Origin of the sequence: Paenibacillus sp. SAF-068 (assembly GCF_051967555.1) — a bacterium.
Taxonomy (GTDB): domain Bacteria; phylum Bacillota; class Bacilli; order Paenibacillales; family Paenibacillaceae; genus Paenibacillus.
Map to the genome: position 1 here is coordinate 777890 of NZ_JBQCJX010000001.1, position 230686 is coordinate 1008575.

Annotated in this window: 210 protein-coding genes, 1 tRNA gene, 1 pseudogene and 1 riboswitch (2 of these 213 cut by a window edge); of the genes and pseudogenes, 174 read left to right on the forward strand and 38 right to left on the reverse strand. The window is 46.1% G+C overall.

The genetic code is table 11. The annotated features are described in order from the left end of the window. From ACTHPG_RS03450 to ACTHPG_RS03485, 8 genes are all read left to right on the forward strand, one after another. Window positions 1-447 carry the 3' end of a GNAT family N-acetyltransferase gene (locus tag ACTHPG_RS03450; protein ID WP_440387735.1) on the forward strand. Its footprint begins 816 nt before the window's first position, so 447 of the gene's 1263 nt are visible here — the last part of the coding sequence; its start codon lies off the left edge, out of view; its stop codon occupies window positions 445-447. Window positions 448-589: 142 nt separating this feature from the next. Beyond that, window positions 590-1087 (forward strand): PH domain-containing protein, encoded by a 498-nt coding sequence (locus tag ACTHPG_RS03455; RefSeq protein WP_440387736.1) that lies wholly within the window; start codon window positions 590-592, stop codon window positions 1085-1087. After that, complete coding sequence (locus ACTHPG_RS03460; protein ID WP_440387737.1) at window positions 1084-2646, forward strand: PH domain-containing protein; 1563 nt, start codon at window positions 1084-1086, stop codon at window positions 2644-2646. Before ACTHPG_RS03455 ends, ACTHPG_RS03460 begins: the two co-directional genes overlap by 4 nt. Window positions 2647-2720: 74 nt before the next feature. Beyond that, complete coding sequence (locus ACTHPG_RS03465) at window positions 2721-3083, forward strand: DUF3139 domain-containing protein (RefSeq protein WP_440387739.1); 363 nt, start codon at window positions 2721-2723, stop codon at window positions 3081-3083. Between the two features lie 235 nt (window positions 3084-3318). Next, on the forward strand, window positions 3319-3981 hold the full coding sequence (locus ACTHPG_RS03470) for an HAD family hydrolase (protein WP_440387741.1): 663 nt from the start codon (window positions 3319-3321) through the stop codon (window positions 3979-3981). Between the two features lie 16 nt (window positions 3982-3997). Then, the gene (locus ACTHPG_RS03475; protein ID WP_440387742.1) at window positions 3998-4597 is read left to right on the forward strand and encodes an NUDIX domain-containing protein; all 600 of its coding nucleotides are present in this window, start codon (window positions 3998-4000) and stop codon (window positions 4595-4597) included. A gap of 52 nt (window positions 4598-4649) precedes the next feature. Continuing rightward, the gene (locus ACTHPG_RS03480; RefSeq protein ID WP_440387744.1) at window positions 4650-5228 is read left to right on the forward strand and encodes a hypothetical protein; all 579 of its coding nucleotides are present in this window, start codon (window positions 4650-4652) and stop codon (window positions 5226-5228) included. A 169-nt stretch (window positions 5229-5397) separates the two neighbouring features. Then, a complete protein-coding gene (locus tag ACTHPG_RS03485; protein ID WP_440387746.1) occupies window positions 5398-7185 on the forward strand; it encodes a cellulase family glycosylhydrolase in 1788 nt (595 codons plus the stop codon). A 136-nt stretch (window positions 7186-7321) separates the two neighbouring features. Here the strand turns inward: ACTHPG_RS03485 and ACTHPG_RS03490 are convergent, their stop codons facing one another. Beyond that, window positions 7322-8479 (reverse strand): glycosyltransferase family 4 protein, encoded by a 1158-nt coding sequence (locus ACTHPG_RS03490; protein ID WP_440387748.1) that lies wholly within the window; start codon window positions 8477-8479, stop codon window positions 7322-7324. Between the two features lie 431 nt (window positions 8480-8910). On the opposite strand from ACTHPG_RS03490, the gene ACTHPG_RS03495 reads away from it, so the two are divergent. Continuing rightward, a complete protein-coding gene (locus ACTHPG_RS03495; RefSeq protein ID WP_440387750.1) occupies window positions 8911-9480 on the forward strand; it encodes a DMP19 family protein in 570 nt (189 codons plus the stop codon). A 27-nt stretch (window positions 9481-9507) separates the two neighbouring features. Continuing rightward, window positions 9508-9792: a hypothetical protein gene (locus tag ACTHPG_RS03500; protein WP_440387751.1), complete on the forward strand. Its 285-nt coding sequence runs from the start codon at window positions 9508-9510 to the stop codon at window positions 9790-9792. A gap of 152 nt (window positions 9793-9944) precedes the next feature. On the opposite strand, the gene ACTHPG_RS03505 is transcribed toward ACTHPG_RS03500, so the two are convergent. Then, a complete protein-coding gene (locus tag ACTHPG_RS03505) occupies window positions 9945-10718 on the reverse strand; it encodes a sporulation protein (RefSeq protein WP_440387752.1) in 774 nt (257 codons plus the stop codon). Between the two features lie 225 nt (window positions 10719-10943). Between ACTHPG_RS03505 and ACTHPG_RS03510 the strand changes: the two genes are divergently transcribed. From ACTHPG_RS03510 to ACTHPG_RS03585, 16 genes are all read left to right on the forward strand, one after another. Then, the gene (locus ACTHPG_RS03510; RefSeq protein WP_440387754.1) at window positions 10944-11384 is read left to right on the forward strand and encodes a cupin domain-containing protein; all 441 of its coding nucleotides are present in this window, start codon (window positions 10944-10946) and stop codon (window positions 11382-11384) included. Window positions 11385-11400: 16 nt separating this feature from the next. Then, window positions 11401-11943, forward strand: a complete 543-nt coding sequence (locus ACTHPG_RS03515; RefSeq protein ID WP_440387755.1) for a hypothetical protein — start codon at window positions 11401-11403, stop codon at window positions 11941-11943. Next, window positions 11943-12482 (forward strand): GNAT family N-acetyltransferase, encoded by a 540-nt coding sequence (locus tag ACTHPG_RS03520; protein ID WP_440390115.1) that lies wholly within the window; start codon window positions 11943-11945, stop codon window positions 12480-12482. Before ACTHPG_RS03515 ends, ACTHPG_RS03520 begins: the two co-directional genes overlap by 1 nt. Before the next feature lie 47 nt (window positions 12483-12529). Then, window positions 12530-13054 (forward strand): YfiT family bacillithiol transferase, encoded by a 525-nt coding sequence (locus ACTHPG_RS03525; RefSeq protein ID WP_440387757.1) that lies wholly within the window; start codon window positions 12530-12532, stop codon window positions 13052-13054. 34 nt (window positions 13055-13088) lie between these two features. Then, window positions 13089-13604: a GNAT family N-acetyltransferase gene (locus ACTHPG_RS03530; RefSeq protein ID WP_440387758.1), complete on the forward strand. Its 516-nt coding sequence runs from the start codon at window positions 13089-13091 to the stop codon at window positions 13602-13604. A 124-nt stretch (window positions 13605-13728) separates the two neighbouring features. After that, window positions 13729-14112 (forward strand): VOC family protein, encoded by a 384-nt coding sequence (locus ACTHPG_RS03535; protein ID WP_440387759.1) that lies wholly within the window; start codon window positions 13729-13731, stop codon window positions 14110-14112. Window positions 14113-14333: 221 nt separating this feature from the next. Further along, window positions 14334-15053 carry a class I SAM-dependent methyltransferase gene (locus ACTHPG_RS03540; protein ID WP_440387761.1) on the forward strand — a complete coding sequence of 240 codons (720 nt, stop codon included), beginning with the start codon at window positions 14334-14336 and terminating at the stop codon, window positions 15051-15053. A 217-nt stretch (window positions 15054-15270) separates the two neighbouring features. Further along, the gene (locus tag ACTHPG_RS03545) at window positions 15271-15960 is read left to right on the forward strand and encodes a response regulator transcription factor (RefSeq protein ID WP_440387762.1); all 690 of its coding nucleotides are present in this window, start codon (window positions 15271-15273) and stop codon (window positions 15958-15960) included. Continuing rightward, window positions 15957-16961: a sensor histidine kinase gene (locus tag ACTHPG_RS03550; protein ID WP_440387764.1), complete on the forward strand. Its 1005-nt coding sequence runs from the start codon at window positions 15957-15959 to the stop codon at window positions 16959-16961. Before ACTHPG_RS03545 ends, ACTHPG_RS03550 begins: the two co-directional genes overlap by 4 nt. A 116-nt stretch (window positions 16962-17077) precedes the next feature. Continuing rightward, window positions 17078-17833: an ABC transporter ATP-binding protein gene (locus ACTHPG_RS03555; protein WP_440387765.1), complete on the forward strand. Its 756-nt coding sequence runs from the start codon at window positions 17078-17080 to the stop codon at window positions 17831-17833. Then, complete coding sequence (locus ACTHPG_RS03560; RefSeq protein WP_440387766.1) at window positions 17830-19755, forward strand: FtsX-like permease family protein; 1926 nt, start codon at window positions 17830-17832, stop codon at window positions 19753-19755. The genes ACTHPG_RS03555 and ACTHPG_RS03560 overlap by 4 nt, the downstream gene beginning before the upstream one ends. A gap of 214 nt (window positions 19756-19969) precedes the next feature. Then, window positions 19970-20500, forward strand: coding sequence for a CDP-diacylglycerol--glycerol-3-phosphate 3-phosphatidyltransferase (pgsA, locus tag ACTHPG_RS03565; protein ID WP_440387768.1), 531 nt, complete (start codon window positions 19970-19972; stop codon window positions 20498-20500). 16 nt (window positions 20501-20516) lie between these two features. Continuing rightward, entirely contained in the window at window positions 20517-20942 is a 426-nt protein-coding gene (locus ACTHPG_RS03570; protein WP_440387769.1) for a GNAT family N-acetyltransferase, read from the forward strand. 48 nt (window positions 20943-20990) lie between these two features. Continuing rightward, window positions 20991-21425 (forward strand): GNAT family N-acetyltransferase, encoded by a 435-nt coding sequence (locus ACTHPG_RS03575; RefSeq protein WP_440387770.1) that lies wholly within the window; start codon window positions 20991-20993, stop codon window positions 21423-21425. 58 nt (window positions 21426-21483) lie between these two features. Beyond that, the gene (locus tag ACTHPG_RS03580; RefSeq protein ID WP_440387771.1) at window positions 21484-22704 is read left to right on the forward strand and encodes an RtcB family protein; all 1221 of its coding nucleotides are present in this window, start codon (window positions 21484-21486) and stop codon (window positions 22702-22704) included. A gap of 21 nt (window positions 22705-22725) precedes the next feature. Continuing rightward, window positions 22726-23904 carry a DUF4272 domain-containing protein gene (locus ACTHPG_RS03585; protein ID WP_440387772.1) on the forward strand — a complete coding sequence of 393 codons (1179 nt, stop codon included), beginning with the start codon at window positions 22726-22728 and terminating at the stop codon, window positions 23902-23904. A 156-nt stretch (window positions 23905-24060) separates the two neighbouring features. Here ACTHPG_RS03585 and ACTHPG_RS03590 read toward each other — a convergent pair whose 3' ends face one another. Further along, window positions 24061-25098: a LacI family DNA-binding transcriptional regulator gene (locus tag ACTHPG_RS03590; protein WP_440390116.1), complete on the reverse strand. Its 1038-nt coding sequence runs from the start codon at window positions 25096-25098 to the stop codon at window positions 24061-24063. 528 nt (window positions 25099-25626) lie between these two features. On the opposite strand from ACTHPG_RS03590, the gene ACTHPG_RS03595 reads away from it, so the two are divergent. The 10 genes from ACTHPG_RS03595 to ACTHPG_RS03640 all read left to right on the forward strand — a co-directional run bounded on the left by ACTHPG_RS03595 (window position 25627) and on the right by ACTHPG_RS03640 (window position 39644). Beyond that, window positions 25627-27009: an ABC transporter substrate-binding protein gene (locus tag ACTHPG_RS03595; RefSeq protein WP_440387774.1), complete on the forward strand. Its 1383-nt coding sequence runs from the start codon at window positions 25627-25629 to the stop codon at window positions 27007-27009. A gap of 125 nt (window positions 27010-27134) precedes the next feature. Further along, window positions 27135-30062 (forward strand): extracellular solute-binding protein, encoded by a 2928-nt coding sequence (locus tag ACTHPG_RS03600; protein ID WP_440387775.1) that lies wholly within the window; start codon window positions 27135-27137, stop codon window positions 30060-30062. Between the two features lie 75 nt (window positions 30063-30137). Further along, window positions 30138-31049: a carbohydrate ABC transporter permease gene (locus ACTHPG_RS03605; protein ID WP_440390118.1), complete on the forward strand. Its 912-nt coding sequence runs from the start codon at window positions 30138-30140 to the stop codon at window positions 31047-31049. Between the two features lie 2 nt (window positions 31050-31051). Then, complete coding sequence (locus ACTHPG_RS03610) at window positions 31052-31915, forward strand: carbohydrate ABC transporter permease (protein WP_095288389.1); 864 nt, start codon at window positions 31052-31054, stop codon at window positions 31913-31915. An 11-nt stretch (window positions 31916-31926) separates the two neighbouring features. Further along, window positions 31927-33393, forward strand: a complete 1467-nt coding sequence (locus tag ACTHPG_RS03615) for a gluconolactonase (protein WP_440387776.1) — start codon at window positions 31927-31929, stop codon at window positions 33391-33393. Further along, complete coding sequence (locus ACTHPG_RS03620) at window positions 33374-33994, forward strand: YIP1 family protein (RefSeq protein WP_440387777.1); 621 nt, start codon at window positions 33374-33376, stop codon at window positions 33992-33994. The genes ACTHPG_RS03615 and ACTHPG_RS03620 overlap by 20 nt, the downstream gene beginning before the upstream one ends. Before the next feature lie 14 nt (window positions 33995-34008). Beyond that, window positions 34009-36594: a DUF5696 domain-containing protein gene (locus tag ACTHPG_RS03625; protein ID WP_440387779.1), complete on the forward strand. Its 2586-nt coding sequence runs from the start codon at window positions 34009-34011 to the stop codon at window positions 36592-36594. Continuing rightward, on the forward strand, window positions 36591-37490 hold the full coding sequence (locus ACTHPG_RS03630) for a carbohydrate ABC transporter permease (protein WP_440387780.1): 900 nt from the start codon (window positions 36591-36593) through the stop codon (window positions 37488-37490). Before ACTHPG_RS03625 ends, ACTHPG_RS03630 begins: the two co-directional genes overlap by 4 nt. Before the next feature lie 28 nt (window positions 37491-37518). Next, window positions 37519-38529 (forward strand): carbohydrate ABC transporter permease, encoded by a 1011-nt coding sequence (locus ACTHPG_RS03635; protein WP_440387781.1) that lies wholly within the window; start codon window positions 37519-37521, stop codon window positions 38527-38529. 152 nt (window positions 38530-38681) lie between these two features. After that, a complete protein-coding gene (locus ACTHPG_RS03640; RefSeq protein ID WP_440387782.1) occupies window positions 38682-39644 on the forward strand; it encodes a glycosyl hydrolase in 963 nt (320 codons plus the stop codon). Window positions 39645-39795: 151 nt separating this feature from the next. Here ACTHPG_RS03640 and ACTHPG_RS03645 read toward each other — a convergent pair whose 3' ends face one another. Further along, the gene (locus ACTHPG_RS03645) at window positions 39796-40062 is read right to left on the reverse strand and encodes a SunI/YnzG family protein (protein WP_440387783.1); all 267 of its coding nucleotides are present in this window, start codon (window positions 40060-40062) and stop codon (window positions 39796-39798) included. A gap of 230 nt (window positions 40063-40292) precedes the next feature. Between ACTHPG_RS03645 and ACTHPG_RS03650 the strand changes: the two genes are divergently transcribed. Both ACTHPG_RS03650 and ACTHPG_RS03655 read left to right on the forward strand, forming a co-directional pair. Next, window positions 40293-40862 carry a hypothetical protein gene (locus ACTHPG_RS03650; protein WP_440387784.1) on the forward strand — a complete coding sequence of 190 codons (570 nt, stop codon included), beginning with the start codon at window positions 40293-40295 and terminating at the stop codon, window positions 40860-40862. A gap of 89 nt (window positions 40863-40951) precedes the next feature. Next, window positions 40952-41560, forward strand: a complete 609-nt coding sequence (locus tag ACTHPG_RS03655; RefSeq protein WP_440387786.1) for a DUF1349 domain-containing protein — start codon at window positions 40952-40954, stop codon at window positions 41558-41560. Window positions 41561-41585: 25 nt separating this feature from the next. On the opposite strand, the gene ACTHPG_RS03660 is transcribed toward ACTHPG_RS03655, so the two are convergent. Both ACTHPG_RS03660 and ACTHPG_RS03665 read right to left on the reverse strand, forming a co-directional pair. Then, window positions 41586-42692 (reverse strand): MFS transporter, encoded by a 1107-nt coding sequence (locus tag ACTHPG_RS03660; protein WP_440387787.1) that lies wholly within the window; start codon window positions 42690-42692, stop codon window positions 41586-41588. A gap of 89 nt (window positions 42693-42781) precedes the next feature. Beyond that, a complete protein-coding gene (locus tag ACTHPG_RS03665) occupies window positions 42782-43312 on the reverse strand; it encodes a TetR/AcrR family transcriptional regulator (protein ID WP_440387788.1) in 531 nt (176 codons plus the stop codon). 201 nt (window positions 43313-43513) lie between these two features. Here ACTHPG_RS03665 and ACTHPG_RS03670 point away from each other — a divergent pair, with 201 nt between their 5' ends. The 3 genes from ACTHPG_RS03670 (at window position 43514) to ACTHPG_RS03680 (ending at window position 45915) form a co-directional block, all read left to right on the forward strand. After that, window positions 43514-44359 carry an AraC family transcriptional regulator gene (locus ACTHPG_RS03670; RefSeq protein WP_440387789.1) on the forward strand — a complete coding sequence of 282 codons (846 nt, stop codon included), beginning with the start codon at window positions 43514-43516 and terminating at the stop codon, window positions 44357-44359. Window positions 44360-44583: 224 nt separating this feature from the next. Next, entirely contained in the window at window positions 44584-45135 is a 552-nt protein-coding gene (locus tag ACTHPG_RS03675; protein WP_440387790.1) for a nucleotidyltransferase family protein, read from the forward strand. A gap of 45 nt (window positions 45136-45180) precedes the next feature. Then, the gene (locus tag ACTHPG_RS03680) at window positions 45181-45915 is read left to right on the forward strand and encodes a YdcF family protein (RefSeq protein ID WP_440387792.1); all 735 of its coding nucleotides are present in this window, start codon (window positions 45181-45183) and stop codon (window positions 45913-45915) included. Between the two features lie 77 nt (window positions 45916-45992). Here ACTHPG_RS03680 and ACTHPG_RS03685 read toward each other — a convergent pair whose 3' ends face one another. Both ACTHPG_RS03685 and ACTHPG_RS03690 read right to left on the reverse strand, forming a co-directional pair. Continuing rightward, a complete protein-coding gene (locus ACTHPG_RS03685; protein WP_440387793.1) occupies window positions 45993-47366 on the reverse strand; it encodes a M56 family metallopeptidase in 1374 nt (457 codons plus the stop codon). Between the two features lie 6 nt (window positions 47367-47372). Then, the gene (locus ACTHPG_RS03690; RefSeq protein ID WP_278296120.1) at window positions 47373-47747 is read right to left on the reverse strand and encodes a BlaI/MecI/CopY family transcriptional regulator; all 375 of its coding nucleotides are present in this window, start codon (window positions 47745-47747) and stop codon (window positions 47373-47375) included. Window positions 47748-47914: 167 nt separating this feature from the next. Between ACTHPG_RS03690 and ACTHPG_RS03695 the strand changes: the two genes are divergently transcribed. The 17 genes from ACTHPG_RS03695 to ACTHPG_RS03775 all read left to right on the forward strand — a co-directional run bounded on the left by ACTHPG_RS03695 (window position 47915) and on the right by ACTHPG_RS03775 (window position 62030). Next, complete coding sequence (locus ACTHPG_RS03695; protein ID WP_440387794.1) at window positions 47915-48436, forward strand: hypothetical protein; 522 nt, start codon at window positions 47915-47917, stop codon at window positions 48434-48436. 116 nt (window positions 48437-48552) lie between these two features. Next, window positions 48553-49443 carry a TIGR01777 family oxidoreductase gene (locus ACTHPG_RS03700; protein ID WP_440387795.1) on the forward strand — a complete coding sequence of 297 codons (891 nt, stop codon included), beginning with the start codon at window positions 48553-48555 and terminating at the stop codon, window positions 49441-49443. Between the two features lie 564 nt (window positions 49444-50007). Next, window positions 50008-51009 (forward strand): beta-ketoacyl-ACP synthase III, encoded by a 1002-nt coding sequence (locus ACTHPG_RS03705; protein WP_440387797.1) that lies wholly within the window; start codon window positions 50008-50010, stop codon window positions 51007-51009. Then, the gene (locus ACTHPG_RS03710) at window positions 50999-52291 is read left to right on the forward strand and encodes an ATP-grasp domain-containing protein (RefSeq protein WP_440387798.1); all 1293 of its coding nucleotides are present in this window, start codon (window positions 50999-51001) and stop codon (window positions 52289-52291) included. Before ACTHPG_RS03705 ends, ACTHPG_RS03710 begins: the two co-directional genes overlap by 11 nt. Then, the gene (locus ACTHPG_RS03715; protein WP_440387799.1) at window positions 52288-53283 is read left to right on the forward strand and encodes an NAD-dependent epimerase/dehydratase family protein; all 996 of its coding nucleotides are present in this window, start codon (window positions 52288-52290) and stop codon (window positions 53281-53283) included. The genes ACTHPG_RS03710 and ACTHPG_RS03715 overlap by 4 nt, the downstream gene beginning before the upstream one ends. After that, complete coding sequence (locus ACTHPG_RS03720) at window positions 53277-54137, forward strand: MBL fold metallo-hydrolase (RefSeq protein ID WP_440387801.1); 861 nt, start codon at window positions 53277-53279, stop codon at window positions 54135-54137. Before ACTHPG_RS03715 ends, ACTHPG_RS03720 begins: the two co-directional genes overlap by 7 nt. Next, entirely contained in the window at window positions 54134-55450 is a 1317-nt protein-coding gene (locus ACTHPG_RS03725; RefSeq protein WP_440387802.1) for a F390 synthetase-related protein, read from the forward strand. Before ACTHPG_RS03720 ends, ACTHPG_RS03725 begins: the two co-directional genes overlap by 4 nt. Before the next feature lie 79 nt (window positions 55451-55529). Further along, entirely contained in the window at window positions 55530-56426 is an 897-nt protein-coding gene (locus ACTHPG_RS03730) for an SDR family oxidoreductase (RefSeq protein ID WP_440390119.1), read from the forward strand. 60 nt (window positions 56427-56486) lie between these two features. Next, window positions 56487-56609, forward strand: a complete 123-nt coding sequence (locus ACTHPG_RS03735) for a hypothetical protein (protein WP_440387804.1) — start codon at window positions 56487-56489, stop codon at window positions 56607-56609. A 41-nt stretch (window positions 56610-56650) separates the two neighbouring features. Beyond that, window positions 56651-57235: a DJ-1/PfpI family protein gene (locus ACTHPG_RS03740; protein ID WP_440387806.1), complete on the forward strand. Its 585-nt coding sequence runs from the start codon at window positions 56651-56653 to the stop codon at window positions 57233-57235. Beyond that, window positions 57228-57776: an N-acetyltransferase family protein gene (locus ACTHPG_RS03745; protein WP_440387807.1), complete on the forward strand. Its 549-nt coding sequence runs from the start codon at window positions 57228-57230 to the stop codon at window positions 57774-57776. The genes ACTHPG_RS03740 and ACTHPG_RS03745 overlap by 8 nt, the downstream gene beginning before the upstream one ends. A gap of 24 nt (window positions 57777-57800) precedes the next feature. Continuing rightward, window positions 57801-58682 (forward strand): serine/threonine protein kinase, encoded by an 882-nt coding sequence (locus ACTHPG_RS03750; RefSeq protein WP_440387808.1) that lies wholly within the window; start codon window positions 57801-57803, stop codon window positions 58680-58682. Between the two features lie 96 nt (window positions 58683-58778). Next, window positions 58779-59147, forward strand: coding sequence for a hypothetical protein (locus tag ACTHPG_RS03755; RefSeq protein ID WP_440387809.1), 369 nt, complete (start codon window positions 58779-58781; stop codon window positions 59145-59147). Between the two features lie 68 nt (window positions 59148-59215). Continuing rightward, complete coding sequence (locus ACTHPG_RS03760) at window positions 59216-59866, forward strand: GNAT family N-acetyltransferase (protein ID WP_440387811.1); 651 nt, start codon at window positions 59216-59218, stop codon at window positions 59864-59866. Further along, window positions 59866-60336, forward strand: a complete 471-nt coding sequence (locus tag ACTHPG_RS03765) for a GNAT family N-acetyltransferase (RefSeq protein ID WP_440387812.1) — start codon at window positions 59866-59868, stop codon at window positions 60334-60336. The genes ACTHPG_RS03760 and ACTHPG_RS03765 overlap by 1 nt, the downstream gene beginning before the upstream one ends. Before the next feature lie 335 nt (window positions 60337-60671). Beyond that, a complete protein-coding gene (gene murI, locus ACTHPG_RS03770; protein ID WP_440387814.1) occupies window positions 60672-61454 on the forward strand; it encodes a glutamate racemase in 783 nt (260 codons plus the stop codon). A gap of 24 nt (window positions 61455-61478) precedes the next feature. After that, window positions 61479-62030 carry a histidine phosphatase family protein gene (locus ACTHPG_RS03775; RefSeq protein ID WP_440387815.1) on the forward strand — a complete coding sequence of 184 codons (552 nt, stop codon included), beginning with the start codon at window positions 61479-61481 and terminating at the stop codon, window positions 62028-62030. A gap of 66 nt (window positions 62031-62096) precedes the next feature. Here ACTHPG_RS03775 and ACTHPG_RS03780 read toward each other — a convergent pair whose 3' ends face one another. Both ACTHPG_RS03780 and coaA read right to left on the reverse strand, forming a co-directional pair. Further along, window positions 62097-62459 (reverse strand): DUF423 domain-containing protein, encoded by a 363-nt coding sequence (locus ACTHPG_RS03780; RefSeq protein WP_307538348.1) that lies wholly within the window; start codon window positions 62457-62459, stop codon window positions 62097-62099. Window positions 62460-62518: 59 nt separating this feature from the next. Then, window positions 62519-63448, reverse strand: a complete 930-nt coding sequence (gene coaA, locus ACTHPG_RS03785; protein ID WP_440387817.1) for a type I pantothenate kinase — start codon at window positions 63446-63448, stop codon at window positions 62519-62521. A gap of 195 nt (window positions 63449-63643) precedes the next feature. Here coaA and ACTHPG_RS03790 point away from each other — a divergent pair, with 195 nt between their 5' ends. The 6 genes from ACTHPG_RS03790 (at window position 63644) to odhB (ending at window position 71168) form a co-directional block, all read left to right on the forward strand. Then, complete coding sequence (locus ACTHPG_RS03790) at window positions 63644-64435, forward strand: DUF3891 family protein (protein WP_440387818.1); 792 nt, start codon at window positions 63644-63646, stop codon at window positions 64433-64435. Window positions 64436-64621: 186 nt separating this feature from the next. Continuing rightward, window positions 64622-65131 carry an 8-oxo-dGTP diphosphatase gene (locus tag ACTHPG_RS03795; RefSeq protein WP_440387819.1) on the forward strand — a complete coding sequence of 170 codons (510 nt, stop codon included), beginning with the start codon at window positions 64622-64624 and terminating at the stop codon, window positions 65129-65131. Window positions 65132-65438: 307 nt separating this feature from the next. After that, entirely contained in the window at window positions 65439-65936 is a 498-nt protein-coding gene (locus ACTHPG_RS03800) for a GNAT family N-acetyltransferase (RefSeq protein ID WP_440387821.1), read from the forward strand. Continuing rightward, window positions 65937-66380: an NUDIX domain-containing protein gene (locus ACTHPG_RS03805; RefSeq protein WP_440387822.1), complete on the forward strand. Its 444-nt coding sequence runs from the start codon at window positions 65937-65939 to the stop codon at window positions 66378-66380. A 637-nt stretch (window positions 66381-67017) separates the two neighbouring features. Next, window positions 67018-69891: a 2-oxoglutarate dehydrogenase E1 component gene (locus tag ACTHPG_RS03810; protein ID WP_440387823.1), complete on the forward strand. Its 2874-nt coding sequence runs from the start codon at window positions 67018-67020 to the stop codon at window positions 69889-69891. Between the two features lie 5 nt (window positions 69892-69896). Then, a complete protein-coding gene (gene odhB, locus ACTHPG_RS03815) occupies window positions 69897-71168 on the forward strand; it encodes a 2-oxoglutarate dehydrogenase complex dihydrolipoyllysine-residue succinyltransferase (protein WP_440387825.1) in 1272 nt (423 codons plus the stop codon). Window positions 71169-71295: 127 nt separating this feature from the next. Here odhB and ACTHPG_RS03820 read toward each other — a convergent pair whose 3' ends face one another. The 4 genes from ACTHPG_RS03820 to ACTHPG_RS03835 all read right to left on the reverse strand — a co-directional run bounded on the left by ACTHPG_RS03820 (window position 71296) and on the right by ACTHPG_RS03835 (window position 75024). Beyond that, on the reverse strand, window positions 71296-72276 hold the full coding sequence (locus ACTHPG_RS03820) for an alpha/beta fold hydrolase (RefSeq protein WP_440387826.1): 981 nt from the start codon (window positions 72274-72276) through the stop codon (window positions 71296-71298). Between the two features lie 42 nt (window positions 72277-72318). After that, the gene (locus ACTHPG_RS03825) at window positions 72319-73296 is read right to left on the reverse strand and encodes a type I phosphomannose isomerase catalytic subunit (protein ID WP_440387827.1); all 978 of its coding nucleotides are present in this window, start codon (window positions 73294-73296) and stop codon (window positions 72319-72321) included. 189 nt (window positions 73297-73485) lie between these two features. Then, window positions 73486-74070: a class I SAM-dependent methyltransferase gene (locus tag ACTHPG_RS03830; RefSeq protein WP_440387828.1), complete on the reverse strand. Its 585-nt coding sequence runs from the start codon at window positions 74068-74070 to the stop codon at window positions 73486-73488. Next, entirely contained in the window at window positions 74071-75024 is a 954-nt protein-coding gene (locus ACTHPG_RS03835; protein ID WP_440387830.1) for a TIGR01212 family radical SAM protein, read from the reverse strand. It abuts the gene before it with no gap. Between the two features lie 318 nt (window positions 75025-75342). Here ACTHPG_RS03835 and ACTHPG_RS03840 point away from each other — a divergent pair, with 318 nt between their 5' ends. Beyond that, window positions 75343-75543, forward strand: coding sequence for a hypothetical protein (locus ACTHPG_RS03840; protein WP_036610190.1), 201 nt, complete (start codon window positions 75343-75345; stop codon window positions 75541-75543). Between the two features lie 152 nt (window positions 75544-75695). Next, on the forward strand, window positions 75696-76451 hold the full coding sequence (trmB, locus tag ACTHPG_RS03845; protein WP_440387831.1) for a tRNA (guanosine(46)-N7)-methyltransferase TrmB: 756 nt from the start codon (window positions 75696-75698) through the stop codon (window positions 76449-76451). Between the two features lie 131 nt (window positions 76452-76582). On the opposite strand, the gene ACTHPG_RS03850 is transcribed toward trmB, so the two are convergent. Beyond that, window positions 76583-78835, reverse strand: a complete 2253-nt coding sequence (locus ACTHPG_RS03850) for an AraC family transcriptional regulator (protein ID WP_440387832.1) — start codon at window positions 78833-78835, stop codon at window positions 76583-76585. A gap of 408 nt (window positions 78836-79243) precedes the next feature. Here ACTHPG_RS03850 and ACTHPG_RS03855 point away from each other — a divergent pair, with 408 nt between their 5' ends. The 3 genes from ACTHPG_RS03855 to ACTHPG_RS03865 all read left to right on the forward strand — a co-directional run bounded on the left by ACTHPG_RS03855 (window position 79244) and on the right by ACTHPG_RS03865 (window position 82762). Then, a complete protein-coding gene (locus ACTHPG_RS03855) occupies window positions 79244-80149 on the forward strand; it encodes an ABC transporter permease (RefSeq protein ID WP_440387833.1) in 906 nt (301 codons plus the stop codon). 96 nt (window positions 80150-80245) lie between these two features. Further along, entirely contained in the window at window positions 80246-81109 is an 864-nt protein-coding gene (locus ACTHPG_RS03860; RefSeq protein ID WP_370511436.1) for a carbohydrate ABC transporter permease, read from the forward strand. 99 nt (window positions 81110-81208) lie between these two features. Continuing rightward, the gene (locus ACTHPG_RS03865) at window positions 81209-82762 is read left to right on the forward strand and encodes an ABC transporter substrate-binding protein (protein ID WP_440387834.1); all 1554 of its coding nucleotides are present in this window, start codon (window positions 81209-81211) and stop codon (window positions 82760-82762) included. A 139-nt stretch (window positions 82763-82901) separates the two neighbouring features. Here the strand turns inward: ACTHPG_RS03865 and ACTHPG_RS03870 are convergent, their stop codons facing one another. Continuing rightward, on the reverse strand, window positions 82902-84053 hold the full coding sequence (locus ACTHPG_RS03870) for an MGDG synthase family glycosyltransferase (RefSeq protein WP_440387836.1): 1152 nt from the start codon (window positions 84051-84053) through the stop codon (window positions 82902-82904). 50 nt (window positions 84054-84103) lie between these two features. Next, a complete protein-coding gene (locus ACTHPG_RS03875; RefSeq protein ID WP_440387838.1) occupies window positions 84104-84631 on the reverse strand; it encodes a phosphatase PAP2 family protein in 528 nt (175 codons plus the stop codon). A gap of 709 nt (window positions 84632-85340) precedes the next feature. Here ACTHPG_RS03875 and ACTHPG_RS03880 point away from each other — a divergent pair. The 9 genes and pseudogenes from ACTHPG_RS03880 (at window position 85341) to ACTHPG_RS03920 (ending at window position 94072) form a co-directional block, all read left to right on the forward strand. Further along, window positions 85341-86579, forward strand: a complete 1239-nt coding sequence (locus ACTHPG_RS03880; protein WP_440387839.1) for a glycosyltransferase family 2 protein — start codon at window positions 85341-85343, stop codon at window positions 86577-86579. A gap of 335 nt (window positions 86580-86914) precedes the next feature. Further along, window positions 86915-87409 carry a translation initiation factor IF-3 gene (gene infC, locus ACTHPG_RS03885; protein ID WP_062833422.1) on the forward strand — a complete coding sequence of 165 codons (495 nt, stop codon included), beginning with the start codon at window positions 86915-86917 and terminating at the stop codon, window positions 87407-87409. 24 nt (window positions 87410-87433) lie between these two features. Further along, window positions 87434-87637: a 50S ribosomal protein L35 gene (gene rpmI / locus ACTHPG_RS03890; protein ID WP_017689665.1), complete on the forward strand. Its 204-nt coding sequence runs from the start codon at window positions 87434-87436 to the stop codon at window positions 87635-87637. 88 nt (window positions 87638-87725) lie between these two features. Then, window positions 87726-88085 (forward strand): 50S ribosomal protein L20, encoded by a 360-nt coding sequence (rplT, locus tag ACTHPG_RS03895; RefSeq protein ID WP_017689664.1) that lies wholly within the window; start codon window positions 87726-87728, stop codon window positions 88083-88085. 579 nt (window positions 88086-88664) lie between these two features. Next, window positions 88665-89705, forward strand: a pseudogene (locus tag ACTHPG_RS03900) (BMP family lipoprotein). Between the two features lie 184 nt (window positions 89706-89889). After that, window positions 89890-91428, forward strand: a complete 1539-nt coding sequence (locus tag ACTHPG_RS03905) for an ABC transporter ATP-binding protein (RefSeq protein WP_440387841.1) — start codon at window positions 89890-89892, stop codon at window positions 91426-91428. After that, window positions 91421-92500 carry an ABC transporter permease gene (locus ACTHPG_RS03910; RefSeq protein WP_440387843.1) on the forward strand — a complete coding sequence of 360 codons (1080 nt, stop codon included), beginning with the start codon at window positions 91421-91423 and terminating at the stop codon, window positions 92498-92500. Before ACTHPG_RS03905 ends, ACTHPG_RS03910 begins: the two co-directional genes overlap by 8 nt. Beyond that, window positions 92501-93463: an ABC transporter permease gene (locus ACTHPG_RS03915; RefSeq protein ID WP_339240807.1), complete on the forward strand. Its 963-nt coding sequence runs from the start codon at window positions 92501-92503 to the stop codon at window positions 93461-93463. It abuts the gene before it with no gap. A 216-nt stretch (window positions 93464-93679) separates the two neighbouring features. Continuing rightward, window positions 93680-94072 carry a hypothetical protein gene (locus ACTHPG_RS03920; RefSeq protein WP_440387845.1) on the forward strand — a complete coding sequence of 131 codons (393 nt, stop codon included), beginning with the start codon at window positions 93680-93682 and terminating at the stop codon, window positions 94070-94072. Between the two features lie 6 nt (window positions 94073-94078). Here ACTHPG_RS03920 and ACTHPG_RS03925 read toward each other — a convergent pair whose 3' ends face one another. Further along, window positions 94079-94522 carry a GNAT family N-acetyltransferase gene (locus ACTHPG_RS03925; RefSeq protein ID WP_440390122.1) on the reverse strand — a complete coding sequence of 148 codons (444 nt, stop codon included), beginning with the start codon at window positions 94520-94522 and terminating at the stop codon, window positions 94079-94081. A 602-nt stretch (window positions 94523-95124) separates the two neighbouring features. On the opposite strand from ACTHPG_RS03925, the gene ilvB reads away from it, so the two are divergent. The 4 genes from ilvB to ACTHPG_RS03945 all read left to right on the forward strand — a co-directional run bounded on the left by ilvB (window position 95125) and on the right by ACTHPG_RS03945 (window position 100290). Next, complete coding sequence (gene ilvB, locus ACTHPG_RS03930; RefSeq protein WP_440387847.1) at window positions 95125-96876, forward strand: biosynthetic-type acetolactate synthase large subunit; 1752 nt, start codon at window positions 95125-95127, stop codon at window positions 96874-96876. Further along, window positions 96873-97355, forward strand: coding sequence for an acetolactate synthase small subunit (gene ilvN, locus ACTHPG_RS03935; RefSeq protein ID WP_024628317.1), 483 nt, complete (start codon window positions 96873-96875; stop codon window positions 97353-97355). The genes ilvB and ilvN overlap by 4 nt, the downstream gene beginning before the upstream one ends. 261 nt (window positions 97356-97616) lie before the next feature. Next, on the forward strand, window positions 97617-98609 hold the full coding sequence (gene ilvC, locus ACTHPG_RS03940; protein WP_192134654.1) for a ketol-acid reductoisomerase: 993 nt from the start codon (window positions 97617-97619) through the stop codon (window positions 98607-98609). 139 nt (window positions 98610-98748) lie between these two features. Beyond that, a complete protein-coding gene (locus tag ACTHPG_RS03945) occupies window positions 98749-100290 on the forward strand; it encodes a 2-isopropylmalate synthase (protein WP_440387850.1) in 1542 nt (513 codons plus the stop codon). Window positions 100291-100549: 259 nt separating this feature from the next. Here ACTHPG_RS03945 and ACTHPG_RS03950 read toward each other — a convergent pair whose 3' ends face one another. Beyond that, window positions 100550-101530, reverse strand: coding sequence for an aldo/keto reductase (locus ACTHPG_RS03950; RefSeq protein WP_440387852.1), 981 nt, complete (start codon window positions 101528-101530; stop codon window positions 100550-100552). A gap of 233 nt (window positions 101531-101763) precedes the next feature. On the opposite strand from ACTHPG_RS03950, the gene leuB reads away from it, so the two are divergent. The 14 genes from leuB (at window position 101764) to zapA (ending at window position 122579) form a co-directional block, all read left to right on the forward strand. After that, entirely contained in the window at window positions 101764-102849 is a 1086-nt protein-coding gene (leuB, locus tag ACTHPG_RS03955; protein ID WP_253432739.1) for a 3-isopropylmalate dehydrogenase, read from the forward strand. Window positions 102850-103127: 278 nt separating this feature from the next. Further along, window positions 103128-103667, forward strand: a complete 540-nt coding sequence (locus tag ACTHPG_RS03960) for a peroxiredoxin (RefSeq protein ID WP_036610146.1) — start codon at window positions 103128-103130, stop codon at window positions 103665-103667. Window positions 103668-104022: 355 nt separating this feature from the next. Beyond that, entirely contained in the window at window positions 104023-104439 is a 417-nt protein-coding gene (locus ACTHPG_RS03965) for a hypothetical protein (protein WP_017689649.1), read from the forward strand. 449 nt (window positions 104440-104888) lie between these two features. Then, window positions 104889-105995 (forward strand): ATP-binding protein, encoded by a 1107-nt coding sequence (locus ACTHPG_RS03970; RefSeq protein WP_440387853.1) that lies wholly within the window; start codon window positions 104889-104891, stop codon window positions 105993-105995. A gap of 121 nt (window positions 105996-106116) precedes the next feature. Next, window positions 106117-107082 carry an AAA family ATPase gene (locus ACTHPG_RS03975; protein WP_440387854.1) on the forward strand — a complete coding sequence of 322 codons (966 nt, stop codon included), beginning with the start codon at window positions 106117-106119 and terminating at the stop codon, window positions 107080-107082. Window positions 107083-107086: 4 nt separating this feature from the next. Then, complete coding sequence (locus ACTHPG_RS03980; protein WP_440387855.1) at window positions 107087-108202, forward strand: DUF58 domain-containing protein; 1116 nt, start codon at window positions 107087-107089, stop codon at window positions 108200-108202. Beyond that, the gene (locus ACTHPG_RS03985) at window positions 108199-109512 is read left to right on the forward strand and encodes a DUF4129 domain-containing protein (RefSeq protein ID WP_440387856.1); all 1314 of its coding nucleotides are present in this window, start codon (window positions 108199-108201) and stop codon (window positions 109510-109512) included. The genes ACTHPG_RS03980 and ACTHPG_RS03985 overlap by 4 nt, the downstream gene beginning before the upstream one ends. An 83-nt stretch (window positions 109513-109595) precedes the next feature. Next, complete coding sequence (locus ACTHPG_RS03990) at window positions 109596-110552, forward strand: aldolase catalytic domain-containing protein (RefSeq protein WP_440387857.1); 957 nt, start codon at window positions 109596-109598, stop codon at window positions 110550-110552. Between the two features lie 290 nt (window positions 110553-110842). After that, complete coding sequence (locus ACTHPG_RS03995; RefSeq protein ID WP_440387858.1) at window positions 110843-112969, forward strand: bifunctional diguanylate cyclase/phosphodiesterase; 2127 nt, start codon at window positions 110843-110845, stop codon at window positions 112967-112969. A gap of 148 nt (window positions 112970-113117) precedes the next feature. Then, window positions 113118-113188: transfer RNA gene (locus ACTHPG_RS04000), tRNA-Gly, on the forward strand. 514 nt (window positions 113189-113702) lie between these two features. Further along, a complete protein-coding gene (gene abc-f, locus ACTHPG_RS04005; protein ID WP_440387860.1) occupies window positions 113703-115595 on the forward strand; it encodes a ribosomal protection-like ABC-F family protein in 1893 nt (630 codons plus the stop codon). A gap of 596 nt (window positions 115596-116191) precedes the next feature. Beyond that, on the forward strand, window positions 116192-117226 hold the full coding sequence (gene pheS / locus ACTHPG_RS04010) for a phenylalanine--tRNA ligase subunit alpha (protein WP_047842255.1): 1035 nt from the start codon (window positions 116192-116194) through the stop codon (window positions 117224-117226). Window positions 117227-117311: 85 nt separating this feature from the next. Continuing rightward, a complete protein-coding gene (gene pheT, locus ACTHPG_RS04015; RefSeq protein WP_440387861.1) occupies window positions 117312-119765 on the forward strand; it encodes a phenylalanine--tRNA ligase subunit beta in 2454 nt (817 codons plus the stop codon). Window positions 119766-119903: 138 nt separating this feature from the next. Then, window positions 119904-122579 (forward strand): cell division protein ZapA, encoded by a 2676-nt coding sequence (gene zapA, locus ACTHPG_RS04020; RefSeq protein ID WP_440387863.1) that lies wholly within the window; start codon window positions 119904-119906, stop codon window positions 122577-122579. 104 nt (window positions 122580-122683) lie between these two features. On the opposite strand, the gene ACTHPG_RS04025 is transcribed toward zapA, so the two are convergent. Continuing rightward, complete coding sequence (locus ACTHPG_RS04025) at window positions 122684-123070, reverse strand: cytochrome C oxidase subunit II (protein ID WP_440387864.1); 387 nt, start codon at window positions 123068-123070, stop codon at window positions 122684-122686. A 219-nt stretch (window positions 123071-123289) separates the two neighbouring features. Further along, window positions 123290-123649 (reverse strand): phage holin family protein, encoded by a 360-nt coding sequence (locus ACTHPG_RS04030; protein WP_090922244.1) that lies wholly within the window; start codon window positions 123647-123649, stop codon window positions 123290-123292. A 184-nt stretch (window positions 123650-123833) separates the two neighbouring features. Here ACTHPG_RS04030 and ACTHPG_RS04035 point away from each other — a divergent pair, with 184 nt between their 5' ends. From ACTHPG_RS04035 to ACTHPG_RS04050, 4 genes are all read left to right on the forward strand, one after another. Next, a complete protein-coding gene (locus tag ACTHPG_RS04035) occupies window positions 123834-126200 on the forward strand; it encodes an endonuclease MutS2 (protein ID WP_440387865.1) in 2367 nt (788 codons plus the stop codon). A gap of 37 nt (window positions 126201-126237) precedes the next feature. After that, a complete protein-coding gene (locus ACTHPG_RS04040; protein WP_440387866.1) occupies window positions 126238-126690 on the forward strand; it encodes a DUF350 domain-containing protein in 453 nt (150 codons plus the stop codon). Between the two features lie 120 nt (window positions 126691-126810). Then, a complete protein-coding gene (locus tag ACTHPG_RS04045; protein ID WP_440387867.1) occupies window positions 126811-127377 on the forward strand; it encodes a hypothetical protein in 567 nt (188 codons plus the stop codon). A 132-nt stretch (window positions 127378-127509) separates the two neighbouring features. Then, the gene (locus tag ACTHPG_RS04050) at window positions 127510-128724 is read left to right on the forward strand and encodes an MFS transporter (RefSeq protein WP_440387868.1); all 1215 of its coding nucleotides are present in this window, start codon (window positions 127510-127512) and stop codon (window positions 128722-128724) included. Between the two features lie 95 nt (window positions 128725-128819). On the opposite strand, the gene ACTHPG_RS04055 is transcribed toward ACTHPG_RS04050, so the two are convergent. After that, window positions 128820-130040: an NAD(P)/FAD-dependent oxidoreductase gene (locus ACTHPG_RS04055; protein WP_440387869.1), complete on the reverse strand. Its 1221-nt coding sequence runs from the start codon at window positions 130038-130040 to the stop codon at window positions 128820-128822. Window positions 130041-130138: 98 nt separating this feature from the next. Here ACTHPG_RS04055 and ACTHPG_RS04060 point away from each other — a divergent pair, with 98 nt between their 5' ends. From ACTHPG_RS04060 to ACTHPG_RS04090, 7 genes are all read left to right on the forward strand, one after another. Next, window positions 130139-130372: a hypothetical protein gene (locus tag ACTHPG_RS04060; RefSeq protein ID WP_421897751.1), complete on the forward strand. Its 234-nt coding sequence runs from the start codon at window positions 130139-130141 to the stop codon at window positions 130370-130372. Between the two features lie 35 nt (window positions 130373-130407). Next, window positions 130408-130797 carry a spore coat protein gene (locus ACTHPG_RS04065; RefSeq protein WP_440387870.1) on the forward strand — a complete coding sequence of 130 codons (390 nt, stop codon included), beginning with the start codon at window positions 130408-130410 and terminating at the stop codon, window positions 130795-130797. Between the two features lie 160 nt (window positions 130798-130957). Further along, window positions 130958-131458 (forward strand): Lrp/AsnC family transcriptional regulator, encoded by a 501-nt coding sequence (locus ACTHPG_RS04070; protein ID WP_024628343.1) that lies wholly within the window; start codon window positions 130958-130960, stop codon window positions 131456-131458. A 13-nt stretch (window positions 131459-131471) separates the two neighbouring features. Continuing rightward, window positions 131472-132680, forward strand: a complete 1209-nt coding sequence (locus ACTHPG_RS04075) for an aminotransferase class I/II-fold pyridoxal phosphate-dependent enzyme (RefSeq protein ID WP_036610094.1) — start codon at window positions 131472-131474, stop codon at window positions 132678-132680. Between the two features lie 188 nt (window positions 132681-132868). Continuing rightward, window positions 132869-133090, forward strand: a complete 222-nt coding sequence (locus ACTHPG_RS04080; RefSeq protein WP_440390124.1) for an aspartyl-phosphate phosphatase Spo0E family protein — start codon at window positions 132869-132871, stop codon at window positions 133088-133090. Window positions 133091-133257: 167 nt separating this feature from the next. Then, complete coding sequence (locus tag ACTHPG_RS04085; protein ID WP_440387871.1) at window positions 133258-133809, forward strand: hypothetical protein; 552 nt, start codon at window positions 133258-133260, stop codon at window positions 133807-133809. A 37-nt stretch (window positions 133810-133846) separates the two neighbouring features. Then, window positions 133847-134389 carry a bifunctional adenosylcobinamide kinase/adenosylcobinamide-phosphate guanylyltransferase gene (locus tag ACTHPG_RS04090; RefSeq protein ID WP_440387872.1) on the forward strand — a complete coding sequence of 181 codons (543 nt, stop codon included), beginning with the start codon at window positions 133847-133849 and terminating at the stop codon, window positions 134387-134389. 85 nt (window positions 134390-134474) lie between these two features. Here ACTHPG_RS04090 and ACTHPG_RS04095 read toward each other — a convergent pair whose 3' ends face one another. After that, window positions 134475-135086, reverse strand: a complete 612-nt coding sequence (locus ACTHPG_RS04095) for a DedA family protein (protein ID WP_440387873.1) — start codon at window positions 135084-135086, stop codon at window positions 134475-134477. A 146-nt stretch (window positions 135087-135232) separates the two neighbouring features. Between ACTHPG_RS04095 and ACTHPG_RS04100 the strand changes: the two genes are divergently transcribed. The 8 genes from ACTHPG_RS04100 to ACTHPG_RS04135 all read left to right on the forward strand — a co-directional run bounded on the left by ACTHPG_RS04100 (window position 135233) and on the right by ACTHPG_RS04135 (window position 142606). Beyond that, entirely contained in the window at window positions 135233-135808 is a 576-nt protein-coding gene (locus tag ACTHPG_RS04100; RefSeq protein ID WP_440387874.1) for a cob(I)yrinic acid a,c-diamide adenosyltransferase, read from the forward strand. Next, window positions 135805-136788, forward strand: coding sequence for an RluA family pseudouridine synthase (locus ACTHPG_RS04105; protein ID WP_440387875.1), 984 nt, complete (start codon window positions 135805-135807; stop codon window positions 136786-136788). Before ACTHPG_RS04100 ends, ACTHPG_RS04105 begins: the two co-directional genes overlap by 4 nt. A 459-nt stretch (window positions 136789-137247) precedes the next feature. Then, the gene (locus ACTHPG_RS04110; RefSeq protein WP_440387876.1) at window positions 137248-137613 is read left to right on the forward strand and encodes an arsenate reductase family protein; all 366 of its coding nucleotides are present in this window, start codon (window positions 137248-137250) and stop codon (window positions 137611-137613) included. 139 nt (window positions 137614-137752) lie between these two features. Beyond that, a complete protein-coding gene (locus ACTHPG_RS04115; protein WP_017689620.1) occupies window positions 137753-138646 on the forward strand; it encodes a 5'-3' exonuclease in 894 nt (297 codons plus the stop codon). Further along, window positions 138643-139758, forward strand: coding sequence for a phosphodiester glycosidase family protein (locus tag ACTHPG_RS04120; RefSeq protein WP_440387877.1), 1116 nt, complete (start codon window positions 138643-138645; stop codon window positions 139756-139758). The genes ACTHPG_RS04115 and ACTHPG_RS04120 overlap by 4 nt, the downstream gene beginning before the upstream one ends. A 30-nt stretch (window positions 139759-139788) precedes the next feature. Then, window positions 139789-140475 (forward strand): MOSC domain-containing protein, encoded by a 687-nt coding sequence (locus ACTHPG_RS04125; RefSeq protein WP_440387878.1) that lies wholly within the window; start codon window positions 139789-139791, stop codon window positions 140473-140475. Window positions 140476-140549: 74 nt separating this feature from the next. Further along, window positions 140550-141428, forward strand: coding sequence for an ROK family protein (locus ACTHPG_RS04130; RefSeq protein ID WP_440387879.1), 879 nt, complete (start codon window positions 140550-140552; stop codon window positions 141426-141428). Window positions 141429-141604: 176 nt separating this feature from the next. Beyond that, a complete protein-coding gene (locus tag ACTHPG_RS04135) occupies window positions 141605-142606 on the forward strand; it encodes an HRDC domain-containing protein (RefSeq protein ID WP_440387880.1) in 1002 nt (333 codons plus the stop codon). Between the two features lie 70 nt (window positions 142607-142676). On the opposite strand, the gene corA is transcribed toward ACTHPG_RS04135, so the two are convergent. Then, window positions 142677-143612: a magnesium/cobalt transporter CorA gene (gene corA, locus ACTHPG_RS04140; RefSeq protein ID WP_062833460.1), complete on the reverse strand. Its 936-nt coding sequence runs from the start codon at window positions 143610-143612 to the stop codon at window positions 142677-142679. A 451-nt stretch (window positions 143613-144063) separates the two neighbouring features. Then, window positions 144064-144187: riboswitch (SAM riboswitch) on the forward strand. Between the two features lie 236 nt (window positions 144188-144423). Here corA and metA point away from each other — a divergent pair. From metA to ACTHPG_RS04170, 6 genes are all read left to right on the forward strand, one after another. Further along, window positions 144424-145341: a homoserine O-acetyltransferase MetA gene (metA, locus tag ACTHPG_RS04145; RefSeq protein ID WP_440387881.1), complete on the forward strand. Its 918-nt coding sequence runs from the start codon at window positions 144424-144426 to the stop codon at window positions 145339-145341. 24 nt (window positions 145342-145365) lie between these two features. Further along, window positions 145366-146553, forward strand: coding sequence for a PLP-dependent transferase (locus tag ACTHPG_RS04150; RefSeq protein ID WP_440387882.1), 1188 nt, complete (start codon window positions 145366-145368; stop codon window positions 146551-146553). Further along, on the forward strand, window positions 146550-147722 hold the full coding sequence (locus ACTHPG_RS04155) for a trans-sulfuration enzyme family protein (protein ID WP_440387883.1): 1173 nt from the start codon (window positions 146550-146552) through the stop codon (window positions 147720-147722). The genes ACTHPG_RS04150 and ACTHPG_RS04155 overlap by 4 nt, the downstream gene beginning before the upstream one ends. A 242-nt stretch (window positions 147723-147964) precedes the next feature. After that, a complete protein-coding gene (gene mqnC, locus ACTHPG_RS04160) occupies window positions 147965-149101 on the forward strand; it encodes a cyclic dehypoxanthinyl futalosine synthase (protein ID WP_278296051.1) in 1137 nt (378 codons plus the stop codon). A gap of 231 nt (window positions 149102-149332) precedes the next feature. Beyond that, the gene (locus ACTHPG_RS04165) at window positions 149333-150310 is read left to right on the forward strand and encodes an aldo/keto reductase (RefSeq protein WP_440387884.1); all 978 of its coding nucleotides are present in this window, start codon (window positions 149333-149335) and stop codon (window positions 150308-150310) included. Continuing rightward, window positions 150307-151320, forward strand: coding sequence for a zinc-binding alcohol dehydrogenase family protein (locus ACTHPG_RS04170; RefSeq protein ID WP_440387885.1), 1014 nt, complete (start codon window positions 150307-150309; stop codon window positions 151318-151320). Before ACTHPG_RS04165 ends, ACTHPG_RS04170 begins: the two co-directional genes overlap by 4 nt. Window positions 151321-151427: 107 nt before the next feature. On the opposite strand, the gene ACTHPG_RS04175 is transcribed toward ACTHPG_RS04170, so the two are convergent. From ACTHPG_RS04175 to ACTHPG_RS04190, 4 genes are all read right to left on the reverse strand, one after another. Next, entirely contained in the window at window positions 151428-152333 is a 906-nt protein-coding gene (locus ACTHPG_RS04175) for a YitT family protein (RefSeq protein WP_440387886.1), read from the reverse strand. Between the two features lie 111 nt (window positions 152334-152444). Then, window positions 152445-153683: a cation:proton antiporter gene (locus ACTHPG_RS04180; protein ID WP_440387887.1), complete on the reverse strand. Its 1239-nt coding sequence runs from the start codon at window positions 153681-153683 to the stop codon at window positions 152445-152447. A 4-nt stretch (window positions 153684-153687) separates the two neighbouring features. Beyond that, window positions 153688-154182 (reverse strand): cation:proton antiporter regulatory subunit, encoded by a 495-nt coding sequence (locus ACTHPG_RS04185; protein WP_062833468.1) that lies wholly within the window; start codon window positions 154180-154182, stop codon window positions 153688-153690. 294 nt (window positions 154183-154476) lie between these two features. Further along, the gene (locus ACTHPG_RS04190) at window positions 154477-154881 is read right to left on the reverse strand and encodes a hypothetical protein (RefSeq protein WP_440387888.1); all 405 of its coding nucleotides are present in this window, start codon (window positions 154879-154881) and stop codon (window positions 154477-154479) included. Window positions 154882-155052: 171 nt separating this feature from the next. Here ACTHPG_RS04190 and ACTHPG_RS04195 point away from each other — a divergent pair, with 171 nt between their 5' ends. The 16 genes from ACTHPG_RS04195 to ACTHPG_RS04270 all read left to right on the forward strand — a co-directional run bounded on the left by ACTHPG_RS04195 (window position 155053) and on the right by ACTHPG_RS04270 (window position 173307). Continuing rightward, the gene (locus ACTHPG_RS04195) at window positions 155053-156006 is read left to right on the forward strand and encodes a putative sporulation protein YtxC (protein WP_440387889.1); all 954 of its coding nucleotides are present in this window, start codon (window positions 155053-155055) and stop codon (window positions 156004-156006) included. A 413-nt stretch (window positions 156007-156419) separates the two neighbouring features. Further along, entirely contained in the window at window positions 156420-158357 is a 1938-nt protein-coding gene (gene thrS, locus ACTHPG_RS04200; RefSeq protein WP_440387890.1) for a threonine--tRNA ligase, read from the forward strand. A gap of 437 nt (window positions 158358-158794) precedes the next feature. Beyond that, complete coding sequence (locus ACTHPG_RS04205) at window positions 158795-159334, forward strand: 3D domain-containing protein (protein ID WP_440390126.1); 540 nt, start codon at window positions 158795-158797, stop codon at window positions 159332-159334. Window positions 159335-159445: 111 nt separating this feature from the next. Further along, window positions 159446-159661, forward strand: a complete 216-nt coding sequence (locus tag ACTHPG_RS04210) for a hypothetical protein (RefSeq protein WP_036610057.1) — start codon at window positions 159446-159448, stop codon at window positions 159659-159661. 195 nt (window positions 159662-159856) lie between these two features. Next, the gene (gene liaF, locus ACTHPG_RS04215; protein WP_440387891.1) at window positions 159857-160894 is read left to right on the forward strand and encodes a cell wall-active antibiotics response protein LiaF; all 1038 of its coding nucleotides are present in this window, start codon (window positions 159857-159859) and stop codon (window positions 160892-160894) included. Between the two features lie 3 nt (window positions 160895-160897). Continuing rightward, on the forward strand, window positions 160898-161923 hold the full coding sequence (locus ACTHPG_RS04220) for a HAMP domain-containing sensor histidine kinase (protein ID WP_440387892.1): 1026 nt from the start codon (window positions 160898-160900) through the stop codon (window positions 161921-161923). An 18-nt stretch (window positions 161924-161941) separates the two neighbouring features. Beyond that, entirely contained in the window at window positions 161942-162604 is a 663-nt protein-coding gene (locus ACTHPG_RS04225) for a response regulator (protein WP_440387893.1), read from the forward strand. 147 nt (window positions 162605-162751) lie between these two features. Further along, window positions 162752-164419: a S1C family serine protease gene (locus ACTHPG_RS04230; protein WP_440387894.1), complete on the forward strand. Its 1668-nt coding sequence runs from the start codon at window positions 162752-162754 to the stop codon at window positions 164417-164419. Between the two features lie 172 nt (window positions 164420-164591). Beyond that, on the forward strand, window positions 164592-165281 hold the full coding sequence (locus ACTHPG_RS04235; protein ID WP_036610048.1) for a response regulator transcription factor: 690 nt from the start codon (window positions 164592-164594) through the stop codon (window positions 165279-165281). Between the two features lies 1 nt (window position 165282). Beyond that, window positions 165283-166743: a sensor histidine kinase gene (locus tag ACTHPG_RS04240; RefSeq protein WP_440387895.1), complete on the forward strand. Its 1461-nt coding sequence runs from the start codon at window positions 165283-165285 to the stop codon at window positions 166741-166743. A 67-nt stretch (window positions 166744-166810) separates the two neighbouring features. Continuing rightward, a complete protein-coding gene (locus ACTHPG_RS04245) occupies window positions 166811-167764 on the forward strand; it encodes a 4-hydroxy-3-methylbut-2-enyl diphosphate reductase (RefSeq protein ID WP_036669829.1) in 954 nt (317 codons plus the stop codon). A gap of 285 nt (window positions 167765-168049) precedes the next feature. After that, a complete protein-coding gene (aroF, locus tag ACTHPG_RS04250; RefSeq protein ID WP_440387896.1) occupies window positions 168050-169114 on the forward strand; it encodes a 3-deoxy-7-phosphoheptulonate synthase in 1065 nt (354 codons plus the stop codon). 412 nt (window positions 169115-169526) lie between these two features. Beyond that, a complete protein-coding gene (gene glnA, locus ACTHPG_RS04255) occupies window positions 169527-170951 on the forward strand; it encodes a type I glutamate--ammonia ligase (protein WP_074094318.1) in 1425 nt (474 codons plus the stop codon). A gap of 238 nt (window positions 170952-171189) precedes the next feature. Beyond that, entirely contained in the window at window positions 171190-172278 is a 1089-nt protein-coding gene (gene serC, locus ACTHPG_RS04260) for a 3-phosphoserine/phosphohydroxythreonine transaminase (RefSeq protein ID WP_440387897.1), read from the forward strand. A gap of 139 nt (window positions 172279-172417) precedes the next feature. Further along, entirely contained in the window at window positions 172418-172885 is a 468-nt protein-coding gene (gene trmL / locus ACTHPG_RS04265; RefSeq protein WP_440387898.1) for a tRNA (uridine(34)/cytosine(34)/5-carboxymethylaminomethyluridine(34)-2'-O)-methyltransferase TrmL, read from the forward strand. Between the two features lie 167 nt (window positions 172886-173052). Further along, window positions 173053-173307, forward strand: a complete 255-nt coding sequence (locus ACTHPG_RS04270; protein ID WP_036610032.1) for an AbrB/MazE/SpoVT family DNA-binding domain-containing protein — start codon at window positions 173053-173055, stop codon at window positions 173305-173307. A gap of 103 nt (window positions 173308-173410) precedes the next feature. Here the strand turns inward: ACTHPG_RS04270 and ACTHPG_RS04275 are convergent, their stop codons facing one another. After that, a complete protein-coding gene (locus ACTHPG_RS04275) occupies window positions 173411-174322 on the reverse strand; it encodes a serine hydrolase domain-containing protein (RefSeq protein ID WP_440387899.1) in 912 nt (303 codons plus the stop codon). 471 nt (window positions 174323-174793) lie between these two features. Here ACTHPG_RS04275 and ACTHPG_RS04280 point away from each other — a divergent pair, with 471 nt between their 5' ends. The 6 genes from ACTHPG_RS04280 (at window position 174794) to ACTHPG_RS04305 (ending at window position 182456) form a co-directional block, all read left to right on the forward strand. Further along, a complete protein-coding gene (locus tag ACTHPG_RS04280) occupies window positions 174794-175558 on the forward strand; it encodes an alpha/beta hydrolase (protein ID WP_440387900.1) in 765 nt (254 codons plus the stop codon). 11 nt (window positions 175559-175569) lie between these two features. Then, window positions 175570-176529 (forward strand): ABC transporter permease, encoded by a 960-nt coding sequence (locus ACTHPG_RS04285; RefSeq protein WP_440387901.1) that lies wholly within the window; start codon window positions 175570-175572, stop codon window positions 176527-176529. An 18-nt stretch (window positions 176530-176547) separates the two neighbouring features. Beyond that, window positions 176548-177450 (forward strand): carbohydrate ABC transporter permease, encoded by a 903-nt coding sequence (locus ACTHPG_RS04290; RefSeq protein WP_440387902.1) that lies wholly within the window; start codon window positions 176548-176550, stop codon window positions 177448-177450. Window positions 177451-177504: 54 nt separating this feature from the next. Then, window positions 177505-179100, forward strand: coding sequence for an ABC transporter substrate-binding protein (locus ACTHPG_RS04295; protein ID WP_440387903.1), 1596 nt, complete (start codon window positions 177505-177507; stop codon window positions 179098-179100). A gap of 96 nt (window positions 179101-179196) precedes the next feature. Next, complete coding sequence (gene bglX / locus ACTHPG_RS04300) at window positions 179197-181362, forward strand: beta-glucosidase BglX (protein ID WP_440387904.1); 2166 nt, start codon at window positions 179197-179199, stop codon at window positions 181360-181362. Window positions 181363-181439: 77 nt separating this feature from the next. Then, entirely contained in the window at window positions 181440-182456 is a 1017-nt protein-coding gene (locus ACTHPG_RS04305) for a LacI family DNA-binding transcriptional regulator (RefSeq protein WP_440387905.1), read from the forward strand. A 337-nt stretch (window positions 182457-182793) separates the two neighbouring features. Here the strand turns inward: ACTHPG_RS04305 and ACTHPG_RS04310 are convergent, their stop codons facing one another. Together ACTHPG_RS04310 and ACTHPG_RS04315 are read right to left on the reverse strand one after the other, a co-directional pair. Continuing rightward, window positions 182794-183858 carry a phosphodiester glycosidase family protein gene (locus tag ACTHPG_RS04310; protein WP_440387906.1) on the reverse strand — a complete coding sequence of 355 codons (1065 nt, stop codon included), beginning with the start codon at window positions 183856-183858 and terminating at the stop codon, window positions 182794-182796. Then, entirely contained in the window at window positions 183855-184265 is a 411-nt protein-coding gene (locus tag ACTHPG_RS04315; protein ID WP_440387907.1) for a hypothetical protein, read from the reverse strand. The genes ACTHPG_RS04310 and ACTHPG_RS04315 overlap by 4 nt, the downstream gene beginning before the upstream one ends. 439 nt (window positions 184266-184704) lie before the next feature. Between ACTHPG_RS04315 and ACTHPG_RS04320 the strand changes: the two genes are divergently transcribed. From ACTHPG_RS04320 to ACTHPG_RS04330, 3 genes are all read left to right on the forward strand, one after another. Next, window positions 184705-185361 carry a response regulator gene (locus ACTHPG_RS04320; RefSeq protein ID WP_440387908.1) on the forward strand — a complete coding sequence of 219 codons (657 nt, stop codon included), beginning with the start codon at window positions 184705-184707 and terminating at the stop codon, window positions 185359-185361. 138 nt (window positions 185362-185499) lie between these two features. Further along, complete coding sequence (locus ACTHPG_RS04325; protein WP_440387909.1) at window positions 185500-186723, forward strand: PLP-dependent aminotransferase family protein; 1224 nt, start codon at window positions 185500-185502, stop codon at window positions 186721-186723. Window positions 186724-186914: 191 nt separating this feature from the next. Further along, window positions 186915-187541, forward strand: coding sequence for an FMN-dependent NADH-azoreductase (locus tag ACTHPG_RS04330; protein ID WP_440387910.1), 627 nt, complete (start codon window positions 186915-186917; stop codon window positions 187539-187541). Between the two features lie 114 nt (window positions 187542-187655). Here ACTHPG_RS04330 and ACTHPG_RS04335 read toward each other — a convergent pair whose 3' ends face one another. Beyond that, the gene (locus tag ACTHPG_RS04335; protein WP_440387911.1) at window positions 187656-188501 is read right to left on the reverse strand and encodes a DUF2161 domain-containing phosphodiesterase; all 846 of its coding nucleotides are present in this window, start codon (window positions 188499-188501) and stop codon (window positions 187656-187658) included. Between the two features lie 361 nt (window positions 188502-188862). On the opposite strand from ACTHPG_RS04335, the gene ACTHPG_RS04340 reads away from it, so the two are divergent. The 5 genes from ACTHPG_RS04340 (at window position 188863) to ACTHPG_RS04360 (ending at window position 198980) form a co-directional block, all read left to right on the forward strand. Further along, window positions 188863-190758: a PrkA family serine protein kinase gene (locus ACTHPG_RS04340; protein ID WP_440387912.1), complete on the forward strand. Its 1896-nt coding sequence runs from the start codon at window positions 188863-188865 to the stop codon at window positions 190756-190758. 241 nt (window positions 190759-190999) lie between these two features. Further along, window positions 191000-192007, forward strand: a complete 1008-nt coding sequence (locus ACTHPG_RS04345; RefSeq protein WP_440387913.1) for a protoglobin domain-containing protein — start codon at window positions 191000-191002, stop codon at window positions 192005-192007. 129 nt (window positions 192008-192136) lie between these two features. Continuing rightward, window positions 192137-193141 carry a LacI family DNA-binding transcriptional regulator gene (locus ACTHPG_RS04350; RefSeq protein ID WP_440387914.1) on the forward strand — a complete coding sequence of 335 codons (1005 nt, stop codon included), beginning with the start codon at window positions 192137-192139 and terminating at the stop codon, window positions 193139-193141. A 273-nt stretch (window positions 193142-193414) separates the two neighbouring features. Beyond that, window positions 193415-196240: an endo-1,4-beta-xylanase gene (locus ACTHPG_RS04355; RefSeq protein WP_440387916.1), complete on the forward strand. Its 2826-nt coding sequence runs from the start codon at window positions 193415-193417 to the stop codon at window positions 196238-196240. Window positions 196241-196505: 265 nt separating this feature from the next. Continuing rightward, window positions 196506-198980 (forward strand): EAL domain-containing protein, encoded by a 2475-nt coding sequence (locus ACTHPG_RS04360; protein ID WP_440387918.1) that lies wholly within the window; start codon window positions 196506-196508, stop codon window positions 198978-198980. A gap of 94 nt (window positions 198981-199074) precedes the next feature. On the opposite strand, the gene ACTHPG_RS04365 is transcribed toward ACTHPG_RS04360, so the two are convergent. Next, complete coding sequence (locus ACTHPG_RS04365; protein WP_440387919.1) at window positions 199075-200511, reverse strand: SpoVR family protein; 1437 nt, start codon at window positions 200509-200511, stop codon at window positions 199075-199077. After that, window positions 200508-201677 carry a sporulation protein YhbH gene (yhbH, locus tag ACTHPG_RS04370; protein ID WP_278296016.1) on the reverse strand — a complete coding sequence of 390 codons (1170 nt, stop codon included), beginning with the start codon at window positions 201675-201677 and terminating at the stop codon, window positions 200508-200510. Before yhbH ends, ACTHPG_RS04365 begins: the two co-directional genes overlap by 4 nt. Window positions 201678-201986: 309 nt before the next feature. On the opposite strand from yhbH, the gene ACTHPG_RS04375 reads away from it, so the two are divergent. From ACTHPG_RS04375 to ACTHPG_RS04415, 9 genes are all read left to right on the forward strand, one after another. Then, window positions 201987-203312 (forward strand): MFS transporter, encoded by a 1326-nt coding sequence (locus ACTHPG_RS04375; RefSeq protein ID WP_440387920.1) that lies wholly within the window; start codon window positions 201987-201989, stop codon window positions 203310-203312. A gap of 433 nt (window positions 203313-203745) precedes the next feature. Further along, window positions 203746-205014 (forward strand): sulfotransferase family protein, encoded by a 1269-nt coding sequence (locus ACTHPG_RS04380; protein WP_440387921.1) that lies wholly within the window; start codon window positions 203746-203748, stop codon window positions 205012-205014. Beyond that, window positions 205011-206942: an asparagine synthase-related protein gene (locus ACTHPG_RS04385; protein ID WP_440387922.1), complete on the forward strand. Its 1932-nt coding sequence runs from the start codon at window positions 205011-205013 to the stop codon at window positions 206940-206942. Before ACTHPG_RS04380 ends, ACTHPG_RS04385 begins: the two co-directional genes overlap by 4 nt. A gap of 29 nt (window positions 206943-206971) precedes the next feature. Next, the gene (locus ACTHPG_RS04390; RefSeq protein WP_278296013.1) at window positions 206972-207109 is read left to right on the forward strand and encodes a paeninodin family lasso peptide; all 138 of its coding nucleotides are present in this window, start codon (window positions 206972-206974) and stop codon (window positions 207107-207109) included. A gap of 136 nt (window positions 207110-207245) precedes the next feature. Then, the gene (locus ACTHPG_RS04395) at window positions 207246-208193 is read left to right on the forward strand and encodes an aldolase (RefSeq protein WP_440387923.1); all 948 of its coding nucleotides are present in this window, start codon (window positions 207246-207248) and stop codon (window positions 208191-208193) included. Further along, a complete protein-coding gene (locus ACTHPG_RS04400; RefSeq protein WP_440387925.1) occupies window positions 208190-208489 on the forward strand; it encodes a lasso peptide biosynthesis PqqD family chaperone in 300 nt (99 codons plus the stop codon). Before ACTHPG_RS04395 ends, ACTHPG_RS04400 begins: the two co-directional genes overlap by 4 nt. 3 nt (window positions 208490-208492) lie before the next feature. After that, window positions 208493-208975 (forward strand): lasso peptide biosynthesis B2 protein, encoded by a 483-nt coding sequence (locus tag ACTHPG_RS04405; protein ID WP_440387926.1) that lies wholly within the window; start codon window positions 208493-208495, stop codon window positions 208973-208975. A 52-nt stretch (window positions 208976-209027) separates the two neighbouring features. Next, the gene (locus ACTHPG_RS04410; RefSeq protein ID WP_440390128.1) at window positions 209028-210161 is read left to right on the forward strand and encodes a nucleotidyltransferase domain-containing protein; all 1134 of its coding nucleotides are present in this window, start codon (window positions 209028-209030) and stop codon (window positions 210159-210161) included. Beyond that, window positions 210161-211978 (forward strand): ABC transporter ATP-binding protein, encoded by a 1818-nt coding sequence (locus ACTHPG_RS04415; RefSeq protein ID WP_440390129.1) that lies wholly within the window; start codon window positions 210161-210163, stop codon window positions 211976-211978. Before ACTHPG_RS04410 ends, ACTHPG_RS04415 begins: the two co-directional genes overlap by 1 nt. A 201-nt stretch (window positions 211979-212179) precedes the next feature. On the opposite strand, the gene cysC is transcribed toward ACTHPG_RS04415, so the two are convergent. Then, the gene (gene cysC, locus ACTHPG_RS04420; RefSeq protein WP_440387927.1) at window positions 212180-212818 is read right to left on the reverse strand and encodes an adenylyl-sulfate kinase; all 639 of its coding nucleotides are present in this window, start codon (window positions 212816-212818) and stop codon (window positions 212180-212182) included. Between the two features lie 206 nt (window positions 212819-213024). On the opposite strand from cysC, the gene ACTHPG_RS04425 reads away from it, so the two are divergent. Together ACTHPG_RS04425 and pdaA are read left to right on the forward strand one after the other, a co-directional pair. Further along, on the forward strand, window positions 213025-213435 hold the full coding sequence (locus ACTHPG_RS04425) for a hypothetical protein (RefSeq protein WP_440387928.1): 411 nt from the start codon (window positions 213025-213027) through the stop codon (window positions 213433-213435). Between the two features lie 96 nt (window positions 213436-213531). Beyond that, window positions 213532-214311 carry a delta-lactam-biosynthetic de-N-acetylase gene (gene pdaA, locus ACTHPG_RS04430; protein ID WP_440387929.1) on the forward strand — a complete coding sequence of 260 codons (780 nt, stop codon included), beginning with the start codon at window positions 213532-213534 and terminating at the stop codon, window positions 214309-214311. A 201-nt stretch (window positions 214312-214512) separates the two neighbouring features. Here the strand turns inward: pdaA and ACTHPG_RS04435 are convergent, their stop codons facing one another. Next, complete coding sequence (locus ACTHPG_RS04435) at window positions 214513-215361, reverse strand: DegV family protein (protein ID WP_440387930.1); 849 nt, start codon at window positions 215359-215361, stop codon at window positions 214513-214515. Between the two features lie 107 nt (window positions 215362-215468). Then, complete coding sequence (locus ACTHPG_RS04440) at window positions 215469-215939, reverse strand: hypothetical protein (protein WP_440387931.1); 471 nt, start codon at window positions 215937-215939, stop codon at window positions 215469-215471. A gap of 288 nt (window positions 215940-216227) precedes the next feature. Here ACTHPG_RS04440 and ACTHPG_RS04445 point away from each other — a divergent pair, with 288 nt between their 5' ends. Further along, entirely contained in the window at window positions 216228-216614 is a 387-nt protein-coding gene (locus ACTHPG_RS04445) for a DUF423 domain-containing protein (RefSeq protein ID WP_440387932.1), read from the forward strand. Between the two features lie 134 nt (window positions 216615-216748). Here the strand turns inward: ACTHPG_RS04445 and ACTHPG_RS04450 are convergent, their stop codons facing one another. Further along, window positions 216749-217327, reverse strand: a complete 579-nt coding sequence (locus tag ACTHPG_RS04450; RefSeq protein WP_440387933.1) for a hypothetical protein — start codon at window positions 217325-217327, stop codon at window positions 216749-216751. A gap of 269 nt (window positions 217328-217596) precedes the next feature. On the opposite strand from ACTHPG_RS04450, the gene ACTHPG_RS04455 reads away from it, so the two are divergent. From ACTHPG_RS04455 to ACTHPG_RS04505, 11 genes are all read left to right on the forward strand, one after another. Next, window positions 217597-220332, forward strand: a complete 2736-nt coding sequence (locus ACTHPG_RS04455) for a hypothetical protein (protein ID WP_440387934.1) — start codon at window positions 217597-217599, stop codon at window positions 220330-220332. After that, a complete protein-coding gene (locus ACTHPG_RS04460) occupies window positions 220313-221071 on the forward strand; it encodes a hypothetical protein (RefSeq protein ID WP_440387935.1) in 759 nt (252 codons plus the stop codon). The genes ACTHPG_RS04455 and ACTHPG_RS04460 overlap by 20 nt, the downstream gene beginning before the upstream one ends. Window positions 221072-221217: 146 nt before the next feature. Then, complete coding sequence (locus ACTHPG_RS04465) at window positions 221218-221979, forward strand: hypothetical protein (RefSeq protein WP_440387936.1); 762 nt, start codon at window positions 221218-221220, stop codon at window positions 221977-221979. 21 nt (window positions 221980-222000) lie between these two features. Continuing rightward, on the forward strand, window positions 222001-222543 hold the full coding sequence (locus tag ACTHPG_RS04470; RefSeq protein WP_440387937.1) for a hypothetical protein: 543 nt from the start codon (window positions 222001-222003) through the stop codon (window positions 222541-222543). A 12-nt stretch (window positions 222544-222555) separates the two neighbouring features. Next, window positions 222556-223227: a hypothetical protein gene (locus ACTHPG_RS04475; protein WP_440387938.1), complete on the forward strand. Its 672-nt coding sequence runs from the start codon at window positions 222556-222558 to the stop codon at window positions 223225-223227. A gap of 29 nt (window positions 223228-223256) precedes the next feature. Beyond that, window positions 223257-223829, forward strand: coding sequence for a hypothetical protein (locus tag ACTHPG_RS04480; RefSeq protein WP_440387939.1), 573 nt, complete (start codon window positions 223257-223259; stop codon window positions 223827-223829). Between the two features lie 4 nt (window positions 223830-223833). After that, window positions 223834-224937 (forward strand): discoidin domain-containing protein, encoded by a 1104-nt coding sequence (locus ACTHPG_RS04485; RefSeq protein ID WP_440387940.1) that lies wholly within the window; start codon window positions 223834-223836, stop codon window positions 224935-224937. Window positions 224938-224940: 3 nt separating this feature from the next. Further along, window positions 224941-227142, forward strand: coding sequence for a hypothetical protein (locus ACTHPG_RS04490; RefSeq protein ID WP_440387941.1), 2202 nt, complete (start codon window positions 224941-224943; stop codon window positions 227140-227142). Between the two features lie 65 nt (window positions 227143-227207). After that, window positions 227208-228332 (forward strand): discoidin domain-containing protein, encoded by a 1125-nt coding sequence (locus ACTHPG_RS04495; protein ID WP_440387942.1) that lies wholly within the window; start codon window positions 227208-227210, stop codon window positions 228330-228332. Window positions 228333-228389: 57 nt separating this feature from the next. After that, complete coding sequence (locus ACTHPG_RS04500; RefSeq protein ID WP_440387943.1) at window positions 228390-229628, forward strand: SPRY domain-containing protein; 1239 nt, start codon at window positions 228390-228392, stop codon at window positions 229626-229628. Between the two features lie 483 nt (window positions 229629-230111). Then, window positions 230112-230686, forward strand: partial view of a hypothetical protein gene (locus ACTHPG_RS04505; RefSeq protein WP_440387944.1) — the beginning only. Its footprint extends 1021 nt past the window's final position; only the first 575 of its 1596 coding nucleotides appear in the window; it begins with the start codon at window positions 230112-230114; the stop codon falls past the right edge of the window.

Here is a 230686-nt window from a genome sequence, read left to right on the forward strand (position 1 = left end):
GAAATAGCACATAAAAAAGCGATGATTCACACGGCATTGCAAGCAAAGTATAACATGGAATCAAATGTATTTTTCCTCGTCGCCAAGAGGGGCGATGTTATTGTAGGCACAATTTCGTATGGACCTTGTGGTGAGGAGATTCGAGAATGTGCAGAGGGCCGACTGAACGATATCGGAGAACTGGGTAGCCTGTACGTGATGCCCGAGGTTCAAGGTCAGGGGATTGGTTCGGCGCTCATAGTCGCACTGGTCAACGAATTGCACCAGCAGGGAATACAGCAATTCTGCCTGGATAGCGGCTATCAAATTGCACAGAAGAAGTGGAAACGCAAATTCGGTGAACCTTATGTGGTAGCAAAGAACTACTGGGGCGAAGGTACAGATCATATGATATGGCTGTGTAAAGTACAGGATTTTATAGAGGTTGTTCAAAAAGCCCGCTTTTGATTACGAATAAAGAGATGACGACCTGTATTGAACAGGGGTCATCTCTTTTATTAAACGGAATCTTTCTGCATCGATCGTGAACGATTGTTCGTACAGTGTATCATGTGTGTTTTAAGTACCCGAGGGAAAAAGGAGTGAACATATGTCAATCCAGTGGAAGATACCCGAACAACGGCTGTCCCCTCATGCGGTGAACTTGTGGAGAATTAGCGCCATCCTATGGAATGTCATAGGCTTCCTGATCCTTGCCGTACTCCTGATACTCGACTCCATCTATGGATGGAAGACGTGGATTGGTTGGTTGTTGTGGGGCGTTACGGCCATATCGGTGCTCTATGCAGTGTGGGATATTTTCATCCAGCCTGCATGGTTATATAAGCATTGGTACTATGATGTGAACGAGGAGTTTCTGCAATTGAAGCGTGGGGCGCTAACCAAGGTACATCAGATTATCCCCATGGCGAAAGTACAATCGGTTACAACAAATCAGGGACCTCTGATGCGAAGATATGGACTTTATTCCGTATCGGTTGGCACGATGGGGTCCTCGCATGAAATCCCGGCATTGCCCGAGGAAGTCGCGCTTGCGCTCCGTCATCAGATTGCGTCCTATGCACGTATTAATGAGGTGGATGAATGATTGATATGAAGCGACATCATCCATTATCCATTCTGTGGAGTCTGTGGAAACTGGTGAAGAATTCGTTCGCCATCATCCTGTTTTTGTTTGTTTTCCGTCAGGGATCAGAGTCCCAATGGCTTTTCTATGGAAGGATCGCCTTTTATGCAGGTATCTCCATCGGCATCGTGTCAATCATCTGGAAGTGGTTTACTTCTCGTTATACAGCAGACGATAAGGCCTTTCACATCTTTAGTGGTGTGTTTAACCGTACCCGAAGAACGATACCTTATACGAAGGTCCAGAATGTAAACCGGCATACGACATTGTTTCATCGGTTGTTCCACGTGACGTCGATTCGATTCGAGACAGGGATTAAGGGAGAAGATGCTACCTTTCAGTTACAGGTTGTTTCCCTCTCGGAAGCGGAACAGTTGGAGAAGATTGTAGCGGGTTATATCGCAGAAGATGCAGATACAGTAGGTGTAACAGAGGAACATGATACGTTCGATCCCGTTAAAGGTATGGAAGAGGGAGAGGCGCAATCCCGCTCTGTTATGCCCGATCAAGCCATGTCTCTGCCTGCAAAAGAGAAACAGGAACGGGTTGTTCATTATCATTCGACCCGCAAGGACATACTCAAAGCGTCGTTTACCTCACTCAGCTTTCTTGTACTGATTCCAGTCCTGGGCACACTTTATTCCTGGGTGAAAGATTTCTTCCCCGATGAAGAAGTAACCGAAAGTTTGTTATTAACCTGGCTTGATTCCTGGTGGATTGCCGGTTTGATGATTTTGGTTTTATTGATCATATCTATTGCTTTGGGCATAGTCAGAACCTTTGTAAAGTATGGAAATTTTCAGATCACCTCGGATGCCAAGCGGATCTATATCACGAAGGGCATGATGGAGCAAACGTCATTTTCAATCCTGAAAGAACGAGTTCAGGCCGTAAAAATTACTCAGTCTCCGATGAAAAGGTTGCTTGGATTAGCGGAAGTGGAACTCACCACTGCGGGTAGTTTGGGGGAATCTGAGCAGGAAGTGAACTCGCTCTATCCTTTCTTGCCTGTTAAGCAAGCTTATACCCTGATTGAGGAGATCCTGCCATCCTATCGTGTTACGCAGGAGATGGAAAAACTCCCACGAATATCATTGTGGTTACGTTTGCTCAAACCAAGCTGGGGATGGATTGTGATCACAGGTTTATTGTGGTACTTCAAACCATTGGTGTTTGGGCAGAAGCATGCCTGGTGGATGATTTCTGCGATTCTGCTCGTGTGGATTGCAACATGCAGAGTGATGGATTTTTTCCATACCCGATACATCCTGAATCAGAATTTCATTCAACTTCGAACCGGTGCGCTCACTTCAACACTCTTCATCTCCAAACGTGAGAAAGTCATCGAAGTGCAGATCACCCGTAATGTGCTACAGCATTGGTTCGGTGTGGCTTCCATTCATACCGTAAACCGTGCCAAACCTGTTCTGCATCATCGGGCACATGATGTTCCCCTGGATACGGCAGAATCATTTCAATCCTGGTACATGGGACGTATTCAAGATGTCCAGACCCGTTAATTACAAGAGCAAGTGCAAGAAGACCGCATCAGGTTATTCTGTACTTGCTTTTTTTTACTAAGGAGGGGTTCAACGTGAGTAAAAGGAAAAAGGTCATATCTTTGACGATCTTGATCACTCTAGCGATCTTAGTTGCTACGCCCTTTGTCTATGTAAAAATGAATAAGGTGATCTACGCTCATCGAGTGACCGAATATTTAATTGAGCAGAAGAACTATTCTTCCGAGGAAATCGAATCCGTTGAAGGCGTATGGTCAATCAAGCTGCCGCCATTCCTTGCCATAGTCAAATTCAAGGATGAGCCTGATGTAGAATATATCTATTTTGCTCATAATGATGTCATCCAATTTAGTCACCGCATTTCGGAAGAAGCTCAGAAGAAAGGTAAGACGAAGTCTGATCTGAAACATTTCGTACCCATGAGCGATCAAGATTAGAGAAGGAATAATATTATGATTAAAGTATGATATGAGAAAGCATTCTTAAAATGGATGAAGGATATCCCAATTGTGGATTTTCATGTAGAATGATATAGCACGTAGTGCACGGGCTATCATTATCACACAAAAAAAATAACGGGTGTTTCTTTGATCAGTTTAGGGGCTAACATTGATGGGTTGGAAGGTTATTCTGTCATCGGAGTGCCAGTGCGATAAAACGGGGGGAAGAGCGATGGATCATATTAAAGCAGTTATTTTTGATTTGGACAATACAATCTTGAACAGAACGATGACCTTTGACGGTTTCACGCAGAGTTTGGTTAAGACCTATTTTGGTCACCTTGAGTCAACCGAAGATATAATCAAACGAATCATTGAACTCGACCAGGACGGTTATAAGGACAAGCCCCTCCTGTTCAACGAGCTGTTGCATGAATTACCTTGGGCAGAACATCCGCCACATGCAGAACTGATGGAGTTCTATGGCAGAGAATATGTGAGAAGTTCAGTTCTAATGGAAGAGGCGCGAGAAGTCGTCTATCATCTGCGGGGGAAATATCGAACTGGATTGATCACCAATGGGCAGACCGATATTCAGTATGGGAAAATCGATCAACTCGGTATCCGGGATGATTACGACCATATTATTGTTTCAGAAGAGGCAGGAGTCAAAAAGCCTGATCCACGCATCTTTCAGCTTGCACTCGATCATTTTGGTCTAACCCCGGAGCAATGCATCTACATTGGCGATCACCCGATGAACGATATTCAAGGAGCAGCAAGCGTAGGCATGAGCACCATCTGGATGAAGGTCAATCAGCCTTGGCAGGACAGCATCACGATTAGCCCTTTACATACGATTGAACATCTAAGGGAGCTAAAGGAGTTGTTGTAGAAGGCAGTAATATAAGTTGAATATAACAATTACACCAAGCGGAGAGTACTTCAATAATCATATTCTGGAAAGCGAGGAACATATGGAGATTAGACAGATGGCTACAGCGTTTTTAAGCAATGGCTCAGATATGCTGATGATGAAGAAGGCGGGCAGCAGATTATTTGATTTTGAATTTTGGGGTGGCATCGGCGGACATCTGGAACAAGGAGAACTGAACACACCCATGACCGCCAGTTATCGGGAGATTGAAGAAGAGACCGGGTTCAAGCAAGCGGATATTAAATATTTTCGGCTTCGATATATTCTATTAGAGGTTAGCGGTGGTGAGGTGTGGCAGCAGTTTGTATATTTCGGAGAGACGAAGCATCGACATTATGTGCCCTCCGATGAAGGAGAGTTATTCTGGATACCGCTGGATGAAGTGCTGGATTTGCATGCATCCATTCTCGTCAAAGCGACGCTTAGGCACTATTTACAACACCCGGGAGCAGAAGACATCTGGATTGGCAACGTTCAGAACGGTGCAGACCTAAAGGGTACTCCGCAGGTCATATGGAACAGAATGCAAGAAACGATGTCATTTGAGCCAAAGGGTGCCCCGCAGATTCTTTGAATTTAATCCGACAAACTAATAGTAAGCGTCTTCATGTGAGGAGGACTTTACGATGAATTCCCAACCTCGGCGACCGAAAAGTCCAATGTTCAGAGGAATAATACTGCTGATACCAACGATTCTGCTGTTATGTGTGCTGTTCCAACTGTTCCCATATACAGGAATCATGGTCATAGTTGTGTTTCCTATCATTGTACTGATGAATGCAGCCCTGATCTATACCATATTGAAAAAAGCGGATAACAATAACGCTCGTATAACCAAGCGGAGATATGTACTAACCCTATCGCTGACGATCTGTCTGGTAATCGCACTCTTTCCACAATCATCGGGCACACATATTGTTGTTCAGGCCACAGATGGCTTTAAGGCTATCCGGCATTTGGATGACATCACCGTAGATGATCTCAAGCTGAAGAAAGACAAGAGTGGCTACGTTATCGGAGATTCGAGTGAGAGATATGTTGCAGCCTTATATAAGTTTAGACACGAGATTCCTATGGATGGGTCATTTCACATCTATGAGATAGATGGGAATCCAAAGTTTGATCCAGTGATTACTGAAGTGGGACAGATTCGCGAGAAATTGTCAGGTTTCCATAAAGTCATGTGGTGGGTTATGGGACTATAAAATGTTTTAAAATAATCTAAAAACTTCCAGCGTTTTATGACATTTTATAGTATATTAAAAGGGTCTGGGAGGTGAGTGATGAGATAATCCATGTCGGTGATCTGTTTGGCTTCTATGTGTCTACATACTGTGTGAATAGCTTAACCCATCCCAAGAAGGAGGTTTTGTTATGAAGCGTATTGGAAACATGTTTCGCAAAGCAATGCTGTTCTCGCTGTCATTAATGCTGGTGTCTATCGCGTACTCCCCTCATCCAGCTTCTGCTGCAAGCGGGCCTGTCAAAGGATTTCATGTAAGCGGTACCAAATTACTGGATGCTACAGGTACACCTTTTGTCATGCGTGGGGTGAATCATGCCCATACCTGGTTCAAGAATGATCTGCAAGCGGCCATTCCGGCTATTGCTGCGACAGGTTCGAATACCGTACGCATTGTCTTGTCCAATGGTAGTCGATGGACAGCGGATTCACTGGCGGATGTCGAGCAGATTCTGGCGCTGTGCGACCAGTACCAATTAACCGTTATGCTGGAAGTACATGATGCCACGGGATCGGACAGTATTGCGGAATTGCGGAAAGCCTCGGATTATTTTATCAGCATCAAGGATGCCCTCATTGGCAAGGAAGATCGCGTGATCGTGAACATTGCGAATGAATGGTACGGTTCATGGGAGACCGCAGTATGGGCGGATGGATATCAACAAGTGATTCCTGAACTCCGTCAGGCGGGCATCAAGAATACACTTGTCGTGGATACTGCAGGTTGGGGGCAATATCCGACAGCAATTTTCAATCGGGGGCTGGATGTGTTTAACGCAGACCCACTGGCGAACACCATCTTCTCCATTCATATGTATGAATACGCAGGCGGCGATGCAGCAACAGTCAAAAGCAACATTGATCATGCGCTGGCCATCGGCGTACCTGTCATTGTAGGCGAATTCGGATTCAAACACACCAGTGGTGATGTGGATGAAGCGACAATCTTAAGCTATGCACAGCAAAAGGGAGTCGGCTGGTTAGCCTGGTCTTGGTACGGTAACGGTGGCGGTGTAGAATACCTTGATTTGAACAATGGTCCAGCAGGATCCCTGACTGATTGGGGGCAGACGGTAGTTAATGGACCGAACGGTACGCTGGCAACCTCTGCATTGAATACGATCTATATTACCCCTGGATATCAGCCGGTTCCAGATAACGGTAGCGGGGGAGTTGTCACGATCCCGGCTGCACCGACAGGTGTAACAGCTACCCCAGGAAATGGGCAAGTAGTGCTGAACTGGAGCGTATCACCCGGAGCAGCAAGTTATATTGTACAGCGTGCGACAACGAGCGGAGGAATATATACGGATGTAGCCACGAATGTGAGCGGCACAACCTACACCAATGCGTCTTTGACGAATGGAACCACGTACTATTACAAAATCAAAGCCGTGAACAGCGCGGGCATCAGCCCAAGCTCGGTACAGGTGAGTGCGACACCGCAGGCGGGTACAACGACGCCAACGTCGGATCTGGTTCTGCAATATCGTGCAGCAGATACCGATGCAACGAACAATCATATCAAACCTTATTTTAATATCAAAAACAATGGTACTTCCGCTGTTAACCTGAGTGCTCTCAAGATCCGTTATTACTTTACGAAAGATGGTTCCGAGGGACTGAATACGGTCATCGATTGGGCGCAGATCGGAGCAGCCAACATCACGACCAGCATCGGAAGTGTTACGGGCACGAGTGCAGATACCTATGTTGAGATTGGTTTCACTTCGGGTGCAGGGTCTCTGCAGGCGGGTGGTCAGACGGGAGACATCCAGTTGCGTATTCATAAGGATAATTGGGGCAATTTTAACGAAAATAACGACTATTCCTTCCGTCCAACGCAGACCTCCTATGATGTGTGGAACAAGGTAACTCTGCATCAGAATGGTACCTTGATCTCTGGTATAACACCTTAATGTTCAGCGTATCCGCTATTCAGACTGACCGTAGCAGCGTGTACATGCTGCGGCAGCCTGAATGGGCGAACCGGTTTAACTTTGCAGAGACAGAGCCGGTAGATATGGGTTGTTGGAAGAAACTGATTTCTTCAAACTAGGCTGTAATAATTCGATCTTTCGTAAGTCTGTTCCGATGTTCGATAGCCTCTTCATAATCCCCGATCAGTGTATCAAAAATATGTTCCCACGATCGCTGCTCAGCTAGCTTTCTGCCTTCCAGTCCCATCATCTGCAATTGGTTCTTATGATTCCCCCAGAGACATATCTCCCGAATCAGTGCCTCAGCCTGACCTGGCTCAAATAATACACCATTACGGTGATGGGCTACCAGATCCTTTACACCCCCGGCATTAGCAGCTACAACAGGGAGCCCTGAAGCCATCGCTTCCAGCACGACATTACCAAATGTTTCTGTAGCGGAAGGAAACACAAACAGATCTGCGGAAGCATACATAACAGCAAGGTCTTCCCCATGCATATACCCTGTAAAGGTGACATTTGGAGGGGATTGCAGACGCATTTTGGGGAGAGAGGGGCCGTCACCAACAATAATCCAGTGTACACGGGACTGCATTTCCTGGGGTAACTGTTGCATGGTAGTGGTGAGCGTGGCGATATCTTTTTCCGGGGCAATGCGTCCAACGTAGAGTAGAATCAGGGGAGCGGTGATGTGGTAGCGTTCACGGATATCCGAGCTGCGTTTATCAGGGGAGTACAGGTTGCAATCAATTCCGCGGGACCAGAGCTTCAGACGCTGAATGCCTTGGGTTTGCAATGTGTTTAACGTTTCCTGCGATGGCGTAAGTGTGGCATCACAGGCACGGTGGAACCATTGGATGTATTTCCAGTAGAACGGAATCATGCTTTTCAACCGGTAGTATTCGAGATAACGATCGAAGTGGGTGTGGTAGGAGATCACATGGGGAGTATGATGCTTGAGTGCATACCTCAGACCAAGCAGCCCCATATTAAAAGGCGTGGCGATATGCAGCAGATCTGGCTGAAAGGCTTGTAGCTGCTTGTGCGTGTCTGCTTTGTTGGGGAGTGCAATGCGGCATTCGGGGTACAGAAAAAAAGGAATGTTGGCAACCGATCTGACTTGAGTCTCATGACTTCCTTCAATAACGGAGTTCGGAGTAAACAGCAGATGTTCAATTCTTCTGCGGTTCAGATGGTTACTCAAGCGGTGGAGCGTGCCAGCAACACCATTGGTTTCCGGAAGATAGGTGTCTGTGAACAAGGCCAGGCGCATCAATACCCCTCCCAAGACTCGTGATGCCAAGATCATAACAGCGAAACATTTTCCACAGGTCAAGTGCACGTTAACTAGACGATATTCCCTGTAAATTTGATAACAGGTTGCACAAACCATTTTCTATACATTCAACTTGTATAGCGTATTCTGCTATGATGTAATAACGTGTCGGCGTAGTTAAGCTTGAAATTTACACGATAACGGAGAGGACAGAAAAAAACTGAAGAAGCGGAGCTAAAAGCTTTCTGCAAGAAAGCTGCTTCGGAAGCATACACTTCGCCTTTATCACCGGATTTTCCCCTTTAATAAAGGGAATGAAAAAATCTGGGGATAACAGCGATCGGAAGTTTATTCTGACCACGTAGTGGTCCAGTGTAAAAGAAGTCGTTTAAACTATATAGACAGAGAGATACAGGAGGCAGAGAGAGATGAACAAGTTGCAAGAAGAACTGCAGGAGTTGTTACCACTCGATCAACTTGAAGAGATGTCAGGTGAAGAGGTGGTAGGGGGTATTGCCATGGACCTTTATCGGGCTGAATTTGGGACGATTCGAGACAGTGGCCCCGAACTTCCGCAAGTGCTGCAAGATATCATTCTGATCATCGATCTGGATACCGAGCTGTCCATGAACGGCATGACCGGGTTCCTTGAGAATGCCAGCGGGCAGTATCTGGTTGAGACAATAGCAGCGATGGAGCGGATCGGCAATGAAGCAGATGCTGTGATCCTGAAGAAGATTGAGCAGATGTTGTCCGAAAGCGGCATAACGCACGGGCAATTACGAGATAATGTGAATGGCCTGTCCGAAGATGATATCACGACAAGTCTGCAAACACACGGGGAACAGATTCATGAGGTATTGCAGGAGATCGAATTGGAAGCCGCGAATCTAAGTATGCAATCGGATAACGAAGAAAGCTTCGACTTGCTGTATCAGTATGTGGATGCCAACAAAGATCTTCTGAAAAAGGAGATGCAGCACTTCTTGTCTAATTGAATGGGAAGAGGAGGCGTAATGACACACATGAACAAAAGATTAGCAATGGAATCCGCCCTGGTTACCTTGTTATTCATCATCGGTTTTGTAGCATGGAATGTCGTTCAAGGTATGATTATGACCAAGAATTATGTACCTGATCTAATGAACACTGCTTCATCCGGTACGCCATTGCAAACCCAGGTTGCTTTTGGAACTATTGTTCGATGGGATACAACAACCATGATCATGGCTTTTGCCGGGTTCATTTTGCTCGCCGCTGCTTATTACGGTCTTCGATCTGGAATGCAGCGCTGGACACAGCGTTCCTGAAGGCGTGTCCGCATAAACACCATGTCTGCCTCATGTCCTTACGCTGCCTTCGCAGCACCACAAAAAATGCCTGATTTCCTGGAAAATTCAAAACCGTCCTTCATCAGATTTGTCTGATAGAGGACGGTTTTATTTTTTATACAGAATACAGACTAAATATGTTTGGAAATGACTTCTTCAAGTCCTTGAGCGACAGAATGCGCACCGCGCGCCAGATGTCTCTCATACAGATGCAGGCGGACAAAACTTTCATCCGTACCCATGGCTTCGGAAAATATTCCACTGAGCCCACGAGCGCGGCGGTCGATCTGTAACAGCAGTTCGAGCGAATCGCCCATCGGATAAAACAGTACTTCCAACTCGTCCAGATGACCACGGAACTTGTTTGTTGGTACGAATTCAAATTCCTGTACAAATGGCAGATTTCCGCCCAGCTTCGGCGCATAGTCGTTGGTCACTTCACGCAGCTTGAAGCCAAGAATATCGATCGCATCGAGCACCGTCTTCATGTCTTTGCTAGGAACAACATGAAGTCGGTCCCGGTCTGAGGGGTCCACGGCGCTTGAGATATCCAGGCCCGTCTCTACCCAGACCTCTGCACGATGCAGTGTAATTGGCAGGTTTTCAGGCAGGTCAAATGAGAAGTCTTTCTCCAATTTGGCTCCAGGCTGTAATGTGAAACCATCGGTGAGCAAATATTTGGCTATAACGGCTGTTTCTTTTACTTTGCGATCATCGTGCTCCCGTATGTAATGGGTTTTGATTGAAAGATAGATTCGATCTACGTTCTGTTCCACATCTCCACCTTCAATGTACACGACCCCCGAGATGATCCCTCCAGGCGTGACCTCTGGTGTATGCAATTCCGTATTGACCTTGGCTGCTCCAACACCTACACTGGCTAACATTTTCTTGAAAAATGACATGCGCTCAACCTCCAGATCAGATGGTTTACTATGTGGGGATAAATACGACTTCGACCTTAATACGGAAACTGGAAGAGAAGCGTTTCAAATTTTAGTAAAAGATATATCGTGAATATAACAGGAGAATCGACTTGTCTATGTCGAATGTTTTGTGTGAAGGGATTTTTTGTCAGTGGAATCTCTAGACGCAAATACGCTTGGCAAGTCGTAAGGAGTTGAATCGAATTGGATACAGAATTTTCAGAACAGAACTATGGTGAGACGGGTGTCAAAACCAGCTTCGAGCAGATGGCGAACGGAGAACAGAAATATAAAATGTTAGCAGAGGATGGCAGTTATTATTGCAGAACAGTTGCTTCTTCCCGTGGAGCATGGCAGAACAGTCATTTTCATACGAATCTAACGGAGTTTTATGTAGTGCAATCCGGATGGATTGCTTATGCAAATTTTACGGATGAACGGAATCTAGAACTAAGAGTTATGGGTAAAGGGGATCACATGATTGTAGAACCGGGAGTACACCATAATATATACATGTCAGCCCATAGTGTCATCCATACGATCAAATACGGTTTGAACACACATGGCGATTGGTCTGCTTCTCCGGAATTGGACAGCCTTACACAGGCACTAATGGAGAGCGAATTGCTCCAGACTTACGGTTAATCTTGGGGGTAAATACATGCGTAGAAGTACGATATGTTGGCTAACAGGCATTGCGGTTGTTACTGTGGCGGTCTTCATTATATATAATAATCTGAATCCAAGCGTTACAGCGCAGGATGTTAGCTTAAAGGGCACGATTCGGCAGACAGCTGCGGAGGAGTACGAGGTGCAATTAACCATAATACGAAGAAAAGAAGATAAGGGACAGCATACGGTATATCCCGTTGTGCCTGGCTGGGGTTCAATAACTTTTAGTGATAAAGAGGACAGCCGATTTATTCAACCTGCTTCGGTTGGCAGCACGGGTGCAACGGAAGAGGTTCTTCGTCAAGCGTTAGAGAGGCAGTCATCCACGGCAATGACCGAATTTTCAGGATACTCCATACCTGATGCAGCGAGCACGTACAAGATGCGTTTTACCATTCATCCTTTGGGTGAGAAAGCAGAACCAATTAAGCAACCTATGATCTATTATGTTCATGAGGAAAGTGTGTTGGGCAAGGACCTGAGCTGGGTCTCGGGAAATCCTCTTGAAATCATTAAGGAGTATGCAGAGTGATGCCAATCTATGAATGGAATGAGATTACGGTACGTTTACTAGATGAAAAAGATGAACACCATCTGGTAAAGTGGCTGACTGACCCGGAGATTCTTCAATACTATGAAGGCCGTGATCGGCCGCATGATCTTTATCTGGTTAGAGAACATTTTTACAATCAGGATGATGATGCTACCCGTTGTATCGTAGAGTATGGAAGAAATCCGATTGGATACATTCAGTTCTATAAGCTTGAGGAAGAAGAACGAACGGAGTATGGTTATGGAGACACGGATGGGATCATCTATGGAACGGATCAGTTTATTGGTGAGGTAGGCTACTGGAATAAAGGCATCGGGACATTGCTGGTGCAATCCATGCTGGCTTATCTGATTAATGAACAACAAGCCTGTAAAGTGGTTATGGACCCTCAAGCCTGGAACTTGCGAGCGATATTCTGTTATGAGAAATGTGGTTTCCAAAGGATTAAGCTGTTGGAGAAACATGAGCAGCACGAAGGACAGATGAGAGACTGCTGGCTCATGGAATATGCTCCTTAGATAAGGTTAAACGTTATTTTGAATCAACATTCAAGGAGGAAGAATGAATGGATGTAAGATTTCCGATAGGACCATTTGTACACACGGGTGAAGTTACTTTGGCACAGCGGGAGAAGTGGATTCAGGACATTGCTGAGCTACCTGAACGCGCGCGAGAAGCGGTAAAGGGACTGAGTGAAGAGCAATTAAGTCTGCCGTATCGAGAAGGTGGATGGATGCTCAAACAGGTCATTCACCACATGGCAGACAGCCATATGAACAGTATGATTCGTTTCAAATTGGCACTGACAGAGGATACACCTACGATTCGACCGTATTATGAAGAGCGTTGGGCTGAACTGAGTGATTCAAGGGACCTGGATGTTGAGTTCTCGCTTCAGATTCTGGATGCACTTCATCGTCGTTGGGTGTTTCTGTTAAACGCATTAACAGATGCAGATTATGCCAAACAATTCTATCATCCCTCATCGCAAGAAACCACGAGACTGGATTATAATCTGGGCATGTATGCTTGGCATGGCAAACACCATGTTGCTCATATCACATCGCTTCGAGATCGATTGGGAATATAGTTAGGCAAAATATCTTATTAGGGAGAATTGATTAATGACTGTACATATCAGACTATTAAATGAAAGCGATCCTGTCATCATTTCCAAGGCGTTTCAGGAGCAGGGGTGGGGGAGATACGCTGAGCAGTATCTTCATTACTTGGCTGAACAACAGAATGGGGACCGTGTAACCTTGGTAGCCGAGTTGAACGGAGAATTTGCCGGATACGTGAATGTATTGTGGCATTCCAAATACCCGTCTTTCAGGGAACAAGGCATTCCCGAAATTAACGATTTCAATGTGCTGATCAAGTTCCAACGCCAAGGTATTGGTTCACGGTTGATGGACCGCGCAGAGGAAGTTATTTCGGAGCGAACGGATGTAGCAGGTATTGGTGTAGGCGTATTTTCAGATTATGGCAAAGCACAAGTTTTATATGCCCATCGCGGATACATACCGGACGGTCACGGTGTACACAAGCATGATCATTACATTCAGCCGGGTGAAGAAACGATTATAGACGACGATGTTGTGCTTTATCTGACGAAGGAGTTAAAAGCTGCACAATAAGTGTGATGTGTACTGTGAAATAAAGAGGACAATAAAATCCGTCATGCATGTTATACTCTATTGGAATTTGAGGAATGATAAGCAGGATGTTGAGAGATTAGATGATCAGAGGAGTGAATGATCCATGTTTAGCAAAGTTGGCCAGATTATGTTGTATGTCAATAATCAAGATGAATCCCTGGCTTTTTGGACCGGAGTCGCAGGTTTCCACATTGTGGATGAAGTAAACCTTGATGAGGGCATGAGATGGATTGAGATTGCGCCTACCCCAGATTCGCAGACGAGTATTATTCTCCATGACAAAGAGTTCGTCGAACGGATGTCGGCGGGTGTAAATCTCGGCACACCTTCGTTAATGTTCTTCACCGAAAATCTGGGTCAATTATATGCCGATTTGTCTGGCAAACATGTAACGGTTGGAGAGATTGTCGAGATGCCAACCGGGCGTGTTTTCAACTTTGCTGATAACGAAGGGAATTACTTCGCAGTCTTGGAACGGGCAAAATGAATAACAACTCAAAAGCGCTAAGCTTTTTAAGCGATCGACATCCATGTCGGTCGTTTTTTTGTTGGGAAAAAGCTTATGTTTTGGAGTAGAAAAACGCAAGAAAAATAGAGTATTAATGGGTATAAATGTTATAATAGAGTGTGGCGAATTTAATGAGAATTACGAGAAATGAACAGTCGGATATGAAGGTGAGGATGGAAAATTTAAGGAGGAATGTGGTTGTGGAAAAGACGATTAAAAGTGTACAGGATCTGTATGATATGCTCGATGCGGACTTCAGATCTGCCAAGCAATTCTGGGAGCCATTCTATGAGGATCGGAACAGACCCATTCCCTTTTTCCCAAACAAACCGGATGAGAATCTGGTAGCTCATGTGAATGCAGGTGTGCTGACAGGCGGTAAAGCACTGGAATTGGGTTGTGGTCCGGGCAGAAATTCGCTGTATTTAACGCGCGAAGGATATCAGGTGGATGCTTATGATCTTTCCGAGACAGCGATTGCCTGGGCTAAGGAGAGGGCAGCAGAAGAACAACTGGACGTGAACTTTGAGTGTGGCTCCGTGTTTGAACTGGCTCCAGAGCAAGAATATGACCTTGTCTACGACTCGGGTTGTCTGCACCATCTGTTACCTCATCAGCGCATTCCCTACATAGAAATGATCCACAATGCACTCCGGCCGGAAGGATATTTTGGAATGACCTGTTTCGCTCCTGGATTTGGCGATATTGGTGGGCCGGAGATTGTTATGAATGACTGGCAAGTGTATCAAGAGAAGTCGATGCGAGGTGGTCTAGCATTCACGGAGGAGAAACTTCGCTACATGCTGGAAGATGGTTTCGAGTGTGCCCAGTTCCGTGCGATGAAGGCGATGGAGCAGCATGAACCGTATTTTGGTGTACCTTTTCTGTGGGCCACGTTGTGGAGAAAGAAAAACTCGTAAGATTAGGGGGAAACTACTGAGAGCTAATATGCATAGTGTTTTGTCTCGTTTTTTACGAAGTATGGATACCTTTTGATATAAGCCCAACTTCCCTGTACACTGGAATCAGCGATCGGAAGAATGATTCGTAAGAGTGACGGTGACGTCTCGACAGTAACGGAGTCTAATTGCCCTTACCTTAGTGGACCGTAGAAGATCAGAAACGTGGTGAAGTCTATTGTTTAAAATTATGCTCATTGAAGACGATGAATCGTTATTCAGTGAAATTAAGCAACGCTTGTCCCAATGGTCGTATGACGTGTATGGTGTGCAGGACTTTGGCAGGGTATTGCAGGAGTACAGCTTAATTCAGCCGCAATTGGTCATTATTGATATTCAGTTACCCCAATATGACGGGTTTCATTGGTGCCGGATCATTCGTTCGCACTCCAATGTGCCGATTATCTTTTTGTCCTCACGGGATCATCCTGCGGATATGGTCATGTCCATGCACTTGGGTGCAGACGATTTTATCCAGAAGCCTTTTCACTTCGATGTGTTGATAGCTAAGATTCAGGCGACTCTGCGGAGGGTGTACAACTATAATACAGAGCATATTGAACTTCGGACTTGGCGCGGTGCGGCTATTGAATATGTGAAAAATACGTTGACCTGTGGGGATGAAACTGTCCTGTTAACCAAAAATGAGATGTTCATTCTTAAAGTGCTGATTGAGCACAAAAATCAGATTGTTACCCGTGAGGATCTCATTCGGAGCTTATGGGATCATGAGCATTTCGTGAGTGACAATACGCTGACGGTTAACGTTAATCGGTTACGAAAGAAGCTTGAACCCATGGGTTTGGAGCAGTACATTGAAACCAAAGTAGGTCAGGGGTACATGGCGACGGAAGAGGCGGAAGCATGATCGGAAAGTACATACGAGAAAGGGCTAGTTGGTTATGGTTACTGGTGAGCATACAGCTTATTATTTTATTGGTGGCTTACATGGACTCGTCCATTCCATTCCAATCTGTGGTGTATATCGTAGTCCTGAATGTGGTGGTCTGTCTTGTTTTTATCTGGGCGAGATACCTGAAAGAGACTCGTTTCTATGCAAAATTGAGTACCTGGGATCAAACTTATGATCTGGGAGAACTCGATATCGCCGATAGTCCGTATGAGCAGATCGTACACGAGGCCGTCAGTGCTCAGACACAGCGGTATCGTAAGGAGTCGTCACATCATTTTATCGCCCTGGAACAGGAGAAGGACGAGATGTTGTCCTGGATTCATGAAGTGAAGACTCCACTGACTGCGTTGCAACTGATGATTGAGCGTTTGCCAGATGACAAGTTACAGAGCCAAATGACATATGAATGGTTACGAATTCATCAGTTGCTGGATCAGCAGCTTCATCAGAAGCGTATTCCGTTCATGCATAATGATCTGTTCATCGAAAAGACGGAATTAGAACCGGTATTAAATAGCGAGATCCGAGCACTGAGATCATGGTGCATATCCAGGGGCATTGGCTTTGATGTGTCTTTAATGGTATCGAGCGTGCTCACAGACAGCAAATGGTTAGGTTTCATCCTCCGGCAGTTGTTGAGTAATGCGGTGAAATATAGCGATTCATCGGACATCCTCATTGAAAGTCGGGAACAGGATGGACACATCCTACTCCGGATTCAGGATCACGGGCGAGGGATTGAGGCTCAGGATCTGCCGCGTATATTTGATAAAGGGTTTACGTCTTCCCGGGGCAGAATGGATGGAGCGGCGACCGGGATGGGGCTGTATCTGGTCCGACAGGTGGTCCAAACCCTTCATATGAGCATTCATGTAGAGTCTTCTCCTGGGGAGGGCACAACGGTTACACTTACGTTTCCGCGAAAAAACGACATGGTGCATCTTGCAGGCGTGTGACAACAATGTCACATGCTTTTTGGTTTTGTTCGGTGAATCGCACGATAACACTGCACATCCCGCCTATGATATAAACATGAGCATTATGCAGAAGATCAAAGAGGAGTGAGTGGGATATGTGGATACTGGAAGCCAAAAAAATTCATAAAGTCTATGGTAACAAATTAAATAAACAGGAAGTGCTGAAAGGAATTGATCTCGGGGTAAGCAAGGGAGAGTTTGTCGGTATTATGGGGCCTTCGGGTTCAGGTAAAACGACGCTGCTTAATGTGCTTTCCTCCATCGATCGGGTGAGCCAGGGCACGATTGATATTGAAGGCAAGGAATTTACCGGAATGAAGGAAAAACAGTTGGCTGAATTTCGCAAGCATCATCTGGGCTTTATTTTTCAGGAATATAATCTGCTGGATACCCTTACGGTGAAGGAAAACGTATTATTGCCGCTCTCGATCACGGGCATACCAAAGCAGGAGGCACATCGGAAGTTTGAACAGATTGCCCGTGAACTGGGGATCTACGAATTAAAAGACAAGTATCCATCTGAGATCTCGGGGGGTCAGAAGCAACGGACTTCGGCAGCACGAGCCTTTGTCCACGAGCCGAGTATCATTTTTGCGGATGAACCGACAGGAGCGTTGGATTCCAAATCCGCTTCGGATCTGCTCGGCAAGTTAAGTGATATGAACAGCACACGAAAGGCGACCATTATTATGGTTACCCATGATCCGGTTGCTGCAAGCTATTGCAGCAGAGTGATCTTCATTCGAGACGGTCAGATCTACACCCAGCTGAATAAAGGAGACGAGTCCCGGCAATCATTCTTCAACGACATTATCAAAACTCAGGGCGTGCTGGGTGGTGTACAGCAATGAGCTTGAACTATATCATCCTCCGCAATCTTAGGAAAAATCTGAAGAATTATTATCTCTATGTATTTGCGCTTGTGTTCAGTGTAGCTTTGTATTTTTCCTTTGTGACGTTACAGTATGATCCTTCGATGGATGAGGTAGCTGCTTCAACGAAAGGTGCGGCGGCGATAGGCGCGTCTTCGGTATTGTTAATCGGTATTGTCGGTATTTTTCTGTTATATGCCAATACCATTTTTATCAAGCGGCGCAGCAAAGAAATTGGATTATTTCAATTGATCGGACTGACGAAGGGCAGAATTTTTGGCATTTTGAGCGCAGAGAACAGTATCCTTTATTTTGGCTCCATGGCCATTGGTGTGATGATCGGGTTTCTTGCATCCAAGCTGGTCTTAATGATATTGTTCAAAATTCTCGGTGTGGATGCGATAACCAAACTGTACTTCTCTCCGATGGCACTGCTGCAAACGGTGATTGTCTTTACGATCATGTATCTGCTCATCATGCTGATGAATTATATCTTTATCAAGCGCCAGAATATACTCTCGCTCTTTCGGGTATCGGCCACCTCGGAGCAGCAGGTGCAGAAGATGTCGTTTGGACAGATGATCGTTGGCGTCTTGGGCATTGCCCTGATCGTGTATGGATACTTCGTGTCTGCACGGTTGTTCAGTGGTGAGGCAATGGATATGCAGCAGTTGATGTATACGATGATCCTGATTCTGTTCTCGGTCATACTGGGGACATACCTGTTCTACAAGGGGTCAGTCAGTTTTATCTTTAATCTGGTTCGCAAAAGCAAAAACGGCTACCTATCCATTCATGAGGTGTTATCGTTATCTTCAATCATGTTCCGCATGAAGTCTAATGCATTGCTTCTCACGATTATTACAACCGTGTCTGCACTTGCGATTGGCATGCTGTCACTTAGTTACATTTCGTATTATTCGGCAGAGGCTCAGGCTAGGGAAAGCTTGCCAGAGGATTTCTCTTTTGCTCAAGCGAATGTGAAAAATCGTTTTGTAGCAGAGCTGGATAACAATCAAATTCCATATGAAGAGAAGCATAGAGAACCTATTTATATTGAAATTGATGCACATGAAGTAATGGATGACATGACGGTGGGGGAGCTGTTGTTCAGCAGTGTAGTGAGTGACAGGATGGTAGATAACATCGATCTGAAACCAGGAGAAGTCATTTTCATGGGATACGGCAATGTAGTTCAGCAATTCTTCTCCATTCGGGGTGAGGGTCCCATTGTGCTACATGGGTTGAAAAAAACGATTGACCAGCAATTGATTGGCACCACCAAACAGGGGGTTCTTCCCGTGTATTACACCAAAGGTACGCCTGTAGCAGTTGTGGATGAATCGGTTTACGCGGAGCTTGCCCAGGATCTGGATTCGAGCATTCAGGTGGGGGAAGCGACGGATTATTACGGTGTACAAATTACAGATCCCAGTCACGAAGAGAATGCGTATGCGATTTTTGCAGATCTGCAATTGAAGGCTCCCAGCTTCTCACAGATCGAATTCAGAAATAACCAACGGTCCAATATGGGTCTGATTATGTTCATTGTTGGTTTTCTTGGTTTGACGTTCTTAATTACATCAGGATGTATCCTGTACTTTAAACAAATGAATGAGAGTGAAGAGGAGAAGGGCAATTATACCATTCTGCGAAAGCTCGGATTTACGCAAGGCAATCTGTTGCGTGGCATTCAGATCAAGCAATTGTTCAACTTCGGTATTCCGCTTGTGGTGGGACTGAGTCATAGTTACTTTGCCGTAAAATCAGGTTGGTTTTTCTTTGGTACGGAACTGGCGACACCTACGGTTATTGTCATGATTGTGTATACCTTGTTATATTCGATCTTTGGTCTATTGTCTGTGTGGTACTATAAACGGGTGATTAAGGAAGCTTTGTAGAATGAGGTCAGGAGTAAGTGACATAGCAAAATAGGCTAATTAATGGGCAGCTGTATGAATACAGGCTGCCATTTTTCTTTTCTACGTGCAAGGATACATGGAAAAAAAGGATGATCATGGAACTGGGTCGAAATGTGTATAGAGACTGGACCCGAATAAGTAAATGGAAAAAAGATCAGTAAGCTACCATGGAAGTGAGGAGTGGAGAAATCTAATGAATTTGGCAAATCAAATCACGTTGGCTAGAATCTTGTTGATTCCATTGTTTATGATTTCTTTTCTGAATCAACAAAGTATGATAACTGCTCTATTTATATTTGCCATAGCGGCAGGCACGGATAAACTGGATGGATATGTGGCTAGAAAATATAATCAAATTACGAATCTGGGCAAGCTGCTTGATCCACTAGCGGACAAATTGTTGATTGCAGCGGCGCTGATCATGATGGTTCAGGAGGATATGATCAGTTCATGGATTGCTGTAATCATTATAGGCCGTGAAATTGTGATTACTGCTTTACGAATGGTAGCCACAGAGCAGGGCATCGCTCTTGCTGCCGATCAATATGGGAAAATCAAAATGGTATTGCAGGTGGCGGCCATCATCGCTGTCTTATTGAATCATGTCCCGTTCAGTTTGCTGTCGGATGTACGGGTTGATATGATTTTATTGTGGCTAGCGGCAGGAGTTACGCTGTTATCGGGATTAAACTACATTATTCTAAATTATAAACTGCTGAGATAAAAGGAGCTGATAGGAGATGTTGAAAGGAAATATTAACCCAAGCACTTCAGAGGATTCAGAGTATGTTCGCCAGCAACTTATTGCATTTAATGCTACGCATGTGAGCGGGGAATTAAGGCATCGTTACGAAGAATTGAATTTCAATATTAAAAATGAGAACGGTGAGATTGTTGCAGGTGTGCTTAGTACGCTTTGCTGGAACTGGCTGGAGGTTGACATTCTTTGGGTAGAATCTGAACAACGGCATCGGGGATATGGTTCACAGTTGTTGCTTGAAGTTGAGCGAATTGCCCGAGAGAAATCTTGTGATTTTGTCAAATTGAACACCTTCTCCTATCAAGCACCGGAATTTTACAAGAAGCATGGTTACCAATTGATCACAACGATCGAGAATGCACCAACAGGGCATCAACATTATTATTTCAAGAAAGACCTCGTTTAAAATAGAAGATAGAATACCAAATTAGAGAGAACGTCAGGGGGATGTTGTATGGTTACGATCAAAGCTATTGAACTACAGGATCTGTCGGCTTTAAGCAAACTGTATGATGAGTTGATGGGAGTGCCTACCCATGAGCAACAGATGAAAAAGATGTTCCAATACATACAGCAGAACGGTCATTATCATGTGCTTGGGGCATTTTACAATGGTAAACTGGTTGGTTCCGTTATGGGGATTGAGTGTATGGATCTGGTAGGTCCATGTAAACCGTTCATGGTTGTGGAGAATGTAATTGTATCGGACCAGGTACGCAGGCAGGGCATTGGGCAGAGATTAATGCTCCAGATTGAGCGGATCGCGAAAGATCTGGGTTGTGGTTACATGATTCTGGTGTCTGGCGATCAACGTAAGGAGGCGCATATATTTTATGAGAAACTGGGTTTCAGGGATGAGAAGGTGCAGGGTTACCGGAAGCATCTTTAAATGGCCACGTTGATCTCTGTTAAACTAATCAAATCATACATAGGAGGTTAACACAATCATGCGTATCGTAGATAACATTAAAGTCTGGGGGGAGCCGCTGGAGAACGCCGTAAGTCAGGCGGTGATTTGCTCGCAATATGGAGATGTATTGGGTGTGGCTCTGATGGCCGACCATCACAAAGGTTACTCGCAACCCATCGGTGGTGTGGTCGCTTATCGAAATATGATCAGTCCGTCAGGTGTCGGATATGACATTGCCTGTGGCAACAAGGCTGTGCGCACCAATCTGATGTGGGATGATATTCGGGATCAGATGGGTACGATCATGGATGACATCAATTCGACCATATCTTTCGGCGTGGGTCGTAACAATCCAACACCCGTGGATCATGAACTGTTCGACGACGCGAGCTGGAAGCTGTTTGATACCATTGAACCGGGATTACAACATAAGCTGAAGACACTCGCACGCAACCAACTCGGGACCGTAGGCAGTGGTAATCATTTCGTGGATATTTTTGTAGAAGAGGCAACGGGAAAGGTCTGGATCGCGAATCATTTTGGCAGCCGCGGGTTCGGTCACAAAGTGGCGAGTGGTTTCCTTAACCTGGCCGCAGGGCGTCAGTTCAGTGGCAAAGCGCCGGGCGAATCCATGGACCAACCGCCTACGTTGTTTGACTTGAACAGTGAAATGGGTGATATGTATTGGGATGGAATGACTTTGGCAGGCCGATACGCCTATGCAGGACGTGATTATGTCATTGAACAGGTGCTCGGAATTCTCGGCGCAAGCGCTGAATACGCGGTACATAACCATCACAATTTTGCCTGGAAGGAACAGCACATGGGTGAAGAGGTCGTCGTGGTTCGCAAAGGCGCAACGCCGCTCGCACCCGGTCAACTCGGTTTTGTGGGAGGCAGTATGGGGGATATCTCGGTAATTGTGGAGGGGATTCACAGCGAGGAGAATACCGAGTCATTCCGCAGTACCGTACATGGGGCAGGGCGCACGATGAGCCGAACCCAGGCGGCTGGCAAAATGAATTACAAGCTGCGCACACGCATGGGCGGTGAGATTAGCGAAGCACAGATGCATGAGGCGATTCGCGCTTACGGCGTTGAACTGCGGGGAGCGGGCACAGACGAAAGTCCATTTGTGTATAAGAAACTGCAAGACGTACTGAACGCACATGCGAATACGCTGAAAATCAACCATGTGCTGCGTCCCGTTGGTGTCGCCATGGCCGGAGGGAACGAATTCGATCCATACAAGGATTAGTCAGAAAAGAGGGTGGACTTCATGAGAAATTGTGCGATATACAGCTCTCAGTTTGACCTGGATCAGCTGTTTGAATTGATTCAATCCATTTATCCTGAGGGCAAGATTAACCGCCGGGAAGACAAGACCCATATTCAAGTGACTCAGAAGAAATGGCTCAGTAAAAAAATCAAAGGCTTCAATATCATGACCAGCCAGACACATCCTGAGGAATTTACGACAATGATTCAGGGAATGCTTGGATTTTTGAGTCAGATTGAAGGCCGCAATGCTTCGCTTCAGGAAAAGGTATTAATCAAATGTTCCACCCTCAATATGGTGGTTGGTATTGAGACGGAAGAGGATATTTCGGAGGAATTCTTCGGCGAGTTATTGCAACTGGCTGATGCTCTGGATGCTGTGATCTTCTGGGGAGGTGGATCTCTGCTGAATGCACAAGGCCAGTTATTGCTGGATGTGAATGGAGAGTCAGAGGTAGAGGACTACACGGTGACTGCGCACACCAATTTTCTTGACGGGAACAGACCCCAGTCGGAATCTGGCATTCAACGTAAAGTGCGTTCAGAGCAATTGTTGACGGAACAAGGCATTCCGTATAATGCGAACTTGCCTGCAAGGGCTGGAGAAGAGCACGCCACCATTCGGAGTAAAGAGGAAGTCGGGCGCCGTGCGGTTGCCTTGTGTCTTGCCGCGCTTAAAGGAGAGTGTCTGGGAGCAGGTGAAAGCGCGGATGATACCGCAGCTCTGGTTCAGGAAGTGATCGACAAGTATGAGGCGGAATCCTTTTTTTCACCCGTAGAGAAGAGGTTTATCGAACAAAACGGAGCAGAACAGCAGGAGATCATCGCCTTCTCTTGGGGATATGAAGCTTACCACGTGATGTTGTGGGCGCTGGGTTATGTCGAGGAATTGGGTGCACCAACGGAGTTGTGCAACGTAGGGAAGGATGTCGGTTATTTGCAACAGAAGGACAGCTTTGCCGACTTTCTCTCCGATGCATCTCTGCGTAACAAGAGCGAGATTGTGGATGAAGCAGATCTGATCTACCGGTATAACTGGGTGTGTGTGGATAGTCGTGTCAAAGAAAAAACACCTCCCGCTGGCTTGAATGGTGGAGTGGCTTATGAACGTCACCGTGCTTTGAACTGGCTGATCTGTTATCTGGATCAGGAGTGGGATGATGTGCGCACAGATACGTAGTACAATTACACAACATACAACAATGCAAATACCCCTATAGCCGGTCGAATACGGTTAAAGGGGTGTTTGGCGTGCTGTTCTGTGTGGACATAAGCTTTATCCCATGCATGCTTCAATATGTATATTCACACATATTCGTTACCATATATTCTGCTTTTATCCGCTATGCCTGCCGAACTGTTCACGGATAATGACGTCAGCAAGAATTAATTTTTTCTCGACGTTGCTTTCTGGATTTGCTATACGCCATAACATCTGATCCACTGCACGCGCACCGAGCAATTCCTTGTTCACATTGACTGTAGCCAGTAATGGGATATTGTCGTATAGATTATCAAATCCCGTGACAACGCACTGATCGGGTACACGAATCCCCATACTCTCAAGGGCTTCTATGGTATATAGCCCATAAAAGTCATTCGCGCATACAAACACCTCAGGCAGATTATCCTCATGGATTACCGAAGTGAACGTCTGGCGGAATTCATCCAACGCCTGATTACTCAGCTCGGGAATCTGACTTATTTCCATCCCATGGCCCATAAGTACGGAAGTGTATGCAATCCAGCGTTCATAGAAACTCTGAGCATCCCCGATATTTCCAACGAACTGGAAAGTCTTGAAGCCCTTACGGAGCAAATAGAGCATGATCTCTCGCATGGATGCAAAGTTATCGGTGAATATGCTATCACTGTGAAAAACAGGGTCCAGATGATCGACCATGACAACCGGAATACTGAGCCGCTTGATTTCAAGCAGAATCGGGGTCGAGATCGAGCCAACGGTAATGATTCCACGAATGGCATCCGGATTGAGCAGGGTAAACAGCTGGTCTGCAGATGGTTCCGTCAAGGTCAGAATATTAATCCCTTTTTGGTTCAGCTTGGAAGAAATTCCGTTAAAGACGGGTCCCCAGTATACGGAGTCTTGATTTTGGTACCGAACATTGGGAAACAAAATCAAGATGGTACCGCTTGAACGTGTGTTTTTCGATTCATGTGATTCACTGCTGTGAGACAGTTCACCAGACAAGAGGCTGTTATCTTTGAAATACCCAAGTTTGCCAGCGGCCTTGAGAATGACATCCCTCGTCTGATCGCTGACTCCCGATTTTCCAGACAAAGCTCGTGACACCGCGAATTTCGACAAACCTGTAAAATGTGCAATCTCCTGAATTGTTACCTTCGTTTTCATCATACCATCCTTACACTCGTAATTCTGCCGTATTCCTTGTTTGGAGCGTTATCCAACTGATTCTAGTATAGCATGATGTATTTCTCTTAATCTAATAACGGACAGAGAATTCAAATTGTTAGAGAAGCACAGCATTTTAGGACACACGTTCAACGTGACGGTAAGTACATTTTCAGATAGAATGACGAATTTTGTCTACAAAATTATTATTTTGTTATTATTTAAAAATAACAAAATAAATAAATTTGTAGTCATGATTTTAAGGAGGTGCACTTAGGAATGAGGGTGGTGAGTAAGCTTTAATACAGGAGATTAATAGTACTATCAGCATTTTATCAGAATAAATAGAAAATGTTAACAATAAAAATGTTGACGCTTACATTTTGCTGTGTTAAATTTTGTTTGTCAAAAACAAACGAGAAAATAACAAATGGTGGTGGTTGTTTATTTTCGATTGGTTACTGAGTGGGGTTAGCGATTTAGGGTGAACCATGATTGGTATACACATTCGGGGAGGTTGTTAAAAACATGATTAGAAGATGGAATGTTCTACCTCTGATGTTATTGGCCGTTTTGCTTTTTGTATCCGCTTGCAGTGGTGGGGGGACAACGCAGACGGGAAGCGAAACACAGGGAACAACGAACTCAGGTAACAGCACCGAAGTCGCTGAAACAGAGAAAGAGGACGTAGTGGAAGAAGCTGTGGCAAATGTACCTGATCTGGGTGGACGTGTCATCAAGGTTGCGGCCTGGTGGGATCTGAAACCGGCGGGAGAGACGGCCTCCGATAAGGCCAGACTCGATAAGATTGCAGAGGTCGAGAAGAAATACAACGTAAAACTGGAGTTCGTCAACGTACCTTTCGAAGAATACATGAACAAATTCACCACGTCTGCGCTGGCCGGCGAGCCATTTGCTGACATCGTTCAGATGGAATACAAATCCGCACTACCGGCTATCCTCAAAGGGCAATTGTTGCCCCTCTCCGAATTCACAACACCTGAGAACAACATCAATCAAGAGGCAAACCTGATTACTAAATTTCCTGCCATTGCAGGCAACGAATACGCCTTCGAATCGCCAACCAGCATTGGTCTGGGACTTCACTATAACCGTGACTTGTTCAAAAAATTATCCTTGCCTGATCCGCAAGAGCTGTATAACCAAGGCGAATGGGATTGGGACAAATTCATGGAACTCGCCAAACAGGCAACCAAAGATACCAATAATGACGGCAAACCAGATGTATACGGATTTTCTGGCTGGGCCCTTGATGTCGTTCGCCATTTTACCGCTGCCAATGGTGGAACCATCGTGGATGATGCAAATAGCAAGGAAGGATTATCCGATCCGAAAACGATTGAAGCAACCGAATTCGTTAAACGGCTGTATAACGTGGAGAATGTCGTGAAGGTCAAAACCGGCGACAAAACCAACTGGGAGGAGAGCAATACCTTTAAGGATGGAGACGTAGCCCTGTTCACTGCTGCTGAATGGCAGTTGGGCGATCTCACTTTTGCTGTCGGCGTTGTACCAATTCCCAATGGACCACAGGGCAGCAAAGAGGTAACGTATGCAAACAACGCAGCATCGGCGAAATTCATTCCAAAAGGTGTGGAGGATCCAAAGATCGTCTACCAAATCTATGAAGAGACCTTCGACATCCCGCAGATTGAAGAGTATCCAGGTCAGGATTATCTGGAGAGTCGTTATACCGACGAGAAAGATATCGCCATTATCCGAGAGCACATCGCTGGAACGGGCCGTATCTTGCTGGATGATGCCTACACAGGGTACCCTTTCGGGGATTATGTGAACGATATCATCAAAGACAATGCTTCCGTCACAGCAACGGCTGAGAAATATAAAGCACAGGCACAAGCTGCCATTGATAAACTCGGCAAACAATAATAACACTTATCACCAGCAAACGATTCAGGCAGGGGCTCGTGTCGGCAATGTTGCACGAAGCCCCTTTTTCCTGAACCACCAAATCGGCATTGCTGGCATCAGCCTTGATGAGGAGGACTCGCAGGATGGCTGGAATTCTACAACGTAAGACATGGATATGGTCCACAGTGATCATCGTGGCGGCAGCTTGCATCATTCTATATGTAACTTCAGGCGCTGATGGGAAGAGTGCGGACGTTCCACCTGGCAGTCTGCCTGCGATTGAAGTGGATGCGATCTTGCAGCAGACCCGGCAGAAGAAGGGATACGAACAGTATCGCTCTGGAACAATCCAGGTTCCACAACCGAGTGTGGACATCACCATTGAAGCGGGAAATTACATAAGAGCCGAAGGTGAAGACGTCCGCAAACTCACTAATTATGAGGGAATGGATGGTGTATCTCTCCATACCGGAGAGACCGGACAAGTCGATTGGATCATTGACGTACCACAGACGGGGCTGTATAACCTGTCTGCGCTCTATTATCCCGTTGAAGGCAAGAGCTCGGCTATTGAACGTGCATTGTACATTGACGGTGAACTTCCTTTTGCGGAAGCCGCCTATTTGCAGTTTGACCGGGTATGGACCAATGAGAAAGATGTCGTTGAGCAGGATAATCAAGGCAATGACCTTCGTCCGAGACAAGTGGAGCAACCACGCTGGATGGAAGAGACGTTTCAGGACTCCGACGGGTACGAACAGGCACCATTCAAGTTTTATTTGGAAAAAGGGGAACATACCCTGACGCTAAAATCATCGCGTGAACCCATGGTGATTCGGTCCATTCGCCTTTTCAATGAGGAGACAACCGTTCCTTACGCAGAGACTGTGGGGGCACAACAGTCTGATTCCTCCGGGCAGCCGAAGGATGTCCTTATTCGCATTGAAGGAGAAGCCGCTATTGCCAAATCTTCACCTACGTTATACCCGACGAGCGAAAGATCAAGTTCTGCAGTATCCCCTTACAGCGCTTCCCAGGTGCGCATTAATACGATTGGTGGCTTTAACTGGCGTCTGCCAGGACAATGGATTGAATGGGAAGTGGATGTACCGGAGAGCGGACTGTATCATATCGGTTTTACCGCACAGCAGAATTTCGTTAAAGGCATCTATTCCACACGCAAGCTCACCATTGATGGTGAAGTTCCGTTTGCAGAGATGGCCCAAGCACCTTTCCGTTATCAAAGTGATTATCGCATTGATGTCATGGGCGGCAAGGAAGCATACAGATTTCACTTGGAAAAAGGAAAACATGTGTTACGGCTGGAGAACAGCCTCGGTGACTTTGCACCACTTATCCGCAATGTGGAGGACAGTCTGTACAACTTGAACTCCATGTACCGACGCATTCTGATGATCACAGGTACCAAACCTGATGAATTCCGGGATTATCGGGTGGAGGAACAGATCCCGAACCTGCTGGAAGTGTTCAGCGGGGAGAGTAAACGACTCAAAGATGTGGCCGCACAGCTTCGTCTTCTATCAGGACAGTCCAGTGATCAGGAAGCACTGATCAAGACGATGGCGCAGCAACTGGACGAGATGATTGACAAGCCAAATACCATTCCAAGAAGGCTTGCAGCTTACAAAACCAACACAGGTGGTCTCGGCACATGGGTGCAGCAGGCACGAGAGCAGCCCCTTGAGATCGACGCATTGTATGTCACTTCCATTGACCGTGATATTCCCGGTTCAGGCATGGGGCCACTTGCCAAGCTCGGTCATGAAGCGAAGATATTCTATCATTCGTTCTTCATTGACTATAACCAGATCGGCAATGTAGCTACATCGGAAGATCAGCGGACCGTAACCGTCTGGATTGGCAGCGGGCGGGATCAGGCCAATACGATGAAGGCGATGATTGATAAGACCTTCACACCAGACAGTGGCATTAATGTGAACCTGAAGCTGGTCAATATGGGGACCTTGCTGCCAGCGACCTTGTCAGGTGAAGGACCTGATATTGCCATGCAGATCGGTAATGATCTGCCCGTGAATTTTGCCATGCGGAACTCGGCTGTAGATCTGACGCAATTCAGTGATTATCGCACCGTAGAACAGGAGTTCAGAGAAAGTGCAATCGTACCGTATGCCTATGATTCAGGCGTATATGCTCTGCCGGAGACGCAGACCTTTAACATGCTGTTTTACCGGAAGGATGTGCTCGAAGAACTGGGGCTTGAAGTGCCACAGAACTGGGAGGATGTCGAGGCTCTACTCGCGATTTTGAGCAAAAACCATATGGAATTTGGCATGCCGATTGTGACCCAGGCCAATATGCAGGGTGTCAATATTCCACCGAACTCGCAGTATGCCACGATGCTGCTTCAGAACGGTGGCGCCTTCTATCGGAATGATGACAAGGAGTCGGATCTGGATTCCCGGATCGGCATTGAAACGTTCAAGCGGTGGACAGAGTTCTATACCGATTACAAGCTGGAGCGGGAATATGATTTTGCCAACCGTTTCCGGACAGGACAGATGCCTATTGGACTAACGGATTACACCATGTACAACCAACTGTCGGTATTTGCACCGGAGATTCGGGGATTATGGGGATTCGTTCCTGTACCGGGAACCGTTCAGGCGGATGGAACCTTGAATCGGGACGTACCGGGTGGAGGCAGCGCGGTCATGATGCTGGAAGGTGCCAAGGATCAGGATGCAGCGTGGGAGTTCATGAAATGGTGGACCAGTACACCGATTCAGGCGGAATTCGGACGGGAGATGGAAGGACTGATGGGTGCGGCTGCGCGTTATCCAACGGCCAACATCAAGGCACTGGATGCCCTGCCGTGGCCTGCGGAGGATTACGCCAATCTGAAGGCACAATTTGAAACGGTGAAGGGTATTCCCGAAGTGCCTGGTGGTTATTTTACAGGCCGCCATCTGTTTAATGCATTTTACAAAACTGTTGTTGGCCAAGTGGAAGCCAGGGAATCCATCATGGATTATACCCAATATATTCAGGACGAGATTCGAGTCAAGCGTAATGAATTTGGTCTTCCGTAAGCAGAGGGAGGGTTAATCGTGCCACAAATATCACTCCGAGACGGACAAAACAGTCCTCCTGAGAAAGCGTCAAGGATGGGCATGAAATCGTGGTGGAGCTGGAAGCTCCAGGAAATGAAGGCCAGCAAACATTCCTATGTTCTGCTTGCACCTTATATGCTCCTGTTCATCCTGTTTACCGTGATCCCGGTTGTCATCTCGATCATACTCAGCTTCACCTACTTTAATATGCTGGAATTTCCGCGGTTTATTGGCTGGCATAACTACACCCGCTTGTTTCTGGAGGATGATGTATTCCTGATTGCGATCAAGAATACGTTGCTGTTCGCCATTATTACCGGACCGATCAGTTATATTGCCTGTTTCGTTTTCGCGTGGATCATTAATGAGTTAACACCGAAATGGAGAGCGTTCATGACGTTGATCTTCTACGCGCCCTCCATTTCGGGCAATGTGTATTTCATCTGGCTGATGATCTTCTCGGGAGATCGTTATGGCATCGCAAATGGGCTGTTGATCAAATGGGGTTTTCTGCTGGAGCCGATCCAGTGGTTGAAGACGGAAGCGTACATTATGCCAATTCTTATTCTCGTACAGCTGTGGCTGAGTCTGGGAACCGGATTTCTGGCATTTATCGCCGGTTTGCAGACGGTGGACCGGACGTTGTACGAAGCGGGAGCAGTGGATGGGATCAAGAATCGCTGGCAGGAGCTGTGGTACATTACCTTGCCTTCCATGCGTCCGCAGCTCATGTTTGGCGCAGTCATTCAGCTCACAACTTCATTTGCCGTGGCCGATGTGTCGATTGCACTGGCCGGGTTCCCAAGCGTGAACTATGCGGCAGAGACGGTGGTCACCCACTTGATCGACTTTGGTACAACACGGTTTGAGATGGGATATGCATCGGCGATTGCGACTGTGCTGTTCATGATTATGGTGGGCACCAACCTGCTGGTACAGAAACTGCTTCGAAGGGTGGGAGAATAGCTATGGCTGCAATTGCGACAGGCAAAAAGCGGGTGAATCGCTCGCTATCGGGAAGTCTCTCCCTGTTTGCCCTTCTGCTCGTATTTGGTGCCTTTATGGTGCTGCCGCTGATTTATGCCATCAACAATGCGTTCAAACCATTGGATGAGATTTTCACCTTTCCGCCAACGCTATTTGTCAAAAATCCCACGCTCAGCAACTTTACGGATCTGCTGAATCTGCTGAGTGACTCGTGGGTACCGTTCTCACGTTATATTTTCAACACAGTATTTATTACAGGCATCGGAATTGTAGGTCACGTGTTGCTTGCTTCCGCGGCGGCCTACCCGCTTGCCAAGCACAAGTTTCCAGGCAAAGTATTCATGTTCCAGGTGGTCGTACTATCACTGATGTTCACACCGGCAGTTACGGCAATTCCGAACTATATGATCATGTCATGGCTCGGATGGATTGATACGTACTGGGCTGTTATTATTCCGGCATTTGCCTATTCACTTGGGTTGTATCTGATGAAACAATTCATGGAGCAGATCCCGGATGCACTGCTGGAAGCAGCCAAGATTGACGGTGCGAGTGAATACCGGATCTTTTGGTCTATCGTTATGCCCAATGTGAAGCCAGCCTGGCTTACGTTGATCATCCTGTTGTTCCAGATGTTATGGGGCAGTGATGGCAATGGATACATTTATAGTGAGCAGCTCAAGACCTTGCATTATGCAGCGGGCCAGATTATTCAGGGTGGAATATCCCGGGCAGGAGCGGGAGCTGCGGTAGCGCTGATACTGATGAGTGTACCAATCACGCTATTTATTTTCTCGCAGAGCCGGATCATTGAGACGATGGCGAGCTCGGGCATGAAGGATTAAGGGGGAACGATATGGCACGCACAGTGAAAAGATGGCTTGTTCTCCTGGCGGCAGTATCTCTGCTGCTGGTGAATGCCGTGCCTGCGGCGGCCTCCCCGGCGCCGTATGAGAGTTATAACTACAACTATTGGAAAGAGGCTGTACCTTCACCCGATGCTTATCTGCCCGAGCGTACCATATCTGGTCGTGACCTCGGCATTAGTGCGTTTAAGGAGCCGGGTGATGTGAACGTTTCTCCGTCCGGGTTGATCTATATTTTGGATACCGGGAACAATCGAATTATCGTATTGGACAGTCGTTTTAAACTGCTGCGCGTCATTGATGGATTCATGATGGAGGGCAGCAAGGAAACCTTCAATCTTCCGGGCGGATTGTTTGTGAATGAAGAAGAACACATATACGTCGCTGATACGGGCAACAGTCGTGTCGTTGTCCTGGATGGAGAGGGGACGTGGATGCATACCATCACGAAGCCCGAGTCGGATATCCTATCGACCCAATTCCAGTTCCAGCCCTTGAAGCTGACGGTAGACCATGTGGGCCGAGTGTATGTTGTGGCACAGGGGGTCTATGAAGGGATTATGCAGTTTGACGAGAGTGGGAAATTTATCGGATATGTCGGTACCAACAAAGTGGAGCGGGACTACGGCGAATATATCTGGCGCATGTTATCCACCAAAGCCCAGCGCGCACAGATGGTCCTGTTTGTGCCAACGGAGTTCTCCAATGCAGATATTGACCCCAAAGGATTCGTGTATGCGACGAATATTGATCCCGGCTCGAATGAACCGATCAAGCGGCTGAATCCGTCTGGCGAAGATGTACTGAAACGGTTTGGTTATTACGACGTCAAAGGCGATATCCGGTTCCGCAACAATCCGGGTCCATCCAAACTGATTGATGTTAAAGTGCTGGGCAACGGCATGTACAGTGTACTCGATGCGACTCAGAACCGGGTGTTCACGTACGACGATGAAGGTCATCTGCTCTACATATACGGCGGCAAAGGAAATCAGGTGGGCACGCTCAAAACGCCAGTTGCGATTGAACAATCGGGTGAGCATCACCTGGTTCTGGATCGGGGCAAGAACAACCTTGTTGTCTATGAGCCAACCCGTTTTGGTGCCCGTGTCAATGAAGCGGTCGCGCTCCACTATCAGGGCGAGGACACGGAGGCTGTAAGTATATGGAAAGAAGTACTGAAGCTGAATGCCAACTATGACATCGCCTATATCGGTATAGGCAAGTCCTTATTAATGGAGAAGAAAAACGAGGAAGCGTTGGGTTACTTCGAACTTGGGATGGACCGTAAGAGTTATTCTGTCGCGTTCAAGAGGCATCGGCGCGAGATGATGAAGGAACACTTTGGTACATTCCTGACCGCTGTTATCACGCTGATCGTCATTCTGATTCTGACCCGGGTGGCAGCTAAATGGAGACGGAGGAGGCAGGCTGATCGTGAAGCAGGATTTTATTAAGTTTCCGCTGCATCTCATTTTTCACCCCATTGATGCATTTTGGGACCTCAAGTCCGATAACCGGGGACGGCTGTTTGTTGCTTTTGCAGCACTGGTGCTCACGATTGTGATGATGATTTTGCAAAAGCAGTACGCAGGATTTCTCGTCAATTACATCGATCCTCGCACGATTAACAGCATGATCGAGATCGCTACAGTTGCGGTCCCGTTCTTTCTATGGTGCACGGCCAACTGGGCAGTGACAACCTTGATGGAAGGAGAGGGCAAGTTCAGAGAAATCGTGCTGGCGACAGGTTACTCGCTCATTCCGGTTATTCTGATCTATGCCCCAATGATCGTGATCAGCCGGTTCATGGTACAGGAGGAGACTGCTTTTTATTATTTGTTCAACAGCATCGCGTTCTTCTGGTTTGTACTGCTTTTGTTCATTGGCATGATGACGGTACACCAGTACACGGTGATCAAAACGATCATTACAATGGTACTGACGCTGATTGTGATGGGTATTATCGTGTTCCTTGGGGCACTCGTCTTCAGCATGCTGCAACAGCTGTACGAATTCGGTTATAACATTTACCGCGAGTTGATTTTTCGGACCTAAAGGAGGCGGCATCCGTGAACAAAAGGCAACGACTATATACGGTGCTGGCTGGTGGTGCAGCTGTAATCATGATTGCAGCCGGGCTGCTGTATATAAACAACAGGGGGGTTCCTGCCGTAGAAGCTGCGGCTTATCTGGACACAACAACAAGAGCTATGCCCATCATGGAGGAACCGTTGAAGTTCCTTGGTGACTCTTCGCAGGGGGTGCCTGGTATGCAATTGGTCGCCGAAGATCAGGGGTTGGCCCTGTACTATAACGAGGAGACAACGGAAATTGCCGTACGTGACGGGAAAAGTGGAGAGATCTGGTACAGCAACCCGAAAGAACGGGCTGAGGACAGTCTCGCTTCCGCATACGAAAAAGAGGTCCTGTCCTCCCAGTTGAACGTGTCTTTCCGGGATTCGATGGGCACTTTGGAGAACTTTCCAAATTTCAGTTCGAGTATAAGCAACAAACAATTCACCGCGGGCCAGATCGATCAGGGGATACGGGTCAACTATACACTTGGTGATACATCACTTGGAATTGATGCATTGCCGAAACTGATTAGCAAGCAGCGACTCGAGGAGAAGGTTCTTTCCAAGCTGGATGCTACTGTCGCAAGATACACATCTGCTCGTTATTATCCAACCAAGAACAATCCGGATATTCTGGAACGGCTGGATGGACAGATTTCCAAACAGCTTGTATTGAACAAGATGTTGAGTGCCTTCGAGACGGCAGGTTACACAGCGGAAGATCTCGCTTATGACAATCAGGAGAACGGGGTCGAAGGCGGAGGCGTATCGGATAAGCCAAGCTTTGTGATTTCTGTAGAATACCGATTGGATCAAGGGGCGCTTGTTGTGACCGTGCCTCTGAGTCAGATTCAGGAAAGTGGGCAATACCGCATTCGGAATATTGATTTGCTCGCTTACTTTGGCGCTGCGGATACGAAAGGCGAGGGTTACATGCTCGTACCAGATGGTTCCGGCAGCTTAATCCACCTGAATAACGGGAAAACCCAAGAAGAACAGTATGTACAGCGCGTTTATGGCGCAGACCCAAATGATAATTCACTCAGTCGTCCTCAGGTTAGTGAATCTGCGCATATGCCTGTGTTTGGTCTGAAGAACGGGGAGAATGCGTGGTTTGCAGTCATTGAAAAAGGGGATGGTATAGCCAGTATCTCTGCGGATATTGGAGGCAGACAGAACAGCTACAACCATGTGAATGCGACCTTCTCCCTGCGGGGTGAAGATGAACTGGAGATGTACACCTCGCAGAAAATGCAGGAGATTCAGCTGCTTAGCGAAGCGCCTTATCGTGGAGATATTCAGGTACGCTATCATTTTCTTCATGGAGAAGATGCCAGCTACTCGGGTATGGCCCGCCTGTATCAACAGCAGTTGATAGAGCAGGATGTACTGAAGCCGCTCGCAGAACAGACGGAGTTGCCGTTCTATGTGGATGTGATTGGTGCAGTGGACAAAAAGGATTCGTTCCTGAGCGTGCCCTATCGCTCCACTTTAGCCATGACGACGTACGAGCAGGCCACTGAAATGGCTGCGAAGTTGCAGCAGGAGGGTGTAAACGGCGTGCAAATGCGATATCAGGGATGGTTCGGCGGTGGCATCAGCCATCATACGCCAACCCAGGTGAAATTGGACAGCGAAGTAGGCAGCCGTGCCGAGCTTCAGGCGTTGTCCGCTAAGCTGGAGCAGTCGGGTGGAGGCTTGTTCCCGGATGTGGCTTTCCAGCACATTTATCACGATGATCTGCGCTTTGCTCCTTCCTCGGATGCGGCACGGTTTGTCACAAAGGAGACAGCAGAATTGTATCCGTACAATCCAGCGCTTAATCGCATGGATCAGAGCAGGGATAGCTATTATCTGCTTTCAGCGGCCAAGCTTCCTTATGTGGTGAGTGAGTTTGCTGACAAATTCAATCAACTGGACCTTGGTGGATTATCCCTCCGTGACCTTGGGCAGGTTCTGACCTCGGATTATCGGGATAGTCGGGTGATTCATCGAGAGACGGCGAAGAACATTGTGAAGGAGCAGCTGGGCAAGTTGCAACAGTCCTATCCGAACCTGATGGTATCCGCAGCCAATAGTTACGCTTGGGGAAGTGCACAACATGTTGTCAATGTACCCGCAGGGTCGAGTCGGTTCAATATTACCGATGAAGAGGTTCCTTTTTATGCGATGGTCATTCATGGATACTTGAACTATGCGGCAGCACCGATGAACACGTCAGGGGATCAGGATCTCCGCAAACAGTTGCTCCGTAGTCTGGAGCTAGGGGCAGCTCCGTATTTTAAATGGACCTATGAACCATCATCCAGACTGAAGCTGACAAACTATGATTCTGCCTACGCAACGGACTATGCATATTGGGTGAATGATGCCATTGCCTTGTATAAGCAGGCCAATGAAGTACTGGGAGAACTGGGGAATGAGCAGATTCTTAAGCATGAACGCATCCAGAATGGTGTGGTCCGAACGACTTATACTGACGGTACATCCATCCTTGTGAATTACAATGCGGATGCAGTAAGCGTCGATGGAACAATGGTTGGCGGGATGGAATATGTGGTGGGAGGAGTGAACCGATGAGAACCATTCGATTATCGCTGAAGTCACGGAGAGCGCTGCTTGGACTTGCATTTATTTCTCCGTGGCTGCTCGGTTTCATCTTCCTCTTTGCCACGCCGCTCCTGCAATCCATTCGGTTCAGCCTGAGTAATCTGTCGGTTGCTCCTGGCGGATACGTTCTGGACTTCGTTGGATTCAAAAATTTCAAGGATGCGCTTCTGGTTGACGCAACGTTTAACCGGATTCTGGTCGATTCGGTAGGAGCGATGGTACTTAACGTGCCGATGATTCTGTTTTTCAGTCTGTTCACGGCGACACTGCTCAATCAGAAATTTAGAGGCAGAACGATGGCACGTGCGATCTTTTTCCTGCCGGTTATTCTGGCTTCCAGTGCAGTTGCAGCAGCTGAGTCTGCGGGATTAATCAATCTGATGGGGGATGCAAGTGCGGTGGAGGCTGCAGCCGATGGTGGTGCTTCGTTCAACGTGGTTTCCATTGTGCGGATGCTGGCGGATGTGGGATTGCCTATGGCCTATGTGGATTACATTGTAGAAGCCATCATGCGAATCTATGAGATTATTAGCAGCTCTGGCGTTCAGATTCTGATCTTTCTCGCAGCGCTGCAATCGGTCCCGGGATCGATGTACGAGGTTGCGAAGATCGAAGGGGCAACAGCCTATGAATCATTTTGGAAAATTACATTTCCAATGGTTAGTCCGTTAATTCTGACGAATGTGATCTATACCATTATTGATTCATTTGCCGGAAGTCCGGTCACACAGGCCATCTATCAGACTGCTTTCAAAACTCAGAACTTTGGCTTAAGCTCGGCGATGTCCTGGCTCTACACGCTGGTGATTGGCCTTGTACTGATCGTAGTGGGCTGGGTGTTGTCACGGCGCGTTCATTACAACTGACAGTTCACATTGAGGGAGGCTTCAGATTATGGCTGCATCAGGAACAGATCGCATGGTGGTAGTTCCCAAACAGAATTACCACATGCAGCGGGTGCGAAACAAGACATCGGACCTTCTCTATTCCATATTCAGATATGCACTGGTCATTGGTATTTCATTTATTATTCTATACCCGTTATTTCTCAAAGTGTCAGTTGCGTTCAAGGATAAGCAGGATATCTACAATCCAACGATCTATATGGTTCCTCAGCACTTTACGTTGGATAATATTCGGCTGGCGGCCCAAGTGATGGATTACCTGCCCTTGCTGGCGAACACGTTATTGTTCGTTACCATCACAACGCTTCTGACAGCCATATCCTGTGCACTTGCCGGATACGGGTTCGCCCGGTTTTCTTTTCCGGGTAGCAATGTACTCTTTGTGCTGGTAATTCTCACGATTCTGGTGCCAACAAGCACACTCATGGTGCCGATGTATCTGCATTTCCGCAGCTTTGACTTTATGGGCATCATCCAGTTGTTCACGGGAAAGAATGGCATCAATCTACTGAATACGTATTGGCCTTCCGTGATTACGGCGGCTACAGCGGGAGGGCTGAAGGCGGGGTTGTTCATCTACATCTTCCGGCAGTTCTTCAAGGGCATGCCGAAGGAAATCGAGGAGGCCGCACTAATTGACGGCGCTGGTGGATTCAAGACGTTTGCCCGTATCATGTTGCCCAATGCAATCTCACCGCTGATTACGGTCGTTCTGTTCTCGTTTGTGTGGCAGTACAACGATACGTTCTATTCGGCATTATTCATGAGTGAAAGTCCACTGATTTCGTTGAAAGTGGCTTCCTTGCCTGCACAGGCGAACCAGTTGATCCCGCAACTGATGGGCTTTGGCTCGAACTCGGGCATCAAGGCCGATCCGAACTATGTGGCCATGATCGTGGATACAGGCATTTTACTCGCGATTGCACCGCTGATTATTTTGTACTTGTTTGTACAGCGTTATTTTGTGGAGAGCATTGAGCGCTCGGGCGTTGTGGGTTAAGCAGGTCTTTTTCTTTTATAAGGGTTGCAGTACATTTGTGATTTGATGATGTGATCCTGTGTTGTTGTTGTTGTTGTTGTTGTTGTTGTTGTTGTTGTTGTTGTTGTTGTTTGAAGCGATAAACATGGTAAACCTAGTTGGAGGTGTTAGCGATGACGGTACGTATGATCAACAGTGCTCCGGTGAATGAAGCAGCGACATCCGAAGCGAGAGAACTAATGGCGTTCCTGGTCGAGCGTTATGGGAAAGGGATGTTGTCAGGTCAGCAGGACTACAGCAATCTAAACTGGATTAATGAAAATACAGGCCGAAAGCCAGCTGTGATTGGCTTTGATCTCATGGAATATTCGCCATCAAGAACAGAGCGCGGTGCGGTCTCCCAGGAGATTCGGGATGCGATAGACTGGCACAAACAAGGCGGGATCGTGACGCTATGCTGGCACTGGAACGCACCGACGGATCTGATCGATGAACCGGGTAAAGAGTGGTGGCGGGGGTTTTATACGGACGCAACAACCTATGATCTTGCCTCCGCGCTAGCTGATACTGAATCGGAAGCATATCAGTTATTGATTCGGGATATCGATGTTATTGCTACACATTTGCAAGAGTTGAAGGATGCTGGCGTACCTGTATTGTTCCGACCACTTCATGAAGCAGAGGGTGGATGGTTCTGGTGGGGAGCGAAAGGCCCCGAACCTGCGATACAGTTATATCGCTTATTGTATGATCGATTGGTACACGAACATCAGCTGCATCATCTCATCTGGGTATGGAACTCGGAAAAATCGGAATGGTATCCGGGTGATGATGTCGTGGATATTGTGAGTGTGGATGTGTACCCGGAAGCAGGGGACCACAGCCCGCTGGCTGCACGTTACGCCAACCTGCTTGAGCTTGTGAAGAACAACAAAATCATTGCACTGGCCGAGAACGGCTCCATCCCTGACCCCAAGCAAATGAAGGAACAGGATGTACACTGGAGTTGGTTCTGTACCTGGACAGGTGGATTCCTGAGAGACGGGACGCATAATGAACTAACGTTTTTGAAGGAATTGTACCATAACAACGAGGTCATTACGCTCGATCAGTTACCGAAGTGGAGTTGGTTATAAGAACCCCACTTCCAACTTGAATTGGAATCAATGAAGCGTTAGTTATTCGCTGTAAGAATTCAGGCGAATACTCACGCTTCTTTCTGGTGGCGTACATATGTAAATGGAGCTATTCCTTGGAGAAACATAAAAATCCGTTTCGAACCACAATCTAGTTTGCCGGTTGTAGCATATCTCGGATATTGGGATATAAATTCACACTGTTCGTGAATAAGATATATGATTGATTAACCGTACGGATCAGAATCCTCTCGCTTGTGCCATTAACCGGACCGATTCGAATGGCGGATGGTTCGCTGCCACCGTATGTATCATCCAGAGTGACCGATGTGATATGTACAATTGGAATTTCGATTTTGGAGAACTGCCAGCGGATGACCAGTTGATCTTCTATTTTTTTGACGTTAACACCAAACATAATAAGACCTCCCTTTAAGCCTGCTGAAGATAAATACTTTTTATTAGTCTACCACTTATTGGTTAATACTTCCTTGATAATAGTGAATTTCCTCCGTGGAATTGAAATGCCCAAGTGTAACTTTATCCACGGGTAATATTTTGCTACAGATATTTCCATAAATGTTGGCATGATGTACACTATGACTAACGAATATGGATACGGAGCGATTTGTTGGAGGTGAGATTCATATGACAGACTTGAACGCGTATCATTATTTTGAAAAAAGTCTTGGTCCTTTCCGAAATCTCTCCAGCCTGTCTAATGAAGAAGCCGAAATAGTTACCCGACAAATCCGGCATGAAGGCCGGAATTTTGCCAGTCAGCGATCAGCAGATTATATGACCATCCGCAGAGCACTTGAACATAAAGCGTACGAGCAGTTTAAGGCCAAGGGCGGAACCCCCACCAAGCCATATCCCCACTATCTGACCCTCGGTGAATGTGAATGGCTGTTATCCTGGTATACCGAACCGGATCAAGTGTTGATTCCGTGGGAAGATCTGTCTGCCGAAGTTGTGAGCTTCACGTATGGAGACCTCTTTCCAACCATGCGTTATACAGATGATAAACCTTACCGTAAGCAGATCTACACCAAGGATGAAATCCTGGAAGTTATTCAGGCCTATGGTTGGCCTCAAGAATGGAACCGTAAAGGCGATCAAGGTCCGGAACGATATATTGAAGTACAAGTATGGGACGAGCGTATCATCCAACAGTACAGATCGGTGTACGATATCGGGGATGGAATGTTTAAGTAAAACCTACAGGATTAACCACTACATATACCGAATACAAATAGAGCAATTGAGCAAGAAGAACTTATACTCCAACACAAAGGGTGTGCCACATGACGAATCTATTCGAACAATGTTCAGGTCAAACATTATCTGCCAACCTCGGGTGGCTGAACGAGCCAGCAGATTGGTCCATTGAAGACGGCAAAGTAACGATAACCGTTTCGCCGATCAGTGACTTTTTCATTGATCCGGGAGGTGAGCCGGTGAAAGCTTCAGCTCCATTTTTACATACAATAGTCAAGGGAGATTTCAGCATCGTCACTCAAGTACAGGTGGACATGAAAGAACAGTATGATTCGGGCTGCCTGATGGTGAGGGTGGACGATACGAATTGGGCTAAAGTCTGCTTTGAGTATTTTGAAGAACAGCCGTCTATTCTTAGTGTCGTTACTCGTGGTAACTCGGATGATTGTGTATCTGCACCTGTAGAGGTTAACAAGCCTTATTTACGTGTAGCCCGGGCAGGCAATAGTTTTGCATTCCATTATTCTCAGGATGGAGAGAAGTGGAAGCTGGTTCGATATTTCGGTCTCGACTGCCCGGAAGAGATTAAAGTTGGCATTGTGGCCCAATCCCCAATCGGACAAGGGACGACGGTTACTTTTACAGATGTGCAGCTGCAACATGGGGTAACCGGAAGTGTTCGCCGCGTAGAATAACACAACCAGAAAGTTGTTCTTGTATTTATTTCACCCGAATGAACAATCCGAACAGGCCCAGTACAGCAAAGGAGAGAAATGCCGTTGTATTGGAAAATACTTCAATCGTGTAACCTGCCATGGAGGAGCCGAGAAATTGCCCAACACCCAATGCGAGGAAGGCGAGGCTGATTCCAATGGATACATTCGGACTGAATAATCTCGTTGCCCAAACGATAAATACACTGGTCAGGAAAATGTAGGTGCTCCCAAACATGATGGCAGAAATTATGCTGGCAGTCATGGATGGCAGAAGGATAACCCCAAGCGAAATAGCCAATAACATTATGCCAATTCGGTAGGACCACCCAATCTGGATCCGTTCAATAATGCGGCCAGCGCATCCGCCGAGTATGCCCATAACCCCCATCACAATCCAGAACAACACGGCTTCCGAATCGGAGGCCCCTTTCTCGTCTGTAAGGAAATTTCGGGCAAAGGTCCAATAGATTGCAGAGCTAAAACCAGTCAACAGACATGCCATGAGCAGAGCAGACCCAGGTCTGGTTGGTTTCATACATGTCCAGAGAGATTTGGTACAAGGCAGGGTCTTGGTTGCTGGAATGACACGTCTGTTCCACAAAAGAACGACAATGCCGATTGCGGCAAACAGGATGTAGGTTAGACGCCAGTAATCCGTAAAGAGCAAGTAGAGTGGGCCAGATACAACAATCCCGAAGCTGGTCCCTGTATTAATCCAACTGTTGCCTCTTGCTTGCAGATTAGGAGCCAGTTCGGCATTCACTGCATTGCCAAGGGCCGGGGAAGCCCAGCCTGTGCTCAGACCAGCGAGAAATATGCTGAAAGTAAGCATCCATGCATTCTGAGATAGGGCGATGCCGGTTAAACCTAGCACGGCGCTGATTCCGGCCAGTTGGATGACATAATGATGTCCCTTGCGATTAATCAACAGGGGTGCAGTTAGAAGGGACAGACAGTAGGCAATATAAGTGCCTGAGTTAATCGCGCCTGAGGCTGTATCATTCAATTGTAAGGCTTCCGAAATTTCCGGCATAAACAACCCATAACTGAATCGCCCGAATGCATAACACACAGCGATTAGTGCAATGCCTGGAAAGATAATTTTTTTCATTTAATCCACCGCCTTTTTAGATAGAACGATCATTATATTTCTCATGAAATAAAAAAGTGAGTTGAACTACTAACTCACCCGGAATGGCATTACTTGAAACTGGTTAGCGTCATATGGATCAGTTCACGGCAGACGTCATTTACATTTTCTGTCTCAGCGAGTGCGGTGGAACCCTCCAGCAATATGGAGAATCTCAATAGATCGCGTTCACTCGCAGCAGGCGCCAATGTATGGATTAAAGTTCGCATATGTCTTTTGTGCGCATTGACAGTCTGGACGATGATATGATCCGCATGACCTCCAAATTCTTCCTTGGCGCGTAAAAATAAGCACCCTCTTGATTCGTGCTCTTTCAGCCATTTTGCATGTCCTTCAGCCAAATTGAGGAACATGGGTTGTGCTTTATTGTCAGCATATTGCCGAAGCTGTTCCAAATAACGCTGTTCACGTCGCAGGAGCACCTGGACAATAAGATCATCCTTGGACTCAAAGTGATTATATAACGTCATGATGGCGATCCCGGCATCCGAAATAATTCGTTTCAAGCCAATGGAATGGAAGCCGTGAAGATAGAACAGTTCTTCAGCCACGTTCAAAAGCATTTCTTTTTTGCTGCTCATAGTCAGGAATGTCCTCCCTTAAAATATGATAGAACGATCATTATACTCAAAGGCTATAGTAAATCGTTTACATTGTCAAATTCTGTGAGGTGGTGTTATATGAACTACATCGTTGTGCTTTCACCGGACAAATGAGAGCACAGGATGACAGGTTATTGGGGCGTTTATCCGTTATATTAGACATCAAGGAGTGATTATCACATGAACTGGATCAACGCATTACAGATCGCTATTCAATATATGGAAGACCACTTGCTCGAAAATATGACGATGGAGCGGATTGCAGCAGAGGCTCATATCTCTCCCTTTCATTTTCAGCGTACCTTTGCCCTGTTAACAGATGTTACTGTAGCTGAGTACATAAGACGCAGACGATTGACACTGGCGGCACATGAACTTATGCAAAGTGATCACAAAATTATTGATGTGGCGCTTAAATACGGCTATGACACACCGGAATCTTTCTCCAAAGCATTCCGGAGACAACATGGTATCGCACCAAGTGAGGCACGCAAAAAGAGTAGCTCTGTCCAATCGTATAATCGTCTGGTTATTCAAGTAAGTCTTAAAGGAGCAGAACCGATGAAATATAGAATTGTTGAACATCCCGAATTCACATTAGTGGGGGTGAAGCAGGCTTTCTCATATGTAGATGGAGAACATCTGCAAGGGATCGGGAAGATGTGGCAGGAAGCATGGAAGAGCGGTACAGAGGAGCGTTTATTTGAACTGAACAACGGGGATATTCCAGGGTTACTTGGTGTCGTTGTGGATCAGAGCGAAATCAAGGAAAAGCAGATGGAATACTGGATTGCTACGGCTTACAACGGTGAAGTGCCGGAAGGATTATCAAGTTTCACCATGCCTGCTTCCCAATGGAGTATATTCGAAGTAGAAGGCCCGATGCCGGAAAGTATGCAGCTTCTGTGGAAACGGATTATCTCGGAATGGTTTCCATCCAATCCTTATGAGCATGCGTATATGCCAGAGCTGGAAGTATACCCTGGGCCGAACCAGCCCCCACAAATCTGGATACCGATTAAATAAATTTTAACTGTTTCTAACTCCATCTCATTAATAATGTAGCCCGTAAACACTTGGACAACCCAAGCTGTTTACGGGCTATTTGTAGGTGACGGGTTTAGAATTTGAAGCAGTGAAGTGAATGTTCGAGCGTTGTTCATTTTATTGCAGATAAGTAACATGATATATTGAAACAAGGGTTTATCGCTAATACGGGAGAACTATAAGGTGAACCGCAGGAGGCAGACATGTTGCATGAGGAGAGATTCATTCAAGCAATTACGGTTCACGAACAATTAATGCAAGATCTACGGCTCGTTCAGAGTCTCCATCTGCCGCAATGTTACATAGGTGCAGGTTATATTCGTAATTATATCTGGGATGTTTTGCATGGATATGATCTTCGTGAACTTCATAGCGATATTGATGTTGTTTATTATGATGCGCGAGACTTGCGTGAGGAGCGAGACATACGGCTCGAACAACAGCTTCGTGAAGAGACTGGCAATGCCAAGTGGTCGGTCAAAAACCAGGCGAGAATGCATCTGCGCAATGGCACAGATCCTTATCAATCTACTGAGGATGCCCTTCGCTATTGGCCAGAAATCGTGACTGCCATAGGCGTACAGCTGGATGAAGAGGACCGGGTGCACATCTGTGCCCCGCATGGTTTGCATGATCTGTATCAACTCGTGGTTCGCAAAAGCCCCTTCTTCATGGATAATGACTATTACAATCAGCGTGTCCATAGGAAGTGTTGGCAGGAACAATGGCCCAAATTAAAGATAATAACAGCTTGAATCATAGAGATACGCGGAATTGGTACAAAAGGAGTGTTTACGGACTTGATAAAAAGGTTCTTACAAAAATATGGACTGATCATTGATCTTGTCCTGTTGGCATGTTTTGTGGCGTTTCTGATCTTCTGGGGCCAACGATTTCCAGTCATGTTTTTCGGAATGATCACGGTGGCTTTTATTGTACTAAGACGGATTGACTATCAGAAGCATGTTATTTTGAAACGGATTATCCTTACCGGATTTGGCGTGGCTGCCGTCTCTTTTGTCATTATTGAGGCACTTGTATTCACACAGCTGGGCGCGAATGATCCGGAAGAGGCGGACTACGTCATTATTCTAGGTTCAGGCATTCGGGGAACGGAATTATCATTGACTTTGAAGCAAAGGTTAGATGCCAGTCTGGACTACATTCGCAGTCACCCTCAGACACCGGTCATTGTATCGGGTGGACAGGGACCTGGGGAATCGATTCCCGAAGCGCTCGCTATGAAAAATTATCTGGTTGAACAGGGGATTAGCCCTGAGCAAGTCATTATGGAAGATCGCTCCACAAGTACACAGGAGAATTTGGCCTTTTCCAAAAAAATTATTCAGGAATCCGGGTTGGAGCACCCGGAGATCATGATTGTCACGAGTGACTATCACATGTTCCGCTCCAAATATATTGCAGCCAAGAACGGTTATGCGGCAGAATACGGCATATCTGCCCCATCACCAGGATATTTGAAGCCGGTCAACATGATCCGTGAATATTTTGCTACGATCAAAACGTTTATCTAATATACAAAAGGACGAAGCGTAAGACTTATGCTTCGTCCTTTTTGTTTATCTGGGTGTACTTGTTCCTTAACGTTGAGTTACTTCTTTGAAGGAACAAGTACAGCTTCCGAAACCTGATCCGCAGGGAGCGCTACCATTTCAGAAGGTGAGGCAGGAGAAGGAACGGTTGCAGCCTCGGAAGCCTTGTCCTCGGAAGGGAGGGCTACCATATCAGAAGGTGAGGCAGGAGAAGGAACTGTGGCTGATTCTGCAATGTCATCTTCAGAAGGTTCAACAGAAGAAGGAGCTGGTACATTATCTGCCACTTCATCCTTAGGTAGAGCCACGAGTTCAGGCTTTTCGGAAGCAGAGGGAACAGTTACAGCTTCGGAAAATCCGGCCGTATCGGGAGAAGCTACGATCTCGGGAGTTTCAGATACGGAAGGAACAGGCACGGCTTCAGTCACCTTGGCCTCTACTTTAACGGTATGGTTTGATGCCCATACTGCGGTGGATGTACTTACTCCTGTAATAAGCAATAGGGCCCCCATACTTAACATCCAGTGTTTCTTGTTCAGTTTCTTCACATTAAACATGTTCATCAATCTCCTTTTTAATTGTTTGCCTTCACCCGATAGGGACGAACAAAATTGAGCAGGCATTTTCTTCGTTCCCGCCATCACATTTAAAATCGTCTCACCGTACCGTCTTCGCTCTTCATGCGACATCTCTTTCACCACATCTTCATCACAGGCCAACTCGCTCCAGGCATGAATGTCCCGGCGAATCATATGAATCAGGGGATTGAACCAGTGCAGGGCACTAACCCCCAAGGTCAGAGCCTTGACCCACAGATCTTGATGTTTCAGATGTACCAACTCATGATGAATGACCATCTTGATGTCCATCTTGACCGTATTTTCGGGTGGAAGATATATCGTTGGTTTAAACAAGCCGACCAGTATGGGGCTCCTTACTGAAGTGCTGTGAGCAAGCGTGATATTCTCTTTGATACCCAATGCCTCTTTGAGTAATGGTAGCTGTATAGCTGCTTCACTATGAGAGAGGACGGGTGTAGTTGTGCGTGATAGTTCATTCAAAAATCTCCGATAACAATACACCTGCCATGCAGAAAAACCAATGACGCCAATGCTCCATACGCATAACAAGAACCAGGCTGTAGGTACAGATATGGTTTGTTCCGGGATGAATGGTCCTGCAAGTAAGCTCGAAGATGTTGCATACTCTGTACTTGGTACAGTTGATGCAGGAGGGAATGCAAAACCCAAAAGCCATGAAAGGCCAAGAGATATCGGGAACAGATAGAACAAGAGAGCCATTTTACCGAGTCTGTAGAGCCACTTGGTCGGAAAAAAAGATACGGGTAGGAGTCGCAGCGCCAAAATGCAAACGGCAACGATACTTCCAGCCACGGTCAGGCTACACAGAATTTCAAAAAAGATGTTCATCATCTGCACCTACTTTTCCGAAAGCCATTTTTTCAGTTCTGAAATGTCGTCGTCTGAAAGCTTGTCACCATCATACATAGCTGAAACCAAATTCTTGACTGAACCCTGATAGAGTCCATCAAGAACGTGCTGCGTTTCCTGTAGCTTGTAATCTTCGGGCTGCAGAAGAGGTTTATAATCATTGATTCGTCCACGTCTCGTAACCGTTAAGGCGCCTTTATCTACCAACCTTGATAGAAAGGTAGACATGGTCTGCGCTTTCCACGCTTTTCCTTTCTCAGCGAATATGTCTAATAGCTCTGTTGAGGTGACAGGTGGATCGCATGACCATATAACGACCATTAACTCCATTTCTGTTTCGGATAATTTCTGAATCGGGTTCACCGTGAACACTCCTTCACATCGTTATGCGTCCATAACGATCGTATTACTACACTACGTAGTACGTATAAACTACTACAAGTTGTAGTAGGTAGTCAAGTTATCCTGATAGATGATTGCCAAACCGTGCTATAATATAGGTCATTAATAGAAGAACGATGTAGGAGTGAATGATCATTACAGCATATCAATTACCTGCTCTCTATGAGCAGAAGCGAGTTTCAATACACGAGATGGAAGAGATTGTACGCCTATTGGCCCAAGCCCCGTTGCTATATGATGATGGACAGAGCATTCAGGTTCAGGATTATATGGGAGGATTGGAGGTCGAACTGGAGCATGAGGTACGTCGCGCAGTGACCCAGTTGTATGAACTGGCTGTTCAGGCTTGCCGGGTCTTCGTTGATCCTTTCGCGTACGAGCAGTTTCAGGATGTGCTTGGGTTACAGGCGGAGTTATGGCAGGAGGAAGTACTCACTCTTGCGAAGTGGATGGACTGGCTGAAGCAGATCAGTGAAGGAAAGAAAACACTGCCAGAGTACAACTTTACAGCCATGCTTGGCAATTTGCCAGACGGATTCATGATCCATGATTTTTATGATGAGCTCCGATATCAACTGGAACAAACCCCTGCAAACATATGGGCTCTCGAAGAGCGGGATCGCTTGTACGCATCCCTGGGTGTGAATTAAATCAAACCAACGGGTCACCAGCGGTGTTTAATCTAATATCTGTATTTTGCATGCATAGAAAATGTTGATCTATTTCTTGCGAAATCTTTACCCAGTATGGGAAATGAGGGGATACCGTGAAGAAGGTTGTATTGGCTGGTGGAACGGGATTTGTCGGACAGGATTTTGCCCAAAGGTTCAAGAAGCTGGGTTATGAGGTGCTGATCATCTCGCGTCAGCCCGGTCATATTGCCTGGGAGAATCGTGCAGGAATCATAGAGGCACTGGAAGAAGCAGAGATGCTGATTAACCTGGCAGGCAAATCGGTGAATTGCCGTTATACAGATGAGAATCGCAAAGCCATTCTGGAATCCAGAACGCGTACAACGCGTATTCTCGGGGAAGCCGTCCTGGCTTGTCATCATCCTCCGGAACTATGGATTAATTCGAGCACAGCAACCATATACAGACATGCTGAAGATCGTCCCATGACGGAAAAAGAAGGCGAGATTGGCTCTGGCTTCTCGGTCGACGTTGCCAAAGCTTGGGAACAGGCTTTCTTTGAATTCAGTCTCCCGTCTACACGTCAGATTGCACTGCGGATTGCGATTGTGCTGGGTGAGGGCGGCGTAATGGTGCCCATGACGAACCTGGTTCGTTTTGGCTTAGGGGGATCGCAAGGCGCAGGCACACAGCAGTTCAGCTGGATTCATATCGAGGATCTGTTCCGCATGGTGATCTATCTGCAAGAGCACCCACATCTGAATGGTGTATTCAATGCCTCTTCTCCGCATCCAGTGACGAATCGGGAGCTGATGACGCGTCTGAGAGAACAGATGGGTGTTCGAATTGGGCTTCCTTCTCCTCGCTGGATGCTTGAACTGGGCGCACGTTTCATTCAGACCGAGACGGAATTGGTTCTCAAAAGTCGTTGGGTCATTCCTGAGCGATTGGAGAGGGAAGGTTTCACATTCACATACGGAACGCTTGAAATCGCTCTTGCCGAGATTTTGAATAAGAAGAAATGACAACACAGTATAAATAATAAAACACAACAGCAAGGGCAGAGGCATCTGCCCTTTATTATATATTTTAAGGCTTCTATCAGATGGCGTTTCGCCATCTTAGGTTAAGGACTCATTTCATTTATATATGTTCAACTAAACATTTACACGATAACGGAGAGGACAGAAATAACTTGAAGAAGCGAAGCGTGTGCCTAAAAGCTTTCTGAAAGAAAGCTGCATCGGAAGCATAGGCTTATCCCCGGATTTTCCCTTTTTAAGAAGGGAATCAAAAAAATCTGGGGATAACAGCGATCGGAAAGTTGTTCTGTCATCGGAGTGTCTGTGTAAATACTAATTAGCCGAACTTATAGAGGTTTTTCAAAAAGCCCGCTTTTGATTACGAAGGATGCCCAGTGGCATCATCAGCATCGAATATGGAATTCAGCCGAAATGTCCGTTGCTCACGTAGTTTTCCTACGCTCCGCTACTCCATTTCTAGCTTCATCCCATCTTCTCGGTACTGAAAACCGGTCTTTTTGAATACGAACTTATTATCAGTCAGATGAACAGAAAGAGGTTGGGGAAATGCAACTTAGAAGAGTAAGGATCGCGGGAACAGGGAAGTACCTGCCTGTACAGGAAGTGACGGATGAGGAATTGGATCGTCGCTTGGGCGTGCCTGCGGGTTGGGTCAGCAAAGCAACTGGCGTAGGTGTGCGGCATTACGCATCGGGTGAAGAGACTTCCTCCTTCATGGGCGTGCGGGCTGCTGAAGCTGCACTGGCGGATGCAGGATTGCAATTCGCGGATATCGACTGTCTGGTGTGCACCAGTGGCACGAAGGAACAACCGTTGCCTAGTACGGCGGTATTTATCCAGCAGGCCATGGGGCAGCAAGATTCGGGCGTACCCGCCTTTGATATGGATGCAACCTGCCTGAGTTTCCTGAACGGACTGGATGTGATCTCCTATATGGTAGATGCCGGACGTTACCAACGAGTACTGATCGTTGCCACTGAGATTGCCTCGGCCGGATTGAATTGGTCGGATAAAGAAAGTGCGGCCCTGTTCGGAGATGGAGCGGCCGCCGTCATTATTGAACGCTCACCTGAAGGATCATCGTCACAGATCGTGCATGCTTCCCTTCGAACTTACAGCCGAGGAGCGCGCTACTCGGAGATTGCAGGGGGAGGCACGCGGCTGCACGCTTCGAATTACAGGGCAGATCAGCCTGAACCTTACCTATTTCATATGGATGGACAAGCAATCTTCCGGATGGCTTCCAGACTTCTGCCGGAATTCACCAGCAATATGTTAGGGGCAACCGGTAATCGGATGGAAGATTTCCAATTGGTTATTCCCCATCAGGGGAGTGCCATGGCGATGAGATTGATCCGCAAGAAGCTTGGCATTGCTGAAGATCGGTTTATGGATATTACACGGCACCACGGCAATACGATAGCGGCATCCATTCCGATGGGGGTGCATGAAGCGATTAGACAGCAGCGCATTCAGCGGGGAGATCGGGTGCTGATGATTGGCACAGCTGCCGGATTATCATTGGGAGGACTTATTTTTGACTACTAGATCTGGGGAAACTGGACAGCGTCCATCTGCTTCTCTCAACGTACTGCTTACAGGCGGAAGGGCTCCGGTAACACTCGATCTGGCACGTATGCTTCATCGGGCAGGCCATCGGGTCTATGTTGCGGAGAGTGCCGTACGGCATCTGACCAGATTTTCCAGTGCAGTAGAACAGTGCGCTGTGGTCCCACCGCCCCGTCAAGACACATCTGCGTATCTGGCGGAGCTGGAACGATTGGCACAGGATTGGCAAATCGACCTGCTGATCCCCATGTGTGAAGAAGTCTTCTATGTGGCTCAAGGGGCTGACAGACTGCGTGCATATTGCCGTGTTCTGGTTACGACTCTGGAGCAGCTGCATGAGCTGCACCATAAATATCATTTTATACAGCTCGCAAGCTCACTCGGCCTTTCGGTTCCGGATACACGTCTGATCAACAATCGGCAGGAATGGATGAAAGCTCAGTCTGTTCTGGAGACGATGGGGGATTGGGTATGGAAACCGGTGTATTCCCGCTTTGCCGCCAAGGTTCGCATGCCAGCACGCATGACCGATGACACTGGCACAGGAACCGATCAGGAAGGAAAAGCAAGTGAAAACAAACGTCGACATTTACGAAACGACCCTCCGGGACACGGGCAATTATCCTTTGCTTCGCCTTGGGTTGCACAGGCCTACATTCCTGGTCAGATGTTATGTACATACAGCATAGCCCACGAAGGGCAATTGGTTGCGCACGCCGCGTACGACAGCCGCTATCGCACAGGTAGCGTGGGAGCCAGTGTCTTTTTTGAACAGGTGGAACATGAGAGGGCTCTTGCGTGGGTGAAACAATTCGTTAAGGCAACGGGTTTTAGTGGACAGATTGGGTTTGATTTTATAGAAGGTCAGGATGGGCAACTGTACGCAATTGAGTGTAATCCGAGGGCAACGAGCGGGATTCATCTGTTTCACCCCGGAGATGACTTGGTACGTGCATTGACTGAACCGGAGACGTTGGTCAAAGAAAGAAAATGGATCACGCCCGCAGGGGGCAGCAAAGCCATGCTCATGCTTCCCATGCTGGGAAGCGGAGTGCAGCAGATCTTCGGCAAAGGAAAGTTCCGTAAATGGATAGCTGCGTGGCGTAGAGCCAGAGACGTAGTCTATGTAGGGCAGGATATCCAGCCTTTCTTTGAACAATTCGCGGTGGTGCTGGCCGCTTGGCGTATAGCAAGATCACAGAAGATCTCGCTGACTGAAGCTTTGACTCACGACATAGAATGGAACGGTGAACAACAATGAAGAGAGCATTGGTTACAGGAGCAACGGGATGTCTGGGCAGGCACCTTGCGATACGGCTTGCAGAAGATGGATGGGATGTCACGGGCATGGGCCGACAGTCCAAGGTTGGTAGAGAACTTGAGTCCGCAGGCGTCCAATTCCTGAATGGAGATATACGGGATGAGTCCGCAGTAAACGAAGCGTGTAAGGGGCAGGATGTGGTATTTCACTGTGCGGCTCTGTCGTCGCCATGGGGCCGATATCGTGACTTTTATAGCAGTAATGTAGAAGGGACACAGAATATCATAGATGGCTGCCTGCATAATGAGGTACAACGATTTATACATGTCTCGACTCCAAGTGTATATTTCAACTACATACCGCGATATGACGTACATGAGCATGATCCGTTGCCTGCCAAACCAGCCAATCATTACGCAGCTACGAAGCTTCTCGCTGAACAGGTTGTAATGGAAGGGCATGTGAGGGGACTTCCGTCGATTATGATTCGACCGCGAGCCATCTTTGGTCCATATGACCAGACGTTGTTTCCCAGAATTGTCGCAGCCAACGCGAAATCAGGCGTACCCATGATCGGTGGCGGACAGGCTTTAATTGATCTGACATGTGTGGATAATGTGGTGGATGCCCTGTTATTGTGCCGTGATGCCTCTGACGAAGTGCTCGGCAGAGCTTACAATATCTCCAATGGCGATCCGAGGGCGTTTAATGAGTTAGTGAGCAGCCTGTTTGGCATGCTGGATATGTCTTTGCGTCGCCTTAACATTCCTTATCGGATGGCATATGGCGTGGCAGCATTGCTGGAGCGTGTTCATGGCTTTATTCCTGCGCTCGGTGAACCTGCATTGACACGGTATACCGTTGGCTCCTTATCCATCCCACAGACATTGGATATTACGGATGCGAGAGAGCGATTGGGGTATGTCCCTCGGGTGTCCATTGAAGAGGGATTGCAACAATTTGCAGACTGGTGGAGGGCCGAATCATGCTGACAACAACTCCGGTAGAACTATATCTGGGTGCGGCAGGTTACTGCACACATCCAGAGTTTCTGACGCTGCGCGGTGGTCGGTTGAGACCGGTGCCTTTCCCGGCAGGATTCGCCTGCATCATTCACCCCGTACATGGACCGATCCTGTTGGATACGGGATATAGCTCCCGCTTTTTCAATGAAACGGCTCATCTGCCCAACGCACTGTATCGTCATATTACACCTGTGGTCTATCGTGAAGAGGATAGTGCCGTTCATTTTTTGGCTGGGCTTGGGCTGAAAGCTTCGGATATCCGGTATATCATCCTCTCCCATTTTCACGGCGATCACATCGCGGGTGTACGGGATTTCCCGGAGGCACAATTCATCTATCTGCCGAGAGCTTATGATGCTATGCGTTCACTCGGTCCGATTGCGGCTGTGAAGGCAGGTTATCTGTCTGGATTATTGCCTGAAGATTTTGTTGCCAGATCATTGCCTGTTACGTGTCAGCCGGAGCGATGGACGAGAGCAGGGGAATCGTTCCCTTATGATGAGGTCTACGATATCTTCGGCGATGGCAGTCTGCTGGGGGTGGATGTATCCGGTCATGCGGAAGGCATGATAGGACTCCTGCTTCGTACAGAAGAACATCACTATTTCCTGTGCGCGGACGCAGTGTGGTCGAGTCGGGCTTTTCGTGAACAGCGCAGACCGAACTTACTCGCGGCTATTATTATGTCTGATCGACAGGAGTACCACCGTAACTTTGACAAGCTTGTCCAGCTGCATCAGCAGTTTCCCCACATTCGAATTGTGCCAAGTCACTGCCGAGAGGTACTGGACGCTTGGGGTACAGGAGGGCGGAAACGATGAGCAATACCCTTCGTATTGTGGTACATTATGCGCTTGCACGTGGGCTGCGAACATGGAAAACGCGAGAACAACTGGAGCGCTGGCAAGAGCGCCGGATTATTCGTCATGTCCGTCAGATCCGTGCCCGCTCTCCGTTTTACCAGCAGTGGTGGGGTGGTGTGGACGCGTCTGACTGGAGAAGATTCCCGTTGATTGACAAATCAATCATGATGCAGCATTTCGATACACTCAACACGGTGGGCATTACCAAGGACGAAGCGCTGGCTCTTGCAGGGGAAAGTGAGGAAACGCGTGACTTCAAACCCTCCATTCAGGGAGTGACCGTTGGATTGTCCTCAGGTACGTCAGGGAACCGGGGGATATTTCTGGTGAGTGATCAGGAGCAAGATGCGTGGACGGGCACGGTGCTGGCCAAGTTGCTGCCTGGTGGGCTGTGGAAACCTGCGAAGATTGCATTTTTCCTGCGGGCCAACAGTAATCTGTATGAATCGGTGCAGCGTGGCAAGTTGCAGTTTCAGTACTTTGATCTGCTGGAGCGTGTGGAGAATTTGGTGAAGCGGCTAGAAACGTACCAACCTACGGTGTGGGTAGCTCCTCCATCCATGCTGCGTCTGATGGCAGATGCCTATGTGGCAGGTCAATTGACCGCTGTACCGGATAAAATCATCTCGGTTGCAGAGGTGCTGGACCCCCTGGATCGCAAGGTGTTGGAGCAGGTTTTCGGACAGACCATTCATCAAGTCTACCAGTGTACAGAAGGGTTCCTGGGTGCGACCTGTCGTTATGGCACACTGCATTTGAATGAGGATATAGTCCATATTGAAAAAGAGTACGTTGATCCTGCCACCCGGCGTTTCGTGCCCATTATTACGGACTTCTCCAGAACATCACAGCCGATCATCCGGTATCGGCTGAATGATATTCTGACCGAGGCGGCGATGCCATGTGCCTGCGGTTCTCTGTTTACAGCTATCGAGCAGATTGAAGGCCGCTGTGATGATACACTTTATTTTGAACAACTGCATACTGGGGAGCCAATACCTGTCTTTCCAGATTTCGTTACCCGCGCCGTCATTGCGGCTTCGCCGGATATTGAACATTATCGTGTGGTGCAACGTAAAGACAGGGCAATGGAGATATCGCTACGACTTGGAGGAAATGCAGCACTGGGGCAAGTCGAGGCTGATGTGTTGCAGGAATTGAACAAGTTGGCAGACAGGATGGATTGTACTTTGCCTGAGGTGGGATTCGTTCCTTATACGTTCAAACCAGGGGTCACCAAGCTACGCAGGGTGGAGAGACAGCTTGATTGAGCTGGTAGTGAATTATTGGGGAAGAGCAGGTGGCTGAATGACAGTGGTGACATACAAGATAGGAGATGGACAGCAACGGATGCAGACAGAGAATCATAGAAATGAAGAAACGAAGGAAAAAAGAATATCAACGTCCGGTGCATATGATCCCGTGGCTCTCATTACAGGCACATCCAGTGGCTTCGGTATGTTAACAGCCATTACTCTTGCCAAGCAGGGATACCTTGTTGTTGCCACCATGCGTGACCTGAATCGAAGAGAAGAGTTGGTCAGACTTGCTGGAGAGGCAGGCATAACAGAACGTTTGGTGTATGAGCAGTTGGACGTTACGGATTCTGAATCGGTGCAAGCAGCTATAACCAAAGTCGTTCTGGATTATGGGCGCATCGACATACTGGTGAACAATGCAGGATTTGCGGTTGGCGGGTTCATTGAGGAAGTATCGATGGAGGACTGGCGGCGCCAGATGGAGACGAATCTGTTTGGATTAATTGCGGTTACGCGTGCAGTCTTGCCAGTGATGCGTGAGCAGAAGCAAGGTCTGATCATTAACTTGTCCAGCGTCAGCGGGTTATCTGGTTTTCCAGGGTATGCTCCGTATGCTGCCTCCAAATTCGCTGTGGAAGGATTTTCGGAAAGTCTGAGGCATGAGATGTCTTCGTTCGGCGTTCGGGTGGTACTAATTGAACCAGGCGCTTATCGCACGCCGATCTGGAATAAGGGTCTGGGGGAAATTCACCGGAACGAGAAATCTCCGTATAAGCATAAGCTGGATGCGGTTCTTCGTTATTCCAAACATTCAAGCGAGACGGCACCTGACCCACAGGAGGTAGCAGATCTGATCGGACGAATTGCACGAATGCGTGCACCAAGACTCCGATATGCGCTGGGAAAAGGATCGCGTGTGTTGATCATAGGTAAAGCATTGCTACCGTGGAAGTGGCTGGAATGGATCATTGCTCGTGGATTAAAATAGAGACTACAATCTTCGGGAGTCGGTTACATTTGCCACTATTTCCTTGAGAGGGGTGGACCCGTGTTTGAAATCATTGTTGTTATTCTGCTTCTTGTGATTGTGGGCTTGCTCCTTCATATCAATAGCAAACTGCCCGCACGTGACCGGGTGAAGGAAGCGTTGGAACGGGATCGGAATCAATAAACATAACCAGGAAGCTTCAAATTAAAAAACGGAGGTTACCAATGAAAATTGCATTCGTTTTGTTTGATGGACTGACTTTCCTTGATTTTGCAGGGTTTTATGATGTAATAAATCGGTTGAATTTCTTTGAACCAACGAAAGGAACGACGTGGGAAACCTGTGCGATGACAGATCAGGTCACGGATGAGTCTGGCTTGACGTTGAAGGTGGATCGAGTGAAGCCGGACCTGGCAGAGTATGATCTCGTGTTTGTCCCCGGAGGCATGGGAACACGTAAGCTTCGGTATGACGAGGCGTTCGTAGGCTGGTTGAAACAAGCGGAGTCTGTTCCCTTGAAGGTATCCGTGTGCACAGGCTCTCTTCTGCTGGGTGCGGCTGGATTTTTGTCGGGTAAAAGAGCGACGACACATCCTTATACCTATGATCTGCTTCAGCCGTACGTTGCTGAAGTTATTCAGAGCCGGATCGTGCGAGATGGAAATGTAATTACTGCCGGTGGAGTAGCCACGTCCATTGATCTGGGGATCTATGTTGTGGGACTGCTGGCAGGACAGGAAGCGGCGGCTAATGTAAAACTTCAGATTGATTATCCGTATGAAATACAGGGAGCGATTGAGTATGAGTGAGGGATATACGCAGGATGGGTACGTTATTCGCAATATCCGCCGGGATGAAGCAGACATATACTGGCCTTTTCGACTGGAAGCACTCAAAATGCATCCTGAAGCCTTCGGAGCTTCCTTCGAATTATCCATTCAGATCCCCATGAATGAAGTGCAGGAACGCATACATAACGAGCCCGATGATTATATTCTGGGGGCGTACACAGCAGAAGGAACACTGGCGGGAATGATGGGCTTCAAGAGGGAGTATGGCCTGAAGCTCAGGCACAAAGGCATGATCTGGGGTGTCTATGTAGCTCCGCAATATCGGGGGAACGGTCTGGCAGCGCGATTGCTCCAGGAAGTCCTGGACAGAGGAAGACATCTGGAAGGCATCAAGCAGATTAATCTGAGCGTGGTAACTACGAATGAATCAGCCAGACGTTTATATGAGCGATATGGATTTCAAGTGTATGGCATGGAGCGCAACGCGCTGGAAGTGTACGGGCAGGGATATGACGAGGCACATATGAATTATTTCTATCCAGCAATCAACATCCATTAAAGATGGCTCGACAGGAGGAGTTCTATGACAGATCAAGTTGAACTTGAAGTCGACGGTGTTTCTTTTGTCTTGAAAGAGTATCATTCTTTTGATTGGTTGCGGCCCATGGGTACGGTCTTTCGCGTATTTGATCAGCAGGATTCAGGTAATCTCTCCTTCGGCATCGTGCAAAAGGATGGCAAGAGATTGTTCGTAAAGTATGCGGGGGCACGTACAATTCACGCGAATCATACAGGGAGTCCTCCGGAAGCCATTCGTAATCTGCAGTCCTCTGTCTCCGTTTACGAGGATTTGGTGCATGACACCCTGATTCGACTAACGGATCATTTTGCAACGGACCAGGGGTATGTCTGTGTATTCGATTGGGTGGAGGGGGAGAATCTTCATAATCACTGGAAATTTCCACCTCCAGCCAAATATGAAGATCCCCGCTCGCCCTACTATCAGTTCAGACAACTTCCGGTGAAGTCGAGGATTGGCGCGATGGAGCAGATTTTTGATTTTCATATCGAAGTGGAGCGGAGAGGTTATGTGGCTGTTGATCTGTATGACGGCAGTCTGATCTATGATTTTGACAATAGCTTCATGAGAATTTGCGATATCGATCTGTATCGAAAGGGCTCTTTCACCAATACCATGGGGCGTATGTGGGGATCTTCCCGCTTCATGTCACCGGAGGAATTTGAGTTAGGCGCATCCATAGATGCGGTTACCAATGTATTCAATATGGGAGCCATGGCGTTCGCGCTGCTGGGTGGGGAGAAAGACCGTTCATATGATAGATGGGATGCTGGAGAGGCTTTATATCAAGCTGTGATTCGTGCGGTGAATGCTGATCGGTCCCAGCGGTATGCAACGATTGCAGAACTCGGTGAGGCATGGAAAGAAGCTGCAATGCACAGGTAAGAACCGGCGTGTAAGAATTATTCGCAATGATGCAAAATCGATTCGTATGTACGAGTGAAATCCCGTATAATGGAAATTATTAAGGGGGTGCAGACGATGTGCAGATATGCCATGTCAGGACCATATAAAGACATCTATGCCTGCTTCAATTGTCGCAAATCATTTAAACAAGTTTCCAGATATGACCTGAGCCCTGAAGCGGTGGCACAACTTGAATATAAATGCCCGCAATGTGCTGCATCCATGGTTAGCATGGGACAGGATTTCCAGGCACCCAAGCAAAAGGATACCAAACAATGGACCAAAGTGATGGTTCTGTATCGTCATGGTTATACCTTTCATAATTGTGGGTGCGGGGCCGGATATCGCCCGTCTGCTTTACGTGAATTATCCAATTTTCTGGAGCTGCAGGAAGTCGGTAAAGGCAGTGAGGGCAAACGATTATTGCAAAGGTTAACTTCATAGTTATGGTTCCGACATCGAACCTGTCATCTATGGAAATGTTGAGAATACAGGCGAGCACATTATATACAATGAACGAGCAGCAGCGTCTATTAAGCATTAACGAGCCGGGGGGTGGACAGGCGCCAGCCATTTTTATCGGGTTGGCTTCTGCCGGTTCACTGATCTATTACCATGAGCAGTTACCGCCGGATCTAATGAATGAGTTGGGGAAGGATTTCGAGCTTCCATTGGATATTCCAAAACTGATACGCAAGGTAGGAACCTATGAGCCGGTTAACCGTGTGTGGATGGGGCCCGCGTATGCTTTTCCTGAAACCTCCGGCGAGTGGAGTCGGAACGTACAACGAATTGGTCAGGAGCAGCATGATTTGCTGGCAGAGCACTTCCCCGAATTAACAGATCACTTGCATGAAAAATGGCCTGTTTCCGCTTATGTGATTGGTGATTCCGCTGTGGCAGTATGCTGCTCCGCTAGGCTCTCCGATCATGGGGCGGAAGCGAGTCTATATACAGCACCCGGTTATAGGGGACGTGGGTATGCAGCGCAGGCGGTAAAGTGCTGGCAGCATTATGTCAAGGAGCGTGGACACCTGCCGATCTTCAGTACTTCGTGGGATAATCTCGCTTCACAGCAAGTTGCCCGTAAACTGGGACTAATTCAATTCGGTGTGGATTTCAGTATTACAACTGTGGGGTTGAGGAAAGGCGGTGAGGTTTGATGATCCGCACTTTTGTACAAAAGGATTTGCAATATGTCATTGAAGCGCATATCCGTATCTATCAAAACGAGTATAATTATGATCATAGCTTTGCTGAAATTATCACCCATGCGGTGAATTCGTTTGGATGCCCAGGCAATCACGCGAGGGAGATGTTATGGGTTGTTGAGTCAGATCAGACAGCTTCCGGTTCCATAGGACTTACTCAGGTGAATGAAAATACGGCTCAACTGCGCTGGTTTCTGATCGAACCGGAAGCGCGTGGTGCAGGGTGGGGCAGGAAACTGATCGAACAGGCAGTTCTTTTTGCAAAAGAACAGGGCTATACGTCTGTGATTTTGTGGACCAATGAGTCTTTGGATGGGGCACGTAGATTATATCAATCTGTCGGCTTTCAATTGAAGGAAATCCGTAAACAGATTCTGTCAGGTCAGGAACTTACCGAAGAAAAATGGGAACTTGCTCTGTAGTTGGTACTGAATTGCTTGGAGAGCACAACCCTGAAGAGGCGTGGCATAGTGGCAAGGACTGGCTCAGACAGTATAAAATGAACGTAGAATGATGGTTCATCATCATCCATAGTATCTGACTTAGTGGAAATAATGGAGGGGACAGAATCGATTCTGAAGAAGCGATAGCGTTCGCCTTTGTCTCCGAAGAATGATCCGTAACCTGAATGATTCCCGCAAGTCGTCAAGCACTGTAATGTGTGATGAACCGGAAGTACAAACCTCACCTCCAGTCAGCATGAGCAGCATCGAGAGGTTCTTGGAACCCGAAAGAATACATTATAGAGGTGAAATCCTTGAATAAGAAAATTGCTTTTTTTGATTCAGGCATCGGTGGTCTAACCGTATTGCATAAGGCATTACAACAGTTTCCAGAAGAACAATTTCTGTATTATGCGGATACATTGCATGTCCCGTATGGCACCAAGTCTCCAGATGAGGTTAGAGGGCATATTTTTGATTGTGTGGAAGCCATCGTTCAGGAGGGTGTTCAAGCCATTGTGATTGCTTGTAATACAGCAACAAGTCTCGCTGTGAAGGATCTGCGCGCCAAGTACGATATCCCCATCATTGGCATGGAGCCTGCGGTGAAACCAGCGGTGGAGATGAATAAGGATAGTGGGAAGAGAGTGCTTGTATTTGCCACGGCCCTCACCTTGAGCCAAACCAAGTATAACGAACTGGTATCGCGTGTTGATGATCACCACAGTGTGGATTCCATTGCGTTGCCGGAACTTGTGGAATGGTGTGAACAGCTGGATTTTGATCCGAGTAAAATCGCTGATTATTTCCGATTCAAGCTGGCAGATCTCGATCTTCATGGGTATGGCACAATAGTGCTTGGTTGCACGCATTATCCATTCTATACGTCCATTCTGCGCACGGTTCTGCCAGACCATATACAGATTATTGATGGCAGTACAGGTACGGTGAACCATCTGAAGCAGCGGCTTGGACTGGTGGCTCAGCATGGAGACAGGACAGGGGAACAGGTTACTTTCCTCAGTTCATCAGGCCAACCGGAAGAGCAGGAGAAGATGTACAGGGCACTTCAATATCTTGAGAAGAACTCCATGTAGGTTACACCATAGGAGGTGATAGCGATGCAGTCCATTTATCTTATCCGTCACGCCAAGGCCACAGGTCAGGAACCCCATGCAGAGCTTACCGATGAAGGGATCCGGCAGGCCGAAAAACTTGCTGATATGTTGGCTCATCATGCCATAACGTATATTGTCTCCAGTCCATGGAAAAGAGCCGTTCAGACAGCTATGCCACTGGGCATAGCAACGTTGCAACATATACATACGGATGAACGTCTTCAGGAGAGGGTGCTTAGCTCTCTCGATCTGCCTAACTGGATGGATGTACTGAAACGTACATTCGATGATGTGGATTGGGTGGAAGAAGGCGGGGAATCTTCGAGAAACGCAGCTGCAAGGGGGCTGGCGTTACTGGAAGAGTTGTGGAGCAGACCGGAACAGCACGGGGCCGTGGTTACACATGGGAACTTGTTGTCACTGCTTATTCGGGAGTATGAACCATCCTTTGGTTATGAGGAGTGGGCCAAACTCTCTAACCCGGACGTGTATGTGCTGGAGAGACAACGGCCAGATGCTGGATTGCCCACCATTCGAAGAATTTGGACAGATTGAACAACAAAGAGTGCTCCAGCGATAGGATATCAGCCAGAACATTCTTTTTGTTTATCCAAGCCATATTTACAATGCGGCAATCATGATCATAACCCATCCAGCCAGAAATGCGACTCCGCCAAGTGGGGTAATGGCTCCCAATTTGCGGACACCCGTTACACTTAAAGCGTACAGGCTGCCCGAGAACAGGATGATTCCAGCGAACATCAGCCATCCAGCAAGCATAACGAGTGAAGAGGATTCGAGACGGTCTGCCAGCAGGCCGATCAGGATGATCCCAAGTCCGTGGATGAGGTGATATTGAACACCGGTTTCATAGATTTTGATCATGTCAGCGGATAGTTTGCGCTTGAGCGCGTGTGCGCCAAAAGCACCCAAAGCAACAGCCAGAAACATCATAATACTGCCGAGTATAATCAGGGTTTGCAATGTGTTTTTCTCTCCTTTTAAGGGTAATTAGAGACAACAGCAAGGTGTACACATGTTGTCTAAAGTTTGCGTAATTGAATCTGCCCAATGGAATGATCGGCTTCCTTTTTCAGGATCAGTCTGGCACGCCCTTTGGTTGGCAAAATGTTTTCATGCAGGTTTTTGGCATTGATATCCTGCCAGATCTGGTTTGCGGTACGCACGGTTTCTTCTTCATCAATATTGGCGAATCGTTGATGGAAAAAGGAATCGGTGTTCTGGAACGCTGTATTGCGCAGCAGCTTGAAGCGCTCCACGTACCAATGTCTGATATGCTCTTCTTCCGCATCGATGTAGATGGAAAAATCGAAGAAATCACTGACCAGCAAAGGTGTTTCTTTTTTGATCTGAAGTACATTGATACCTTCAATAATGAGAATATCCGGTTGACAGATCTGCTTCTCTTCCCCTTGAATGACATCGTAGGCGAGATGAGAGTACACCGGTGCTTTCACTTCGGGCTTGCCTGATTTCACATCGCCCATGAACTGAATCAGGGATTTGATATCATAGCTTTCCGGGAATCCCTTGCGATTCATGATGCCCTTCTCTTGCAGGACAGCGTTGGGATATAAGAAACCGTCGGTGGTGACCAAGTCAACCTTGGGTTTATTCTTACCTCTGGCGAGCAGTGCCTGCAGCAAGCGGGCGGCTGTACTTTTGCCCACGGCAACACTTCCCCCGATTCCAATGATATAGGGGGTGGGGAGAGCTTCTTTTTTCATAAAGGAGGCCGTCAGTTGATTCAGCTCTCGTGAAACTCTTGCATATAGGTCAATAAAGTGGGTAAGAGGCAAATATATATCTTCGACTTCTTGAATCGATACCTCTTCATTCAATCCCTTTAACTGTTCTAATTCGGCTTCCGTCAGTGGAAGAGTGGTCTGATGTTCTTTAAGTTCAGCCCATTCCTTGCGGTTAAACTCGATGTAAGGAGAGTATAAATTCATGAGATCCCGCTTTCTGTATGTAATATAATCGTGGACACAACCTTTAGTGTACCAAATTTCAGGAAACTGACAACACCTTTACATTTGAACGTTCCACATTGCCTTTCGTCCAGGCGGTACGAAAATCAACTTATAGGAAAGTTTAACCCAATTTATGTTAAAGTCAACGTATACCATGCGGAAGGGTGATAGCAAATGATCGTATATGAGAGAGAGCATGATTTTGTTTTGACCGCACAGCATGAGCATGGATTAGTAGCCGGAGAGATGGCTTCCCACTGGAAAAATGAATTATTAGCCGATCCTGCGCACCGGGATGAATTGATTCTGGCGGCCAAAGAACATGACCGGGGCTGGATCGAACTGGATTCGTCTCCATTCTGGAATGATTACAGTCAATCGCCGTATTCGTTTCGGGACTTTCCACTCCGTCCGCGATTTGTATTCTACCAAAAAGGCATTGAAGAAGTTCGTCAGAACAATCCCTACGCCGGAATATTATGCAGCCTGATGTATACGGAACTGTTTCAGAAAAATCTGGGGGCTAATGCGCAGGATGATGAAGACATCCGGGAATACCTGGAAAAAGAACGTGAACATCAGTTGAGTTGGGAGAAACAACTTGTTGGTGATGCTGAAGCGCTGAAACAGAGGCTGCAAAGCGATGTGGAAATCATGTTATTTTGTGATCAGCTAAGTCTGTTTCTCTGTATGGAGGAACCCGGAACACCTGCTGAGCGTTATGATTTTTTTGCTGAAGGTCTCAGTTGTACATTTGATGCCTGTTCCAGACAACCGATTGAGGCAGAGTGGTTATCCAATGAAAAAGTAGGCCTGTCTTTTTTCCCGTTTGATGAGGACTTTACGGTTGTTTTGCCTTATAAATCGGTGCCAAAGGCGAGTATCCGCAAATTCGGTATGCAACAGGCATATCGCCGGGCTGAATGGAAGGAACGCCGCGTGTTAATTACGGAATTGAACGGATAATGGGAAACTCCAAATTTGAGAAATGAGCAACATAGAATATCACAAAACAGGCGGGCTTCTGATGTACAGGGCGTCCGCCTTTCGTATGCACATATCAGGGTGGGAATAAAGCAGGAAAACACAGGTTATTCCCAGAAATGTTAGTGTACAGCAGAGAAGCTCACATTAGCAGGAGGACGAACGAATATGAACACCAGAATAGAGATATTAACGATGTGTATGGTATGGGACAAAATGAATGATCAGGTGTTGCTGATGAATCGGCCGGATCGCAAAGGATTTCCGGGATACATCGCTCCTGGGGGGAAGGTAGACTTTCCGGAGAGCATCGTGGATGGTGCCGTGCGGGAGGTTCTGGAGGAGACGGGTTTAGCTGTTAATGAGATTACGTATAAAGGACTTGATGAGTTCTGTGATCCCGAACAAGGATTGAGGTACATGGTATTTAACTATCTGGCTACTTCATTCGAGGGGCAGTTACTGCAAAATCCGCCCGAAGGCGAACTGTTATGGGTGCCTATGAAGCGGGTTTTTGAGCTGCCGATGCAGGATTGGTTTGCTGAACGGCTCCCGCGTTTTTTTCAAAAAGGTACGTTTGAGCGGAGTGTGATCTGGGAGAAGTCATCCGGACGAACACTGCAAGAGACATTTATGATGTATAGCGATTCCGTTCTTGAACAGCGTGAGACACGATAAGTTAAAACGTCAGAAAGAGGAGAAGTCATGGGAAAATTAATCCATGAGCATTTAAGCTTGGGTTAGGATAATAATAATGCCTCATAATGTATCATCCATATCTGTATATTTATATCCAAATATTATGATATAATGAAGGTTGCTATTTTTATGGGAGTGAATAGTCTGTGAGTGTTCGCGTGTTTTATTAGATTGAAAAAACTAGTTTGTTGAAAATGAAGCATGATATATTTGTGGATTTGCCATACATAGGCTTCTGCAAACAGGACGTAAATGAATATTGTACGATGAAAAGGTGGAGATTGGCATGAAATTGTCGTTCCGGATTTTGGACTGGGAAGAAGAGAGACCATACGAACTTTTATTGATGGCTGATCCTTCAAAAGCAATTGTGGATGAGTACCTGAGCCGGGGTGTTTGTTTTATTGCCGAGTATGAAGGAGAGATGGTTGGGGAATTCGTATTGCTCAAGACTCGTCCGGAGACTGCGGAGATTGTTAATATTGCCGTACAGGAAGAACTGCAGGGACAAGGTGTAGGCAAACACATGATTAAGGAAGCGATGGAAGCTGCACGCAGATTGGGCTGCCGAATTCTCGAGATTGGGACAGGCAACACCAGCTTTCATCAATTGAAGTTATACCAGCGTTGCGGTTTTCGCATTATCGGGGTCGACCGTGATTTCTTTGTGAGGCACTATGAGGAAGAGATTATAGAGGATGGTATCCGCTGTGTGGATATGATCCGTATGGCCATAGATCTGGATGCTGTTACAGAAGATGAAGACGAAAGGAAGAGTTTTTAAGTGAATCGGCATACACATCTGGGAGTATATGGATTGGTCACTTGGCAGGACAGATTCCTGTTAATTCATAAGGCCCGCGGAGCATATCAGGGGCAATGGGATTTACCAGGCGGAAGGCTGGAATTTGGTGAGCAGCCAGAGACCGCTCTTCATCGTGAGCTGGAAGAAGAGACGGGACTGACCCATCTACAAGTGATGATTCGTTCTGCGGAGTCTACGGTAGTGAAATGGGTGTATCAAGGTGAGCCCGAAGAACTGCACCATATCGGGATGCTGTATGATGTTGTTTTGACCGAAGCCAGTCAGCCGGATCGTATCAAAAAAGAACCCGATGGTGAAGATTCGCTCGGCGCAGACTGGTTTACACTGGAGCAGGTTAGAGATCTTTCCCTAACGCCGTTTGCAGTGTATATGATTAGTCAAAGTACAGAACGTACAGCTTGATGCGCACCGTCATCTATATGGATAACTCAATTTTGCTGAATCCTTAAAGAAGCTGCTCGGATAATTCTATGTCTGGGCGAGCTTTTTTCAGTTGTTCTTTTGAAGAAACCCCCAATTTTTTGTTGAATGTGATGTCAATTGGTTAATGTTTAACTGGACGGTTTGTTTTTGAACATTATGGACCACAATTTAATTAAGGAGGTAAAATGGGAGATCGTATGCCTATTTTGTTGTAATTAAGCGTTCGTTGTTCTATCCAAATTGCTCGATTTATTCGATTCATCTAATTTATGCATCAATTGAGCTAAAAATAGGAAATGCTCCTGAGCGTAAAAGTTTATAGAATAGATATTAGAACACGGACTTCACTTGAAGAAGAGGAGAAAGTGTAACCTTCGAACGGATCAGGACAGTATTCGACATCTGTGCGACGGTATATATAATCATTGTTTTACTTTGATTTTGAAAACGCAGACAAACCTTGACGGGAGCGTCGGACTAACGTTACTACCACCAACAGCACGATTATTGGACTTCATGAAAAATTTCGCTTAAAATGTTGAACGAACGCAAATTACGGCTTAGTCAATGATTTCCGTCAAAAACTTATGACTAAATCAAGACGGAGGGAACGTCGATGACGATCGTGGAAGGCAACAAGAAGCCCTGGGAAAGTTACTATGGCCCCAATATGGGATACGTACAGGAACAATATGAATTATTTGCTCAAGACCCTGGTTCGGTTACACCGGCCTATCGTGAACTATTTGAACAATGGGGTGCACCGCCGATGTCAGGCACGGATGCACGTACAACCTCGAATTCCGGCAACGCCCAATCGGCTTCCGGGAACGTAGACATTCAATTATTACAGAAAGCGGTTACAGCGGGTAAGCTGGTATGGAACATCCGTACCTATGGTCATCTTGCTGCAGATATAGATCCGCTTGGAATCAGTGAAGATACAGATACGTCTTTGCTGGAGCCTCAGCATTTTGAATTAAACGAAGAAGATCTGAAAGCTTTACCTGCTTCCCTGATCTGGGAAGGTGCAGACGGGCAGACAGCAACCGGTTGGGATGCAATCCAACGCTTGCGTCAGATATACACTGGACCCATGGCCTATGAATTCAGTCATGTACACGAAGTTCAAGAACGTGAGTGGTTGAATCGCCGTGCGGAGTCTCGTACTTCACCAGCTCCACTTACGCCAAAAGAACGTAAGGTTTTGCTGGAACGTTTGGTAGAAGTTGAGCAATTTGAAGATTATCTTCACAAAACATTTGTTGGACAGAAACGTTTCTCCATTGAAGGTAACGATGTGCTTGTACCCATGCTGGATGAAGCTGTTCGCATCATGGCAGAAGCCGGATCAAGCCACATTCTGATGGGTATGGCTCACCGTGGACGGTTAAATGTACTGGCTCATGTATTGGGCAAACCGTATAGCAAGATTTTCTCTGAATTTCATCATGCTCCGAACAAAGACTTGGTTCCATCGGAAGGTTCGACGGGGATCAACTACGGTTGGACGGGGGATGTCAAATATCATATGGGTGCGAACCGTTTTGTAAAAGACGGGGAAACTGTACAGGCTCGCCTGACTCTGGCGAATAACCCGAGCCATCTGGAGTACGTCAATCCGGTTGTACAAGGGTTTGCACGCGCTGCTCAGGATGACCGTCGTGACCCTGGATATCCGAAGCAGGATGTAACGAAGGCGGCTACCATTCTGATGCACGGTGATGCAGCATTCCCTGGAGAAGGGATCGTTGCAGAGACGCTTAACTTCAAAGCTCTGCCAGGATATCAGAATGGCGGAACCATCCATATTATCGTCAACAATCGTCTGGGATTCACTACAGATAGCAGTGATTCCCGGTCAACGTACTACGCAAGTGACCTTGCTAAAGGGTACGAAATTCCGATTGTGCATGTGAATGCAGACAATCCGGAAGCTTGTATTGCAGCCATTCGCATGGCAGCAGAGTATCGCAATCGGTTCAAAAAGGATTTCCTGATCGACTTGATCGGTTACCGTCGTTATGGCCATAATGAGACCGATGATCCCGAAACGACTCAACCTATCGTCTATGACAAGGTGAAAAACCATCCAACGGTAAGCCACTTGTATCAGGATCAATTGAAGCAGGAGTCGGTTATCGATGATGCATCCATTACGAGCATTCGCGATGGAGTAACAAACAGATTAAAAGAAGCTTATGACCAGATGAAGAAAAATGAAGTACATGAATATTACCAACGGAAAATCAGTGAGCCGGAAGCTGTTACGATTGTGCCTACTGCCGTACCATTGGAGAATCTGCGCAGCATCAACGCAGACCTGCTGAAATGGCCTGAGAACTTCAATGTGTATCCGAAGTTACAGCGCATTTTGCAGCGCCGGAGCACTTCCCTGAACGAAGGGGAAAAAGTGGATTGGAGCCTTGCGGAGACGCTCGCATTTGCAACCATTCTGGCAGATGGCAAGCCAATTCGGATTAGTGGACAGGATGCCGAGCGCGCTACATTCGCTCATCGGAATCTGGTACTGCATGATTCGGAGAATGGAGCCAAATTCTGCCCATTGCATCACTTGCCACAGGCAAGAGCATCCTTTGCCATCTATAACAGTCCGTTGTCTGAAGAATCCGTTGTTGGATTCGAGTACGGATATAACGTATATTCACCAGACACACTGGTGATCTGGGAAGCTCAATTCGGGGATTTTGCCAACTGTGCACAGGTAATTTTTGACCAGTTTGTATCCGCGGGTCGTGCCAAGTGGTCTCAAAAATCCAGTCTCGTTATGTTGCTTCCACATGCGAATGAAGGTCAGGGACCTGAGCATACAAGTGCTCGTCTTGAACGTTTCCTGCAGCTTTGTGCAGAAGACAACATGACGGTTGCCAACTTGTCGAGTGCTTCCCAATACTTCCACTTGTTGCGTCGTCAAGCTTCGTTGACTGAAACAGAAGATGCTCGTCCACTTGTCATGATGTCACCGAAAAGTCTCATTCGGAATCCGCGTGTTGCATCACCGGCAGTGGAATTCAGTGAAGGCAAGTTTGAGCTTGTGCTTGAGCAAGCTGGACTGGGTACAAAACCGGATCGCGTAGAGCGCATTATTCTGTGCAGTGGCAAGATTGCCATTGACCTGGAAGATGCTATTGAAAAAGATAAAGGTGATTGGTCATGGCTCCACATCATTCGCGTGGAACAGTTATATCCATTCCCGGCAGAAGAGATCAAACGTATCCTCGCACGTTTCAGCAATGTTAAAGAGCTGGTATGGGTACAGGAAGAAAACAAAAACATGGGTGCCTGGACTTACATGGAGCCTCGTCTTCGTGAAGTTGCCCCGGAAGGCACAACCGTTAGATACGAAGGTCGCCCGGAACACGCAAGTCCTTCCAGCGGTTATCAGCTTGTGCATAGTATGGAACAGCAACAGATTATTACATCTGCGTTGAAACAAACGACGAAGAATAATATTCCACTGGGGAGGTAACAGCTGTGAGTGAAATTAAAGTACCTGCAATGGGTGAGTCAATAACTGAGGGAACTGTATCCAGATGGATGGTTAAAGAAGGGGAACCCGTTAATCAGGGTGATGTGCTTCTTGAACTGGAAACGGATAAAGTAAATATTGAGATCAGTGCAGAAGAAAGTGGCGTGCTGGAGAAGATCATTCGTCAGGAAGGAGAGACGGTAGAGATCGGTGAAACGATCGGTACACTCTCAGCTGGTTCTGGAGGAGGAAGCGGTGCACCCGCTTCCGAACCGGCAGCGGCAGAAGAGAAAAAGGCCGCTACTCCTGCACCTGAAGCACCAACACCAACAGCACCTGTTGCTGTGGCACCGGAATCATCCGATAGTGCCAAGACGGCTTCACCGTCCGCTCGCAAGCTTGCGCGTGAACGTGGTATCGAGTTGGATCAGGTTCAGAGCAAAGATCCGATTGGACGGGTATACCAGGACGATGTGAAGAGCCATAACAATCAGGCGCCTGCTCCTGCTGCTCCACCAGCAAATAAAGCCCCTGCGGCACCAAGTGCTCCGGCAGCTGGAAGTTCCACGTATACCAAACCAGTGGAGCGCCAACGCATGTCTCGTCGCCGTGCAACCATTGCCAAACGTCTGGTAGAGGCTCAGCAGACTGCAGCCATGTTGACTACGTTTAATGAAGTAGATATGACTGCCATCATGGATGTACGTAAACGCCGTAAGGACAAGTTCAAAGAGAAACATGAGATTAACCTGGGCTTCATGTCCTTCTTCACCAAAGCGGTTGTGGGGGCTCTGAAAAAATTCCCTACAATTAACGCTGAGATTGATGGCGAAGACGTTGTACTTAAAAAGTATTATGATATCGGCATTGCCGTATCTGCGAAGGAAGGACTGGTTGTACCGGTTGTACGTGATGCCGATCGTCTGGGATTTGCCGAGATCGAGAAGAGTATTGCGGACCTTGCATCCAAAGCTCGTTCCAACACACTGGCGTTATCTGATCTCCAAGGCGGAACCTTCACCATCACGAATGGTGGAACATTCGGTTCCTTGTTATCTACGCCAATTCTGAATACGCCTCAAGTGGGTATTCTGGGGATGCATAAGATCCAGCTTCGTCCAGTGGCGATTGATGCAGAGCGGATGGAGAACCGTCCGATGATGTACATTGCGTTGTCCTACGATCACCGGATTATCGACGGCAGTGAAGCTGTACGTTTCCTTGTGACCGTGAAAGAATTGCTGGAAGACCCGGAATCTCTGTTAATTGAAGGTTAATCCATAACGTTTGATCATGGCTATTATTCATATCGCTTAACAAGAAAACCCCTGAACTGGAGTGCAGCGTGAGCTGTACATCCGTTTCAGGGGTTTCTTTCTTTAGCTATATTGTTCTCTGAATCTATTATACAGAGTCAGCCGTCTCAGTAGGGCTCATATGACTATGGTCGGTATTCGAGTCAGGGGTATTGCGCTCTAGCCAGTCCACAACGTGCTGAGCCACTTCGGTTCGGTTGATCTCATGCAACATTTCGTGGCGCCCACCCGGATACAGGCGATACTCAATATTCTCCAGATGAAGCTTCTTATACTGGGATACCAGATTAAGAACGCCTTTGCCATGAAGTCCAACAGGGTCCTTCTCACCTGAGAACAGATATACGGGTTTGTGTTTGGGGATGCACTCCATATTGTGTGGCAGATGAACTTCGAGCAGTAATTTGAAGAAGTCGCGGAAAAAGCCTGCTGTACAGATTGCTCCGCACATGGGATCATCAATGAATCGCTGAACCTCTTGTGAGTCCCGGGACAACCAATCAAACGGTGTTGTCGCTGGGCGGAAAGAGCGGTTAAATCCACCAAAGACAATCGCGTTAAGCAGCATGCTGGGATGAGTAGCACCCTGAATGCCGCATTGCAAGAAGGCGAGCTTCTCTCCGAACCGGAGCAGCCCGCGTCTGCCGTTTGTCCCGGATAAAATAAAGGCATGGTACTGCTCGTGACCAGCGTACATAAGATGTTGTACCAAGAATGAACCCATGCTATGTCCCATTAGAAAAAGGGGCACCCCAGGGTTCTCCTTGGTGGCTACTTCGCCCAGATTAATCATATCACTTGCCATCCAGCGGAAGGCATCGATACCAGCATTGCCGAGTAACTTGGCATTCTCCACAGTTTTGCCATGACCCCGATGGTCATTGGCATAGACCGCATACCCATTTTGGGTAAGAAGGCCTGCAAATTCGGCGTATCGGGCTGCCGTCTCGCCCATCCCATGTGCAATTTGCACTACACCTTTAACGTTACATTCCGGATCGGGAAGCCAGCGGTACACATGAATACGGGTACCTTCACTAGCGATCAGGGCAAAGGTAGATTCCTGCATCTCGTGTAATTCCTCCTTCAACAGGTTACATATAAACTTGATTTATGGCAGATAAGAGCGAAGAACTGTGGTATTCCCGTTCAATGTATAAGTACCCAGATTGGCTGGCAAGAGATAACATTGGCCGGCTTTCAATTCAATGCGGTCTGATGCAGCATGTGCCCACTCCAAAGTTCCTTCTCCTTCACATACAACGAGAATCGTGAAGCTGTCAGGGTTTGTGGAGAGTTCCCAACGTTCAGTTACAATCCCTTTTTCCACCACAAAATAAGGGCATTCCGCAAGCTTGAGCCATTCACCGGGAGTAGTGTTATTGGTTTTCATCGTTGAGGCACCTGCACCCCCATAGGCAGTGACATTCAATGAGTCTTCCACATGCAACTCACGTGGTTTGCCATCCAGCCCTGGACGATTGTAATCGTATATCCGGTACGTTGTATCCGAGTTTTGCTGAATCTCGGCGACAACAACACCTGCACAGAGTGCATGTACCGTTCCGGCAGGGATAAAGAACGTATCACCAGCTTCCACAGGTACCTGACGAAGGGTATCCATCACCGTACCGTTCTCCAATGCTTCTTTCAAGGTTGCCCGATCAACGCCTTCATTCAAGCCGTAGATGATGTGTGCGCCCGGTTTTGCGTCGAGTACATACCACATTTCTGTTTTGCCAAGCTCGCCAGGAGGAAGTGCCTCATACTCGTCTGTCGGATGAACCTGAACGGACAGGTCATCGTTGCAGTCAAGCAGCTTGATCAGAAGGGGGAAACGGCCGCCTTTTTCGGAAACGCCTTTGGTTCCAAGCCATTCAGTGCCCAGTTGTTCACGAACTTCATCCAGACCCTTGCCAGCCAGTGCTCCATTTAATACCTTGGTTGTACCGTTTGGATGATCTGCAATCATCCAGCCTTCTCCGATATGTCCTTCAGGGGGCGTAAGGCCGAATTGCTCCAGCGCACGACCGCCCCACACACGTTCTTTGAATTCAGGTTGGAATTGTAATGGATATGGCGTAGACATCAGTAATCTCTCCTCTAGTATATGAAATGATGGATCGCTTTAATCAGTCATGGCATGTGGTCGCCATGAGCAAACAAGTGAATACGTTTGCATATGTATATTTAGAACACAGATCGCAGTAAGAAGGAGCCGTTAAATAGCTCGCCTTGCGATTGTGTCTAGTTTATTGTATTTGGTGAACAAAGGAAATTATTTTTTCTCGATGCCGATCAGAAAAGGAGAAGTTTCCCGCTGCAATTGGCGATACAGTACAACCTGTGCCTGTTCTACCGGCAGGGCAGAGGACCATACCAATACGGCTGACGCTTCCTGTGCGCCTCCGTCATGACCGGGGTAGAGTACAACCGTAATGATGCCGCGAGGACGTAATAAAGCGAGTGCTGCCTCGAGTGCAGCGATTGTGCTGTCAGTCTCGGTGATGATGGAGGAATCTGCATTTTCTGAAGGCAGGTACCCCAGATTAAACATGACTGCACCAACCGCACCATGCCATGACTCAGGCACCGCTTCTGCCATTCGATCATGGCTGAGTTGAAGCATGGAGATGGACCCAAGCTTGGCTTCGTCATCTTGTTTTCGAATGCGGGCCTGTGCCAGCGTGAGGGCTTCACTTTGAATATCGAATCCTATGACTTGACCACGCCTGCCTACTTGTTGTGCCAAAAACAGCGTGTCTGCTCCTGTACCAACCGTTGCATCTATGGCCAGATCACCAGGCTGCAGACGGGAAGCAATCCACTGATGAGCACAGCTGAGAACCGAAAGAAAGCCCATCTATGCTCGCCTCCAATACTTACCTTGCCAGGTATCCCGCTCTCGCAGCTCACGATCAATGGAGTTCAACACTTCCCATTTGTTCATGGACCACATCGGCCCGATCAGCAGATCACGCGGTGCGTCGCCTGTAAGACGATGTACAATCATTTCCGGTGGGAGCATCTCCAGTGTATCTACGATCAGCTTGATATACTCGTCCTGATCCAGAAAACGTAAAAGGCCGGCTTCGTATTGCTTCACCATTGGTGTTTTGCGCATCAGATGAAGCAGATGAATCTTGATGCCCTGTACATCCATATTGGCGACTGCCCGTCCAGTATCCAGCATCATCTCATGCGTCTCTTGAGGCAGACCATATATGATATGTGTGCAGACACGTATATTTCGTTGGCGCAGTTTCTCAACTGCCTCTTCGTAACACTTCGTGTCGTGCGCCCGATTAATCAATGTAGATGTGGAGTCATGGATTGTTTGAAGCCCCATCTCAACCCACAGATAAGTACGCTCATTCAGTTCAGCCAAGTAATCAACAACATCGTCTGGCAAACAATCCGGACGTGTAGCGATGGACAGGCCAACAACACCTGGCTGCTCTAGAATTTCTTCAAAATATTCGCGAAGTTCCTCAACGGGAGCGTACGTGTTCGTATAGGCTTGGAAATAGCCAATGTAATGGGCTTTAGGCCACTTGAGATGCTGTTTATCTCGGATCGTATTGAATTGGGTGACCAGATCTTCACGTCTGCTGCCGGCAAAATCGCCTGATCCACGCGCACTACAGAAGGTGCAACCACCTTTGGCAATGGAACCGTCCCGGTTGGGACAGGTGAATCCGGCATCCAGCATCACTTTGAAAACCTTGTTGTTAAATTGATCTCGCATCTCATAATTCCAGGTATGGAATCGTTTATCTCCCCACAATAGCGGGGGCTGTAAGGCAGGTGCATTCATTTTCAGGGTACTCCTTTGGCTGTCGAATTACAGTAATCATACGTGAACAAAAACAGAGGCGCTATGCGATTTCCGTCAATGCCGGTCGTTAGTGATTTTAGGTGTCTTCATGAACATTTATCATTGTATCAAAAAACTGAAAAAAAAGGGAAGCGAAACGCATAAATAGGCCGTAAAATCAACGTTTTCTGCTTGCTATAGTTTACACCTTGTGTTATATTTAAATCAACGTCAGACACCATCCAATGGGTATTATTCATCATAGCTTTTGCATCAACATTGACGTCATGGACCATACTATACCGTGAGGTGATATGAATGAATTCCCAAGTTAAAAACAATGAATTGAATCATGTGTCTGTTGAATTGACGGCAGAAGAAGCGCTGGCCTTAACAGGTGTTCGTTTTAATGGCAATCCGAAAGTGAAAGCGGCTGCAAGACAGAAAGTTCGCGATGCTTTCGAAAAGACATTTGATTTTTCACACCAAGATAAGGTAGACTATGAACTACTAAAGTAGTTGGACCCCAATTCCAAATAAATCGAAGAGGGAATCTTTGAGATTTGCCCAAAGTGGCAGATCCGAAGATTCCCTTTTCATTGCTCTTTACAATTTGCCAGTTCTTCGGCAAAATAAGTCTGAGACAAGTATGGGACAAACGGAGGAATAAAATGCGTTTACGTGGCAGAAAAGGGATAAGAGAAAATCTGGAGCAACAAGTTGATCTTGTTGTACTGGACCCCAAGCAGCATAAAGGAAAATGGTCTGAACTGTTTGGCAATGACCATCCGATTTTCGTGGAATTTGGTATGGGTAAAGGTCAATTTATCAGCCAAATGAGTTATAAATATCCGGAATTTAATTTCATCGGTATTGATATGTATGATGAACTGGTGCGTCGTGCCAGTGAGAAAGCTCGTAATGCGTGGAGTCAGGCTGATGTGGAGACACCTCCGAACCTGAAACTTGCGTTGGCTAATATTGAACAGATCGAGGACGTTTTTGAGCCGGAAGAACTGGAGCGCATTTATTTGAACTTCAGTGATCCTTGGCCAAAAGCAAAGCATGCCCGTCGCCGGTTGACGCACCCGCGCTTCCTGAAGAAATACACGGAATTGCTTAATCCCAAAGGACAGATTCATTTTAAAACCGATTCGGAGACATTGTTTGATTTCTCGCTCAACGCCATTGCCGATTTTGGCCTGCAAATGACCAATCTTTCATTGAACTTGCATCGTGATGGCTTGAATGAAGAACATGTGATGACCGAGTACGAGCAGAAATTCATGGGTAAAGGCATGAACATTCACCGGGTTGAAGTGATTGTTGGGGAAAAGGCCCTGCGTGAGTATCAGCAGACACGTCTGGACAAGTATAAAGTCCGCGAAGCAACAGATGAGTCTGGTGAAGATCAGGATCAGGACTAGAATTGAAATCTAATGTTTAACTCATTATAGAAGAGCGACACATGAGGGGGAAGGTTCATTCTCATAGGTCGCTCTTTTTTTGCATGAACAATCAATGTGCAATGCTCCATACATTCACGTCCGGGATGATTTCAGAAGTTCTCTGAATGAAACTCTTTGCGGCGATAATCATTTGGAGTAACACCGTTGAACTTTTTGAACATGCGATAGAAGTATGAACTGTTGGTGAATCCGGTTCTCTCGGCTATATCAGCAACAGAATTCTCTGTCTCTACCAGCAAATGCTGAGCTTTAGCTATACGGGTTTCGTTAATCACGTCCGTGAGCCCCTTCAGGGTGAGCTGTTTGTAGAGCCTGCTTACATAGATGGGCGACATGCTAAGCTCATCTGCAATAGAGGTTAGACATAGGTTGGGGTCCGCATAGTCGCGCTCAATAATGCCGTTGATTTTACGAATCAACTCTTCGTGCTTCAGTGTACGCTTCTCCTCGACTTTGGAACCAAGCTCATCAAACATACGATAGAAGTGTTCATGTACTTCACCGATGTCTTCGGCGTCTTTGACAGGTAGCATTAGACCATCCGAGACTGAATCGAGCGTGAGTTGATTATTCTTCTTGAGGGTATTTCGGACATGGTTCAATGTCATCGTCAGATGGGATAAGGCTAGCTGGAAGACAGTGAAGGGATATGCGGCTGTTTCGCCGACGATATCTGCATAGACTTGTTTTGCTTCTTGCGTCTTACCTGTCATTAGATGATCGACAAGCTGTCTTTCCTTACCTGCCGGGAATGCGTACTCCTTGGCGTGATAAGCCATGATGTCAGAGGTATAGATCAGACAGCCCGGTCCCATGAACAGACGATGCAGGGAAGCTTCTGCTGATCTGGTGTAGGATGCGATACTGTCTTCCAATGAATCTTCTTCCGTGCCAATTGTACAGGAGATGGAGCATTTCAGATGGGTCATTACAGCAGCCTGCATCATGCGCAGCAGCTCTTCAATCCGGTGATCAGCAGGTTGCTCAAGTTCCTGGTATTCCGCTTTTTCATTGAAAATGAGTGTGATCAGATCACCGCCCATATCCACAGCTTCCGCATTATAGTGGAGGTCGGCTGTCTCGGTGCAGATGTTCATCATGGCGTATTTTACAAGCTGGGTCTCATCACGATACGTTTCGCAGAATTCGGTAAAATGGTCAATACGCAATAATACGAGTCTGGATACACGCTGAACATCAATGGAGGAACCATAGAATTTCATCCGTTCTTCCAGCATCCCTCCAGTTACTGTTTCACGACCCTGCAAGGCCCCTCGCAGAAAATCCTGCCGTAACAGATGAAGACTGCCGCGTCGCTCTGCTTCCATCACACGTAAACGAACAAGCACCTTATCAATAGGGTGATATAGTTTTCGAGACACAAGGTAAGAGAGCAGTAAACCTGCGAAGAGAAGCCCAACACAGAACAGAACCGTATGTGTGCGCATACTCCGTATATCTGAGGTAATCAGATCATAAGGTGTTATTCTCACATAACGCCAACCCAGGTCATCGGGAGCCGTATAGGTGATGAGTGATTTCTCGCCATCGACCTTCTCGGTAAAATAAGTTGAATGCGCCGTATCCTGCATAATCGGTTTCATAAAAGCCTCACTGGAGAGATTTTTCATCAACGCACGGTCACCAAAGTCTGATAATAGATCCCCATCTTCATTCACGATAAAGGTCCTGCCGGGTTGATCCGCAGCGTTCATATTCGGACTGAGCCAATCATCCTTGATATTAACAATGACAGCATAGTTTAGTTTCGCATTGTCATTGATCGTGTCATAACAGAGATAGGTGTAGCTGTTCACCTCAGTTGCTTCAGTAGAACCGACCTGATATGTGCGCGGGATGGGGACAAAGGGTTTATAGTCATGAAAGCTCTGGAGGATGCTTGTAATTCCCTGATCGTCGATCTCCGAGATGGATTGCTGGCCGTTACGCTCGTTGGAACTGATGAAGAATTCATTGTTTTTAGAGTTATAGACATAGATGGATTCAATAAAGGGGAGGGACATGCGGTAGTTATCGAGCTGCTCCATCGCTGATGTAATCTCATAAATATTTGGTTTGGAATACAGCAGTAATGAAGAGATAGTGTAGTCCTGATAAATCTGATATGACAATGATTTTGCAGTCTCGGTCATTTTGGCCACTTCACGGCTGGTTTGTGTAAGACTGTTCATATCTGTACGATACACCTGGCGAAGAGCAATCCGATTATAGTTGACATACAAAATAGATGATGCCACAAGCAAGGTAGCGACAGTACTGATAATAATGCCGATCAGAATCCGTGTGAAGACCTTCTGACTGTCCTCCGAACGTTTACGCATTCTTCTTCCCCCTCGAACCTCCTGTTTTGGGTGAACAACTTAGAACTTCATATACATGCACTAGACTTCATATCTGGATAAGCAGAAGAACAAGAGTAACCTGAATTATATATTATGTATGCGTTTACATCAATGCTGGACAGGCCATTTTGCTTGTTTTATCTACATAAAGTTCAACTTTCGCTGGATTGTTCACTAGGTGCAGCCTATGCACGATATCAACATTTGTGAACGGATGGGTGTGGATGTCTGTTCATTTCATCGTTCGTTCGTTTTGTTCATAGTTCATTTCGCAGAATCGTTCATTTTCTGACGGGAAGCTTCAGTATCCGTGAGCGAGGAGTGCATCTACAATAAAAAGAGAGCTCCACCACGCAGCACCGCAAGAAATTCGGGAGGGATCGAGCCATGCTCAAAGAATTGAACAAAAACAAAATCATGTTTCTGATGCTGTTGCCCACGCTGATCTTTTTTCTGATTAACTCGTATTTTCCGATGGTCGGTATCTATTATGCGTTTACCCGGTATGACTTTGAAGGCGGATTATTTGGCAGTCCATTTGTCGGTATGGAGAACTTTAAGTTCCTATGGCAATCCGGAATGCTGCTGAAACTCACAACCAACACCGTGGGTTACAATCTCGCCTTCATTATATTAGGAAACGGACTGGCGATCTTCTGTGCGATCATGCTTAGCGAGATCCGGGGCAGGTTATTCAAAAAAATCACGCAATCCGTCATGTTCTTGCCGTATTTCATTTCCTTTGTACTGTTGAGTGTAATCGCTTACAACATGTTCAACTACGAATCGGGTTTTGTGAATACGGTGCTTAAACGTTTTGAAGCCGGCCCGGTCGACATTTATAACACACCCTGGATCTGGGTGTTTCTGATCATCATCTTTTATCTATGGAAAAATCTTGGATACAGCATGGTCATCTATCTGGCCGCCATAACGGGTATCAGTGACGAGTATTATGAAGCCGCCCGGATCGACGGAGCCAATATATTTCAGCGGATCTGGTACATTACGGTACCGATGCTGAAGCCAACTTTTGTCATCCTGCTGTTGTTCTCGCTCGGTAGCATTATGAAGGGGCAGTTTGACCTGTTCTATCAACTGATCGGCAACAACGGAGTACTGTACAACGCTACAGACATTATTGATACGTATGTGTACCGTTCACTGAAAGTAACGTTTGATATCGGAATGGCAACGGCTGCAGGTCTGTATCAATCCTTGTTTGGATTCATTTTGATCATGACTGTCAACTATATTATCCGCAAAGTAAATGAGGACTACGCCTTGTTCTAGAAGGCCCGCAGGGCAGGAGGGAGAACAATCATGAACACGCCAATGAATACTCACACACGTACGAATACGCATCTAAGAGATTCGGAATTTACTCTCATGTTTCAACTGATTTCCTACAGTTTCATCATCATTTTATCCATTATGTGCCTGTTGCCATTTCTGCTTATTCTATCCGGTTCATTCAGCAGCAACGAGTCCATTGTGAGGGATGGCTATCACCTCTTTCCAACGGACTTCTCTCTGGAAGGTTACAAAATGGTGTTCAAATTCCCGACCCAGGTACTCAAGGCTTATGGGGTAACGGTCTTTACAACGGTGGTGGGTACTACGCTAGGGCTGTTTCTCATCACAATGGCCGGATTTGTGCTCCAGCGTAAAGACTTTAAATATCGGAATACATTCTCATTTTTTATCTACTTCACAACGTTGTTTGGTGGGGGACTTGTCCCTTGGTACATTATGCTGGCAAACTACTTCAATCTCACGGATACGTACACCGTACTGATTTTCCCAGGATTAATGACGCCATTCCTCATTATCCTGATGAAAAACTTCATTCGTTCGGCTGTGCCGGATGAGTTGATCGAGTCTGCCAAGATTGACGGAGCCAATGATTTCCGCATCTATTTCAGCATTGTGTTGAAACTGGCGATGCCTGGGATCGCTACTGTAGGTCTTTTTCTGGCATTGGGTTACTGGAATGACTGGTTTACCTCATCCCTTTTCATTAACAATCCGGATATGTACCAACTTCAATTTTATCTCTATAACACGATGAACACGATTACCTTTATTGACCAGATGGCGATTGGCACAGGAATCACGTTAAGTCAGGATGTGCCTACTGAATCAACCAAAATGGCGATGGCGATCGTTGTGACGGGACCGATTTTGTTCCTGTATCCGTTTGTACAACGTTACTTTGTCAAAGGTCTTACGATTGGTGCAGTAAAAGGTTAGAACGTAAACGCGCTCTGGATTCAGGCTGTTGGCATTAACGCAGGTCTGAAACATGGCGAGTCTGCGCTAACATATAAAGGTTCACCACAAAAAGGGAGGATGCGTATGCGTAACAAAACAATTCGGCACCTGTCTCTGGTACTTGCCCTGATGTTATTCGCCGGGGTGCTTGCCGCATGTAACAACGGTTCGGGGGGATCGGCGCAAGGAAGTGAGCAGGGAGGAACATCCGATAACAAAGGCGAGAAAGTAACGCTGCAATTCTACATGCTCGGGGATGCTCCCAAAGATCTGCCTGTCATTGAATCTGAGATCAATAAGCTGGCAGAGGCTGATCTGAATGTCAATGTGAAGTTCAACTACACCTCCTGGACCGACTGGGATCAAAAATATAAACTACTGCTGTCTTCCGGACAGCCAATCGATCTGATCTTCACAGCGGATTGGACTTTCTACCAGTCCTATGCCAAGAAGGGCGCGTTCCTGGCACTGGATGAAATGTTGCCCAAAGCAGCACCAGCGCTGAAAGCACATGTCCCTGATGATATGTGGAATGCTGTCAAAATCAATGACAAAATCTATACGGTGCCATCCACTTGGATTGAGTATGTAACCGAGGGGATTGCGTACCGCGAGGACTTGCGTGAGAAGTACAATCTTCCCAAGCCAGAGTCGCTCGAGACGCTCGAAGCGTATCTGGAAGGCATTAAGGCCAACGAACCCAATATGATTCCGATTGCGGATAGCAATGCCAATCATACGCATGGTATCCGTCAATTGACATCCAAGCTGGTTAATACAGCGGGTCAACTTCCATATGGACTGGATATTATGTATGACACACCTTCGACCGTGACTTCCTACTGGGGTTCTGCGCAGCATCTGGAAGATCTGAAAACATATAAACGCTGGATGGACAAAGGATTTTTCCCGAAAAACGTACTGAATGTAAAAGATACTTCCAATTCATTGCTGCAAAATGGAAAAGCGGCGGTTGTTCTATCCGGGGAAAACCCGAACAAATTTAATGCAGACGTAATCAAGGTGCAGTCGACGCATCCAGATTGGAAACTGGCTTATTTCCCTTACCCGAATGCGAAAGGCTTTGCACAACCGGTTCACCCGATCCACAACGGTTTTGCGATTCCTCGTAGCAGTAAAAACCCGGAAAGAGCACTGGCATTTTATGAGAAGCTCGTGACAGACAAACGATATAACTGGTTAACTGAATACGGTGTTGAAGGAAAAAACTTCGAGGTAGATAATGGATACTACAAAATGGTCGGCGATGCTCAAACGAACGGCTTCCCGCGTGAGGGCATGAATGGCTGGGCATGGCGTAATCCGGAATTCATGCTCTACGACAAAACCTTTGATGATGTCCTGACCATGTTCGAAAATCTGGACAAAATCAAGAAGCCGGATATTTATACCGGATTTGCTGAAGACTGGACCCCGTATCAAGCCGAGAAGGCTGCATTGGAACAAGTGGAAAAACAATATTTGTACCCACTTAATGTAGGTTTGGTGGCAGACGTGGAAGCTGGATTGAACACATTTATGGAGAAGGCCAAACAAGCCGGATTGGAAAAAATTCAGGTCGAATACACCAAGCAGTGGCAGGAGTATTTGAAGTCAGCAGGCATTCAATAGTTTGTACTTTCCTTCATAAAGAAAAGGTGCCCTCATAACCGAAGGCACCTTTTCAATGTGTATGCAGGCTTGTTTGAAGCCGTTGATTAGAGGCATATTGGAGGAAGATTGCGAGAAGCAACAACCTGTTGGGATAATTTTATAAGCGGGCCTCTTCTGCGGATGAAGGACGAACGTCCTCCAGCAAATCGATAATGCTTTGAGCGCTCTCCATCGGATGAAGCTTGGCGATTTCCGCCAGATGGCGTTTGCGTTTACGTACGACATCCGGGTAGTGATGCAGCAGCTTGTTCATCCATTTAACCACGACATCGAGCGAAGTGATGGGTTCTCCCAAACCTCTTGCGGTAAAATAATGGACGTTTTCTTCTTCCTGACCAGGTATAGGGTTGTGAAACAACATTGGAATTCCTTTGGCCAAGCCTTCGCTGCATGTCATTCCCCCAGGTTTGGTGATCAGCAGGTCGGATACTTCCATTAATTTATCAACTTCGTTGGTGTACCCGATAATATGAATATTTTCTTTACGATACATGGGGTTTTGTTCCATGCTAATTCGTGCTTTGTCATTGCGACCCAGACAAAAAATGATCTGGATCTCTTCATGCCAGCGCGTCAGCAACGGATGAACCAGCTTATCGCTAAGCATTCCCCAACCACCGCCCATCACGAGTACAGTGGGCATGTTTTTGAGGTTGAATTTGCTTCGGACCTCGTCTCGTCCGGGATGTTCCCAGAAGTTCGGATGCACCGGAATACCCGTGACTCGAATTTTGTCTACAGGTACGCCACGCAGCAATAGTTTGGACTTAACCTCATCTGAAGAAACCAGATAAAGATCTACTTCACGGTTAATCCATGTCCCATGTGCATCATAGTCGGTAATGACTGTGCACAGAGGAATCTGGGCACCCAGCCGTTTCAGCCTGGATATGACAGCACTTGGAATTGGATGGGTACAGACGATTGCATCGGGACGTAACTGACGCACAACACTGCGTGTATGGGTATAGAACAGTTTATGCAGCGCGAGTGTTGTGAGCCGGTTCAATGATTTTTTATATTGGTGTCTGTATACGTACCCGACAAGTTTGGGTTGGTTGGTAACCGTTTTTTTGTATGCTGTTATAATAAGAGGTGCAACCTTGGGGTTTAAAAAACTTCCAAGTTCCAGCACTTTCGTCTGCACGTCTGGCGATAGCTTTCTCAAATTGCTGGACAATGCATAGGCGGCTTGAGTATGACCCGTACCGAAGCCTTCAGATAATAGTAATACTCTTTTTTTCTCCACGCTTACTTCACCTGTTCCTGCTAGGTTTTTCTGAGTCTAACATATCGGCTTTAAGACCAGAATGCAACTGTTGCAAGTGCGACTAAAGTACCTATTGTGGCACCTGCCAGAACATCGGAAGGATAGTGTAATCCCAGATAAATTCGAGAGAATCCGACAATAATGGCGACAGGCAACAATATTAGCAATAAGATCGGATCAGTGGTCATAAATGGAACTGTGACCGAAAAAATGGCAGTTGTGTGTCCTGAAGGAAACGAGTGGTCCGTCAGGGGATTACGGAATGTAATTGTATCCGGCAAGGCCAGATAAGGTCGAATGCGGGGATACAATTTTTTTGCGATGGCTACAGGGATGTGGCTGGCCGCAAGAGCAATACAAGCCTGAAGCCCTGTTGTGCTCCATGGAGCTGGAGCAAGCAGCCAGATTAACAAGGATACTGCAATAGAAGAAGTTGCTCCACCCAGATGGGTGAAATAATACAGCCAAAAATTCATAAAACGATTATGAAGTCGGCCGTTGATCCACATAAAAACATTTCGATCATACTCTTGAAACTTTAAGAAAAAACGGCTCATATTGGCCTCCTGCCAGTCAGGCCGCCTGTAATGGCGGCATTATTTCCGGTCATTTTCTGCATCCGGTTTCGTCCTGATTAGTATATAACCGTTTTTCATGAACTTGAGGTTATTTCAGGTATATGTTTATCATATTTTTAAATGTTGTCCTTTTCAAGGAGAACCCATGTAAAGAACGTAAAATTCATGTTAAAGAGTGGATATATACCCATCTTAACTTTTTGACTTGGGTCAGCCAAAAAAGATACAATGATTCAACATGGCTGAAATGAGGTAAAAAAATGTGAGTTGTGTTTCAAACTTTTTGAGGTCTGTTTGCGTTATTTGTTATAGAGCCTCTGACGAAGAATAACATGCTGATGAAAAAAGCAGGGACTTTAGAAATAAAAATCAAGTAAACGGCTGAAAATAAGATATAACAGGCATGAATGCGAGGTTGTGGTATCACGAAGTGTCTATTCAGCGTTTAAAGATCACATTTCTGCTTCAAAAAGTGAAATTGGGGTTTTGACAAATGACTGAAAAGAATACAGAATCGATAAAGCAGCCAACTGATAGCAACAAAGTTTTGAAACATTGCCTGATAAATTCACGTAGTACACAAAAGAACAGGGTCATATTCTGCAGATTACAAAAAAAATAAATGCAGAATCAGGAAGAGAAATGATTGAGTAAACTGGGTTTGAAAAAAAGGGGGTAACAGAGAACGATGTTGGACGCTATATTCGTCACGATGCAGGTCATTCTGGCACTGCTAGCCGTGTACCAATTCACGTTTTCGCTGTTCGGTCTGATTAAGAAAAAGAAAAAGAAACATTATCCGGCGACAAAATCATTCGCTGTACTCGTCGCAGCACACAATGAGGAGCAAGTCATTGGTGCCTTGATGGAGAACTTGAAGCAACTTGATTATCCAAAAGATCTGTACGATGTGTTTGTCATTTGTGATAACTGTACGGATGGAACGGCTCAGATTGTTAGAGAACATGGGTTGAATGCCTGTGTACGTACCAACGCTGATCTAAGAGGTAAAGGGTATGCCATCGAATGGATGCTTAAGTACCTGTGGAAATTGCCGCGTCAGTATGACGCAGTGGTTATGTTTGACGCGGATAACCTGGTTGACCGCAACTTCTTGCTTGAGATGAATGATGACTTGAACAATGGTTCACGTGTTATCCAAGGATACATTGATACGAAAAACCCGGAGGATTCCTGGATTACTGCAGCTTACGGTGTATCTTACTGGTACATTAACCGTCTGTGGCAGCTGTCTCGTCATAACTTGAATATGGCGAATTTCCTCGGAGGAACCGGAATGTGCTTTGAGACTAACCTGTTGAAGGAAATAGGTTGGGGAGCGACAAGTCTGGTTGAGGACTTGGAGTTTACGATGCGTAGTGTGCAACGTAATGTATATCCTGTTTTCAACTATGACGCCAAAGTATTTGATGAGAAGCCATTAACATTCAAAGCTTCAGCGAGACAACGCCTGCGCTGGATGCAAGGTCACTTTACAGTTGCACGTAGATACTTCTTCCCACTGCTCTGGCAGTCCATTAAGGAAAGAAGCCTGGTGAAATTCGACCTTGCTATCTATGGAGCTAATGTCTATGTTGTGTTGCTTACGTTCCTGATGACGGCTGTGATGTGGGTAGACATGGCCATATTCAATGGTCCGCACATCGCGAATATTTATGGATACTTCCCGTTATGGGTTGGTTTCGTGGCTATTGGTCTGAATATTCTGACGTTCTTGTTGTCCATGGCACTGGAGAAGGTTACCTTTGCCAAAGTTTATCTATATCTGATCTTGTTCCCGATTTACCTGTTGTCCTGGTACCCGATTACGTTCTACGCTTTCTTTACGCAGAACAACAAACAGTGGAGCCACACCCAGCATACACGTGTTGTACGTTTGGATGAGGTACAGAGTAAACAAGGGTAAGGAACATGCATGTGAGACTTTGTCGACAGCGGATATAACATATGTATAACTTTCTGTCTTAAAAGTTGTGAAGGTGTTGACAAGGTGTTTCGTGGATGTTATAGTATTCAAGTGCTTTAAAACGAATAGCAATGGAATCACAAGTAGAAGTCCGACTTCTCACCTGATCAACAACATGTTGGCTGGTCAACGATCCCAATAATTTATGAAGTGTATACTCATGAAGAATTGTGTTGATTACAGGGATGTCGGTAGCTTGACCGGCATCCCTTTTATTTTTGTGTAACAGGATATTCAAAATGACCTGGAGGTGGACGGTTATTAGTAAAGATCACATGATTAATGATGAGATTCGGGCGAAGGAAGTGCGCCTTGTCGGAGCTGAAGGAGAACAAATTGGGATTACGCCCATTCGCGAAGCACTGCAAATGGCGATTGACCTGAATTTGGATCTGGTCAATGTGGCACCACAGGCTAAACCGCCGGTGTGTCGTATTATGGACTATGGCAAATTCCGCTATGAGCAACAAAAGAAAGAAAAAGAAGCCCGTAAGAACCAGAAAATTGTTGACATTAAAGAAGTATGGTTCCGTTCCAATATTGAGGAGCACGATTATCAAACGAAGCTTCGTAATGTAGTTAAGTTTTTGAACGAAGGCGACAAAGTGAAATGTTCTGTTCGTTACCGCGGACGTGAAATTGCACATGCCGCGATTGGTCAACGGATTTTGGAGCGCGTTAAGGTGGAAGTTGCAGAACTTTGTACTATTGAACGTCAACCAAAATTGGAAGGCCGCAGTATGATCATGATCTTGGCTCCTAAAGCCTGATAACATTGGAGGAGGAAACACAAAATGCCTAAAATGAAAACACACAGCAGTTTGAAAGGACGCTTCAAAATTACCGGTTCCGGTAAAGTCCTTCGTTACAAAGCTCACAAAAACCACTTGCTTTCCCACAAATCCAAACGTGCTAAGCGCGTTCTGAACGGTAACCCAGTTATGGCTGCCGGGGATGTTAGACGTTTGAAACAAGGTTTGGCTAACTTGAAAGGCTAATTCTAATTAGTACATTCCGTATGGGGGATCGGCTACGGCCGTACACATACCACGGATACATTTATATTTATTTGGGAGGTTCTTTAATATGGCAAGAGTAAAAGGCGGTTTTGTAGTACGTCGTCGTCATAAAAAGGTTTTGAAACTGGCAAGAGGTTATTTCGGTTCCAAACACCGTATTTTTAAAACAGCTAACGAGCAAGTAATGAAATCCCTGGTATACGCATACCGTGACCGTCGCAACACGAAACGTAACTTCCGCAGACTGTGGATCGTTCGTATCAATGCTGCAGCACGTATGAATGGTTTGTCTTACAACAAACTGATCCATGGTTTGAAACTTGCTGGTGTAGACATGAACCGCAAAATGTTGGCCGATCTGGCCGTTAACGACATTAATGCGTTCAACTCTTTGGCTACTGTAGCTAAAGGCAAAATCAACGCTTAAATTGTATGATACAAGCCGCCGTACCTATATGGCGGCTTTTTTTACGGCTTGTAAGATATCCGAAGGTGAATCTCTGAATGAGTAGAGCGAATAGGCTGTAGTCTGGAAGGGAACAATGAAACCAGATAACTGGTGAATAACAGTCCATGGGAATACATAAAATACGAACGGTGAAATAATGCAAATAAAAACAGGTGAATCCTACACATCACTAAAGTTTGTGACAGGTTTTTGTTATATAACATCACATCGTTGTAACGTTAGTGTGTTAAAACGCTAAATTATTAAGCGTTTTCAATAAAAAAAGAACAAAAATATGTGATATTTGGTGATGAAACATCTGGATTTTAACACTGGTTGATTGTATAATCACCTCTAGTAGGCTAGTCCTAAATTTTTCTCTCCATGTCATAATGTTCGGTTTTTCGACAGATGATAGGATGCTTCAAGGGTGAGAATGCGCTTTTAATGTCGAAGAAACCATACATTCTGCATAAAAGTCATTTCTGCTATCTGTTAACCGTTCAATTGTAGGCTGGATTGGAATGAAGGATATATCATTAAGGGGGAAAAAGAGAAATGAAAAAGATGCTCAGCTTGTCTTTGGTAATGTTGCTGGCGGTATCGGTTATGCTCGCAGGTTGCGGTAGCAAACCGAAAGAAGAAACAAATGCCGGAGGAGATACAGGTGGCACATCCACTGAAGCGAAATCCGATCTCAAAATCGGTATGGTTACTGACGTAGGTGGAGTTAATGACAAATCCTTTAACCAATCCGCTTGGGAAGCTCTGCAAGCAACTGAAACAGAAACAGGTGTAGCTGTTAAATACCTGCAAAGTAAATCCGATGAAGAATACATTCCGAACTTGAACGAATTCGTCAAAGGCGGATATGATCTGACTTGGGGTATCGGTTTCCAATTGGCAGATGCAATCAAAACGGTTGCTGACCAAAACCCGGATGCCAAACTCGCGATCATTGACAGCGTAGTGGATTCTCCTAATGTTAAGTCCGTAACTTTTGCTGAAGAAGAAGGATCCTTCTTGGTTGGTGTTGTTGCCGGTTTGACAACAAAAACGAACAAAATTGGTTTTGTAGGCGGTATGGAAAGCCCACTGATCAAAAAGTTTGAAGTAGGATTCAGAGAAGGCGTTAAAGCAGTTAACCCTGATGCTAAATTCATTTCCAACTACACAGGTGCATTTGATAAACCTGACTTGGGTAAAGCAGCAGCAGCAACACTTTACAATGAAGGTGTAGACATTATCTTCCACGCTTCTGGCGCAACAGGTAACGGTGTGTTTAACGAAGCAAGTGCTCGTAAGAAACAAGGTCAAGATGTATGAGTTATCGGTGTTGACAAAGACCAATCTCTTGAGTTTGGTGATGAGATCACGTTGACTTCCATGATCAAAAAAGTTGACGAAGCGGTTAAACGCGTAAACCAAGAAGTTGTTGATGGTACATTTGCTGGTGGTTCTGAGAACCTGACACTGAAAGAAAACGGTGTAGGTGTTGCTGATACTTCTACTGCTAATGTATCTGCGGATGTCCTTGCTAAAGTGGATGAGTACAAAGAAAAAATCATCAGCGGCGAAATCAAAGTTCCTACAGAGTAATTTTGATCTTAGTCACAAATGAATAATCATCGAGGCCGGTCTAGACCGGCCTTATGATTGTAAGAACAGGAACATTTGATCAAGTCATTATAACAATTGTACAAGGTAACTGTGTATTAACGCTCCGGTAGGAGCTTTTCTTTCGTTTGCGGAACCACACTATATCAGTTATAAGGGTGATTACATGGGTGCAGCAACCCCCGTCGTTGAGTTAAAACAAATTACGAAGCGTTTCCCAGGCATTGTTGCCAACGACGCCATCAGCCTTCAGCTTCGTAAAGGCGAGATCCATGCGCTACTGGGCGAAAACGGCGCTGGTAAGTCAACGTTGATGAATATTGTATTTGGTCTCTATCAGCCAGATGAAGGTTCCATTGAAGTGAATGGCAAGCCTGTCATCATCGACAGTCCTAACCGAGCAATCGATCTTGGCATCGGAATGGTGCATCAGCACTTTAAGCTTGTACAGCCGTTCACGGTAACAGAGAACATTATTTTGGGATCTGAACCAACGAAGGGTCTCAATATTAACTATAAAAAAGCAGCCGCTGAAGTTCAGCGTCTTTCCGAACAGTATGGACTTAAGGTTAATCCTCATGCCAAAATTCATGATATCTCTGTCGGAATGCAGCAACGTGTGGAGATTGTTAAAACGTTATATCGCGGTGCAGACATTCTGATTTTTGACGAGCCTACAGCCGTATTGACTCCTCAAGAGATCAAAGAACTCATGACCATCATGAAGAAACTTGTAGCTGAAGGAAAGTCCATTATTTTGATCACGCACAAACTGAAAGAGATTATGGAAATCTCTGATACGGTAACGATTATTCGTCGCGGTAAAGTCATTGATTCGGTCAAAACTTCGGAAACCAACCCGAATGAATTGGCAGAGAAAATGGTTGGCCGCAACGTTACGTTTAAAGTGGACAAAAAACCAGCCACACCTGGTGCTAACGTACTTGAGGTTAGCAAGCTGACAGCCAAAAACAAAGAGGGTATCGCGGTTCTGAACGATTTGAACTTGAATGTACGTGCCGGAGAAATTGTGGGTATTGCAGGTGTTGATGGTAACGGACAGAGTGAATTGATCGAAGCCCTTACAGGTCTGCGCAAAGTGGATAGCGGATCGATCCGTTTGGAAGGAAAAGAGCTGTCCAATCATTCTCCGCGTCATATCTCGGAGTCGGGTGTAGCCCACATTCCGGAAGATCGGCACAAACACGGACTTGTCCTTGATTTTTCAGTGAGTGAAAATATCGTTCTTGAATCGTATTATAAAGCGCCTTACACCCGTAAAGGGTTCCTTAACTTCGATGCCATCAAACAGCAGGCGAAGCGACTTGTTGAGGCCTTTGACGTACGTACACCAAGCATCGAGACCAAAGCTCGGTCCTTGTCTGGAGGAAACCAGCAAAAGGCCATTATCGCCCGTGAGGTAGATAAAAACCCTGAACTGCTTATCGCTGCGCAACCAACGCGTGGTTTGGACGTGGGGGCTATTGAATTCGTGCAAAAGCAACTTATTGCACAGCGTGATCAAGGGAAGGCTGTTCTGCTGATTTCATTTGAGCTTGATGAGATTATCAACGTATCTGACCGAATTGCTGTCATCTATGAAGGCCAGATCGTTGGCGAGGTGCTGCCGGAAGAAACCAATGATAGGGAGCTCGGCTTGATGATGGCGGGCAGCACTCAAAAGAGAGGTACTGCGCATGAATAACGTATTGAAATGGTTTACGCGAGATTCATTTATTTTGCCTGTAGTAGCTATTGTTATGGGTCTTATTCTCGGTGGAGTGGTCATGCTGATTGGTGGCTACAATCCTATTGAAGCTTACGGCGCATTGTTCACCAAAGTATTTGGAGACATGTACAACTTTGGTGAAGCAGTACGGGAAATGACACCGCTAATTATGACCGGGCTTGCATTTGCATTTGCATCACGTGCAGGGTTGTTTAACATCGGGGGAGAAGGTCAATTTCTCGTCGGTATGACCGCTGCAACATTTGTTGGTGTTAAGTTTGCAGGTTTACCGATCTACCTCCATGTGCCATTGGCTTTGATTGCCGGTGCATTGTTTGGTGGTCTGTGGGCAGCTATTGCTGGTTATCTGAAAGCAGCACGTGGGGTCAATGAAGTTATCAGTAGTATCATGTTGAACTGGATTGGTCTGTATCTGGCGAACCTTATCGTACGCCAATTCTTGCTGTTGAAGGGCGAGAATCGTTCCGTGGATATCAGCGAATCCGCTTCGATTAGTCTCACATGGTTATCTGAACTGATGGGCAACTCCCGTGTACACATGGGGACGTTGATTGCCCTCGTGATGGCTGTACTCTTTTATATCTATATGTGGAAAACAAAACAAGGTTATGAAATTCGCGCGGTAGGTTACAACCCTAATGCGGCTGAATATGCAGGTATGCATGTTAACCGGAATATCGTAAAAGCAATGTTTATCAGTGGTATGCTTGCTGGTCTTGGTGGCGCATTCCAGGTTCTTGGTGTGTTCCATTACCAGACTGTAATGTCGGGTTCACCAGGTACGGGCTTTGACGGCATAGCAGTTGCTCTGATTGGTTTGAATCATCCGTTTGGGGTGTTGTTGGGTGCAGTGTTGTTTGGTACCCTCACGTACGGATCTGCAGGTATGAGTTTTGCTGCAGATGTTCCGCCTGAGATTATTCGGATTGTGATCGGTTCGATTATCTTCTTCATTGCGGCACAAGGCATCGTGCGCTGGATACTCAAACCGTTCTATTCGAAGCGTAAGAAAGAGAAGGTGTTGTAGATGGACTTGTTGACAATTGGGCAAATTATCAATACGACGCTTGTCTTTGCTACGGCATTGATTTTTGCATCACTCGGCGGAATTTTTTCGGAAAAATCAGGTGTAACGAACCTTGGACTTGAAGGCTTTATGGTCTTCGGTGCCTTTGCAGCTGGTATCGGGGCGCATTATGCTCAAGAAGCGGGTATGGGCGGAACAACATCGGCCTGGATGGGGGTTCTGCTCGCGATTGTATTGGGTGTACTGGTATCGTTGATTCATGCCGTTGCGTCTATCACATTTAAGGCAGACCAAATTATCAGTGGTATTGTCATTAACTTTTTGGCAGCAGGAAGTACGTTGTACTTGGTTAAACTGTTGTTTGAAGGTTCTGGTGATTCGCCGTTGGTTCAAGGCTTCAGCAAGTTTGATGTGCCGTTCTTGAAAGACATTCCTTTGCTTGGAGAAGCCTTCTTCAAGAACGTATATCCAACAACCTATCTGGCCATTCTGTTCGTATTCCTGACGTATTACATTATGTTTAAAACGCCATTTGGCCTGCGCCTTCGTTCTGTAGGTGAACATCCAAGTGCGGCTGATACCGTTGGTGTTAAAGTACGTCGTTATCGCTATGTTGGCGTTATGATCAGTGGTGCACTTGCAGCCATTGGTGGTGCTGCCATCACGTTGACGACTACGGGTACATTCTCACACAATACCGTTTCCGGCCAAGGTTATATTGCCATTGCAGCTATGATCTTTGGTAAGTGGAATCCGATTGGTGCGTTTGGTGCGGCTGTCTTCTTTGGATTCTCTCAAGCGATTCGAAACTATGTGCAGTTGTTTGAATGGTCGCAAAGTATTCCCCAGGAAATTATCTTTATGTTGCCTTACCTGCTTACCATCATCGTTCTCGTTGCAGCGGTTGGACGTTCTTCGGCTCCGTCTGCACTCGGTGAAGCGTATGACCCGGGTAAAAGGTAGCAACGTGCAACATATCAAATTATTATCCAAAAAGCTTGATAAAGGGTCCGCCTTGTGCGGGCCTTTTTTGTTTTCTTGCGTGCTGCCAAGCAGCTTTTTCGCGTTTACTTTGGTTCTCGTGCAGATACCCATATTTTCAGGTAGGGACAAAGAAACAGGCGAATTCGGTCATGGACGAATACACTGTTTTGAACGATCCGAGGAGGAGGGTAAAGTATGAAACAACAAGTTACGCGTGTTGAAGCGATGAAATTAATAGGCAAAAATATTGTTGCAATCAAAAAAGACGGCACTCGGGTTACGGGAAAGCTGTTAAAAGTATCAGGTAACAAACTGGTTCTGAAGCGTCTGAATGGCAAAAAAGTACGTACTAAAGCGATTCTGCCACTGGTATTGTTTGATCTGCTTGCTATTGCCACACTGCCTTATGCTTATGGCGCTGGTCCCGGCTTCGGTCCCGGTTATGGACCCGGACCAAAACCAGGCCCGGGTTATGGTCCAGGCTACGGACCAGGATATGGAGGACCTGGAGGACCTGGTGGCGGTTTTGGTCCGGGGCCTGGATTCGGTCCCTATGGTCCGGGTCCACGTCCACCAGGATTTTTCTAGGACATTCTATAATATTTTTTCCAACTCGTAGCAGCGGCTTATCATGATGTATCGAATCGCGCTATATCCATTTTTTTGATAAAACTGAAGTCCTTTGGTATTGCCTTCATCCACCATTACTTTAGATCTTCGACACCCCCGGGATGCCGCAAAGCTCTCTGCTTTGAGCAGCAACGTTTGCCCGTAACGTTTGCGTTGCTCTTTCGGACTAACGGCCATCATATCGACATAGAGCAGTTCCCCGTGCATGAGAAAATGGATGAATGCCACAGCGGATTTATCTGGCTCCGGCGAGACAACAAAGGTCATGCCCCTGTTCATTCGCAGGGGTATTTCTTTGCGGATTTTATTAATTTCCTTTTCGCTCATATGAGATAAAGGAACAAGCTGAGTGTCAATCAGCTTCATGATAGCGCCATCATCCAGCTTGGATGTGCGTTGCCGAATCACCATGTGGAGCCTCCTTTCAGGACCAGTTCTGCTGCTCGTATATCCTATGCCCGAGACAAGATAAAAGGTGACTGAATGAAGCGCTGGGACTAGGGCAACCTTAAAGGTTGAAGAGGGGAAAGGAAGGTTCTCTGAATTTTTATGCAAAACAGGTATTGACTTATCGGTTGGAGGAATCATATAATGTTCCTAACATTTAACGAGAATATTTCATCGGCTATGAAGAGGACGAAGTTTTAAGGGCTCTTTTGCTCAGAGAGTGGCTGGAATTGCTGAAACCACCACCATTATCCCTTATATACGAGCTCACCTCGGAGCTGTTTTCCTGAAAAGCACTGGATGTCACTCCTTTCGCGTATTAGGGAAAATCGTATGTCTGCGTTACAGACAACAGGTATGGAAAACGACTATGTTCGTTTGAGCTATCGTTTTTGTTATACCTGGTAAGGTCCGTTATTGCGAAATTTCGGGCAAAGTTGGGTGGTACCACGGAAGCGATAACCTTTCGTCCCTCGCAAGCATGAACTTGTTTGCAGGGATGGAAGGTTTTTTTTGTAACTTTAAATGTCAGAATGGTGTAAATTCCGAGAGGAGGATGACTGATGGGAGCTCAAATTCCAGAAGTGCGGTCAACAGATGAATTACGTGAAAAATGGATGAAGCCGGAGGTCATTAGCGGATCCGAAATTCTGCTGAGAAGCCTGTTACTTGAAGGTGTCGAGTGCGTATTTGGTTACCCGGGCGGCGCAGTCTTGTACATTTACGATGCGATGTATGGTTTTGAGGATTTCAAACACGTTCTCACTCGTCACGAACAAGGTGCAATACATGCAGCTGACGGATATGCACGTGCAAGTGGCAAAGTTGGTGTCTGCATCGCTACTTCCGGACCAGGAGCAACGAATCTGGTTACGGGTATTGCAACAGCATATATGGATTCAGTACCACTCGTAGTCATTACGGGGAACGTTATTTCGAGCCTGATCGGTTCAGATGCTTTCCAGGAAGCGGACATTACCGGGATTACAATGCCAATCACTAAACACAGTTACCTGGTGAAAGATGTAAAAGATCTCTCCAGTGTAATCCATGAGGCATTCCATATTGCCAATACCGGTCGTAAAGGTCCTGTACTGATCGACATTCCGAAAGATGTATCAGCGAACAAAACATTGTTTGAACCGACAACTGAACCTGTTATATTGAGAGGGTATAATCCACGGACAGTACCAAACAAACTACAGGTTGACCGTTTGGCTCAAGCCATTCAGGAAGCAGAGCGTCCAATGATTTTGGCTGGTGGCGGTGTGGTATATTCTGGAGGACATGAAGAACTGTTCGAATTTGTTGAGAAGACAGGTATTCCAATCACAACAACTCTCCTTGGTTTAGGCGCATTCCCAAGCGGCCATGAATTATGGACGGGTATGCCGGGTATGCACGGAACGTACACTTCCAATCAGGCTATCCAAAAAGCGGATCTGCTGATTAATATCGGCGCACGATTCGATGATCGGGTTACAGGCAAGCTGGATGGATTCGCTCCACATGCCAAGATCGTTCATATCGATATTGATCCGGCTGAGATTGGCAAAAACATTGCAACCGATATTCCAATCGTTGGTGATGTGAAGACCGTACTGGAAATAGCCAACAAAGAAGTTGGACGTGCCGAGCGTGCAGATGCATGGAGAGACCAGATCAAACAGTGGAAACAAGAGAAACCTTATACCTATACGGATTCAGACGAAGAGCTGAAACCCCAGTGGGTTGTTGAAATGCTGAATGATACAACCAAAGGTGAAGCGATTGTGACTACGGATGTGGGACAACATCAGATGTGGGCTGCACAATACTATAAGTTCAATCAACCGCGTTCATGGGTAACTTCGGGTGGTCTAGGTACGATGGGCTTTGGATTCCCTTCTGCCATAGGTGCTCAGATGGCCAATCCGGACAGACTCGTTATCTCCATTAACGGTGACGGCGGAATGCAGATGTGTTCCCAAGAACTCGCGATTTGTGCCATTAACAATATACCGGTTAAAATTGTGATCATTAACAATCAGGTACTCGGAATGGTTCGCCAATGGCAAGAAATCATATATGAGAATCGTTACAGCCATATTGATCTGGCAGGAAGTCCTGATTTTGTAAAATTGGCTGAAGCTTATGGCGTAAAAGGTTTGCGTGCAACCAACAAGGAAGAAGCCGAGCGTGCTTGGCAGGAAGCTTTGGATACACCGGGACCGGTCGTTGTTGAATTCGTAGTGCGCAAGGAAGAAAATGTATATCCAATGGTTCCGCAAGGAGCAACAATTGATCAAATGCTGATGGGGGATGCTGACGAATGATAAGACATACGATCTCGATACTGGTAAACGATCAGCCTGGCGTCCTTCAGCGGGTATCAGGGTTGTTCGGTCGACGCGGATTTAATATTGAGAGTATTACAGTAGGTCAATCGGAAGAACCTGGACTCTCCCGGATGGTTATTGTTACCATTGGTGACGATAAAACACTGGAGCAGATTGAGAAACAATTGTACAAAATCATCGATGTTATTAAAGTGGTTGACTTTAGCCTGAAACCGATGGTAGCCCGTGAACTCGCCCTGATCAAAGTGAAAGCAGAGCCTTCCGAGCGTCCTGAGATTCTGGGTGTGGTAGAAACATTCCGCGCATCCGTTGTGGATGTTGGTCCAGGCAGCCTGATTGTACAGGTGGTCGGAGATACGGACAAAATTGATGCCATGATTGAATTGCTCAAGCCGTATGGCATTCGCGAATTGTCCCGTACAGGCATAACTGCATTGGTACGCGGCAACGTATAAAGTTATAATGAATGAAGAGGGACGACGGTTAGCTAACGTATATATAGTTGATCTTAAGTGAATGTCAGTCCCTTAACAGTTGTAAGTTAACATTTTAGTGATGTAACGCTTGAAAATATAGCTACATTCCCGCATTAATGGGCGGGTGTCTGAACGGATCGATCAGACCAGCGACGCTTTGGACAATCCAAGCGAGTCGGTCCCTTGAGACACCCGCTCATTAATGAAGGGTTCTTTACAATAAAAGGAGGACTTATAAACATGCCAGTAACTACTTATTATGAACAGGATGCAGAGCTTAACGTATTGAAAGGAAAAACGATTGCGGTAATCGGTTATGGTAGCCAGGGCCACGCCCAAGCCCAAAACCTTCGTGATAGCGGATTGAACGTAGTCATCGGACTTCGTGAAGGTAAATCCTTCGACTCTGCAAAAAATGACGGATTTGAAGTTCTGTCCCCGGCTGAAGCAACAAGCCGCGCAGATGTAGTTCAAATCTTGCTGCCAGACGAAACTCAAGCTTCTGTATACAAAAACGAAATCGAACCAAACCTCAAAGAAGGCGCTGCATTGCTCTTCTCACACGGTTTCAACGTTCATTTCGGTCAAATCGTTGCTCCAAAAAACAGTGATGTATTGCTGGTAGCTCCTAAGTCCCCTGGTCACATGGTACGTCGTACTTATGTGGAAGGTTTTGGTGTACCAGGTCTGATTGCGATCGAGCAAGATGCAACAGGTAAAGCGAAAGAGATCGGTTTGGCTTATGCTAAAGGTATCGGTTGTACACGCGCAGGGGTTATCGAAACTTCCTTCCGTGAAGAAACAGAAACAGATCTGTTCGGTGAGCAAGCTGTTCTGTGTGGTGGCGTGAGTGCATTGGTGAAAGCTGGATTCGAAACATTGACAGAAGCGGGTTATGCTCCTGAAATGGCATACTTCGAATGTCTGCACGAACTGAAACTGATCGTTGACATGATGTATGAAGGCGGACTCGCAAGTATGCGTGATTCCATCAGTAACACAGCTGAGTACGGTGACTACGTAACTGGACCTCGCGTTGTAACTGAAGATACGAAGAAAGCAATGAAAGAAGTGCTGACGGATATCCAACAAGGTAAATTCGCACGCGACTTCATTCTGGAAAACCAATCCGGACGTGCATTCTTGACAGCAACTCGTCGTAACGAAGCTGAACACCCAATCGAAGTGGTTGGCGGACAATTGCGTGAGATGATGCACTGGATCAAGAAGTAAGCATTAACTTTCAGAACATGCACTTTAAGGTATTCAAGTAAACTTAGAGCTTTAACTGGGAATAGCGGCCGTGCTTATGCGTGAGCCGCTATTGCTGGTTCAGAGAAACATTATAATACAAGTACAGGAGGTGCGAAGCGTGCGTAAAATCTATGTATTTGACACAACGCTGCGTGATGGAGAGCAATCCCCGGGAGTCAATCTGAACACTCGTGAAAAGGTGGAAATTGCCCATCAGCTCGAGCGGCTTGGCATTGACCGGATGGAAGCTGGTTTCCCGGCGGCATCTCAAGGTGACCTGGCGGCAGTAAATGCAGTAGCGAAAGCGGTCAAAAATGTGACTGTAATTGGCTTGTCCCGTTCGAGAGAGCAAGATATTGACGCGGTTAAGGAAGCACTTAAAGGCGCACAGGACCCATGCATTCACGTTTTCCTGGCAACTTCGCCAATTCACCGTCAACATAAATTGCGCATGGATAAAGGGCAGGTCCTGGATACGGCTCGTTCCGCGATTCGTTATGCGAAGAAAACATTTTCGAAGATCGAATTCTCGCTTGAGGATGCAGGTCGTACCGAGTATGATTTCCTCGTGGAAATGGTGAACATGGCTGTTGAAGAGGGTGCATCCGTCGTGAATATTCCGGATACGGTTGGTTACCTGAGCCCATATGAATACGGAAACATTTTCAAACATCTCAAGGAGAATGTACACGGCATTGAAAAGGTACAGCTTAGTGCCCACTGTCACAATGACCTGGGTATGGCGACCGCCAATACACTTGCAGCCATTCTGAATGGTGCCGATCAGATCGAAGGTACGATCAATGGCATCGGTGAACGTGCAGGCAACACGGCGATCGAGGAGATCGCTATGGCGCTGGAGACACGCCAGGAGTTTTTCCAGGCAAAAACTTCACTGCAGCTGTCTGAGATTGCACGGACCAGTCGTCTGGTTAGCCGTTTGACAGGGATGGTTGTGCCAGGCAATAAAGCCATTGTTGGGGCAAACGCCTTCGCACATGAATCCGGAATTCATCAGGACGGCATGCTGAAGGAAAAAACCACTTACGAGATCATGACTCCAGAGTCCATCGGTTTGAAGGAAAGCAAGCTCGTACTGGGTAAACATTCCGGTCGTCATGCCTTCCGTGAGCGTTTGATTGATCTAGGATATGAGTTGGAAGAAGAAGCGTTGAATCGTGCTTTTGCCCAGTTCAAAGACTTGGCTGATAAGAAAAAAGAAGTGACTGACGAAGATCTGCTCGCCGTGATTGAAGAGAAATTGCAGGATGCGCCTGAGGTGTTCAAACTGGAATCGATCTTCGTTACATACGGGGATGAATCGGTACCTACGGCCAAAGTCCGTATTGCAACGCTTGACGGGGATACGGTTGAGAAGCAAGCAGAGGGCAATGGATCAGTAGATGCAATCTACAATGCAATTGACCAAGTAAGCGGAGAAGATGTAACGTTGTCTGACTATTCGATCAAGTCGGTAACACATGGCAAGGATGCATTGGGTGAAGTACATGTTGTGCTGACTCAAAACCAGGTTTCGGTACAAGGGCGTGGCGTGAGCACAGATATACTTGGTGCAAGTGCACGTGCTTATGTGGATGGCCTGAATCAATTGATTGAAAAACGCAAGACATATACGAATCGTGTAAACGTGAACCTGTAGGATTGCGGTGCAGCGAGCACGAATTCTTCAGTAAACTGAAATTCAAGCTGGAACGCATGTAAACTGTCAGGATGATCGATCTTAACTCCTTATGGGTAAGGGATCTTTCCGCCTGTTTTGCTCTGTTCAGTGAGAAACGTAAAGAGTCTGACCCTCTTGTCGAGGGTCAGACTCTTTTGTTTGTATTTATATGATTATAGCAATGAAACTCAGTACATTTCTAAGGGTACTTTTTGCATTAAATTACGCTATCGAGTTATTACCACGCGTATGCATTAGGAGCATGTCCACCTGGACCCGGGAAAATCTCATCCAGACGTTTGAGCACGGCTTCATCCAAAGTCACATCCAGACATTTGAGTGCGGTCTCAAACTGCTCCAGCGTACGCGGTCCAATAATCGGGGCGGTCACTGCCGAATTGGCTGCAACCCATGCCAAGGCTACTGTATCCTGCGGCTCGCCGAGATCACGACAGAGTGCAGCGAAGTCTTCGAGCTGGGTTTGCTGCTGTTCAATGCGTCCAGCGATGCCTCCGCTGCGCGTTCCTTCCAGCTTCTGCAGAGCGTTGCGTCCCAGTAATCCACCATCCAGTGGACTCCATGGAATGACGCCGAGACCCAGCTCTTTGGCGGCAGGCAGTACTTCCAACTCAGGCAGGCGACAGTTGAGGCTATATTTATGTTGTTCGGATACCAGGCCGAGGAAATGACGATTGTTGGCTTCGCTTTGAGCGATTGCAATCTGCCATGCAGCAAAGTTACTCGATCCTACATAGCCGATTTTACCCTGATGGACGGCATTCTCGAATGCGCCCCACAGTTCGTTCCACGATACGGCAGGGTCCACATGGTGCATCTGGTACAGCTCGATATGATCCGTCTGCAAGCGGCGGAGGGAACCTTCCAGATGACGTCTGATTTTGTAGGCAGAGAGGCCGGCTTCGTTGTTGGGGCCGTCGGTATCATCATGCATGGAGCCATAGACTTTGGTGGCCAGAACCACCTTTTCGCGTCTGCCCCCGCCCTGATTGAACCAGCGTCCGATAATTTCTTCGGTAAGACCGGAATTCTCGCCCCAACCATAGATGTTAGCGGTATCAAAAAAGTTTACGCCTGCGTCGAGTGCTGCATCCATAATGCGGAAAGCTTCTTTTTCATCTGTAGCAGGCCCGAAATTCATGGTACCGAGACAGATTCGGCTGACCTTGAGCCCTGATTTACCCAAATACGAATATTGCATGTTGCTTATCCCTCCTGCGTACCTGATTTGAGTTCAGCTATATTTTAACCCAGCCGGGAGGTCAGAACAACTTGGAAAGGCTAATCTCTATTGGCTTATAGGTAAAATCTATTAAAGTCATAGATTGTATATCTTGGTCAAATGACCTTCGAATATGATACAAAAGAGAGAGTTAATATGAGACGTTAGTTTATGGATAATTAATGAATGAAATATAAGGAGTGGACAACCCAATGGCAGACGTAAAAAAAATTGCAGTTATTGCAGGTGACGGTATCGGCCCTGAAGTCGTAGCTGAGGCTGAGAAAGTGCTTAAACGTACGGAGGAAGTATTCGGTTATCGTTTTGAGACAGAGCACGCACTATTTGGCGGAATTGCAATCGATGAGAAGGGTACACCTCTCCCTGAAGAAACATTGAGCGTATGTAAAAGTGCAGATGCCGTCCTGCTTGGAGCAGTTGGTGGTCCAAAATGGGATAACAACAGCAAGGAGCTTCGCCCTGAGACAGGCCTGCTGGGAATTCGCAAAGCACTCGGATTGTTCTCCAACTTGCGTCCAGCTGTCGTATTTGATTGCCTGAAGGATGCTTCAACTCTAAAGCCGGAAGTACTTGAGGGTACAGATCTGATGGTGGTACGTGAATTGACAGGCGGGATCTACTTCGGTGAGAAGTTCAGACGTGAAAGTGCACAGGGCGAAGAAGCTGTGGATACATGTGCATATAATGTAACGGAAGTAGAGCGAATCGTTCGTCAAGCATTCGAAATTGCGCAAGGGCGTCGCAAAAAGCTGGCTTCTGTTGACAAAGCCAACGTATTGGAAACTTCCCGTCTCTGGCGTGAAGTCGTAAACCGGGTAGCACCGGATTATCCGGATGTTGAACTGGAGCATGTACTTGTAGACAACTGCGCGATGCAATTGCTTCGTCGTCCAGCAAGCTTCGATGTTATTGTAACGGAAAACATGTTCGGAGATATCTTGAGTGATGAAGCAGCGATGTTGACGGGTTCCATCGGTATGCTCGCATCTGCATCATTGGGAGAAGGCAGCTTTGGACTCTATGAGCCAGTACACGGTTCTGCGCCTGATATCGCAGGTCAAGGCCTCGCTAACCCGATTGCAACCATTCTCTCTTTGGCATTGATGTTCCGTACGACCTTTGGTTATGCAGAGGGTGCAGATGCCATTGAAGCAGCTGTGTCGGATGTATTGAACGCAGGACACCGCACAAGTGATATTGCTGTAGACAAGAGCACAGCGATCAGCACGACCGAAATGGGCGATCTGATCGTAGCAGCTATTCAGAAACAGGCGTAATTATTTTACCACCCACATGACAGCCCTTTGTTTCCAGTTATGGAATGAACAGAGGGCTGTTCCTTTCTGATTTTTGCCACGGAAAATCCTTATTTATAATTATTATAAAAAAATAATGTTTATAATCTTGACTTTGGTATGTCCGAATGATAACATTTTACTTGTACTTGTTATCAAGTATCAAATCATTTTAATTACAGGAAAAGCGTTCGCGTTTTTCTTGATGATGAGCAATCCGCAAGGATGCTTACATAATCCCAAAGGAGGAATTTTTAGTTATGGCAGAACGTTTGGTTGGTAGACCAGCACCGGATTTCGCAATGGAAACAGTATCGGGAGACGGACAAGATTTCGGTTCCGTTAAACTGTCCGATTATCGTGGCAAATGGCTTGTATTCTTCTTTTATCCTTTGGACTTCACATTTGTGTGCCCAACTGAAATTACAGCTTTGAGCGTTGCTTCCGAGCAATTCAAAGCTTTGGATACTGAAATCCTTGGCGTGAGCGTAGACTCCGTACACAGCCACAAAGCATGGATCAATACACCTGTAGACAGCAATGGTCTGGGTCAATTGAATTTCCCACTGGCTTCCGACATCACGAAGCAAGTAGCTAAAGATTACGGTGTTCTGATCGAAGAAGAAGGCGTAGCATTGCGCGGCCTGTTCATCATCGATCCAGAAGGCGAATTGAAATATCAAGTGGTTAACCACAACGATGTAGGCCGTAGTGTTGAAGAAACACTTCGCGTACTGCAAGCACTGCAATCCGGCGGATTGTGTGCAATGAACTGGAAACCAGGCGACACGAACCTGTAAGCCAGGTTAACTTGAACGGTTTTTGTTCAAGCCCTCATCCCATCAGGGATTGAGGGCTTTTTGCACCCTTTTGCCGGAAGTTATCACGAAGTTAATCAAAAGTGTTTGAACAAGCAGCGAAGCGTGTTAATAATATATTAGAAGAAAGTCTTCTTTTTATCTGTTGAAAGAGGAATTGATGGCCTTTAAGGCGAATAGGGTATGGAAACCCGGTAAATATTCCGGTGCTCTGCATTTATAATCTGTACATGAATGTGATACACTGATGGAACTATTCCTTTTCGGAAGTGCTGGAAGTGTACGGGATTGCATTTTAACAAAAAGTCCCGGCACGTAATAAGGAGGGTGAACAAAGATGAGTTACTGTTGTGGGGCAAGTATGGTTGGAACGAAGGGCACGCTGAAGCATTACCGCACCCAGGTTCATAATGTTCCCCTGCTGTTTTGCCCGGTGTGTCATCGGGTTGAGGTGCATTATAAAGTAGAAAACGAATATGAAATTCTGGCTGAATATGCGCATGGTGACGGTGCATCCGAGATCGACTTTCAAGATTATGTTACAGAAGATGAGGATGCCATTTTCGAAAACTGTGTAAACCGTGAGAGTGAGGATGCCATGGTCATTGTACAGCGCCAGATTGATATGGCTCTGGATTTGCTAAGGCTGGCCAAAGAAACCAAAGATGAGAAGTGGGAAAGCGAACTTAAACGTCGATTAGCTGTGATGAGTCAGCGCAGACTGAAAATTCAGCATAATAAGACCGGACTATAGATGATCTAGAATATATTACCAATCAAAGATATTAAAAACGAAGCTGATTTGCCCAAGGGGTGAAACGGCTTCGTTTTTGTGCGTTTGTTCTGGGACTAATTCGAGGTTTTTTTTAAAATAATTTCCATTCGACACTTTCTCCGATTGACTCTCTTCTATAAACTTGTCTATGATAAAAACAGACTTGCAAAAGAGGCGGAGCAAAAAAATGTTCGTGTTTGGGAATAGGAGAAGGTCAGAATGGAACAAATGTATATGATTTTCCGGATCGACTGTTGGTTACCGGGAATAGACGAGCTTGAGTTCCGGACATGCCATCCATATTTTCGGCTCAGCCCCCCAACGAAAGGGCACCGGTAATGAAAAATAAAATCGGCCCTTCCTGTTTCTGTGATGATATGATGTCCGAATGGCAAGTTTATCATTTACGTGAAAAGGAGGAACCTGACATGATTAGTGAATTTCAGGATACAGTGCCTCAACCAACGGATGGATTTCCGCCTGTGCATCTGGATAACAACAAGTACGAGAATGTTCTGGAACATCTGGATAGCGGTATTATGTTGTTTGACAGTCACGGTGTATTGACGTTTATTAACGTTCAGATGGCAAAGTTGTTGGAGCTTCCAAGAAGTCTGTTGAGCGGCTGCACCCTGATGCAGATGCTGCATCATCCGCAGATGAGCCGATTCAAGAAAAAGAAAATTTTACGTATTTATCGGGAAACCATTTTTCACCGTAAGCGCTATCATGAGTTGATTGATGAGTACGGAAGGCACTGGCTGGTTACTGTGACGTACGGTGATCAGATGGATGGCGATTTTTTGTTCAGCGTCAAAGATGTATCTGATTATAAACAAATTGAACAGACCGCTTATCAAAATGACAAACTTGCGATGCTGGGGCGGATTTCAGCATCTATTGCTCATGAAATTCGTAATCCGTTGACTGCAATCCGTGGGTTCATCCAATTGCTCAGACCCCATTTGCTGCAGCTCGGCAAAGACGAGTACGCTCGCATCATATTGACGGAGATTGATCGGGCGAACGACATCATCTACGAATTTTTGAATTCTTCCAAACCGTCAGCTCCCCAGAAGACCGTGATGTCCGTCGACTCTTTGCTCAAAGAGGTGGTCTTGTTGACAGAAAGCGAAGGTTTAATGAAAGGGTGCGAGATCATACTGGATGAAGGGGATGCCCCGCTGAATGTGTCCATTGATGTCAAACAGATTAAGCAGGTTATTTTGAATATGGTAAAAAATGCAATGGATGCCATTGAGGAAGTCGGCGAAGAGCATACCGGTATAATTCGAATATCTACCGCTACGGAAAACAAGTTCGTGCAGATCTCCATCGAGGATAACGGTCATGGAATGGACCATAACACGCTTGTACGTCTGTTTGATCCATTCTTCACGACCAAGGAGAGCGGAACGGGACTTGGACTTTCGGTGAGTTACCGAATCATCAAGAATCATGGAGGTACGATCTCTGTGGATAGCAAAAAGGGCGAAGGTACGCGGTTTATGATTATGTTACCCTTGGTATATTGAGAAAAGCGGGGAGTAAAGGAGTCGGCCATTTGCCGACTCCTTTGTTTTATGTTGCCAATTAGGGTTATAGTTAGTAATGAATGCGAATACATAAGCTCCATAACGGAAGGATGAGATGCAGATGGAAATCCAAGACATGGAACGAATGAATCAACAATTGATGGATCACGTGGGAAAAGTAATAGTGGGAAAAGAGCATACCATAGAGCTGGTGATGACAGCGATCATAGCGTCAGGACATGTGCTGCTGGAGGATGTACCGGGTACCGGGAAAACGATGCTCGCCAAATCGGTAGCCTCTTCATTGGACTGCACATTCCAACGGATACAGTTTACTCCCGACTTGTTGCCCTCTGATCTGACAGGAATTCATTTCTTTAATCAAAAAGCAGGTGATTTTGAATTCAGACCTGGGCCCCTGTTCGCCAATCTTGTGCTAGCGGATGAGATTAACCGTGCTACACCGCGTACACAATCAAGCTTGCTGGAGTGTATGGAAGAGCGCCAGATCAGTATCGACGGCTCAACGAGACAGCTGGAACGGCCATTTATCGTTATCGCCACCCAGAACCCCGTAGATAACCAGGGAACTTTTCCGCTACCTGAGGCTCAGATGGATCGGTTTATGATGAAAATTCGCATGGGTTATCCAAGCAGTGAAGAGAGTATAGAAATTTTGAGACGTACGGTAGCCATTCGTTCTGTTGATGATCTCTCGTCAGTGATCAATCGTGAAGAACTTTTGAAGGCGCAGGATACGTATAAAAAAGTTCAAATCAACGAAGATTTGCTGCGATATATCATTCAGTTAACCGAAGCGACAAGGCAACATCCCGAACTCTCGCTTGGCGTAAGTCCACGCGGGGCTCAGGCATTACTCAAGGCAAGTCAGGCTTGGGCTGCATTGCATGGCAGAGACTTTGTTTTGCCGGATGATATTAAAGTATTGGCGGAACCCGTGCTCGCCCACCGGCTTGTATTTCGTAACCGGGTCAGACAACAAGAGGGCTTGGCGGAGCGTATGATCCAGGAACTTCTGAATCAGACAGAAGTGCCAACGGAGAATCTCGCTACAAGCGGACGTTAAGCTTATGGCATTATTATGGCTTGTCCTTGTTGGAGGTATTGTTGTAGTCATACACGGTGTGTGGTTCGGGCGACCTGCATTGCGAAACCTCAAGTACAGCAGACAATTTAGCAAGATGCGTTGTTATGCTGGAGATGAACTTGAGATGGTGGAGACGATATCGAATGAGAAACGGGTCTCCGTACCGTGGCTCAGACTTGAATCGATGATGCCTGTGTCGTTTGTATTTCGTTCCGGCTCAGGTATGGATATTAGCCAAGGTGAAATCTATCAGAACCATAAGAGTATTTTTACGTTAAAACCATATATTCGTATTACGCGCAAGCATCCTTTTACATGTACGCAGCGTGGAATTTATCCATTAAATACAGCAACGATGACAGGTGGGGATCTCTTTGGTGTGTGGCGTTCCACCAAACCGATTCCGTTGCAAATGTCTATGGTCGTGTATCCTTCATTAGTAAACGTAGAGGATCTTCCTGCAATTTATCAGGTATGGCAGGGGGAAGTGGAAGTATCGCGATGGATCGTTGAAGATCCTTTCTTGATTCTGGGTGTTCGTCCTTATGGTGCAGGCGATCCGATGAATCGTATTCACTGGAAAGCGAGTGCACGTACAGGTGAATTACAAGTCTACAAACAGGGATGGACAGCTGATCCGCAATCCTGGATTGTAGTCAACATCCAGGAATCTGCAGATATGTGGAGTGTTGTCACGCGACCGGAAAAGATTGAACGGGCACTTCGTTACGCTGCCACGGCTGCAGTGGATGCCATCGGTAGAGGATTGCCTGCAGGCTTCGCCCATAACGGTTATCATGTGGGTGGAGGCCGCGATACACTTCGGATTGAGCCGGATTATGGTACGCCCCATCTGGAGCGGTTGTTGGAAGCTATGGCTGAGACAGAGTTGAAATGCATGGTACCCATGGAGCAATTCCTGAATGATGAAGTACGTCTGAATGAAGAAGCGCAGCAAATCCGCAGCTATCTACTGATTACATCCTATGTATCTGCCGCTATGGAGCACGAGATTGCACGTCTGCACGAACAAGGACATCGTGTGACGATTCTTCCCGTAGAGGACGTTAAGGGGAATACGAAGGCGGTGAGTGCATGAGGAACAGACGGGTAGCGACGACCAAGGGGCTTATAGCGATGCTTGCCGCCTTGATGGCGGGTATATACCTATTTCCGATATTTACGCTCGCTTCATTCTATGCAAAGGAACATTTGCCGTATATATTATTCATTCTGGTTGTACTCGTGGGTGGACTGGGACAATTCATTCAGCATAAAATTCCGGGTTTTAGCGAGAAAAGTACATTCATACGTGGAGTAACGGCACTCGTCTTAGGGATTTTCTTCGCATTCGTTGTTGGGATGAGCCTTACTCTCCAGTTGCCGGATATCATCACATTGGTACTGTGTGGAGTCATATCGGCTTATGCAGGCCTGACCTTCCAGCCAGCCTTTCATTCCGTGTTGTTATGGCGCTTACAGATTATGGGTGTAGTCAGTGCAATCTTGCTTATGATTGCTTCGAACCCGCTGGAATTCATGCAGCCGATCCGAACCTACAGCATATGGATCTATATCGCGGGAGTGATCAGCTTTGCCTTTTGGCTGGTTGGACGATATATGCTGCAACTGGATCAGGCCATGCTCAATGACGGCAAGAGAAGATTGGTATTACGAGATTTTGCACGTGCGAATCATCAGCGGTTCATGTGGATGTTTATTGTCATCGTCGCGATCGGTGCTTTCCCAAGTCTGGCTGCCTGGCTGGGGCCGCTACGTGACCGCTTGCTTGCTTGGATCAGGGGATGGTTTGGCCCGATGTCCGACGAGGAGCCACGATTGCCAATGGATAACCCCAATCAGCCGCTGAATATACCGAAAGACTGGAGGGAGCCGCCATCCGAGCCCTCAGTCTTCTGGAACATCCTCGGATGGGTAGTGATGTGTGCTGTAGCAGGGGCAATCCTGTGGCTGCTTCTGAGGTTGGGGCAAAAAACGATAAACAGACTTATGGACCGATTCAAGGGAATGTTACAACCCGGTGAAAAAAAGGCAGAACCACGGACGGAATATATCGATGTGAGTGAGACGCTTGATGCACCAGCAAAAGTTCGAAAGAATTGGTTTCGAAAGAAAGAAGTGATACCTGCACAGGATGCTGAACGTGTTCGGTATTACTATCGGACTTGGGTAGACAGAGCCGCTCATCGAGGTGTGGAAATACAGGAAACGCAGACTCCGCTCGAGGCTGCACAGACCATTATTCGGAATGGTGTGAAGTTAGAAGAAGATGAACTGTCTGCGAGACTGCCAGATACGTATAACAGCGTACGGTATGGAGGGAAGGTTCCGGATCAAACAGATATGGTTGAGATTGATCGAATCTGGAAATCTTATCGAAGTAAATAAGTCCGGAATCCCTTTACTTTTCTTGTCACGTTCAAGTATCATGAGAGGAATACACAAGTTGGTCAGAAAAGGAGCAGACATTAATGAAGACAAATCATTGCAAAATTGTAGATTGTACGATCCGTGATGGCGGATTGGTAAATAATTGGGACTTTAGCGTGGACTTTGTTCAACAGTTGTATGCTGGGTTGAATGAAGCTGGCGTTGATTATATGGAAATTGGATACAAAAATTCTCCAAAGTTACTGAAAGGTGCCGAGGAAGCAGGACCATGGCGTTTCCTGAACGATGATTTCCTGCGTAAAGTTATACCTCAAAAAGGCAATACCAAACTGTCTGCACTGGTTGACGTTGGACGAGTGGACGAGAATGATATCTTGCCTCGCAGCGAGAGCATGCTGGATCTGATCCGTGTTGCCTGCTACAGCAAAGATGTAGATAAGGCACTGGCACTGGTTCAAACATTCCATGACCGTGGATATGAAACTACACTGAATATTATGGCACTTTCCAATGTTATGGAGAATGAGTTGCTGGAAGCATTTGAATTGATCAAGGAAAGTACTGTAGATGTTGTCTACATTGTCGATTCTTACGGCAGTCTGGATCATAATGATGTGAAATATCTGGTAGAGAAGTTCAAGACTCATTTGCCTAACAAGCGTCTTGGTGTTCATACGCATAATAATATGCAGCTTGCGTTTTCTAACACACTGGTTGCGGCGGAACTTGGCGTTGAGCTGCTCGATGCTTCTGTGTACGGTATGGGACGTGCGGCAGGAAACTGTCCAACCGAATTGCTCGTAGCTCATCTGAAAGGAACGAAATACAATCTGCGTCCAGTACTTGGTGTGTTGGAACAGTTGATGGTTCCTCTGAGAGAAAAAGAAGAATGGGGTTACATTCTGCCTTACATGATTACAGGTGCATTGGACGAGCATCCGCGTTCGGCAATGGCGCTTCGTTCATCGGAAGACAAAGACAATGTGGTTGATTTCTATGATAAATTGACAACACCTGAAGTGAATTTTGATAAGTAATATAGTCTGAAATACAGTTGCAAATTAGGAAAACATGGACTCTAACTGGAGATCCATGTTTTTTTAGTTCTTAATGCCTTGTTTATCTCTATATTTATGAATAAATATTCCTAGGAGTAACTATTTTTTAGTTCACGGATACAAAATTAAATGTTATTATGTACCAGATAGCATGTGTATGCATGTGAATTGAACGTTGGTTAATATGTTTTCTTGTCGAATCGTGTAGTAAGCTGTTAAGTTTGGTTAATGTAATTCAGGATAGGTGATCCCGGGAAGGAAAACACGGCATGAAGGTTAATCTGCAAGATCAGAGAAAAATAAGTTGGGTCGCTGTGTGCGGCTTGTTGTGTTTCCTCGCAAGTCAATGGTTTCGTTCTTCTTCAAGCTCTGATCTGATCATATCGGGTTACCCGGTTTTGACGCTCTTGGGTGGATTTGCTGCGGCAGCGGCTTGTATCGGTATCTATAATCAAAGCTGGTTGTTTCGGACACAGAAGCTAACTCTTCGGAGGACATTATTAACAACACTCTTTTTATTGATTGGTCTGTTTGAACTGGTTCATATTGTTTCATTTGCAGAAGAGATTCCGAATGGAGCCATGATGGAATCGGAGTTCTCCTTAATGATGTCAACCATGGGATCTTTGGTATGTGCAGTAGGTTTACTGCTTGTGTATACCTTAAATGAGAAAGAAATTGCATTACCGCGCAAATTTTTACTGTTCAGCGGGACATTGGGCACCTTTGTTATTTTGTACATACTGGCTATTCAGGAATGGAGCATGTTGCCAAATATGCTTGATGGGGATGTGCTTGGAGGGACCTTCACCCAAGTTCATGTTATGGTCGGATTGCTATATGGGGTTATTGCCGTTCTTCTGTTTGTACAATGGAAAAAAACCAGGAACGGTGACCTGCCAACCATTCTATGTGGCATTCTGTGTTTCTTCTTTGGGGAATGTTATTTTGTTTCGGCAACTGGAGTGAACGATTTCAATCTGCTGTTAGGGTTACTAAGTAATTGTATGGCATATTTTTTCATTCAAAAAGGGTTGTATACGTCCGTAGTGGACACGCCTTTCTTGCAACAACAGGTCGCGGAAGCCAAGATGAACTATATTGCTCATCATGATGATGTGACAGGTCTTCCGAACCGTCGACGCCTTTCGCAACGATTGAAAAAGATGATGGATGATGCCGTGGTGGAGGAACAGCTTGTCGGTGTACTCGTACTGAATATCAATCGGTTCAAAACCATCAATGATTCGCTCGGACAGCAAGCAGCTAACCGGGTTTTGCGTCAGGTAGGTCAACGACTGAAACATTCGTCCCTTCCTGGAGAAGAAGTCTTTGGATTGGGAAGAGATGAGTTTGCATTGACGATGACAGATTTCAGCTCAACCGATACAGCGTTGCGTCGGACCAGATCCATTCTGCAGCTTTTTGAGAAGCCGGTCTTGGTTGATGGTAATGAGTATCATCTTACACTTGGAATCGGGATGGCCATTTTCCCGCATGATGGTGAGTCGCCACAGGAGATTATTCAGAATGCAGATACGGCTCTGCACAGTGCTAAGGAACAGGGAATGGAACTCAATCGTTTTGCACATGCGATGCAGATGAAGGCACAGGAGCGTTTGCAGCTTGAGAATGATCTGCGCAAGGCGTTGGATCGGGGTCAGTTCTATCTGGTCTACCAGCCACAGGTTAATCTGCAAAGTGGGTTAATCGTCGGTATGGAAGCATTGGTACGTTGGCAGCATCCCCAGCGAGGCTCTGTATCTCCGGCTGAATTTATTCCTCTGGCAGAAGAGAGCGGGCTCATTGTACCGCTTGGTGAATGGGTGCTTCGTGAAGCATGTGCGCAGAACAAACTATGGCAGGAAGCCGGTTATCGTAAACTGTGTGTTTCAGTGAATCTGTCGATGAGACAATTCAGGCATTCCCATTTGTTGGACAATATCAATGGCATTCTCAAAGAGACAGGGCTAGAGCCTGTATGGCTTGAACTGGAGATTACAGAGAGCATGACATTTGACAAAGACCGATCATTCGAACAGTTGCGCAAAATCAAAGAAATTGGTGTGCATATCAGTATTGATGATTTTGGAACGGGATACAGCTCGTTGCACTACCTGAAGGATCTGCCGATTGATCGGCTCAAAATTGACCGTTCATTCGTTAACGAGGTCATGGAGGACAGCAATAACGCTGCGATCGTATCCACCATTACCTCAATGGCGCATCATTTACAACTAAAAGTGACAGCTGAGGGCGTGGAGAACGAAGATCAAATGGTCTTTCTTCGCAATCAACATTGTCACGAGGCACAGGGTTATTTCTTCAGTAAACCGATTAAAGCCGCTGATTTTGAGATGCAGTTTTTGAGAGATGTGGATAAGCCTACAGGATAGGGGACAGCGGGGGCGCGAGGGTGCTCCTGCTTTTTTTAGATGGATGCGTAATGAAAAAAATGGGAAATATGACTTGCATGCTATAGAGGATCATGGTATATTATTATTTGTAAAATCACTGTTAAATTCTTAAGGATTTAATCATCATGCGGGTGTAGTTCAATGGTAGAACTTTAGCCTTCCAAGCTAATAGCGTGGGTTCGATTCCCATCACCCGCTTAACGAAGTAGTACCGGAGTCCTTGCGATGCAAGGGCTTTTTTTGTTTTAGAAGAAACTATTAATCAAAAGAACCAGAAGGCTGCTATGTCATCGGAGTGGCGAGCAGTAAGTATTCTTTGGTTTAATATATATCACCTTTGCTTTTTTACAATGATCTGGTACAATAACGGAGAAATTGATACTACACATGAATGAGAGGTAACCATACGTCCCATGAAGTAAAACACATGAATTGAACCCCAGTTAACTGCAGACGGTTTTATAACGCAGTCAGCCAAAGCGGCTGAGCAATGAGGGGATTCGTGTGTCCAAATTCAGCTATGGGATCAGGTATGGAACAAGTAAGCCTTTGAGGTTTACGTGTACCCTGTGTTTGGGGTTTCTTTGTTCATGCCGTAGCTTACCTTAGATCTGTCTTTGAATGCTTGATCCAACCCTGAATTGCCAAACCGCCGGCTGATGCCAGCGGTTTTTTTTGTTCAGCAAAAAGGATGCAGGAAGGATGAGGCCTCATGATGACATTGGTACGCTTACATGAAGTATCAAAAGAGTGGAACGGCAATGAATTGTTTACAGGATTGAATTTGGAGATTAATGAGGGCGAGCGACTTGCCATTCTGGGTCGCAACGGATGCGGCAAGACGACGTTGTTACGAATCATTTTGGGAGAAGAGTATGGTGGTGGACGGATTGAGCGTCATGTTCCGCAGCAGGAATGGGGGTTCATGCGCCAGCGCTCAGAGATTGAGACGGGCATGAATGTACTGGAGGCGGTCCGGCGTGAGAGCGGACAGATCTATGAAGTGAAACGGAACTTGGAAGAACTGGAACAACGTTTGAGCACTAGCACTGAAGCGGATGATGAACTGCTTGCAGCCTATACGCAAGTCATGGAGCAATATGAACAGCTGAACGGTTACATGTGGGAGACCGAGGTAGAGAAGGTACTGACACGTCTTGGATTATCCGCAGAGCATTGGAACAGACCCTACCATTCCTTGAGTGGTGGACAAAAAACAAAGGCGCGCTTGGCAGGGCTGCTTGTCAGCAAGCCCAAATTCCTGATCCTGGATGAACCGACGAATCATCTGGATGAGGGAAGCATGCGCTGGCTTGAAGAGTGGTTATCCTCATACGAAGGTACGTTGTTATTTGTATCTCACGATCGTACCTTTATTGACCAGGTAGCATCAGGAGTGATTGAATTCAGTGCAGATGCCTTGACCAAATACAAAGGCGGATACTCCGAATACAAGCTCCACAAAGAGCGTGAATTACGGGAACAGGAAACGATCTACCGCAGGCAGGAGTTGGAGCGAAAGGCGTTGGAAGAAACAATTCGCAACTACCAGGAATGGTTCCATAAAGCGCATAATTCAGCGACCGATGTGGAGGTGAAGATCACCCAAAGCTTCTACAAGGCCAAAGCCAACAAAAATATTTCACGTTACCATGCGAAACAAAAACAACTTGAACGTTTGGAGCGGGAACGGGTGGATAAACCTCGTGAAGCTGCAAGGTTGAACATGGAATTGCAGATGAATCCACTGGCTGCACGCCAGCTTCTTGCACTGGAAGAGGTGAGTTTCTCTTATACGGGTAACGAGCCAGTGCTTCGCAACCTTCGGATCACTGTTGAACGCGGAGATCGGCTTGCTGTACGAGGTCCTAATGGAACGGGCAAGACGACACTGTTAAAGTTGATGATTGGTGAGCTGGAACCTTCGCAAGGCAAGGCCACACGGCATCCACAGCTGAAAATCGGTTACTTTTCACAGGAGCTGGAAGGGCTTCCCGAGAATCTGACACTACTGGACAGTTTGCTTACCCTTCCATCGATGACACAAAGTGCGGCACGTACCATTTTAGGATGTTTCCTTTTTTCCAGGGATGATGTGTTTAAGCGCATTGGGGATTTGAGCATGGGAGAGAAGTGCAGAGTTGCATTTCTGAGACTGTATTTTGGTGGAGCGAATCTGCTTGTGCTGGACGAACCGACGAACTATCTGGACATCGATACCCAGGAAGTGATGGAGAATGTATTAAAACAGGCTTCAGGTGCTTTGGTGCTTGTATCCCATGACCGGATGCTGACGAAGACACTCGCAAATCGATTGTGCGATCTGGAGGTTGGGGGCACAGCAACCCTGTTTGAAGGAGGTGTGTCGGATTGGGAGCAGTCCAGCAAACTTCGTGAGAAGGCTCTGGAGACTCGAGAATCCGATGACGAGCGGTTGCGTTTGGAGATGCGCCTGTCGGAGTTGCTCTCTCCTGTGAGCACTGCTGGCAAAGACAAACTGACACAGCCCGAGCATTCGATTGAGCGAGCAGTCGAGGCAGCTGAGATTCGCAATATTCAGCAGCGCCTGAAACAATTGAAAGATAAGGGTGCAAGCATAAATTAGAACATGGACGGCTTGCTATTTCGATCTATTTTGCATATAATTATGAACGATCATCGATAATTATATCGATATAGGGTATATGTTCAAAAAGAGCGGTTTTCAGTACCGAGAAGATGGGATGAAGATAGAAATGGAGTAGCGGAGCGTAGGAAAACTACGTGAGCAACGGACATTTCGGCTGAATGCCATATTCGATGCTGATGATGCCGCGAGGCATCATTCGTAATCAAAAGCGGACTTTTTGACAACCTTTAGAGGTTTAACTAATAATAAACGTGATGATGGAGACAAGTAAGCAGTACCTCTGGACAGGGAGGAAGCGCCGTAGATTGAGAGCGTTTCTGTAGAACAAGGCTGCCGAAATTCACTCCGAAGCGGTTCCCTGAACCTGTCTGTGTGCAGACACAGAGGCAACAGTAGGGGCAAACGGTTAACGGTCGTTATTCCGTACAAAGTGAGACAAAACCAGTTGCAGGCCAGAAGGTCCGTGCAGCAATGGTTGTCTAACAAGGGTGGTACCACGGTCTTTTCGTCCCTTTAGGGGAGAGAAGGCCTTTTTTTGTTGCAAAAACACCATAAAAAGGGGGCAATTACACATGAAAGAACGTTTAGAGGCATTGAAGATCGAAGCGCTGGAGCAGTTGTCTGGTGTGAATGATCCGCAGACGCTCAGTGATCTGCGTGTGAAATACTTAGGGAAAAAGGGTGCGTTGACTGAAATTTTGCGCGGTATGGGTGCGCTTAGTGCAGAGGAACGTCCGGTTATTGGTCAAGTAGCCAATGATGTGCGGGCTGCCATTGAGGAAGTCATCGACAGCAAGCAGGATCAGTTCCAGAAGGAAGAGACAGCGAAGCGTCTGCAATCCGAGAAAATTGATGTGACTCTGCCAGGACGTCGTGGACGTCAAGGCGGACTGCATCCACTGACCAAGGTGGTACAGGAAATCGAAGATATTTTTATCGGTATGGGATACCGCGTTGCGGAAGGTCCAGAAGTCGAAATGGACTATTACAACTTTGAAGCATTGAATCTGCCGAAGAATCACCCGGCGCGCGATATGCAGGATTCTTTCTATGTTACTGAAGACTTGTTGATGCGTACCCACACATCGCCGGTTCAAGTGCGCACCATGCAGAGCATGAAGGGCGAAGTGCCTGTCAAAGTCATCTGCCCAGGTAAAGTATACCGCCGTGATGACGACGATGCGACGCACTCTTTCCAATTCAACCAGGTTGAAGGATTGGTCATCAGCGAAAACATTCGTATGAGCGATCTGAAAGGAACCTTGCTGCAATTCGTACGCGAAATGTTCGGTTCTCACACGGAAATTCGTCTTCGTCCAAGCTTCTTCCCGTTCACGGAGCCAAGTGCGGAAGTGGATGTAACTTGTGTACAATGTGGTGGCAGCGGCTGTCGGGTATGTAAGCAAACAGGCTGGCTTGAAATTCTGGGCGGCGGTATGGTTCACCCGAAAGTACTGGAAATGGGCGGCTATGATCCGGAGAAATACAGTGGTTTCGCATTCGGAATGGGCGTAGAACGTATCGCCATGCTGAAGTATGGTGTCGATGACATCCGTCATTTCTACAATAGCGATCTGACTTTCCTGAAGCAATTCGGACGGCTGTAAACTTAACAATACAATGGAACAACATGCATAGAGCAAGCGTTATGAACCGGGAACACCAATTTATAGATGAAGGAAGTGAACGTCCATGAGAGTATCGACAGATTGGCTGTCTGATTATATTTCCCTTGAAGGTGTGACGCCACAGGAATTGGCGGAGAAAATCACCCGTGCGGGTGTTGAGATTGATGTAGTGGAGAACCGCAACAAGGGCGTGAATAAAGTTGTGGTGGGTTATGTGAAGAGCAAGGAGAAACACCCTGATGCAGACAAACTGAATGTATGTGTCATCGATGCGGGACAGGAAGAAGATCTGCAGATCGTGTGTGGTGCGAAAAATGTGGATGCAGGCCAAAAGGTAGTCGTAGCCTTGGTTGGAGCTAAGCTTCCGGGTGGATTGGATATCAAAAAAGCCAAATTGCGCGGTGTTGTATCCCTTGGCATGATCTGTTCCGCCAAAGAGCTGGGCATGAACGACAAATTGCTGCCCAAAGATCAGCAGGAAGGTATTCTCGTTCTGCCGGAACAAACAGAGGTGGGCACGCCGATCAGCCAGGTTCTTGGTCTCGACGACCATGTGCTTGAACTGGACCTGACACCAAACCGTTCCGACTGCCTCAGTATGCGTGGTGCGGCTTATGAAGTGGGTGCCATCCTGGGTCGTGAAGTGAAGCTGCCGAATCCCAAAGACCAACTGGTTGAAGTAAGTGATGCAGCTGCGAATCATATCTCTGTAGAGATTAAGGCACAGGAGCAATGCAGTCACTATGCAGCTCGTTACGTAACCGGCATTAAGCTGGGTGCTTCCCCGCTGTGGATGCAAAACCGTCTGATGGCTGCAGGTGTTCGTCCAATCAACAACATCGTTGACATCACGAACTATGTCATGCTGGAATACGGTCAACCGCTGCATGCATTCGATGCGGATAAACTGGAAAAAGGCCATATTGAAGTGCGCATGGCTAACGAAGGCGAAACGATCATTACGCTGGATGGCCAAGAACGCAAGCTGGAGCCGCACATGTTGCTCATCACGGATGGCGTAAAACCTGTAGCCATCGCTGGGGTTATGGGTGGCGAGAATTCCGAGGTATCGGATGGCACGGTGAATCTGCTCTTGGAGTCCGCCAAATTCGACGGCGGAACCGTTCGGAAAACGTCGCGCCAACTGGGGCTGCGTTCCGAAGCAAGCATGCGTTTTGAGAAGGAAGTAGACCCGGGTGCGGTGATTACGGCTTTGGATCGTGCAGCTGAACTGATTCAGCGCTATGCTGATGGTGAAGTGCATCAGGGAATCGTGGAAGCTGGAGCGGAAGCTGCGGAGAAACGTGTCATTCAATTGTCGCTGGACAGACTGAATCGTTATCTGGGAACAGATCTGTCTTTGCTTGAGGTGAAAACGATCTTCGCTCGCTTGCACTTTGCATGTGGTGATGCAGATCAAGGATTGCTGGATGTGGAAGTTCCAACACGCAGAGGGGATATTACGCTCGATGTAGACTTGTTTGAAGAGATTGCACGCTTGTACGGATACGACAACATTCCAACCACATGGATTGAAGGTCCGACAACTCCGGGGGCATATACACGCTCGCAAGCGATGCGTCGCACCATTCGTGGAGTGCTCTCAGGCAGTGGCTGGCAGGAAATGATCAGTTATTCCTTTGTGCACCCGGATAAAGCGGCATTATTCCCGGCGTTGACCCAAGGCAGTAAAGCCGTGAAACTCGCGATGCCGATGAGTGAGGACCGCAGTGTGCTTCGTACGAGTATTTTGCCGCAAATGCTGGATGCAGCGGTATATAACATGAACCGTAAACAGGATTCGCTGGCTGTATTTGAAGTGGGTAATGTATTTTTCACCGAAGAAGATCAGTTGACCAAGCAACCGCATGAGATCCCGGTACTGGGGCTGCTGCTCACTGGAAATCGTGCAAGCCAGCAATGGAATGTTGGAGCGGAGAAAGTAGACTTCTTCGATCTGAAAGGTGAGCTTGAGCATCTGTTCGCCTATGTGGGTCTGGAACAACGGATTCGCTTGGTAGCGAACAGTCCTGAAGGATTCCATCCGGGACGCTCTGCATCGGTTTATCTGGAAGGAAAAGATGGCGGAGAAGGCACATTGATCGGTACATTGGGTCAGTTGCATCCGGAACTGCAACAGCAGTATGATCTGAATGATGTGTACATCGCAGAAATTGCACTTGAATCGATCTACATTGAGGCAGACGCTGACATTCGTTATCGTGAACTTCCGCGTTTCCCAGCCATGGAACGTGATATCGCGGTTGTTGTAAATGAGGATGTTGAAGCGGGAGATATGCTGCGCGCCATTCGTGAATCGGCGGGTGAATTGTTACAAAACGTACAGGTATTCGATGTGTTCACTGGAAGTAAGCTGGGTGAAAACAAGAAGAGCGTGGCGATGGCACTGGTATACCGGAATCGTGAACGTACACTGACCGATGAGGAAGTTACTGAAGTTCATGCCCGTGTCGTGGCTCGTCTGGAAGAGCAATTCGGAGCGGAATTGCGTAAATAGGACAGAAGAACATTTTTTGAACAAAGATTAGCAGGAATTGTTTGAAGTCACATCGAATCCTTAGCATTAGAGGATCGATGTGACTTTTTTGTGATTACAGCTTAGAATCAACATACAGACTTGAAGGAGGGCACAACTGTGACTACACCTGATCGTACACGCGTCACCGTAGAGATCTACGGGACTTCCTATAAACTGGTTGGCAGCAGTGCCGACTATATGAAACAAGTAGCTAATCTGGTAGATGAGCGTATGAGCGCGATCTCCAAGCAAAATTCCCGTCTGGATACTCCGCGTATTGCGGTACTGGCGGCTGTACATATGGCTGAACAGTCTCTTCAGACTCAGGAAATCCGTAATGAACTGAAGATGCTCACTGGAGAACGTACAGAACTGAGAAACGAATTGAATCGGTTGAATGCCATACAAAATGAACATCAAAAAGAATTGGAACGTCGTGACCAGGCTTTTGCTGAACTGCAGAAGCTGAAGCTTGAAGCTGAGCAGGCGCTGCAAAAGGCTCAAACGGACAAGCAGGCAGAAATGGCCAAGTTAAATACATTGCTTGAACAAGAGCGTGCTCAGGCATCGGAGCGATTGCAGAAATTGCAGGCTCAAGCTACGGCACAACTCAAGGAAGCGGAAGCCAAGGGAACAAGACAGCTGAAGGAAATGGAAGAGAAAGCGGCAAATCAGCTTAAAACTGCACAGGCACAGGCTGCTTCTCAGCTAAAAGAAGCGCAGAACCGTTCTGCCGCCGAATTGCAGCAGGCGCAGGACAAGGTTGCCGCTCAATTAAAAGCAGCCGAAAGCCGTGCTGTTGCAGAACGTCAACAAATTGAAGCCAAGGCCGCACAGCAGGTTCAGACAGCCAAGGAAGAAGCCGAGTCCGCCATCCTGTTAGAGTTGGAGCAGGCAGAGAACAACCTGAAGAAAGCTCAGGAAGAGGCGGCACTGCAATATAACGAACTTCAGCAACAGATGGAACTTCAGCTCCAGCAGGCTGAAGAAAAAGCGCTGGAACAGACTCAGGCTCTGACGGAACAAGCAAATCAGGAGCGAGCTGCCTTGCAGGAACAAGCGGAGCAGAAGCGCCTGAATCAGATAAACCAATTAAATGCGGAGTTCAAAACATTATCCGAACAGTCAGAACTTGAGTGGATGGAGAAAGAAGCAGCGCTCGAGGAACAATTGCAACAAGCCAAGGAAGCGGCAGCATCTCAGGCAACTGAAGCAGCTGCGGCGGCAGAGTCCTTGTTGCAAGAAGAACGGAGCAAGCTCAAGCAGCAACTTGAGGAACAACGTATACAGGCGGAGACTCGACTGTTGGATGTCGAAGAGCAATTGGAAGAAGTGATGACCCAGCTCATCAGTGCACAGGACAGGGTTGCAGAGCAAGAACAGCAGCTTCAGCACGAGCGTGGTCAATTGGAAACGTTGCGTCATGAACAGGGTGTCCGTAAACAGGAGCAGGAAGTTCAGACTCGTCGAATTACGGAACTGGAGCAGCAACTCGAGCAGTTGAAAGAGGACCGCTCCCAGTTGCAGGAGCTTCTGCGTGAAACGGAGCAGGCTGCCCAGCAATCCCGTGATGCACAGGAACAATGGAAGCAGAAGTATAATGAAACTGTGGATAGAGAAACCTCTCTTACGGCCCAGCTGCGCAAACTTCAGGAGCAACATGCACAGCTTGAACAGGAAGCCCAAAGTCTTCGTGAGGCTGAAGCGAAGTCGGAAGCGGAACAGCGCAGACTGCATAAGGTGCTTGAACAGGCTCATGCCGCGGTGCGCACATTGCAGAATGAGATCGGCACGCTTACGGAACGCGAAAAGTCATGGAAAGACCTTGCTGAGCAGCGATTGGCTGAGATCGGGGACCTGGAGAATCAGATTCTCGAAGTTGCTGAACAAAATGAAACGTTGGAGTCTGGTGTTCAATCCCTTCATGATGAATTGTCCGTGGTGAAGGAAGAGTCTCGTTTCAATCATGAAGAGGCTGTGCAATACCAGAAGGATGCAGAGCTTTTGGAAGAGAAACGCAAAGAGCTTGAAGTTGAACTAGATGTGGTTCGGGAAGAGCTGAACCGACTTCAGGATAACTATAAACAAATCCGTAATGATTACAGTGATGCATTGCAACGGGAAGAGAATTACAGTTCCAAGATTGATGAATTGCGCAAGGAGAAGCAAGAAATGATTAGCGCGCTTGAAGAAGAAAAACATTCTACAGCTAAACTTTCTGAGCGTTACTCGGAACAAGAGAGCTTGCTGGCACAGACTGAGGAAGAAGCATTGGAGTGGCAGATCAAACACGAAGAACTGTCAGTCAAACAGGCTGAGTTGGCATCCCGTCTGGAGCAGTTGACGAGACGTGAAGAAGAACTGCGCTCAAGCGTTGAACAAGCAGAGCAGAACGACCAGGTGTGGCAACGCCGTGCAGATGAATGGGCGGCTCAGGAGCAATCCTGGCAGGAACGCTGGGCTGCACTTGAGAATGAACTGACGGTTTGGAAGAGGGAAAGTGCTGCAAGTAGTGAGTTGCTGGAGGGACTGGAGCAAGAACGACAGCAGCTGGACAAGTTACGTGCAGAAGCCACTCAAGAGAAAGAGATCATCGAAACTGAACTGCTTGAGATGGGAGAGCGTTACGAACTAGCGGCCAATCAATTACGCTTATTACAGGTTGAACGTGAAATGGAGCAGGAGAAGGCAGAGCAGCTGAACACGGAATATCGTCAGTTGCATGATGAATATACGAAATTGCAGACGGAATATAACGAATGGATTGAATTGATTGAACAGGACCAGACCTAGGGGAATGAATACAGCAGGACTGGATCGTGGGCAACGTACTCTGGTACAATTTGTTATACTAAAGAAGGAGCTCCCGTCGCTGCGGGGGCTCCTTGTCTTGAAAGCTATTCTTCAACGATAATTTTGGAAATCATGCTGCTGTGTCCTGAACCACAGAAGACAGAGCAGGACATTTCAAACTCACCAACTTTGTCCGGGGTTATGACTTTGGAGCTGTTTCTGGTATCCAGCTGAAGATTCAGCTCAGGCACAAGCATACCGTGATTTCCGTTTACATTTTCATAAACGATGTTAACCGGAACGCCTTTTTTAAGATGGTACTCAGGTTGATCGAATTCGTAGTTGCTTGCCTTGATGACCAGTTCTTCACTGGCTGTAACTTCAGCATCGGATCCGTTGCTGCCAGATTCTGCGGACTGATTTGCCGCTCCGCATGCGGTGAGGACCAAAATTAACATACAGGCAGCAAGCCATGTTATGCCTTTCTTCATCATGTGCCTCCTTAAGCTTGATATGGATAAAATTTGAATGATTGCTCAAGTCATCATACCGCATTATGTGGATGCCTGTACACGCTGCGTATGTCGTTTTTTTGAAAATTGTACATGTACGGCAGAGAGTGGTAATGCCCGAATGAAATAAACCTCTTCCGGCACAGGGCCTTCAGAGGTTCAGGAGAGTTCATGGGAACGATAAAGGTGAAACGGAGATTAACTTTTGGAGCTTCGTCCGGCATCAAAAGGGGTGGATACCGGGATGAAGAGATCGATAATCCCGATGACCAGCGCAGCGAGAATGGCACCAAGCAGGCTGACTTCAACATGATCTACAACATATTGACCAAGCCAAATCACCAGCGCGCTAACGATAAATCCGACAATACCGCGACCAAACGGGTTGACCCTTTTGCCAAAGATACCTTCAACAATCCAGCCGAGCAGGGCAATGACGAGAGCAAGCATCAGGGCGCTCCAGAAGCCACCAACGGCGAATCCGGGAACGATCCAGCTGACCACCATTAATACAATTGCGGCGATGATAAATCGCACGACATGTCCCAGGAAATTCATGGTGTTTACCTCCTTTTATTCGGATTGAACTGAGCAGGACAAATCCAAGGGGATGAGGCTGCACAGTCCTGACACCTGTAGTTTGTGGTGCTATGGTTTAAGTTATGTGTGGAAGGATTCGTTAAATAGCGTAAGAAAGTTTCTTTCGTTATAATACAGATATAGTTTGGAAGGAGTTGTACACTTGGACACGAAAATTTTACACACACTGGAATATCGCAAAATTTTAAATACATTGCTTAGCTTTGCCCAGACAACCATGGGAAAAAAGAAAGCGGAGCAACTTGAACCAAGCAGTGAACTTGAAGAAGTGAAGCGGTTGCTGCAGCAAACCGATGAAGCCTTCACATTTGACCGCCTGAAAGGCTCACCGTCGTTTGGGGGAATTGTAGATATTACGGCTTCCATCAAACGTGCTGAAATTGGCGGCACACTTAACCCTCACGAGCTTCTGGGAATATCCAATACGACCTTTGCGGCGCGGCGATTGAAACGTCAGATTGGTACTTTGCATGAAGATGAGCCCATCGAATCCTTGTTCTATATCAGTGATCAACTGTCAGAGCAAAAAACGCTTGAGGATGCCATTAAAATCTGTATAGACGATAATGCAGAGGTTGCCGACAGTGCTAGTGTAACGTTGGCGCAGATTCGTCGTGAGCTGCGAGGCGGAGAAGCGCGAATTCGCGAAAAACTGGATTCCATGATTCGATCGTCTACCGTATCCAAAATGCTGCAGGATCAGCTCATCACGATTAGAGGAGACCGTTTTGTTATCCCGGTAAAAGCTGAATACCGCTCGTACTTTGGCGGGATTGTGCACGATCAGTCCGGTTCGGGTGCAACATTGTTCATTGAGCCGGAATCAATTGTTGCAATGAACAACAAATTACGCGAAACCCGGATTCGGGAAGAACGTGAAATAGAAATTATTTTGCAGAAATTGACGGCACTTGTCAGTGAGCAGGGAGAATGGCTACTGTATGATGTCGACTTGCTTGGATCACTTGATTTTATCTTTGCCAAAGCACGTCTGGCTCGTGAACTGAAAGCAACCTTGCCTCGCATGAACGACCGCGGGTTCATCAAACTCAAAAAGGGTCGGCATCCGCTGATTGCGATCGAGAACGTGGTTCCAATCGATATCGAGCTGGGCAATGATTATACATCCATTATCGTGACAGGTCCGAATACGGGTGGTAAGACGGTAACACTCAAAACGATTGGATTGCTGAGCTTGATGGCTATGTCCGGTTTATTTGTTCCCGCTGAGGATGGCAGTCAGCTATGTGTATTTGATGCGATCTATGCAGATATTGGGGACGAGCAGAGTATCGAGCAGAATCTGAGTACGTTTTCCAGTCATATGACCAACATTATTCGCATTCTGAAAAACATGACGCCGAAAAGTCTGGTATTGCTCGATGAACTTGGCGCAGGGACAGATCCGGCTGAAGGTTCCGCACTGGCAATCTCCATGCTGGAGCATATGCACCGGACGGGATGTCGCATGGTTGCGACCACCCACTACAGTGAACTCAAAGCATACGCATATGAGCGTAAAGGTGTCATTAATGCCAGCATGGAATTTGACATCAACACACTGAGTCCAACGTATCGCCTTCTGGTCGGTGTACCTGGACGAAGCAATGCATTTGCCATCGCAGAGAGACTCGGACTGCCGGGTTACATTCTCGACTACGCCCGTGGCGAAGTGAAGGAAGAGGATCAACGAATTGAGCACATGATCGCTTCTCTTGAAGAGAACCGTCTTACGGCTGAACAAGAGCGTGAGAAGGCAGAGAGCTTGCGCCAGGATATGGAGAAATTACGCAGCCGTCATCAGACGGAACTTGAGAAATTGGAACAGCAGCGTGATCGCCGGATTGAAAAAGCAGAAGAAGATGCACGCAGCATTGTGGATAAAGCTCGTGCGGAAGCAGAGAAGATTATAGCTGATCTTCGCCTGTTGGCTATGGAAGAAGGGGCTTCCGTCAAGGAGCACAAACTCATTGCTGCCCGCAAACAGCTGGACGAGGCTGAGCCGGAGAAACGCAGGAAAACGGTCAAGAAGACGGCAACAGCGCCGAAGACTCGGGCAATCGGTCCTGGCGATGAAGTGCTTGTGTATAGTTTGAATCAAAAAGGCCATGTTGTAGAGATGTCGGGCAGTAAAGACGCTATGGTACAACTGGGGATTATGAAAATGAAAGTATCCCTGGATGACCTGGAACTACAGCAATCGGCTCCCGCTGCCAAACCGAAACAAAAACCCGTAACGGGTATGAAACGTACACGTGATGACAATGTGAAAAGTGAATTGGATCTGCGTGGCACCAACCTGGAAGAAGCTCTGATGGAAACTGACCGATTCATTGATGAAGCGTTCCTTGCCAATCTGGGCCAAGTTTATATTATTCACGGTAAAGGTACAGGGATTTTACGTTCCGGTATTCAGGATTACCTGCGTAAGCATAAACATATTAAAAGTTACCGGCTGGGTAATTACGGAGAAGGCGGAAACGGTGTGACCGTCGCAGAATTGGAATAGCCGGTCCATGAATCAATGATATTCTGGGGCCTTATACATGAAGGTCGCAGATGGGAGAGGGGAACGGTGCGTGAAAGAAAGCATTGACCAATTGCTGTCTCATCCTTTGGGGATGGTACTCGGCTTTTTCTCGGTAGCGATTATGGAGCTGCTTGTATTTCTGGCTTGCTTCGAACTGGTGACCAAGTATAAATGCTGGACTGAGATCAAGAAGGGCAATGTGGCCGTAGCGATGGCTACAGGAGGCAAGATCTTCGGGATTTGCAACGTACTGCGGTTCTGCATACAAGCCAAATCTTCGGTGTATGAAGCCATGACATGGTCTTTTGTAGGGTTTATCCTTCTGCTCATTGCCTATTTTTTGTTCGAATTCCTGACACCCGTGTTCTCCATTGATAAGGAGATTGAAGCGGATAACCGAGCTGTCGGATTGATATCCATGATTATTTCAGTCTCGCTGTCATATGTTATTGGCGCGAGCATTATCTAGGGGGACCGGTCATGAAGATATTGATACGGATTCTGTTTGCGGCATCGATCGTGTTTTTTGCCATCGGTGTAATCTACGTAATGAATACATGATGATATGAAAGAGAAAGGTTGATTTAATATGGAAACAACAATATGCCCTTGGTGTCACACGGAGATTGTATGGGATGAGGAAATCGGTCCTGAAGAAGAATGTCCATACTGCCACAATGAGTTGAAGGGATATCGAACGCTCAACATTAACATCGGTGATGAAGAGAACGATGAGGCTGAGGACGACATCTATGATGTGGATGATGTAAAGGATGAAGAACAGACTACGGATCTTACAGATCTGTGGGGGGATGAAGTTGAGCTCAAATTGCCGGAATTGCGAACGTTGACCAAATATGCGGATGAGGGTAATGATCTCATTCAATATGAACAAGGTGTGCAGAAGCAACTTGATCATCAGGAGGAAGTGCCGGAGTGCCCGAATTGCCGGGAATTCATGATTCTCGCAGGTACACAATCTGCAAGGCAGGATAACTTCATGGCAGTTGCTAACGCAGCTTCAGGCGAAGGGTCATTATTGTCACCACCGTTTAAGGTGCTGACCTATATATGCTCGGGATGTTTCCAAGTTCAATACAGTCTGTCTGAGGATGATCGTCTGCGCCTGATTCAGAACCTGAGTACCCAGGAATAAACATTTTGTAGATACGAACCACAATTTCAAAGCAATCCTGAAGATTCATCATGTTTTCCTCTTGCTTGGGGTACGTTAACCCTAAGACCTACCTGTACACATTTCACTTTCAGGTGGATGAAGGAGGAGCAGATGAAGATTACTTTAGGCCGACAATCCATTCTGCTTTTGGGCGTGAATGGATTGTTTGCGTTAGCCGGAGCATTGTCGGGAACCTTTTTGAATGTGTTTCTGTGGAAAAGCCGTCCGGATTACGCCATGTTGGGGTGGTTCACTCTCAGCCAGCAATTGGCCATTGGACTGACATTCTGGCTTGCTGGCAAATGGGTCAAGGAACACAATAAAATGAGTGCACTACGGCTTGGTACTGCGCTGTCCGGCATATTTTATATGATCGTCCTCTGGGCTGGTTCCAAAGCTGTAGACTGGATATGGCCTTTGGGTATACTGCTGGGTTGTTCCCTGGGGTTATTCTGGATCGCATTTAATGTGGTGTATTTTGAAATAACGGATCGGGAAAACAGAGATCTATTCAATGGTTGGGTTGGGTTACTTGGTTCAATGACAGGGATTATAGGTCCTTGGTTCTCCGGTCTGATTATTACTCGCATGACAGACAACACAGGATATCGGCTCATCTTCACGGTATCACTTGTCATTTATGTCATCGCGGTAGTCTTCAGTTTCTTTCTGAAAAAAAGAAAGGTGAGCGGTACATACCGCTGGTCTGAACCCTGGATACAGTTATCCAAGCCGGATAGTCCCTGGAGGGCTTTGGCCTTGGGTTTATTCGCTCAGGGGGCACGGGAAGGTGTCTTTGCCTTTCTGATTGCCCTGCTGGTATATTTGACCACCGCACAGGAGTACAAATTGGGGCAGTTCTCACTCATCACTTCAGCTGTGGCACTAGTAAGTTATTGGGCAGCCGGGAAATGGTTCAAACCACAGTACAGATCGAAAGGTATGTTTATTGGAGCGCTTATTCTGCTCGTTGTGCTCCTTCCTCTTCTCTGGAGAGTAACCTATGGTACACTGTTAATCATGGGGATTGGGAGTGCTGTTGCGATGCCGTTGTATGTATTGCCGATGATAGCAGCAGGATTCGACATGATGGGCACGAGTGGCGAAAATGTGGAGAAAAGGGTTGAACTTGTCGTATTGAGAGAATTATGCCTGATGCTTGGCAGACTAAGCGGATTGGTCATATTCATTGTGACGGTCATAAATGCTCCGTCTCTACGCATGTTAACCTGGCTTATTATTGTCCTCGGGGCTTCTCCGTTAATCGGATGGATTTTCATGCGCAAATTATTGAACCGAGCGCAAGGGCAAGAGCCCTCGGCTTAGCTGACTTTCAAATATATAAATAGGGTACAGCTTAAGGAAAAGAGAAATTTCCGTATGCTGTACCCTGTTTGTAGTTTTATTGGTTCAGTTGTTGGTTATACAGGAGATGGCTTACTTGTACGCGTGAGTGAGAACAGATCCATATCGGGGTTTGGTTTGCCAGTAATCGCATCGACAATTAAGGAAGCAGCAATCATGCTGTATACGGTCCCATTACCTCCATACCCTTCTACAAAATATGAATGCGGATAATCGGGATGTGTACCGATCAGTGGGAGGCCATCATTCGTATTACCAAACACGGCGCCCCAGGCATAATCGACTTCAAGTTCATCTAAAGGGAAATAGGAACGAACCTCTTCCAGGAGTGTATCTCCCCGGTGTCTTGCCCGTATTTCACGTTGATCCTCATAAGGTGTTTCTTCATCCAAACCCCCTGCGATGATTCGTCCGTCGGGTGTTGTACGCATATACAAGTATGGGCGTGCTGTCTCCCATATCATACTGTGTTCAAACCATTCACTAAGATCAGACAATGGTTTGGTTGCAATAGCATAGGTTGTTTTCAGATAAGCTCCACGATCTTTTTTGATGTCCTGTGTCTCGTAACCGGCAGCAAATATGACCTTTTTGGCTCGTATTTTACCGTTGGAAGTATGGCATACTACACCATCTTCATCGAATTCACAGTGTTTCATCTCTGTCTGACCATAGATTCGAGCGCCACGCTTAATTGCGGATTCAAACAAGGCATGAACAAAACGATAGGGGTTCACTTCCGCATCTCCCATGGTGTACAGTGCAGCGGGTTTGCTAAAGGGAAAATGTTTGCTTATTTTGTCCGCATCCCACAATTCAGCTTCAAAACCATAACGATTCAATGTCTGATATTCTTCCTCCAATAGGGTCACATGATCTTCACTACTTGCAAAACAAAGACTTGTTCGCGGGATAAACCAAGGGTCGGTATCCAGACTGTCCGCAATTTGAGCAAGCTGTTGCATGGCTTCACGACAAAGTTCATAAAAACGTACGCCTTTCGCTTCACCAAAAGTGTTGATACAAGAGGTTAGTGTCTTGTCATTGGTATATTGTAAAAGACCTGTATTGGCAGAGCTACTGCCGTGGGCAATGTCTCGCTTATCAATAACAACGGTGTTAACACCCTGCTCCGTGAGTAGTTTAGATGTCAGTGCGCCCCCCATACCCCCACCAATGATGAGGCAATCACAAGAGATGTCTTCTTGCAGCGCAGAATAATTAAAGGTTGAAGTGAAAGTGGAGGGCCAGAAAGGTGTACCATTTACCAGATCCATTTAGAAACATCTCCTTTATAATTAATATTTGTATACTTTGGTGTGACCGGGTTAACAATAATTGCGCATAAACTTTATGCCGAGGAGGCCATCGAAATATGCAGAATCATACGATGCAAGCGCTGAGTCCCAAGGAATTGAACTACATTGCGGACTCGATTACCAATGAAGAACTGCTGATTAAGCAATGTGCAGCAACAGCTTCCATCACACATAATCCACAAATTCAACAGGCACTGAATCACTATGTTCGGTCACATGAACAGCATCTGAACACGCTTGTCAATGCGCTGCAGCAACATCAGTCTCTTGCACCGACACAAGTTCAATAATTGAGGAAAATTATAACTGTTTAGGAGGAAAACGAATGTATTCTCAATCACCTAATAGTGCCTTTATGCAGGAGCAGGATCTGCTGAAGTCGATTCTTGCAGATTTGAGACGAACCTCGCGCGAATATACGACAGCGACAACAGAAGCTTCCTGCCCCATGACACGTCGAATGTTTACAGACCTGACGAACGATACCCTAAGACTGCAAGGTGAACTGTTCAACCTGATGCAACAAAACAACATGTATTCCGCTTCATCCAAGGCACTTCGTCAGGATGTGGACAAACAAATCCAGTCTGCACACCAGACCCAACAGAAGTGTCAGCAATTCATTCAGGAAAAGAACACGCAGAACAGTTCATATAGCCAAGCTCCTAATGTGCCTCAGCATCAACCGAATTACGGTAACCCTTATTACATGTAACCTTTGCAAAAGAGGTTTGAAGCACCTAACGATCCAAGACCATACCACCGCTTGCCTGAATTCAAGGCAGGCGGTCTTTTGTCTTTGCATCAACGTTAAATTCATGTAATATAAGTATTAATTCATTTTCAGGAACCTGGATGACGCTGGAGGGAAAACCATGAAAGATTTGAACGATCTGCAATTAAAAGTTCTGGATCTGTTGAAGGAAGACGCGAGAAGGACTCCCGCACTGCTGTCGACGCTGCTGGGGGAGTCGGAAGACAAGATCAAGAACGCCGTGGCACAGCTTGAACAAGACCACGTCATCGTAAAATACGCAACCGTCGTGAACTGGAGCAAAATAGATGATGAAAAAGTAACGGCCCTGATTGAGGTGCAGATCACGCCGGAGCGTGGTCGTGGCTTTGAAGGGATTGCTGAACGCATTTATCTCTATCCGCAAGTGAAGTCCGTATATCTCATGTCCGGTGCATACGATCTGCTCGTTGAAGTAGAAGGTGGCAACCTGCGTGAAGTCGCTAATTTTGTGTCGGAGAAACTGTCTCCGATAGACTCTGTACTTTCAACCAAAACGAATTTTATTCTTAAAAAATATAAGCAGGACGGGATTATCTTTGAAGACCATCAGGAAGACAACCGTCTCATGATCTCGCCGTAAAGGAAGATGTGTCATGATAGTGAATGAACAGACAACCGGGAACAACAAGAAAATGACATCGTATCTGGCACCCCTCGTGCAGCAGATACCTCCATCCGGAATTCGTAAATTTTTTGATCTGGTTGGAGACAACAAGGACATTATTACATTGGGTGTGGGTGAACCTGATTTTGTTACACCTTGGCATATGCGTGAAGCTTGTGTCTACTCGCTGGAAAGAGGCATGACCAGCTACACATCCAACGCAGGTATGCCGAAGTTGAGAGAAGCCATCAGTGAATATCTGGATACTCAGTTTGATACCAAATACGATCCCAAGGATGAGATTATTGTTACCGTGGGTGGCAGCGAAGCGATTGACCTGGCTTTACGCGCATTAATCGTGCCTGGCGACGAGATTCTCATACCAGAACCTTCTTACGTAGCTTATTCACCAATCGCTTCAATCGGTGGCGGTATACCGGTTGGTGTTGAAACTTACGCAAAAGATCAGTTCAAGTTAACGGCAGAAGCACTTGAAGCTGGCATCACACCAAAGTCGAAAGTGGTTATTCTGTGTTATCCGAGCAATCCCACTGGAGCCATCATGACGTATGAAGAGTGGCTGCCTATTGCTGAAGTGATTAAAAAACATGATCTGATTGTGATCGCTGATGAAATTTACGCTGAATTGACGTATACGCAAAAACATGTTAGCTTTGCAGCTATTCCTGACATGAAGGAGCGGACCATTCTCGTAAGTGGATTTTCGAAGGCTTTTGCAATGACAGGTTGGCGGATCGGTTATATGTGTGGTCATCCAGAGCTTATTGCAGCCATGCTCAAAATTCATCAGTATACAGTAATGTGTGCACCGGCCATGGGTCAGGTTGCTGCACTTGAGGCATTGACGAACGGTTTGGGCGAGAAAGATCGGATGGTTGAATCGTATAACCAACGTAGACGTTTGATCGTGCAGGGATTCAGGGATATTGGACTCGATTGTCATGAACCTCAGGGAGCATTCTATGCATTCCCAAGTATTCAAAAGACAGGTATGAGTTCCGACCTGTTTGCGGAGCGATTGTTAACGGAGAATAAAGTTGCTGCTGTTCCCGGCAATGTTTTTGGACCTCAGGGTGAAGGCTTCTTGCGTTGTTCTTATGCGACTTCTGTAACCCAATTGAATGAAGCTTTGGAACGAATCGGAAACTTTGTTTACAAATTGCAAAAAGAGGGTTAATACTAAAGTAGAACCTATTTACAAATGTGATGTTGTTATCATTGGAAAAAAATAACTTTCTTTTACAAAATAATGTGATATAATTTCAATTTGAAATAAGTTTTCATATATTTGGAAACCATTTTTCCAAGGAGGGGTTAGCTTTGTTTTGTGTTGAATATGATTTACCGACGAATCGTGGGCACGTTCTGGCAGAAGGCGATCATGGCGACCGATGGTCGGTGAAACCCGATAACGCATCTTTGCATGACATTTCCTTGGAAGATGAAATTCATATGCTTCGTCGCAAGATGGAACAGATCTTCCTCGAAGAGAAATCATTCACATCCGATATTGTAATTGAAATCAGCAGTTTGCTGGATCTAAAGATTAACGAATATATGAAGGCTAACCCGATTAAAGGAAGATAACGTTTTTGCTGGATTGAAACGTTTCATTAATCGAATTAGGAAGGGAGACCTGAGATGGTCTTCTTTTTTGTGTGTAGAGGCAAAGTAATTCCCCAATAAGCCAGCTTGTTTTTTTGCGTGGAACAATTGTGATATATTGGACATAGGAGACTAAAGGGGGAACTGGAATGAAGAGATTTTTGGGGCTTACTGCGATCATTTCTATCGTTTTTCTGCTTGCTGGATGTGGAGGTAAAGATGGTTTTTCCATTTTCATCATTGATAACCAAGGAAATCCATCTGTAATCTCAGAACAGTTGCAGATCAATCTGCAACAGAAACTGGGTGAGGAACCCAAGGTGGAAGTGATCACCAGTGCAATGTATGATGTCCAGAAAATCATGGTTGAGTACGCGGCTGGAGGACATGACATCTTCATTTTGCCTGAAAATGATATGAAACAATACGGTAGCAATGGCTCCAACATTCCGCTGGATGATACGTTTGATCCCAAGAAGTTTGAACGGGGTGTATTTGAGGGGGGTGTATTGGTCGAGAAAGGGGAAGGAGATGACGGTTCAGATCTCAAGCAAGAATCACATCTTTACGGCATACCACTCGAAGATATGAAAATGTTTAAAGATGTAGAATATGCCGCGAGCAATCTGTTCGCTACAATCCCGGTGTCCTCTTCCAATGTCGAAGAATCCAAGAAAGTGCTGAAGGCGCTGACAGAGTAAAGAAAATTCAGAATGGCTATGGAAGGAGGGAAGCGGATTGCTGATTACGGTCACAGGCGGCATAGGTAGTGGTAAAACGCGGTTTGCCCTCAAGTACGCTGCCGGGATTAGCCGGGAGGGTGTATATTTATCCACTGGTGATCATGATCCCGTTATTCCCGAATTGCCATCCGCTCATTATCGTGCCATTCATGCCGGAAATGGTCAGCATCTGACAGAGGTGATTACCCAGATTAATCGGGAATCCAATCTGTTTTTGGCGGATCAGCGAATTGTAATTGTAGACAGTCTGACCTCCTGGATGGCTGCCGGTTTCAGGGCAACAGAGGATCTGAATCATCAGCGTTCAGAGACACAGCTTTTGCTTGATGCGCTATTGTCTTATCAGGGCAAGTTGCTTGTGATTACCAATGAAATGCATGGCACATTACATCCTACCGAGGAAGAACGAATATTTACAGCGAGAATGGCTTCGGTTAATCGGATGTTGCAGATCCATGCTGAAAAGATGTACATGCTGGTATCTGGATTGGCTATCGATCTGAAGAGTCATGGCATGCGAGATGAAGATGAACGATAGCGAGATGAGATAAACGGGTGACATAAAGAAGCCTCCTTTACCACGAATTGGTGGAGAGGAGGCTTTATTTATTAATCTACCTTTTTTATTTTTGCTTTTTGCTACGTTTGATCCACCAGATGATACATCCGATAACAATGATGGCGAGAATGACATACACTACGATGGAATAGACGTCCATAAAGTGCAATATGCTATCCCATGACGCGCCAAGCGCAGCACCAACGCAGACAAGAATGACATTCCAGATCAATGTACCAATGGTTGTAAAAAGGAGGAATAAACCAAATTTCATATTGGACATGCCTGCGGGTATCGAGATCAGACTACGGACGAGGGGGACCATTCGGCAGAATAATACGGTCCACATGCCATATTTGTCAAACCATGCATCGACACGGTGAATATCTTCTTTTTTGATGCGCAGAACATGTCCCCAACGGTCCACAATTTTCTCAAGTCGTTCGACGTCAATGAGAAGTCCGATACCATACAGGATTACAGCACCAAGGACGGAGCCAATGGTTGCAGCGATAATAACACCTGGAATGGTGAGACTGGTATAGGTGGTCATGAACCCGCCAAACGGCAAGATGATTTCGGATGGAATCGGGGGAAATACGTTCTCAAGAGCAATGATGAGTGCAATGCCGATGTAGCCGTATTGTTCCATGAAATCGGTTATCCAGTTTTGCATAATCGTCTCCTTTACTTTTGGTTTGCTTCGATTTGTCGTATACTCGGCAGAGCACACCAATTCTTATATACGTGTAAAGTTATATACGGTTTCTGAAAAAAGGCATTTCTGTATTCATTATTATATTACCAATTGGAGGGATAACGATGGGCATATATACACGAACAGGTGACGAAGGACAGACTTCGGTCATCGGTGGACGCGTCATCAAGGATGATGACCGAGTGGAGGCTTATGGCACGATTGATGAGTTGAACTGTTTTGTTGGCCAGGCGATCAGTCTTATTGACTCTGCTCAAGGCGAATTCGAAGATCTGCGCGAACATCTGCTGGAAGTGCAGCAGGAACTGTTCGATTGCGGGTCGGATCTGGCCTTCGTGAAGATTAGTGAGGCGAAATATAAGGTGAGAGATGAAATGGTTACACGTCTGGAACAATGGATTGACCAGTATGATGCAGAGAATCCAAAAGTGGAACGGTTCATTATTCCAGGGGGCAGTCAGCTGTCTTCTGCTCTTCACGTGTGCCGTACGGTCTGTCGTCGCGCAGAGCGTCGCACGGTAACACTCGGACAACATACCGATATTAATCCGTCTGTACGACGGTATCTAAACCGACTGTCTGATTACTTCTTCGTGGTTGCACGGACGGCCAATGCGAGACAACAGGTGGCGGATATTGAATATGTGCGGAGCAAAAAAGTCTTCCGCCGCAAAGAATGAGCCAATACTATTCGCCGATTGTTTACACGGTGACCGAACAAGAAGATGGCTGGCTGCTGAAGACCGTGCTTCAGCGCCGGCTGCTGGTGTCGCGTAAGCTTTTGTCCAAAATCAAGCTGACGGAGCAAGGTGTCATGCTAAATGGAGAGCGAGTATACATTAGCGTCAAGGTAGCTGTGGGTGATGTTGTTGAAGTTCGTATGGAGCAGGAGGAATCGGATGATATTTTGCCTGAACCTATTCCCTTTACCGTTCTGTATGAAGACGAGCACTTGCTTATAGTAAACAAGGATGCGGGCATCATCGTTCATCCAACACATGGTCATTACACGGGGACTTTGGCGAATGGGGTTGTGCATTACTGGAAATCCAAGGGCGAGCGCTTCCGGTTCAGACCGATTCATCGACTTGATCAGGAAACGTCAGGTGTGCTGGCCATAGCCAAGAACCCTTATGTGCATCAGCATGTGTCCGAACAGATGATTGCAGGAACAGTGGATAAGAAATATATTGCACTTGTGCACGGCAGCCCTGTCCCGGAACAAGGATCAGTGGATGGGCCGATTGACCGCGATCCTGAGGAGCCACACCGACGAATCGTAACACCTGATGGTTACGCTGCAAGAACGTTGTACAGGACCTTAAGACGTTGGTCAGGGGGCAGTGCCAGTGCGATAAGCCTCAAGCTGGAAAGTGGCAGAACCCATCAAATAAGGGTACATATGACGTCCATCGGCTGTCCATTAATTGGTGATCGGATGTACAAGACACTACTTGAGCATGAGATCAATGAGCAGGCCATAGCTGTTCGGGAAGAACGGGATAGCTGGATCCAACGCCAGGCCTTACACGCTCGCGAATTGACGTTCGAACATCCGATTCTACGAGAACGCATAACGTTCCAGGCCCCTTTCCCAGCAGATATGGCCGCACTTGAGCAGCGTTTGAATGATGAGGCAGCACCCAGAGAAGAGCTGTAGTAAGCCTGCAAAGGGGTCTTTAGATTCCCTTAAATATGCCCTCTGTGTGTGTAGGTTTCATAGATTTATGTACGCTCCATCCTGCTGGGCCTGTTCTGCCTGAGGTTCAACGCAGTTTGCTTAAATCTTGTTTGTGAGGGGTGCTATAATGCACCCGAACAACATGCCGTAGGCTAATCAATATGATTTCATATTTTAATTTACTGATGTTTAGTAGTTTTATGATTAAATGTGTTAACATGTCCAAACTATAAAATGATTTTAAAGTGATTAAAGCAACGTAGTAAGGTCTTGATTCAAACAATATAGCGAATGTGTGTTTTGATCTCATTCGCAAAAATCAGTAAAATTACATGGCGATGGTATCGATTTGGAGCGACTTTTGGATTTGCGAAGCAAACCAAGGGAAGCGGGAAGTCGAAACCGGAGCCACACCGGAGCACAGGAGGAACACATACCATGAGCAACTTAAAAGTATATCAATATGCCAAATGCGGTACATGTCGCAAAGCTGTAAAATGGCTTGAAGCGCAAGGACATGAGCTGGAGCTAATCCCCATTTTCGACACACCGCCATCTGAATCTGAACTAACCGAACTGATCCAGAAGAGTGGGCTCGAGGTGAAGAAGTTCTTTAATACGAGCGGGGAAGTGTACAAAGAACAACAACTGAAGGACAAGCTGCCAGGCATGTCTGCTGATGAACAGGTTCGTTTGCTGGCTTCCAATGGTCGACTGATCAAACGTCCGATTGTTACGGACGGAGAAAAGGTGACAGTTGGATTCAAGGAAGAAACGTACGAGCAGGAATGGAATAACGCATAAACGTGCTGAATATCAGCCTTGAATTGTTCAAAATTCAGGGCTTTTTTGGCTGAACGATGGTTGGCGGAACTATGCTATAATGATAAAATTAGTTTCGATATTTTATATGCTAGATTTAGATAGGAGAGAACAAATTCAAGTGAATCAACGTAATGAACCTACTTTGTTGCTGGTAGACGGTATGGCGGTGTTGTTCCGTGCTTTTTATGCGACATCTGCAAGCGGATATATCAGACGTACAAAGGCAGGATTGCCTACCAACGCAGTCTACGGATTTATCCGTTATTTCTGGGATGCGGTTCAGACTTTTGGGCCAAGTCATGTCGTATGTTGTTGGGATATGGGCGGTAAGACGTTCCGCGGTGAAGAATATGCAGCCTACAAAGGCAACCGGGCCGAAGCTCCGGATGACCTGATTCCCCAGTTTGCCCTGATTCGTGAAGTCATGGATAGCCTGGGTATTCCGAATATAGGTGCACAAGGATTCGAAGCCGACGATTGCATCGGGACGCTTGCTAAGTATTATACCGAAGAGACCGATATGAATGTTATGGTACTGACGGGTGACCACGACATGTTGCAACTGATTAATGACCGCACGAGTATCATTATTATGAAAAAAGGTCATGGCAACTACATGGTGTATAACCCTGAAACGCTCATGGCAGAGAAACAACTGACACCTCGTCAAGTGATTGACATGAAGGGTCTGATGGGAGATGCCAGTGACAATTATCCCGGAGTACGGGGAATTGGTGAGAAAACAGCGTTGAAGCTTGTACAGGAGTACGGCTCCATTGAAGGGATTCTAAGCAACATGGATAAACTGACCCCTTCGGTGCGCAACAAGATTGAGAATGATCTGGACATGCTTCATCTGTCCCGCAAACTGGCAGAGATTCATTGTGCTGTTCCGGTTGCCTGTGCGCTGGATATCTGTGAATTGCGTCTTGATCCGGATATGGTGATGGACAAGTTTGAACAACTTGAGATGAAGAGCCTTGGCTCTTGGATGGGAGTGGCGATAGGGTGAGCAACAAGCAGAACGTACGAACAGGCAAAAAGTGGTGGACAGGGGCTATGGCCCTCGTCCTGGCCTTGCCCGTAATTCTTTCAGGAGCAGTAAGTGCGCCACAGACAGTGGATGCCAAAGCAGCAATTAGCACCAAAGTACAGAAAGTAAAAGCAGCAGGACGTAATTTTACCGTACAGACCGTTTCGATTCCGAAGGGAACACCGGTTACCGTGGGACTCGCGAAGAAGCAAGTTGGCCAGACGGCTACATTGCCATCCATTGTGAAAGCCTATGGTGCACAAGCAGCCATTAACGGAGCATTTTTCGAAGCATATAACGGAGCACCAGATCCATACGGTATGTTAATAGCAAACGGCAAGGTCATACATATTGGAAGATACGGAACATCCATCGGATTTAAGGAAGACGGCTCGGCGATTATGGATTCACTTCAGGTGAGTTTGACAGGTAAAGTAACGGATACAAAAGGCAAATCACGCAGTTGGTATGCGACTTTTATTAATCGAACACCTTCAGCCAATGCCAGCATTACAATGCTGTATACGCCTGAACGAGGTGCCACAGTCGGGTTTAAAGGCGGTACTGCCGTAGTCATGGAGAATGGCATCGTGACCAAAAAAGTACCCAACACCAATGTTGCGATTCCTAAGAATGGCTCGGTACTGGTCTTCACAGGCAATCAAAAGTCTTCTTCGGATCGTTTCACTGTTGGTTCAACCGTAGAAATGAATTACAAATACACGAACGCAGCAGGTAAAGAGATCCCTTGGCAAGATGTCGTGACTGCTGTGGGAGCAGGCCCGCGTCTGGTGAAAGACGGCAAGGTCGCTGTAAATCCGACGAGCGAAGGTTTCAAGGATGCCAAGATTCTTAATGCTTCCGGAGCCAGAAGTGGTATCGCGATCATGGCGGACGGTTCTGTCATGCTGGCTACCGTTTCCGGGGCAACAATCAAGGAGTGGGCAGCGGTAATGCAGAAGCTTGGTGCGAAGCAGGCCATGAATCTGGATGGTGGTGCATCCTCAGGTATGTATGCCGGAGGCAAAATGCTGACTTCTCCAGGTAGGCTTTTGAGTAATACACTTGTATTTGGAGGCTCTGTGCGTTAAAAGAAAGTGATTATGGGAGGTATGATGCAAATGACACTCACATCGGATCGAAAGCCAGGGGAGGGTAACACAGCTGTTCTGGCCCTTAATGTAGGACTGCCGCAACCGCTCCCTGGGCAGAAGCGTGAAGTGATGAGCGGCATTGTGAAACATCCTGTATCCGACGCGGTTTTCCTGTCATTCACTGGAATGACAGGGGATGCGCAGGCGGACCTGGTGCATCATGGTGGACCTGACAAGGCCGTTTGTGTATACGATTACAGTCGTTATCCGGCACTGGAACAGCTGATGGATCGCAAGCTGGACTGGGGAGCTTGTGGAGAAAATCTGACGGTTGAAGGCTGTGCCGAAGAAGACGTCAGGATTGGCGATGTCTACGAGTTGGGCGAAGCCACAGTGCAGGTCAGTCAGCCCAGACAACCTTGTTTCAAGCTGGGGGCGCGGTATGATTATAAGGAACTGCCTGTTTTTTTTCAGGAGACTGGACATACCGGCTTTTACTTTCGTGTATTGCAAGAAGGTGAGATAAGTCCTTCATCCATATTGCGACGGATCAGCACCGATCCAACATCAATGACGGTTCTTGAAGCCAATCGAATTATGCATCAGGGTAAAGAAGATGTCGATGGTATCCAGACGCTGCTGGCCATTCCTGCGCTGTCAGATAGCTGGAGGCAGACCTTAATGAAACGATTGTCCAAGCTGGAGAACAAGTAGCAGGGGAATTAGTGTCATCCAGTAAAGCACGAACGATTATTACTTTTTTAAACTAACTTGGGAGTGTGACTAACATGACGATCTTAGGCGCAATTGAAGCAGGCGGAACCAAATTTGTATGTGGTATTGGCACAGAAAATGGAGAGGTTCTGGAACGCGTAAGTTTTCCCACGACGACACCGGAAGAGACCATGGCGCAAGTGATTTCGTTTTTTGAAGGCAAGGGCATTGATGCTCTGGGCGTAGGTTCATTTGGGCCGATTGATCCGATTGAAGGAAGCCCAACGTATGGTTATATCACAACAACACCGAAACCACATTGGGGACAGTATAACGTGATTGGCAAGCTCAAGGAGCATTTTGATGTACCGATGACATTTGATACGGATGTGAATGGTGCGGCACTTGGAGAAGCAACGTGGGGCGCTGCACAAGGCCTTGAGAGCTGTCTGTATATCACTGTGGGTACAGGTATTGGTGCAGGGGCTGTAGTTGGGGGTAAAATGGTCCATGGATTGTCACATCCAGAGATGGGACATATCATTGTACGCAGACATCCGGAGGATACATATGAAGGTTTCTGTCCGTATCATGGCGACTGCCTCGAAGGCCTTGCAGCAGGCCCGGCCATTAACAAACGTTGGGAGCAACCGGCTTATGAACTGCCTGCAGATCATAAAGCATGGGAGATTGAAGCACATTATCTGGCACATGCCCTGATGAATTATGTTCTCATTCTCTCTCCGCAGAAAATCGTCATGGGTGGCGGAGTGATGAAGCAGGAGCACTTGTTCCCGATGGTTCGTAGCAAGTTGCAGGAGCTGCTTGCAGGATACGTTCAGCATCCGGCACTTCAATCCGAGATTGACGAGTATGTTGTTTCACCAGGACTTGGTGACAATGCGGGACTGTGTGGTTCGCTGGCGCTTGCCAAATTGGCGTTGAATAAGTAGATCAATAAAGGATTGACGAATTTTACCATTGTGGTATGATATGGGCAACAGCATAGCACGGTTGATGAGGAAGCACCTCTCTTGCATGGATTTTGCAGGAGAGGTGCTTTTTGTGCTGCCTATAGGTAGCTTAACTAACACGTATATGCTGAAAAGTTATAGGGAGGGAACGGAAAATGGAAGTCATTTTCATGAACAGATTGTCCAGAATGTCAGATCAGAATGCAGAGTATGCACAACTATGGATTGGGGAAGAGGAAGATAGTTGGCAGCTGGGATGGAGTCGCTACGAGGAAGGAGATCGTGAGGACAACATCTGGTATGAAGGGACTTCTTGGGAGGAACTGCTTCATATTTACCGTCATCAGCTTGCGATACAGATGAGTGAAGGGTACCGACCGCAGTTGCAGGGGTTATTTCATGAGAATGATGATCTGAAGTCACGCAGTTATGGTGGACAGCGGCTGCATTGTTACAGTGAGTTATACGGCAATGAACAGTTATATACGGATCTGTGCACATGGCGCAGGAAGAGAGCCGTGTCTGACCGGAAGGCACCGTATTTTATTGCAACGAATCGTCTGCTGCGTTTGATCAGTGCCTTTGTTCCTCAAACGATGGATGAACTGATACAACTGCCGGGTGTCGGGGAGAGCAAAGCAACCGACTATGGTGCGGAATGGATGGAGATTACCAATGGATTGGAGCGTTCAACGACATTCCCGCTGGAATGGGTCTACACGGCGCTGAAGGAAGAAGAGTATGAGAGCTGGTTATATAAGCAGAGAGAGCAGAAGTACAAACAGGAACTTGATAAGTTCACCACGCGCAAGCAGGTGCTTGAAGGCATGAAGGAAGGGTATACGTTAGAGGAGATTGTTCATCGATCCGGACTATCCCGACGAGAGTTGATTGAGTTGTTAGAGGCACTGGATCTCGAAGGGTATGACACCGATTGTCTTCTTGATGTGGAGCTGGCGGTGATGCCAGAGAACGAACAAGAAGCTGTATGGAGTGCGTATGAGGAGCTGGGAGATACGTTCCTGAAGCCAGTATTACATAAGGTGTATGGAGGAGAGAAGCCCGACGGAGGAAGTCTGGAGCAGGTCTATGAAAGACTGCGCATGATTCGAATTCGGTTTCGTAGGCATGCAGAGACAGAGCGGAACGTAGGTTAGTTGTAGGATATTAAAAAAGACGAGGCGGATCTCCAAGTGGAGCGCTTCGTCTTTGTTATTTCACAAGAGTTCATACCCAGTCTTTTTTGCGGAAAATGAAGAACATGCTCAGGCCCAGTGTAACCATCAGGCCAATCACAACAAAATAGCTGTATTTCCAGTTAAGCTCAGGCATATTCGTAAAGTTCATGCCGTATATACCGGTTATGACCGTCAGCGGCATGAAGACCGTTGTAATGGCGGTAAACACACGCATGATCTCATTCGCCCGGTTCGCAATACTGGATTGGTAGGCTTCTCGCAAGTTGCCCATCAGGTCCCGATACGTCTCAAAGGTCTCCGATATTTTTACAGCATTCTCATAGATGTCACTGAAATACTTTTGCAGTTGATCATCAATAAGACGCAGATCTTTTTTGTTCAGTGTATTAATGACCTCTTTCTGAGGTCCAAGCACTTTTTTCAACCATAGAATCTCACTGCGCAGCCCGATAATTTCATTCAGATGAGATTTTTTGGTATGCATCAGAATGTCTTCCTCAAGCTTCTCGATTCGAGCTTCAATCCGGTCACCTACGGTGAAATAATTATCAACGATCAAGTCAACCAGCAAATACAACAGCCGGTCCGGTGTGCTGATTTCCTGTTCCCACAGGATTGGTTTCAGTGTGCGCAATTCGCTGACCTTCTGCTTCGTAACACTAATGATAAAATGTCTGCCGAGAAACAGGTTGACTGCACGCAGAAATATCTCTTCATCATCGAAACGAATGCTGTTAATCACAATAAAATAATGGTTCTCATAAATTTCAATCTTCGGACGTTGTTCTTCGTCACTAAGACAGTCTTCCACAGCCAGATCATGCATCAAGAACAGCGGCTGAAGTACCGCCAAATCGTCTACGTCTGCATCAATCCAGTAAAATCCTTCCGCTGGTGGAGTCAGCGCCTGCTGAATGTCGTCCACCGGAATAAATACACCGTTGTTTACCAACCGGATTTTCATCGTTAATCTACTCCTTCTGCACCCGCCAAGTTGGCGGATATTATCATTATGGGCGCAAAAAGAACAAATCAGCCGGTCGGCAGCGGAGCCTGGAGATCAGGGCTGCGTTCAATATATGATCAAACGGAAGTCACGTCCCGCTGCCGGCATGCTGATGTCAATTCTCTATGCAGTTTGTCGGAATTCGGCTGCCAGTCAGGCCTCGGGTCGCCATCCATTTAATATGTCACCTCTCACATAAGGGTTTATAACACCTTGTTTAGTATACCGCTGGTACAAGGTGCTTTCAAGCGCAAAAATGTGTCTATTTCGCGCCCTGAGGCAGTGTATGACAACGGATGATGAACGGTTCCGATCTGGACAGCAGACATGGAACTGCAACTTGACGTGAGGGCATTAATGTAATAAAGTAGACGGTGAACCATATTAAATTACAATCTAATACAGCGAAATCTTATCAAGAGTAGGTGGAGGGACTGGCCCGATGAAACCCGGCAACCGGCGGTATACCGCACGGTGCTAATTCTTGCAGCGACCAAGTGTCAAGTGGCACTGTTGTAACTGAGAGATGAGAGAGGCGCATATCTATTTACATATGACCTTTCTCGAAATCCGAGGAAGGTCTTTGTCATATGCCCCGACTTCTCAGCAGTGATTTTCGCTAAGGAACTTGAGGTTGTATGTAACGTTGGATGGAAGAGCAATTCAATGTTTTTTACAAGCTCAAGGCAGTCTATAACTGTATTGATGTGAAGACATCAAACCAGCGTTAGCTGCATCTATCTATGCACAAGGAGGAGTTAGACTTACCATGCCAATCAAAATACCCGATACGCTACCCGCAAAAGAAGTACTTGAAGGAGAGAATATCTTCGTCATGGATGAAACTTCTGCCTATCAGCAGGATATTCGTCCGCTCCGTATCGCTATATTAAACCTGATGCCTACAAAGGAAACGACCGAAACACAATTGCTTCGTCTGGTCGGAAACACGCCCATCCAGGTGGATGTTGTTCTCGTACATCCCAAGTCTCACACATCGAAGAATACATCTCAGGAATATCTGGATTTGTTTTATAAAACCTTCGATGAGATTGAGCATCGCCGTTTCGATGGCATGATCATTACCGGTGCCCCTGTGGAACAGATGGATTTCGAAGACGTGAACTATTGGAATGAAATCCAGGAGATCTTCGAATGGACCAAAACCAATGTGACTTCGACCCTTCACATATGTTGGGCTTCCCAGGCAGGTTTATACCATCATTTTAACGTACCCAAAGTTGCACTTGATGAGAAATGTTTTGGCGTTTTCCCGCACACCATCAATAAACCACATGTTCCATTGTTGCGTGGATTCGATGAAGTATTCAACGTTCCACATTCCCGTCATACGGAAGTGAAACGAGAAGATATTGAAAAGAATGAGAATTTAGAGATTTTGGCTGAATCCGAGGAAGCGGGTATTTTCCTGGTTGCTACCAAAGACGGCAAACAAATTTTCGCCACAGGACATGCCGAGTATGACCCGTTCTCATTAAAGTGGGAGTATGATCGGGATGCAGCCAAAGGGTTGGATATCGCACTACCTAGACATTATTATCCGAACGACGACCCATCCCGTGTGCCACCAGCTACTTGGCGCGCTCATGCCAACTTATTATTCTCTAACTGGCTCAATTACTATGTGTATCAAGAGACACCTTACGATATTGGCCCGCAAATCTAATCGAGATTACAGGAGGATGCAGCAATGGAAGACAACAACAAGTTGAAAATCGAAAGCCGCTTAGCACAAATTGGGTCCATCAATGAACCGGTAACAGGCGCCATTAACTTTCCGATCTATCAATCCACTGCGTTTCGCCACCCGAAGCTTGGACAAAGCACGGGGTTTGATTACATTCGTACGACGAACCCAACCCGTAAAGTATTGGAAGAAGCAGCCGCGGCGCTGGAGTCCGGTGATGCAGGCTTTGCGTGTAGTTCGGGTATGGCCGCACTGCAAACGATCTTTGCCATGTTTGGTCAAGGGGATCATCTGATTGTATCGCTGGATCTGTACGGTGGAACCTATCGTCTGCTTGAACGCATCCTGTCTCGTTTCGGTGTAACGGCCAGTTATGTGGACACGAATGACCTTGCAGCACTGGAGAAGGTTCGTCAGCCGAATACCAAAGCTGTATTTATTGAGACACCAACCAATCCACTGATGATGATCACCGATGTGGAAGCCGTTGCTTCCTGGGCGAAAAGTTACAACCTGTTGACCATTGTTGACAACACGTTGTTGACTCCATTTTTCCAACGTCCGATTGAACTGGGTGCCGATATCATCATTCATAGCGCTACCAAATATCTGGGCGGACACAATGATGTGCTGGCTGGACTAATTATTACCAAGGGTGAGGCACTGTCTGCAGAGATGGCATTCCTGCATAATTCCATTGGAGCGGTTTTGTCTCCGAGTGACTCCTACCAGTTGATGAAAGGTATGAAAACGCTGGCTCTTCGTATGGAACGTCATGAGTACAACGCACTTACCATTGCCAAATGTTTGCTTGAGCATCCAGCGGTGGGTGAAGTCTATCATCCAGGTCTGTCGGATCATCCGGGGTATGAAGTTCAGAATAAACAATCCACGGGAAACACAGGTATCTTCTCTTTCAAAGTGAAGGATGCACGTTATGTGGAACCATTGCTGCGTCATATCAAACTGATCGCTTTTGCCGAAAGTCTCGGTGGAGTGGAATCACTGATGACCTACCCGGCAGTACAAACGCATGCGGATATTCCGCTTGAAATTCGTGATGCCGTAGGTGTGGATGATCGACTGCTCCGGTTCTCTGTAGGCATTGAACATGCGGATGATCTGATTGCGGATCTTGGCAATGCTCTGACAGCTGCACAGCAGGAAGTTGAAGGAGGCGTGCACTCATGAGTGAGTCCAACAACAAACCCAATGCCGAGTTGAAATTTGATACCAAGTTGCTTCATTTCGGTGATGAAATCGACAAAACAACGGGAGCTTCCAGTGTACCGATCTATCAAGCCTCAACCTTCCATCATTTTGATATCTTCAATCCGCCTCAACATGATTACAGTCGTTCGGGTAATCCGACACGTCAGGCTCTGGAAGATTACATCACACTGCTGGAGGGCGGAGCACGAGGGTTCGCCTATTCATCGGGAATGGCTGCAATATCCAGCGTGTTCATGATGTTCTCCGCAGGCGATCACATGATTGTAACGGAAGATGTATATGGAGGTACGTATCGGTTGCTTACTTCCATATTAAGCCGTATGCAGATTGAGACGACCTTTGTAGACATGACCAATATAGATGAAGTAAAAGCGGCACTCAAGCCGAACACCAAGGCAGTTTATATGGAAACACCGTCCAACCCAACTCTGCGTATTACGGATATCGCTGCCGTGACTGACTGGTCGAAGGAACATGACTTGATCACGATTCTGGATAACACCTTTATGACACCGTACTATCAGCGTCCGATTGAGCTTGGCGTGGATATTGTCGTACATAGTGCTACCAAGTTTCTCGGGGGTCACAGTGATGTGTTAGCGGGGCTTGCTGTTGCTCGCACGGAATCGCTGGGCGTACAATTGAAACAGTTGCAAAATGGACTCGGAACGGTACTCGGGGCACAAGAATCCTGGCTTCTGATGCGCGGGATGAAAACCTTGGGAGCACGTATGGCGCATAGTGAACGGAGCACAGCCAAACTTGCGGCATGGCTTAATGAGCGCAGTGATATTACCGCTGTCTTCTACCCTGGACTGGAGGATCATCCGGGCCGCGAGGCACATGAGCGTCAGTCAACGGGATATGGAGCTGTCGTTTCATTTGACGTCGGTTCAGGCGATCGCGCAAAAGCAGTTCTTAACCGGGTGAAACTACCTATTGTTGCTGTAAGCTTGGGAGCTGTGGAGAGTATTCTGTCCTACCCTGCAATGATGTCTCATGCGGCAATGCCGGCTGAGGTTCGCCATGACCGTGGCATTACAGACGGGTTGCTGCGTTTCTCGGTAGGTCTGGAAGATATTGAAGATCTGATTGTAGATTTGGAACAAGCGCTTCAGGAATCCTAGCAAAAGTGAAGTGCCCACATTCGCCTATCCGTATCATTTAAGTTCGAATAAATTCCATACCATATGTCAAAATTTTTACTTATTTTTAAAGCACCTACTCATAAGGTGCTTTTTTTCACATGTAACCTGTGTTACGATATGTGGAGTACAGAAATACGATGTTGCCACCAGAACTTGCTTCTCTTGAACAAGTTGGGACGGATCGTTATATAATTTCTCTTCATGAGGGAGGCTTTTTTACGATGAGTACGGTAGACCGTATCTTAGATAAAGCCCTTCGGGGCGAACGTTTGGACTTGGAAGACACGATTCAGCTATTTGAATCCGATGAAGTGGACAAAATCGGGGCAGCAGCTAATGTCATTATGAAACGCATGCACCCTGAACCATACAGAACATTTGTAATTGGGCGTAACGTCAACTACACGAACGTGTGTGATGTGTACTGCCGTTTTTGTGCTTTTTACCGCAGACCTGGTTCGGATGAAGGGTATGTGCTTCCGGACGAAGTGATTTTCCAAAAGATTCAGGAAACGGAAGATGTGAATGGTACCGAGATTCTGATGCAAGGTGGAACGAATCCAAATTTGCCTTTCAGCTATTATACAGACCTGTTGAAAGCCATCAAAGAGCGTTTCCCGAACATCACCATGCATTCTTTCTCCCCAGCTGAGATTATGAAAATGGTTGAGGTTTCCGATGGTCTTACATTGGAAGAGGTTGTTCGTGCCATTCACGAAGCTGGACTCGACTCTTTGCCTGGCGGCGGCGCTGAAATTCTGGATGACCGCACACGTCGGAAAATTAGCCGCTTGAAAGGTTCATGGCGGGATTGGATGGACGTTATGCAAACTGCACACCGCATCGGAATGAACACCACGGCAACGATGGTTATCGGCCTTGGTGAATCGATGGAAGAGCGTGCATTGCACTTACTCCGTGTTCGTGAAGCTCAGGACGAATGTATTGCGAACAAGTATGATTCCGAAGGTTTCCTGGCATTCATTCCTTGGACTTTCCAGCCAGACAATACCAACCTTAAGCTGGAGCGTCAGACTCCTGAAGAGTACTTGAAAACTGTAGCCATCAGCCGACTGGTGCTTGATAATATCAAGAACATTCAATCCTCTTGGGTAACGATGGGTCCTGAGATCGGTAAGAAGTCGCTTGAATTTGGATGTAATGACTTTGGTAGCACCATGATTGAAGAGAACGTTGTATCTGCTGCTGGTGCAACTTACAAAGTGAACATTGAATCCATTCTGCGTTTGATTCGAGAGTCCGGTTATATTCCGGCACAACGTAACACCCGTTACGACATCTTGCGCATGTTCGATGAAGAGAATACTGTGCATGAAGATTTCGTAATGCAGAACTAATCCTGATTATTTGAATACTACTCCCATAAATGCTGATCGTTAGATAGTATTTATGAAGCCAAGCCCGCTGACTACTCCGTATGGAGAGACGGCGGGCTTTTTGATTTCTTTCTAGCGGTTCGAGGTCATCAAACAGTACATGTTACGCAATTGGCGATATTTTATATTGAAATTGAACTGTTACAATGAAAGGGAACTTGTGTAGTCAGACACGCTGGAAGGGGTAAACCGATGAAGAGAAGAATACTTGGCAAGACGGAACTGAACGTACCTGTATTGAGCTTTGGAGCATCCTCACTCGGTTCTGTATTTCGTGACATTGACCGGGACGAAGGGATTCGCACTGTACATGCGGCCGTAGATGCGGGGATGAATTACATAGACGTTTCACCTTACTACGGGCTGACCAAGGCTGAGAAGGTATTGGGTGAAGCCATCCGTAGCTTGCCGCGCAGTTCATATATGTTATCAACCAAAGCCGGACGGTATGGGGAAAATGAGTTTGATTTTTCACGTCAGCGAATTCTGAATAGTGTGCAAGAGAGCCTGGATCGACTGCATACAGACTATATCGACATTCTGTTCCTGCATGATATTGAATTTGTGCCAGCAGAGATTATTATCGAAGAAGCTTTTCCAACGTTGCTGCGTCTGAAAGAGCAGGGAATTATACGACATGCGGGCATTTGTGGCTTACCCTTGCCATTGTTCGAGAAGGTTCTGCCACAGATCAATGCGGATGCGATCATCTCGTATTGTCATTATTCATTGAACGATACCTCATTGTTATCTTTGTTGCCGCTGTTGGAAAAGAAAGAAATTGGACTCGTGAATGCTTCCCCTCTTTCCATGGGCTTGTTAAGTACCCGAGGTGCTCCTGCCTGGCATCCGGCAGATGAACGGGTGAAAGAGCTCTGCATGAAAGCTGCCCGCTTCTGCGCAGAACAAGGCAGTGACATTGCCAAGTTGGCCGTGCAGTTCTCTACGTCGAATGAGCGTATTCCAACAACACTGGTGAGCAGCGCGAATCAGCGCAATATCGTCAACAATGCAGCGTGGATCGAAGAGCCGTTGGATCAGAGTCTACTGGAGGAAGTACTGCGCATTCTGGCACCATTGCATAATGAGACGTGGTCAAGCGGACGTCCTGAATATAATACAAAGTACAGCAATACGACTTCAGAAACATCCAAGGGGGAACAACGATGAGAGCCATTGTGTGTGAAGAAATAGACCATTTGGAGCTGCAAGATCTGCCTCAACCGGAACGAGCAGAAGGGGAGGCGTTGGTTGCGATCCGGCGGATTGGGATCTGTGGAACGGATCTGCATGCGTACAAGGGCAATCAGCCATTCTTTACCTATCCTCGTGTACTTGGTCATGAACTGGCGGGTGTGATTGAAGAGATCGGCCCGAATGATGCAGGGCTACGGCCAGGAGATCAGGTAAGCATTATTCCGTATCTGAACTGCGGTCATTGTATTGCATGTCGCAATGGAAAAACCAATTGTTGTACGTCCATGCAAGTCATGGGTGTGCACGTAGACGGAGGCATGAGAGAAAAAATCAGTGTGCCTGTCTCACATCTGCTCTTAGCAGAAGGCCTGACACTGGATGAGACAGCAATGGTAGAACCATTAAGCATTGGAGCCCATGCCGTCAGAAGAGCGGGAATCAAGCCTGGTGAGCATGTCATTGTTATTGGAGCTGGCCCTATCGGACTTGGCGTGATGGCATTTGCCAAACAGGCGGGAGCCCGTGTTATTGCCGTTGATCGTAATCTGGACAGGCTGCAGCTTAGCCGGACTTGGGCTGGAGCAGATGACCTGGTACAGGCTAATGAACATAACATACAACAAGTGGCTGAAATCACGGGAGGCGATTATGCTACGGCTGTCTTCGATGCAACAGGTAACGTGAATTCCATGAATGAGGCCATTAAATATGTGGCGCATAGTGGTCAACTCATTTTCGTGGGACTGGTGAAAGCGGATATTACCTTCCATGATCCTGAGTTTCATAAGCGGGAGATGAGCATGCTGGGCAGTCGAAACGCCACCCGAGAAGATTTTGAACAAGTCCTGTCAACGTTGCGTCAAAAGAAATTAAGCATGGATGGTTATATCACACACCGAGTGGAGTTTGATGAGTTACCTTCTGCGATAAACAAATGGCTATTGCCAGATTCACATGTAGTCAAAGCTATCGTTGAGCTATAATATCTATTTAATTATAAAAAACAAAAAAAACGCTCTCTGACCTTGTTGGACAAAATGGTTCATCCATAGGGTAAGAGAGTGTTTTTTTGTTTTGCACAGATCCATTTTTATTTTTCCGGATTCGTCACAATGCCCGCATGTGGATCAATGTGACGCACAATGGACTTCAACCAGATCATCTCCAGCACATGTACCTCATAATAAAGTGCACCTGGGATCTGCCTGATCCATCCTTCCGCCATCGCGAGTTGTGTTGAGTCAGAAGTAGCTTCCAGCCTTCCAGGTTCACGGCGCAGCCGTTTGCGTACAGCTTTTTCAACTTGAGAGCTCTGTGTGGTCAAAATGCATACTTTGCGTTTCGAAGAGAATCCCCTGAACGCAATGTACACCATTTCATAAGCAATAAGGTAGGCGATTACGGAATACATCGCTTGGTCCCAGCCAAAGACAACACCAGCGGCTGTCAGGATCAACAAGTTAAGCAGCATGATTATTTTTTCGATAAGCATCCGTTTTCCGCTAAATACACGTTCAGGTGGACGGGAAGACGGATCACCGATTTCCAGCGTATCCAGTGTCCCGCCATACCGCACGACGAGCCCAATTCCGAGTCCGAGGCATAATCCGCCAAACATGGCGGCAGCCAGCGGATGCTCTACAAGTGGCGGCATGGGATGAAGCACAATGGCACCGATCGAAAAGACAACCAAACCCAGAACAGTAACCAGTACAAATTTCTTCTGCACAATCTTGTAAGACAGAAATATGAACGGAACATTGAATAAAAATAGGAATAATCCAATCCTCATTTCGGTCCAGTGGGCGAACAGGGAGGAAATGCCTGTAATACCTCCAATAATGATCTTATTGGGGTGTAAGAACAATTCAAGTCCCACGGAGGCCAGAATTCCACCGACAATTACAAGCAACAGGTTTACCCAGCGGCGGGTTGACGATATTCTGGTCTTGGCGGTGTTTGGCACCGGATTAGCCGATATCAGAGGTGCTTTCATAGGTCATCCTCCTTAGTGCGGCTTTCGAGCCATCCCCCTGGGTTAGTCACAGAAAGATCGGCGTAGAGCCGCGAAGTACATTAGTATGTCTGTTCTGTACAGACATAGGCATTATCCTTCTTTCTGCAGAACCTTCGGTTCTTCTTTCTTTTTCCGAGGATCTTTGAACTTGAATATTTTATCCAATATACGGAATACATGTTTGGACTCTTTGGTTAATAAAGGACCCAGAATGGCCAGAATCAGGACATACAGCGCGGCAAACGGTTGAATCATTGGCAACAGTCCTCCGGCTTTACCCATGTTGGCCAAGATGATGGAAAATTCACCCCGTGACACAATGGTTAATCCTATATTGGCTGATGCTTTGGGCGATAGACCTGCACTGCGTCCGGCCATCATACCTGCCAGGAAGTTACCAAACAATGTAATAACAACTGCAATCAGAGCCAACCACACGGCTTCGCCACCCAGAGACAACGGATCAATGGACAATCCGAAGCTGAAGAAGAAGATTGCTCCGAAGAAGTCACGGAACGGCAGAATCAAGTGCTCAATCCGTTTCGCATGTTCTGTCTCAGCAAGCACCAGTCCAACCAGTAATGCACCAATCGCTTCGGCAACATGAATGGTTTCTGAGAAACCGGCCACCAGGAACAAGGCTCCAAATACAACGAGAGAGAATAGCTCATTCGATCGAATTTTAAGCACTTTGTTTAGTAACGGTGTTGCTTTACGTCCCAGGATAATCACGATAAGCATGAATCCGAGGGCAATAAGTGCCGACATGATGACGCCTCCGATGGAGGATGAATCACTAAGCACAAGTCCGGACAAGATCGAGATATATACAGCGAGGAAAACATCTTCGAACATGATAATTCCCAGTATCATCTCGGTTTCCGGATTGGCCGTTCGTTTCAAATCGACAAGTACCTTGGCCACGATGGCACTGGAGGAGATGGTAGTTATACCTGCAATAATAAGTGCTTCTGCAACTGGGAAACCGGACATAAAACCGAATATTAATCCCAGCGTAAAGTTAATTCCGATGTAGATCGAGCCGCCAACTGCAATAGAGCGACCCGATTTAATTAAACGGCCTACCGAGAATTCAAGCCCAAGGTAGAAGAGAAGGAACAGAATACCGATACGACCCATGAAATCAATAAAAGGCTGACTTTCAATGAAGCGGAAGTCCAGATGCCAAATTTTCATGGCATGAGGTCCAACGGCCATCCCGATCAGAATATAAAACGGAACGACCGAAAATCTTAGTTTTGCCGATAAAAGGCCGGCTGCCGCAATGAGCACAAGGGCCAGACCTACTTCGAATATCAAATGATCCATCTATTTACCCCCTTCCAGTCAGGAGGAGGGATTTAAACAGTTTCTGCTGATTGCGTTCGCCAACGGCTACCACCGTGGATTCTGCACTGATAACTACCTCCGGACCTGGGCTGATATGTTTTTTGTGATTTTTCTCTACAACGGCAATAACCGTCGCCCCAGAGTTTTGACGTACGTCCAATTCACCGATGGATTTACCGATACATCCGAAGGATGCTTCGATTTTGTACCACTCGATAATCAGGTCGTCAAACGTTACTTCAATATTTTCAAGCTGCTTTGGTTTGTAAGTTAATCCGCCAACAATAGCAGCAATTTGTCGTGCTTCGTAATCGTCAAGCGTGATCATCGAGATGCTTTGATCGGGATCATCATACTCGAAGTGGTACATCTCCCGGCGACCGTCATCGTGAATAATAATGACAATTTTATCACCGCTGCTTGTTTCGATTTGAAATTTTTTGCCGATTCCCGGCAAGTCTGTTTCGCGTACATCCATGGATTGTTGCCTCCTTATAATTAGGGGCTGGCCACAGAAGACAGGCTTATTTCCCGAAAATGAATAATCTGCTGCTCAAAGGAACATCAAAAGATGCGGGTAAACAGAGCCAGAAATTCCTGACACAGCCATATGATTTGAATTTGTCGGTGTGGGTACAACAAAAATAGGTACTGCCATAAACATGGTTTATCTAACGTGTGCTAAAAGGGTTATAAGTTATGCACAAGCGCACCGTCTTCGATTCAGAGGTGTCTCCATGCAAAAGCAACCTGTAAATACGTCGTAACAGCTCTAGTGAAGAGCGTTCACGTATTTCGGTGCTGTAGGGGTGAGGGATACATACATACTGGTAAACTTAATAGGTAGCAGAAATAATCTGCGTTTAAACAGACAATACCACGGTTTAAAGGACAGACCCGTTGTAGGGATTCGCAGCATCAATAATAATGCGAGGACAAGAAAGACAGGCTTATTATGCGTAACCGCAATCAGCTTGGACATGACTTGTGGGTATTTGCGAATGACAGGTTTCTGCTGGGATTCGGGTATTTGCGAAAGCACTTCCTTGTTGGAAGTTGCATCAACAGATACCCCAACGGCAGATTCGGACTGCATCGGAATAGGGAAGCACAAGGCTTGGAAAACGCACAAAATGATAATGATCGTGTAGTGGAGTATTCTGGGTTGTTGACTCATTTTGGCTTCCCTCCTTTTCCGTGAAACATACTGTTATTAAAATAATAACACATTTTTGTCTTAACTCCAAACCTCTTCATAATATACTGAGAAATCATGACACGCTTTCCATCAATCCGCTTCGTATATCCCCATCGGCCTTGCCATATACTTTGAACAGGAAGGAAAGGAGTGATTCTTGTGGAACTGTTTGCTGTATGGACTGATGTATCGGGGCAGGAGGAAGCGGATCAATTTTATCGTTGTGTCAAGGAAAAAACCAAAGGTTTACATATAAGTAAGAGAGGATTTCGGCTCACCTTCAAACATAATGATGGAAGAGCAACCTGGGTGTGCAGAGGGAATGAGAATCACGATGACTTCCAGCAATGGCTTCCCCGGATCAGTGATATGCTCTCCCTTGGACTCGCCGACTTCATTATGGAGACACAGGAACGGAACATGGTGGAGGATATGATCGCCAAGGCTTGTTCTGTCATGGATGAGCATGAGGTGGATAAGGTCAATCGTATCTGCATGCCACTTCTATTAAATGGTGATCTCGATCAACCCGGACTTCGGGATCGCCGCCGCACGACATTGGCCAGTGGACTACGGCAGGATCTGGAGGATGTTCACTTCTTTCACCTTGAAGGCATTATCAACTTCCGCATACGGCCATATAAACAGGAGCTTCAGGAATTAGTGGAATATGCCCTGGATGAGTTCTGGATGGATCGGCAGTATGAAGAGTTTATGGGGCTGTTAAAATATTTTGTGTTCTTTCAGGAAGCCAAAGTACCTCTGATTCATCTTGTACACAAGGGAATGCACGAATTTCAGGTGCTTGATGCCGGACTTCATCCGTTGCCCGTGCAAAAGGATGAACAGGTCGTTGTGGAGATGCCGGGTCTGGAACTGGAGATGGATATTGAAGATATGATAGTCAGTACGCTCATTTCGATCTCTCCTGAGAAAGTCATGCTTCATACACGTACCCCGGACCTGCCAATCATCTCAACCATATGCCAGATCTTTGAAGACAAAGTGCAAATATGTCATCATTGCCCGGAATGCGAAGTGCTGCGCTCAGGATTGTTGAGAGGCCTTGACGCAAGTGATCTAGGCAATTATAATAACTGTTGATCCATGATTTTTCATGTGAACCATTGAACCAAAAGCGTTGACAAAGACAACGACCACACGCAAGATTGGTGCAGAGAGAGGAACCTAGGCTGAAATTTCCTCCGGATATCACGTATGGTTTACCCCTTTGTAGCTGCAATTTTGAAAGTGGAGTTAGAACATCACCTTTATTGGGGATTATCCGCGAGTAAGGATCTGCCGGGTCATGCCCGTTATCGTCATGCCAATGAGGGCTGTATTTCCGATTAGGATGAATCAGCTGAATTAGGGTGGAACCACGAGTATATAACACTCGTCCCTTTGCCGGGACGGGTGTTTTTTGCGTTCCTTTGCATAATGACTGGAATAGCAATAGATCACTAGTCCATCAACTTATGGACGTAAAGGTTACATTAACAGGAGGTATGAGAGAAATGGCAGTGAACATTAAATTACCGGATGGTTCGGTACGTGAGTACGCGGATGGCAGCACTATTGAGGACGTAGCCGCTTCGATTAGCAGCGGATTGCGCAAAAATGCCGTAGCCGGCAAGCTGGATGGTATCGTGGTGGACTTGTCCACAACACTTCATGAAGGAGCATTGGTGGAGATCGTAACTCTGGATTCACCAGAAGGACTCGAAGTGATGCGTCATAGTACAGCTCACTTGATGGCTCAAGCAGTGAAACGTTTGTATGGCAACCAAGAGGTACGCCTCGGTATCGGCCCTGTCATCGAAGATGGTTTCTACTATGATATGGATCTTGAACACCCGCTCAATCCTGAGGATCTTCAGAAGATTGAGAAGGAAATGGAACGTATTGTGAACGAGAACCTGCCAATTGTACGTAAGGAAGTTAGCCGCGAGGACGCGATCAAAACGTTCGAAGAAGTGGGTGACCCTTACAAACTTGAGTTGATTCGTGACTTGCCGGAAGACAGTGTAATCACGATTTATGAGCAGGGTGAATTCTTCGACTTGTGTCGTGGTCCTCACGTACCATCGACTAGCAAAATCAAAGTGTTCAAACTGATGAATGTCGCTGGTGCTTACTGGCGTGGAGATAGCAAAAACAAAATGCTTCAACGTATTTATGGTACGGCTTTTGTAAAAAAAGCTCAGCTGGACGAGCATCTGCACTTCCTTGAAGAAGCTCGCAAACGCGATCACCGCAAGCTGGGTAAAGAGCTCGAAATGTTCACATTCTCCCAACTGGTTGGACAAGGCCTGCCAATCTGGTTGCCTAACGGTGCGAAGCTGCGCCGTACGCTGGAGCGTTATATTGTGGACCTGGAAGAAAGTCTTGGATACCAGCATGTATACACACCGGTTCTGGGGAACGTGGAATTGTACAAAACTTCTGGACACTGGGAGCACTACCAGGAAGATATGTTCCCGAAAATGGTTATGGATAACGAGGAACTCGTTCTCCGTCCAATGAACTGTCCTCACCATATGATGGTGTACAAATCCAGCATGCACAGCTACCGTGATCTGCCAATCCGTATTGCTGAGCTGGGCATGATGCACCGTTATGAAATGTCGGGGGCGTTAACAGGTCTGCACCGTGTACGTGCAATGACACTGAACGACTCACACATTTTTGCACGACCGGATCAAATCAAAGAAGAGTTCGCTCGTGTTATCGAGTTGATTCAAACCGTGTACAAGGATTTCGGTATTAACGAATACCGTTTCCGTCTGTCCTATCGTGATCCGAAAGATACCGAGAAATATTTCCAGAACGACGAGATGTGGGAAATGTCCCAACGCATGCTGCGTGAAGTTGTGGAAGAGCTTGATCTTCCTTTCTATGAAGCCGAAGGTGAAGCAGCATTCTACGGTCCGAAGCTGGATGTGCAGATCAAAACAGCACTGGGCAAAGAAGAGACGTTGTCTACGGTTCAACTGGACTTCCTGTTACCTGAGCGCTTTGAACTTGAATATGTGGGAGATGACGGACAGAAACATCGTCCGGTCGTTATTCACCGCGGTGTAATCAGTACAATGGAACGTTTCACAGCATTCTTGCTGGAGAACTTTGCGGGAGCTTTCCCACTGTGGTTGTCTCCGGTTCAGGCAAAAGTAATTCCGGTATCCGGAAACTTCGACGATTATGCGCGTGAAGTGGAAGCGAAGCTGAAACGAGCGGGAATCTCTGCTGAAGCGGATCTGCGGAATGAGAAGCTTGGATATAAAATCCGTGAGGCGCAGCTTGAGAAAATGCCTTATATGTTTGTTGTCGGTGAGAATGAGCGTAATGCAGAAGCGGTATCCGTGCGTAAGCGTGGAGAAGGCGATCTGGGCATGAAACCGGTCGATGAGATTATCGCTCAATTGAAAGAAGAGATTGCAACACGTTTGGTGTAAATAAATCAATGTATCAATGATCTGCCAGATACCAGTGCTTAAGTTGCACTGACCAATCAGCCAAGCAGAAAAACGCTTGAATGACATGGGATAAACCTATGTTATTCAGGCGTTTTTTCGTAGTTTTTGTTATGAAAAGTATAGATTAATTGCTTTTTGGAAAACCTTTGCAGTGAGGGGGAGGTTATACAATGATAAAGCAATTCTCAATTCAGCAGAAACATATACGGGGCGTATTGATTGGCTGTGTGATGTTCGCAGGGATGATGATCAGCCTGAACCAGGCGGGTGCGTATACATTTGAAGAGGAAAGTGCAGTACTGCATGTCGAGAGACGAAGCGGTGAAGATCCGATTACTGATGCTTCAATCAGGTCTGATCAGGAATTACCTGAACAGGTCAGTGCTCAATACAGCGGGGAGGCCCAGCTGACAACCATGGTGTACATGGCTTTACTTTGGTCACCACAACCGATGGTCATTCCAAGGCCTGAGCTTCCAGAGAAACAGGTGGCTGATCCGTCTATGCCCGTGCTTGCTCCACGTTCAGAGCAGGTGCTGGGTACACAGAAGGTGACAGCAACGGGATATACGGCAGGTGTGGAGTCTACAGGAAAAGGCCCCAAACACCCACAATACGGAATTACGTATTCAGGTGTAAAAGTACGTCGTGATAAAGAAACGGTCTCCACGATCGCAGCTGATCCGAAATTGTTTCCAATGGGCTCCATTCTGTATATTCCTGGCTATGGATACGGGATTGTTGCAGATACGGGTTCGGCGATCAAAGGCAATAAAATTGACCTGTATTTTCCGACGACCAAGCAAGTGTACAAGGAGTGGGGCAAAAAGGATGTGGAGGTACAGGTGATCCGGCAAGGCGCTGGAAAGTGTACAGAAAAGATGCTCAGCGAGTTGGCTGATGCGATCGATGTGTACAAATCCGTACCGGACTCTTGGTTGGACAAGGCCATTTAAATTCACATATGAATATGAATAACAGAAGGACTCTCTTCACATAATACTGACTGGGGACGAACCCCGCGGTGCAGCAATGCATCGTAAATATGAAGAGAGAGGTGATTCGTTGTGGCTAAAAAATCACAAGGGTACCAAACGCCGAACGAGAAGTACAATGCAGAGTTTGGAGAAGAGAATGCAGCAGCTAAAGTGAAGCAATCCGCTCAAAACAAAGTACAAGATAATTTCCAAACACCTGATGAAAAATACAATGCCGAGTTCGGTGTAGAGAACACAGGCCAAACTGGCCAAGGTCAAGGCAAAGCATCAAAATACAAAAAATAATTGAAGATTCATGAATTATATGATGATTCAGCACCCTGGAGCAACAGCTCCGGGGTGTTTTACATATGCGGTTTTTACAAAAATATCCTCATATCTCAGTCTCGAGACCGAGATGAGTTCCACCTGCCGCCGCTGTTCTCATTGCCTTGTCTGAGTTACACTAGAACCATAATACTGACGAAGGAGACATGAGCGATGAAACGATCTACGCGTGACCGCTGGTGGGTTGGCATACCTCTGATTGCTATTGGTGCGATGATCTTGTTCAGACAATTGGGATATGACATTGATGTAGGATATATTTTCAGAACATATTGGCCGTTATTTCTGATCTGGTGGGGGGCCAAAGGAATATCCGAGATTCGTCGCAACGGGGGGTACGCCTTTATTGGACCGGTAATCGTACTCGCCATCGGTGGTTACTTTCTTGCCCGTAACCTGGGGTGGATTGATTACTCCATGGGGGAGTTCATCCGTTATCTCATCCCGGTAATGCTGATTGGTGGAGGATTGTTCGTACTGATTGGGCCACGACGTCGTGATCGGAAACATCATGACAAAATGCAGCCGCCTCCAGCACCTGAACAGCCTTATCAACCGTTGTCTCCTGAGGATCTGGAGATGCCATCGTCATTTGACGAACAGTTCGAGAAAACATTTGGCAAACCGAAACAGGAACAGAAGAATGATGCACATGGTCCTCATTTCACAGGATCAACAGATTCATACTCACAGGGGCATCAGTATAAGAAGAAATATCAATCGTATAACTCAAGTCATACCGATGATAACGGATATGAAGAACATTATAATGATGGCTACGGGAATGGTTATGAGCATTATGGCAGCGGCAATACCATTAATAAATCAGCGTTCATTGGTGACTTGTATATGGGCCAGGAAGTATTCCCGCTTAAACCGATGAATCTCTCGGCCTTTATTGGGGATACCGTGATTGATTTGACCAAAGCACAGATTCCATACGGCGAAACAAAGATTGTCATTTCTTCATTTATCGGTGATGTGAAAGTATTTGTACCAGAGGATATGGACATGGGTGTGACGGTGACGACGAATTCATTCATTGGAGACATGTCATTGTTGAATCAGAAACGTGGCGGATTCCTGAGTAGCGCCCAGGCTGAAACTGCCCATTATCGTGAAGCAAGCAAGAAGGTGCGGATTATTGTAAGTGTGTTTATCGGAGACGTCAAAGTTAATAAGGTGGGTTAATGCATGATTCGAACAATTCTCAAGGCCAATAAGTGGGAACTGATGATGTATTTTGCACTAACAGGTCTGATTACGCTGGGCGGATTCTATCTATTGTATGGAGAGGTATTAATGGGGGCTGGTCGTCAACGGGCATGGACCTATGTTGCCGTTGTTGTACTGGCCACCGTTATCACCGGATATATCGCTGCATTACGACTTCAGCGCAAGATCGATCTGCTTGATCTTAACATGTTGAAAGTATCCAAGGGTAATCTGGCGGTGCGCATGCCAGAAGCAGATGACGCTTCGTTCGGTCGTGTCTATCAGGAGTTCAATGTCATGATGGATTCGATTGAGAAAAAGATGAGACTGCTTCAGCGTCTTGGTGAGCAGGAAGTTATTGAGAAGGAGCAAGCTTCGGAGCGTGCTGTGCTTGAAGAGCGCAAACGCATGGCAAGGGACCTTCATGATACGGTTAGTCAGCAGCTGTTTGCGATGCATATGTCGGCTTCGTCCTTACCGCGTCTGCTGGAGATGAATCCGGAACATGGCGGCAAAGTACTGGATCAGTTGATTCAGATGTCTCATATTGCTCAACGTCAGATGCGAGGACTTATTGCCCAACTTCGACCAGTGGAGCTGGAAGGGCGTGATCTCACTGCGGCACTGGATAGCTGGTTTCCGGATTATTGCAGGCAGAATGGTCTTAAAGGTGTGAAAGAGCTGGAACTGAGTGGCGGAATTTCGGATGCCATTGAGCACCAGCTGTTTCTGGTTATTCAGGAAGCGGTAGCCAATGTTGTGAAGCATGCAGAGGCAGGGGTGGTGAGTCTGTCCATACGGGAGAGTGAACATCAGATCAGCATGAGCATCAGCGATGATGGTCAGGGATTTTTGCAGCAAGCCGAGCGTCCGGGTTCATACGGGTTATCTACCATGCGTGAACGGGCGGAGAAGCTTGGGGGGCAAGTTCAGATTATATCGAAGCCGGGAGCGGGAACGACGGTAAGGGTATTGATCCCGAAATTTCCAAATGTTTCTGAATGATGTAGAGGGGGAGACGGAATGAGTGGGAAAATAAACGTAATGATTGTGGATGACCATGACATGGTACGAATGGGGTTAAAAACGTATCTGATGCTGGAACCTACTTTTCATGTGATGGCAGAAGCGGGCCACGGGCAGGATGCGCTGGATCAATTGCGTAATTTAAATGACAGTGAAATGCCGGACTTGATCCTCATGGATCTGATGATGCCCATAATGAATGGCGCTGAAGCAACACAAGCCATCATGACTGAATTTCCAGGGATGAAGATTGTGATGCTGACCAGTTTCCTGGAGGACGATCTGGTTGTACAAGCGATTGAAGCGGGTGCGGTTAGCTATGTACTGAAGACAGTCTCTGCTGAAGAACTGATCTATGCTCTTCAAGGTGCTTACAGAGGCATGCCTGTTATGACGGGTGATGTGTCGCAGGCACTAACTCGGGGAATTAGACAACGTACCGCAAGAGAGAGTGAATCCGGTCTGACTGAGCGGGAGAAAGAAGTGTTGTTGCTTATTGCAGAGGGAAAAACCAACAAAGACATTGGAGAAGAACTACATATCAGTATCAAAACCGTCAAAACACATGTGAGCAACCTGCTGATGAAATGTGAGATGGACGATCGTACACAATTGGCAATCTATGCGCATCGTCAGGGCTGGGTGAAAACGAAGGGGTAAATCCCGCCATGACGGGAAAAACAAGCTATTTTTCCTTGCTTTTATCTCCTTTTTAATTGTTTTTAAGGTACGGTTAAGGTTTAAAGTACAAAATAAGGACAGTTAAAGAATATCTCTTCGGAATAAGAGATTGGGAGGTAGAGAGGCATGGACGAACGCAATTATAGATCAAACCGTCAAGACGAGGAAAATGAAACCAAACAAACGGAGAATCGCAATTCTTCCGGAACGGACGAATCCTCCTATTATTATTCTTATGGACCTTTTCAGTCCGTGAATCAGGAAGATACAGCAAATCACATGGGAAGCAATAATCAACGTGAAGAAGGAAATGTAGAGATTACAAAACCTGATCCGGTGAGACCCGTACCTACTTACTATAATAGTGAAACATCCGATCAAGCGAAAAGATCATCAGGAGGCGGCGGAAACGGCTCAGGTAATGGTGGAGATCAAGGGAATGGCGGCAAAGGTAACTGGAACTATAATAACCGCAAGCCGCGTTCTTCCGTAAGATCACTGTTGTTCTCTTTTATTGCAGGCATGCTGGTCATTACCGTTCTAATGTACACAGCCGATAGAACAAACATGTTCACGCCGGAGACTGCACTTACGAACACAGGTAATCAAAGCTCGGGACAGGAAGCGTCTACGAATACAGGCGGGGGCAACAATGTTACAGCGTCGTTACTGCCGACAGGCAAAGAAGATGTTTCTTCCGTAGTGACGAGTACAAGTCCAGCTGTTGTCAAAATCGAAACACTCGCGAAGCAGTCCTCACGCACAGGATTGGGTCAGGGTGGATCGAATACAAGTGATCCGTTGTACCAATACTTCTTCGGGAATGGGGGCGGAACGGAAGGCAATCAAGGTCAGAGCCAACAACAACAGCAAGGCAGTAATCAGTTGGTACCCATGGGCATTGGTTCAGGATTTATCTTTGACAAAGAAGGTTATATCCTGACGAATCAACACGTGGTTCAGGGTGCAGACGTAATCCAGGTAACCCTGGAGAACAACAGTAAACCTTATGAAGCTAAACTGCTGGGAAGCAGCTTCGATCTGGATTTGGCTGTATTGAAAATTGAGAAGAACAGTGGTGACGATGCATTCCCTGTAGCTCCACTGGGTGATTCCAATAGTACTCAAGTCGGTGAGTGGCTTGTAGCAATCGGTAACCCTGAAGGATTCGAACATACGGTTACAGCAGGTGTACTGAGTGCCAAAGAACGTACGATCAGTATTCCAGATGAAGAAACAGGAAAAACACGTGAGTACAGTCATTTGCTGCAAACAGATGCTTCGATTAATCCGGGTAACTCCGGTGGTCCGTTGCTTAACCTGAATGGGGAAGTTATCGGTATGAACGTTGCAGTAAGCGCAGATGCACAGGGAATTGGTTTTGCGATCCCATCGAGTGTTATCTCTGAAGCTGTTAAATATCTCAAAGAGAACAAAGAAGTTCCCAAAGAGCCAGTACCATTTATCGGTGCATCTCTGATGGCTCTCACGCCTGAAGTTGCTAAACAAATGGGAACAGACATAACCGAAGGTTCAGTAGTAGCCAGCACGATCTTCCAATCACCGGCTTACCAAGCAGATCTTCGTGCATATGACATCATCACAGGTGCCAATGGTACGCCGTATGCCACGAGTCAGGATCTGATTGATTTTATCAAGAAACAGGAAATCGGCAGTGAAGTGACATTGAACGTGGTGCGTGACGGTAAGAAAATGGATCTGAAAATCAAAATCGGCAACAAAAATGATTTTGATACTTCACAAACAACAGATACCCAACAGCAGCAACCATAAATATCGAGTAAGAATTGAAGGAACGGAAGGGTTTGAAGGCCCTTCCGTTTTTTTGCCCTGATGAAGCAGGGCTACAATGGACCAGAACGGATTGCAGATGCCTACTTGAAGATGCAGATTGTGCTTCTGCCTGTTACAATGGGATAAAACGTTAGGATAAAGGAGAAAGACCATGCGCTCAACTATTTTGATTGTGGATGATGACGAAAAAATTGTGTCCATGCTCCGCCGGGGGCTGGCTTTTGAAGGATATGAGGTACAGACTGCTTCCAACGGAGCCGAAGGCCTCAGCAAACTGATGGATAAGGAACCAGACATCGTGGTGCTGGATGTAATGATGCCGCAGATTGACGGATTTGAGGTATGTCGCAGACTGAGAGAAGCAGGCAGCAAAGTGCCTGTGCTGATGCTGACGGCCAAGGATGAAGTACAGAGCCGGGTGACCGGACTGGACACGGGAGCCGATGACTACCTTGTAAAACCTTTTGCGCTGGAAGAATTATTGGCACGTGTCCGGGCATTGCTGCGACGCAAGTCAGATAGCGCAGGTACGCCGGACAACCGCTTAATGTATGAAGATATCATTTTGGACAATGACTCACGTGAAGTATTGCGAGATGGACAACGCCTGGAGCTGACTGCCAAGGAATTCGAGCTGTTGAACCTGTTTATGCAAAATCCAAGACGGGTACTATCCCGTGATCTGATTATGGATAAAATCTGGGGTTACGATTACAGCGGTGAGTCTAATGTGCTTGAAGTGTACATTGCCATGCTCAGACAGAAGACCGAAGAATACGGCGGCAAGCGTCTAATCCAGACCATCCGGGGAGCCGGCTATATTCTGAGAGGTGACTCCTGATATGTCCATCCGGTTAAGATTAACCGCATGGTATTCTGGCATTTTGGCGGCTGTGCTTATTTTTTGGGGCGTTGTAATCTATGCCTTTGTGTATTTTAACTCCTACCAGGAAGTCGAACAGCAATTGAAGGTGAAAAGTACCCGGATTACAGAGCAGATTGGTGTTAATCCTCTTTCACAGTCGCTGGACCTGGACCCATTTACAGAGAGTCAGCTTCAGGAGGCACAAATCTACATTCAACTTTGGGACTATCAGAGTCGTTCAGGCAGAATTTCCGGGAATATGGAGAAATTAGGGATCCAGTTTCCGGTATTAAAATCCAATGAGATCCTTAAAGAGCGCGGGATATCCAAGATCTATGTGGATGGGACACCGTTTCTGGTGAATCAGCTGCCCCTTTCTCTTGCGGGTACCAACGAAGTACGTGGAATCCTTCAAGTTGGGGCCAATGTAAGTTCACAGGAGCGCTTGCTGGAAGCGTTGCTTAATATTTTGGTTTTTGGCTGGCTGGTAGCGATGGCCCTCGCTATTACCTCAGGTCTCGTTCTGGCTCGCAAGTCCATGCGTCCGCTTGTAAATGTCATTGATGCTGCCAATCAGATTCAATCGGGAGATGACTTAAGTGTACGCATTCAATATGCGGGGCCGAAAGATGAGATCGGGCGTCTGATTGAAACGGTTAATAATATGCTTGAACGTACCGAATTGTCATTCCGTGGTTTGGAGGAGACGAATGCTGCCCAGCGCCGCTTTGTATCCGATGCCTCGCATGAACTGCGTACACCGCTGACCACGATTCGGGGGAACGTAGACTTTCTGAAGAAGTTATGGGATCAGGAGGGAACCGACCGACCGAATCTGGATGAGGAGACCGTCAAACAAATGTCGCTGGAAGCCATTGAAGATATGGCGGACGAGGGAAAACGTATGAGCAGGCTGATCAGCGACATGTTATCGTTGGCGAGGGCAGATACGGGGCAGAAAATTGAACTGAATCCGATTCCGCTACAAATTCTCGTACAGGAAGTGGCACGCAGGGCACAATTTCTGGATCGTGAGGCAGAGTGGCTTCCGGGAGAATTCTCCATCCTTAACGGCATCTATGTGAACGGTAGCAAGGACTATCTGCAACAGATGTTATTTATTTTCATCGAAAATGCGTTTAAATACACTCCTGAAGGCTCTGTGACGCTGGATGCCGTATTATACAAAGGTCAGGTTGGACTACGCATCAGCGACACCGGCATTGGAATGGATCGGGACGAAGTGCCGTTCATTTTTGATCGTTTCTATCGGGCAGATGAGTCCCGTGGGGCTACACCGGGCATAGGTCTGGGACTTTCGATTGCGAAGTGGATTATTGAGGAACACCACGGATCGGTTGAAGTTGTGACCAGACGTGGAGAAGGCACCACCTTTATTATCTGGTTGCCGGTTGTCTTTGCTCCGCCTATCGAATAAAGGTATAATAGACTGGACTGCAATTACATCGGCAACGTTGCCGAGAAAGAAAGCGGGTGGCAACCAAGTGGAAGTACTACGAATTTCGCCGCGAGGATATTGTTACGGCGTTGTGGATGCGATGGTGCTCGCGCGTCAAGCGGCACGCAATCTGGATTTACCACGACCTATTTATATATTGGGTATGATTGTGCATAACCAACATGTGACGGATTCCTTTGAAGATGAAGGTATTATTACATTGGATGGTCCGAACCGGATGGATATTCTGAGCCAAGTGGAGAGTGGCACGATTATTTTCACAGCTCATGGTGTATCGCCTGAAGTGCGTAAGCTGGCAAGGGATAAAGGATTGACAACCGTGGATGCAACATGTCCTGATGTCACCAAGACACATGATCTCATTCGGGAGAAGACGGCTGAGGGTTATCAGATCATCTATATCGGCAAAAAGAATCACCCTGAACCGGAAGGTGCTGTAGGCGTTGCACCAGATCTCGTTCATCTGATCGAGAAGGAAGAAGAGATCGAAGAACTGAACGTATCTCCAGGCAAAATCCTTATTACGAATCAGACAACGATGAGTCAGTGGGATATCAAACACATTATGAGCCGTCTGTTGGAGAAGTTCCCGGGCGCAGAGATTCATAATGAGATTTGTCTTGCAACTCAGGTTCGTCAGGAAGCGGTCGCTGAACAGGCGGGACAGTCTGATCTGGTTATCGTTGTGGGTGATCCTCGCAGCAATAACTCTAACCGTCTAGCACAAGTGTCGGAGGAGATTGCAGGTGTTACGGCCTACCGTGTATCCGATGTCTCCGAGATTCAGCAAGAATGGTTGAAAGGTGTAAATAAGGTGGCGGTTACTTCGGGTGCATCAACACCAACACCGATTACGAAGGAAGTCATCCTTTATCTGGAGCAGTATGAGCATGACAAGCCGGAGACTTGGGAGATCAAGCGTACCGTGAACATGAGCAAATTGCTGCCTCCAGTCAGAGAGAAAACACGTACACCGTAGGGTGAAGGAAAGTAAGTCTGCGTGTATGTGAAATACAAACGAGATGTGAATAAGAAGAATCCTGTTATGCAGAACCGAATTAGGTGCTGTGGAGCAGGGTTCTTTTTTTGGATACATGGATAAGGAAGGTGCACCTTGACGCAATAGAAGAACTATGGTATATTCACTTTAACGGATAAAAGCTTAAAAGCGAACAAGCGTTTAAGCGCGACAGAGTTTTTATATTTAACCAGACGCACGCTAAGAAATTATGGTGCTCTCATACAAGGAAGGATGGGAATTAATATGATCGTTATTGCAGGCAAAGCTACACCGGAGGAACAGATCCAGGATATCGTTACAGTTATTGAAAAAGAAGGGCTGCAGGTGCATATCTCTCGCGGGGAGGATCGTACGATCATTGGTTTGATTGGCAAAGTTGAACCTAAAATGCAAGAGCATCTGCGCCAAATGAAAGGTGTCGAGAATGTCGTAAGAATCTCGAAGTCCTACAAATTGGCAAGCCGTGATTTCCATCCGGAAGATACGGTGATCTCCATCAAAGGTGTAGATATTGGCGGGAAAGAACTTGTTGTCATGGGTGGACCCTGTGCGGTTGAATCCGCTGCGCAGATTGATGAGATTGCAGGGCTTGTGAAAGCTGCTGGTGGGCAAGTGTTGCGTGGTGGTGCATTCAAACCGCGCACAGGTCCTTACAGCTTCCAGGGAACGGGCGTAGAGGGATTGATCATGATGGCGGAAGCAGGCAAGAAACATGATCTGCTGACCATTACAGAAGTCATGACACCTGAGTATGTGGATATTTGCGCCGAGTACGCAGATATTCTGCAAGTAGGTACACGTAACATGCAGAACTTTGATCTGCTCCGCAAATTGGGCGAGTGCGGCAAACCGGTATTGTTGAAACGTGGCTTCAGTGCGACATACGATGAGTTGTTGAATGCGGCTGAATACATTCTTGCGGGAGGCAATCCAAATGTCATGCTGTGTGAGCGTGGTATTCGTACGTTTGAATCCTACACGCGTAATACACTTGATCTGTCAGCGATCCCTGTTCTGCAGTCTCTCAGCCATTTGCCGGTTATTTCTGACCCGAGCCATGGTACTGGACGACGTGAACTGGTGGAGCCGATGACAAAAGCTTCTGTTGCTGCGGGGGCCAATGGCCTAATCATTGAAATGCATACCGATCCGGATAACTCCATGACAGGAGACGGTGTGCAATCCTTATTCCCTGACCAATTCGCCAACCTGTTGCAGGATCTGGAGAAATTGGCACCAATCGTGGGTAAATCATTCAGTACAGCCAAACAACCGGCGGAATTTTTCCCGGCACGTGTAGGCGTATAATAAGAATTCATAGTCAAGGTCTGGCTCATCAGCCGGGTATCTCATCTGGTCTCGTATATTGAGAAGATATCAGATAGATGCTCGGTTTTTTTCATATTTTGCAGTTTTGAACGTATTTATTAATCAATGGTGATAAGAAACATTTATGATGTGAAGTTTTTTCCATGATTTAGGATAAAAAAGGGGTCGCTTTACCGCATTAAACCAGTTAAATATATAGTAAATGAGTTGTTATATGAATTTAGGTTATTTATAAAATGTGAGTATATCTAACATACTCGCAAAAAATACCTTACATAAGTATTGACGATGTCAGGTTTTAAAATTTATAATGACGACAGAAAAAAATTCGAATTTAGACATTTTCTTAGTGGGGTTGTTTAATGTTCGGAATATTTGGGAGGACGAATACATGTCGGTTGAAAACGTATTGAAATCAATTCAAGAGAACAACATCGAGTGGGTAGATTTTCGTTTTGTAGATTTAGCTGGTCGTGCACATCACATCTCGTTGCCAGCTTCGGCTGTTGATGCAGACACGTTCGTAAATGGAGTAGCTTTTGACGGTTCTTCTATCCAAGGTTTCCGCGGAATTGAAGAGTCCGATATGGTTATGATGCCAGACCCTGAAGCGACTTATGTCGATCCGTTCACTGCACACCCTACATTGAATGTTATGTGTGATATTTTCACTCCGGATGGCGAGCGTTATGAGCGTGACCCACGCAGCATCGCTGTAAAAGCAGAAGCTTATTTGCAAGAGAGCGGTGTAGGTACAGCGGCATTCTTCGCACCTGAATCCGAGTTCTTCATCTTCGACGATGTACGTTATGAGAGCGGCACGAACAGCTCTTCCTACTACGTGGATTCCGAGGAAGCTTCATGGAACACCAACCGCAAAGAAGAAGGCGGAAACCTGGGCTTCAAAGTACGCACCAAAGGTGGATATGTTCCTGTAGCGCCAGTGGATACACAACAAGATATTCGTAGCGAAATGTGTCGCCTTCTGGAAGAAGCGGGCTTGTCGATCGAGCGTCATCACCATGAAGTGGCGACAGCGGGTCAAGCCGAAATCAACTTCCGTTTTGATACACTGAAGAAAACAGCAGATAACCTGCTTGCATACAAATACATCGTGCACAACACTGCACGTCAATATGGTAAAGTTGCTACATTCATGCCAAAACCATTGTTCGGTGATAATGGTAGCGGAATGCACGTTCACCAATCCATCTTTGATGGCGATTCCCCATTGTTCTATGACAAAGCGGGATATGCTAACCTGAGTGAAATGGCTCTGCACTACATCGGCGGTATCCTGTACCATGCTCCGGCACTGATCGCTTTGACTAACCCGAGTACCAACTCGTTCAAACGTCTTGTACCTGGTTACGAAGCACCAGTAAACCTGGTTTACTCCAAAGGTAACCGTTCCGCAGCAGTTCGTATCCCGGTTGCAGCTGTGACACCAAAAGGTTGTCGTATCGAGTTCCGTACACCAGACTCCACAGCTAACCCATACTTGGCATTCTCCGCAATGTTGATGGCTGGTCTGGACGGAATCAAACGTAAAATCAACCCAACTGAGCTTGGATATGGTCCGCTCGACAAAAATATCTATGACCTGTCTGATGCAGATAAAGAAAACATCCGCAGTGTGCCAGCTTCTCTCGAAGAAGCACTTGATGCACTGGCAGCTGATAACGAGTTCTTGACTGAAGGCGGCGTATTCACAAAAGAATTCATTGAAAACTACATCAACCTCAAACGTGATGAAGCGAAAGCAGTAGCAATCCGCATTCATCCGCACGAGTACAGCCTTTACTTCGACTGCTAATCGGTCGGGGTTCGGAACAGAAGTTGTTCCAACTCGAAGCCTCCGGGATACGCTCTCGGAGGCTTTTCCTTGAATTAAACAATATAGCGCTTTACCTTTGCAGGGTGATAAAGGAATTTGATGGCCTGAAATGGACACTTCAGTGCATATTGCTCTTGAAGCAGATGGAGAATACTGATATCATTGCGATAATATTCACTTAATATGTCAGTTACGGATGGAAAGGGCGGGGGATTTTGTGACAAAAAGAGCGTATAATTTTAATGCAGGACCTGCGGCGTTGCCACTTGAGGTACTGGAGCGTGCACAGGCGGAATTTGTAGATTTTCGTAATACAGGCATGTCGATTATGGAGATGTCCCACCGTGGAGCGGTGTACGAGTCTGTACATAATGAAGCTCAGGAGCGCTTGTTGTCGCTTCTAGGCAATCCCAAAGGATACAAGGTTCTCTTTTTGCAGGGCGGTGCAAGCACTCAGTTCGCGATGTTGCCAATGAACCTGCTCGGTGCAGGGCAGACTGCAAGTTACGTGATGACTGGCAGCTGGGCCAAGAAGGCTCTGTCTGAAGCGAAATTGATCGGCGAGACGCATGTTGCTGCATCTTCGGAAGCAGATAAGTTTATGAAATTGCCGGATGTTTCGAATCTGAGCCTGCCGGAACGTACGGCTTATGTGCATCTCACTTCCAACGAAACGATCGAAGGTACGCAATTCAAGTCTTTCCCGGATACCGGTTCAGTACCTTTGATTGCGGACATGTCGAGTGATATTTTCTGTAAACCATTCGATCTCAATCAGTTCGGTATGATCTACGCGGGTGCACAGAAGAACCTGGGTCCATCCGGAATTACGGTTGTGATTGCTCGTGAGGAACTGGTGAGTGAGTCACCTAAATCGATCCCAACCATGCTTCGTTACAGCACACATGTAGATAATAACTCCCTGTATAATACGCCGCCATCCTTCTCGGTATATATGGTGAATGAAGTATTGAAATGGATTGAAGAGCAGGGCGGATTGGCTGGTATTGAGCAGAAAAATAAGAAAAAAGCGGAATTGCTCTATAACACAATTGATGCTTCTGGCGATTTCTACCGTGGTTGTGTGGAACCGGAAGATCGTTCCCTGATGAATGTAACCTTCCGTCTTGCTTCCGAGGAACTGGAGAAGAAATTCATTAAGGCATCGGAAGAAGAAGGGTTTGTAGGTCTGAAGGGACATCGCAGTGTGGGTGGTCTCCGTGCCTCCATTTACAATGCTGCTCCTTATGAGAGTGTCAAAGCACTGACAGACTTCATGAGCCACTTCCAGAAGACAAATGGATAATTAAGTATAGGTACGGTGTCATGGACCTTCGTGTCTAGTTCTGTACCTTACCAGAGCCTTCCACATTGACGTGTGGAGGGCTTTTCTTTAAGATTAGAGGGTTGTCGTCAACATGAAATGAAAAGGAGATTGAACACATATGGCTTTACACATCGTTCTGGTTGAACCAGAAATTCCGGCGAACACAGGCAATATTTCGCGTACTTGTGCGGCAACCGGTACCCATTTGCATCTCGTGCGTCCACTTGGATTTCGAACAGATGATGCTACATTGAAACGGGCAGGGCTGGACTACTGGCATGCCGTTCATATTGAATACCATGACTCATTTGACGAGGTTCAGGAAAAATATCCGGAAGGTCGCTTCTTCTACGCAACTACGAAGGCAAAGAACCGATACAGTGACTTTAATTTTCAGGATGGGGATTTCCTCGTTTTCGGTAAAGAGACTAAAGGCCTGCCACCTGAATTAATCGCTGCGAATCCCGATACATGCATGAAAATGCCAATGACAGGTGATGTCAGATCATTAAATCTGTCCAATTCGGCAGCAATTATTGTATATGAAGCATTGCGTCAGCTTAATTTTCCGGGGTTAGAAGGGTAAATTCAGGTTATAAATGACGGCTAGAATTCTGTAAAAAAACATTTTTCAAAAAAAAGGACAAAAAATGTTTATTTCCAGCAGGATTCGACAAAATCTTGGCGAATCTATAAACATAGTACAAATGTACCTAGAAATTTAGAGTAAGATAGGAGAGGTGTGCCGTAGCTATGAAGCCAGCTGGAGTAGTTCGCAAAGTTGACCAATTAGGTAGGATCGTATTGCCTAAATCTTTGCGTAAAAGGTATCAAATGAATGAGGGAGATCCTGTAGAAATCTTAGTACAAGGGGACCATATTATCTTGGAGAGATATCGTCCAAAATGTATTTTCTGCGGATCCATCGAGGAAGTCAACGAGTTCAAAGAGCGTTACATATGCGCACAATGTTTAGATGAAATGACTCAGCTTCCACAACACGGATAAGAAGTAACGCCATGGGGTTTATTAACCCCGTGGCGTTTTTTTCTTTCCCGTATCGAGCGTATCACATTGCGATTTGAACAAAAGAAGAATATGAAATCTAATGTTAGATAATTGCAGGTAAAAGCGTATCCCATACGGAATTCAGGATACCTTGCATATTTTCTTCCTCACTGTTAATACATATGACTGCTTCCTCTGAGGGAAGGATGATGCATAACTGACCATAAGCGCCATCGGCGCGGTAAGCACCATGGGTACACATCCAGAACTGATATCCGTAGCCTTCTCCCCAATCTCCGTCTCCAGTTGTTTCGATCTGCCGGGAGGTAGCCTGTCTGATCCAATCCGCAGGTACAAGCTGTGCGCCTTCCCAAAGGCCCTCCTGCAGCAGTAACTGTCCAAATCGACTTAGTTCCTCATTGGTTATCCAAAGACCTGCACAGCCGAGTGTTACCCCCAGTGGAGAGGTTTCCCATTCCACATCATGAATGCCAAGCGGTTCAAATAACCGTGGAGTCAGGTAATCTTTCACGGTTTCGCCAGCAGCAGCCTGTAACATGGCTGAGATCATAAACGTATCCCCACTGCTGTATGTAAAATGTTCTCCGGGCATGCGGTCCAGATGGAGGGACATATAATATTTTGCCCAATCTTTCTCGGTCAATGAAGCTCGTTCATCAGCCCAAAGAGGCGGCGAGTCATGGCCAGAAGACATTCGGAGCAGATCACGTAACTTCAAATCCCGTGGAGATGGGAGATGTGGATGTGCACTAGATAGATGATTATAGGTGAAATAATCACCAAGTGTCGCATCCAGATGTAACAGACCTTCTTCAAGCGCAAGACCAACAGCCATACACGTGAAGGATTTGCTGATGGAATGTTGTACACGGCGCTGATCCCTATCCCTGTCCCAATGGGCAAGCAGATGCCCTTTTTGCAATATGCGAATGGAGAAAACGTTCAGGTGTTGCTCCGTAATCGTTTGAATGAAATCTTTGAGTTGCTCAGACATATTAACCTCCCTAAGATCAGGTGAAACCTGAGTAAAATCGGTTGGTGAAACGTTTCCGTAATTCGAATGCAAAATCAGAACCCATGTTAGTATAAACCTGGTTTGGTGTCAATTAAAGTTGTAATAACACTGACTAAAATTTCATTTTTTCGTAATAATAGTGTCTTTCGGCGCAAATTTAGAGGTGAAAAAGCATTTTTTCGAGAAAATAACGCGAAATTTGTAAAAAGGTTATTGACAGGATTTACTCATCGGGCTTATGATTTATTCGAAACGATTCGAAGAAATCGCTTCCACATTAAAAGTGTTGTAATGAAGACCAAGTGAATCAACGTTGGCTATGTTTTGAAACGATTCGAGAAAATCGTTTCGATAACCCATCGTAATACAAGGAAATCTACAACAGCCTGCAATCGAACGCCAGAGAAACGAATGAGTAAGACAGCAGGCGATGAAGAGAGGGGTTACATTATGGCACATATAACGATCGAAACTGGATCGCCAACCTTATGCATGAATACCAGCATACATGTTGTGTCCAGTGACTCCGGAGAGACTTCAGGCGGTACACTATATCTGTTGCATGGGGCAGGCGATAATGCGAGTACCTGGCAGCGGTTAACCACCATTGAGATGTATGCAGCGCAATATGGCTGTACCATCATTATGCCAGAAGCGAATCGAAGCTATTACACCGATATGGAATACGGCCTGAATTACTTCCACTACATCACTCAGGAGTTACCTGAAGTATGCAAGCGTCTACTCAATCTGAATCCTGATCCGGAGAAAACGTACATCGGCGGTTTATCCATGGGTGGATATGGTGCACTGAAATGTGGGCTGACTTATCCAGAGAAGTATCGCAAAGTGGTGTCTCTATCCGGCGTAACGGATATTCAGACACGGCTTCATGATCCCCATATGCCAGCGACCATGATCAAGGAAATGAAAGCGGTTTTTGGAGAACGTTTACAGGTAAAAGCCGATCAGGACATTTACGCACTGTCGGCCAAGCTGCTGGAACAGGGTGGTCCTTTACCGGATATCCTCAGTTGCTGCGGCGATCATGACCCCTTCGTAGAGATGAATCGCGACTTCGCGAATTACATGCAGGGGACTGCCTTTAATTTTCGTTATGTGGAGACACCGGGGGCTCATGAATGGAGATTTTGGGAGCACCACCTGAGAACGATGTTTGATTTTCTGTATAACGACAAGACCAAAGTAGAGTGAGGAGATGCAATGTGAAACCTGCAGCCGAAGGACCTAACAAAAAGCTGAAGGGAAACGTGAAGGGCAATTCGCTCTGGACTGAAATCTGGAAGCACCGAATGACATACACCCTGCTTATTCCGGGGCTTGTCTGGCTAATCCTGTTTGCCTACATGCCGATGGGCGGCCTGTCTCTGGCATTCAAAGATTACAAGGCCAACCTGGGCATCTGGGGAAGTCCATGGAGCGGATTCGAGAACTTCAAATATGTTTTCCGTGATCCAACCTTTATTGACGCAGTATGGCGTACGCTGTACATCAATATTCTGAAACTGATTATTCAGTTCCCGTTCCCAATCATTCTGGCGTTGTTGCTGAATGAATTGCGGATGCGCAAAGGGAAAAAATTGTTCCAAACTGTTCTTACGTTTCCTCATTTTCTGTCCTGGATCATCGTATCCGGCGTAGTTATCAATGTGCTGGCCTATGACGGACTGGTAAACAGCGCGCTCGGATTACTCGGATTGCCAACGATTAACTTCCTGGGATCCGAATCCAACTTTGTACCGATGTTGCTGTTGACTGATATTTGGAAATCAAGTGGATGGGGTGCGATTATATTCCTGGCTGCCATATCCGGTATTGATCAGGATCAGTATGAATCAGCACAGATCGACGGGGCCTCCCGTATGCAACAGATGTTCAAAATTACGTTGCCGAACATCCTTCCAACCATCACAATCATGTTTATTCTGTCGGTTGGTGGATTGATGTCTTCCGGGTTTGACCAGATCTTCAACTTGGCAAATGCTGCAACCAAAAATGTATCGGAAGTACTCGATGTATACATCTATCGGATTACGTTCCAGTCATCAACCGATTTCTCATTCTCGACAGCGGTCAGCTTGTTCCGTTCCCTGGTGAATATGGCCTTGCTGCTTCTTGCTGACAGATTTGCCAAGTGGCTTGGCGGAGACGGTTTGTTCCGATAAGAGAGGAGGGAAAATGAGATGAGCAAGAAAGCTAACAAAAAACCGAGAATTGGTACAGAAAGAATGACACTTCTCGATTACATTATATTCGCCGTATTACTCGTGCTTGCCCTGATGATCCTGATTCCGTTCTGGAATGTCATCATGATCTCGTTTGCAACACAAAAAGAATATGCTGACAATCCATTTTTGATGTTCCCTAAAGAATGGACACTGGATTCCTACAAGGCGTTGTTCGCTGACGGAACGATTCTGTCGGGATACAAAAATACGATTATATTGCTAGTCATTGGCTTGCCACTCAGCTTGTTCCTGACAACAAGCATGGCATATGGCCTTAGTCGCAACAAATTCCCGTTTAAGAAAATTATCTTTTTCCTAGTACTGTTCACCATGATCTTTAATGGTGGTATCGTACCGCTCTACCTGATCATGAAATCCCTTCATCTTACAGGTACGCTGTGGTCCGTTATCCTGGCGGGAAGCTTCAGCGCGTTTAACATGATTCTGATGATGAACTACTTCTACACCTTGCCTGAATCGCTGATGGAATCGGCGAGACTGGATGGAGCAGGAGAGTGGAGAATTTTGTTCTCTGTTGTTCTTCCGCTGGCTACACCAATTATGGCTACAATCACGTTGTTCTACGGGGTGGCTTATTGGAACAGTTGGTACGATGCGATGATATTCCTTCGAAAAGCGGATCAGTTACCGCTCCAGAATGTACTTAGAAACATTATCGTGACATCTACGACGAATGCATCCAATGCATCGAGTGTGGATGCTGCCCAGGCAAGTAACTTCTCCATGGGCATGAAGATGGCAGCCGTATTTGTCACCATGGTACCCATTATGTGTTTCTTCCCGATGCTGCAAAAACACTTTGCCAAAGGGGTATTAACAGGGGCAATCAAGACCTGATTATACGTATAGGATTTTGCAATAAAATTTGAATAAAAAACATGGGGGTAAAACATGAAAACGAACAAAAAGTTGTCAGTAAGAGCTCTCTTTGCCATCACGCTTAGTGTAGTTATGCTGATGGTGACCGCTTGTTCCAGCCAAGGAGCTTCAGGTGGTAACGAAAAAGATGCAGAGGGAAATTACAAAGATAACCTGACCATCTCTGTAGCTAACCTGACAGAAATCAAAAACGGGAACCTGGATAATGACTTCCACAAGTTCTGGACAGACAAATTCAATGTAACATGGGACTACAACTATATCGATTGGGATTCATGGGGCGAGAAGCTTCGTCTATGGATCAACTCTGGCGACTTGCCGGATGTAGCAGTATGGAACTACGTACATGGCGATGCCATTAACAGCATTGAACAAGGGTTGTTCTACAAATTCCCGGATGACTGGAAAGAACGCTGGCCTAACGTGGCAGCAGCTTACAACTTGACAGGTCTTGGAGACAAGTTGGAAGAATTGACGGGTGGAACATATGTCCTGCCTAGACCAATCTATTTCGAAAACAAACCGGCTGACCCGCTGACGAACCAAATTGGTGTCATTGCACTTCGTAAAGACTGGGCTGAAGCGGTTGGTTTTGAACTGAAAAATGCTTATACAACAACCGAATTGAATGAATATGCTGCGCTAGTGAAAGAAAAAGATCCAGGCAAAGTGGGTAACAAACTTGTACCTTTGTCCTACAATGCTGCTGACGCAATGACAAATATGATTATGCCAAACAGTGTACATGCCATGACTGACACACCGTTCTACAAAGGTGAAGATGGTAAGTTTCACTGGGGACCGGCAGATCCTGAAACGCTGACAGGACTTAAATTGATGCAAAAAGCTTATAAAGACGGGTTGCTCAATCCTGAGTTCTACACATGGAAAAACAATGAAGGTCAAAATAACTTCAAAGTAACAGGAACAGCTGCCGTAACAAGTCTGGGTGGACTGGCGTCGTACAGACAAGGTCTGGATTCGGATATGAAAAAAAATCTGGGTGTAGATAGTGATGAATTGGTACACACAGCAATCGTACTAGGCGATGACGGTAAATACCGTAACATGGAGCAAGCCAACTTCTGGTCGGCATTGATCTTCAATCCGGAGATCAGTGACGAGAAATTCGAACGGATCATGGATCTGATCGATTACTCCGCAACCAAAGAAGGACAGTTGCTCATCAACATGGGCTTTGAAGGAACCGATTGGAAATATGATGAGAACCAAGAACTGGTTAGCTTGTTGCCAGAAGGAACGGTATTGGAAGATAAATACCCGGCACGTTTCGAAGGTCTGTACCTGCTCGGTGACGATTTCAGTGTTGTAAACCCTGCAATCAAAAAAGATTACCGTGACAGAGCCGTGGAATTGTTCCAAGAAAAAGCAAAACTCGGTACAGAAGGCAAATCGCTTGCAACATACGATTGGGATGTCAACCTGTATGATTCCAAAGCGAAGAGTCAGGCTTCATTCGACTACCAGAACGAATATGCCAACTTGATCCTCAAAAATGGAGATCTAGAGGCAAACTGGAAAGAATGGGTAAACAGTAAAATGTCCCTGGTTCAACCTTATCTGGATGAGCTAAACGAGAAATTCTAGTAATCGTTCAGTCATTAATTTTGAACCCGGTGCGCGGTCTCTCCCCGAACGCAGCCGGGTTCTTTATTTCAACAACTTGTAGTGGAGGATACATCGATGAATAACGAGCAGTTGCTAGACCTGGTAAAACAGATGACGTTGGAGGAAAAAACAGCTCAGCTTCTTCAGTTGACTGCCAACTTCTATGAAGGAACAAATGTCGAAGGTCAGATCACAGGGCCGATGGAAGAAATGGGAATTACGGAGCAGTCTGTGGATGCCAGTGGGTCCATTCTGGGGCTGTCCGGTGCGCAGGCCATCATAGATGTACAGCAAGCTTATATGAAAAAAAGCCGTCTGGGCATTCCGCTCTTGTTCATGGCTGACGTCGTTCATGGATTCAAAACCATTTTCCCGATTCCACTGGCAATCGGTTGCTCATGGGATACAGAGCTTGCTGAGAAAAGTGCTGAAATTGCAGCTCGTGAATCGGCTGTGTCCGGTTTGCATGTGACCTTTGCACCCATGGTAGATCTGGTTCGTGATCCGCGTTGGGGCCGTGTAATGGAAACGACAGGAGAAGATCCTTATCTGAACAGCTTGTTCGCAGCTGCATTTGTACGTGGATATCAGGGCGACAGCTTGAAGGATGAGCCAGATCGTCTTGCAGCCTGTGTCAAACACTTTGCAGCATATGGAGCGGCTGAGGGTGGCCGAGATTATAATACGGTGGACATGTCCGAGCGTAACCTGCGTGAGTACTATTTGCCAGCGTATAAGGCGGCGTTGGATGCGGGTGTGGAGATGGTCATGACTTCGTTCAATACGGTTGACGGTATTCCGGCAAGTGGCAATGAGAAGTTAATGCGTGGCATTTTGCGTGACGAGTGGGGCTTTGATGGTGTATTGATCTCGGATTGGGCTTCCATTCGCGAAATGATTGCACACGGCGCTGCGGAAGATGATCGTGAAGCGGCATATCGTGCTATTCGCGCAGGAGTAGACATGGAGATGATGACACCTTGTTATGTACATCATTTGCCTGCGCTGATTGAGAGTGGTGAAGTGGAAGAGGAGCTTATTGATGAAGCCGTTCTGCGAATTCTGCAACTGAAAGAGAAGCTGGGATTGTTCGACAATCCGTTACGTGCAGCTGATCCGGTTCGTGAACAAGAGATTGTGTTCTCCAAAGAGCACCGTCAGGTAGCGTATGAACTGGCAACCAAATCGGCCGTCCTGTTGAAGAATGATGACAGCGTGCTTCCACTTCAACCTGACGCGAACGTAGCCCTTATTGGTCCTTTTGCACAGAGTCCTGATATTCTGGGCTGGTGGTCCTGTGAAGGCGTGAAGGAAGATGCAGTCAAGCTCGGAACAGCTCTGCAAGAACGCCTGACGGGTGGGAAAGTTCAATATGCTCAAGGCAGTAATGTTCATACAATTACAGCCGAGCAGATTGCTGAAGCCCTGGAAGTGGCAAGCAAAGCGGATCTGATTGTCCTTGCTCTGGGTGAAGACTCTGAGATGAGTGGGGAAGGTGGCTCGCGCACGGATATTCGTCTGCCAGCAGCCCAATTGGAATTGGTTAAGCAGCTCAAAACAGCGGGGAAACCTATGGCGAGCGTTATTTTCAATGGTCGTCCATTGGATCTGCATGGTGTAATCGATGAATCGGAAGCCGTTCTTGAAGCCTGGTTCCCAGGTAGTGAAGGCGGTGCAGCAATCGCGGATGTTCTGACAGGTATAGTGAATCCATCTGCACGTCTGACGATGTCCTTCCCGCAGTCCGTAGGCCAGATTCCGGTCTATTACAATCATTTCAATACAGGTCGTCCGTTGAACCCCGAGAAGACGGAAGAACGTTATGTCTCCAAATACATTGACAGCCCGAATGAACCTTTGCTTCCGTTCGGTTATGGTCTCTCGTACACTTCTTTCTCTTATGGTGATCTTGAAGTATCAAGTAACGAGATGACTGCCGAAGAGACCCTGAGCATCCAAGTCCGTGTTACGAATACGGGTGAGCGGGCAGGTGTAGAGACCGTTCAGTTGTACGTTCGTGATGTAACGGGTGAAGTCGTTCGACCTATGCGGGAGCTGAAAGGTTATGTGAAGCTTGAGCTGGCGCCAGGCGAGAGTGGTATAGCTACGTTTACGTTAAATGAAGAACAACTACGTTATCATCATTCCGACTTAAGCCATCGCAGTGATCGAGGGGAGTTCCATATTCTTGTGGGTGCAAACAGTCGGGACACTCAGAAGAAGTCATTCAGACTGGTGTAATCCGGTGAATGGAAAGAGTAATGTGTCGGGCCTTTCGTTAGGAAAGGCCTGATGAACATAACAGGGGAGCGAAGAATGTGGTCAGTATCAAGGATATCGCCAAACAGGCGGGAGTTTCCATCTCTACGGTGTCATATGCGCTGAATGGCAGCAACAAAGTGACCGATGAGACGAGTTCCAAAATTTTGGCTATTGCCAAAGAACTGAACTATGTTCCAAATGCCGCTGCAAGAACACTGAAGAAGAGGGAATCCAAAATTCTGGGTGTATTCTTGACCGATTTTAGCGGAGATGTGTACGGAGACTTGCTGAGTGGCATGAAAGCCGTATGTAATGCTCAAGGCTATGACCTGATCGTATGCAGTGGTAAACAATCCCATCGCATGCTTCCAGAGAGGATGATTGATGGTGCAATCATTCTGGATCATACGTTTGCAAGCGAGGAATTGATGCAATATGCCGATCGTGGGCATAAAATCGTTGTATTGGACCGTGAGATGGATCATCCCAACATTAATCAGGTTCTGCTGGATAATAAGGCCGGGGCGACACTTGCGATGGAACATCTTATTGAACAGGGACATAAGAAAATCTACGTGGTAACAGGACCGGAAGGTTCGTTTGACTCTGTGCAACGGTTAAAGGCTGTGAGACAGGTGGCGGAACGTGAAGCCGATGTGGAATGGATTGAGATCACGGGAGATTTTGAGAAGAGTGGTGGAGAACGAGCCGCAGATCAGATTGTCCAGGTGTATGATGGACCCGCAGCTGTATTCTGCCTCAATGATGAGATGGCTATTGGCCTGTGTGATCGTCTGGCAGAAAGTGCACTTGGCGTTGGTCAGGAGATTGATGTTATCGGATTCGACAATATTGAATTGAGCAAGTACGTCCAGCCGAGATTGGCAAGCATTGATTACTCCAAACGCAAGTGGGGGTCGCTCGCTGCTGAACAATTGATCAAGATTATTGCTGGAGAACCCGTCGATCATGAGCGAATTTATGTAACATTAGTTGAGGGTGGGTCGGTGAGTGGGCCTATGCCGTCGGATTCGGTTATATCCATACGGAATGAACGGGCGGTTAGCTATTGAGCCGGAATGTGCGTCTTGTGACAGTGTTGATGCGTGAATTAAACGGTACAGCAAGAGACAAGGCTTAGAAGAATCGAATCATTCTTTTAAGCCTTGTCTCTTGCTATTTCGAGGATGAAGCCATAGAAAAAGCCTCTCCGGAGAGAGGCTTGGCCTTTACAAGCCTTTTGTCTTGTCATTGTTGTAGGATGAAGTGAGAATGCCTGTAATGAAGAGAGTCAATACAATTGCAATAATCCAGAATGTCAGTGAAAATGACATACTCTTCGCACCTCCTGCACAAGCTCATTTTCTTCTATTATAACCATTATAGGTAGAAAAGAAATGCTTCACCCTATTATTTGTAAAATAAAAAGTGAGTAGGCACCGGTCTGAGGCTGCCATCTGAAGGGTTATTCACAACCCGGTTATTCAGAATAAGCGAGGAAGATCCACCGCCATCCAGATTATAGGCGTCGATGACCCCGAGCTTGTACAACCGCCCTTGCAACTCTTCAAGGGTAGCACCTGAACTTCCGCCCTCATTATAACCATCGACCACAATAATCAACAACTGATCATCCTTATAATTGCCAATGACTGTACGTGGTGCCCGTTTGGGTGATACTTTCCACTTGTCGGGAATTGTGGTTTTGCGTCCATTCTGAAGCAGTACCGGAACAAACGTAGCCCCGAATTGCGGTTGCAGGCGATCCAGTGAGTTCTTATCGAAGAACTTGCCTCCAACCAACTTACCGGCATCATTAAGTCCTACAAAAAACAGATCTTTGAAACTGGCCTGAAAACCGTTCACGTATTTCCCGTCCATGACAGTTGTGCTAAGTGGATAACGTTTGCCGCCACTGTCAGCAAATCCACCTGCGTTGATCCCGGCAATGGCGCCGTTACGCTTCACAGCCTGCATGGTCGTCTCAGAACGCCCGGGTTCACTGTCTAGAGCCATTTGCATGGCCGTAGGGTCTTTTAGCTTAATCTTCATGGCATAGCCCTTATAGCTGCCAGGATTCACTCTGTACAGTTCTATCGTTAACCGGTCACTGTCTACCCTTTCAAATGGGACACCAAGCTTGGATGTAATCCGTTTGTTGTAGATCGTTTCCGGACGATCCGCCTGGGCGGAAGCCTTCTGTACAAGTGTAGACATCGTACTTGTTGTCTTATTATAGAGCTGTGTCGTTCTTTTAATAGAAGAAGAAGTCTGAACAGCAGCATCTTTTGCCCCGGCAAGCTCTTGGCTGATTGCTTGGGTCCGGGGGGTAATCGTGTCCTCTGACAGTTCGGTAGGAATCAAACCTCCGGTTTCAAGCGGAGGACGAAGCAGCAGCAGGCATAATATCAATCCAACAAAAGGAGCGAGTGCAAGCATAAAAAAACGATTAACCTGTTTGACGGGTGTAATCATTTGAGCAGGTCCATCTTTTTCTGGAGTGTCTCCAGTTGTTTTTTGACTTCGCTCAGCTGGGTATACAGTTTGTTGCTGTTATCCGTTTTGTCACTTGCATTATCCTTGGTGAACGTCAGCAATTCATTGAAGGATTGAACTTGTCCCTGCAGGTCTTCTACTTCCTTCGATATCGTTGTTAGCTGATTTTCATAGTCGGTTTTTAGGGCTGCAATCTGCTGCTGATTATGGGCCTGAAGCTGGCTAATCATCTGTTGCTGGAGATGGTTACTATAATAGTAGGTTCCCACGACTCCTAGTGCAATGAGAACAATCCACATTACCAGAAACAGCCTGATTGAAGATCCGGCCTTGCCTTTGGCGCTCCGGGTGTGATGGATGTCAGAGGGCGGGGAAGATGGTTTCATATCATCACTCCTGGTCATTTATAGGTATAAAAAAATTTCCAGTCCTCATTCTATCATGCCCCTATTGATTACGCAAAAATGAAATTCTTTACTTAATAGAGTAAAAAGAGATTGCATCGGAAGGAAGTCCTAGGATACAATTTCTTATAGATGCAATAAGTAGGAACTTTGGGCAGGTTTTTCGACTTTTTTAGATAGAAATGCAGGAAAATTATACTATATTTTGACCTTTCCAGGGATGGGAAGATGGACACCATGGTGTTTTTATAACAAAATACGGTGGAAATAGAGCTTTTTTAGCGGCTGCATCCTGCCTTTTTCTGTTTTTCGACATAATCCGACCTGTGCTTCTTCTATACTCGGACTGTCGCATAGATGATGGGATCATCATGACAGAAGCTAGAAGTTATTTGTCCAATACATAACAGGGGGAACAACAATGAAAAAAGTATGGCAGGTGGTCATCATAGATATCCACCCCACCAGCATGCTCGGTACAAAATTGATTTTGGAAGAGCAGCAAGATCTGACGGTACGTGGCATGACTTCGACCGGGACAGAAGGGCTCGATCTGGTGAATACATACCAGCCTGATCTGATTCTGATGGATTATCGTCTTCCGGAGGGCCAGGCCGATCAATATATTGCCCAGATGAAGAATCTGTCAGCTCACAGCCACATCATCATATTGACGGATGAAGACAATGTGAAGCTGTTTCGTCATCTGATGAGTCTTGGTGCAAGCGGCATGCTATCCAAACAGGCTTCCCCTAGCCAGTTGATTCATCTGATCTCTGGGTTACGTGAGGGCCATGTATCCATTCCATTGTCGTGGTTAAACAGTGCGGAGTGGGCGCAACCTGTGGAGTCTCCGACAGAAGCACGTGTAATTGAATTATCAGAAACCGAAACTTTTATTATGGAAAGAATTGTTCAGGGTGTAACCTATGATAAAATAGCGAATGAGATCAACGTTAGTAGACGCTCCATTGATAATTACCTGCGTAAAATATACGTGAAGCTGGAAGTAAGCAGCAGAGCACAGGCCATTGAACGCTATGCCTTGCATGCAAGACAAGTGAAGACAGGGTCCTGACGAATCAAAATGGCTCTTCCCATGATCATAACCGGTCGGGGTAATTATCCGGTCATATTCGATGGCGAGCACGAATAGGTTGTAGGGCTGCGGACTGCGAGTACAGCTTCGGAATAGGGATGAAAGGGGAACGGATCGATGAAATATTTCTTTGCTTCCCGTACCAACAGGCTTTTGTCATCACCACTGAGGGATATACGTGAGATGTCTGGCAGGGATTATTTCATTTCTCTGGCAGAAGAATTGCCTGCGGAGGAGTTGTTTCCTTTCAAATTGTTGGAAGAAGCAGCGGTGTCTGTCTTTAGTTCAGGCCCCTCCGCACTGCAATATGGAGAGCCAGCAGGATACACCCCCCTAAGAGAGTGGTTGAACAAAGACTGGAATGCCCGCAAAGGCATACGAACGGTGCCCGAGCAAATTCTGTTGACCACTGGTACCCAGCAGGCCATCGATCTCGTGATGCGTCTATTGCTTGAAGCAGGAGATTCTGTACTGGTTGAACATCCCACATCACCAGGCTGTCTTGAGGTTCTGGAGATGCAAGGAGCCAAGATTGTTCCCGTAATGGGTGATCGGGATGGCATACTGCCAGACCTTTTGGAGCATCACATGCAGCAGGTCAGACCGAAGCTGCTTTTTGCTGCACCCAGTTTCTCGAATCCGACTGGTGCTTTGTGGAGTATGGAACGTCGGGAGGCTGTCCTTGAGCTGTGTTCACGTTATGGTGTACTGCTTGTGGAAGATGATTCTTACGGGGAGCTCCATTTCGATGGTCTTGAGCCAACGGAATTCTATCGTAAATACCCTTCACTCTTTGCACTGGATACTGCAGATCAGGGTGGACATGTTCTCTACATTGGTTCATTCAGCAAAACGGTAGCGCCTGCTCTACGAACCGGCTGGGCCGCTGGACATCCGGCGCTGATTCAGGCCATGGCTTCAGTGAAACGGATTGCCGATGGTCAGTCCAGTCCAATGAATCAGAGGCTATTGTATCAATTGCTTGCCCATTCCCCTTTTCGTTGGAGTGACCACTTATCCATGTTGAATCGGGAGTATAAGACAAGACTCAAACTGATGCTTGAACTGTTGAAGAGACCGGGCTGGAAAGGGTGTCAGTACAACATCCCTGAGGGCGGAATGTATCTGTGGGTACAGTTGCCGGAAGGATTGGATAGCGGCGCTCTGCTTAAGGCAGCTCTGCCCAAAGGTGTATCTTTTCTTCCTGGATCGTTATGCTCTACAGGTGTACAGGATCAACGGTTCATTCGATTGAATTTTAGTCATCCGGGACGGGATGAACTGCTGCTCGGCATGAATCTGATTAGTGAGGCCATTTCCGAATTTACGGCTCGTAGCTAAGTCGGATCCAAAATTAGATTGTAGCAAAAAATTAAAATTGATTCATGACCAAAGTGATTACGTTATTGCATCCACTAACATTTTTATATATAATATGAATTAATGAGTTGTTGGTTTCTTTATATAAGCTGCAATGGTGGCCAGTTCAGAAAAAGCACTCATATATTTTATCTAACGGGGGAAAATTCAACATGTCTAATATTTTATTCGTTAAAGCAAATGACCGTCCTGCAGATCAAGCAGTCAGCGTTAAATTGTACGATGCATTCTTGAGCGCATACAAAGAGTCCCACCCAGGTGACACAGTTACTGAGCTGGATCTCTACAATACAGATATTCCTTACTATGGCAACACTGTAATTACAGGTGGCTACAAAGCAGCAAACGGCATTGAAGCAACTGCTGAAGAGCAAAAAGCTGCAGCACTGGCTGCACAACTGCAAGATCAATTTTTGGCAGCAGACAAAGTGGTATTTGCATTCCCGCTCTGGAACTTCACTGTTCCTGCTCCACTCGTGAACTACATCTCTTACCTGAGCCAAGCTGGTAAAATGTTTAAATATACAGCTGAAGGCCCTGTAGGTCTTGTAGGCGACAAAAAAGTAGCATTGTTGAACGCTCGTGGCGGCGTATACTCCGTAGAGCCAATGGCATCTGCTGAAATGTCCGTTAAATATGTTACTAACGTATTGAACTTCTGGGGTATCCAAAACCCTGAGCTTGTGATCGTTGAAGGTCACAATGCTTCTCCAGACCGTTCCCAAGATATCGTGGATGCAGGTCTGAAATTGGCTTCCGAAGTAGCAGCAAGCTTCTAATAGCATTCTTCTATATAGAACACACAAAAACACCTGTTGTCTCCACTGGAGATGACAGGTGTTTTTGCATTTTAAATTTCTCGCATCCGTTACTTCACTTCGCTTGAATTTTTATCAGATGTGCCCTGTGTTTTTCAAGTACTGCTCCGCCGTTTCGGCAATGTGCGCAAGGTCGTCCTTGGTTTCACCAGATACAGAATACGTTACATCAGGTTCAATAATGGTTCGTTCAATCATATCATTATCCTCAAGCATGTGTGCATGCTCAGTTAACGCCTGTACTCCCTTAATGGTCAGAATGTATTTCCCGCGGGAGAGGCGTTCAAACCAGCCATAATAATTCTTTTGCAAAATTGCCGCGGCAGAACCTACACCGGTCTGTCTGGCGAGAGTGGCGGGAGAGGCTTCTCCGTTCGTTCGCAGCGCGGATGCGACCCGTAAGGCCTTCTCACGATATGCGGTGACCAGCTGTCTGCGTGTGCTGCCTCCTGTATTGTAGTCTCCACTCCGTTCATCGAACTCCTTAAGCAAGCGTTTCCGTCGAACACCGCTTTTGCGCGCAACCTGATTGCGTCCAGTGAGGGGGATCTGGGCGGAGGGCTCGCACAATACATCAATCAGGGGGGCTTTGGTTTTGTAAAATGTGACTGTCAGCAGACCCAGACCAAGCTGTCTGCATAATGCAGTCAGTTCGCTCCAGCGTTGGTTCACGGCTCCGCGTTTGCTGCGATTGCGCTCGACGGCCAAATACACGAACGGGCTGAGCTTCAAGCGCTGCATGCCCTGCAATAACAGGGAGAGGTTAAATGTTTTTTTCATCTCCACAATCAGGGGTTCCTCCTGGTCCGATCTGACACCTACGAGGTCGCAATGTCTGACTTCCGCCTTTACGTCGAAGCCACGCTGCTCGAAGAAAGCCTTCACAGGCGAATATAATTCGGTTTCGTATTGCACTGCCATCGTTCGTGCTCCTTCCTCAAGTGGCTTGGGATCTGGCCACGCATTGTCCGGTTTCCTGAATTTAGAACCCTCATTATATCATATTCGTTCTTTTTTTTCTGAAGGCACAAGATGTCTGATAGAACAGGGAAAAGCCAAAATTCGAAGCCGTTGATTGAAAAAAAGAGGTCAACTTATCCGAATTGCCGCATAGGTATGTAATACACTTTTCACAACAATACAAGATGTTTGGACAGAGGGTGGCGGGACTACACAGAACCGCAAGATTGGTATTCAAGCAGGAGCCGCAATTCTATTGATTTCTTCATACCATTCGGAATGGTTGACAATCACACTAAAGGAGCCATGGGAGGTACCAAGCATGAATATTTTTGAACGCGTTGCGGAACATCGGGCAGAGAGTGACCGTTTGACATGGAACGGAACATTTGAAGATTATATTGAACTGCTGAGAAAGGACCCGACTCCGGCAATGACGGCTCACGCCAGAGTGTATGAAATGATTGAATCGTTTGGCGTGGAAGAAGTAGGTGGGCATAAGCGGTACAAGTTTTTTGAGCAGGAGATCTTTGGATTGGATCGTTCCATTGAAAAGCTGGTCGAAGAGTACTTTCACTCGGCAGCACGCCGTCTGGATGTACGTAAGCGGATCTTGCTCCTTATGGGTCCCGTAAGTGGAGGTAAATCAACGTTGGTGACGTTGCTGAAGAGGGGTCTTGAACAGTTCTCGCGGACAGAAAAAGGGGCCATATACGCCATTGATGGATGCCCGATGCATGAGGAGCCGCTGCATTTGATTCCATTGGAGCTTCGTCCTGAAGTGGAAAAGGAAATTGGTGTCCGCATTGAGGGTAACCTTTGCCCATCTTGCCAGATGAGACTCCGTACCGAATATGGTGGTGATATCAGCAAGGTGCCGGTGGAACGGGTCATTGTTTCCGAAGATAATCGGGTGGGGATAGGAACATTCAGTCCATCCGATCCAAAATCGCAGGATATTGCCGACCTGACTGGCAGCATCGACTTCTCCACCATTACCGAGTTTGGTTCCGAATCCGATCCACGTGCCTATCGTTTTGATGGGGAGTTGAACAAGGCCAACCGCGGATTGATGGAGTTCCAGGAGATGTTGAAATGTGATGAGAAATTTCTGTGGAATCTATTGTCGCTCACACAGGAGGGGAATTTCAAAGCAGGACGCTTCGCCTTAATCAGTGCGGATGAGATGATTGTGGCGCATACGAATGAATCGGAGTATAAGTCATTTATCTCCAATAAAAAGAATGAAGCATTGCAATCCCGGATGATTGTCATGCCGATTCCGTACAACTTGAAAGTATCCGAAGAAGAGAAAATCTATGCCAAGCTCATTCAGCAAAGTGACATGAAGCATGTTCATATTGCACCGCATGCATTGCGGACTGCAGCCATTTTTTCCATACTTACCCGCTTGAAGGAAACGAAGAAACAAGGCATGGACCTCGTTAAAAAAATGCGGATGTATGACGGTGAAGAGGTGGAAGGCTACAAAGAAGCAGATCTCCGCGAGATGCAGAATGAGTATCTGGATGAAGGGATGTCTGGTATTGACCCGCGGTATGTCATCAACCGGATTTCCAGTGCTTTGATCAAGCAAAATCTTCAAAGCATTAACGCGCTGGACATTCTGCGAGCCATTAAGGACGGACTGGACCAACATGCTTCGATTACGAAAGAAGAGCGGGAGCGTTATCTGAACTTCATTGCTCTTGCACGCAAGGAGTATGATGAACTGGCCAAGAAGGAAGTACAGAAAGCTTTCGTGTACTCATTCGAGGAGTCCGCAAGAACGTTGTTCGAGAACTATCTCGATAATATTGAGGCATTCTGCAACTGGTCCAAAATTCGTGATCCGCTCACAGATGAAGAGTTGGACCCGGATGAGCGTCTGATGCGTTCCATCGAGGAGCAGATCGGTATCTCCGAGAATGCGAAGAAAGCGTTTAGGGAAGAGATTCTTATCCGAATCTCGGCTTACTCCCGTAAGGAGCGAAAATTCGAGTACAGCAGCCATGACCGTCTGCGTGAAGCGATTGAGAAGAAGTTGTTTACAGATTTGAAAGACATCGTCAAGATTACAACTTCAACCAAAACACCGGATGCAACCCAATTGAAACGAATGAATGAAGTGATCAAGCGCTTAATTGAAGAACATGGATATACCGCAGCCAGCGCCAATGAACTGTTACGCTATGTGGGCAGTCTGCTTAATCGCTAATCGGCAACGAACCATTCCGGATCAGGCTTCTGATGTCTGCTGTGAGGCTCCTTCACAGCAGAGTCAGGGCCTTTTTAGTTCCATAAGCATCTTATTAATCTAAAAAGCTGACAAATAAGGTTAATTTTACGATGAATTAGTTCTAATGGTATATGTAAGTTTAGGTATTTTAGTCTATAATCGATACATATATTTACAATTTAAAGTAATGGTGTTTATTAAGGAGCTGACTGAACCAGATATGAGCAGTATTTCCGCAACAAGACAGAAGCAACTTGATTACATGGGATTAACCGTAAGAGATCTAACACTGCTTGCCGATCATCGGCCTGTTTTTAAAAAAGTTGTGAATGAAGTGGTGGATCATTTCTACAATCATGTAGGGAATTATCCTGATCTGGTAGATCTGATCGCAAGATTCTCTTCCATTGAACGTTTAAAAGAGACGCAGAAGATGTACTGGTTATCGATGACGGATGGAGTCGTGGACGACGCATATATTGAGCAACGTATTGCGATTGGGCTTGTGCATTCCCGTATTGGCCTGTCCGAAGATTATTATCTGGGTACCTATATGGTATACCTTGATATTGCAACGAGCATATTCCAGCAGGTGATCCCTGATTCCTGGCATCTTGTCATTCAGGCGCTCAGTAAAATGTTCAATCTGGATTCACAGCTTGTCCTTGAGGCATATGAGAAGAAAGAAAAAGAAAAATTATCTCAGCTTGCTGATGATCAACAACATACCTTGCAGGCGATTACGCAGATTACCCAAGAGCTAACAGGCATGATTAGTGAACTGAATGAAAATGCGCTGGCCATCTCGAATGTAGCCAAAGAAACAGCCGCTTCCCAGGATCAGGCTCAAGTTCTGCTCACGGAATTGACAGGGGAGATCCAGCAGATCGGAAAAATGGGTGAACTCATTCGTGAGATATCGGATCAGAGTCATCTTGTTGGTCTGAATGCAGCGATTGAAGCTGCCCATGCAGGAGAGTTCGGACGTGGCTTCGAAGTCGTCGCCAGTGAGGTGCGCAAGCTTGCAGCCAGCTCCCGTGATGCTCAGGGGATAATTCAGTCCAATCTGGAGCAGATCATGAAGAAACTGAGCAGTGTGCAGCAGGAGTCGGATCATACGTCTCGCGGAGCACGTAGCCAAGCTTCACGCTCGGCTGAACTCGCTGTATTTGCAACAACAATGGAGAAACTGTCTCTGGATTTGAAGAATCTGGAACAACAGGAATAGACGTTAAAAGCAATAGGAACCTTCCATACCGTTTCAGGCTGTTTTAAGCTATAATGGGTAGACAAACCTGCCGATGTTATGGAAAATGCAGCCGGAGACAGGGGATTTGAAAGAGGTTGAGGTGATCAGATGGCTTCTATCCATGATGTGGCCAAGGAAGCGGGAGTATCTGTTGCAACCGTTTCCAAAGTGATAAACGATTATCCTGATGTAAGTGAAAAAACACGCAAAAAAGTCAATATAGCCATCGAATTATTGAAATATCAACCCAATGTGGTCGCACGTGGACTTGTTAAACGCCGTTCATGGACGGTAGGCGTATTGTTGACGGTCCCATTTACCAACCCTTTTGTGTCGGAATTGCTTGAGGGGATCAAAACTGCGCTGGAGAACAGCGGATATGATCTTGTTCGGTTGTCTACTCGCTTCGATGATCCGGCGTACTCGTTCATCAAACATTGCCGCAGTCGTAATGTGGATGGGGTTGTTGTATTCGGGGAAGGCAGAGAAAACGCGAGTATTCAGGAACTGGTGGATGCAGAGATTCCAACGATGTTTATTGATACGGACCTGTTGGGCAAGCGTGCCGGTTACATTACGACGGATAACGCGAACGGGATCTCAATGAGTGTCAAACATCTGCATGAGCTTGGGCACCGCAAAATTGCCTATATCTCAGGGACACTTGGCCCCGCCGTAGCTAATCTACGATTGGAAGGATATCGGGAAGGATTGCGAGAATGTGGCATTCCGTATTCTACAGTTTATCTGGAGGTTTGCGATTATTCATTCGACGGGGGAAGCAAGGCGGCCCGGCGATTGCTGGCACTTGAGGATCAACCCACAGGGATTGTCTGTGCTTCAGACATGTCTGCCTTTGGGGCAATCCATGAGATTGAGAAGCATGGACTGAGTGTGCCAGAAGATATCTCGGTTGTCGGGTTCGACAACACGTATTATGCTGAGGTATTCAAACCGGGGTTGACCACGGTGAATCAGAATATCTATTCTATTGGCATAAAGTCCATCGAATATCTGATTGCCATGATTGAAAATCCGGCTTATTCTCCTCCCGTTGTGACGGAACCTTCCAATTTGGTGATCCGTCAGACGACAGCACCTTTAAAATCCTAAAAATGTAAATAGTAAAGATGTTTACACGAAGCACAGCTAATAAGCTGTGCTTTTTGTCGTTCTATATCTCAATTGGAAACATATGGTTAATGGAGTGATGCAAGTCCTATAGTTTAACGGGTAAACAAAGTTTACTGGCAATCGTATAATGAAAGTGCTTACAATTTTCTGTCCATTAGCATCTATCCATCCTGAATAACGATCTTGTAAAAGGCTGGCGTATGGCAGAGCAAAGGTTATTCTTCACAAACAACGAACCAAGGAGGAGATCGGATGCATTTGAGAAAATGGTGGAGCTTGTGCTTGTCGGCTGTATTGATCTTCAGTTTGTTTCCAAGTGTGGGCGCAGGAGGGGCACGTGCTCAAGCTTCAGCAGACATTAAGACTGGCGATGATGAAGTACTGTTTGAGGCTAATTTTGAAGATGGTGTGTTGGGAGAATGGCGTGCACGTGCGAGTGAAAAGCTTGATATCGTAACGCAAGTAGGTCACGACAGCACACGCAGCCTGAGAACCTCTTCCCGTACCGAAACGTTCCATGGACCCTTAATTGAAGTAATAGACCATGTACAGAAGGGCAGCACGGTTCATATTTCGTTTTGGGCCATGTACGATGAAGGACCGGACAGTCAGGTCATTAACGGTTCACTGGAGAAAGAGTACAATAACGACGCTTCAAGTCGAGAATATGCTACGTTTGCCTCTGCAACTCTGAACAAGGGACAGTGGAAAAAAATCGAGGCAGATGTGGTGATCCCTGGAGAAAATAGCGGCATCACCGGATTCCGGATGTATGCAGAGACACCTTGGAAGACGTCAGCGGAAGTGACGCCGGCGGATACGATTACGTTTTACGTGGATGATGTACTGATTACGGAAGCCGAAAAAATTGAAATAGAGCCGAACATTCCGAATCTAGTGGATGTTGTGGGTGAGCATTATGCAATGGGAGCGGCAATCGACCAGTCTGCACTGGATGCGGAAGATCCGCATTCCCAACTGTTGACGAAACATTTTAATAGTATTACAGCCGGAAATTTTATGAAAATGGATGCGATGCAACCAAAGGAAGGACAGTTTGTCTGGTCAGAGGCGGATCGTCTGGTGAACTTCGCCGAAGCCAATGACATGGAGGTAAGAGGTCATACGCTGTTATGGCATAGTCAGGTGCCGGACTGGTTCTTTACTGATCCGAATGATGCTTCAAAACCTGCTACGCGGGAACAGTTGCTTGCACGGATGAAAACTCATATTCAGACCATCGTCAATCGTTACAAAGGAAAGGTTCATACATGGGATGTCGTCAATGAAGTCATCTCGGATGGAGGCGGCTTGCGTAATCAGGCAAGTGGTTCCAAGTGGAGAGACATTATAGGGGATGTGGATGGCGACGGAGATGACAGTGATTACATTGAGCTGGCTTTCCGATATGCACGCGAGGCTGACCCTGATGCGGTATTGGTGATTAATGACTATGGAATGGAGGGCAATGGAAACAAGCTGAATGATATGGTGAAGCTTGTAGAGAAGCTGCTTGCTAAAGGAACACCGATTGATGCGGTTGGATTCCAGATGCATGTGTCGATGTACGGACCGGATGTTAAGCTCATTCGTGAGGCTTTTGAAAAAGTGATTGCTCTTGGTGTGAACGTACAGGTTACAGAGCTGGACGTTTCGATCTATTCAAGTAATTCTGAACTGGAGATGCCTGTCACGGATGAATTGATGTTGCAACAGGCTTATCGTTATCGTGAACTGTTCGACCTGTTTGACGATTTGGGAAAACGCGGTGTAATGGACAGTGTCACGGTCTGGGGACTTGCCGATGATGGGACATGGCTTGACAATCATCCGGTCAAAGGACGCAAAGATGCACCGTTGCTGTTTGATCGTAAATTGAAAGCGAAACCGGCCTATTGGGCACTGGTGGATGCTACCACTCTTCCGATCTATCGTAATGAATGGACAGCATTGAAGGCCAGCCCTTCTTTCCCGAATCACAAAGGACAGGAAGATATTCTTTGGGGTGCTGTGAAAGGGCTTGGAATTAATCATCTGGCAGATGGAACATCCGCGGTTACGGGTGAGGCTCGTGTGATGTGGGATGCCAAAAAGGTGAATTTACGAGTGGAAGTGAAGGACACCACACGTCGTAAAGGTGATCAGGTGCAGGTTTTCCTCGCGGAAGAGGTTAAGGGTACGAGCGCTGCAACTTCTGAAGCTGACCTGTCTGCCAAGAAGAAAAATCCGCCGTCTGCAAATGGTCAATATACATTCAAACGGGAGGGCGGTAAAGGCAAGGAGAAAAATGCTTACAACGTACAGGAGACCAAAACAGGTTATGTTGTATACGCATCACTGCCTATTTCAGCTGCTTTACTTACCGAAGGTCAGGTCTTGTCTCTGGATTTTCGGATTACGGATGAATATGCTGCTGGCAAGACAGCTGCGATCGTATGGAATGATATCTCCAATCAGCAACCTGACAAACCAGCCAACCGAGGGAAACTGAAGCTGGGTTCTGTTTTGAAACAAACCAAGGTCACTTATGGTAAACCTGTTATTGATGCGAAAAAGGATGACATCTGGAAAAAGGCTGCATCTGTTAAAACGGATGTCTGGGTCATCGGAAACTCAGGTGCAACGGCGACTGCACAACTGTTGTGGGATGAAAAATACCTGTACGTATTGGCAGACGTAAAAGATCCGTTGCGAAGCAAATTAAGTTCTAATGCACATGAGCAGGATTCGATCGAGATTTTTATCGACCCGAACAAAGATCAGACAACGTTCTATCAGGAGGATGACGCCCAGTACCGGGTTAATTTTGATAATGAGACTTCTTTTGGAGGAAATGCACGGAAAGAAAGCTTCAAATCAGCTACCCGCTTAACAAGCGGAGGGTACACAGTTGAAGTGGCAATCCCGCTGGATAGCGTTCGTGCTGACGGGCAAAGATGGATTGGATTCGATCTTCAAGTCAATGATGATGGCGCGGGAGATGGCAAACGAAGCAGTGTGTCCATCTGGAGTGATTCATCAGGTAATTCTTATCAGGATACGTCCGGATTTGGCAGTCTGTTTCTGACTCGCAAATAGAATATTCGGCTGTGAATTAGGATATGAGAATGTCAGCTATTAAACATCGTATTTCTGGAAATAAGTGTTGATTTTAAAGGCTGGGACGTTTAGACTATATACATTCAAATAAACGGGTTCGAATGTATGATAACGGCTTCAACGAAGTCTGTGGTCAAGAGTCAAATGATGCGGAGGGAGTGCCTGTCATCCAGACAGCGCACTCGCTTCTTTTTTACATTTTTGCATACATATGAGGCATTTCCCGGTTGAAAGGACAGAGTGAGTGGAGCACCTACATGGTACGTACAACTTAGAACTTGTTATTTTATCCTATATTATTGCTTCGTTAGCTTCATACGCAGCCCTTGACCTTGCAGGCCGTGTCAGTCAGGCTAGCGGGGTGGCGCGGAATATATGGCTTACTTGCGGCGCAATCTCGATGGGCCTGGGAATCTGGTCCATGCATTTCGTAGGTATGCTGGCTTTTGTTCTGCCTACGCAAGTCTCCTATTCCACCGGTAAGGTTGTTTTATCTGTTCTGCTTGCTATTGTCGCATCAGGGGTGGCCTTGAACATTGCGGGTAGACAATCGGGCAGGATTAGCAAGCTCATGATTGCTGGAGTACTAATGACAGCAGGAATCAGCTCGATGCATTATGTGGGAATGGCAGCGATGTCGACTCCGGTTACATATGAACCAGGCAGAGTGGTGTTATCCATTCTGATTGCAGCACTTGCTTCATTTGCTGCATTGTGGCTCATGTTTTTCTTCCGTTATCATCAATCCAGACATACCTGGGTTTACAAGATGGGCAGCGGTCTCATTATGGGGGTTGGCATCTCTGGCATGCATTATACCGGGATGTCAGCTGCACATTTCCATCATTCACATGGCGCGATGGCAAGTTCGGGGATGCAGATTGAGCCAGGCATTCTCGCCTACTTGATCGCATCAGGCACATTTATTGCTTTGGGCTTGACGTTATTCGGGATATTTATCAATCAGCGAATGTCTCAGAAGGATCAACGGATTCATGAGAATGAGCAATGGTATCAGGCCCTGTATCATAATCATTCGGATGCGATCATTTCAGTAGACAAGGAAGGCATTGTCAAAGGCATTAATGCTGCTGTAACAACAATCACCGGTTATCCTGAAAAAAGGGTCATGAATCGTTCCATTGATGAAATTGTTCAGCAGATCGATATAGAATGGATCAGTGAATTTGATTCCATCGATTGGGATGATCATAAGCTGGAACAGGCACATTATATGGCTAAGCTGAGGGATGTAGAGGGTGAACTTCTGGACCTTAGTATTGTTGTGGTTCCTGTTGTCATTGATGGCAAACATGTGGGAAGCCACATTCTGATCAAGGACATTACGGAGGAGAAACAGGCTCAGGAGAACATTCGTCACCAGGCTTTGCATGATCCGTTGACGGGGCTACCCAATCGGCGCAAGTTGGATGATGTACTGGCTTGTACAATTCATGATTCAGAAGAAAAAGGAAATTCTTTTGCCGTTATGGTGATGGATATAGATCGGTTCAAGATGATTAATGACTCGCTGGGACATTCCATTGGAGATGTATTTCTAAGAGAAGTCAGTAATCGGATCATGAAAGCTATAGAAGATTCTGATCCCTTGGCCATGGAGAATGTCATGCTGGCCCGGATGGGCGGTGATGAGTTCACACTTGTTGTGACTCAGGATCAAGCGACAGAAGGACGCGTGGCAGAGCTTGCAAAACAGATTGTTGAGACCATTCAGTTACCGTATCGACTGAAGGAAAATGACTTCTACGTGACCGCCAGCATCGGGATTGCAATGTATCCCGATCATGGGGTGGGAGTCGATGCTTTGCTGAAACATGCCGACTCCGCCATGTATGAAGTGAAGAAGAACGGCAAGAATGGTTTCCAATTCTACACCGCCCAACTGGATTCTGAACTCTATGAACGCATTGAGCTGGAGGGTTATCTTCGTAAAGCGCTGGAGCGCGATGAGATGGTCCTGTACTATCAACCACAGATTCGTACCGAGGATAGCCGCATGATTGGTGTGGAGGCGCTTATTCGTTGGAATCATCCACTCAAAGGTCTTCTCGCACCCAATGTGTTCATCCCGTTAGCAGAAGAGACAGGCTTGATCTATGAGATTGGCAACTGGACGCTGCGCGAAGCGTGCAGGCAGATGAAACTCTGGCATGCCAGTGGCGGACCACTCATTCCGGTATCGGTTAACTTGTCCAGTCAGCAGTTCCACCAATCCAACTTGGTAGAACAGGTCAAGAATGCGCTTCATGAGACAGGGCTGGATGCTCGATATCTGGAGCTGGAGATTACAGAGAGCATGATGATGGATGCAACAGTATCTACGGCGATCCTGAATGAATTGACAGCATTGGGTGTCAAAATCAGCCTGGATGATTTCGGTACGGGATACAGTTCACTGAGTTATCTGAAGCATTTCCCGATTCATAAGCTCAAGATTGATCGTTCATTCGTGACGGACATTACAGAGAGTCACAGCGATCAGGCAATTGTAGCGACCATTATATCGATGGCTCAGAATCTCAAGATGGAAGTCATTGCTGAAGGCATTGAGACGAAAGACCAGTTGGATATTTTGATGCAGAATGACTGCCGCGAGATTCAGGGATATTATTTCAGTCGTCCGTTGCCTGCAAGTGAAGTGGAGCATGACTTTTTTGTGCCTTTGCGATTGCAGGGTAATGGTACACCAGCGGTATAATCCTAATTATGAAATGCCAAGCGGCAAGTTCCCGTGTATGTCGGGAACTTGCCGCTTTTTTTGTTATTTTTCTTTAGATAATTTTATCCAAAACTCACAAAAACTTGCGGTGGTGCTTCTTGCCATCATACGTAAACCAGATCGGCTTATCCTCGACACGTGTCTCCACATGTACGGTACGTCCCCAGAGGCGATACAGATAAGGCAGCGTGCGTTCCATATATTTCAGATCCAGCTCGATACCTTCATATTGATGTTTCAGCACGAGTTCTCCTGTCCGCAGATAATCAGCATCCTGTACGACCAAGTAAGGGGAGCCCCCGTTGACACGTGAAAATACGAGCTGATCCCGTATGTTTTCCCAAGACTTGTCGGTGATTTTCCAGTCCGGGCCTTTTTTCTCAAATACGTAGAGGTCCAGATCCTCGGTTAATTGCTTGGTCATGTAATTGCGGATAAAGGAGGTATCGGAATCGAATTCACGCACCTCGAACATTTTGGCACGACCTTGCCCCGGTTTGCGGCCCCAACGTTCCTGTTCTTCACGGGTTGGGTGATCCCAGCGCCGTTCAATATCCTCGAAAATCTTCAGTCCCAGATAATACGGATTCAGACTTTGTTTGGATGGCTGCACCACGGAGGAGTTGAGCTTCGCAAATTCGATCGTATCCTCACTGTTCAGATCGAGTTCACGGATAATGCGTTGATGCCAGTAGGATGCCCAGCCTTCATTCATGATTTTGGTTTCCATCTGTGGCCAGAAATATAACATCTCTTCACGCATCATACTCATGATATCCCGCTGCCAGTCGGTCAATACTTCGGAGAATTCCTGAATAAACCACATGACATCCTTCTCCGGTTCAGGCGGAAAATGATGGACCTGAATACCTTCGGCGGGTGCTTCTTCGGTCTGCACGTCATCAAGTGACCATAGATCATCATAGCGACCTTCCGGCCGTGGTTTTTTCTCACCGCGCTGCTCCCGCATTTTCATCTCCATGTAGCGTTGTTTGTCCAAATGGCGGGGTTTAATCAACTGTGGGTCCACATGTTCCTGAATCGCGATCACGGCATCGATAAATGTTTCAACCGCTTCCGTTCCGTACTCCATCTCATAATTGCTGATCCGATCCGCCGTAGCAGCCATGCTTTCGACCATATTACGGTTGGATTTGGAGAAGCGGGCATTGTTTTTGAAAAAATCGCAGTGGGCCAGGACGTGGGCTACGATTAATTTGTTCTGGATCAGGGAATTGCCGTCCAGCAGGAAGGCATAACAAGGGTTGGAGTTGATGACAAGTTCATAAATTTTGCTGAGTCCAAAATCATATTGCATTTTCATCTTATGAAATGTTTTGCCGAAGCTCCAGTGACTGAATCTGGTCGGCATGCCATAAGCTCCAAAGGTATAAATAATATCCGATGGGCAGATTTCGTACCGCATGGGGTAATAATCCAGGCCGAATCCATTGGCAATCTCCATAATCTCGGCAATAGCGTATTCAAGGTCGCGGATCTCATCTGTCATCTAACGCTGCCTCCTTCCCTTTTCTGGAAAAAGCTGCGCAAAGCTTTGTACACTTCGCCTTTTTCTTTGATCACATAATACATGAACTGATCCATCTTGATATGACGGTAAGCCGACATCAGTGTGCTGCTGCGATTGTACTGATTCACCTCGCCGTACCCGAACATGTTGCTGCGCTTCATTAACTCTCCGATCAGCTTCACACACCGTTCGTTATCCGAGGTCAGATTATCTCCGTCAGAGAAGTGGAAAGGATAGATATTGTAGCTTGAAGGTGGATAACGGCTGTCAATAATATCCAATGCCTTCATATATACAGAGGAGCAGATGGTGCCTCCGCTCTCGCCACGGGTAAAGAACTCTTCTTCGGTTACTTCCTTGGCTTCCGTATGATGGGCGAGGAAAACAATCTCGACTTTCTCATACTGACGACGTAGAAAACGGGTCATCCAGAAGAAGAAGCTGCGCGCGCAGTATTTCTCAAACGAACCCATGGACCCGGATGTATCCATCATGGCAATAATAACGGCATTGGATTGTGGAATAATTTTGTCTTCCCATGTCTTGTAGCGGAGGTCATCTGGACTGATATGATGGATACCCGGGGTACCGGTCGTAGCATTACGACGCAGATTCTCCAGAATGGTACGTTTCTTGTCAATATTGGACTGCATGCCTTTTTTGCGAATATCGTTGAATATCACGGTATGTGTCTCAATCAGGTCTTTGTCTTTCTGCTTCAGATCGGGTAATTCCAGCTCAGCGAAGAGCATATCTTCTAATTCCTCAATACTAACTTCGGCTTCCACAATATCATGACCAGGCTGATCGCCAGCTTTTTCGCCTTTGCCGGGTTTTTGCGAAGCAGCGGGATCACGACCGATGACGTCTCCGACCTGACTGTCACCGTCTCCTTGACCGACATGCTTTTGCTTCTGGTAGTTATACACAAAACGATACTCATCCAGACTGCGGATTGGTACCTTGATGATTTGTTTTCCATCAGACATGATGATGTTTTCTTCCGTAATCAGATCAGGCAGATTCTGCTTGATGACATCTTTCACCTTTTGCTGATGGCGCTGTTGGTCCTGGTACCCTTTGCGGTGAAGCGACCAATCTTCCTTCGACACGACGAACGAGTAAGGCTGGTGTGAATTTGACATGTAGGCACCCCCCATTGATTACGCGGCACAGTTTGGCCTGTCGGTAATTAAGTATATTCACGGGCGAGGATGATATGTGATGAGAGTGGATATAAAATGAACCAATTATGAAAGTTCACCTTTCAGGTTAGGTGAGTCGTAAGAACAGAACTGCTCCATTTTTTACATAAACAGTGAACAAGTGTGATATCCTTCCTTTACAATAGGAGAAAGACATCGATCTGGCATCTGATAGAGGTTGTTTAAGAGGTCCACTTAGACTTTTTAAACACGTACTAATATAGAGATGCATGAAAAGGAAGGATTTATGTGAATAAAAAGGCGATCAAGGCTTGGATTATGTATGATTGGGCCAACTCGGCTTATGCGACAACTGTACTGGCGGCCGTATTGCCCGTATTCTATGCTTCGGTGGCTGCCGCAACACTGGATACGGATACCGCGGCCTCCTATCTGGCCTATACCCATTCCATTGGCATGTTGTGCGTAGCCCTGCTAACACCACTGCTTGGCACGCTGGCTGATTTGTCAGGACGAAAGGGCGACTTCCTGCGTGTATTTGCAATCATTGGTGTTCTTGCCACATTGGGATTCAGCGCAATCGGAGAAGGGGATTGGTTACTTGCTTCCGCCTTACTGATCATATCTACGATTGGTTTTGCAGGTGGCAATACCTTTTACGATGCAATGCTGCCGGATCTGGTACCTGTGGAACGAAGGGATATGATATCCTCCAAAGGGTATGCCTATGGTTACATTGGAGGAGGTTTGCTATTTGCGGTGAACATGCTGATGATTCAGCAACCGGGCTGGTTTGGGATGAACAGTACACTGGCAGGCACAAGACTGGCTTTTATCTCCGTATCACTGTGGTGGCTTTTGTTCTCGATACCGATCTTTCGCCATGCTCCGAGACGGCCAGCATCACCGGATCTGCCTGGCTCGTGGAAAGGGTATGCTGGGGTGGGAGTTCGCAGGCTGCGGCAAACCTTTCGTCAGATGCGGCGTTTTCCCCAGTTAATCCGCATGTTGGTGGCTTTCTGGTTTTTTAATGATGGCATCAATACCATCATTCTGATGGCTACGATCTATGGGACAAGTATAGGCATAGGTACAGCCGACTTGATGCTCGCGCTGCTGTTAACCCAGTTTATCGGTTTCCCATGCACATTGTTACTGGGAGCCTGGGCACAGCGCTGGGGAGCGAAGCGGGTATTAATCTTTAGTTTATCTGTATACATATGTATCGTAATTCTCGGGTATTTCATGACACATGCGATTCACTTCTACCTGCTCGCCGGGTTGGTTGGTGTCGTTCAGGGTGTAAGTCAATCCACAGCTCGTTCCCTGTTTAGCAATCTGATGCCAGCTGGCAGAACAGGTGAGTATTTTGGATTTGTGAATATTACAGGCAAATTCTCTTCGATATTCGGTCCATTTGTGTTTGGTTATGTTGGACAAATCACAGGTTCCACACGTTGGGGGATTCTGTCGCTTATCTTCTTTTTCGTAGCTGGCATTGCTGTATTGTTAGCTGTGAACGTACAGAAGGGGTTGCAGGATGCTGCACAGGCAGATCAGGAAGAAGAACGAAAGGGAAGCATCGGAGCTCTGTTGGGAAAAGTTCAAATGTAAGGCTTAGCGGATGGCAATTCATCGGTTTTCATCCAAAGCGTAACCATAAATTAGTTATGGCTTCAGGCAGTGTTCCTTACAGAACATGTCTGAAGCTTATTCGCATTTGTGCAACTTGATCAAGATTGCTTAGGATGAAGTGCTGAAACGACAGACAGCAGAATACAGTGAAAGAGTAACAATTTATGAAAAGGTGAAAATAAAAGATTGACATGATACATTTTGTATCATAGAGTAAAACTATGAATACATAGTGTATCTGAGAGTTGTCGAATGTAACCATGTGTTTTGCTTCATTCCAGGTTGGCTTCCGACGGAATATTGCAAAATGCTGACCTATAGCGTGCATATTACTCGTTTCGCCAAACACAAAGGTAGAGTCTGGTCTATCCCGGCTACATATTTATACTACTGAACAGAGGAGAGGCTGCCATTGATCGATGCTCAAGGTAAAGGACTTGTTTTCTTACTATGTGTTCCCCGCAGTGGTAGTTCCTTATCCACCGTCATGCTGCAAAATCATAGTCGTATATTTGCCACCCAGGAAATGTGGTTTCTGATGAATCTTGTCGATTTGCCCAAGGCGGATTCACGCGCTTATGGAGGTAGCTCCATCATTCGTCAGTTCTACAATGCCATGGTCTCCGAGGATGTCTTCGAAAAGGCGTGCAGAAGTTTTGCGCTTGAGATCTACAATGGATTCCTGGAAGGGAGCGGAGCAGATTTCATCGTTGATAAATCTCCCCGTTATTATTACATGCTTGAATGGCTGGATCGTCTGTTCCCTCAGTCCAAGCGCATTCATCTCCAGCGTAATCCTCTGGCCATAGCTGCATCATTCAAAAAGGTAAATCGCCACACAGGAGAAGGATTCGACCTGATTCATAGTCTGCAGAGCCCCAAATTAAACATGAAATCCGTGGATCTCACACTTGGGATGCTCCGCTTGAATGAATATTTTGCCAAACCACATGCCAACGCATACGAATTGCAATATGAACGACTGGTGTCCAGTCCTCAGGAAGAACTTGAGAAACTATGCGCGTTTCTGGGGATTTCATATGAACAGGGTATGGAGCAATATGGACAGTTTCTGGACAGTGCCAAGTCTGACATGTTCTACAGTATGGGCGTGGGAGATCCCTTCCTTTCTTCGCATCAGGAAGCACATCAAGATTCTGTTAACAACTGGAAAAACATATTAGAACCGCATGAAGTTGAACTCTATTGTCGTGTAATGGGGGCAGATCTGTTCCACCGGATGGGATACAGTGAACAGCTCGCAGAAGCCGAACAATGGACGGGTGTACATTATGATGCAAGTCCTGATCAGGAGGTCATCGACCGAATGACGCATCAGTTGACAGCAGCGACCGGTTGCCAGTGGCAACCGCAATACCGGATGCAGCCGACAGATTCTGTCGTTCATGATCCGCTCGGGAAACTTAATGACCACGTTGTTGAAGAACCGGAAAAGGCAGACCCTACGCTGGCTGCAATGGTAACGATCAGACAGCTGCAAGCCGCATTACGGGCTGCAGATCAACGTCTGGAACGGGGATACAGTGAGCGAGAACGCTTGAAGGTACAGTTGGCTTCTGCTCAAAGCAAAATACAGCGTATCAAATCATGGGTACCATTTGGTCATCAGATCAGCGCCTGGGCTTCACAGCGCAAGATTCTACGGGGAGGCAAGTCATGAGCGCCATAGCAGGAATTGTTCACAACGATGGTCAGCAGGCGCTATGGGAAGACAGTTGGCGCCTGTATGCAAGCCTGGGGCATGTCCCTGCGGATACAACAGGAGTGTGGAAAGGCAACGAGGCTTTCCTTAGCTGTCATGCCCAATGGATTACACCAGAATCGGTTAGCGAGAAATTGCCTTTATTTGATGAGGAAAGTGGTCTGACAATCACAGCAGATGCCATTCTGGATAATCGGGAACAACTGGCTGATCAATTACAGATATCCAGAGCTGAACTGGCTATGTTAGCGGATAGTGAACTGATCTTGCGTGCCTATCAGCGCTGGGGAGACGATGTGGCTGTCCGATTGCTGGGGGATTTTGTATTCGCCATATGGGATGAGCGGAATCGTAAACTGTATGCAGCGAGAGACATTACCGGCATGAGAGCTTTCTATTACCGACATGATGGTTCACGATTTGCGTTCTGCACACTCATGAATCCGTTGCTCGGGCTTGAAGGGGTACATAAAGAACTTGATGAGACCTGGTTGTCCGAATTCCTTGCCATCCCCGACATGCATGATTCAGCAGATATCAATTCGACCGTATATCGGGGAATAAGCCAGCTGCCTTCAGCACATACACTTGTCTTCCGGGATGGGAGACTGGAGCTGAAGCAATATCATCGCTGGAATGAAGTGGAACCTCTGAGGCTTAAATCGGATGGTGAGTATGTAGAAGCGTTTCGGGAGGTCTTTGGGCAGGCGGTTGGTTCACGACTCCGAACCCACAGGCAGGTGGCTGCTGCATTAAGTGGAGGGCTGGACTCGGGAGCCGTGGTTGGTTTTGCTTCCGGAACACTGCGAAGTCAGGGCAAACGGCTGCAGGCTTACAGTTATGTTCCCGTACCGGATTTCACAGATTATACGTCAAAAACGTTGCTCGCAGACGAACGGCCTTTCATACGTTCAACCATTAATCATGTTGGCAATATCACAGAGAACTACCTTGCTTTTGAAGGCAGAAGTCCACTCAGTGAAGTGGATACCTGGCTCGACATTATGGAGATGCCTTATAAATACTTTGAAAATTCTTTCTGGATTCGCGGATTCTATGAAAAAGCAAGCCAGCAAGATGCAGGCATCCTGCTCACAGGCGCACGTGGTAATTTCACCATCTCCTGGGGGCCGGCTCTAGATTATTACGCCAGTCTGCTGAAAAGTGGCCGTTGGTATCGCTGGTTCCGTGAGATGCAGCAGTATAGTGAACGGACTGGCATGCCCTTCTCCCGTATAGCCAAGATCACTGGGAAAAAGGCATACCCGGAATGGTTCAAGGCTCAGTCCAAAGGAGCAAGCCAGGCCGCGTCCGTGCAGTTGATCCATCCTGATTTTGCGCAAAGAACGGGTGTGCTGGAACGACTCAAATCCATTATTGTTCTACAAGGCGGTGCCCAGGCAGATGCCCTCAAGGTCCGTGCCGAGAAATTCAATAATCTGGCTATCGCGAACAAAAATGGTGCAGTAGCCACAAAATGTTCTCTCCGTTATCGGGCTTGGGAACGTGACCCGACCAGTGACGTCAGAGTCATTCGATTCTGCTTGTCTGTACCGATTGAACAATATGTGAAACACGGGACGGATCGTTCATTGATTCGCCGGGCGACTTCACCGGAGTTGCCTGATAAGGTCAGACTGAATCAGCGTGTACGGGGTGTACAGCCGGCAGATTGGCTGCATCGTATCATTCCGAATTGGGAGGCATTTACGGCCGAGTTGCGTGCGTTGTGTTCTGACAGCAAGGTCGCTGGCATATTAAACACGGAGCGTATCAAATCTGCCTTGGCCAACTTTCCGAGTCCGAGACCAGAGCTTGCCTCACATCCAGATCTGCGATTGATGATGCACAGTCTGATCGTGTACCGCTTTATTCGAAAATTTTGACCATGTGCACATGAAGGGAGGTGAATACAATGCAAAACGAAAAGAAAGAATGGCAAGCTCCAGCTCTTGAAGTGTTGGAAGTCAATCAAACGATGGCCGGTACTGGCTACAGACAAATTGACTGGGTAACCGTTCACGATGCGGATCTGTACGATCCAACTTCCTAAGTTGTTAGTGTTATGAAGTGTCATCATACTTAAAGGGCGGAAATGGAACCAATCCAGCTTTCGCCTCCGCCCTTATATTGAGCAACATGAATATAAGGGCTTTTTTTCCATTTTATAACGAAGGAGGCGTCGTTCATTGTTGCCTGTGCATTACGTAGCGTATGGTCTGCGCTGGTCGAGCCAAATTCGAATGCCTGAACTACAGGTCGCACCCAAGAATGCGGAGGCTGATTTTGATGAAGTTGATGTACACATCGAGTCTTCAGATCTGGCCCCAATGTGGGAGTGCTGGGATGTAGGCAACGACAATTTTGTGGCTCGAGAGGGCAGCCTTTTTTTCAAAATCGAAGATACAGGTCTGTTTTTAATGGAGCAAGGAAAGCGCATTGTCGTATCCCCTATACCGGGTGCAGATGAGAAAAAGGTCAGATTATTCATCCTGGGCACATGTATGGCAGTCATTATGATGCAGCGTGGCATTCTTCCACTACATGGCAGTGCAGTGGTTATTGATGGGTGGGCTTACGCATTTGTCGGACATTCGGGAGCAGGCAAATCGACACTGTCGGCCGCACTGGCATCACGCGGATATCCGCTTCTTACCGATGATGTTGTGGCACTGACTTGGGATGCCGGGGGAAGAGCCATCGTATCACCTGGTTATCCACAACAGAAATTATGGCAGCCAAGTCTGGATGGTTTCGGCATGAAGGAACAGGATTATGCAACGGTTCACGCAGAGATTACGAAGTATGCGATCCCTGTTCAACACTATTTTCATGAGATGGCTGTACCGCTAGCTGGGATATTCGAACTTGCTCCACAACCGGAGGCAAACCATTCATCCGTTCAGCTGGTTGAAGTGACGGGGCTAGAACGATTGCATCTGTTATGCTCGCATACGTTCCGCGGTGGACTCGTTGCAAGACAGGGATTGGCACAGTGGCTGTTCGAGACGGCTTCAAGACTTTCGGCAAGTGTGGAGATTGGCAGATTGGTCAGAACGGGTGATGAGTTTACAGCATTTGCGATGGTGGATCGGATCACAGATCATATACGTAAAGGAGTGCATACAGGACAATGACAGCGACTACGCCGATGAATGTGGAAGATCGGGTTATCCGGAAGGAAGGCAACCTGGTGAGTGATATGGGCAGTGAGAAAGTCATGATGAGCATTAGCTCTGGAAAATACTATAATCTCGGGAGTACCGGTGGTCGAATCTGGGATCTGATCGAAGAAGAACGCACGCTGGGAGAAGTGGTTGAGGTACTTGCTGCGGAATATGAGATTGAGCCGGATGTGTGTCGTGAGCAGGTGGTACAGTTTCTTGAACATCTGTCCCGCGAAGGGTTAATCGATGTTACTCGCGGAGTGTAGAACATGTTGCGAAAAATAAAAGCTTATCTCTCGTTTCCGCGGTCGATGCGTCGACTGATATGGGAGGCTTACATCCTCCTTGGCTGGGCACGCATACAGAAGGCTATGCCATTCGCCAAAATCGCGCCAGGGCTGGGCACACCCATGGTTGAAACACCGATGACAGGACTCGATCGCAGTGAGGTCATCGCTATACGGAATATTTCCAAAGCGATTTCGATCGCCAGTAAATATACGTTATGGGAAAGCCGCTGCCTGGTGATGGCGATTGCCGGGATGAAGATGCTTGAGCGACGCAAGATAGAAAGTACGTTATATATGGGGACTGCACGGAATAAGAAAGGACATATGATGGCCCATGCCTGGCTGCGAAGTGGTAAATTGATCGTGACCGGAGCTGATACTATGGACCAATATACGGTTGTCGGCGTGTTTGGCAAACGGTGTCCGGAGAAGGGATCTGGGGAGATTGTCTATGATACATGAAAGTGAACTCTATTCGTCAGGATTTCCGAAGGAGCTTAAGCTGATTTTGAGTATGATTAGAGGTGATCTGACGGCTTTATCCCCTGAAGAACTCAAGACCCGTTTGAAGGGAACGGATTGGAAACTCTTTCTGAGGCTGGTCTATCATCACCGCTTATACGCTGTACTTTACGTGAAAATGAAAGAATTGAACCCGGTGATCATTCCTGCCGATGTTATGGAGAGTTTGAGACAACAATATACGGCCAATACGTTTCGCATGTTACACCTGACCGCTGAGATGGAGCAGGTGTGTGGAGCTTTCCGTGAGCACGGCATCCGCAATATTACGCTCAAGGGGCCAGCATTGGCCCATGATCTCTATGGGGATGTATCGATGCGAACCTCCAAAGACCTGGATATTTTGATTCCGTTTGATGATGTGGAAGCGGCTGAAGGCATTCTTGCTACCCTTGGTTACGTATCCAAGGAAGGGGAACGAGCACCTACGGTGCGCAGCTGGAAATGGCGGGAACATCATATCTGTTACACCCATCCGGTCAAAAGAACTCAAGTGGAAATCCATTGGCGGCTGAACCCGGATTCGGGCAAAGAAACCGATTTTGAATTGCTGTGGAAACGCAGCCGGTTCAGTTCATACACCCAGACACCTGTCCGTATGCTTGAACAAGAAGATCTGTGGGCTTATTTGGTCACTCATGGGGCACGTCATGGCTGGTTCAGACTGCGCTGGTTGCTGGATATCGATCAGATGATTCGAAGCATGCCACTCGATGTGAAGAAAGTAGAACGACGTCTGAAAGCGGAGGGACGTTTGTCCATTGGTTCACAAGCACTTCACTTGACCTCCGATTTGTTGAACACACCGCTCGATATCGAGTACACATCCTTGATGTTCTTGAGTGAGCGTACCGGCAAACGATTAGCATCTGAAGGTGCAGCGTTCATGAACGATATGCTGGATAGTCCGGCGGATATGAAGTCTTATGCCTCGTACCTGTTTAAACTACGAAGTACCAAACAGAAATGGTTTTTCTTTATTGAACGTTTGTATCCAAGTACATGGGATGTGAATCAACTGCCGCTTCCGCGTTCTTTGTTTTTTCTGTACTTTCCGTTACGTCCGTTTCTCTGGTTCTGGCGGCGAATTAAAAGGTATACGGTGACGGAGAGGGGTAAAGTATGATCTCGGAATTAAAGTATTTTATGCGAAAATTGCATCATGTCACGGGGCCCATTTTATATTGGAATCTGCTGGGAATGATCTGTATCAGTCTTATGGAAGGTATCGGCATCTACATGCTTGTTCCGATGCTGAGTCTGATCGGCATATTCGAGATGGGCTCCACAGGGTTGAACATTCCTTGGATTGGACCAATGTTGAATCGTTTTTCTGAGAATAGCCAATTGTTACTCGTATTGTTCACCTTTGTGTTGATTGTCTCCGGACAGGCTTGGATGCAGCGTCTTCAGACGATCCGTAATACTCGAATCCAGCAGCAATTTGTACGAACGCTGCGCATGGAAACCTATGGTGCCATTATTATGGCGCAATGGTCATTTTTTCTCCAAAAACGAAAATCCGATTTCAACCATATATTAACGACTGAGCTAGCACGTGTGAGCCAAGGCACGAGCATTGTGCTGCAAATGACGGCCTCCCTGATCTTTACGGGGATACAGATTGGTCTAGCTTTTTGGTTGTCCGCCAAATTGACAGCACTTGTGCTGGTCTGTGGGTTGTTATTATTTATTGTCTTGAGAAAATTCGTCAAGCGTGCCAAGCAGATCGGAGACCAGACCTCTGAATTCTCGCAAAGTTATTATAATGGCATTACCGAGCATTTCAACGGCATTAAGGATATCAAAAGCAATATGCTTGAGCGTTCACATATAAGCTGGTTCGAGCGCATGTGCAGACAGATTGAACGCAATGTTATTCAGTTTAGCCAATTGAACAGTGGAACACAACTTATTCATCGGATGTCCGCTGCTATCATAATTGCGGCATTCATCTATCTTTCTCTCCGTGTCATGACGGTGCCTCCCGCAAGTCTGCTGCTCATCATCCTGATCTTTTCCCGTTTATGGCCAAGGTTTACAGCGATCCAGTCCAATCTGGAGTACATCAGTTCCATGTTGCCTGCGTTTCGTGTGGTAAGAGAACTGCAAGCGCAGACGGCGAAGAGTCGCGAGATTAGTGAAGAGATTGCTTCAGTGGATGACTCTGGTCTTCTTAGAATTGAGCCAACGGTGCTGAAGGAATCTATCACGTGTGAGGATGTCTGCTATCGCTATGAGGGAAGTGACACGTATTCATTGAGGAATGTGCATGCTTCGATTCCCGCAAGGGGCATGACCGCGATTGTAGGTAAATCCGGAGCAGGCAAGAGCACACTGATTGATCTGATCATGGGCCTTGTAAAACCGGAGAGTGGCCGTATTCTGATTGATGGTGTGCCTTTGTCAGAGGAACGATTGCTGAGCTGGCGAAGTTCAATCGGATATGTCTCTCAGGACCCCTTTCTGTTCCATACGAGTATCCGTGAGAATCTGCGTCTGGTGGATCCGAATGCAAGTGAAGAACAGATGTGGCAGGCTTTGCAGTTTTCCTCCTCTGCGGCATTTGTACGGAAGTTGCCTCAGGGTCTGGATACGATTATTGGTGATCGGGGGATTCGTCTATCCGGGGGCGAACGTCAGCGACTGGTTCTCGCCCGGGCCATGTTGCGGAATCCTTCCGTATTGGTACTGGATGAAGCAACAAGTGCGCTGGACAGTGAGAATGAACAGTACATTCATGAGGCGCTGGAACGGCTAAAAGGACATGTGACCATTATCGTGATTGCACACCGATTGTCTACGATTCGGACAGCAGATCGTGTTATTGTGCTCGATGAAGGTCGAGTGATTCAAGAGGGTGGGTACCAGCAGTTATCTACTGATCCGGTAGGGACGTTCAGCAAACTTCTGAATATGCAAGCGGGCGTTGTGGGGCAGTAAGTAAGTAAGTAAGTAAGTAAGTAAGTAAGTAAGTAAGTAAGTAAGTGGACATTAACAGATGTTCAAACGGAAGGATAGAATAGCTGTATCTCTTCTGTTTGTCCATTTATCGCTGGTATGACCAGCGATGGTATCACGTAAAGAGGCGCGCCACTATGGACGCGCCTTTCATGTAAAGTAGTTTAGTATAATGAACCAGGTTTAATGAGCCAGTGCTGTATTGGAAGGGATCGGAAGCTGGAGAGCGCCGATCTGTTCCAAATGTTGTACGATCTCTTGCACGGCTTGCTCAATGGATGATTGCTCTGTATCAATGATGAATGAAGGAGATTTTGGCACTTCATAGGGTGCGGAAATGCCTGTGAAATGCGGGATATCACCATTACGTGCTTTTTTGTACAGCCCCTTGGGATCACGCCGCTCACATTCTTGAATTGAACAACGCACATAGATTTCAATGAAATCATCCGGCTCAAATAACTGTCTAACCATCTCCCGATCCTGTTCATGGGGGGAGATAAAAGCCGAAAGAACAAACAACCCGGCATCTACCATTAACTTCGATACTTCACCAATTCTTCGCAGATTTTCTTGACGATCCCCTGCTGTAAAACCGAGATCACGGTTCAGTCCATGACGTACATTATCTCCGTCTAGCACATAAGAACGTACGCCTTGGTCGTAGAGATACTGCTCCAGAGCAAATGCAAGAGATGACTTTCCTGCACCGGATAACCCGGTAAACCAAATGGCACGACTACAGTGCCCATTATATTTCTCCCGGTCCTGTCTGTTGATGCTGGATGATTGCCAGGTTATATTGCGCTCTTCCTTCGACATGAGTATCCCGCCTTTTCCCTACCATGATATGTATAATATTTTAACATATTTACAAGATTATAGCACCTTACAGATTTCTTAAAAATAAGCGTGAATCGACAAAATATCGGGTATAGATGTAGTACATACATAAGCATTATGCATATATCCAGGGCGTATTTTGCATTTAAATGATGCAAATGCCACATCGCAGGAGGAACAATATCATGAACGAAAACATAAAGAACATACAAGTTGGATTCAAATGCCCGGATTGTCAGCAGGATGTCCAAACGGAATTTATAGATGAACAGGTCAGCACGGTTCGTTGTCAAGGTTGTGACAGAGCGTATACACTCTTGAAGCCAACCATTGGTGATGAGATTCTGCTGGATTGGGAACAGGAGGCTTTGTATCACAAGCTGAGGGCAGATCGGTCTGAACTGGATAATCACAATATGTCGGCTTTGATTATCAAAGTTATTGAGCTGTTGACATGGCGTGACCGGGGAGATGGACAGACCCGCGCCATACAGACTGTCAGGGAATGGCTTGCTTCCAGTGGTAAACCCCAAACCTTGCTTGAATTGTTCCATCAATCTCCGGCACAACCTGAAAATAAACGCTTTGATCGTTGAGAATTTACATACATTAGCTGTTCCTGTGGCATATTACCTGAAGGTGTTCGTGTGTGCAAACGACTAACCGAATTTTCAGGAACAGGAGCGGATAGAATGAAGCGAATGGTTCTATATATACTGTTGGCACTGTTATCCATCAGTATGGTACCGGCACAGACTGAAGCATCACCGGTTACCGGAGCGTATCATTTTGGTTTCAAAAAAAGTCAAAATGGTCAGCTGCCCTCCATTGATCAGGAAGGTTTTAAATCGATCTTACAACATAACGATGCCATTTTTCTGGGGGACACAAAGCAGAAGGAATTGTATCTCACGTTTGATAACGGTTACGAGAATGGATTCACGCCGGCCATACTGGATGTTTTGCGTACCAAAAAGGTGCCAGCTGCGTTCTTTGTGACAGGTCATTATCTGAAAGATCAGCCTGAGTTGGTCAAACGCATGGCGGCTGAAGGTCATATTGTCGGTAATCATTCATGGAGTCATCCGGACATGACCCGCATCTCCAATGAAAAGCTTAGAGCGGAACTGGAGAAGGTCAAGTCGGAGGTGAATCGGCTGACGGGTCAACAAGCGACCTTTTTACGACCACCACGTGGAATCTTTAACAATCGTACGCTCGCGGAGAGTCATGCCCAAGGGTATGTGAACGTGTTCTGGTCAGTTGCTTACAAAGACTGGGATACCAATGTGCAACGTGGTGCACAATATGCACATCAACAGGTACTGAAACAACTCCATCCGGGCGCTGTCATTTTGCTTCACTCCGTATCCAAAGATAACACGGAAGCACTCGGCTCCATTATTGATGAGGCACGCAAACAAGGCTATGTATTTAAAAGTCTGGATGATTTGCGGACCAAAAGTTATTGATTCATGTCATAATGAACAATGGACCAAATGTAGGTCATTCAAAAGTGTAACAAAATATTAAAGGGCATCCTGAGCGATGAAGCTCGGAATGCCCTTTTTGGTTGTATCGTATAGATCGTATGCCAGTCCAAGTACTGGATGTAACCACGTAAAGTTCCAGAAGAAAAAATGGGGTCATATGATACGATATAGCGTGTAATACTATAAAACAGTGCTATAGATGATTCCAATCGTTTTCGGGCCGCAATGACTGCATACAACACATCCAGCAGTGGTCAGTTCAACTCGGGCACCCGTCTGCTCCTGTAAAGACTTCTGCAAGTCAAGCGCATCCTCTTCAGCCATGGTATGCACAACAATCAACAGCTCAGGATCAATCTGATCCTTCTGACTGAGTGTATTATTCAGCATTTGTTCCAGAGCTTTCTCCCGTTTTCCGCGCACTTTATAGGCTGGTGCCATCTTACCATCCGTAACCCGGATGACAGGACGGATCTTCAGCAGGCTGCCAATCAGGTTTTGCATACCTGAACAGCGTCCGCCTTTATGCAGATACTCCAGTGTATCGATGACAAACTCGGTGCGTACATTTGGTTTCATCGCTTCAATAAGGTTTGTAATCTGATTCAGCGTCTGACCTTTTTCGGCTGCATACACAGCTTTCATCACCATAAGAGCAATGCCTGATGAAAGATTCTTTGAGTCGATGACCGAAATACGACCTTCCGGGAACTCGGAACTCGCTAGTCGTGCATTTTGATAGGTAGAGGATAGTTCAGAAGATAAGCTGATATATAGAATCTCATCCCCTTGATCTATGTAAGGTTGAAATGCCGTCATGAAATCAGCGGGGGAAGGTGCAGCTGTTTTGGGAAGACGCCCGTTTTGGCTGACACGTTCATATAGCTGTTCAGGCTTAATCTCAGCACCGTCTTTCAGTGATTCATCACCGAACACCACATATAAGGGGATGATGCCGATATCGTGCTGCTGGATCCATTCTGGAGCCAGATCACTTGTGCTGTCCGCAAAAATTTTGATTCGTGACATGTCAATCTCCTTTGAAAAACAATGATTTTTAGAGAAAAATATAGATTATACTTATTTGCAGACCTATTCATTTTAATTATAAGGAAACATGAAGCTGATGCAAACCGTTACATCATGGTCATGCCTACCAAAATAAGTCCAACGAATAACAGAAGCATGATTCCATTTAATATGGTTCCGATTATGGCGAAAACTTTCTTTCGATTCTTGAGGACAAGACCAATAATTCCGAGGATGCCTCCAGCCAGATTGAGAATCAGGCCGACCAGAATGGCCAATGAAGCCAGAATCACTGCTGGATGCAAGGCGATCTCTTCTGCCTGTATCGGGGTGAGAACTCCGATGGAATCGTTGATAGCCATGGTGGCAATAAAGAATATCAGAATGTAGCCCAAGATGGCAACCAATCCGATGACAAAGCTGGCGATTCCTGGTCCGGAATGTTTCAGTGGTACAATCGGTTGCCTCTCGTGATCTGAAGGGTATGCATTATAACTGTTGTTATTGTATTGATCTGCATGCCCCTGGTTCTGATCACTGTTGTTATAACCTGAATTATAGGAATCGCGATTATCCATAATTGTAACTTGCCTCCCTTAATCATTGTATGAGTGTTATTAACCTAATCGATGAGTAGTGATCTTCTCTTAAATGCAACGATTACATACCTGTTTACTTTTCCATAAATACCGATAAAAATCAAGGATTTACGCTTGTTTTTCAACAATTTATAGGGTAAGGGTAAGGCTGTTAAGTACAAACAGACATATGATCTTGGAAGCCTCGCCCCGACTGGTAATGGAGGAGTGGATTCGCTACAATAATAGAAGTGAAGTGCAGTTGATGAAATAAGGGAGAGAACTTACATGCAACGAAGATGGATGATGCTTGGAGCTGTCATGACCATGCTATCGGTGGCGATCGGCGCGTTTGGTGCTCACATGCTCAAAGATACGATTGGGCCAGCTGCTATAGCTACATATGAGACGGGTGTTCAATATCACATGATTCATGCATTGGGCTTGCTCATTATTGGCTTGACGGCTGGTCAGCTTGGGGCATCGACGAAACTTAAGTGGGCAGCACGGTTGTTATTTATCGGAATTATCGTGTTTTCGGGTAGTTTATATGTGCTTAGTATTTCTGGTATTAAGATTCTGGGTGCAATTACACCGATTGGTGGGGTGGCCTTTATTGCCGGATGGTTGTTACTAGCATTCGATGTGTGGCAAAGAGGTAAGGATCGTTCCTGACGGGCAGACGGGAATGGTGTAGGGTACAATTCTGCGTTAACCAATGAACTTAAAAAGCAACTTGCGTTAGAATGTCCCGTCATTCTAACGCAAGTTGCTTTTTTTGCTTTTTTAAATGGTTTGGATTACTTAGGTTATAAAAACTCATCAATCTCATTGGTTCGGAACGAATATACTTGTTTTTCATCCACATGATAGATGCTCACCACACTGGTATCCCGATCAAAATTTAAAATACGGCAAGGAATGCTCTGATGTTTACCATTCTTGTTATTCACAACAATCCGGGTAAGTCGATTTTCTTTGATGAGCGTGTCAATCCATGCATCAAACGAGTTTCCATCGGAAACATTGGATGTTTGGGAAGAGGCTTTTTTCTCATTAGCAGGTGTCTCTTGCTTGTTCTGTGTTTTGGCTGGAGCAGGTGAGGTAGGTGTCTGAGTTGCAGTGGACGCCTTCTGTGCTGCGCTCACTTGTGATTTTTTACGTTCATTGTGAAGTGTGATGAAAGAGTCCTTCTTGGACTGGAGTGTTGCTTCAATAATTTTGCCTAGCTCTATGCCGGATTGAATCCGAAAGTCCGCAATTTGTTCCTCTTTGTTTATGAACTCCAACAGGGACTGCAGTGCCAATGCATTTGAGCGGCTCTTAATAAGTATATCGACATTAAATAAAAAGCCGATTTCCTCTTGATTGGATAAGGTTTCTTTCATTCATCCCAGCCCCGTTTAAAGATATGTCAGCTTAAAAAAACGCTTCAATCCACTATATCATTAAAAATGAAATTATCATAGTGTTAGAGGCGCAGAAATATGTCGATTCGAAATGAATCAACTCCCAGTGTGCCCTTTAATTTCTATCCATCTTAGAACAAATATTCTTCCTTTTTCATCCCCTGATCATCCTCTTTACCTGCGTCAGTCGTGCGGGTCTAATCTATAATTTATTTAATCAGGACAGGAAGCGACAGGGGGAATCGGGAATGGGCAATTCATATCAGGATCGATTGAGATACGTTTATAAAATTACATCTTCCAGAATTAGAAAAGCGAATTATGATCTGCATCTTACTTATCACGAAGCAACAGTAAATGGAGAAGTGGCATCTATTGGCAACCATCAAGTGTTTCGTTTTATTGATCGTATTCGAGGTTACAGGGAGAGGGAACAAGATCTGGCTAGAATCAAGCTGGAGATCCAACAATTAAAGGCCTTGAAAACCAATGCTGAACATAAAAGAATGATGAAGAAACTGCATGAAGAACTGAATAATCTGAAATTTGACGATGATTATTTGCTGGTAGTCATTGAAAACAATAAAGACTATGACAGACTCAATTCATCAAAGGCCTTCTCCATCAACGGCAAGAAATACAAGCGTCTATTGGCTACAACAGGTGGAGCCAAAAGTTCGACGGTCATCTATGTGAGTGAAGATATTCACCCGCTTTTGGAGAAAAGATTGAATAACGGCAGAGATCCGAAGAAGGAGCTCATTCCTGCCAAACTGGAGGCATACAAGGCCTTGGCTTGTAGTACCAGCACACCTGTGTCACATCCCGAACGTGTATTGGTTGTTCAAGATTGCATAACAGAATTTGGCGCGAACATCATTCAGATTGATGATACCGAAACAGAGTACCCTCGCATTGAGAGCAGAAAAAATGAGCTTATTCAGATGAATATGAGTGACGGATTCGGTCTTATCTCTCCTTCACTTAGTGAACGATGGGCAACCGAGCTGGGGCATGCATATATCCCGAGTGGATTTTGTATACGTAATAGCTTCTGTAAAGGGATGGTATTTACATTTAATTATCATGAATTTGCAGATCAAGTTGCAGGCAAGTATATGGTGGATGATGCCTGGGGTAACCCTGTGGATATTCGAGAAGTAGACTTAATTCTGACAACGTCCATGCTCAAATTATGGAGCTCGTACAACAGTATTGACGATTACCTGTTGTGTTGCGGGTATTATGGCTACACATTCAGCGTAACGAAGGTTACACCCGAAGAATTGGAGGATGAGCGTCATTTAAACTACCAGTTCATTCAATCGCTTCAATTGGATGATAACGAGATTGGTGAACTCATTCGTCCCACTATTGACTCGATCACAGATGTACTGGGTGAGGACCATCGCAAGGCACTGTTATTTCTCAAAGGAATTCATATTCATGAGAATGACTACAGAAATAGTCCGGATGATTATATTAAAGGGCTGATGGTAGACCCGCGACTTATAGATGATCCTTTTGTGCGAAGCAAAATTCATTCCTTAATACGTAAGCGAATGAACGAAGCAAAGATCGGAGTTCTGAGAGTCAAAGGCAATTTCAGCATCATATCTGGCGATCCCTATACATTGTGTCAGAGCATATTTGGTTTGCCTTTAACAGGATTGCTGAGTTCAGGTGAGTTCTACTCGAGATATTGGAATGAACGCCATGTGGACAGCGTGGCTTGCTTCAGAGCTCCAATGACTTGTCATAATAATATCAAGGTACTTCGTTTCCGGAATACGGATGAAATGCAACATTGGTATCGCTATATGAAGACAGTCACGATCTTAAATTCATGGGATACGACCACGCATTCTCTGAATGGTGCAGATATGGATAGTGATCAGATCTTAACTACGGATAACAAAACGATTCTTGGGGCAATTCAGGAACTAGATGCGATTGTGTGTGTACAGAAAACCTCTGCCAAAAAAATTCCCAATGAAAAAGATCTGATCCAGGCCAATAAAGACAGTTTCGGTGACCTGATCGGTTTCACAACGAACAAAATCACATCCATGTTTGATGTATTAGCCAATTATGAGGAGCACAGTGCAGAATATCAGGAAATGATGTATCGAATTCAGTGTGGTCAGCATTATCAACAAAATGCCATTGACCAGGCCAAAGGGATTGAATGTAAAAAGATGCCGAAGCACTGGTATGATATTCGCGCTGCGTTGACGGACGAGTCTTCCTTGAAAATGGTTGCGCACAAAAAGCCTTATTTTTTCATATACAATGACCCGGAGCAGAAAAAAGAATATACCACCTATGTAGAAAAAACGAGTCAGAAGTGCTTGCAGTTATTTGGCATGACTGTTGGTGAATTGTATTCGAAGAAGGAGTTATCTCCAGAGCAGAAAAAGTTTTTGGCACAGTATGAACAGAGAATGCCTGTGTCTACGGCTCCTTCTGTGATGAACCGGTTATGCCATCAAGTGGAAGAGGAGTTTAACAAGTTAAAACATAAACAGACCCATAGTTCGTTTGACCATACGATATTAAAGAGTACCAAGAAATACTCCCAAGCTCGTTATAAAGAGATTCAACGATTATATCAGATGCATAACGAAGAACTACGTAGCTATATGATCAATTTGCGCAAGAGTAAAGTGAAAAAGGAAGAAAGATCAGCCCGATGGCAGTTGTTTGTTTCACGTTTCAAGGAGCAGGCGCTGGAGATCTGCAATAACGAAGAAGATCTATGCAATATGATTGTGGACATGTGTTATAGAAATGCGGAGAAGTCCAAGCAATTTGTGTGGGATGTCTCGGGGGATCAGATTATTCGCAATCTATTGCTCAGCAATGATCACATCATCCATTATCCGGTTAGAGACCCGGAGGGCGATATGGAATACGCGGGAAGAAAGTTTAAAATGGCCCAAATGCATATGAAGGAGCAACGTTTTGAAAATCATTCTGAATGAACGCCATCATGCTGAACAGGCCATTGTACATGGGAAAATGGATAAGAAAACAACCAAAACGTTGATTTGTTTAGCTAAGTATTGGCTTGAGCAGGGGAAGAACACTGAAGATGTGTATGCGTTGTTAAATCAGTTTATGACCGAATACTATCCAGACTACAATGCTCTCCAGTGGGAGACATTTCTCAATCGGATCATTAAGCAGTTTCAGAAGTACATCCAGCTAAGGGAGGAGACCAACAAGAGCACACTCATCGAGATCAATCAAGTACCTGTAATGTACGAAGAACTTCAAAAGATCAAACAACTCAAAAGTAAACGACTGGAGAAGTTGGCCTTTGTTTTACTGGTCTACAGCAAGATTAACAATCGAATCAATGAAAATGATACGTACTGGATTAATAATGAATGGAAAGAAATCTACAGCGATACCCAAATGGCAGTAAGCAAAAAAGATCAGGGGTTATTGGTGCACAAACTTATTCAGTTAGGGTATCTCAAAGAAAGTAATCGCGTAGATTCGACTAATGTACAGGTTTTGTTCGCTGTGGAGCATGGTGAGGTCGCCTTCCAGTTAGTTCGCTTCGATGACTTTGTGTTGGAGTACTCCCGCTGGAAAGGAGAAAATATTAAAAATTGTACCGTTTGCGGGAAACGGATGCTGGCAAGATCGAATCGTATGAAATACTGCAAGGAATGTAAAAAAACCGTCACTAATCCCATTAGAAAACTTCTCTAAAGCTAGACACAGCAATGCTTCACATGGTTGTTCAAGAATTTCTTTAATGATAAGCCAGAGGCAGGTTTCCTAGTTATGGGGGAGGTATCAACTTGGGAACCGTCTTGTAAAGTAAATATGCTACATAACGCTTAGGTAGGTGAATTATGTCAAATGGGATAACTTTAGCACATGTAGAGTCTTTAATTAGAGAAGCGGTGAAACATAGTGGTCCGGGACAGCCCGGAGAAACTGGCGAAACTGAACTAGCCATCAAACGTGCATTGGAGGCAGCTAGTGAAGCCTTACATGCTGCCGGAAAAGCAAAAGAGGCTTATCAGACGACTCGGCTTGTGTACCAGAGTCCAGTTGCTGATTCTGAGGAGTTAAGTACGCTGTACCCTTCTCCTGAGATAGGCTGGACGGTACAGACGTATAAGGATGGCAAGCGATATCGTTATGATGGGAAGACATGGGTAGAGATTGATGTATTTGGCCAAAACCTTCAGGTAGTTAATTCCAATATGGATGGGCTCATGAGTACAGCTGAACATCTGAAATTAAATGAGATTCCGCTGGAAGTACAGGATCGCGTTTTGGTCTTTTGCAAAGAATCAAGGGTGTACCCGGAAGTGCTGGGGATTCTAGCACCCTTTCCATTCGACGGCGAGATTTTGCATGTAAAGGGCTACTGTGGAGTTTCAGGAGATATTGCAACAGAAATAAGAATTGAACGATCCAAAGATCTTGTTCACTGGCAGGATGTGATGGGGAGTTCACTGAAGTTTGAAGCACTTCAACATCAAGATGACGGTGAGGCTACATTTGAGATGAAAAAAGTGGAGGCTGGGGATATCTTCAGAATCAATATCATCGAAGCAGCTTCAAACATTCAACATCTTACGATTCAATTAACAATCAGAACATAAAATCAAAGGAGATGGATTATAATGACACAACCAATTATTTCATGGATGGATGCTACACATAATAATGAGATCAGTACACCGTTCGACTACAAGGTTATTGATGCGGATAGCAAGAGTGATATTTTTATTTTCAATGTATGGAACAATAAGAATGGTGCTTCCGACGTATCTAAAATGGAAGATTGCACGATTACTACAAGAGATATGACTGGTGGTACTGGTGACACGGAGGCTCATGATGTAGAAGTGGTGAAGAATAACTGGTTCCACGTTCAGGTTGACTCCTTGGGGGAAACAGATCTGGAAGAAGAAAGTTCACGTATTGGCAAGGATTTCTCCAAACCCATCGGAACAACAGGCAAGACAACCAAAGATCACACCGGAACCGCTTATGCAACACCATTTGCACCTGGGCCGAAAGAAATTTTGGGCGTGAGTAACAATGGAAATCCTCAAGATGCCGCCGGTAACTATGTAACCTTATCCATTCAATGTGTAGTACCGCTGAACGCAAAAAGTGGCAAACAACAGTTCAAGAAACGTATTTCCTACCGTTACGTGTAAAAAGAAACAATCATGTGGACAGGCTATTGCAGCCTGTCCTTTTTATTAAAAGGAGGAAATCCTGTGATTCTAGGTAATAGACAATTTACGCGTTCCCCTGTATCTCAAGCTTACATCTGGATTGCTGATTACTATGATGGTACTCATTTAAGCGAATTTGATTTGCAGACACAACAAGCAAACAGTTTTTATACAATTAACAAGGATAAGTTGGTCTCTTTCGGATTAATCGGGCAAGGATCTCACGTGTATCACAATGTTGCCAACGGTGTGTTTCACATCAATGCCGATCGGTACTCTGTATCTTACGTATGTGAGGATCAAGAATACCCGTTAACAGGGAGGACCTTTCTGTACAGTGATATCATTCAATTCAAGAATGTTACTTCAGATGTGAACATGAGTGGGCACTCAGGTCCTGGGAGTTCAGGGGCTTTCAATAATACGATTGAATGCTTTAACTTCGGTTACAAAAAAATGATGAATTTGAATGATGTGCAGATTAACTTTCAATGTGTGTGTTCCCTGCCGCTCAGCGGAAATGCTTTTCTCCAAATTAAAATCACCTCAGATCAGAACCTGCCAGGAGAATTGGTTATTCGTAAAAATGGATTTGTCATAGATCAAATTGTAGCCCCGTTAAAGGCAAATCATGCTGGAATCATAAACTGGGACATTCGTTGAGATTTTGAGATGAGATAGGTGGTGGGAATATGGCGATTCAAGAAATTGCACTGGAGATAGATGTATCGGTTGGTGTTTTTCAAGATACGGTAGTTGAGGATCAAAAGTTGAAATTAAGAGTGTTGAGCCAAGATGCGGACGGAAATTCAATCTATCCAGCTAATGGATCTTGGGAGTCCACTCCTATTCGGATTCAGGATAAGATCGCTTCATTTAAAGGTGTGGCTGCAAAGGTAGATGTTACGGGGGGCGCAGCATACAAGATTTACTGGACTACATCTGAGGATGGCTTTGAATGGGGGGCGTATGAGGAAATCGTAGCAGATGTAACTGCTCCTAAATCTCCAGCAAAGTATGCGAAGGTGAAAATTGAGATTGTTGCTGAGAAAGAATATTCGAACTTTTACATAGACGATTTTAACCAGAAGGATAAATACAGTAATCCTTTTATTGAAGGTGACTCGGGTTCAATAGGCTTAAAGAAAATATATCAATTGAACATGGAACGTGGCGGAGACACTCCAACAGGAATAGTGTTAAGACAGAAGGTTGAGAATACGAAATTTAAGAAAGTAGATAGAATTAGAGTGAGTAAGGGGTGATTTTATGTCAGTTCCAGCCACGACGGGGCAGTTGAGAGAAAACATAGGAGATATGGAGATCGGAGACTATATTGCATGTAGTGCTATACGTTTAGCAACAATAAACGCATCAACAGCATTTTATGATCTTGGTTATCCCAATTCTAATGAAGTACCTTTGACTGGATTTGATGCAACCACTCAACAAACTGGAGTTTTTTATCTTGTCAAAGTTAATAAAGGCATTCTTGTGGCTGACCGAGTTGTGTTTAATATGGTTAGTTGGGACGCTCTTAATACAAGAGGGTTGATAGAAGGTTTCGCGGATTGGAATCCATTTGTTTTAACTCCAAAGATGACTAGCAATATTGCTCCTTATGGAGAAGCAAGTGCAAGTTCAGAGGTAAGTGCAACAAAACAAGCGTATCAAGCATTTGATCAACTTTATAGTGGGAATAAGTTTTGGCAAGCTAGTCAAGAGACAGGATGGATTCAATATAGATTTCCAGAAGGAAAAAGAGTGTCTAAGTACAGTTTGACTGGAATCGATATAGGACAATTTTCATTGCAGATCAACCCTAAAGATTGGACATTCGAAGGTTCGAATGATGGTTCTAATTGGACGTTGTTGGATACAAGAGTGGGTGAAAGTTTTACAACATTACAGAAAAAAAAATATACCTTTAGCAATACCCAAAAATTTACACACTACCGTTTGAATATTACTAAAAACAATGGCCTGAATAACTATGTTGCCATTACTGAATTAGAATTAATGGATAATATAGTGGGAACATTTCGAAGTCTTACAGGTGGTATTTCATTTGCCGATGAAAGTAGAAATTTAAGTAAAACTAATAAGGGATACGGGGCTTGGCCTACGATTAATGAATGGGACACTTATATTGCTAATTTTCCTGTGAATAAGATCAAAACCGGAAAAATTCTAGATGATATTTTTCACTTTAGTACGATATATACGTTAGCCAAAGAGACAAATCTCAATGCTCCAAACACATGGAGAACAGTTAGGGGATATACTACTTCTGATTTTATTTCTATCACTACCTCTTCAACAAGTCATGTTAATTATGGGTTTCGTCCAGTATATGAATATAAGGAGGTGTAGATTGTGGCGACAGTAGGAGATATTTTAACAGCACCAGATGTTGGATGGAAGAGAATTGAAGAAAATAACCCTAGTATAACTTATGTAGGAAGTTGGAGTAGACAGACTAATTCTTCTGCTTCATCTGGATACTATCAAAGAATGACAAGTCCAAATGGTTCATTTAAATTCAGTTTTTTCGGTGAGAGATTAAGAATATTGGTTGCAACATTTTATGTTTCTGAAAAAATAAGAGTTAGACTTGATGAAGTGGAAACTGTATTAGATATGCCAACTCCAACCTCAGATAGAAAGCAAGTAATATTTTTTGAAAAACTTAATTTAACGAAAAAAACTCATACCCTCGAGGTCATCTGCGACCATCCTGACAACACACAGCACGATTTTTATTTAGATGCAATTGATGTTGCAGTCGAAGTAGGGGATCAATTATCTGTACCAGATGTAGGATGGAAAAGGTATGACAATGATACAGCTATTAAATATTCAAACCATTTTTGGAAAAGTGCAACCGCGAACGCTTCTAATTATGGTGTTGCTGGATTATATACAGCAGATGATGATGCTAAAATTCAATTTTTGTTTAGAGGAACAAAAATAAGAGTTATTCAGAGAACATATAGTGATGAGAGAACGGTGAATATATCGATAGATGGAGTGAAAGAAAGTTTTGAACCTAAATCTTGGGGGAACAACTATCAAATTTTAGTATATGAAAAACAAGGGCTGTCTGATGAAATTCATAAAGTTGAATTTACCTTCGTTAATGATAATACAAACAGTGCAGGATTTGATGCAATTGATATTGACTATAATGGTCGCTTATTCCATCCAGATGAAGTAACAAATATTGCTGAACTTGAGATTGGTAAGCGTATCAGATGCAATTATGCTGCAACTATTTCTGGTGCATTTGGAGTTTTTAAGAATATAGGTGCTGAGACTGATTCTCTAATTCCAACAAGCGTCACTTTACCTGCTGTTCAAAAGGGCGATTTTTACTTTATTATGGCAGATGAGTATAACGGAAAGAAGATTTTAATCGCAGATAGAAATATTCAAAATACCATATCATGGGATACTTTGAATAGTAACGGTTTAGTTTCTGGTGTCACGTTAGACATGAATCATGAAGGCTACAGTTTCACCTTTCGATTACTCACAGGCGGTATTAATTCTGCTGATGTCGATAATGAGTGGAACAAACACATTGTAAATTCTACTCTCAATGGATCGATAGTAGCAGGGGATAATAACGTATGGGGATGGAGTACAGCTTACAGCTGGACATCAACAACCATAGCCAATAACTCAGCCAATCGAATACGCAGAGGAAGAAGTACCGCTGTTCTTGTTGGATCAGTTGCATCTTCTACAGCAGATTTAATAAATGGGTTCAGACCATTAGTAGAACTAGAAACTTTGCCAATGTTTAAATCGTTCGTTAATCATAAAGGATCGTATAAAAGATTTGAAGCTGGAACTCCTGAATTACCTGAAAGACATGCATCCATTGATAGCGTTCCACCAATGACATCTAGCAATACGCCATCTGGATTTGCAAGTGCGAGTGGGTACTTCTCAACATCTGAAGCTTGGCAAGCTTTTAGCGATAAACCTTCGGGTAGTATGGTTTGGATAAGTAATGCAAGAACTGGGTGGATTTGCTATAGATTTGATGTACCTATTGTCATAACCAAATACACTATATTACCCCCATCAGATAATACTTCTGCCCTCACAAGAAGTCCAAAAGACTGGATTTTGGAAGCTAGCAATGATAGCACAAACGGTTCTGATGGAACATGGGTTACACTTGACATTGTAACAGGCACTACAGGTTGGGAAATGGATAAAAAGAAAGAGTTCACTTTCTCCAATATTAACAGTTATATTTCCTATCGGATCAGAGTTACGCTAAATAGCGGAGATTCATCATACGTTTCAATTTGGCAAATTGAGCTAATGGAAGGAATATTATCTGTTCCTGCAATTCCTTCAATGTGGAATACAATTTCAGCTACTTTACCATCAGAAGATACTTTTATTAATGATGGAATGGACGATTTATCAGTTCTAGATAGGAAAAAAGAAGATTTCATTCAGAATATGACTGCCAATGGATCAATAGGATCAGGCAAGCTATTCAAAGGAAGTATGGATCTGAAAAAATATTCTGAAATAACAAGTGTAAATGTGAAGTAGAGCTTGGATGCGCTACTTCTTTTTGTTTATAGAAGAATAATTTTGATTAGAAAGGGGATGGTTAAATGGCAGTTGGGGAAATATTGGCTAATCCAGCTACAGGATTCTTGCGTATTGATGAACGTGATGTAAACATTAATTATTCAAATATAGGTACACAATCAACTAATTCCAATAACCATGGAGGAACCTATTCAACAATTCAAACTAATACAGAAATTAAATTTAATTTTGTAGGAAGTTCTATTAAGTTAATTGGTGGTTCTATAAGCAGCGCACTTTCATTTAAGATGTTTATTGATTCAGAGCAAGATGGAAAAACTTATACCTGTCCAGTTAACAACACACATAAAGTAGTGTTTTTTGAAATAGCCGGACTCAGAGATAGTGAACATTCTATTATAATCAAGGATTTTAGTGTGACTTTCAGAATGGATGCTATAGACATTCTTATGGGTAAAAGTTTAATGCCCTATAGAATAACGATTCAAAATAAAATCTTACTTTCATCAGGTGATAAATATTATTCTCTATTGAATGATGGCATACAAGAAACGACGTCTATACCTAAAATGACTAGCAGTACCACTCCAGAAGGAGAAGTGCTTGTGAGTAATTCGCCTAATGGTAATGCAACTTTCGGATGGGAAGCATTTGATGGTGGATTAAGTACTAATTGGGGAGGGAATACTCTTCCTGGCACTATGCCAAAGTGGATAGGGTATAAATTCATAAAACCAAAAGTGATAGTAAAGTATAGGCTTTATGTTACCAATACAACTTATTATCCTCGTAACTATGAATTCCAAGGAAGTAATGATGGTATTAACTATGACACTCTTCACTCAATTGTTGGAGGGGCTAGTGGTGTATTGGATTACATTATTCCGAACAGAAAATCTTATATATATTATAGGCTCTATATCACTTCGCTCAGCTCAGGTTCAACTCTTCCTTCTGTATACGAACTTGAAATGTTTGAAATGAAACCATCTTATCTAGTTCAAATGGAATCTGCAACCGAATCGAGTTTTTTGGATCGAGGTGTTGAAGATATAAATGACTTCAATCAAATTTTAAAAACAAAGAAAAATCTAATAAGATTAACTACTATGCTTGGGTCAGGTAAAACCTTTGAACACATAATTCAAATGTCAAAACGCCGAGTAGATAAAATTACTCTAGGTTAATCGAGAACACCTCAATACGATGTGTTCTGTTTATTTTGGGAAGGAGATGCTCCATTTATGGAAATGATCCCAGTTACATTAAACCCAAACGATATGGGTTCAGGGTTCACGTTATCTAATGGTAACCTTACCATAGTCACCTCAACTGATTATCGTGCTATTCGTGCTACACACGGTAAGTCAAATGGTAAATGGTATTGGGAGGTTAAATATGATGCTGGAGTAAAAAATGTCCATATTGGGGTATCCAACAAATCATTCTCTTTAACAGGGAATATTGTTGCAGATAGCTCAATGTGGAGAACTTATTATGGTAACAGCGGGAATAAATATCCGGAAAATACAGCATTCAGTACAGTATGGGATGTCGGGACAGTTGTGGGTGTTGCACTTGATCTTGACAATGGAACATTAGAGTTTACTAAGAATGGTGTTAGTATGGGCATTAGTCACACTAATGTAAAGGAATTAGGAGAAGTTTTTCCTACACTAGGCTCATTTAGTTCAAGCAGTAAAACAGTCACAATTAATTTTGGTGTAAGACCCTTTGTACATAATGTTCCTTCTGGATTTAAAGCGTACAACTTAGTTTACTCTAATAAATTTTTAATTTCATCAGAGGACAAGCACTATAGCATTACCAATAAATACAAAGATAATGCTATCCCTGCAATGACATCTAACACTACTCCATCAGGTGTTGTTGATGCAAGTTCGACTTACACAACATTTTATCCTTGGAAAGCATTCGATAGAATTGTGGATCCAAATGGATGGGTTGCCGCTAGTGGAATTTTGGTGGGATGGTTAAGCTATGAGTTCCCGCAAGCCAAACTGATAACTGCTTATTCTGTTAAAGCTGGAACAACCCCAGTTAACAGACCTCCAAAAACGTGGACATTTGAGGGGTGGGATGGTACGAAATGGGTTACTCTTGATGCCAGAATAAATGAGCCAAACTTTACTGGAGAAGAGTTCCGTATGTATTATTTCAAAAATAAATTTGCTTTTAAAAAATATAGAATTAATGTTACTGCCAACCAAGGCGCTGGGGACTTCTTAGCGATTGGTGATTTTGGCATGTATGAATCCGACAGATACATAACTTCACTAGAAAGTTCGGAAGTAAGTATTCTGGAACATGGAATGAGCAATGGAATGATTATTGATCTAGAGGATGAATTCAGCGAAAGAAGGTCATTGGTTAAAGAAAGTGAAAATATCGGGTCAGGAAAAGTCTTTAAACAAAAAATCGATACTAACAAAGTGCCAATAAAGAGAGTATCAACTATTTAAATCAGTTAAATGAAATTGTTCTATTTATTTTAGAAAGGAGATGGAATTATGGCAAAAATTGTGAATATCGTACCACCAATGACATCTTATACTTCACCTTCAGGCGTAGTAAGCTATAATGGTCAAAACGGTGCATACTACGCTTATAAAGCATTTGATAGAAGTCAAAATACGTTCTACGGAACCTATCGTGTCACTAATACATGGGTTTCTTACAGATTTCCAAGCTCTGTAAAATTGGCAGGGTACTCCATGTATTGCTTGGAAAACAACTCACCGCCCCGATCTTGGGTTCTAGAAGCAAGTAATGATGCAGTTACATGGGATCTAATTGACACAAGAAATGATTATTTAGTCGCATCATGGACAAGCAATAGAAAAGTCACCTTTAATATCGCTCCTACTAAAGCCTATCTCAACTATAGAGTTCGGGTAACAAGAAATAACACTTCTGAGGTAATCAATATCCATGAGATTGAACTCATGAATTGGGTCTATGACCATAAGTATTTAGTCCAAGACAGCTCAACTTACAGGTACTACGCAAATGGACAATGGCAAGTAATTTCAGGTTTACCCACCGAGCAGGATTATTTAAACTTTGGAATGGACGACATCTCCATTATACCTGAATCAGCATGGACTCAACTTCAAGGTAAAGTGGAACTATGCTACTACACCGACGACCCAACCAAAACAGAAGTATCCTTCAACATTGAAACCGATCCCTTTACACTAGCGGAAGAATGGGAAGACAAAGAGATCAAAATCATTGAATATACCGATGACCCCAACCAAACCGAATCAACGATTACAATCGAAACCGAGCCTTTTACCCTCTACGATGAGTTGGGTGATCGTGTAGACGTTCTATACTACACAGATGATCCCTCTAAAACGTCAGCGGAACTGAATATCACGGCTAACTACTCCCCATTGGATGAACTTGAGGGAGATTTTGATGTAGTTACGTGGACGAATGATGAAGAGGTTATTGCCGGTAATCGGGGCATGATGCTGACGTATGACGCGTTACCGTTTGAACAGCTAATTGTGCA

Coding starts and splice junctions, on each gene's coding strand:
- ACTHPG_RS03850 (WP_440387832.1), bottom strand. CDS start 78,835: ATGCGTAAACGTTCGGAGGACAGTCAGAAGGTCTTCACACGGATTCTG.
- ACTHPG_RS03855 (WP_440387833.1), top strand. CDS start 79,244: ATGCTCAAAGAATTGAACAAAAACAAAATCATGTTTCTGATGCTGTTG.
- ACTHPG_RS03755 (WP_440387809.1), top strand. CDS start 58,779: ATGTGCAGATATGCCATGTCAGGACCATATAAAGACATCTATGCCTGC.
- pheS (WP_047842255.1), top strand. CDS start 116,192: ATGAAAGAACGTTTAGAGGCATTGAAGATCGAAGCGCTGGAGCAGTTG.
- ACTHPG_RS03590 (WP_440390116.1), bottom strand. CDS start 25,098: ATGAAAACGAAGGTAACAATTCAGGAGATTGCACATTTTACAGGTTTG.
- ilvC (WP_192134654.1), top strand. CDS start 97,617: ATGCCAGTAACTACTTATTATGAACAGGATGCAGAGCTTAACGTATTG.
- ACTHPG_RS04135 (WP_440387880.1), top strand. CDS start 141,605: ATGGAAGTCATTTTCATGAACAGATTGTCCAGAATGTCAGATCAGAAT.
- ACTHPG_RS03535 (WP_440387759.1), top strand. CDS start 13,729: ATGTTTAGCAAAGTTGGCCAGATTATGTTGTATGTCAATAATCAAGAT.
- ACTHPG_RS03830 (WP_440387828.1), bottom strand. CDS start 74,070: ATGGGCTTTCTTTCGGTTCTCAGCTGTGCTCATCAGTGGATTGCTTCC.
- ACTHPG_RS03725 (WP_440387802.1), top strand. CDS start 54,134: ATGAGCAATACCCTTCGTATTGTGGTACATTATGCGCTTGCACGTGGG.
- ACTHPG_RS04155 (WP_440387883.1), top strand. CDS start 146,550: ATGAGTGAGTCCAACAACAAACCCAATGCCGAGTTGAAATTTGATACC.
- ACTHPG_RS04040 (WP_440387866.1), top strand. CDS start 126,238: ATGAAGGTCGCAGATGGGAGAGGGGAACGGTGCGTGAAAGAAAGCATT.
- ACTHPG_RS03570 (WP_440387769.1), top strand. CDS start 20,517: ATGTTGAAAGGAAATATTAACCCAAGCACTTCAGAGGATTCAGAGTAT.
- pgsA (WP_440387768.1), top strand. CDS start 19,970: ATGAATTTGGCAAATCAAATCACGTTGGCTAGAATCTTGTTGATTCCA.
- ACTHPG_RS04355 (WP_440387916.1), top strand. CDS start 193,415: ATGCATTTGAGAAAATGGTGGAGCTTGTGCTTGTCGGCTGTATTGATC.
- ACTHPG_RS04050 (WP_440387868.1), top strand. CDS start 127,510: ATGAAGATTACTTTAGGCCGACAATCCATTCTGCTTTTGGGCGTGAAT.
- cysC (WP_440387927.1), bottom strand. CDS start 212,818: ATGTCGAAGGAAGAGCGCAATATAACCTGGCAATCATCCAGCATCAAC.
- ACTHPG_RS04220 (WP_440387892.1), top strand. CDS start 160,898: ATGATTCGAACAATTCTCAAGGCCAATAAGTGGGAACTGATGATGTAT.
- ACTHPG_RS03920 (WP_440387845.1), top strand. CDS start 93,680: ATGAAACAACAAGTTACGCGTGTTGAAGCGATGAAATTAATAGGCAAA.
- ACTHPG_RS03670 (WP_440387789.1), top strand. CDS start 43,514: ATGAACTGGATCAACGCATTACAGATCGCTATTCAATATATGGAAGAC.
- ACTHPG_RS03800 (WP_440387821.1), top strand. CDS start 65,439: ATGAAATTGTCGTTCCGGATTTTGGACTGGGAAGAAGAGAGACCATAC.
- ACTHPG_RS03500 (WP_440387751.1), top strand. CDS start 9,508: ATGAACAAAAGATTAGCAATGGAATCCGCCCTGGTTACCTTGTTATTC.
- ACTHPG_RS03490 (WP_440387748.1), bottom strand. CDS start 8,479: ATGCGCCTGGCCTTGTTCACAGACACCTATCTTCCGGAAACCAATGGT.
- ACTHPG_RS03810 (WP_440387823.1), top strand. CDS start 67,018: ATGACGATCGTGGAAGGCAACAAGAAGCCCTGGGAAAGTTACTATGGC.
- ACTHPG_RS03705 (WP_440387797.1), top strand. CDS start 50,008: ATGCAACTTAGAAGAGTAAGGATCGCGGGAACAGGGAAGTACCTGCCT.
- ACTHPG_RS04340 (WP_440387912.1), top strand. CDS start 188,863: ATGAATATTTTTGAACGCGTTGCGGAACATCGGGCAGAGAGTGACCGT.
- trmB (WP_440387831.1), top strand. CDS start 75,696: ATGCGTTTACGTGGCAGAAAAGGGATAAGAGAAAATCTGGAGCAACAA.
- ACTHPG_RS04150 (WP_440387882.1), top strand. CDS start 145,366: ATGGAAGACAACAACAAGTTGAAAATCGAAAGCCGCTTAGCACAAATT.
- ACTHPG_RS03765 (WP_440387812.1), top strand. CDS start 59,866: ATGATCCGCACTTTTGTACAAAAGGATTTGCAATATGTCATTGAAGCG.
- ACTHPG_RS03750 (WP_440387808.1), top strand. CDS start 57,801: ATGACAGATCAAGTTGAACTTGAAGTCGACGGTGTTTCTTTTGTCTTG.
- ACTHPG_RS04450 (WP_440387933.1), bottom strand. CDS start 217,327: ATGAAAGAAACCTTATCCAATCAAGAGGAAATCGGCTTTTTATTTAAT.
- ACTHPG_RS04070 (WP_024628343.1), top strand. CDS start 130,958: ATGAAAGATTTGAACGATCTGCAATTAAAAGTTCTGGATCTGTTGAAG.
- ACTHPG_RS03610 (WP_095288389.1), top strand. CDS start 31,052: ATGGCTGCAATTGCGACAGGCAAAAAGCGGGTGAATCGCTCGCTATCG.
- abc-f (WP_440387860.1), top strand. CDS start 113,703: ATGATGACATTGGTACGCTTACATGAAGTATCAAAAGAGTGGAACGGC.
- ACTHPG_RS03600 (WP_440387775.1), top strand. CDS start 27,135: ATGGCTGGAATTCTACAACGTAAGACATGGATATGGTCCACAGTGATC.
- ACTHPG_RS03970 (WP_440387853.1), top strand. CDS start 104,889: ATGATTAGTGAATTTCAGGATACAGTGCCTCAACCAACGGATGGATTT.
- ACTHPG_RS04315 (WP_440387907.1), bottom strand. CDS start 184,265: ATGAAACCATCTTCCCCGCCCTCTGACATCCATCACACCCGGAGCGCC.
- ACTHPG_RS03675 (WP_440387790.1), top strand. CDS start 44,584: ATGTTGCATGAGGAGAGATTCATTCAAGCAATTACGGTTCACGAACAA.
- ACTHPG_RS04465 (WP_440387936.1), top strand. CDS start 221,218: ATGTCAAATGGGATAACTTTAGCACATGTAGAGTCTTTAATTAGAGAA.
- ACTHPG_RS04440 (WP_440387931.1), bottom strand. CDS start 215,939: ATGGATAATCGCGATTCCTATAATTCAGGTTATAACAACAGTGATCAG.
- ACTHPG_RS03715 (WP_440387799.1), top strand. CDS start 52,288: ATGAAGAGAGCATTGGTTACAGGAGCAACGGGATGTCTGGGCAGGCAC.
- ACTHPG_RS03910 (WP_440387843.1), top strand. CDS start 91,421: ATGAATAACGTATTGAAATGGTTTACGCGAGATTCATTTATTTTGCCT.
- ACTHPG_RS03520 (WP_440390115.1), top strand. CDS start 11,943: ATGCCAATCTATGAATGGAATGAGATTACGGTACGTTTACTAGATGAA.
- ACTHPG_RS04110 (WP_440387876.1), top strand. CDS start 137,248: ATGAGCAACTTAAAAGTATATCAATATGCCAAATGCGGTACATGTCGC.
- ACTHPG_RS03525 (WP_440387757.1), top strand. CDS start 12,530: ATGGATGTAAGATTTCCGATAGGACCATTTGTACACACGGGTGAAGTT.
- ACTHPG_RS03980 (WP_440387855.1), top strand. CDS start 107,087: ATGGCATTATTATGGCTTGTCCTTGTTGGAGGTATTGTTGTAGTCATA.
- ACTHPG_RS03640 (WP_440387782.1), top strand. CDS start 38,682: ATGACGGTACGTATGATCAACAGTGCTCCGGTGAATGAAGCAGCGACA.
- ACTHPG_RS04425 (WP_440387928.1), top strand. CDS start 213,025: ATGAACGAAAACATAAAGAACATACAAGTTGGATTCAAATGCCCGGAT.
- ACTHPG_RS03515 (WP_440387755.1), top strand. CDS start 11,401: ATGCGTAGAAGTACGATATGTTGGCTAACAGGCATTGCGGTTGTTACT.
- ACTHPG_RS03630 (WP_440387780.1), top strand. CDS start 36,591: ATGAGAACCATTCGATTATCGCTGAAGTCACGGAGAGCGCTGCTTGGA.
- ACTHPG_RS04500 (WP_440387943.1), top strand. CDS start 228,390: ATGGAAATGATCCCAGTTACATTAAACCCAAACGATATGGGTTCAGGG.
- aroF (WP_440387896.1), top strand. CDS start 168,050: ATGATCGTTATTGCAGGCAAAGCTACACCGGAGGAACAGATCCAGGAT.
- ACTHPG_RS03745 (WP_440387807.1), top strand. CDS start 57,228: ATGAGTGAGGGATATACGCAGGATGGGTACGTTATTCGCAATATCCGC.
- coaA (WP_440387817.1), bottom strand. CDS start 63,448: ATGAATTTATACTCTCCTTACATCGAGTTTAACCGCAAGGAATGGGCT.
- metA (WP_440387881.1), top strand. CDS start 144,424: ATGCCAATCAAAATACCCGATACGCTACCCGCAAAAGAAGTACTTGAA.
- ACTHPG_RS03875 (WP_440387838.1), bottom strand. CDS start 84,631: ATGAGCCGTTTTTTCTTAAAGTTTCAAGAGTATGATCGAAATGTTTTT.
- ACTHPG_RS04295 (WP_440387903.1), top strand. CDS start 177,505: ATGAAAACGAACAAAAAGTTGTCAGTAAGAGCTCTCTTTGCCATCACG.
- ACTHPG_RS04385 (WP_440387922.1), top strand. CDS start 205,011: ATGAGCGCCATAGCAGGAATTGTTCACAACGATGGTCAGCAGGCGCTA.
- ACTHPG_RS04280 (WP_440387900.1), top strand. CDS start 174,794: ATGGCACATATAACGATCGAAACTGGATCGCCAACCTTATGCATGAAT.
- ACTHPG_RS03495 (WP_440387750.1), top strand. CDS start 8,911: ATGAACAAGTTGCAAGAAGAACTGCAGGAGTTGTTACCACTCGATCAA.
- ACTHPG_RS03865 (WP_440387834.1), top strand. CDS start 81,209: ATGCGTATGCGTAACAAAACAATTCGGCACCTGTCTCTGGTACTTGCC.
- ACTHPG_RS03685 (WP_440387793.1), bottom strand. CDS start 47,366: ATGATGAACATCTTTTTTGAAATTCTGTGTAGCCTGACCGTGGCTGGA.
- ACTHPG_RS03790 (WP_440387818.1), top strand. CDS start 63,644: ATGATCGTATATGAGAGAGAGCATGATTTTGTTTTGACCGCACAGCAT.
- ACTHPG_RS04205 (WP_440390126.1), top strand. CDS start 158,795: ATGGTGTACATGGCTTTACTTTGGTCACCACAACCGATGGTCATTCCA.
- ACTHPG_RS04290 (WP_440387902.1), top strand. CDS start 176,548: ATGAGCAAGAAAGCTAACAAAAAACCGAGAATTGGTACAGAAAGAATG.
- ACTHPG_RS03775 (WP_440387815.1), top strand. CDS start 61,479: ATGCAGTCCATTTATCTTATCCGTCACGCCAAGGCCACAGGTCAGGAA.
- ACTHPG_RS04095 (WP_440387873.1), bottom strand. CDS start 135,086: ATGCAAAACTGGATAACCGATTTCATGGAACAATACGGCTACATCGGC.
- ACTHPG_RS04130 (WP_440387879.1), top strand. CDS start 140,550: ATGACGATCTTAGGCGCAATTGAAGCAGGCGGAACCAAATTTGTATGT.
- ACTHPG_RS03840 (WP_036610190.1), top strand. CDS start 75,343: ATGAATTCCCAAGTTAAAAACAATGAATTGAATCATGTGTCTGTTGAA.
- ACTHPG_RS04230 (WP_440387894.1), top strand. CDS start 162,752: ATGGACGAACGCAATTATAGATCAAACCGTCAAGACGAGGAAAATGAA.
- ACTHPG_RS04225 (WP_440387893.1), top strand. CDS start 161,942: ATGAGTGGGAAAATAAACGTAATGATTGTGGATGACCATGACATGGTA.
- ACTHPG_RS04325 (WP_440387909.1), top strand. CDS start 185,500: ATGAAATATTTCTTTGCTTCCCGTACCAACAGGCTTTTGTCATCACCA.
- ACTHPG_RS04495 (WP_440387942.1), top strand. CDS start 227,208: ATGGCAGTTGGGGAAATATTGGCTAATCCAGCTACAGGATTCTTGCGT.
- rpmI (WP_017689665.1), top strand. CDS start 87,434: ATGCCTAAAATGAAAACACACAGCAGTTTGAAAGGACGCTTCAAAATT.
- ilvB (WP_440387847.1), top strand. CDS start 95,125: ATGGGAGCTCAAATTCCAGAAGTGCGGTCAACAGATGAATTACGTGAA.
- thrS (WP_440387890.1), top strand. CDS start 156,420: ATGGCAGTGAACATTAAATTACCGGATGGTTCGGTACGTGAGTACGCG.
- ACTHPG_RS03695 (WP_440387794.1), top strand. CDS start 47,915: ATGATCATTACAGCATATCAATTACCTGCTCTCTATGAGCAGAAGCGA.
- pdaA (WP_440387929.1), top strand. CDS start 213,532: ATGAAGCGAATGGTTCTATATATACTGTTGGCACTGTTATCCATCAGT.
- ACTHPG_RS03480 (WP_440387744.1), top strand. CDS start 4,650: ATGAATTCCCAACCTCGGCGACCGAAAAGTCCAATGTTCAGAGGAATA.
- ACTHPG_RS04075 (WP_036610094.1), top strand. CDS start 131,472: ATGATAGTGAATGAACAGACAACCGGGAACAACAAGAAAATGACATCG.
- ACTHPG_RS04350 (WP_440387914.1), top strand. CDS start 192,137: ATGGCTTCTATCCATGATGTGGCCAAGGAAGCGGGAGTATCTGTTGCA.
- leuB (WP_253432739.1), top strand. CDS start 101,764: ATGGCAGACGTAAAAAAAATTGCAGTTATTGCAGGTGACGGTATCGGC.
- bglX (WP_440387904.1), top strand. CDS start 179,197: ATGAATAACGAGCAGTTGCTAGACCTGGTAAAACAGATGACGTTGGAG.
- glnA (WP_074094318.1), top strand. CDS start 169,527: ATGTCGGTTGAAAACGTATTGAAATCAATTCAAGAGAACAACATCGAG.
- ACTHPG_RS03560 (WP_440387766.1), top strand. CDS start 17,830: ATGAGCTTGAACTATATCATCCTCCGCAATCTTAGGAAAAATCTGAAG.
- ACTHPG_RS04390 (WP_278296013.1), top strand. CDS start 206,972: ATGCAAAACGAAAAGAAAGAATGGCAAGCTCCAGCTCTTGAAGTGTTG.
- ACTHPG_RS03665 (WP_440387788.1), bottom strand. CDS start 43,312: ATGAGCAGCAAAAAAGAAATGCTTTTGAACGTGGCTGAAGAACTGTTC.
- ACTHPG_RS03730 (WP_440390119.1), top strand. CDS start 55,530: ATGCAGACAGAGAATCATAGAAATGAAGAAACGAAGGAAAAAAGAATA.
- ACTHPG_RS03595 (WP_440387774.1), top strand. CDS start 25,627: ATGATTAGAAGATGGAATGTTCTACCTCTGATGTTATTGGCCGTTTTG.
- ACTHPG_RS04025 (WP_440387864.1), bottom strand. CDS start 123,070: ATGAAGAAAGGCATAACATGGCTTGCTGCCTGTATGTTAATTTTGGTC.
- ACTHPG_RS03580 (WP_440387771.1), top strand. CDS start 21,484: ATGCGTATCGTAGATAACATTAAAGTCTGGGGGGAGCCGCTGGAGAAC.
- mqnC (WP_278296051.1), top strand. CDS start 147,965: ATGAGTACGGTAGACCGTATCTTAGATAAAGCCCTTCGGGGCGAACGT.
- ACTHPG_RS04330 (WP_440387910.1), top strand. CDS start 186,915: ATGTCTAATATTTTATTCGTTAAAGCAAATGACCGTCCTGCAGATCAA.
- ACTHPG_RS04335 (WP_440387911.1), bottom strand. CDS start 188,501: ATGGCAGTGCAATACGAAACCGAATTATATTCGCCTGTGAAGGCTTTC.
- ACTHPG_RS04480 (WP_440387939.1), top strand. CDS start 223,257: ATGGCGATTCAAGAAATTGCACTGGAGATAGATGTATCGGTTGGTGTT.
- ilvN (WP_024628317.1), top strand. CDS start 96,873: ATGATAAGACATACGATCTCGATACTGGTAAACGATCAGCCTGGCGTC.
- ACTHPG_RS03835 (WP_440387830.1), bottom strand. CDS start 75,024: ATGAATGCACCTGCCTTACAGCCCCCGCTATTGTGGGGAGATAAACGA.
- ACTHPG_RS04410 (WP_440390128.1), top strand. CDS start 209,028: ATGATTAGAGGTGATCTGACGGCTTTATCCCCTGAAGAACTCAAGACC.
- ACTHPG_RS03905 (WP_440387841.1), top strand. CDS start 89,890: ATGGGTGCAGCAACCCCCGTCGTTGAGTTAAAACAAATTACGAAGCGT.
- liaF (WP_440387891.1), top strand. CDS start 159,857: ATGAAACGATCTACGCGTGACCGCTGGTGGGTTGGCATACCTCTGATT.
- ACTHPG_RS03825 (WP_440387827.1), bottom strand. CDS start 73,296: ATGTCTACGCCATATCCATTACAATTCCAACCTGAATTCAAAGAACGT.
- ACTHPG_RS03950 (WP_440387852.1), bottom strand. CDS start 101,530: ATGCAATATTCGTATTTGGGTAAATCAGGGCTCAAGGTCAGCCGAATC.
- ACTHPG_RS04455 (WP_440387934.1), top strand. CDS start 217,597: ATGGGCAATTCATATCAGGATCGATTGAGATACGTTTATAAAATTACA.
- ACTHPG_RS04240 (WP_440387895.1), top strand. CDS start 165,283: ATGTCCATCCGGTTAAGATTAACCGCATGGTATTCTGGCATTTTGGCG.
- ACTHPG_RS04125 (WP_440387878.1), top strand. CDS start 139,789: ATGACACTCACATCGGATCGAAAGCCAGGGGAGGGTAACACAGCTGTT.
- ACTHPG_RS03795 (WP_440387819.1), top strand. CDS start 64,622: ATGAACACCAGAATAGAGATATTAACGATGTGTATGGTATGGGACAAA.
- ACTHPG_RS04165 (WP_440387884.1), top strand. CDS start 149,333: ATGAAGAGAAGAATACTTGGCAAGACGGAACTGAACGTACCTGTATTG.
- ACTHPG_RS04310 (WP_440387906.1), bottom strand. CDS start 183,858: ATGATTACACCCGTCAAACAGGTTAATCGTTTTTTTATGCTTGCACTC.
- ACTHPG_RS03555 (WP_440387765.1), top strand. CDS start 17,078: ATGTGGATACTGGAAGCCAAAAAAATTCATAAAGTCTATGGTAACAAA.
- ACTHPG_RS04170 (WP_440387885.1), top strand. CDS start 150,307: ATGAGAGCCATTGTGTGTGAAGAAATAGACCATTTGGAGCTGCAAGAT.
- ACTHPG_RS03985 (WP_440387856.1), top strand. CDS start 108,199: ATGAGGAACAGACGGGTAGCGACGACCAAGGGGCTTATAGCGATGCTT.
- ACTHPG_RS03860 (WP_370511436.1), top strand. CDS start 80,246: ATGTTTCAACTGATTTCCTACAGTTTCATCATCATTTTATCCATTATG.
- ACTHPG_RS04105 (WP_440387875.1), top strand. CDS start 135,805: ATGAGCCAATACTATTCGCCGATTGTTTACACGGTGACCGAACAAGAA.
- ACTHPG_RS04185 (WP_062833468.1), bottom strand. CDS start 154,182: ATGGATGTACGCGAAACAGACTTGCCGGGAATCGGCAAAAAATTTCAA.
- ACTHPG_RS03575 (WP_440387770.1), top strand. CDS start 20,991: ATGGTTACGATCAAAGCTATTGAACTACAGGATCTGTCGGCTTTAAGC.
- ACTHPG_RS03975 (WP_440387854.1), top strand. CDS start 106,117: ATGGAAATCCAAGACATGGAACGAATGAATCAACAATTGATGGATCAC.
- ACTHPG_RS03965 (WP_017689649.1), top strand. CDS start 104,023: ATGAGTTACTGTTGTGGGGCAAGTATGGTTGGAACGAAGGGCACGCTG.
- ACTHPG_RS04445 (WP_440387932.1), top strand. CDS start 216,228: ATGCAACGAAGATGGATGATGCTTGGAGCTGTCATGACCATGCTATCG.
- ACTHPG_RS03585 (WP_440387772.1), top strand. CDS start 22,726: ATGAGAAATTGTGCGATATACAGCTCTCAGTTTGACCTGGATCAGCTG.
- ACTHPG_RS03760 (WP_440387811.1), top strand. CDS start 59,216: ATGAACGAGCAGCAGCGTCTATTAAGCATTAACGAGCCGGGGGGTGGA.
- ACTHPG_RS04435 (WP_440387930.1), bottom strand. CDS start 215,361: ATGTCACGAATCAAAATTTTTGCGGACAGCACAAGTGATCTGGCTCCA.
- ACTHPG_RS04270 (WP_036610032.1), top strand. CDS start 173,053: ATGAAGCCAGCTGGAGTAGTTCGCAAAGTTGACCAATTAGGTAGGATC.
- ACTHPG_RS03615 (WP_440387776.1), top strand. CDS start 31,927: ATGGCACGCACAGTGAAAAGATGGCTTGTTCTCCTGGCGGCAGTATCT.
- ACTHPG_RS03660 (WP_440387787.1), bottom strand. CDS start 42,692: ATGAAAAAAATTATCTTTCCAGGCATTGCACTAATCGCTGTGTGTTAT.
- trmL (WP_440387898.1), top strand. CDS start 172,418: ATGGCTTTACACATCGTTCTGGTTGAACCAGAAATTCCGGCGAACACA.
- ACTHPG_RS04180 (WP_440387887.1), bottom strand. CDS start 153,683: ATGGATCATTTGATATTCGAAGTAGGTCTGGCCCTTGTGCTCATTGCG.
- ACTHPG_RS03650 (WP_440387784.1), top strand. CDS start 40,293: ATGACAGACTTGAACGCGTATCATTATTTTGAAAAAAGTCTTGGTCCT.
- rplT (WP_017689664.1), top strand. CDS start 87,726: ATGGCAAGAGTAAAAGGCGGTTTTGTAGTACGTCGTCGTCATAAAAAG.
- ACTHPG_RS03915 (WP_339240807.1), top strand. CDS start 92,501: ATGGACTTGTTGACAATTGGGCAAATTATCAATACGACGCTTGTCTTT.
- ACTHPG_RS03470 (WP_440387741.1), top strand. CDS start 3,319: ATGGATCATATTAAAGCAGTTATTTTTGATTTGGACAATACAATCTTG.
- ACTHPG_RS04175 (WP_440387886.1), bottom strand. CDS start 152,333: ATGAAAGCACCTCTGATATCGGCTAATCCGGTGCCAAACACCGCCAAG.
- corA (WP_062833460.1), bottom strand. CDS start 143,612: ATGAAAATCCGGTTGGTAAACAACGGTGTATTTATTCCGGTGGACGAC.
- ACTHPG_RS04030 (WP_090922244.1), bottom strand. CDS start 123,649: ATGAATTTCCTGGGACATGTCGTGCGATTTATCATCGCCGCAATTGTA.
- ACTHPG_RS04100 (WP_440387874.1), top strand. CDS start 135,233: ATGGGCATATATACACGAACAGGTGACGAAGGACAGACTTCGGTCATC.
- ACTHPG_RS04365 (WP_440387919.1), bottom strand. CDS start 200,511: ATGACAGATGAGATCCGCGACCTTGAATACGCTATTGCCGAGATTATG.
- ACTHPG_RS03460 (WP_440387737.1), top strand. CDS start 1,084: ATGATTGATATGAAGCGACATCATCCATTATCCATTCTGTGGAGTCTG.
- yhbH (WP_278296016.1), bottom strand. CDS start 201,677: ATGTCAAATTCACACCAGCCTTACTCGTTCGTCGTGTCGAAGGAAGAT.
- ACTHPG_RS04470 (WP_440387937.1), top strand. CDS start 222,001: ATGACACAACCAATTATTTCATGGATGGATGCTACACATAATAATGAG.
- ACTHPG_RS03635 (WP_440387781.1), top strand. CDS start 37,519: ATGGCTGCATCAGGAACAGATCGCATGGTGGTAGTTCCCAAACAGAAT.
- ACTHPG_RS03740 (WP_440387806.1), top strand. CDS start 56,651: ATGAAAATTGCATTCGTTTTGTTTGATGGACTGACTTTCCTTGATTTT.
- ACTHPG_RS04485 (WP_440387940.1), top strand. CDS start 223,834: ATGTCAGTTCCAGCCACGACGGGGCAGTTGAGAGAAAACATAGGAGAT.
- ACTHPG_RS04345 (WP_440387913.1), top strand. CDS start 191,000: ATGAGCAGTATTTCCGCAACAAGACAGAAGCAACTTGATTACATGGGA.
- infC (WP_062833422.1), top strand. CDS start 86,915: ATGATTAATGATGAGATTCGGGCGAAGGAAGTGCGCCTTGTCGGAGCT.
- ACTHPG_RS04190 (WP_440387888.1), bottom strand. CDS start 154,881: ATGAGTCAACAACCCAGAATACTCCACTACACGATCATTATCATTTTG.
- pheT (WP_440387861.1), top strand. CDS start 117,312: ATGAGAGTATCGACAGATTGGCTGTCTGATTATATTTCCCTTGAAGGT.
- ACTHPG_RS03990 (WP_440387857.1), top strand. CDS start 109,596: ATGAAGACAAATCATTGCAAAATTGTAGATTGTACGATCCGTGATGGC.
- ACTHPG_RS03530 (WP_440387758.1), top strand. CDS start 13,089: ATGACTGTACATATCAGACTATTAAATGAAAGCGATCCTGTCATCATT.
- ACTHPG_RS04060 (WP_421897751.1), top strand. CDS start 130,139: ATGCAGAATCATACGATGCAAGCGCTGAGTCCCAAGGAATTGAACTAC.
- ACTHPG_RS03605 (WP_440390118.1), top strand. CDS start 30,138: ATGGGCATGAAATCGTGGTGGAGCTGGAAGCTCCAGGAAATGAAGGCC.
- ACTHPG_RS03720 (WP_440387801.1), top strand. CDS start 53,277: ATGCTGACAACAACTCCGGTAGAACTATATCTGGGTGCGGCAGGTTAC.
- ACTHPG_RS03455 (WP_440387736.1), top strand. CDS start 590: ATGTCAATCCAGTGGAAGATACCCGAACAACGGCTGTCCCCTCATGCG.
- ACTHPG_RS04475 (WP_440387938.1), top strand. CDS start 222,556: ATGTGGACAGGCTATTGCAGCCTGTCCTTTTTATTAAAAGGAGGAAAT.
- ACTHPG_RS03995 (WP_440387858.1), top strand. CDS start 110,843: ATGAAGGTTAATCTGCAAGATCAGAGAAAAATAAGTTGGGTCGCTGTG.
- ACTHPG_RS03655 (WP_440387786.1), top strand. CDS start 40,952: ATGACGAATCTATTCGAACAATGTTCAGGTCAAACATTATCTGCCAAC.
- ACTHPG_RS03550 (WP_440387764.1), top strand. CDS start 15,957: ATGATCGGAAAGTACATACGAGAAAGGGCTAGTTGGTTATGGTTACTG.
- ACTHPG_RS03485 (WP_440387746.1), top strand. CDS start 5,398: ATGAAGCGTATTGGAAACATGTTTCGCAAAGCAATGCTGTTCTCGCTG.
- ACTHPG_RS03645 (WP_440387783.1), bottom strand. CDS start 40,062: ATGTTTGGTGTTAACGTCAAAAAAATAGAAGATCAACTGGTCATCCGC.
- ACTHPG_RS04055 (WP_440387869.1), bottom strand. CDS start 130,040: ATGGATCTGGTAAATGGTACACCTTTCTGGCCCTCCACTTTCACTTCA.
- ACTHPG_RS04065 (WP_440387870.1), top strand. CDS start 130,408: ATGTATTCTCAATCACCTAATAGTGCCTTTATGCAGGAGCAGGATCTG.
- ACTHPG_RS04045 (WP_440387867.1), top strand. CDS start 126,811: ATGGAAACAACAATATGCCCTTGGTGTCACACGGAGATTGTATGGGAT.
- ACTHPG_RS04320 (WP_440387908.1), top strand. CDS start 184,705: ATGAAAAAAGTATGGCAGGTGGTCATCATAGATATCCACCCCACCAGC.
- ACTHPG_RS04405 (WP_440387926.1), top strand. CDS start 208,493: ATGTTGCGAAAAATAAAAGCTTATCTCTCGTTTCCGCGGTCGATGCGT.
- ACTHPG_RS03820 (WP_440387826.1), bottom strand. CDS start 72,276: ATGCAGGAATCTACCTTTGCCCTGATCGCTAGTGAAGGTACCCGTATT.
- ACTHPG_RS04235 (WP_036610048.1), top strand. CDS start 164,592: ATGCGCTCAACTATTTTGATTGTGGATGATGACGAAAAAATTGTGTCC.
- ACTHPG_RS03960 (WP_036610146.1), top strand. CDS start 103,128: ATGGCAGAACGTTTGGTTGGTAGACCAGCACCGGATTTCGCAATGGAA.
- ACTHPG_RS04085 (WP_440387871.1), top strand. CDS start 133,258: ATGAAGAGATTTTTGGGGCTTACTGCGATCATTTCTATCGTTTTTCTG.
- ACTHPG_RS04400 (WP_440387925.1), top strand. CDS start 208,190: ATGACAGCGACTACGCCGATGAATGTGGAAGATCGGGTTATCCGGAAG.
- ACTHPG_RS04275 (WP_440387899.1), bottom strand. CDS start 174,322: ATGTCTGAGCAACTCAAAGATTTCATTCAAACGATTACGGAGCAACAC.
- ACTHPG_RS03880 (WP_440387839.1), top strand. CDS start 85,341: ATGTTGGACGCTATATTCGTCACGATGCAGGTCATTCTGGCACTGCTA.
- ACTHPG_RS03505 (WP_440387752.1), bottom strand. CDS start 10,718: ATGTCATTTTTCAAGAAAATGTTAGCCAGTGTAGGTGTTGGAGCAGCC.